Origin of the sequence: Pseudomonas sp. 14P_8.1_Bac3 (assembly GCF_025466085.1) — a bacterium.
Lineage (GTDB): Bacteria > Pseudomonadota > Gammaproteobacteria > Pseudomonadales > Pseudomonadaceae > Aquipseudomonas.
Genome location: NZ_JANLOD010000065.1, coordinates 1 through 179,469, shown reverse-complemented (window position 1 = coordinate 179,469; position 179,469 = coordinate 1). Strand labels below are relative to the sequence as shown.

162 protein-coding genes, 1 tRNA gene, 3 pseudogenes and 1 riboswitch are annotated in these 179,469 nt (G+C 57.5%); of the genes and pseudogenes, 41 read left to right on the top strand and 125 right to left on the bottom strand.

Annotated elements, in window-relative coordinates:
• Positions 1-81 precede the first annotated feature (81 nt).
• From prpF to NTD84_RS21100, 5 genes are all read right to left on the bottom strand, one after another.
• Positions 82-1,272: a 2-methylaconitate cis-trans isomerase PrpF gene (gene prpF / locus NTD84_RS21120; RefSeq protein WP_262169539.1), complete on the bottom strand. Its 1,191-nt coding sequence runs from the start codon at positions 1,270-1,272 to the stop codon at positions 82-84.
• Between the two features lie 55 nt (positions 1,273-1,327).
• Complete coding sequence (acnD, locus tag NTD84_RS21115) at positions 1,328-3,925, bottom strand: Fe/S-dependent 2-methylisocitrate dehydratase AcnD (protein ID WP_262169537.1); 2,598 nt, start codon at positions 3,923-3,925, stop codon at positions 1,328-1,330.
• A 206-nt stretch (positions 3,926-4,131) separates the two neighbouring features.
• Complete coding sequence (prpC, locus tag NTD84_RS21110) at positions 4,132-5,259, bottom strand: 2-methylcitrate synthase (protein WP_262169535.1); 1,128 nt, start codon at positions 5,257-5,259, stop codon at positions 4,132-4,134.
• Positions 5,260-5,470: 211 nt separating this feature from the next.
• Complete coding sequence (prpB, locus tag NTD84_RS21105; RefSeq protein WP_262169532.1) at positions 5,471-6,361, bottom strand: methylisocitrate lyase; 891 nt, start codon at positions 6,359-6,361, stop codon at positions 5,471-5,473.
• Positions 6,358-7,080 carry a GntR family transcriptional regulator gene (locus tag NTD84_RS21100; protein WP_410017370.1) on the bottom strand — a complete coding sequence of 241 codons (723 nt, stop codon included), beginning with the start codon at positions 7,078-7,080 and terminating at the stop codon, positions 6,358-6,360. Before NTD84_RS21100 ends, prpB begins: the two co-directional genes overlap by 4 nt.
• Before the next feature lie 299 nt (positions 7,081-7,379).
• Here NTD84_RS21100 and NTD84_RS21095 point away from each other — a divergent pair, with 299 nt between their 5' ends.
• The 4 genes from NTD84_RS21095 (at position 7,380) to pabB (ending at position 12,019) form a co-directional block, all read left to right on the top strand.
• Entirely contained in the window at positions 7,380-7,916 is a 537-nt protein-coding gene (locus NTD84_RS21095) for an ATP-dependent zinc protease (RefSeq protein WP_262169530.1), read from the top strand.
• A gap of 5 nt (positions 7,917-7,921) precedes the next feature.
• Positions 7,922-9,457 (top strand): inactive transglutaminase family protein, encoded by a 1,536-nt coding sequence (locus tag NTD84_RS21090; protein WP_262169527.1) that lies wholly within the window; start codon positions 7,922-7,924, stop codon positions 9,455-9,457.
• Positions 9,457-10,443 (top strand): alpha-L-glutamate ligase-like protein, encoded by a 987-nt coding sequence (locus NTD84_RS21085; RefSeq protein WP_262169526.1) that lies wholly within the window; start codon positions 9,457-9,459, stop codon positions 10,441-10,443. The genes NTD84_RS21090 and NTD84_RS21085 overlap by 1 nt, the downstream gene beginning before the upstream one ends.
• A 238-nt stretch (positions 10,444-10,681) precedes the next feature.
• On the top strand, positions 10,682-12,019 hold the full coding sequence (pabB, locus tag NTD84_RS21080; RefSeq protein WP_262169524.1) for an aminodeoxychorismate synthase component I: 1,338 nt from the start codon (positions 10,682-10,684) through the stop codon (positions 12,017-12,019).
• A gap of 127 nt (positions 12,020-12,146) precedes the next feature.
• Here pabB and thrH read toward each other — a convergent pair whose 3' ends face one another.
• Positions 12,147-12,764: a bifunctional phosphoserine phosphatase/homoserine phosphotransferase ThrH gene (gene thrH, locus NTD84_RS21075; protein ID WP_262169522.1), complete on the bottom strand. Its 618-nt coding sequence runs from the start codon at positions 12,762-12,764 to the stop codon at positions 12,147-12,149.
• 173 nt (positions 12,765-12,937) lie between these two features.
• Between thrH and NTD84_RS21070 the strand changes: the two genes are divergently transcribed.
• From NTD84_RS21070 to NTD84_RS21060, 3 genes are all read left to right on the top strand, one after another.
• The gene (locus NTD84_RS21070) at positions 12,938-13,678 is read left to right on the top strand and encodes a phosphoadenylyl-sulfate reductase (protein WP_262169519.1); all 741 of its coding nucleotides are present in this window, start codon (positions 12,938-12,940) and stop codon (positions 13,676-13,678) included.
• A gap of 567 nt (positions 13,679-14,245) precedes the next feature.
• Complete coding sequence (locus tag NTD84_RS21065; protein WP_262169517.1) at positions 14,246-15,781, top strand: NCS1 family nucleobase:cation symporter-1; 1,536 nt, start codon at positions 14,246-14,248, stop codon at positions 15,779-15,781.
• 54 nt (positions 15,782-15,835) lie between these two features.
• On the top strand, positions 15,836-16,564 hold the full coding sequence (locus tag NTD84_RS21060) for an aspartate/glutamate racemase family protein (protein ID WP_262169515.1): 729 nt from the start codon (positions 15,836-15,838) through the stop codon (positions 16,562-16,564).
• 29 nt (positions 16,565-16,593) lie between these two features.
• Here NTD84_RS21060 and NTD84_RS21055 read toward each other — a convergent pair whose 3' ends face one another.
• Positions 16,594-17,517: a LysR family transcriptional regulator gene (locus NTD84_RS21055; RefSeq protein ID WP_262169512.1), complete on the bottom strand. Its 924-nt coding sequence runs from the start codon at positions 17,515-17,517 to the stop codon at positions 16,594-16,596.
• A gap of 124 nt (positions 17,518-17,641) precedes the next feature.
• Between NTD84_RS21055 and NTD84_RS21050 the strand changes: the two genes are divergently transcribed.
• Positions 17,642-18,388, top strand: coding sequence for a 3-oxoacyl-ACP reductase family protein (locus NTD84_RS21050; RefSeq protein WP_262169509.1), 747 nt, complete (start codon positions 17,642-17,644; stop codon positions 18,386-18,388).
• 69 nt (positions 18,389-18,457) lie between these two features.
• Here NTD84_RS21050 and NTD84_RS21045 read toward each other — a convergent pair whose 3' ends face one another.
• On the bottom strand, positions 18,458-19,153 hold the full coding sequence (locus NTD84_RS21045) for an HAD-IA family hydrolase (protein ID WP_262169507.1): 696 nt from the start codon (positions 19,151-19,153) through the stop codon (positions 18,458-18,460).
• Positions 19,154-19,414: 261 nt separating this feature from the next.
• Here NTD84_RS21045 and NTD84_RS21040 point away from each other — a divergent pair, with 261 nt between their 5' ends.
• Both NTD84_RS21040 and NTD84_RS21035 read left to right on the top strand, forming a co-directional pair.
• Positions 19,415-24,280, top strand: a complete 4,866-nt coding sequence (locus NTD84_RS21040) for an RHS repeat-associated core domain-containing protein (protein WP_262169504.1) — start codon at positions 19,415-19,417, stop codon at positions 24,278-24,280.
• Complete coding sequence (locus NTD84_RS21035; protein ID WP_262169501.1) at positions 24,280-24,672, top strand: hypothetical protein; 393 nt, start codon at positions 24,280-24,282, stop codon at positions 24,670-24,672. Before NTD84_RS21040 ends, NTD84_RS21035 begins: the two co-directional genes overlap by 1 nt.
• Positions 24,673-24,784: 112 nt before the next feature.
• Here NTD84_RS21035 and NTD84_RS21030 read toward each other — a convergent pair whose 3' ends face one another.
• From NTD84_RS21030 to NTD84_RS21010, 5 genes are all read right to left on the bottom strand, one after another.
• Positions 24,785-24,982, bottom strand: a complete 198-nt coding sequence (locus NTD84_RS21030; RefSeq protein ID WP_262169499.1) for a hypothetical protein — start codon at positions 24,980-24,982, stop codon at positions 24,785-24,787.
• A gap of 99 nt (positions 24,983-25,081) precedes the next feature.
• Positions 25,082-25,270, bottom strand: coding sequence for a hypothetical protein (locus tag NTD84_RS21025; protein WP_262169496.1), 189 nt, complete (start codon positions 25,268-25,270; stop codon positions 25,082-25,084).
• Positions 25,271-25,397: 127 nt separating this feature from the next.
• Complete coding sequence (locus NTD84_RS21020) at positions 25,398-25,826, bottom strand: glycine zipper domain-containing protein (protein WP_262169494.1); 429 nt, start codon at positions 25,824-25,826, stop codon at positions 25,398-25,400.
• 187 nt (positions 25,827-26,013) lie between these two features.
• Complete coding sequence (locus NTD84_RS21015) at positions 26,014-26,385, bottom strand: bacteriocin (RefSeq protein WP_262169493.1); 372 nt, start codon at positions 26,383-26,385, stop codon at positions 26,014-26,016.
• 312 nt (positions 26,386-26,697) lie between these two features.
• A complete protein-coding gene (locus NTD84_RS21010) occupies positions 26,698-26,886 on the bottom strand; it encodes a hypothetical protein (RefSeq protein WP_262169491.1) in 189 nt (62 codons plus the stop codon).
• A 130-nt stretch (positions 26,887-27,016) separates the two neighbouring features.
• Here NTD84_RS21010 and NTD84_RS21005 point away from each other — a divergent pair, with 130 nt between their 5' ends.
• Positions 27,017-27,235, top strand: coding sequence for a hypothetical protein (locus tag NTD84_RS21005; protein WP_262169489.1), 219 nt, complete (start codon positions 27,017-27,019; stop codon positions 27,233-27,235).
• On the opposite strand, the gene NTD84_RS21000 is transcribed toward NTD84_RS21005, so the two are convergent.
• A complete protein-coding gene (locus NTD84_RS21000) occupies positions 27,222-28,496 on the bottom strand; it encodes a Wzz/FepE/Etk N-terminal domain-containing protein (protein ID WP_262169486.1) in 1,275 nt (424 codons plus the stop codon). The two genes, NTD84_RS21005 and NTD84_RS21000, sit on opposite strands and share 14 nt — an antisense overlap.
• A 259-nt stretch (positions 28,497-28,755) precedes the next feature.
• A tRNA-Ser gene (locus tag NTD84_RS20995) sits at positions 28,756-28,845 on the bottom strand.
• 307 nt (positions 28,846-29,152) lie between these two features.
• Here NTD84_RS20995 and NTD84_RS20990 point away from each other — a divergent pair.
• From NTD84_RS20990 to NTD84_RS20980, 3 genes are all read left to right on the top strand, one after another.
• Positions 29,153-29,842 carry a crotonase/enoyl-CoA hydratase family protein gene (locus tag NTD84_RS20990; RefSeq protein WP_262169483.1) on the top strand — a complete coding sequence of 230 codons (690 nt, stop codon included), beginning with the start codon at positions 29,153-29,155 and terminating at the stop codon, positions 29,840-29,842.
• Between the two features lie 214 nt (positions 29,843-30,056).
• A complete protein-coding gene (locus NTD84_RS20985) occupies positions 30,057-30,779 on the top strand; it encodes a 1-acylglycerol-3-phosphate O-acyltransferase (protein ID WP_262169480.1) in 723 nt (240 codons plus the stop codon).
• Between the two features lie 130 nt (positions 30,780-30,909).
• Entirely contained in the window at positions 30,910-31,881 is a 972-nt protein-coding gene (locus NTD84_RS20980; protein WP_262169478.1) for a magnesium and cobalt transport protein CorA, read from the top strand.
• Positions 31,882-31,991: 110 nt separating this feature from the next.
• Here the strand turns inward: NTD84_RS20980 and NTD84_RS20975 are convergent, their stop codons facing one another.
• The 3 genes from NTD84_RS20975 to NTD84_RS20965 all read right to left on the bottom strand — a co-directional run bounded on the left by NTD84_RS20975 (position 31,992) and on the right by NTD84_RS20965 (position 36,185).
• Positions 31,992-32,714, bottom strand: a complete 723-nt coding sequence (locus tag NTD84_RS20975; protein ID WP_262169475.1) for an amidotransferase — start codon at positions 32,712-32,714, stop codon at positions 31,992-31,994.
• Positions 32,715-32,809: 95 nt separating this feature from the next.
• Positions 32,810-34,954, bottom strand: a complete 2,145-nt coding sequence (locus NTD84_RS20970; protein ID WP_262169472.1) for a 3-hydroxyacyl-CoA dehydrogenase NAD-binding domain-containing protein — start codon at positions 34,952-34,954, stop codon at positions 32,810-32,812.
• Positions 34,955-34,979: 25 nt separating this feature from the next.
• Complete coding sequence (locus NTD84_RS20965; protein ID WP_262169469.1) at positions 34,980-36,185, bottom strand: acetyl-CoA C-acetyltransferase; 1,206 nt, start codon at positions 36,183-36,185, stop codon at positions 34,980-34,982.
• Between the two features lie 593 nt (positions 36,186-36,778).
• On the opposite strand from NTD84_RS20965, the gene NTD84_RS20960 reads away from it, so the two are divergent.
• Positions 36,779-37,600, top strand: coding sequence for a c-type cytochrome (locus NTD84_RS20960; protein WP_262169467.1), 822 nt, complete (start codon positions 36,779-36,781; stop codon positions 37,598-37,600).
• 112 nt (positions 37,601-37,712) lie between these two features.
• Here NTD84_RS20960 and NTD84_RS20955 read toward each other — a convergent pair whose 3' ends face one another.
• The 8 genes from NTD84_RS20955 to NTD84_RS20920 all read right to left on the bottom strand — a co-directional run bounded on the left by NTD84_RS20955 (position 37,713) and on the right by NTD84_RS20920 (position 44,221).
• The gene (locus tag NTD84_RS20955) at positions 37,713-38,528 is read right to left on the bottom strand and encodes a transglutaminase family protein (RefSeq protein WP_262169465.1); all 816 of its coding nucleotides are present in this window, start codon (positions 38,526-38,528) and stop codon (positions 37,713-37,715) included.
• Positions 38,525-39,475 (bottom strand): alpha-E domain-containing protein, encoded by a 951-nt coding sequence (locus tag NTD84_RS20950; RefSeq protein ID WP_150711766.1) that lies wholly within the window; start codon positions 39,473-39,475, stop codon positions 38,525-38,527. Before NTD84_RS20950 ends, NTD84_RS20955 begins: the two co-directional genes overlap by 4 nt.
• A gap of 12 nt (positions 39,476-39,487) precedes the next feature.
• Positions 39,488-40,897: a circularly permuted type 2 ATP-grasp protein gene (locus tag NTD84_RS20945; protein WP_262169461.1), complete on the bottom strand. Its 1,410-nt coding sequence runs from the start codon at positions 40,895-40,897 to the stop codon at positions 39,488-39,490.
• A 436-nt stretch (positions 40,898-41,333) separates the two neighbouring features.
• Positions 41,334-41,675: a ribonuclease E inhibitor RraB gene (locus NTD84_RS20940; RefSeq protein WP_017337348.1), complete on the bottom strand. Its 342-nt coding sequence runs from the start codon at positions 41,673-41,675 to the stop codon at positions 41,334-41,336.
• A gap of 216 nt (positions 41,676-41,891) precedes the next feature.
• On the bottom strand, positions 41,892-42,125 hold the full coding sequence (locus tag NTD84_RS20935) for a hypothetical protein (RefSeq protein WP_262169457.1): 234 nt from the start codon (positions 42,123-42,125) through the stop codon (positions 41,892-41,894).
• A gap of 149 nt (positions 42,126-42,274) precedes the next feature.
• On the bottom strand, positions 42,275-43,150 hold the full coding sequence (gene speE / locus NTD84_RS20930) for a polyamine aminopropyltransferase (protein WP_262169454.1): 876 nt from the start codon (positions 43,148-43,150) through the stop codon (positions 42,275-42,277).
• 278 nt (positions 43,151-43,428) lie between these two features.
• Positions 43,429-43,620, bottom strand: coding sequence for a PLDc N-terminal domain-containing protein (locus NTD84_RS20925; RefSeq protein WP_262169451.1), 192 nt, complete (start codon positions 43,618-43,620; stop codon positions 43,429-43,431).
• A 70-nt stretch (positions 43,621-43,690) separates the two neighbouring features.
• Positions 43,691-44,221 (bottom strand): hypothetical protein, encoded by a 531-nt coding sequence (locus NTD84_RS20920; RefSeq protein WP_262169447.1) that lies wholly within the window; start codon positions 44,219-44,221, stop codon positions 43,691-43,693.
• Between the two features lie 531 nt (positions 44,222-44,752).
• Between NTD84_RS20920 and NTD84_RS20915 the strand changes: the two genes are divergently transcribed.
• Positions 44,753-45,118: an Mpo1-like protein gene (locus NTD84_RS20915; RefSeq protein WP_262169444.1), complete on the top strand. Its 366-nt coding sequence runs from the start codon at positions 44,753-44,755 to the stop codon at positions 45,116-45,118.
• Here NTD84_RS20915 and NTD84_RS20910 read toward each other — a convergent pair whose 3' ends face one another.
• The 3 genes from NTD84_RS20910 to NTD84_RS20900 form a co-directional block, all read right to left on the bottom strand.
• Positions 45,119-45,916 (bottom strand): acyl-CoA thioesterase, encoded by a 798-nt coding sequence (locus NTD84_RS20910; protein WP_262169440.1) that lies wholly within the window; start codon positions 45,914-45,916, stop codon positions 45,119-45,121. It abuts the gene before it with no gap.
• Positions 45,917-46,093: 177 nt separating this feature from the next.
• Positions 46,094-46,852 carry a CHAD domain-containing protein gene (locus tag NTD84_RS20905; protein WP_262169438.1) on the bottom strand — a complete coding sequence of 253 codons (759 nt, stop codon included), beginning with the start codon at positions 46,850-46,852 and terminating at the stop codon, positions 46,094-46,096.
• A 130-nt stretch (positions 46,853-46,982) separates the two neighbouring features.
• Positions 46,983-47,261, bottom strand: coding sequence for a hypothetical protein (locus tag NTD84_RS20900; protein WP_027925691.1), 279 nt, complete (start codon positions 47,259-47,261; stop codon positions 46,983-46,985).
• A gap of 220 nt (positions 47,262-47,481) precedes the next feature.
• Here NTD84_RS20900 and NTD84_RS20895 point away from each other — a divergent pair, with 220 nt between their 5' ends.
• The gene (locus NTD84_RS20895) at positions 47,482-48,522 is read left to right on the top strand and encodes a patatin-like phospholipase family protein (RefSeq protein ID WP_262169430.1); all 1,041 of its coding nucleotides are present in this window, start codon (positions 47,482-47,484) and stop codon (positions 48,520-48,522) included.
• 142 nt (positions 48,523-48,664) lie between these two features.
• On the opposite strand, the gene NTD84_RS20890 is transcribed toward NTD84_RS20895, so the two are convergent.
• From NTD84_RS20890 to kdpF, 6 genes are all read right to left on the bottom strand, one after another.
• Complete coding sequence (locus NTD84_RS20890) at positions 48,665-49,363, bottom strand: response regulator (protein WP_262169556.1); 699 nt, start codon at positions 49,361-49,363, stop codon at positions 48,665-48,667.
• Positions 49,364-49,419: 56 nt separating this feature from the next.
• Positions 49,420-52,065: a sensor histidine kinase gene (locus NTD84_RS20885; protein WP_262169427.1), complete on the bottom strand. Its 2,646-nt coding sequence runs from the start codon at positions 52,063-52,065 to the stop codon at positions 49,420-49,422.
• 135 nt (positions 52,066-52,200) lie between these two features.
• A complete protein-coding gene (kdpC, locus tag NTD84_RS20880; protein WP_262169424.1) occupies positions 52,201-52,746 on the bottom strand; it encodes a potassium-transporting ATPase subunit KdpC in 546 nt (181 codons plus the stop codon).
• Positions 52,747-52,900: 154 nt separating this feature from the next.
• A complete protein-coding gene (kdpB, locus tag NTD84_RS20875) occupies positions 52,901-54,958 on the bottom strand; it encodes a potassium-transporting ATPase subunit KdpB (RefSeq protein ID WP_262169420.1) in 2,058 nt (685 codons plus the stop codon).
• Between the two features lie 10 nt (positions 54,959-54,968).
• The gene (kdpA, locus tag NTD84_RS20870; protein WP_262169418.1) at positions 54,969-56,663 is read right to left on the bottom strand and encodes a potassium-transporting ATPase subunit KdpA; all 1,695 of its coding nucleotides are present in this window, start codon (positions 56,661-56,663) and stop codon (positions 54,969-54,971) included.
• 8 nt (positions 56,664-56,671) lie between these two features.
• Positions 56,672-56,761, bottom strand: coding sequence for a K(+)-transporting ATPase subunit F (gene kdpF / locus NTD84_RS20865; RefSeq protein WP_007899818.1), 90 nt, complete (start codon positions 56,759-56,761; stop codon positions 56,672-56,674).
• A gap of 387 nt (positions 56,762-57,148) precedes the next feature.
• Here kdpF and NTD84_RS20860 point away from each other — a divergent pair.
• Both NTD84_RS20860 and NTD84_RS20855 read left to right on the top strand, forming a co-directional pair.
• Positions 57,149-57,960, top strand: a pseudogene (locus NTD84_RS20860) (amino acid permease).
• Between the two features lie 123 nt (positions 57,961-58,083).
• Positions 58,084-58,251, top strand: coding sequence for a DUF2897 family protein (locus NTD84_RS20855; RefSeq protein WP_090186501.1), 168 nt, complete (start codon positions 58,084-58,086; stop codon positions 58,249-58,251).
• 144 nt (positions 58,252-58,395) lie between these two features.
• Here the strand turns inward: NTD84_RS20855 and NTD84_RS20850 are convergent, their stop codons facing one another.
• The 10 genes from NTD84_RS20850 to NTD84_RS20805 form a co-directional block, all read right to left on the bottom strand.
• Entirely contained in the window at positions 58,396-58,587 is a 192-nt protein-coding gene (locus tag NTD84_RS20850; RefSeq protein WP_262169415.1) for a hypothetical protein, read from the bottom strand.
• 289 nt (positions 58,588-58,876) lie between these two features.
• Positions 58,877-60,151, bottom strand: coding sequence for a beta-ketoacyl-ACP synthase II (gene fabF, locus NTD84_RS20845; protein WP_262169413.1), 1,275 nt, complete (start codon positions 60,149-60,151; stop codon positions 58,877-58,879).
• A gap of 33 nt (positions 60,152-60,184) precedes the next feature.
• Entirely contained in the window at positions 60,185-60,979 is a 795-nt protein-coding gene (locus NTD84_RS20840; protein WP_262169411.1) for an SDR family NAD(P)-dependent oxidoreductase, read from the bottom strand.
• A gap of 202 nt (positions 60,980-61,181) precedes the next feature.
• Positions 61,182-61,517: a ComEA family DNA-binding protein gene (locus NTD84_RS20835; protein ID WP_262169409.1), complete on the bottom strand. Its 336-nt coding sequence runs from the start codon at positions 61,515-61,517 to the stop codon at positions 61,182-61,184.
• 322 nt (positions 61,518-61,839) lie between these two features.
• Positions 61,840-62,979, bottom strand: a complete 1,140-nt coding sequence (gene rffA / locus NTD84_RS20830; RefSeq protein ID WP_262169406.1) for a dTDP-4-amino-4,6-dideoxygalactose transaminase — start codon at positions 62,977-62,979, stop codon at positions 61,840-61,842.
• Positions 62,979-63,752 (bottom strand): class I SAM-dependent methyltransferase, encoded by a 774-nt coding sequence (locus tag NTD84_RS20825; protein WP_262169404.1) that lies wholly within the window; start codon positions 63,750-63,752, stop codon positions 62,979-62,981. The genes rffA and NTD84_RS20825 overlap by 1 nt, the downstream gene beginning before the upstream one ends.
• Entirely contained in the window at positions 63,749-64,159 is a 411-nt protein-coding gene (locus NTD84_RS20820; RefSeq protein ID WP_262169401.1) for a GtrA family protein, read from the bottom strand. Before NTD84_RS20820 ends, NTD84_RS20825 begins: the two co-directional genes overlap by 4 nt.
• Positions 64,160-64,873: a formyltransferase family protein gene (locus NTD84_RS20815; RefSeq protein ID WP_262169398.1), complete on the bottom strand. Its 714-nt coding sequence runs from the start codon at positions 64,871-64,873 to the stop codon at positions 64,160-64,162.
• On the bottom strand, positions 64,863-65,783 hold the full coding sequence (locus NTD84_RS20810; RefSeq protein WP_262169396.1) for a glycosyltransferase family 2 protein: 921 nt from the start codon (positions 65,781-65,783) through the stop codon (positions 64,863-64,865). Before NTD84_RS20810 ends, NTD84_RS20815 begins: the two co-directional genes overlap by 11 nt.
• Positions 65,783-66,466 (bottom strand): WbqC family protein, encoded by a 684-nt coding sequence (locus NTD84_RS20805; protein WP_262169394.1) that lies wholly within the window; start codon positions 66,464-66,466, stop codon positions 65,783-65,785. The genes NTD84_RS20810 and NTD84_RS20805 overlap by 1 nt, the downstream gene beginning before the upstream one ends.
• A 1,227-nt stretch (positions 66,467-67,693) precedes the next feature.
• Between NTD84_RS20805 and NTD84_RS20800 the strand changes: the two genes are divergently transcribed.
• Together NTD84_RS20800 and NTD84_RS20790 are read left to right on the top strand one after the other, a co-directional pair.
• Positions 67,694-69,199 carry a hypothetical protein gene (locus NTD84_RS20800; RefSeq protein ID WP_262169392.1) on the top strand — a complete coding sequence of 502 codons (1,506 nt, stop codon included), beginning with the start codon at positions 67,694-67,696 and terminating at the stop codon, positions 69,197-69,199.
• A gap of 724 nt (positions 69,200-69,923) precedes the next feature.
• Positions 69,924-70,128: pseudogene (locus NTD84_RS20790) on the top strand (transposase); the annotation flags it as partial.
• A gap of 67 nt (positions 70,129-70,195) precedes the next feature.
• On the opposite strand, the gene NTD84_RS20785 reads toward NTD84_RS20790, so the two are convergent.
• From NTD84_RS20785 to mtnA, 35 genes are all read right to left on the bottom strand, one after another.
• The gene (locus NTD84_RS20785; RefSeq protein WP_262169389.1) at positions 70,196-70,888 is read right to left on the bottom strand and encodes a metallophosphoesterase; all 693 of its coding nucleotides are present in this window, start codon (positions 70,886-70,888) and stop codon (positions 70,196-70,198) included.
• Positions 70,889-71,023: 135 nt separating this feature from the next.
• Positions 71,024-73,018 carry a polysaccharide biosynthesis protein gene (locus NTD84_RS20780; protein ID WP_262169387.1) on the bottom strand — a complete coding sequence of 665 codons (1,995 nt, stop codon included), beginning with the start codon at positions 73,016-73,018 and terminating at the stop codon, positions 71,024-71,026.
• Between the two features lie 93 nt (positions 73,019-73,111).
• Entirely contained in the window at positions 73,112-74,131 is a 1,020-nt protein-coding gene (locus NTD84_RS20775; protein WP_262169384.1) for an MraY family glycosyltransferase, read from the bottom strand.
• The gene (locus NTD84_RS20770) at positions 74,131-75,096 is read right to left on the bottom strand and encodes a UDP-glucose 4-epimerase family protein (RefSeq protein ID WP_262169383.1); all 966 of its coding nucleotides are present in this window, start codon (positions 75,094-75,096) and stop codon (positions 74,131-74,133) included. Before NTD84_RS20770 ends, NTD84_RS20775 begins: the two co-directional genes overlap by 1 nt.
• Positions 75,096-76,349 carry a glycosyltransferase family 4 protein gene (locus NTD84_RS20765; protein ID WP_262169553.1) on the bottom strand — a complete coding sequence of 418 codons (1,254 nt, stop codon included), beginning with the start codon at positions 76,347-76,349 and terminating at the stop codon, positions 75,096-75,098. Before NTD84_RS20765 ends, NTD84_RS20770 begins: the two co-directional genes overlap by 1 nt.
• Positions 76,350-76,363: 14 nt before the next feature.
• Entirely contained in the window at positions 76,364-77,494 is a 1,131-nt protein-coding gene (gene wecB / locus NTD84_RS20760; RefSeq protein WP_262169381.1) for a non-hydrolyzing UDP-N-acetylglucosamine 2-epimerase, read from the bottom strand.
• 23 nt (positions 77,495-77,517) lie between these two features.
• Positions 77,518-78,633: a UDP-2-acetamido-2,6-beta-L-arabino-hexul-4-ose reductase gene (wbjC, locus tag NTD84_RS20755; RefSeq protein WP_262169378.1), complete on the bottom strand. Its 1,116-nt coding sequence runs from the start codon at positions 78,631-78,633 to the stop codon at positions 77,518-77,520.
• A 3-nt stretch (positions 78,634-78,636) separates the two neighbouring features.
• Positions 78,637-79,671, bottom strand: coding sequence for a polysaccharide biosynthesis protein (locus tag NTD84_RS20750; RefSeq protein WP_262169376.1), 1,035 nt, complete (start codon positions 79,669-79,671; stop codon positions 78,637-78,639).
• A 39-nt stretch (positions 79,672-79,710) separates the two neighbouring features.
• Positions 79,711-80,493: an AglZ/HisF2 family acetamidino modification protein gene (locus NTD84_RS20745; protein ID WP_262169373.1), complete on the bottom strand. Its 783-nt coding sequence runs from the start codon at positions 80,491-80,493 to the stop codon at positions 79,711-79,713.
• Position 80,494: 1 nt separating this feature from the next.
• Positions 80,495-81,109 (bottom strand): imidazole glycerol phosphate synthase subunit HisH, encoded by a 615-nt coding sequence (gene hisH, locus NTD84_RS20740; RefSeq protein ID WP_262169370.1) that lies wholly within the window; start codon positions 81,107-81,109, stop codon positions 80,495-80,497.
• Positions 81,106-82,248 (bottom strand): N-acetyl sugar amidotransferase, encoded by a 1,143-nt coding sequence (locus NTD84_RS20735; RefSeq protein ID WP_262169368.1) that lies wholly within the window; start codon positions 82,246-82,248, stop codon positions 81,106-81,108. The genes hisH and NTD84_RS20735 overlap by 4 nt, the downstream gene beginning before the upstream one ends.
• Positions 82,249-82,276: 28 nt before the next feature.
• Positions 82,277-83,548 carry a hypothetical protein gene (locus NTD84_RS20730; protein ID WP_262169365.1) on the bottom strand — a complete coding sequence of 424 codons (1,272 nt, stop codon included), beginning with the start codon at positions 83,546-83,548 and terminating at the stop codon, positions 82,277-82,279.
• Between the two features lie 48 nt (positions 83,549-83,596).
• Positions 83,597-84,865 carry a lipopolysaccharide biosynthesis protein gene (locus NTD84_RS20725; RefSeq protein WP_262169363.1) on the bottom strand — a complete coding sequence of 423 codons (1,269 nt, stop codon included), beginning with the start codon at positions 84,863-84,865 and terminating at the stop codon, positions 83,597-83,599.
• 20 nt (positions 84,866-84,885) lie between these two features.
• Positions 84,886-86,061: a hypothetical protein gene (locus NTD84_RS20720; protein ID WP_262169360.1), complete on the bottom strand. Its 1,176-nt coding sequence runs from the start codon at positions 86,059-86,061 to the stop codon at positions 84,886-84,888.
• A gap of 141 nt (positions 86,062-86,202) precedes the next feature.
• Positions 86,203-86,964, bottom strand: a complete 762-nt coding sequence (locus NTD84_RS20715; protein WP_262169358.1) for an oxidoreductase — start codon at positions 86,962-86,964, stop codon at positions 86,203-86,205.
• The gene (locus tag NTD84_RS20710; protein ID WP_262169355.1) at positions 86,951-87,652 is read right to left on the bottom strand and encodes a cytidylyltransferase domain-containing protein; all 702 of its coding nucleotides are present in this window, start codon (positions 87,650-87,652) and stop codon (positions 86,951-86,953) included. Before NTD84_RS20710 ends, NTD84_RS20715 begins: the two co-directional genes overlap by 14 nt.
• The gene (locus NTD84_RS20705) at positions 87,649-88,668 is read right to left on the bottom strand and encodes a Gfo/Idh/MocA family protein (protein WP_262169352.1); all 1,020 of its coding nucleotides are present in this window, start codon (positions 88,666-88,668) and stop codon (positions 87,649-87,651) included. The genes NTD84_RS20710 and NTD84_RS20705 overlap by 4 nt, the downstream gene beginning before the upstream one ends.
• A complete protein-coding gene (locus NTD84_RS20700; protein ID WP_262169350.1) occupies positions 88,665-89,711 on the bottom strand; it encodes a nucleotidyltransferase family protein in 1,047 nt (348 codons plus the stop codon). Before NTD84_RS20700 ends, NTD84_RS20705 begins: the two co-directional genes overlap by 4 nt.
• A gap of 17 nt (positions 89,712-89,728) precedes the next feature.
• A complete protein-coding gene (locus tag NTD84_RS20695) occupies positions 89,729-90,373 on the bottom strand; it encodes an acetyltransferase (protein WP_262169348.1) in 645 nt (214 codons plus the stop codon).
• 23 nt (positions 90,374-90,396) lie between these two features.
• Positions 90,397-91,488, bottom strand: coding sequence for an N-acetylneuraminate synthase (neuB, locus tag NTD84_RS20690; protein WP_262169345.1), 1,092 nt, complete (start codon positions 91,486-91,488; stop codon positions 90,397-90,399).
• Positions 91,489-91,491: 3 nt separating this feature from the next.
• Positions 91,492-92,646, bottom strand: coding sequence for a UDP-N-acetylglucosamine 2-epimerase (gene neuC / locus NTD84_RS20685; protein ID WP_262169342.1), 1,155 nt, complete (start codon positions 92,644-92,646; stop codon positions 91,492-91,494).
• Entirely contained in the window at positions 92,643-93,794 is a 1,152-nt protein-coding gene (locus NTD84_RS20680) for a LegC family aminotransferase (RefSeq protein ID WP_262169338.1), read from the bottom strand. Before NTD84_RS20680 ends, neuC begins: the two co-directional genes overlap by 4 nt.
• Positions 93,795-93,803: 9 nt before the next feature.
• Positions 93,804-94,784, bottom strand: a complete 981-nt coding sequence (locus NTD84_RS20675; RefSeq protein WP_262169334.1) for an NAD-dependent 4,6-dehydratase LegB — start codon at positions 94,782-94,784, stop codon at positions 93,804-93,806.
• A 162-nt stretch (positions 94,785-94,946) separates the two neighbouring features.
• Positions 94,947-95,471, bottom strand: a complete 525-nt coding sequence (gene rfaH, locus NTD84_RS20670; protein ID WP_410017372.1) for a transcription/translation regulatory transformer protein RfaH — start codon at positions 95,469-95,471, stop codon at positions 94,947-94,949.
• Between the two features lie 621 nt (positions 95,472-96,092).
• Entirely contained in the window at positions 96,093-97,208 is a 1,116-nt protein-coding gene (locus NTD84_RS20665) for an LPS O-antigen chain length determinant protein WzzB (protein ID WP_262169332.1), read from the bottom strand.
• 309 nt (positions 97,209-97,517) lie between these two features.
• Positions 97,518-97,814: an integration host factor subunit beta gene (gene ihfB, locus NTD84_RS20660; RefSeq protein WP_262169328.1), complete on the bottom strand. Its 297-nt coding sequence runs from the start codon at positions 97,812-97,814 to the stop codon at positions 97,518-97,520.
• 151 nt (positions 97,815-97,965) lie between these two features.
• Positions 97,966-98,244 carry a hypothetical protein gene (locus NTD84_RS20655; protein ID WP_262169325.1) on the bottom strand — a complete coding sequence of 93 codons (279 nt, stop codon included), beginning with the start codon at positions 98,242-98,244 and terminating at the stop codon, positions 97,966-97,968.
• Positions 98,245-98,459: 215 nt separating this feature from the next.
• On the bottom strand, positions 98,460-100,151 hold the full coding sequence (rpsA, locus tag NTD84_RS20650; protein WP_262169547.1) for a 30S ribosomal protein S1: 1,692 nt from the start codon (positions 100,149-100,151) through the stop codon (positions 98,460-98,462).
• A 119-nt stretch (positions 100,152-100,270) separates the two neighbouring features.
• On the bottom strand, positions 100,271-100,960 hold the full coding sequence (cmk, locus tag NTD84_RS20645; RefSeq protein WP_262169323.1) for a (d)CMP kinase: 690 nt from the start codon (positions 100,958-100,960) through the stop codon (positions 100,271-100,273).
• Complete coding sequence (locus NTD84_RS20640; RefSeq protein WP_262169544.1) at positions 100,957-103,164, bottom strand: bifunctional prephenate dehydrogenase/3-phosphoshikimate 1-carboxyvinyltransferase; 2,208 nt, start codon at positions 103,162-103,164, stop codon at positions 100,957-100,959. Before NTD84_RS20640 ends, cmk begins: the two co-directional genes overlap by 4 nt.
• Before the next feature lie 28 nt (positions 103,165-103,192).
• Positions 103,193-104,305 (bottom strand): histidinol-phosphate transaminase, encoded by a 1,113-nt coding sequence (gene hisC / locus NTD84_RS20635; RefSeq protein WP_262169320.1) that lies wholly within the window; start codon positions 104,303-104,305, stop codon positions 103,193-103,195.
• 10 nt (positions 104,306-104,315) lie between these two features.
• Positions 104,316-105,410: a prephenate dehydratase gene (gene pheA / locus NTD84_RS20630; protein ID WP_029298704.1), complete on the bottom strand. Its 1,095-nt coding sequence runs from the start codon at positions 105,408-105,410 to the stop codon at positions 104,316-104,318.
• Positions 105,410-106,495 carry a 3-phosphoserine/phosphohydroxythreonine transaminase gene (gene serC, locus NTD84_RS20625; protein WP_262169297.1) on the bottom strand — a complete coding sequence of 362 codons (1,086 nt, stop codon included), beginning with the start codon at positions 106,493-106,495 and terminating at the stop codon, positions 105,410-105,412. The genes pheA and serC overlap by 1 nt, the downstream gene beginning before the upstream one ends.
• A 232-nt stretch (positions 106,496-106,727) precedes the next feature.
• Positions 106,728-109,382, bottom strand: coding sequence for a DNA gyrase subunit A (gene gyrA / locus NTD84_RS20620; RefSeq protein WP_262169292.1), 2,655 nt, complete (start codon positions 109,380-109,382; stop codon positions 106,728-106,730).
• A 425-nt stretch (positions 109,383-109,807) separates the two neighbouring features.
• Positions 109,808-110,884 (bottom strand): S-methyl-5-thioribose-1-phosphate isomerase, encoded by a 1,077-nt coding sequence (mtnA, locus tag NTD84_RS20615; protein ID WP_262169288.1) that lies wholly within the window; start codon positions 110,882-110,884, stop codon positions 109,808-109,810.
• Positions 110,885-110,992: 108 nt separating this feature from the next.
• Between mtnA and NTD84_RS20610 the strand changes: the two genes are divergently transcribed.
• The 5 genes from NTD84_RS20610 to NTD84_RS20590 all read left to right on the top strand — a co-directional run bounded on the left by NTD84_RS20610 (position 110,993) and on the right by NTD84_RS20590 (position 115,959).
• The gene (locus NTD84_RS20610) at positions 110,993-112,327 is read left to right on the top strand and encodes a TRZ/ATZ family hydrolase (protein ID WP_262169284.1); all 1,335 of its coding nucleotides are present in this window, start codon (positions 110,993-110,995) and stop codon (positions 112,325-112,327) included.
• Between the two features lie 56 nt (positions 112,328-112,383).
• On the top strand, positions 112,384-113,082 hold the full coding sequence (gene ubiG / locus NTD84_RS20605) for a bifunctional 2-polyprenyl-6-hydroxyphenol methylase/3-demethylubiquinol 3-O-methyltransferase UbiG (protein WP_038982154.1): 699 nt from the start codon (positions 112,384-112,386) through the stop codon (positions 113,080-113,082).
• A 4-nt stretch (positions 113,083-113,086) separates the two neighbouring features.
• Entirely contained in the window at positions 113,087-113,758 is a 672-nt protein-coding gene (mupP, locus tag NTD84_RS20600; protein WP_262169278.1) for an N-acetylmuramic acid 6-phosphate phosphatase MupP, read from the top strand.
• Positions 113,759-113,920: 162 nt separating this feature from the next.
• Positions 113,921-114,661: a YciK family oxidoreductase gene (locus NTD84_RS20595; protein WP_262169275.1), complete on the top strand. Its 741-nt coding sequence runs from the start codon at positions 113,921-113,923 to the stop codon at positions 114,659-114,661.
• A gap of 371 nt (positions 114,662-115,032) precedes the next feature.
• Complete coding sequence (locus tag NTD84_RS20590) at positions 115,033-115,959, top strand: GGDEF domain-containing protein (protein WP_262169272.1); 927 nt, start codon at positions 115,033-115,035, stop codon at positions 115,957-115,959.
• Positions 115,960-115,970: 11 nt separating this feature from the next.
• Here NTD84_RS20590 and NTD84_RS20585 read toward each other — a convergent pair whose 3' ends face one another.
• The 3 genes from NTD84_RS20585 to NTD84_RS20575 all read right to left on the bottom strand — a co-directional run bounded on the left by NTD84_RS20585 (position 115,971) and on the right by NTD84_RS20575 (position 120,103).
• Positions 115,971-117,845 carry an MFS transporter gene (locus tag NTD84_RS20585; protein WP_262169269.1) on the bottom strand — a complete coding sequence of 625 codons (1,875 nt, stop codon included), beginning with the start codon at positions 117,843-117,845 and terminating at the stop codon, positions 115,971-115,973.
• A 99-nt stretch (positions 117,846-117,944) separates the two neighbouring features.
• The gene (locus NTD84_RS20580; protein ID WP_262169265.1) at positions 117,945-119,096 is read right to left on the bottom strand and encodes a TDT family transporter; all 1,152 of its coding nucleotides are present in this window, start codon (positions 119,094-119,096) and stop codon (positions 117,945-117,947) included.
• A 107-nt stretch (positions 119,097-119,203) separates the two neighbouring features.
• Positions 119,204-120,103, bottom strand: coding sequence for a LysR family transcriptional regulator (locus NTD84_RS20575; protein WP_262169262.1), 900 nt, complete (start codon positions 120,101-120,103; stop codon positions 119,204-119,206).
• Between the two features lie 159 nt (positions 120,104-120,262).
• Here NTD84_RS20575 and NTD84_RS20570 point away from each other — a divergent pair, with 159 nt between their 5' ends.
• Positions 120,263-121,012, top strand: a complete 750-nt coding sequence (locus tag NTD84_RS20570; RefSeq protein WP_262169258.1) for an SDR family NAD(P)-dependent oxidoreductase — start codon at positions 120,263-120,265, stop codon at positions 121,010-121,012.
• Between the two features lie 194 nt (positions 121,013-121,206).
• Here the strand turns inward: NTD84_RS20570 and NTD84_RS20565 are convergent, their stop codons facing one another.
• Positions 121,207-122,403 (bottom strand): MFS transporter, encoded by a 1,197-nt coding sequence (locus NTD84_RS20565; RefSeq protein WP_262169255.1) that lies wholly within the window; start codon positions 122,401-122,403, stop codon positions 121,207-121,209.
• A 91-nt stretch (positions 122,404-122,494) separates the two neighbouring features.
• Here NTD84_RS20565 and NTD84_RS20560 point away from each other — a divergent pair, with 91 nt between their 5' ends.
• A complete protein-coding gene (locus NTD84_RS20560; RefSeq protein WP_262169250.1) occupies positions 122,495-123,034 on the top strand; it encodes a TetR/AcrR family transcriptional regulator in 540 nt (179 codons plus the stop codon).
• A 154-nt stretch (positions 123,035-123,188) separates the two neighbouring features.
• Positions 123,189-126,659 carry a hybrid sensor histidine kinase/response regulator gene (locus NTD84_RS20555; protein ID WP_262169245.1) on the top strand — a complete coding sequence of 1,157 codons (3,471 nt, stop codon included), beginning with the start codon at positions 123,189-123,191 and terminating at the stop codon, positions 126,657-126,659.
• An 11-nt stretch (positions 126,660-126,670) separates the two neighbouring features.
• On the opposite strand, the gene rmuC is transcribed toward NTD84_RS20555, so the two are convergent.
• Together rmuC and NTD84_RS20545 are read right to left on the bottom strand one after the other, a co-directional pair.
• Positions 126,671-128,035, bottom strand: a complete 1,365-nt coding sequence (rmuC, locus tag NTD84_RS20550; protein WP_262169542.1) for a DNA recombination protein RmuC — start codon at positions 128,033-128,035, stop codon at positions 126,671-126,673.
• Positions 128,036-128,210: 175 nt separating this feature from the next.
• Positions 128,211-128,534, bottom strand: a complete 324-nt coding sequence (locus NTD84_RS20545) for a sel1 repeat family protein (protein WP_262169242.1) — start codon at positions 128,532-128,534, stop codon at positions 128,211-128,213.
• Positions 128,535-129,520: 986 nt separating this feature from the next.
• Here NTD84_RS20545 and NTD84_RS20540 point away from each other — a divergent pair.
• The 3 genes from NTD84_RS20540 (at position 129,521) to NTD84_RS20530 (ending at position 131,930) form a co-directional block, all read left to right on the top strand.
• The gene (locus NTD84_RS20540; RefSeq protein WP_162436092.1) at positions 129,521-129,745 is read left to right on the top strand and encodes a hypothetical protein; all 225 of its coding nucleotides are present in this window, start codon (positions 129,521-129,523) and stop codon (positions 129,743-129,745) included.
• 276 nt (positions 129,746-130,021) lie between these two features.
• Positions 130,022-130,504 carry a hypothetical protein gene (locus tag NTD84_RS20535; protein ID WP_262169235.1) on the top strand — a complete coding sequence of 161 codons (483 nt, stop codon included), beginning with the start codon at positions 130,022-130,024 and terminating at the stop codon, positions 130,502-130,504.
• A gap of 145 nt (positions 130,505-130,649) precedes the next feature.
• Positions 130,650-131,930, top strand: coding sequence for an OmpP1/FadL family transporter (locus NTD84_RS20530; RefSeq protein WP_262169231.1), 1,281 nt, complete (start codon positions 130,650-130,652; stop codon positions 131,928-131,930).
• Between the two features lie 89 nt (positions 131,931-132,019).
• On the opposite strand, the gene NTD84_RS20525 is transcribed toward NTD84_RS20530, so the two are convergent.
• From NTD84_RS20525 to cobO, 14 genes are all read right to left on the bottom strand, one after another.
• On the bottom strand, positions 132,020-132,571 hold the full coding sequence (locus NTD84_RS20525; RefSeq protein WP_262169230.1) for a glutathione peroxidase: 552 nt from the start codon (positions 132,569-132,571) through the stop codon (positions 132,020-132,022).
• 56 nt (positions 132,572-132,627) lie between these two features.
• A complete protein-coding gene (locus tag NTD84_RS20520; RefSeq protein ID WP_008033574.1) occupies positions 132,628-132,750 on the bottom strand; it encodes a hypothetical protein in 123 nt (40 codons plus the stop codon).
• Positions 132,747-133,955 carry an MFS transporter gene (locus NTD84_RS20515; RefSeq protein ID WP_262169225.1) on the bottom strand — a complete coding sequence of 403 codons (1,209 nt, stop codon included), beginning with the start codon at positions 133,953-133,955 and terminating at the stop codon, positions 132,747-132,749. The genes NTD84_RS20520 and NTD84_RS20515 overlap by 4 nt, the downstream gene beginning before the upstream one ends.
• A gap of 52 nt (positions 133,956-134,007) precedes the next feature.
• Positions 134,008-134,412 carry a MarR family winged helix-turn-helix transcriptional regulator gene (locus tag NTD84_RS20510; RefSeq protein ID WP_262169222.1) on the bottom strand — a complete coding sequence of 135 codons (405 nt, stop codon included), beginning with the start codon at positions 134,410-134,412 and terminating at the stop codon, positions 134,008-134,010.
• Positions 134,413-134,497: 85 nt separating this feature from the next.
• On the bottom strand, positions 134,498-135,229 hold the full coding sequence (locus tag NTD84_RS20505) for an adenosylcobinamide-GDP ribazoletransferase (RefSeq protein ID WP_262169218.1): 732 nt from the start codon (positions 135,227-135,229) through the stop codon (positions 134,498-134,500).
• Positions 135,230-135,231: 2 nt separating this feature from the next.
• Positions 135,232-135,804: an alpha-ribazole phosphatase family protein gene (cobC, locus tag NTD84_RS20500; RefSeq protein ID WP_262169214.1), complete on the bottom strand. Its 573-nt coding sequence runs from the start codon at positions 135,802-135,804 to the stop codon at positions 135,232-135,234.
• On the bottom strand, positions 135,801-136,856 hold the full coding sequence (cobT, locus tag NTD84_RS20495; RefSeq protein WP_262169211.1) for a nicotinate-nucleotide--dimethylbenzimidazole phosphoribosyltransferase: 1,056 nt from the start codon (positions 136,854-136,856) through the stop codon (positions 135,801-135,803). Before cobT ends, cobC begins: the two co-directional genes overlap by 4 nt.
• Complete coding sequence (gene cobU, locus NTD84_RS20490; RefSeq protein ID WP_262169207.1) at positions 136,853-137,374, bottom strand: bifunctional adenosylcobinamide kinase/adenosylcobinamide-phosphate guanylyltransferase; 522 nt, start codon at positions 137,372-137,374, stop codon at positions 136,853-136,855. The genes cobT and cobU overlap by 4 nt, the downstream gene beginning before the upstream one ends.
• Before the next feature lie 117 nt (positions 137,375-137,491).
• Complete coding sequence (locus NTD84_RS20485; RefSeq protein ID WP_262169204.1) at positions 137,492-138,943, bottom strand: cobyric acid synthase; 1,452 nt, start codon at positions 138,941-138,943, stop codon at positions 137,492-137,494.
• Positions 138,940-139,932 carry a threonine-phosphate decarboxylase CobD gene (gene cobD / locus NTD84_RS20480; RefSeq protein ID WP_262169201.1) on the bottom strand — a complete coding sequence of 331 codons (993 nt, stop codon included), beginning with the start codon at positions 139,930-139,932 and terminating at the stop codon, positions 138,940-138,942. Before cobD ends, NTD84_RS20485 begins: the two co-directional genes overlap by 4 nt.
• Positions 139,925-140,833: an adenosylcobinamide-phosphate synthase CbiB gene (cbiB, locus tag NTD84_RS20475; protein ID WP_262169198.1), complete on the bottom strand. Its 909-nt coding sequence runs from the start codon at positions 140,831-140,833 to the stop codon at positions 139,925-139,927. Before cbiB ends, cobD begins: the two co-directional genes overlap by 8 nt.
• On the bottom strand, positions 140,830-141,480 hold the full coding sequence (bluB, locus tag NTD84_RS20470; protein WP_262169195.1) for a 5,6-dimethylbenzimidazole synthase: 651 nt from the start codon (positions 141,478-141,480) through the stop codon (positions 140,830-140,832). The genes cbiB and bluB overlap by 4 nt, the downstream gene beginning before the upstream one ends.
• Complete coding sequence (locus tag NTD84_RS20465; RefSeq protein ID WP_262169192.1) at positions 141,477-142,877, bottom strand: cobyrinate a,c-diamide synthase; 1,401 nt, start codon at positions 142,875-142,877, stop codon at positions 141,477-141,479. Before NTD84_RS20465 ends, bluB begins: the two co-directional genes overlap by 4 nt.
• A complete protein-coding gene (cobO, locus tag NTD84_RS20460) occupies positions 142,874-143,485 on the bottom strand; it encodes a cob(I)yrinic acid a,c-diamide adenosyltransferase (protein WP_075948452.1) in 612 nt (203 codons plus the stop codon). The genes NTD84_RS20465 and cobO overlap by 4 nt, the downstream gene beginning before the upstream one ends.
• 79 nt (positions 143,486-143,564) lie before the next feature.
• Positions 143,565-143,797: riboswitch (cobalamin riboswitch) on the bottom strand.
• Positions 143,798-143,951: 154 nt separating this feature from the next.
• On the opposite strand from cobO, the gene NTD84_RS20455 reads away from it, so the two are divergent.
• Both NTD84_RS20455 and NTD84_RS20450 read left to right on the top strand, forming a co-directional pair.
• On the top strand, positions 143,952-144,536 hold the full coding sequence (locus tag NTD84_RS20455; protein ID WP_262169187.1) for a hypothetical protein: 585 nt from the start codon (positions 143,952-143,954) through the stop codon (positions 144,534-144,536).
• A gap of 68 nt (positions 144,537-144,604) precedes the next feature.
• Complete coding sequence (locus NTD84_RS20450) at positions 144,605-145,918, top strand: PQQ-dependent sugar dehydrogenase (RefSeq protein WP_262169185.1); 1,314 nt, start codon at positions 144,605-144,607, stop codon at positions 145,916-145,918.
• Between the two features lie 121 nt (positions 145,919-146,039).
• On the opposite strand, the gene NTD84_RS20445 is transcribed toward NTD84_RS20450, so the two are convergent.
• The 6 genes from NTD84_RS20445 to NTD84_RS20420 form a co-directional block, all read right to left on the bottom strand.
• On the bottom strand, positions 146,040-146,693 hold the full coding sequence (locus NTD84_RS20445) for an O-methyltransferase (protein ID WP_262169183.1): 654 nt from the start codon (positions 146,691-146,693) through the stop codon (positions 146,040-146,042).
• 15 nt (positions 146,694-146,708) lie between these two features.
• A complete protein-coding gene (locus NTD84_RS20440) occupies positions 146,709-147,248 on the bottom strand; it encodes a C40 family peptidase (protein ID WP_262169179.1) in 540 nt (179 codons plus the stop codon).
• Positions 147,249-147,470: 222 nt separating this feature from the next.
• Entirely contained in the window at positions 147,471-148,103 is a 633-nt protein-coding gene (locus NTD84_RS20435) for a C40 family peptidase (protein ID WP_262169176.1), read from the bottom strand.
• 214 nt (positions 148,104-148,317) lie between these two features.
• Complete coding sequence (gene hda, locus NTD84_RS20430) at positions 148,318-149,022, bottom strand: DnaA regulatory inactivator Hda (protein ID WP_262169173.1); 705 nt, start codon at positions 149,020-149,022, stop codon at positions 148,318-148,320.
• Between the two features lie 230 nt (positions 149,023-149,252).
• Positions 149,253-150,326 (bottom strand): AI-2E family transporter, encoded by a 1,074-nt coding sequence (locus tag NTD84_RS20425; RefSeq protein WP_262169171.1) that lies wholly within the window; start codon positions 150,324-150,326, stop codon positions 149,253-149,255.
• Between the two features lie 37 nt (positions 150,327-150,363).
• Positions 150,364-151,419, bottom strand: a complete 1,056-nt coding sequence (locus tag NTD84_RS20420; protein ID WP_262169167.1) for a DUF2066 domain-containing protein — start codon at positions 151,417-151,419, stop codon at positions 150,364-150,366.
• Positions 151,420-151,801: 382 nt separating this feature from the next.
• Here NTD84_RS20420 and purM point away from each other — a divergent pair, with 382 nt between their 5' ends.
• The 3 genes from purM to NTD84_RS20405 are packed head-to-tail and all read left to right on the top strand — an operon-like array spanning position 151,802 to position 154,232.
• On the top strand, positions 151,802-152,860 hold the full coding sequence (gene purM, locus NTD84_RS20415; RefSeq protein WP_262169164.1) for a phosphoribosylformylglycinamidine cyclo-ligase: 1,059 nt from the start codon (positions 151,802-151,804) through the stop codon (positions 152,858-152,860).
• Complete coding sequence (gene purN / locus NTD84_RS20410) at positions 152,860-153,510, top strand: phosphoribosylglycinamide formyltransferase (RefSeq protein ID WP_262169161.1); 651 nt, start codon at positions 152,860-152,862, stop codon at positions 153,508-153,510. Before purM ends, purN begins: the two co-directional genes overlap by 1 nt.
• An 8-nt stretch (positions 153,511-153,518) precedes the next feature.
• Positions 153,519-154,232 carry a DUF3108 domain-containing protein gene (locus NTD84_RS20405; protein ID WP_262169159.1) on the top strand — a complete coding sequence of 238 codons (714 nt, stop codon included), beginning with the start codon at positions 153,519-153,521 and terminating at the stop codon, positions 154,230-154,232.
• A gap of 99 nt (positions 154,233-154,331) precedes the next feature.
• On the opposite strand, the gene NTD84_RS30115 is transcribed toward NTD84_RS20405, so the two are convergent.
• Positions 154,332-155,195, bottom strand: coding sequence for a methyl-accepting chemotaxis protein (locus tag NTD84_RS30115; RefSeq protein WP_410017371.1), 864 nt, complete (start codon positions 155,193-155,195; stop codon positions 154,332-154,334).
• Positions 155,187-155,957 (bottom strand): annotated as a pseudogene (locus tag NTD84_RS30110) (MCP four helix bundle domain-containing protein); the annotation flags it as partial. The pseudogene NTD84_RS30110 and the gene NTD84_RS30115, both read right to left, overlap by 9 nt.
• 291 nt (positions 155,958-156,248) lie before the next feature.
• Between NTD84_RS30110 and NTD84_RS20395 the strand changes: the two are divergent.
• Both NTD84_RS20395 and NTD84_RS20390 read left to right on the top strand, forming a co-directional pair.
• Positions 156,249-156,665: an OsmC family protein gene (locus NTD84_RS20395; RefSeq protein ID WP_262169157.1), complete on the top strand. Its 417-nt coding sequence runs from the start codon at positions 156,249-156,251 to the stop codon at positions 156,663-156,665.
• 61 nt (positions 156,666-156,726) lie between these two features.
• Positions 156,727-157,587 (top strand): pirin family protein, encoded by an 861-nt coding sequence (locus NTD84_RS20390; RefSeq protein ID WP_262169155.1) that lies wholly within the window; start codon positions 156,727-156,729, stop codon positions 157,585-157,587.
• Between the two features lie 88 nt (positions 157,588-157,675).
• Here NTD84_RS20390 and htpG read toward each other — a convergent pair whose 3' ends face one another.
• The 3 genes from htpG to NTD84_RS20375 all read right to left on the bottom strand — a co-directional run bounded on the left by htpG (position 157,676) and on the right by NTD84_RS20375 (position 160,587).
• Positions 157,676-159,580: a molecular chaperone HtpG gene (gene htpG, locus NTD84_RS20385; RefSeq protein WP_262169152.1), complete on the bottom strand. Its 1,905-nt coding sequence runs from the start codon at positions 159,578-159,580 to the stop codon at positions 157,676-157,678.
• 81 nt (positions 159,581-159,661) lie between these two features.
• Complete coding sequence (locus NTD84_RS20380) at positions 159,662-160,114, bottom strand: PaaI family thioesterase (protein WP_262169150.1); 453 nt, start codon at positions 160,112-160,114, stop codon at positions 159,662-159,664.
• On the bottom strand, positions 160,111-160,587 hold the full coding sequence (locus NTD84_RS20375; protein WP_262169148.1) for a PaaI family thioesterase: 477 nt from the start codon (positions 160,585-160,587) through the stop codon (positions 160,111-160,113). Before NTD84_RS20375 ends, NTD84_RS20380 begins: the two co-directional genes overlap by 4 nt.
• Before the next feature lie 158 nt (positions 160,588-160,745).
• Here NTD84_RS20375 and NTD84_RS20370 point away from each other — a divergent pair, with 158 nt between their 5' ends.
• Complete coding sequence (locus tag NTD84_RS20370; protein ID WP_064679026.1) at positions 160,746-160,979, top strand: hypothetical protein; 234 nt, start codon at positions 160,746-160,748, stop codon at positions 160,977-160,979.
• Positions 160,980-161,045: 66 nt separating this feature from the next.
• Here the strand turns inward: NTD84_RS20370 and NTD84_RS20365 are convergent, their stop codons facing one another.
• The 12 genes from NTD84_RS20365 to sdhC all read right to left on the bottom strand — a co-directional run bounded on the left by NTD84_RS20365 (position 161,046) and on the right by sdhC (position 175,406).
• On the bottom strand, positions 161,046-161,447 hold the full coding sequence (locus NTD84_RS20365; protein WP_262169145.1) for an MAPEG family protein: 402 nt from the start codon (positions 161,445-161,447) through the stop codon (positions 161,046-161,048).
• A complete protein-coding gene (locus tag NTD84_RS20360) occupies positions 161,447-162,184 on the bottom strand; it encodes a DUF599 domain-containing protein (protein ID WP_262169143.1) in 738 nt (245 codons plus the stop codon). The genes NTD84_RS20365 and NTD84_RS20360 overlap by 1 nt, the downstream gene beginning before the upstream one ends.
• Before the next feature lie 134 nt (positions 162,185-162,318).
• Positions 162,319-163,632 (bottom strand): branched-chain amino acid transport system II carrier protein, encoded by a 1,314-nt coding sequence (gene brnQ / locus NTD84_RS20355; RefSeq protein WP_262169142.1) that lies wholly within the window; start codon positions 163,630-163,632, stop codon positions 162,319-162,321.
• Positions 163,633-164,041: 409 nt separating this feature from the next.
• Positions 164,042-164,923, bottom strand: coding sequence for a succinate--CoA ligase subunit alpha (gene sucD / locus NTD84_RS20350; RefSeq protein WP_007919877.1), 882 nt, complete (start codon positions 164,921-164,923; stop codon positions 164,042-164,044).
• A complete protein-coding gene (sucC, locus tag NTD84_RS20345; protein WP_007919879.1) occupies positions 164,923-166,089 on the bottom strand; it encodes an ADP-forming succinate--CoA ligase subunit beta in 1,167 nt (388 codons plus the stop codon). Before sucC ends, sucD begins: the two co-directional genes overlap by 1 nt.
• 180 nt (positions 166,090-166,269) lie before the next feature.
• Positions 166,270-167,706 carry a dihydrolipoyl dehydrogenase gene (lpdA, locus tag NTD84_RS20340; RefSeq protein WP_262169118.1) on the bottom strand — a complete coding sequence of 479 codons (1,437 nt, stop codon included), beginning with the start codon at positions 167,704-167,706 and terminating at the stop codon, positions 166,270-166,272.
• Positions 167,707-167,816: 110 nt separating this feature from the next.
• Positions 167,817-169,040, bottom strand: a complete 1,224-nt coding sequence (gene odhB / locus NTD84_RS20335) for a 2-oxoglutarate dehydrogenase complex dihydrolipoyllysine-residue succinyltransferase (protein WP_262169116.1) — start codon at positions 169,038-169,040, stop codon at positions 167,817-167,819.
• A gap of 42 nt (positions 169,041-169,082) precedes the next feature.
• Entirely contained in the window at positions 169,083-171,914 is a 2,832-nt protein-coding gene (locus tag NTD84_RS20330; RefSeq protein ID WP_262169114.1) for a 2-oxoglutarate dehydrogenase E1 component, read from the bottom strand.
• A gap of 260 nt (positions 171,915-172,174) precedes the next feature.
• Positions 172,175-172,879, bottom strand: a complete 705-nt coding sequence (locus NTD84_RS20325; protein ID WP_010456852.1) for a succinate dehydrogenase iron-sulfur subunit — start codon at positions 172,877-172,879, stop codon at positions 172,175-172,177.
• A gap of 11 nt (positions 172,880-172,890) precedes the next feature.
• Positions 172,891-174,666 carry a succinate dehydrogenase flavoprotein subunit gene (gene sdhA / locus NTD84_RS20320; RefSeq protein ID WP_262169110.1) on the bottom strand — a complete coding sequence of 592 codons (1,776 nt, stop codon included), beginning with the start codon at positions 174,664-174,666 and terminating at the stop codon, positions 172,891-172,893.
• 3 nt (positions 174,667-174,669) lie between these two features.
• Complete coding sequence (sdhD, locus tag NTD84_RS20315) at positions 174,670-175,038, bottom strand: succinate dehydrogenase, hydrophobic membrane anchor protein (RefSeq protein WP_027922414.1); 369 nt, start codon at positions 175,036-175,038, stop codon at positions 174,670-174,672.
• Complete coding sequence (gene sdhC / locus NTD84_RS20310) at positions 175,032-175,406, bottom strand: succinate dehydrogenase, cytochrome b556 subunit (RefSeq protein WP_017337242.1); 375 nt, start codon at positions 175,404-175,406, stop codon at positions 175,032-175,034. Before sdhC ends, sdhD begins: the two co-directional genes overlap by 7 nt.
• Positions 175,407-175,769: 363 nt before the next feature.
• Here sdhC and gltA point away from each other — a divergent pair, with 363 nt between their 5' ends.
• Positions 175,770-177,059, top strand: a complete 1,290-nt coding sequence (gene gltA / locus NTD84_RS20305; RefSeq protein ID WP_027607056.1) for a citrate synthase — start codon at positions 175,770-175,772, stop codon at positions 177,057-177,059.
• A gap of 318 nt (positions 177,060-177,377) precedes the next feature.
• Here the strand turns inward: gltA and NTD84_RS20300 are convergent, their stop codons facing one another.
• Together NTD84_RS20300 and NTD84_RS20295 are read right to left on the bottom strand one after the other, a co-directional pair.
• Positions 177,378-179,036 (bottom strand): cation acetate symporter, encoded by a 1,659-nt coding sequence (locus tag NTD84_RS20300; RefSeq protein ID WP_262169105.1) that lies wholly within the window; start codon positions 179,034-179,036, stop codon positions 177,378-177,380.
• On the bottom strand, positions 179,033-179,344 hold the full coding sequence (locus tag NTD84_RS20295; protein WP_262169103.1) for a DUF485 domain-containing protein: 312 nt from the start codon (positions 179,342-179,344) through the stop codon (positions 179,033-179,035). Before NTD84_RS20295 ends, NTD84_RS20300 begins: the two co-directional genes overlap by 4 nt.
• Positions 179,345-179,469 lie beyond the last annotated feature (125 nt).

Sequence of the window (179,469 nt, the reverse complement as noted above, 5' to 3'; positions counted from 1 at the left end):
CGTAATTACATCAAAAATTACTGTCGAATGACAGACCGCTTTCGCGAGCAAGCCCGCTCCCACACGGGTTCGGTGTGGAGGTCAGAACGAATCGCCGGGAATACGCACGAACCCTTCCATCAACACCCGAGCACTGCGGCTCATGATGGCTTTGTTCACGGTCCACTCGCCGTTCACCTGGCTCGCTTCAGCGCCCACGCGCAAGGTGCCGGACGGATGGCCGAAGCGCACGGCGTTGCGCTCGACACCGCCGGCGGCGAGGTTCACCAGGGTGCCGGTGATCGCTGCCGCCGTGCCGATGGCCACCGCCGCGGTGCCCATCATCGCGTGGTGCAACTTGCCCATGGACAGCGCCCGCACTAACAGATCGACATCACCCGCGGCAATCGCTTTGCCACTGGACGCCACGTAATCCGCAGGCTTGGCAACGAATGCCACCTTCGGCGTGTGCTGGCGTTTGGCGGCTTCATCCAGATTCGAAATCAACCCCATGCGCAGCGCGCCGTAAGCCCGAATGGTCTCGAACATCGCCAGCGCTTTCGGATCGCCGTTGATCGCGCCCTGCAGCTCGGTGCCGGTGTAACCGATGTCTTCGGCATTGACGAAAATGGTCGGAATGCCGGCATTGATCAAGGTCGCCTTGAACGTCCCGACGCCGGGCACTTCGAGGTCGTCCACCAGGTTGCCGGTAGGAAACATCGAGCCGCCACTGCCCTCTTCTTCCGCCGCCGGGTCCATGAATTCGACCTGCACTTCGGCGGCCGGAAAGGTCACGCCGTCGAGTTCGAAATCACCGGTTTCCTGCACCTCACCGTTGGTGATCGGCACGTGGGCGATGATGGTCTTGCCGATGTTGGCCTGCCACACGCGCACCACCGCCACACCGTTATGCGGAATGCGGCTGGCGTCGACCAGGCCGTTGCTGATGGCGAACGAACCGACCGCCGCCGACAGGTTGCCGCAGTTGCCGCTCCAGTCAACGAAAGGCTTATCGATGGAGACCTGACCGAACAGGTAATCGACGTCGTGGTCGGCCTTGATGCTTTTCGACAGGATCACGGTTTTGCTGGTGCTGGAAGTCGCGCCGCCCATGCCGTCGATTTGCTTGTCGTACGGGTCGGGGCTGCCGATCACCCGCAGCAACAACGCATCGCGCGCCGGGCCGGGAATCTGTGCCGCTTCGGGCAGGTCTTTCAGGCTGAAGAACACGCCTTTGCTGGTGCCGCCCCGCATGTAGGTGGCGGGGATTTTGATCTGTGCTACGTGAGCCATGGGTACTCCTTCAAAGCGATCAAAGGACTCATCATCCTTTGATCGCTGAACAGATTTAGACGGCGACCGCCGACTCTTCGAGGAAGTCCTGGGCGAAGCGTTGCAACACGCCGCCGGCCTCGTAGATCGACACTTCTTCGGCGGTGTCGAGTCGGCAGGTCACCGGCACTTCGACGCGCTCGCCATTGAGACGATTGATCACCAGCGTCAGCTGCGCACGCGGAGTGCGGTCGCCGATCACGTCATAGGTTTCGCTACCGTCGATGCCCAATGTGTGGCGATCGGTGCCCGGCAGGAACTCCAGCGGCAACACGCCCATACCCACCAGGTTGGTACGGTGAATGCGCTCGAAACCTTCCGCGGCAATCGCCTCCACACCGGCCAGACGCACGCCCTTCGCGGCCCAGTCGCGGGACGAGCCCTGACCGTAGTCGGCGCCGGCAATGATGATCAGCGGCTGCTTGCGTTCCATGTAGGTTTCAATGGCCTCCCACATGCGCATGACCTGGCCTTCCGGCTCGACGCGGGCCAGCGAACCCTGCTTGACCTTGCCGTTTTCCCGGACCATTTCGTTGAACAGTTTCGGGTTGGCGAAGGTCGCGCGCTGCGCGGTCAAGTGGTCACCGCGGTGGGTCGCGTAGGAGTTGAAATCCTCTTCCGGCAGGCCCATTTTCGCCAGGTATTCGCCCGCGGCGCTGTCGAGCATGATCGCGTTCGACGGCGACAGGTGATCGGTGGTGATGTTGTCCGGCAGCACCGCCAGCGGGCGCATGCCCTTGAGCGGGCGCGCACCGGCCAGTGCGCCTTCCCAATACGGCGGACGGCGGATGTAGGTGCTCATCTCACGCCAGTCGTACAGCGGCGTGACTTTCGGCCCGGTGTCTTCGTGGATGGCGAACATCGGGATGTACACCTGACGGAACTGCTCAGGCTTGACCGAAGCTTTGACCACCACATCGATTTCTTCGTCGCTCGGCCAGATGTCTTTCAGGCGAATTTCCTTGCCGTCGGCGTCCAGGCCCAACACATCTTTTTCGATGTCGAAACGGATGGTGCCGGCGATGGCATACGCGACCACCAACGGTGGCGAAGCGAGGAACGCGTTCTTGGCGTACGGGTGAATCCGGCCGTCGAAGTTACGGTTGCCGGAGAGCACCGCAGTGGCGTACAGGTCGCGGTCGATGATCTCTTGCTGGATCACCGGATCCAGCGCGCCGGACATGCCGTTGCACGTGGTGCAGGCGAACGCCACGACGCCGAAACCCAGCTGCTCCAGTTCATCGGTCAGACCGGCTTCATCGAGGTACAGCGCCACGGTTTTCGAACCGGGGGCCAGGGACGATTTGACCCATGGCTTGCGGGTCAACCCGAGTTTGTTGGCGTTGCGCGCCAGCAGGCCGGCGGCGATCACGTTGCGCGGGTTGCTGGTGTTGGTGCAACTGGTGATGGCGGCGATGATCACCGCGCCGTCCGGCATCTGGCCCGGCACGTCTTCCCACTGGCCGGAAATACCTTTGGCCGCCAGATCCGATACCGCGACACGGGCGTGCGGGTTGCTCGGGCCGGCCATGTTACGGACCACCGAGGACAGATCAAACGTCAGGCCGCGCTCGTATTGCGCACCCTTCAGGCTGTCGGCCCACAGTCCGGTGGTCTTGGCGTAGTTTTCGACCAACTGCACCTGCTCATCTTCGCGGCCGGTGAGCTTGAGGTAGTCGATGGTCTGCTGGTCGATGTAGAACATCGCCGCGGTGGCGCCGTATTCCGGGGCCATGTTGGAGATGGTCGCGCGGTCGCCGAGGGTCAGCTTGGAGGCGCCCTCGCCGAAGAACTCCAGCCACGCACCAACCACTTTCTGCTGGCGCAGGAACTCGGTCAACGCCAGCACCATGTCGGTGGCGGTGATGCCCGGTTGCAGTTTGCCGGTCAGTTCGACACCGACGCTTTCCGGCAGGCGCATCCACGAGGCGCGGCCGAGCATCACACTCTCCGCTTCGAGGCCACCGACACCGATGGCGATCACGCCCAGCGCATCGACGTGCGGGGTGTGGCTGTCGGTGCCGACGCAGGTATCAGGGAACGCAACGCCGTCGCGCACCTGGATCACCGGCGACATTTTCTCCAGGTTGATCTGGTGCATGATGCCGTTGCCCGGTGGAATCACGTCCACGTTCTTGAAGGCTTTCTTGGTCCAGTTGATGAAGTGGAAACGGTCTTCGTTACGACGGTCTTCGATGGCGCGGTTCTTCTCGAACGCTTCGGGATCGAAGCCGCCACGCTCGACGGCCAGGGAGTGGTCGACGATCAGTTGCGTCGGCACTACCGGGTTCACTTGGGCCGGGTCGCCGCCTTGCAGGGCGATGGCATCGCGCAGGCCGGCGAGGTCGACCAGGGCGGTCTGGCCGAGGATGTCATGGCAGACCACGCGGGCCGGGAACCACGGGAAGTCGAGGTCGCGTTTGCGCTCGATGAACTGCTTCAGGGATTCGGTGAGCGTGGCCGGGTCGCAGCGACGCACCAGGTTTTCCGCGAGCACGCGGGAGGTGTACGGCAGGGTGTCGTAGGCGCCAGGCTGAATCGCCTCGACCGCCGCACGGACGTCGAAGTAATCCAGATGGCTGCCGGGCAGCGGTTTACGGAATTCAGTGTTCATCGTCAGGACTCGGTCACGGTAGTTTCAAAAGGTGGGGCTTGGCACCCGGTCACCGAGATGACTCGGTCAAAGGTGGGAGCGGGCTTGCTCGCGAAAGCGCTGTTTCAGTCAACTTGAATGTCGAATGTCAGTCCGTATTCGCGAGCAAGCCCGCTCCCACATTGATTCCCGACTCAATCAGCAACCAGTGGGGTAGCCCCCACCATTCAGCGTTGTTCGATTGGCACGAACTTGCGCTGTTCGACGCCGGTGTACTCGGCGCTCGGGCGGATGATACGGTTGTTGGCCCGTTGTTCGAACACATGCGCCGCCCAGCCGGTCAGGCGCGAGCAGACGAAAATCGGTGTGAACAACTTGGTCGGAATACCCATGAAGTGGTAGGTCGACGCATGGTAGAAGTCGGCGTTCGGGAACAGTTTCTTCTGTTCCCACATGGTCTTGTCGATGGCTTCGGAGACCGGGAACAGCACCTTGTCGCCCACTTCGTCAGCGAGTTTTTTCGACCAGCCCTTGATCACCTCGTTGCGCGGGTCGTTGTCCTTATAGATCGCGTGGCCGAAGCCCATGATCTTGTCCTTGCGCTCGAGCATGCCGAGGGTGCCTTTGATCGCCTCTTCCGGCGACGAAAAGCGCTCGATCATTTCCATCGCCGCTTCGTTGGCGCCGCCGTGCAGCGGGCCGCGCAGGGAACCGATGGCGGCGGTGATGCACGAGAACAGGTCGGACAGGGTCGATGCACAGACGCGAGCGGTGAAGGTCGAGGCGTTGAACTCGTGTTCCGCGTAGAGAATCAGCGAAACGTTCATCACTTTGACGTGCAGGTCGCTCGGCTTCTTGCCGTGCAGCAGGTGCAGGAAGTGGCCACCGATGGTTTGTTCGTCGCTCACGCAGCTGATGCGCTTGCCGTCGTGGCTGAAGCGATACCAGTAGCACATGATCGCCGGAAACGCGGCCAGCAGGCGGTCGGTTTTATCGTGCTGCTCGGAGAAGTCCTTCTCCGGTTCGAGGTTGCCCAGGAACGAGCAACCGGTGCGCATTACGTCCATCGGATGGGCATCGGCGGGAATGCGCTCCAGCACTTCTTTCAGCGCTTGCGGCAGGTCGCGCAGCTTGCCCAGCTTGCTGATGTAGGCGTCCAGCTGCGCTTGGGTCGGCAGCTCGCCGTACAGCAGCAGGTAGGCCACTTCTTCGAATTGGGCGTCATTCGCCAGTTCGCGGACGTCATAGCCGCGGTAGGTCAGGCCTGCACCAGACTGGCCCACGGTGGACAGTGCGGTTTGCCCGGCAACCTGGCCACGGAGCCCGGCGCCACTGAGTACTTTTGCTTCGGCCATTGCTGTCTCCAGTTTTCTTGAATTTGTCAGAGATATTTCGGTTGTCCAACTACCCCTGTAGGAGCGGCTTGCTCGCGATGGTGGACGTTGCACCGCTGGGCATCAGAGCCCCCGCGTAATCGTTGACGTCCTTCGCGAGCAAGCTCGCTACTACAAGGGTGTGCCGTCGCATCTAAGATTGCAGGCACCATTCATAAATACAGGCGGTGCATTACTTCTTCGCGGCGAACAACGCATCGAGCTTCTGCTCGAAGGTGTGGTAATCGATGCGATCGTAAAGCTCCATGCGGGTCTGCATGGTGTCGATCACGTTCTGTTGCGTGCCGTCGCGGCGGATCGCGGTGTAGACATTTTCCGCAGCTTTGTTCATGGCGCGGAACGCCGACAGCGGGTACAGCACCAGCGACACATCAGCAGCGGCAAGTTGCTCGGTGGTGTACAGCGGCGTCGAGCCGAATTCGGTGATGTTAGCCAGGATCGGCGCTTTCACGCGGTTGGCAAACAGCTTGTACATCTCCAGCTCGGTGATGGCTTCCGGAAACACCATGTCGGCGCCGGCCTCGATGCACGCCGCGGCGCGATCCAGTGCGGACTCCAGACCTTCCACCGCCAGGGCATCGGTACGGGCCATGATCACGAAGCTGTCATCGGTGCGGGCATCGACGGCGGCCTTGATGCGGTCGACCATTTCCTGCTGGGACACGATCTCTTTATTGGGACGGTGACCGCAGCGCTTGGCGCCGACCTGGTCTTCGATGTGAATCGCCGCCGCGCCGAACTTGATCATCGACTTGACGGTGCGCGCGACGTTGAACGCCGAGGAACCGAAACCGGTGTCGACGTCCACCAGCAACGGCAGGTCGCAGACGTCGGTGATGCGACGCACGTCGGTCAGCACGTCATCCAGGCCGGTGATGCCCAGGTCCGGCACGCCGAGGGAGCCCGCAGCGACACCGCCACCGGACAGATAGATAGCCTTGAAACCGGCGCGCTTGGCCAGCAACGCGTGGTTGGCGTTGATCGCGCCGACCACTTGCAGCGGATGTTCGCTGGCGACCGCATCGCGGAAACGCTGGCCTGGAGTGCTCTTGTTGGAACTCATGACTCACCTCGTTCAGTGGCTGTCGGGTTAGCGCCGTCCTGGTAATGACGGGCGATATTGCGTTTGGAGGCGCCGATATGACGACGCATCAACAACTCGGCCAATTCACCGTCACGGTCGGCGATGGCATCGAGAATCCGGTGGTGCTCGGCAAAAGCCTGGCGTGGGCGATTCGGCGTGGTGGAAAATTGGATGCGGTACATGCGCACCAGTTGATAAAGCTCGCCGCAGAGCATCTGGGTCAGGGTGCGGTTGCCGCTGCCCTGGATGATCCGGTAATGGAAGTCGAAATCGCCTTCCTGCTGGTAGTAGCCGACGCCGGCCTGAAACGCCGCATCGCGCTCGTGGGTCTCCAGGACGTGGCGCAGCTCGTCGATTTCTTCAACGGTCATGCGTTCGGCCGCGAGGCGGCAAGCCATGCCTTCGAGGGATTCGCGGATTTCGTAGAGTTCGATCAGCTCGGCATGGTTCAGCGACACCACCCGCGCGCCGACATGAGGAACGCGCACCAACAGGCGCTGGCCTTCCAGACGGTGGATCGCTTCGCGCAGCGGTCCCCGGCTGATGCCGTAGGTGCGCGCCAGTTCCGGCTCGGAGATCTTGCTGCCCGGGGCGATCTCGCCCTTGACGATGGCCGCCTGAATGCGCCGGAAGACGTTCTCGGAAAGTGTTTCCGAATCATCTTGAGCAAAGACCGGGGGATCGAGTTGATCCAGCATATTGTCGACACCTTGAAAGCTGATGCAGGGAAAACTAACGAATACAGGGCATTTAGTCAAAGATAAAATGCGTATTGTCGACAATCGTCTAATAACCACCCGCACCATAACGAAGCAGCACCTCTGTTTACAGGCGCCTGCCAGCGCTGGCGCCATAAAACCACCGTGCTAGAATGCCGCCCGCATTTGTCGGTGACATCTGCACTGCCTGTCATAAATAGTTGCTAGGCATACGAGGGAGCTTGCGCAGCGATGCCAGGGCCTTGAATCGACACACGGACCGCCGCGCACCAGGATTTATGAGACTCAAGCCCTTCCCCACCTTCCTTTATCTGATCTGCCTGCCCGGTGTCGCCGCGGCGGGGGAAAAGACTGTGTACGGCCTCAACGAGTACGCCTCGCTGGACGGCATCAACCTGGAAGTCGCGGCTAAACTCGACACCGGGGCGAAAACCGCCTCGCTCAGCGCCCGCGACATCAAACGGTTCAAACGCAACGGCGAATCCTGGGTGCGCTTTTACCTGGCAATCGACGCCGCGCACTCGCACCCGATCGAACGCCCACTGGCCCGGGTCAGCAAGATCAAGCGCCGTGCCGGCGATTACGATCCGGAAGAAGGCAAGAAGTACACCGCCCGTCCGGTGATCGAACTGGACATCTGCATGGGATCGGCTTTGCGCAGCATAGAAGTGAACTTGACCGACCGAAGTGCCTTCCAATACCCGCTCCTGATCGGCTCCGAAGCGCTGAAACGCTTTGATGCGCTGGTCGACCCCAGTCTTAAATACGCTGCTGGCAAACCCGCCTGCGCCACCGACGCACATACCGCAGAGTAATTCCAATGCGCTCTCTTACCCTCCATCTGAAACTGCTGATCGCCATCCTGGTGGTGCTGGGCATTTCAGTTACGGCCTATCAGATCTTCGTGCTCGGCATTCCCGTCACCGAAGATGCCACCGACGACTTGTGGAACATCGACGCCAAGGTCGAGTTCGTCGCCAGTGCCAAGGACCCGGTGAAGATCCAGATGTTCGTGCCGCCACTGAGCCGCGATTACGTCAGCCTCAACGAAAGTTTTATCTCCAACAATTACGGCGTGGCCGTGAACCGTGTCGACGGCAACCGCAAGGTCACCTGGTCAGCACGCCGCGCCAAGGGCAACCAGACTCTTTATTACCGCCTGGTGCTGACCAAGCGCTACACCGGTGAAAAATCCAAGATCAAGGGCCCGACCTTCCGCGACAGCATCGCCGTTGAAGGCGCGGAAAAAGTCGCCGCCGAAGCCCTGCTCGCGCCGATTCGCCAGCATTCCGCCGACGTCGAAACCTTCATTGGCGAGGCGATCAAGCGAGTCAACAACGTCAACGACGACAACGTGAAACTGTTGCTGGGCGGCGATCCATCCAGCGGGCACAAGGCCAAGATCGTCGAACTGGTGCTGTCCATCGCCCACGTGCCGGTGGAAAAGGTCCACACCATCCGCCTGGTGGCCGACCAGCCGCAAACCCCGGAGCTCTGGTTGCGCAGTTTCAACGGCACCGACTGGCTGTACTTCAACCCGGAAACCGGCGAACAGGGCCTGCCGACCGACCGCCTGCTGTGGTGGACCGGTGACGAAAACCTGATCACTGTCGATGGCGGCAAGAAAGCGACCGTGACGTTCAGCCTGAACAACAGTGAAATGAACGCGATTCGCCTGGCCAAGCTGACCGACGAAAACACCGACGCCAACTTCCTCGAATACTCGCTGTACGGCCTGCCACTGCAAACCCAGCAGACCTTCATGATCATGGTGATGATCCCGATCGGCGTGCTGGTGATCCTGATCCTGCGCAACCTGATCGGCCTGCAGACCCTCGGCACCTTCACCCCGGTGCTGATCGCCCTGGCCTTCCGCGAAACCCAGCTCGGTTTCGGCATCGCGCTGTTTACCATCATCACCGCGCTGGGGCTGTCGCTGCGCTCGTACCTTGAACATCTGAAGCTGCAAATGCTGCCGAGGCTGTCGGTGGTGCTGACCTTCGTGGTGGTGTTGATTGCCGCGATCAGCCTGTTCAGCCACAAACTCGGCCTGGAACGCGGGTTGTCCGTGGCGCTGTTCCCGATGGTGATTCTGACCATGACCATCGAACGCCTGTCGATCACCTGGGAAGAACGCGGTTCCGGGCATGCGATGAAAGTGGCGATCGGCACGCTGTTCGCCGCGTCCCTGGCGCACCTGATCATGAGCGTGCCGGAGCTGGTGTACTTCGTGTTCACCTTCCCGGCGGTCCTGCTGATCCTGGTGGGCTTCATGCTGGCCATGGGTCGCTACCGTGGCTACCGCCTGACCGAACTGATCCGTTTCAAGGCTTTCCTGAAGAAGGCTGACGCCTGATGTTCGGCTTCTGGAAGACCTGGAAGGCCCTGGAAGCCCGGGGCATCATGGGGATCAATCGGCGTAACGCGGACTACGTGCTCAAGTACAACAAGCGCAGCCTGTACCCGATCGTCGATGACAAGATCATCACCAAGGAGCGCGCGATCGCCGCCGGCATTCATGTGCCGGAACTGTACGGCATCATTTCCACCGAGAAAGAAATCGACAACCTCGACGAGATCATCGGCGGACGCAGCGACTTCGTGATCAAGCCGGCCCAGGGCGCGGGCGGCGACGGCATCATTGTGGTAGCCGACCGCTTCGAGGGCCGCTATCGCACGGTGTCGGGGAAGATCATCAGCCACGAGGAAATCGAGCACCATGTCTCGAGCATCCTCACCGGCCTCTATTCCCTGGGCGGACACCGGGATCGGGCGCTGATCGAATACCGGGTGACACCCGACCAGATTTTCAAAAGCATCAGTTACGAAGGCGTGCCGGACATCCGCATCATTGTGCTGATGGGTTACCCGGTCATGGCGATGTTGCGCCTGCCGACGCGCCAATCCGGCGGCAAGGCCAACCTGCACCAGGGCGCCATCGGTGTCGGGGTCGACCTCGCCACCGGCCTGACGTTGCGCGGCACCTGGCTGAACAACATCATCACCAAGCACCCGGACACCACCAACGCGGTGGACGGTGTGCAACTGCCCTACTGGGACGGTTTCATGAAACTTGCGGCCGGCTGCTACGAGCTGTGCGGGCTGGGTTACATCGGTGTCGATATGGTGCTCGACCAGGAGAAAGGGCCGCTGATTCTCGAGCTGAACGCCCGGCCAGGGTTGAACATCCAGATTGCCAATGATTGCGGCCTGACGCTGCGTACCCATGCGGTCGAGGCTCGGCTGGAAGAGCTGAAGGCACGCGGCGTGAGCGAAACCGTCGAAGAGCGCGTGGCGTTTGTGCAGGAAATGTTCGGGCATATTCCACCGGTTGAGGGTTGATCCGAACCGAGGTGCGGCCATCGCTGGCAGGCCAGCTCCCACAGGTTTTGCCGGCGTTGCCCAGATTGCATTCACACCATGAATTCCTGTGGGAGCGAGCCTGCTCGCGATGACAATCGAACAGGCATCGCCGCGCCAACCCTGCCCCCAATATGCCAGTCCCCGACATCCCTCTAGGAGCAATCCCCCGAGGGGACTACAATCGCCACCCCGCTTCAATGGCTGACCTGCCCCGCCCATGCTGACCTGCTCCGTACATCCCCTCCCCTATCGCGCCAACCCTGCCGAGTACTTCGCGGCGATTCGCCATGCGCCTGGCGCCGTGCTGCTCGACAGCGGCCGCCCGACGGCCGACCGCGGTCGCTTTGACCTGCTCAGCGCCTGGCCAATCGAGCAGCTCGCGGTATTGCCTGATGAAAGTGGCAGCGATTTCCTGCAACGCCTGCGGGAAAATCTGACGCGACTCGGTGAAGCCGCCGTTGCGTTTGACCTGCCCTTCGCGGGCGGCCTGATCGGATACCTTAGCTACGACTTCGGTCGGCACCTGGAACGCTTGCCCAGCCAGGCCCTAGACGACCTGCATCTACCGGATGCGCGTTTCGGCTTGTATGACTGGGCACTGATCACGGACCACCAACGGGCGACCAGTCAGCTGGTTTTTCACCCGACGCTGATTGACAGCGAACGTCAGCGTTTGACCGCACTTTTTAGTCAGCCTGCGGTTGATGCGATCGAGCCCTTCAAACTGACAACGCCGATGAGTGCCGACCTGAACGCTGAGGAGTATCGCCACGCCTTGGCGCGCATTCAGCAGTACATCCAGGCCGGCGACTGCTACCAGGTCAACTTTGCCCAACGTTTCCGCGCCGAGTGCGAGGGTGATCCCTGGGCTGCCTATTGCGCGCTGCGCGCTGCGTGCCCGACCCCTTTCTCCGGTTTCCAGAGCCTGCCTGACGGTGGCGCGGTGCTGAGCCTGTCGCCAGAGCGTTTCGTCAAAGTCAGCGAGCGCCATGTCGAAACCCGACCGATCAAAGGCACCCGCCCCCGCGGACTGACGGCCGCCGAAGATGCGGCGAACGCCGCCGAACTGTTGGCCAGCCCAAAGGATCGCGCGGAGAACCTGATGATTGTCGACCTGCTGCGCAACGACCTCGGCCGCACCTGCCGCATCGGCTCGGTACGGGTGCCGGAGTTGTTCAGTCTGGAGAGCTATCCGAACGTGCATCACCTGGTGAGCAGCGTGACCGGGGAGCTGGCGGATGATCGCGACGCGCTGGACCTGATCGCCGGTAGCTTCCCTGGCGGCTCGATCACTGGCGCACCAAAGATTCGGGCGATGCAGATCATCGATGAGCTGGAGCCGACCCGGCGCGGCCTGTATTGCGGCTCGCTGTTGTACCTGGACGTGCGTGGCGAGATGGACAGTTCCATCGCCATTCGCAGCTTGCTGGTCAAGGATGGGCAGGTGTGTTGCTGGGGTGGCGGCGGGATTGTCGCGGATTCGCAGTGGCAGGCGGAGTATCAGGAATCGATCACAAAGGTGAAGGTGCTCCTGGAAACACTACAAAACCTTTGACCTGAAACACCATCCCCTGTGGGAGCGCGCCTGCTCGCGATGAACCTGAGAATACCGCTGGGTGTCAGGTACCCATCGTCATCGTTGGCGACCATCGCGAGCATGCTCGCTCCTACAGGGATCGTGTTTACAGAGACAGGGTGCGGTTCGAAGCCTTGATGAACTCCTGCTTCAAATCCTCAAACGTGTGCACCGCCGGAAACTGCGGGAATTCGCGAATCACATTGTCCGGCGCATGGAACAGGATCCCCGCATCCGCCTCGCCCAGCATCGTGGTGTCGTTGTAGGAATCCCCTGCGGCAATCACCCGGTAGTAAAGGCTTTTGAACGCCAAGACTGACTGGCGCTTCGGATCTTTCTGACGCAGCTGATAGCTGGTCACCCGCCCGCTGTCGTCGGTAATCAGACGGTGGCAGAGCAAGGTCGGGAAGCCCAACTGGCGCATCAGCGGTTGGGAGAACTCATAGAACGTGTCCGACAGAATCACCACTTGAAAACGTTCGCGCAGCCAGTTGACGAACTCGATAGCGCCATCCAGCGGCTTGAGTGTGGCGATCACTTCCTGAATGTCGGCGAGTTTCAGCCCATGTTCGTCGAGGATCCGCAGGCGCTGCTTCATCAGCACGTCGTAGTCGGGAATGTCCCGGGTAGTAGCCCTGAGGGATTCGATCCCGGTTTTTTCGGCGAACGCGATCCAGATTTCCGGGACCAGCACACCTTCAAGATCCAGACAGGCAATTTCCACAAGACACTCCCATTTGTATTGATTATTGAGTCGAGCGAGCAAAAAGACTGCCGAACTCTAGCGACTCGGGCGGGCCGGCGCAACGCAGAGGGCGCGCCAGCCGATGCCGGATTTTGTTACCATCAGGCCCATATAGAGCGCCCAGCGCCACCGACCTGTAGGAAGCCGCCCTGATGAGCCCATCGTTCGATGTCGTGGAACTCGCCACGACCTATGCCAACAAATCCGCCCAGGACATCCTGAAACTCGCGTTTGCCGAGTTTGGCGATGACCTGTGGATATCTTTCAGCGGTGCCGAGGACGTGGTGCTGGTGGACATGGCCTGGAAGCTGAACAAGAACGTCAAGGTGTTCAGCCTCGACACCGGTCGCCTGCATCCCGAGACCTACCGTTTCATTGATCAGGTGCGCGAGCACTACAAGATCGACATTGAACTGGTGTCACCGGACTATACGAAACTGGAACCGTTCGTGAAGGAAAAGGGCCTGTTCAGCTTCTACAAGGACGGCCATGGCGAGTGCTGCGGCATCCGCAAGATCGAGCCATTGCGTCGCAAGCTGTCCGACGTGACCGCCTGGGCGACCGGGCAGCGCCGGGATCAGAGCCCAGGCACCCGCAGCGCCGTCGCCGTGCTGGAAATCGACACCGCCTTCTCCACCCCGGAACGTACCCTGTACAAATTCAACCCGCTGGCCCAAATGACCAGCGAGGAGATCTGGGGTTACATCCGCATGCTCGAACTGCCGTACAACAGCCTGCACGAGCGCGGTTTCATCAGCATCGGCTGCGAACCCTGCACCCGTCCGGTGCTGCCGAACCAGCACGAGCGTGAAGGTCGTTGGTGGTGGGAAGAGGCGACGCAGAAAGAATGCGGGTTACATGCGGGGAATATCATCAGCAAGACCAAGGCTTAACCTCAGCCTGGTGAAATTCAATGTGGGAGCGGGCTTGCTCGCGAAGGCGTGGTGGCAGTCGACAGGGCGTTGCCTGACACACCGCGTTCGCGAGCAAGGCCGCTCCCACACCGGTCTGTGCCCCTCAAAAATGTGTACACACGAATGTCACCATAGGTGCCATTTATGTGTGCATTTTTAGTTTCTGCGCCCTGAATAGTTACACCCTGCCCTTCTGATTTCCTCGATCGACCTTCCCCTCCGCCTCGCCGAAAAAAATATACCTGCCCAACCGGTCAATTTTTATCGTCTTTATTTCAATCACTTACCTCAAATCAATAACAAAAAGAAATGACGAGGGAGATTCATAGATCTTCGACTGGCATGGATCTGGCTTAAGTGCATACATGTTTTGTATACAATAAATTCAAAACATACACACACTTTAGATCCGCAAGCCTGAAGCGCCCTATCCCGTACAGGCTGCAGATGCCCCGAAATCAATGATGTTGTTGCCCGCGACGAAGATTTGTCGAGCCCACGCTCACGCACAGTCATCGCGACGCCAAGCTTCAGGAGCCTGCCGGAATGCGTACTAGCCTCTCCAATAACAACATCGCGCTGGATCTGCCCTCCCTCACCCCCGCTGCTCACGATCAAACCTTCCAGGAACCCGTGGTCCTCAGCCCGCGGCTGCACAACAAAGACCTGGCGCCAACCAAGGCCGAAGGCCGGCGCTGGGGGCGCTACAGCATTTTCGCCCTGTGGACCAACGACGTTCACAACATCGCCAACTACTCCTTCGCCATCGGCTTGTACGCATTGGGCCTGGGTGGCTGGCAGATTCTGCTGTCCCTGGGCATCGGCGCGGCGCTGGTGTACTGCTTCATGAACCTGTCCGGCTACATGGGCCAGAAAACCGGCGTGCCGTTTCCGGTTATCAGCCGGATCAGTTTCGGTATCCATGGCGCGCAAATTCCCGCCTTGATCCGCGCCATTATCGCCATCGCCTGGTTCGGTATTCAGACGTACCTGGCCTCGGTGGTATTTCGCGTGCTGCTGACAGCGGTGCATCCCGGGTTCGCCGATTACGACCACAACTCGATCCTCGGTTTATCAAGCCTGGGCTGGGTGTGTTTCGTGGCGATCTGGCTGGTGCAGCTGGGCATTCTGGCCTATGGCATGGAGATGGTACGGCGTTATGAAGCGTTCGCCGGGCCGGTGATCCTGCTGACCGTCGCCGCCCTGGCCGGGTGGATGTACACCCAGGCCAACGCGACCATCGCCTGGTCGATTCGCGAGCCGCTGAGCGGTGGCGAAATGTGGCGCAACATCTTCGCCGGTGGCGCGCTGTGGCTGGCGATCTACGGCACGCTGATCCTGAATTTCTGCGACTTCGCCCGCTCCTCGCCGTGCCGCAAGACAATCAAGGTCGGAAATTTCTGGGGCCTGCCGGTGAATATTCTGGTGTTCGCCGGTATTACCGTCCTGCTGTGCGGGGCGCAATTTCAGATCAATGGCCGGATCATCGAAAGCCCGACGGAAATCATCGCGTCGATTCCCAACACGTTCTTCCTGGTACTCGGTTGCCTGGCGTTCCTGATCGTCACCGTAGCGGTGAACATCATGGCCAACTTCGTCGCCCCGGCCTTCGTCCTCAGCAACCTGGCGCCGAAATACCTGACCTTCCGCCGCGCCGGGCTGATCAGCGCGACCCTCGCGGTGCTGATCCTGCCGTGGAATCTCTACAACAGCCCGCTGGTGATCGTGTATTTCCTGTCCGGCCTCGGTGCCCTGCTCGGCCCGCTGTACGGGGTGATCATGGTCGACTACTGGCTTGTACGAAAAGCTCAGGTCAACGTGCCGCAGTTGTACAGCGAAGACCCGAACGGCGCTTATTACTACAGTCGCGGCGTCAATTTGCGCGCGGTGGCAGCGTTCATTCCTGCCGCCCTGATCGCCATCATCCTGGCGCTGGTGCCGGGTTTCCACCTCGTATCGCCGTTCTCCTGGCTGATCGGCGCCGGGATCGCCGGAATGCTTTACCTGATCGTCGCCAAACGGCAGCCCCACTACGCCGACGTCAGCGGCGAAGCCATCGCGGTCGACAACGTCAGCCATTAACCCATGACGGCCCGGCACCGTCGGGTCGCAGAACCAACGCTATAAGGATTTTCCATGCGCATTCTCGTGGTCAACGTCAACACCACCGAATCCATCACCCAGGCCATCGCCCGCTCGGCGCAAGCCGTGGCCGCGCCGGGCACCGAAATCATCGGCCTGACCCCGCACTTCGGCGCCGACTCCATTGAAGGCAATTTCGAAAGCTATCTGGCCGCCATCGCCGTGATGGACCGGGTGATGTCCTACGACCAGCCGTTCGATGCGGTGATCCAGGCGGGTTACGGCGAGCACGGCCGCGAAGGCTTGCAGGAGCTGCTCAACGTGCCGGTGGTGGACATCACCGATGCGGCGGCGAGCACGGCCATGTTTCTCGGCCATGCCTACTCGGTGGTCACCACGCTGGACCGTACCGTGCCGTTGATCGAGGACCGATTGAAACTGTCGGGGCTGTGGGATCGCTGCGCATCGGTGCGAGCCAGTGGCCTGGCGGTGCTGGAACTGGAATCCGATCCGCAGCGGGCGCTGGAGGCGATCGTGCGGCAGGCTGAATTGGCGGTGCTCGAAGACAAGGCCGAGGTGATTTGCCTGGGCTGCGGCGGGATGGCCGGGCTGGATGAACAGATTCGCCAGCGCACGGGTGTGCCGGTGGTGGACGGTGTCACGGCGGCGGTGACGGTTGCCGAGTCGCTGGTGCGGTTGGGGTTGTCGACGTCGAAGGTGCGGACTTACGCGACGCCGCGGCCGAAGCACATCGTTGGCTGGCCTGGGCGGTTTGGCAGGTAGACCGCGTTATCGTTCTTCGCGAGCAAGGCTCAAACCGCACTAAACCGCGCCCCCAACCCCTGCTCCGCAAACTGCTCGATAATGAAATCCACGAACGCCCGGGTCTTGCCCGGCAACAATTTGTGCTCCGCGTAATAGATGGAAATGTTGCCGTCATCGACATACCAGTCCGGCAACACCCTCTGCAATGTCCCGGCCTCCAGATAACCCACGGCAAACGGCATGCTCACCAGCGCGATCCCCAACCCCTGCGCCGCCGTGGCGCACGCGGCTTCTGAATCACTCATGGTCATGCGCGCCCTCAGCGCCAACGGACTGTGTTGCCGGGTGCGGCTGGTCAATTGCCAGGAGCGCACGCGCCCGGTCTGCGGCGAGCGGATCAGAATGCCATCGTGCTGCCTGAGATCGTCTGGCTCGGCAATCGCTTCCCGCTGGGCCAAATACCCCGCCGAGGCCACCAACACCCGATGCGCTGGCGTCAGCTTGCGTGCCACCACGCCTTGGGGCAGTTCGAAGCCGCCACCAATCGCCGCGTCGAAGCCCTGCGCGATCAGCTCGACCTGACGGTTTTCAAAGTGCCAATCCGGGTTGATCGCCGGGAACCGCCGCAGAAACTCGCCGAGCAAGGGCACGACGTACAAACGTCCGAACGCCGTGCCCATGCTGACTTTCAGCGTGCCGGCCGGTCGTCCTTCGGCGCTGGAGAGGTTGGCCACCGCATTCTGGATCGTGAGCAGGCTGGAGCTGACTTCCCCCAGGAACAGATGACCGGCTTCGGTCAGCGTCAGGCTGCGGGTACTGCGCTGAAACAGCCGTACGCCAAGGCGTGCTTCCAGTTTTGCGACGCTCTTGCCAACGGCAGCGGGCGTCAGACTCAGGCGTCGCGCCGCTTCGGCAAAGCTGCCCACTTCTGCGCTGCGCACGAAGCATTCGATACTGCTGAAGGTTTCCATAACCGCCACTATAAACTTTTGGTTTACACAGACTATCGCAATTACCGGCTACTCAGGGGGCAATCACAAATTGATACTAGGCTCCATCAACCGAGACATCTCGCCTCGGACTTTGGAGATCGACATGACTACTCAGAACCTCAGCGGCAAGGTGGCTTTGATCCAAGGCGGGTCTCGCGGCATCGGCGCCGCCATCGTCAAACGTCTGGCCGCTGAAGGCGCAACCGTTGCCTTCACTTACGTCAGCTCCGCGGCCAAGGCCGAAGACCTGCAAAACAGCATCACCGGCAATGGCGGCAAAGCGCTGGCGATCAAGGCTGACAGTGCCGACGCCGAGGCCATTCGCCATGCCGTGAGCGCCACCGTCAAAGCCTTCGGTCGCCTGGACATCCTGGTCAACAACGCTGGCGTGCTGGCCGTGGCCCCGCTGGAAGATTTCAAACTCGAAGACTTCGACCAGACGCTGGCGATCAACGTCCGCAGCGTGTTCATCGCCACCCAGGAAGCCGCGAAACACATGACCGAAGGCGCACGCATCATCAACATCGGCAGCACCAACGCCGATCGCATGCCCTTCGCCGGTGGTGGCCCGTACGCCATGAGCAAAGCGGCGCTGGTCGGCCTGACCAAAGGCCTGGCCCGTGACCTCGGCCCGCGCGGAATCACCATCAACAACGTGCAACCCGGCCCGGTCGATACCGACATGAACCCGGCCAGCGGCGACTTCGCCGAGAGCCTGATCCCGCTGATGGCGGTGGGCCGTTACGGCAAAGCCGAAGAGATCGCCAGTTTCGTCGCCTACCTGGCGGGCCCGGAAGCCGGCTACATCACCGGGGCAAGCCTGACCATCGACGGCGGTTTCGGCGCCTGATGAATCAAACGCAGTGCAAAAAATGTGGGAGCGGCGGGGCGAACAAGTCGCACCGCCGCTCCCATATTTTTACGCCCAGTCGAGCGCAGGCAAGCCGCAAGCGCTAGGCGTAAACGCTTTCAACGTACGAAGAATCCCGTCGGCGTGTGCGTATTTTTCGTCAGCCATCGCCGCATCGGGGATCGCAATCGCCGTCATCCCCGCCGCTTTCGCCGCCGTAACACCGAACGGCGAATCCTCGAACACCAGGCAATCCTCCGGCGCAACACCGAGGCGTCGCGCCGCCGTGAGAAAGATGTCCGGCGCCGGTTTCGCCGCGCCGACCTCCGGGTCGTCGGCCGTCACGATGAAGTCGAATAGCTCGAACCAGTCGCGGTGCAAGGTGGTTTTCTGGCCGAACGACTGACGCGATGAACTGGTGCCCACCGCAATCGGAATATTGTTGGCCTTTAGATGCCGGACCAGCTCCTCCGCACCCGGCATGGCCAGCGCGGTCGGGAAACGCTCGCGCATCAGTGGCTCGCGAATCTCCAGGAACTCCTCGGCGGTGATCGGCAGTTCCAGCGCCTCGACCACATAACGCGCCAGGTCACCGGCGCCACGGCCAATGATGTTCTGTTTGACGCTCCAGTCGAAGGTCCGGCCGTAGCGCCCGGCAATGATGGAGGTGACCTCGGTGTAAATGCCCTCGGTGTCCAGCAGCAAGCCGTCCATATCGAAAATCACGGCTTTGATCGGGCCGAACGCTTTCAGCGGTGCATTCATCGCATCTGATCCATTTTTTAATGACATCCGCACCGATTCGGCCATGCCTGAATCGCGGATTTGATTAAAGGGTTCAGCAGCATAGCGAGCGCGGCCGGCACAGGGCAACGGGCAATCTCCCGACGGCGGTAAAACCGCAAGCGCTTCAACAGTCGCGATTTAGCGATTCGCCCTACACCAAACACCTCCTTTGCCGACTTCTTTCCCCGGCGATCCCCCGCAAAGTCTCGCGCTCCAAATCGATCCGCGCGAGGACTGCGAATGTTCAACCCTGACAAGGTCCTGGCCTTGAACAACGTCATCGGTCTGCTCGTGGTCGCCGCCAGGAACCACGAGACGCCGGATGTCGAAGCGGTGCTCAAGAATTTCCGCCTCTGCCTCAACAGGTACGACGCGTGGGCGGAAAACTTCTGGAGCGGTTGGGCGCTGGGCGTCGAGCAGGTATTCAAGGTCGGCAACGACGTTCGTCTAAGCGCGCCGAAGGATTCCACCACCCCCGTCAGTTCCACACTCGCCACCTGCCCGGCCAGCGGCCCCCTGACCCTGGTGCACATGTTCGAAGCCGCGCGCTTTGTGCCGATTGGCGATACGCCGGTGCTGCTCGAACCCGTGCTGGCCGACGACAATGGCGTACCCCTGTTTGGCGAACCGATCCACAGGTTCATCGGCCCCAGCGGCATCCTCGAAATTCCCGATTGCTGGCGCGGTCAGCGTTATCGCATCACGTTCTTTCCCAATGTTTCTACCGACCACGTCAAGGCGCTGTACGCCTCTTATCAAAGCGTGGTCGAGGAGCTCGAGGGCTGGCTGCGCAACGAATGGACGGCTGAGTTTGAACCGCTGTGGGCCGGTTTTTCCGAAGCCACGTTCACCGAACGTTACGGCCTGCTGCGGCGGGCAGATTGGCGCGGCTTCGAGAACTCGCTGCACGGCCTGTGGGATGACGTAAAGCAGGTCTTCGCCTTGATGGCAGACCTGCAAGCCAACAGCGAAAAACTCCTCGAATACCTGACCGAACTTGAGCTTGAGACGCTGCTGAACGCCTCGACGGAAGCCATCGCCAACCTCTTGCTGGTGCTGAGCGATGAGCCGCTGATGTTCATTCACCTCGCGGCCTTCACCAGTTGGCTGCAGCTGTTGCCGCCACAGTATGTGGTCGAAGTCATGGCGGAAATTCGTACAGAGATCCTGATCAGTTTCCTCTTGGTGCGGCTCACGGGTCCTGCGGGCCTGAACCTCGGCATGAGCGCCAGGACGCTGGGCAAGATCAAGTCCGAACGCGCCCGAAAATGCCTGGCGGCGGCGAGTTTGCGACTGGCCAGGCTTGCTACCCGGCCCGACCTGACCCACCACGCGCTCACACTTAAACCGTTGATGGTCAGCGCCCGGCCTGCACCGCTTAAACCTGCGCCGGCAGTGCCGTTGCACATCACCACTCGCGAATCAGTGGTGCAGGTCGAACATCCGCTCGCCATTGCCCGCGACAAATCCGAAGCCATGACCCGCCTGGGCCGGCACGAGCACCGCGACGATGCCCCTGCCCCGGCGAAAAACCTGAATGGCGACACTGTCGATTCAGCGGACAACACGCTGACGAATGGCTGCCCCGTGTCGATGGTCACCGGCGAGGAATTGCTGACCCTGAACGACGGCGCGCTGGATGGACTGCTGCCCTTCGAGTTCACTCGGGTGTATCGCACCAGCGCTGTTGAAATCGATGGGGGGCTCGGGTTTGGCTGGAGTCACTCCCTGGCCCATCGATTGGCATTCGATGGCGACCATGTCGACTGGATCGACCATGAAAACCGTCGCACCCGTTTCCCGCTACCAAACAGCGAGCGACCCGCCATTCACAACAGCCTGTCGCGGGCGGCGATTTATCTGGGCGACGAGCCGGAAGAACTGGTCCTCGCGCTGGCTGGGGAGACGACGCGCTTCTACCACTTTCGGACAGGCCGCCTGGCGGCCATCAGCGACGCCTACGGCAATCGGCTGACAGTGCAGCGGGACAGGTCCGACAGAATCATCCGCCTCGACAACGGTGCCGGTCGTTCACTGCGATTGCGCTATGAGCGCCGCCACCTCGCCGCCGTCGAGTACCAGCGCTTTCAACCCGCCGACACACTGGAAGATGCCTGGCGCACCGAGCAGACACTGGTCACCTACCGCTATGACGCCTGCCATCGCTTGATTCAGGCGACCAACGCGGTTGGTGAAAGCGAGCGCTACGACTACGACGAACAGCACGTCATTTTGCAACGGCAACTGGCCGGCGGCGCCAGTTTCTTCTGGGAGTGGGAAAGGTCCGGCAAGGCTGCGCGATGTGTCCGTCACTGGGCATCGTTTGCGCAAATGGACACACGCTATGTCTGGGATGACAACGGCAGTGTGCACGTAAAAAGCATCGATGGCGGTGAAGCGGTCTATCAGCACGATCATCAGGCGCGGCTGGTGCGCCGTGTCGAGCCTGACGGCGCGGAGCACCGTAACGCTTATGACGACAAGGGCCGGTTGATTGCCGAGCAGAATCCGCTGGGGGCGATCACCCACTACCGCTATGACGAAATCGGGCGTCTGATTGCCCGGATTCCGCCTGAAGGTGAGCCAACCTCCTACGAATACCGCCATGGTTTCCTGCATGCGCGCTCCTGCGGTAAATCGGTGTGGAAGTACCAGCGCAATCCCCAGGGTGACGTCACCCAAGCAACCGATCCTGACGGTCATGTCACCCACCATCACTACGATGAAAAAGGTCGGTTGTTGTCGACCCGATACCCGGATAACAGTCGACATCTATTCGTGTGGAATACCCTCGGGCAGTTGGTTGAAGAAACGCTTCCGAACGGTAGCCGGCGGCGTTTTTCCTACGACGCGTTGGGGCGGCGGACTACCCGTCAGGATGAACACGGCGGCGTCACCCGTTACAAGTGGGACGCTGTTGGACGACTTGTCCAGACGACGTTTCCTACTGGCGCCAGTCGCGCCTTCAGCTACAACGCCTACGGCAAAGTCACCGCCGAACGGGATGAACTCGGTCGCGTCACGCGCTATGAATATCTCGACGATCTGCACCTGATCAGTCGTCGGATCAATCCCGATGGCACCCAGCTGCGGTATCGCTACGACAACGCGCAACTGTTGCTGACAGAAATCGTCAATGAATCCGGCGAAAAATATCGGCTGGACTACACGCGCCGCGGATTGATCCGACAGGAAATCGGCTTCGATGGCCGCCGCACCGCCTACGCCTACGACCTTAATGGGCACCTGCTGGAGAAAACCGAGTTCGGTGATGACGACACCCGGTGGGTCACCGCCTATCAACGGGATTCAACCGGACGGCTGCTGGTCAAGACGCTGCCGGATGGCGACAAGGTCGAGTATCGCTATGACAGCCTGGGCCGGCTGGTCAGCGTCGATGACGGTCACGATCACCCGCTGGAGTTCGAGTACGACGCACAGGACCGGCTGATCACCGAACATCAGGGCTGGGGCACGTTGCGCTATGGCTACGACGCCTGTGGCCGACTCAATCACCTGCGGCTGCCAGACAACAGCAGGCTCGACTACCACCATGCCAAGGGCGGCGCGCTGACCGCCATCGACCTCAATGGGGCCCCCCTCACGTCGCACAGCTTCGTCGGCGACCGCGAGCAGACCCGCCGGCAGGGCCTGCTGCTCAGCGAATATCAGTTCGACGAGCAGGGACGCCTGAAAGCCCACACGATAAGCCAACAGCAACAGCCGATGTATCGCCGCGACTATGCCTACAGCGCGAACGGCAATCTCGACAGCATCGCCGATACCCGCCACGGCCAACGCAACTACCACTACGACGCGCTCGACCGCTTGACTGGCGTCCGTCACACCCGTGATCAGCAACCGGAAAGCTTCGCCCACGACCCGGCCGGCAACCTGTTGATGCAGGACCGACCCGGTGTCGCGAAGGTGCTGGGTAATCGCCTGTTGATGCAGGGCGACCGCCATTACGACTACGACGCCTTCGGCAACCTGATCCGCGAACGTCGTGGCATTGCGCAAAAACTGGTCACCGAATACCGTTACGACTGCCAACACCGACTGATCGGCGTCACGAGCCCTGATGGACGCTGCGCGAACTACCGCTACGATGCGTTTGGCCGCCGCATCGCCAAAACCGTCGACGGCAAAACCACCGAATTTTTCTGGCAAGGCGACCACCTCGTCGCCGAAAGCAACCGCGAGCACTACCGTAGCTACGTTTACGAACCCGGCACCTTCCGGCCGCTGGCCCTGCTCGACGGCAAAGGTCCGCGCAAGGCCTGCCCCTTCTACTACCAACTCGACCACCTCGGCACACCACAGGAGCTGACCGACTACAGCGGCGACATCGTCTGGGCCGCACGCTATGCCGCCTACGGCCGCCTCACCCGCCTCAATCGAGACACCCACCAGATCCTCGATCAGCCTCTGCGCTTCCAGGGCCAATACTTCGACCCGGAAACCGGCCTGCACTACAACCGACATCGGTATTACCAGCCGGACGTCGGGCGGTATCTGACGCCGGATCCGAGCCAGTTGGCTGGGGGGGTGAATCAGTATCGGTATACGCGGAGTCCGACGGGGTGGGTGGATCCGCTGGGGTTGAGTGAGTGTCCGGGGGCGGGGAAATGCGGGACGGGGGCGGGGGTTGAGGATCCTGCTGGCAAGGTTAAGGCTGATGAGGGAGCTCCTCCTACTCCATCCCCAAAACCAAACAAGCGCTACTTGTACCGAGGAGACTCGCGGGAATCCTGGGAAATTTTTGAAACTGGTTTTGAGCCTTTGGGAGATAGCATGGACATTTATCTACATGCACATGACAACCGAAACCCTCCCAGTTTTTTTGTCAGCACGTCGACCTCAGAAAATGCGGCTATACAGTTTGCGACCGGATACGGGTTTGAAGATGGGTTCGTGTACGTCATAAAAAATATTCGCGGGATCGATGTGAATAAAAAACTAGGTCTGCTCTCACCCCACAGAGGTGAAACGGAAATTGCTATGCCCGGAGGAATAGACAGCAAAGATATTCTCGGTGTGACTCCTGTGCGCGCCGACGGCAGCTACGAAGGCTACTCAATCCCCAATCCGAAAAGGAAGCCATGATGAAGATAATTGAAATACCTACGGAGACCCGCGGAGTCAGGGATAAGGCCGTGATCGAATGCGACAGGAGAATGTTGTCGTTGAGTCTGGTTATGGAAAGCGGCGCGAGGAAAACATACACCGCTCACGACCTTTACTTTTGCCTCGGTCTCTTGCGAGCTGACTTCCCGGAAACGAAGTTCCTATGCAAAGGCGCCAAACTCAATGTGTACCCCTCGCGAATGTCATCGCAAATGTCCTCCGGATTGATGGCGTATGAACTGCAGCTGGGTAAGCCAGCCGAACCTAGCGACCTGGTTAGAATCTTTGATTATGAGGAGACCGGAATTACTACTGATATCCAGCAGCAACGTGATTTTTACAAACGCTGGATCGAATCTTTCCCACGTTAAAATTCTGAGCGCGTGTCTACAGTGATTACCTGTTTCACTAGCGCACTAGCATGGGGTGCTAGTGCTCGGTGCGAAACACCTACGCGCTCATCAACTATTCAAGCGACAAATATCAACTTGGCTCGCCCGAGTTATCATTTCCTGCAATATCCGGATCATCAGGATCCGCCTCAACTTCGCCATCAGGCACCTCCTCCACACCCGCCTCATCATCCGGCGGACGCTGATCGCGACTCAGCGAATCGGTCGGCGAAGGCAGCGGGTACTCCGGCGTGTCATCGAAATCAGCATCTTTCGAATCAGCTTTCATAAAGCACCTCTCAAGGGAACTGAAAAACAGGTCCTGACGTTTCGATGACTCTGCGATGAACGCCGTTCAATCCGGGGGACCATCGGTCGCAGCGGCCGATCACTGCTCGTCTTCGTCATCATCCTCGTCTTCAAACTCGGTCAGGCCCACATCGCCCGCGTCATCGGCATCGTTGAGCGGCACCGTTGCATCATCCATCAGCGACCCCGGGTCTTCATTCCCCGGATCATTGATAAACGGCAGCCCGCTTGGACCTTTTTCTTCCTTGCCTTCGGTTTCCGGCGTCATGACAGGCCTCTCACTTTATTCAGGTGTGTATGAAGTTCGAGGCGGGCTGGAGGCAAACGTTCCAGAACCCTTCTCGCACATACAAAAAACCCGGCGCAAAGGCCGGGTTCTATCATCGCGATCGAGTTCAGCGATGTTTATTCCTGTGTTTATTCTTGTGCTTGTTCTTGTGACCGTTACCCGAATGGGAACCGCCGCTGTCGGTGCCGACGTTGTTGCCCACCGCGCCACCCGCCGCACCGCCCAGGCCTGCGCCAATGGTCGAGCCGGTCGAGCCACCGAGGCTGTTACCAATCACCGAACCACCCGCCGAGCCCAAGCCACCGCCGACAGCAGCCGCGGTACGGCTGCCTTTCGGTGCACCTACCGCACTGCCCGCCGCGCCACCCACACCTGCGCCAATTGCGGCGCCTGTGCTGCCGCCCATTTGCTGGCCGACCACGTTACCCAACGCACCGCCAATACCACCGCCAACCGCAGCCGTGCCGTCACCGGCCGCCATTGCACCTTGAGCGACCAAAAGTCCCAGAACCAACGTGGACACTGTCAAACGCATGATATGAACCTCTAATTCCGCATCGGGAGAAAGAACGCGCTGCGGATGAGCGGAGTCTAGCATCTGCCCCACTGAATCCGGCCAGCGTTGAGGCTTGGACCGCTAAAGAGGCGACATCTGCGAAGGAGAAACAGACAGACACAAAAAGCCCGGCATCAAGCCGGGCTGTTGAGCGAATCCATCAGAATCAGTGACGCTTGTGACCCTTGGCCAGGTTGCTGCCCACGCCACCGCCCAATGCACCACCCAAACCAGCGCCGATGGTGGAACCGGTCTTGCCGCCCAGGCTGTTGCCGATCACCGAGCCGCCCGCAGCGCCCACACCGCCGCCGATTGCCGCTTTGGTGCGGCTGCCTTTGCGTGCGGCTACAGCGCTGCCGGCTGCGCCTGCGACGCCAGCGCCAATCGCCGCGCCCGTGCTGCCGCCCATGCTTTGGCCGACCACATTACCCAGTGCACCGCCCAGACCGCCGCCAATCGCGGCAGTGCCGTCGCCGGCAGCCATTGCACCTTGAGCAACCAAAAGTCCCAGAACCAGAGCGGGCACAGTTAAACGCATGACAAGAACCTCAAAAAATGGGGGAAATCAAAAAGGGTCGAGATTGAATGCTTAAGCGGCGAGGAAGTCCAGACGCAAAGACTCTACCCTCACCATTGGCGACGGTTGGACAGCGTTTTTGGAAAAGGTTTTATGGCAGGCAAAAAAAAGCCCGCTGGGGAGACGGGCCAGGTGTTGCTTTCTAACGGATGAGTTGAGCCTACGTAAGGCCTTGTGAAAACTTTGTGAAAATATTCAGCGAGGGTAAACGCCACAGCAAAATCCTTCAGCCATAAAAAACCCCGTTCGAAGACGGGGTCTAAAGGTGGCTTGCTACTTCCTGACCGGCGCCGCGACCTTGGGTAAGAATTTTGCTTTCGGCCCTTGGCGGACCATGGTCTTCATCTTGCCAAGCTTGGCCTTGTCGTCACCGAAACCGGTTAAATACTCGGTCTGGCCACACTGCACGCAGTTGTTGATCGGAAACTCAGCCCCGTCATCTTCGATATACGGATCAGCCATCTTTACGCCCCTCTCAAAAGCGGGATCGACACCGGCAAGCCCTATTTGCCTGAAACATGTCGATCACCAAGCTTTCGAGACTAGCCGGTCATTACCAGACTTGTTATTCAGATTTGCCGGCGCCCGACGAATGGCCTACGCCGCATCCTACGAAATACAAACAGGATTGTTCACCTGGATTACCCAACGTTTAACGGCCGTTCCCTGTGATGAAAAAACCACCACCCTCCCGCCCGGCATGCTGATCTCCTTCGATGGAGTGGGTTGTCGTGGTGGTCATGCTGCTTCCTTATTCAGCGTCAAATTATCAAAAACGCTGCCTGCAACCAGGGTTATCAGGATGACTTGATTCGGCCCGCTGCAGCGGCGAAATGGCGAATACAAACCAGAAACAATCCCAAAATGAAACCAAACGTCAAACCCATTAGCACGACCAACAGCGTTTTAGGTTTGATTGGACCTGAAGGCGGTTGTGCAAACTGATCAATTGTCACCAGCTTAAGCGCTGTCGGGCTGATACTCAGACTGTTCAGCCGGGAAATTTCGGAACGCAGCGACTCCACATCGAGCAGGAAAAGATCTTCATTTTCCCTCTGACTCAACACCTCCGCTTCACGATTGACCTGGAGCAGCTTCAGCGCTTTGGCGATTTCAGCAATGCGCGCTTCGGTGAAGTCGTCCGAGTGGCGCTGTTGCAAAACTGCCCGCTCCGCCTCGAGCGCTTCAGCCCCCATGAAATAGAGTGGTGACTGCTGAGCACTCACTAACACATTAGCTGCACCCTGGTGGTCAGTTACCATCGAGGATGGCGGCGTGGCGGGCTTTTTTATACCCAACGTTTTGGCGATGAAAATGGCCTCGTCCAGCTGTGTTATTCGATCATGACGCCGCGTTTTCAGCTGAAGGCGCAAGGCCTTGAGTTCATCTTGCAATCGAGCTCGCTGGACGGCATCAGTCTCACGCAGCAAAGCGATCTTAGCTGCTTTGGCATTGTCATAATTGGCGCGAGAGGCGCTGATTTGCTGACCAAGCTCCATTAAACGATTGTCTCTTATTACTTTTAACTCATTAGCAATTTTTTCATTCTCGATATCGATCACATACCTGACGAAGCCATTCAAGATAGCGCTTCCATCCATTCCTTCGGGGTAAGTAAAAGTCAGCCGTACAAAAGCATTGAACTTGTCAAGCTTCCCCTGATCCTGAGGCGTTATCGAAATAAATTTATTGTTGAAAGAATCAAATGTCTGCTCCAGCGTCCGCCCCGGCAGCTGTAAATGACCGAAGAAGGCTTCATTGCTTCGGAAAAAACCCAGGCGGGTTTCGTAGGAGTCCAGCGCCACCCTGATTTTTAACAGGGCTTCGTTTGGAGGCAAGGTATACAGCTGGGATCTGTTCAAGGCGTCAAGTTCATCGACAGCCACTGGACGTAATACGCTACTGACCTGGAATTCCCGCGGCGCAAACGATGCATAGACCAGAGCAGTAAGACCACTTAAGACCACTACTCCAAACAAAAAATATTTCTGTTTCCAGACTGCACGACAAAGCTCCAATAAATCCAGCTCATCAGGCGACGTCGCGGCCGGGTTCTTAACATGATCATTCATAAACTTGCATCACTCTGGAAACCAAGTGAGCATTTCATCTAAAAAAATCGACATCCGCTGTAGGACTTATCTGAAATCAGCTAGTGAAATCGATAAATAATCTCATTTCATTGCTGGCGTTTTTTTCCACAGACGGTCGGCACCCTCGGCACCGGCAATACAAGCCGAGCATCGTTGCACCTTGCTGTGCTTTTCAGACGCCAGAAACCACAAAACCCCTGACTTCTCTCGAAATCAGGGGTTCTGGTTACATCGAATTTGGCGGTGAAGGAGAGATTCGAACTCTCGATACAATTTCTTGTATACACACTTTCCAGGCGTGCTCCTTAAGCCACTCGGACACTTCACCGTATCTCTTCAAACATGTTCTGTCTGTCGAGGCGCGCTAATGTAGTCGAAAGCATTTCCGATGGCAAATTTTTTTTGCAGAATTTTCATGCGGTTAGCGATTTAGACGTTCCGCGGCTCCGGGGGCATGGCAAACCTGCCAATCTCCGGCTTCGCACCCTCTCCCTTTATAGAGAGCAATGCGTGGCGGAGGTGGCGGGTAGGCTTACCCGATGAGGAAAAAGGTGACTGGCGGGTCAGTCACGGCGCTTTACCTGGCCTGCGGCGGTGGGTAACGTCTGCCTCAACTTTCATACAAGGAATACGTCATGAGTGAGTTGATTGCCTACCACCTCGAAGACGGTATCGCGACCCTGACCCTGAGCAACGGCAAGGTCAATGCCATTTCCCCGGACGTGATTGCTGCGTTTAACGCTGCGCTGGATCAGGCAGTCACTGATCGTGCCGTGGTGATCATTACCGGTACGCCGGGGATTCTCTCGGGCGGCTATGACTTGAAAGTGATGACGGCCGGGCCTAAAGAAGCAGTGTCGCTGGTAACCGCTGGCTCGACCCTGGCTCGCCGCCTGCTGTCGCACCCGTTCCCGGTGATCGTCGCCTGCCCGGGTCACGCGGTGGCTAAAGGTGCGTTCCTGTTGTTGTCGGCGGATTACCGCATTGGTGTCGACGGCCCGTTCAGCATCGGTCTGAATGAAGTGCAGATCGGCATGACCATGCACCACGCCGGTATCGAGATTGCCCGCGATCGTCTGGCTAAAGCGGCGTTCCACCGCTCGGTGATCAATGGCGAGATGTTCAATCCGCAGAGCGCCGTGGAGGCAGGTTTCCTCGACGTCGTCGTCGCGGCTGAAGAACTGCAAGGCGCGGCGCTGGCGACGGCCCGTCAACTGAAGAAGATCAACATGACCGCGCACAAGAACACCAAGCTGAAGGTGCGCAAGGCGCTGCTGGAAACGCTGGATAACGCGATCACTCTGGATCAGGAACACATGGGTTAACCCAAGCCAGCGCTGTCATTACAAGCCCGACCGTCGTGTCGGGCTTTTTCGTACGGGCCTTGATGAAAAGACGACAACCGCTCTAGCACACGTCTGACAGATAGGTCGGAAACATGCGCTCAAACATCGCCTATCTACTACCTCTATAGCGGCAATTGCCGAAAACAGTGCACATCCGTACACTGCGCCACCTTTTGTCCGGTGGGGCCTGTAAATGCTGTTCGTGCTTCGTATGTTATTGATGGGCCTGCACTTTATTCTCGCCGGCGTACTGGGGGTGATTCTGGGTCTGTGTCGCCCCTTCAATCCGGACAATAGCCGCCTGTGCGCGCGCCTTTATGCATGGCCGGCCATGTGTATTCTGCGTTTACGGGTGAAGGCTGAAGTCGCTCCGCTGATGGATAAGCCCAAGAGCTGCGTGATCATCGCCAACCATCAGTCCAACTACGACCTGTTCGTGTTCGGCAACGTGGTGCCCCGCCGCACCGTGTGCATCGGCAAGAAGAGCCTGAAGTGGGTGCCGCTGTTCGGCCAGTTGTTCTGGCTGGCCGGCAATGTGTTGATCGACCGCGGCAATGCGCACAAGGCGCGCCAGTCGATGTTGACCACCACCCACACCTTGCAGCATGAAGACACGTCGATCTGGGTCTTCCCGGAAGGGACGCGCAACCTCGGTGAAGAGTTGCTGCCCTTCAAGAAAGGCGCGTTCCAGATGGCTATTGCGGCCGGCGTACCGATCGTCCAGGTGTGTGTCAGCAGTTACGTCAAACATATGCGATTGAACCGCTGGCGCAGTGGGAAAATTCTGATTCGTTCGCTGCCGGCGATTCCAACCGCAGGTTTGAGCCTGGATGACATGCCCCTGCTGATCGCCCAGTGCCGCGAGCAGATGCGCGAGTGCATCGCCTCGATGGATCGGCAACTGCAAGCCGCGTAAACGAAACCCGCCCTGTGCGGGTTTTCTTTTGCCGTCGAACTCTGCAAATTTCACTGACTCTCAAGCAGTAGACAAGGCTAAGCTGAACACTGCCTGCCACTGCCACCTGCTAATAAGAAGTGAACCTGAAATGGGTAGAGTTGTTGCTGCTGCGGTTTACAGCGCCGGTAAGAAAGTCACCAATATCACCCTCGACGAAGGCGCGGCCTGGGCTGCCAAGCCGGACCACTTCGTCTGGATCGGCCTCGAAGAGCCGAACGCTCAGGAACTGGCCAACCTGCAACGCCAGTTCAACCTGCACGAACTGGCCATCGAAGACGCCCTGGAAAAACACAGTCGACCGAAGCTGGAAACCTTTGGCGACGCATTGTTTATCGTCACGTACTCGCCCATTCGTGAGAACGGCAAGCTGGAGTTCATCGAAACCCACATCTTCGCCGGCAACGGTTACATCATCACCGCGCGTAACGGCCATTCGGCGTCCTACGCTTATGTGCGCCAACGCTGTGAGGCGCGTCCGCTGTTGTTGGAACATGGGGAAGATTTCGTTCTTTACGCCATCCTCGATTTTGTCATCGAAAACTATCAACCGGTGGGCGAAGCCATCCATGCCGAAATCGATGACTTGGAACGCAACGTCATCTGCAGCGCGTTGAATGAACACGACATCCAGAAACTGCACGGCCTGCGTCGCGATGTCTTGCGCCTGCGCCGGTACGCGGCGCCAATGGTGGAGATTAGCGAAGAGTTACAGAAACTGAGCTTTCCGTTCATAGACAAGAACATGCGCCCGTACTTCCGCGATGTGCAGATCCATGTGACGCGGCAAATGGAAGACCTGACGACCCTGGCGGATATCGCCAGTCAGACCATTGAAGTCGGGGTGTTGCTGGAGGCGTCACGGCAAAGCGTGGTGCAGCGAAAGTTTGCGGCGTGGGCGGCGATTCTGGCATTCCCGACGGCGGTCGCCGGCATCTATGGGATGAACTTCCAGAACATGCCCGAGCTGAGCTGGCATTACGGGTATTTCGCGGTGTTGGGGTTTATAGCGGTGGGCTGTGTGGGTTTGTGGGCGAGCTTCAAGAAATCGGGATGGTTGTAGTCAATACCGAAATATCTGGAGAATTCGCGGGCAAGCCTTGCTCCCACAATGATCTGCGCAGCACCGAAGATCCGTGTAGGAGCAAGCCGGCTTCCAACGAAGCTTTTATCTCAAGCAGCCGCTGGCTTGTGCGCCACAAACCGCATCATCCACTCCGCAACGGTAGTGCCATGATGCTCCTGCTCCAGGCTGGCCATGCCTTTCGAATAGATCTGCTCACCCAGTGCTTCCTGGCGAATATCCAGCAACGCTCGCGAGTAGTCGTGAATGAATTCCGGATGCCCCTGGAAGCACAGCACCTGATCGTTGATGTGGTACGCGGCGAACGGGCAGAAATCGCTGGAAGCGATGACCGTGGCGTTTTCCGGTAGCGAGGTCACCTGGTCCTGATGACTGATCAGCAACGTCAGTTCTTCGCGTACCGGGCTCATCCACGGCGCCTTGGCCGCCAGTTTGTAGTTGTGCGTGCCGACGCCCCAACCCTGGGTCGCACGCTCGCTCTTGCCACCCAGCAGCAACGCCAGCAACTGATGGCCGAAGCATACGCCCAGCAGTTTGTCACCGCGTTCGTAGCGGGTCAGCAGGTACGCCTTGAGGGTTTCGATCCAGGGATCGGTGCCGAAGGAATCGGCCTTGCTGCCAGTGACGAGGTAGGCATCAAACGTCTCGTCATCGCTCGGGTACTCGCCCTGCATCACGTTGTAGACAATGAACTCGGCCGCAATGGGCTGCTGCGAAAACAGACGCTGGAACATCTGCCCGTAACCCTGATATTGATCGACCAGTTCCGGACGCAGGATGTCGGTTTCCAGAATGCAGATGCGTAACGACATAAAAAATACCTGACACGTGATGGGAATAATGCACACCTCAGAGCCTGCCTCGAAACACGGTGACAAGGCAAGCCCCGAAGTGCGTCATCGGTCCCTTAAAACACCTCCCCTTTGGCCGCCTTCTCCAGCAACAGCGCCGGCGGTGCGAAGCGTTCGCCGTACTGTTCGGCCAGGTATTGCGCGCGGGCGACGAAGTCATTCACGCCGTACTGGTTGATGAACTGCAGCGCACCGCCGGTCCAGGTCGCAAAACCGATGCCGAAGATCGAACCGACGTTGGCGTCCGCCGTCGAGGTCAGCACGCCCTCCTCCACGCAGCGCACGGTTTCCAAGGCTTGTACAAACAGCAGGCGATCACGCACATCTTTCGGTGAAATCTGCCCGTCGGCTTTTTCGAAGCGGGTTTTCAATTCCGGCCACAAATGCTTCTGGCCACCGACCGGGTATTCGTAGAAACCGCCTCCAGCGGCTTTGCCCGGACGTTTGTATTCGTTCAGCAACAAGTCAATCACCGCGAATGCGGGGTGTTCAATCAGCGGTTTCCCTTCCGCTTTCAGGTCCTTCGCCGTTTGCTGGCGGATGTGGCTCATGAGGCTGAGCGAAACTTCGTCAGAGATCGCCAGGGGCCCGACAGGCATCCCGGCCTTGCGCGCTTCGGTCTCGATCATCGCCGCGCTTACGCCTTCGCCGAGCATGGCAATGCCTTCATTGGTAAAGGTGCCGAACACCCGCGACGTAAAGAACCCGCGACTGTCGTTGACCACTATCGGCGTTTTCTTGATTTGCAGTACGAAATCGAAACCACGGGCCAGGGTTTCGTCGCTGGTCTGGGCGCCCTTGATGATTTCCACCAGCGGCATTTTTTCCACAGGGCTAAAAAAATGCAGGCCGATGAATTTGCCTTGATCCGGTACGGCGGTGGCCAGGCCGCTGATGGGCAAGGTCGAGGTGTTGGACGCGATCACCGCCTCCGCGCCGACGATCTGCTGCGCGGCTGAGGAGACCTTGGCTTTCAGCTCGCGGTCTTCGAACACGGCTTCGATGATCAGGTCGCAACCGGCCAGGTCGGCATCCTGTTCAGTCGTCGTGATGCGCGCCAGCACGGCGTCTCGCTGTTCGGTGTTCAACTGGCCACGAGCAACTTTTTTGTCCAGTAACGCCACCGAATGCGCCTTGCCCTTTTCCGCTGCCGCGAGCGTGATGTCTTTGAGCACCACCTCGATACCGGCCGAGGCGCTGACAAAAGCAATACCGGCGCCCATCATACCCGCGCCCAGGACGCCCACTCGCCGCGTCACGTAAGGGGCAAACCCATGCGGCCGTGAGCCGCCCGCATTGATTTCATTGAGCTGGAACCAGAAAGTGCCGATCAGGTTTTTCGAGACCTGGCCGGTGGTCAGTTCAGTGAAGTAGCGTGTTTCGATCAGGTGCGCCGTGGCGAAGTCCACCTGCGCGCCTTCTACCGCGGCGCACAGGATCTTCTCCGGCGCAGGCAGGCAGCCCTGGGTTTTGCTGCGCAGGATCGACGGCGCGATCGCCAGCATCTGCGCGACTTTTGGATGCGATGGCGTGCCGCCCGGAATCTGATAGCCCTTCACGTCCCAGCGTTGTACCGCCACCGGGTTTGCAAGAATCCAGGCCCGGGCCTTGGCCAGCAGCTCGTCGCTATCGACAGCCAGTTCTTCGATCAGACCCGCCTGCAAGGCCTGCTGCGGCCGGACTTTCGTGCCTTCAAGCAGATACGGCAGGGCTTTTTCCAGACCCAGCATCCGCACCATGCGCACCACCCCGCCGCCACCCGGCAACAGGCCGAGGGTGACTTCCGGCAAGCCGAGCTGCACCGAAGGATGATCCAGCGCCACGCGGTGATGACAGGCCAGGCAGATTTCCCAGCCACCGCCGAGCGCCGCGCCATTGATCGCGGCGACCACCGGTTTGCCCAGGGTTTCGAGGGTTCGCAGCTGGTCCTTCAGGGTCAGCACCCTGTCATAGAAGGCTTTGGCCTCGGGTTTGCCGACCTTGATCAGTTCATTCAGGTCGCCGCCGGCGAAGAAGGTTTTCTTGGCCGATGTGATGATGACCCCGGCAATGCTGTCTTTCTCGGCAACCAGGCGCGCGACGCAGGCGCCCATGGCCTCGCGGTAGACCGCATTCATGGTGTTGGCGCTCTGGCCCGGCAGGTCGATGGTCAGGACAACGATCTGGTCCTGACCCTTTTCGTAACGAATGGCTTCAGTCATGAAGATGTTTCCTTGAAGTCAGGGCTCAGAGGCGTTCGATGATGGTGGCAATGCCCATGCCGCCGCCGACACACAGGGTCGCGAGGCCGTAGCGCAGACGCCGGTTTTCCAGTTCATCGAGCAGCGTGCCGAGGATGGCGCAACCGGTAGCCCCCAGCGGGTGGCCCATGGCAATGGAGCCGCCGTTGACGTTGACCTTGTCCGGATCGATGGCCATGTCCTTGATGAATTTCAGCACGACCGAGGCAAACGCTTCGTTGACTTCGAACAGCTCGATGTCTTCGACCCGCAACCCGGCCTTGGCCAGTGCCTTGCGGGTGGCCGGTGCCGGACCGGTGAGCATGATGGTCGGGTCGGTACTGGTGACCGCGGTGGCGACAATTCGCGCCCGTGGCTGCAAGCCCAGCGCCCGGCCCTTGGCTTCGGAACCGATCAGCATCAGCGCCGCGCCATCGACGATCCCGGAACTGTTGCCCGGTGTGTGCACGTGGTTGATGCGCTCGACGTGGCTGTAGACCCGCAAAGCGGTGGCGTCGAAGCCCATCTGCCCCATCATCTCGAAACTCGGCTTGAGTTTGCCCAGGCCTTCGAGGGTAGAGTCGGCGCGAATGAATTCATCGTGATCGAGAAGGAGGATGCCGTTCTGGTCGCGCACGGGCACCAGCGATTTGCTGAACGCACCCTCAGCCCAGGCCCGCGCGGCTTTCTGTTGGGAATGCAGCGCGTAAGCATCGACGTCCTGGCGGCTGAAGCCTTCAAGGGTGGCGATCAGGTCGGCGCCCACGCCTTGCGGGGTGAAGTGACTGTGCAGATTGGTTTCCGGGTCCAGCGCCCAGGCGCCGCCGTCGCTGCCCATCGGCACCCGCGACATCGACTCGACGCCGCCGACGACCACCAGCTCTTCGAAGCCGGAACGCACTTTCATTGCGCCGAGGTTGACCGCCTCCAGCCCCGACGCGCAGAAACGGTTGATCTGCACGCCCGCCACGCTGACATCCCAATCAGCCACCTGGGTCGCCGTCTTGGCAATGTCCGCGCCTTGATCGCCAACCGGTGTGACGCAGCCGAGCACCACATCATCGACCTGGCTGGTGTCCAGCGACGTACGCTGCTGCAGTGCAGTGAGCAGCCCGGCCACCAGGTTCACCGGTTTGACGCTGTGCAATGCGCCATCGGCCTTGCCTTTGCCACGGGGCGTGCGTAACGCGTCGAAAATCAAAGCTTGGGTCATGACGTCCTCGAACCTGACGATGGAATACCGAGCCTTCACCTTAAGCCGAGCCACCGCCGATTCAATGACCGCAATGCTCACTGGCGTTGACGGACACGCTCAGACGGACGGTAGCGGACTTGCCGATTAACCGTTTCAGGACACCGAGCTGTCTAGCAAAAGGGCGGCAAAGAAGCTGGCAATAGGCCTCATGCCTTTTTTAGAGCTGTAAGTGAGCATTCCATATGAAAGGGATCTAAGCCACGGGTGACGCGGGCCCTAAGGTGAACATGTACGAAGTTGTCGTCGGGTTTTGCCGAGGCGCTCGTCCTACAGGAAGTGCAACGCGCTGCCGTCATGGAGATATGCAGGCAGGCATCAGGAAATAACAAAAAAGGCGGTCAAGCCATGTTCAAACAGTCGAAAGTACGTCAAGCCGGACTCATTCTTTTCGCCACCACGCTGTTGTTGATTTTGCCGAACCTGACCAAGGTGATTGGCTGAGTCTTATATAAAAAATACGGCGTCACGTTTTTTATCGCCTCATCAAATAGGTGACTGGCTCGCTACCCGAGCCAGCGTGGGTGTGCCAACCTTTGCGGCACTTCCACGACATGGACGGCGATCTTTTGAAAACGCTCATTCTGCTCGGGGCCTTGCTGTTCGGCTCGCCCCTCTATGCCGCACAGCTGAACCTGGAGCTTGGCGCGAATAGTCGCACCTGGCAGACCGAGGAATTGCTCAAGCATCCTCAGGTTCAGACCATCACGATCAACGACGACGTTTCCTACAAACGGAGCATGAGCTATCGCGCCGTGCCCTTGGCAGCATTGCTAAACGGCATCAAGCCTGGCGATCACCTGCAAGCCGTGGCACTGGATGGTTTTGCCGCCGAACTGGACGCAGCGCCATTGCTCACTGCCAAAGGCGCGCGGGCCTGGCTGGCGATTGAAGACCCGGCCAAACCCTGGCCGGCGTTGTCGGCAGGCAAGCCGAGTGCCGGGCCGTTTTATCTGGTCTGGACGGATCCGCAGGCGGGCAACATCAGCCCTGAGCAATGGCCGTTTCAAGTGGCGGGCATCAAGCGCCTGGCGCCGGTGGCCGAGCGCTTCCCTGCCCTGTTGCCTGATCCGGCGTTGAAGGCGGACGACCCGGTGAACCTGGGGTTTGCGTCATTCCAGAAGAACTGCCTGGCGTGCCATCGGCTCAATGGTGCCGGGGATGCGCAGGTCGGACCGGACCTGAACATTCCGTTTAACCCGACCGAGTATTTTGCCGCGGACTTTTTGAAGCGGTATATCAGGGACCCGCAGAGTTTGCGGCAGTGGCCACAGGCGAAGATGCCGGGTTTTTCGGCGGCGGTATTGCCAGATGCGGATCTGCAGAGGTTGGTGGGGTATTTGAAGCATATGGCGGGGCGCAAGGTTAAGCCCTGACACTATTACCCCTGTGGGAGCGGGCTTGCTCGCGAATGCAGTGTTTCAGTCACAAATATGCAGACAGAAAAACCGCATTCGCGAGCAAGCCCGCTCCCACAGGAGTCAATTGTTACTGTTGTTGGACGGAGATGACCGGGGCTGGCATTGGCAACGGCGATACGAACACCTTCGCGTGCATCTGCTCGCAGCCACCGCCCCGGCGCATGCCGCGCACCGGGCACGCATCCAGGTAATCCAGGCCCACCGCCAGTTTCAAATGGCGTTCCGGACGCGCCAGCTCGTTGGTCACGTCAAAGCTGTACCACGCGTCATCCAGCCAGGCTTCCGCCCAGGCGTGACTGGCCAGGTGCTCGCAGTCCTCGCTGTACAGATAGCCCGACACATAACGCGAGGGGATGCCCAGGCTGCGGGCGCAGGCAAGGAACGCGTGGGTGTGGTCCTGGCACACCCCGGAACGCCCCGCGAACGCCTGGGCCGCGCTGGTATCCACTTCGGTGGAGCCCGGCGTGTAGGTCATGTGCGAGTTCAAGCCGTGCATCAAGTCGATCAACGCCGTGCGGTCCCGGCGCTTTTTGCATTCCTTCCCGGCGAACGCGCGCAAGGCTTCGTCGGCTTCGGTCAGGCGGGTGAAACGCAGGAATGGCAGCGCCGACTGACTCTCGTGCTCGGCTTCGCGCAGTTCGTCGATGTCGACCTGGCCTCGGGCGCCGATGATGATCGCTTCGTGTGGCTCGTCCATGGTCAGCACGTGCAGGATATTGCCGAACGGATCGAGTTGCGCGCGAACCGGGCGCGGCAGATCGAGTTGCCAGCTGATCACGTGCTGACGTTCGCTGTCGTGAGGTGTCAGTCGCAGGTACTGGATGCTCGCCCGCACCTGATCTTCGTAGTGATAGGTGGTCTCGTGGCTAATGGAAAGTCTCATGCAGCCTCCAGGTAGGAACTGTGTATGGCGTTACCCAACTGGCGCACCAGCGGGATGAACTCGGTCAGCCAGGCGTGCAGGCCTTCGTCGAGAATTTCGGTGATGCCGGTGTAGCGCAGGCGCGCGTCCATTTCCGCGGCCAGACGTTGTGCGGGACGGCCGTTGGCGCCGGGCAATTGCGCGAGGATCTGATCGATTTCTTCGGTGCAGGCGCGCAGGGAACGCGGGACATCGGCGCGCAGCAACAGAAGTTCGGCGACATGCCGGGCGCCGGGCGCGTCGCGGTAGATTTCGGTGTAGGCCTCAAAAGATGACAACGCCCGCAGCAAGGCGCTCCATTGATAGTAGGCGTGTGCCGTGCCGTCACTGACCGCCTCGGCCTGATCGCCGGCCATTTCGTAGCGGGCGTCGAGCAGGCGCAGCGTGTTGTCGGCCCTTTCGATAAACGTGCCCAGGCGAATGAAACGAAACGCGTCATTGCGCATGATCGTGCCGTAGGACGCGCCGCGAAACAGGTGAGACCGTTCCTTGATCCACTCACAGAAGCGGCTCATGCCGTAGCGACTCAAGCCCTGTTCAGCGATACCGCGAATTTCCAGCCAAGTGGCGTTGATGTTTTCCCACATGTCGGCGGTAATCCGCCCACGCACCGCATGGGCGCTGGCCCGCGCGGAGCCAAGGCAACTGTAGATGCTGGCCGGGTTGGCCGCATCCAGGGCGAAGAAGTGCAGCAGCCGCTCGGCATGCAGCTCGCCATGGCGCTCCAGGTAATCGTCCAGCGTGCCGGTAATCAGCAGCGGCATGGCGAGTTCATGCAGACCGTCACCGCGGCCATCCTGCGGCATCAGCGACAGCGAATAACTGATGTCGAGCATCCGTGCGAGGTTTTCCGCCCTCTCCAGGTAACGCGACATCCAATACAAATCCGAGGCAGTTCTACTTAACATGGCAAGCTTCCTTCAATCCTCGACCACCCAGGTGTCCTTGGTTCCGCCGCCTTGGGAGGAGTTCACCACCAGGGAGCCTTCACGCAGGGCAACACGGGTCAAACCGCCGGGTACGACCCGGGTTTCGCGGCCAGACAATACAAACGGACGCAGGTCGATATGGCGTGGCGCGATGCCGTTTTCGACAAAGGTCGGGCAGGTCGACAGGGACAACGTCGGTTGCGCGATGTACGCGTGGGGCTTGGCCTTGATGCGCGCGCGGAACGACTCGATTTCCGCCGCGGTCGACGCCGGCCCCACCAGCATTCCGTAACCGCCGGAGCCTTGGGTTTCCTTGACCACCAGTTCTGGAAGATGAGCCAGCACGTGGGAAAGTTCAGAAGGATTACGGCACTGGAACGTCGGAACGTTCTTCAGGATCGGTTCTTCATCCAGGTAGAAGCGGATCATGTCGGTGACGAACGGATACACCGATTTGTCGTCCGCCACACCGGTGCCGATGGCATTCGCCAGCACCACGTTGCCCGAGCGGTAGGACGACAGCAGGCCCGGAACGCCGAGCATTGAATCCGGGTTGAACGCCAGCGGATCGAGAAACGCATCGTCGAGGCGACGGTAGATCACGTCGACGGCTTTCGGCCCGTCCGTGGTGCGCATGAACACCTTGTCGTCACGCACGAACAGGTCCGCGCCTTCCACCAGTTCAACGCCCATTTCCCGAGCGAGGAACGCATGCTCGAAAAACGCGCTATTGAAACGCCCCGGCGTCAGCACGACCACGCTTGGATTATCGATCGGGCTGGAGCTTTTCAGGGTGTCGAGCAGCAGGTTCGGATAGTGGTCGATGGGCGCGATGCGTTGGGCCGAGAACAGCTCGGGGAACAGCCGCATCATCATCTTGCGGTCTTCAAGCATGTAGCTCACGCCGCTCGGTGTACGAAGGTTGTCTTCGAGCACGTAGTACGTGCCGTCGCCATCGCGCACCAGGTCAACGCCGGAGATGTGGGAATAGATGTCGCGGTGCAGATCCAGTCCTTGCATCGCCAACTGATACTGCTCGTTGGCCAGCACTTGTTCAGCCGGGATGATGCCGGCCTTGATGATGCGCTGCTCGTGATAGAGATCGGCGAGGAACATGTTCAACGCCTTGACCCGCTGGATGCAGCCGCGCTCGACGATTCGCCATTCGCTGGCGGGGATGCTGCGCGGGATGGTGTCGAAGGGAATCAGGCGCTCTGTGCCCTGCTCGTCCCCATAAAGCGTGAAGGTAATCCCGGCCCGATGAAACAGCAGATCGGCCTCGCGTCGCCGTTGGGCCAGAAGCTCATCAGGCGTCTCGGCCAGCCAACGGGCAAACTCCCGATAATGCGGGCGGACCTGGCCGCCGGCATCGTACATCTCATCATAATAGGTGCGGATCATGCCGTACTCCTTGTCACCCGGACTGACAGGCCTTCGCAAGGCCCGTGCCATCGGCATAAACGCTTTGATATCAATCGGTTGGATATTCATCGCGCACACACCGCACCATTCCTGTGCGGCAAATGCCCCAACCTGATCTCCCCCGCCTCATCGCGAAGCAATGTTTCGCCTATCACCAGCATAGTCACAGTTGATTTCACTGCCCGGGGGTGGATGGGGATAATCGGCGCATTCGCTGGAAATGCTCACTGAACTTCCCTTTTGGCCGCCTGTTTAGGCGGCTTTTTTTTGTGTCCGGATTTGTGGGAGACGGAGTGTCATCAAGTTTGCAGGGGTAGGGAGGACGCTATCGCCAGCAGGCTGGCTCCTACAGGGGAAAACGAAAACGGCCAACCCGAAGGTCAGCCGTTAGTGAATGTTGTCGCTGTTCATAGTGTTATGCGAGTAGCCCTCGTACCTCCTGCTTGACGCCCCACCCTTCGATGATGCCCCCCAGAGGTTCGACCACGGCCTCGAAGTCCTGCTCAAAGTCACCGATGCCGTCGTAGGTGGCGGACATCACTTTGCTTAATTCAAGGGCCCATGCGCCGTCGTCGCGCACGCTGATCTGTGCATTCATGGATTCACCGGAATAATGCCCTGCCGCCCTGCGTGCCCGCTCCTCGTCCGGGAAAATCGCGTAGAACTCGATGGGATGGAATCGTGAAAAATCGAAACCGCCTTCTTTCATGCGGCGCAGCACCGAGCTGCTGATGTCTTCTTGATAGGCTGTGCTCATGAAACGTCCTCCTGAACTGATGGATAGACTTTCCGTACTCCCGACGTGCGCAACCGAATGGTGCGGACGATGCGACAACAGGTTGCCGATGGGAAACAAGCATGTAGCTGACAAGACCAGACCTTAGCGATCCATTCGCTGATCTCGCTTGCAGAGTAGCCTCAAGTGAGCGCCGCTGCCAAGGCCTGGTGTTTCACGAGTGTGACGCGGGGTGTATCAGACGGGAGTAATGCCGAGGATTTGTATGCTGTTCTGGGTTTTGAGTTCTTTGACGCCCGCGTCCGCGGTCCGCCCTTCCAGATCATTCAGATCCAGTTCGGCAGCGACAGGAAGGAGCCGGGCCTTGATGAGTTTGGCGGCGTGCTCGTTATCCGGGCATTCGTCGCACTCAAAGACTTCATCGACTGTTTCGCCGTGATCATCCACGAAAGTGATCCGCCACTGTTGCATCGGTGCCTCCTCGAACAAACCCGCAAATGGGCTTACAACTATCTGGACTTTTGGTCGGGGTGATCGTTCAAAGGATTTGCGCCGCAAACGTATGAAAAATCACTGGCCGTCTGCAGGAGCGAGCATGCTCGCTCCTGCAGGGGCAATGCTCAGTCGTTGCTTGGCTTGTTCACGGCCTGCAGGACGTATTGCGGCAAGGCGAACGCGCCGATGTGGATTTCCGGGTTGTAGTAGCGGGTGATGATGCCGCTGCCGGCGAAGCGCTGTTGCAGGCAGTCGCGGGTCAGTTTGCGATAGGCGGTATTGGTCGCGCCCCAGGCGAACGTCATGGAACCGCCGATGTAGGTCGGCACGGCCGCCTGATAGAAGTGCCAGTCCGGGAACAGGCTGCGCAGGCGTCCGGCAGTGGTTTTGACTTCTTCGATCTGCATGAACGGCGTGCCGTTCTGCGTCACCAGGATGCCGCCTTCGTTCAGGCAGCGACGGCATGCCTGGTAGAAGTTCTCCGAGAACAGCACTTCGCCCGGACCGATCGGGTCGGTGGAGTCGGAAATGATCACGTCAAACTTTTCGGTGGTGGTGGCCACGAAGCGCATACCGTCGTCGATCACCAGGTTCAGGCGTGGGTCATCGAACGCACCCTTGGAGTGGTTCGGCAGGAATTCCTTGCACATGTCGACCACGGTGCCGTCGATCTCGACCATGGTGATGTGTTCGACGCCGCCATGCTTGGCCACTTCACGCAGCATGCCGCCGTCGCCGCCGCCGATGATCAGAACGCGCTTGGCACTGCCGTGCGCCAGGATCGGCACGTGGGTGAGCATTTCGTGATAGATGAATTCGTCGGCTTCGGTGGTCTGGATCACGCCGTCCAGCGCCATGACGCGGCCCATGCGCGGGTTTTCGAAAATCACCAGGTGCTGGTGTTCGGTGCGCACTTCGTGCAGCAGTTTTTCCATGCGAAAACGCTGGCCGTAGCCTTCGTAGAGGGTTTCCAGGTACTCGCTGGTAGGGGTGGTGCTCATGGGAAGTGCTCCGATGAATGCGGGTGGCAACGGACGGTTACCCGCCCATGATGGCCAATCGATCGGCTCGATTGCCCGGGAAAGGCGCGCATTCTACGTCGCGGAAGATGACAGGTCGAACCTTCGTCAGGCGGAGAACAGTTTTGACTACAAACCGGACCAATGTGGGAGCGGGCTTGCTCGCGAAAGCAGTGTGCCAGCCGAATACGTGTTGGCTGATACACCGCTTTCGCGAGCAAGCCCGCTCCCACAGGGTCGGCGGTGTTCCGGCAAAGAGGTCAGATCCGGACGTTGCCCCGTGGCCCGGCGATGGCCCAGATGATCAGGCCCAGGACCGGCAGCAGCAGGATCAACAGCACCCAGACGATTTTCATCCCGGTGGTGGCGCCACTTTTCAGCACGTTGATGATTGCCCAGATGTCCAGGGCAAGAATGATCAGGCCGATCAGGCCGTTGAACGTGGAACCCATGGTGTCGCTCCCTAAGAGTGATGTGCACTCTTAGGATAGCCGGCCATTCTCAGGGTTCCGTTTTATTCCATCAAACGTGGATGGCGACTTTCAGGGCTTCCAGGGAAGGTGCAGCGGCGATGCCAACTTCGGCACACAGTTCGAGCACGCGCGGGACGTCGTTGCCGTAGACCAGCACCACCTGCAAATCGTCGTCGAGCAACTGGCTGAAGTTCATCAGCGTGTAACCGCCGTTCTCCTTGTTCATGCTGCCCATCTGCACCTGGATGCGGTTGAGTGCGGTCAGCGCTTCGGTCTTGGCCAGTTGCTTGGGTTTGATATTGAAGTCCACGCCCGGGCCGAACGAGGCGACGATCTGCGCGAACAGGTCCATGTAGGTGTCGGCCTGGAACAGTACGGTTTCCGGGAGGCTACCGACCACCACCCACTCGCCCAACGGAATCGGGAAGGTGTCGTCGTAGTTGATGTCCGGATTGGCTGTCAGAAAAGCCTCCGGGTCGGCGTAGGCCTGGGCCGCTTCGTCAGCCACCTTGAGGATTTCGTCTTCGCTCATGCACCCGGAGCTGATTTTGCTGATGAGTTCGACGAGTGCGGCTTTCATGGACGTAATCCTGTAGCGAGGGAATTTTGAAGGCGCGAAGGATAGCGCATTACGCTCGGTAATTTGCGATCGCAGGTCAAGGAACTCAATCCAGACATCCATCAAGGCTTATTCGAACTGGCAGGAAAAGTTAAGCAGCTGATGTCTGCCAAAGGCATTGGCAAAGTGGCTACTGCCCGTTTGCTGGTTTATCTGTCGGAGTTGGCCCAGCTTGGTTGCATTGGGGTGGGCTCAGGATTCAGGCACCCCGCCAATCCTTGTGGGAGCCGGCCTGCCGGCGATGGTGGTGGGTCAGGCAACATTGTTGTTGGAGGTGATGGCCTCATCGCTGGCAGGCCAGCTCCCACAGGGAATTGAGGTAGGCTCAGGATCGAGGCTTGACGCCAATCCACCGCATTCCAACGAAGACGCAGGCAACATCAATTTCAACCATGAACGCCTATCACTTCGATAGCCAACCTTGATTCGCTGCCCGCCTGCACCGGGCCTATTCTTCAAGCATGTGTTCAACATGGATAGAGGATCGGCATCATGGGCAAACGTCACCCCAACCTTCCCGCCTGGCAATGGCGCGCGTACCCGGACAACCATCAGCACCCGGCCAATCTGGTGTTGCACCTGATTGCCGTGCCGCTGTTCATCGTGGCGTTTCTGCTACTGGTGTGCGGGGTGTTCAACCTGAGCTTTGCCAACTTCGCCATTGGCATCATCGGTTTGCTCGCGGCGTTGGGCTTGCAACGCCACGGTCACAGCCTGGAGGCGCAAGCCTCCGAACCGTTCAGCGATCGCAAAGATGCGGTGTCGCGCTTGCTGGTCGAACAGTTCCTGACCTTTCCGCGCTTTTTTCTCAGCGGCGGCTGGTGGCGCGCCTGGCGTGAACGCCACCGTCGGCACTGATCAGGCGAAAATCGTCACGGTCTGCCGGCTCATGGCAATCAACTGACCTTCTGCGCTCCACAGTTTCGCAGCGGCGTGCCCGTAGCCGTCAGCGGCATGTTCGGTTTCAACCAGGTATTTGCACCAGTCCAGCGTACTCAGGTCGAGTAGCGGCTGGACGAATTCGATGGTCCAGGTCAGCGTGCTGCCCATCGCCACCTTGGTCAGCTGCGGCAACAACGACGGCGGCCAGGCGTCCACCAGCGCCAGGATATGCGACTCGGTGACCGGCTCTTCCTTCACATCCCCGCGCAAACGTACCCAGCCGCCCATCTCGCGGGATTTAGTGCCGGTGAACGGCAGCCCGCCGACGCTCCAGCGCATCGCCAGATGACGCATGAATTCCGGGGTCACGCCTTTGATGTAGGGCAGTTCCTGACAGTCGTCCCAGTGTTTCATCTCCGGCGCAGGCATGGCTGAAACGGCGACTTCGGACGGTCGCGAGGCACCGAAGCTGCCCTGAATCAGCGTCACTACTTGGCCTTTCTGCACCGCCCGGCCCAACACCTGGCTGACGGCTTTGCCTTCGCGCAGCACATCGGCTTCAAAACTGACCGGCACGTCGGGTTCGACCGGGCCGACGAAGGTGATCGCCAGCGAACGCACGGCGCGGTCCGCCGGCACCTTGGCGCGCATGGCTTCGTAGAGCAGCGCCGCGACCAGACCGCCGAAGCTGGCGCGTCCCTGCGCCCATTCGGCCGGGATAGTCAGCTCCTGGGGCTGGCTGCGGACGGCGTCGAGCAGATCGGAAAAGCGCATGAAAACCTCAATGGGCAACGGAAAGGATGGGGGGATATTAACCAGCCCGAGGGACCGACACAGCGATTATTCCGGCCAATTTGACTGACAGATAGGCCGCCAGCCAAACATCCATTTCAAATCTCAAGAAAAATCCTGTGGGAGCAAGCTCGCTCCCACAATTGGACCTGTGTGGTTTCAGGATTTGAAACAGGTGGCGCTGAGCTTGTCGAGGACCTGGTCGGCGCGGGCTTCAGCCTTGGCCATCGTGGTTTTCCACACCGCTACACACGGCTGCAGATCAGCTTCCTCCTCGGCCCGGGCCAAACATTGCCACGCGTCGTGCCAATCGCCCAATGCCGCTTGGGCCGATTTGAGCCTCGGCAGCGCCGGTTTCGGCAGGCGATCCAGTTCGGGGTAGGCTTCGATGCCGTAGCGCACGCGTTTGATCAACAGGCGCAGACGGTGGCGATCATGGGCAGGATCGTGCAAGGCCTCGTCGAGTTTTTTCCACTGCTTGCCCAGGCGCTTCTCAATGCGTTTGCGCAAGCCGTTGAGCAAACCCTGACGCTGGGCGGCGCGCAAGAAACGCGGAAAGGCGTCGAAAATCATCAGCAATTGCGCCAGCTCCGGGCTTGCAGCAACCGCCGGGTAGGCCTTGGCCATCAGGGCCATGCGCCGTTGCGCCGCTTCGGGTTGATCGTGCTGGAGCAGATACGCCGCCAGCACTTCGCGATCGCGCAACGGCGTGGTCAGGTCACCGACCCGGGACGCCGCCCCTTCCAGTTGTTCGACTCCGGGCAAACCGCGCAATGGCCGCAACAGACTGCGCAAACGGCGAACCGTGGTGCGCAGGTCGTGCAACGCTTCCGGGTCGGTGCGGGCATCCAGGCGTGCCTGGCAAGCCAACAAGCGGACTTCAAGGCCCAACACGTGAGCCACCAACCGATCGATCATGGGATTACTCCATAACAGCTGCGCGCACGACCTGTAGGAGCCCGCTTGCTGGCGATTGGGCTTCGAATAATACCGGGGGGTTCGAGGCCGTCATCGCTGGCAAGCCAGCTCCCACAGGATACGCGGTGTTTTAACGACCGGCGCGGGACTCACGGATGTAGAAGCGCGCTTTTTCGGCCTTGCTGGTGCAGCCCTCGTAGGCTTCGAACTGCTGCTGGGTCTTGGCGCCGGTCAGCAATGACAGGGCCTTGGAATAGCTGACCGTCCCGGCAAAGCCCTCGGCCTTGGCCAGGTCCAGTTCATGCCACGCGGCGTCAATCTGGCTACCGCAGCTTTCGCGGTAAGCGGTTTTGCCGGCACAACCAGCGAGCGCCAACGCGATCAAAGGCACACAGATCCAGGCTTTCATCAATCACACCTCAAGGTTAGGTCAACAGTCGTGCAGGTAAGACGGTCCGGCGCGTGAAAAGTGCCTTGGCCCCGCAGTGGAAACTATAGCGCTCGGAGAATAACCATGTGCCGCCCTGGAGTGTCGAAAAAACGACGCGTTCCCCCGCCGAGCGACCTTAACGATTGAAGCGCGCCCCTCGATGGGTGCATTGTTGAACCTTGTCAGACGAGGGCGGTTCATGAAAAAGCGTGTCGCACTGGTACTGGGCTCAGGTGGAGCCCGGGGCTATGCCCACATCGGAGTCATTGAAGAGATTGAACGGCGTGGCTACGACATCGCCTGTATCGCCGGTTGTTCAATGGGGGCCGTGGTCGGCGGGATCTACGCCGCCGGCAAGCTGGATGATTACCGCAACTGGATCGAGAGCCTGGATTACCTCGATGTGTTGCGTCTGGTGGACGTCAGCTTTCGCCTTGGCGCGATTCGCGGGGAGAAAGTCTTCGGACAGATTCGCAAGATCGTCGGCGAAATCAATATCGAAGACCTGCGCATCCCCTACACGGCCGTAGCCACCGACCTGACCAACCAGCAGGAAATCTGGTTCCAGGAAGGTTGCCTGCACCAGGCGATGCGCGCCTCGGCGGCGATCCCCAGCCTGTTCACCCCGGTGATGCAAGGCAATCGCATGCTGGTGGATGGGGGGATTCTCAACCCGTTGCCGATCGTGCCGGTGGTGTCGAGCCACTGCGATTTGATCATCGCGGTCAACCTCAACTCCACCAACCAGCGCCACTACCAACTGCCGGTGATCCAGCGCCCGGCCAAATTCAAGACCCGGTTCGACAGCCTGATCAGTTCGGTAGGCTCGAAGCTGCCCTTCCGCCGCACGCAGGCGGAAAAATTGCTCCAGCTGGAAAAAGAGGCGTTGAGCGCGGAAGCGGCCGAGCTCAACCCGTGGATCGAATCCGCCAAACCCGATGCCCAGCAACCGGCCGCCGCCCCTGAACGCGCCGGCGCGCCGAAATCCGCCACCGGCTCATTCATCATCGACAACGTCGGGCCGGCGTCTTTGCTGGATTTGATCAACCAGAGTTTCGAGGTGATGCAGACGTCATTGGCGCAGTACAAGATCGCCGGTTATCCACCGGATATCCTGATCAACGTGCCGAAGCGGGTGTGCCGGTTTTTCGAGTTTTACAAAGCGCCGGAGTTGATCGCGCTGGGGCGGGAGATTGCGCGGGATACCTTGGATCGGTATGAGAGTGAGCGGGAGTCCTGAAGTTTCTCGAGTGACTGATCAGGCCCCTTCGCTGGCAAGCCAGCTCCCACGGGAGCTGTATTGAACACCAGATGTGTGACCCCTGCTGATCCCTGTGGGAGCTGGCCTGCCAGCGATGACGCCCTATCAGACGCAAATAAAATTACAGGCCACCTTCACTCAACAGTCGATACCCAACCCCCGCCTCGGTCACGATAAACCGCGGCTGGGTCGGATCATCCGCCAGTTTCTGGCGCAAATGCCCGACCACGATCCGCAGGTAATGGCTATCGTCCGTATGGGTCGGCCCCCAGATGTCTTTCAATAATTGCTGCTGGGTAATCACGCGCCCTGGATGCCGCGCCAGTTGCGCCAGCACCGCGTACTCCTTGCGGGTCAGAGCGACTTCGACGCCGTCGAGCAGCACCCGGCGGTACGCCAGGTCCACGGTCAGCGGGCCGAAAATCAGCGCCGCTTGTTGCGCTTCGCCCACCGGGGCCTGACGCAGTAAGGCGCGCACCCGGGCAAGAAATTCCTGGATGCCGAACGGCTTGGTCACGTAGTCATTCGCACCACCATCCAGCGCTTCGACTTTCTGTCCTTCGCTGGCGCGCACCGACAGCACCAGCACTGGCACGGTCGACCACTCGCGAAACTCGCGGAGCACTTGCTGGCCGTCCATGTCCGGCAGGCCAAGGTCGAGCACCAGCAGATCGGGTTTGTTCAGCGCGGCTTGCGCCAGACCTTCGGTGCCGGTGCCGGCTTCCAGCACTTTATAGCCTTGGGAAACGAGGCTGATGCGCAGGAATTTGCGGATCTGCGGTTCGTCGTCGATGACCAAAATGGTCGCGGTCTGGCTCATGGTTTCTGGTCGATGCATGGAGAGTTCCAAAGGGTATCAGGCTTCACTTTCAACTCTCAATTTTCAAAGGCCGGTTGTTCCTGCAAGGGCAAATGCAGGGTGATGCACGTGCCGCGCCCATCGATGCCGTCACCCACGCTGATCCGCCCGCCATGGGCACCGACCATGCCCTGACAGATCGCCAATCCGAGCCCGGTGCCCTGCCCGCCACGATCGCCGCGCGCGGCGGTGTAGAACATGTCGAAAATCTTCGCCCGCTCCTCTTCGGGAATTCCTGGCCCTTCATCGCTGACGGAAAAAAACAGTTCGTGTTCATCCGCGCCGGCGCGCAATTGCAGACGCCCATGCACCGGTGAAAATCGCGCGGCGTTTTCCAGCACGTTGACCAGCGCCTGCTCAATCAGTGCGGCGTGGACGAACAGCAGCGGCAACTGCGCCGGCACGTCGGTGCTGACCTGCAGCGGCGCCAGCACCGCACGCAGGCGATTGAGCGAACTGCCGACGATATCGGCCGGCGACACCCAGTCCCGCGCCAGCTTCAGCGCGCCATGACCGAGGCGGGTCATGTCGAGCAGATTCTGGATGTAGCGATCGAGGCGCTCGGCTTCATCCCGCGTGCCTTCGAGCAGTTCGCGGCGGTCTTCCAGCGGGATCGCCTCGCCGAGTGCCAACAGGCTGTCGATGCTGCCGCGCATGGACGTCAGCGGCGTGCGCAGATCGTGGGACACCGAGGCCAGCAAGGCGCTGCGCAATTGCTCGGTTTCACCGTGCAGCCGTGCCGCCTCCAGGTCTTCCGCCAGTTGTGCACGGGCCAACGCCTGGGCCAGCGGCTGACTCAGGGCAGTCAGCAAGCGCCGACGCTGGCCGCTCAGGGTCTGGCCCTCTTTGGCACAGACGCCGAGCAGCGCCAACGGACCGTCTTCGACCGACAGCGGCCACCACCACCAACGCCCGAACGGCAGCGTGCCGGTGCCGGCGCCTGCCGGTTGATCGTGCTGCCAGGCCCAGTCGGCGGCGGCGCGTTCAGCTTCGGTGAATGCCAGCGGTCCGCCGGTTTCGACTTTCCACCCCGCCGGGCCGTCGCGGTTAAGCAGGCACAGCTGCAACTCGCTCCAGCCGTTGAGGTGCTGCGCGGCGGCGCTGACCACGGCCTGTCGGTCGGTGGCCGCGGTGAGTTTGCGCGACAGGTCGAGCAATTCGGTGGTCTCTTCCTGAGTGTCGCGCAGCGCTTGCAATTGCCGACGCTGACGCGCCGCAAGGTTGCCGGTGAGCGCCGCCATCAGCAGGAAGAACAGCAAGGTCAGCACGTCTTCTTCGCGCTGGATGCTGAAGGAAAAATTCGGCGGGATGAACAGAAAGTCATAGGTCAGAAACGACAGCGCCGCACAGGCTAGCGCCGGGCCGAGGCTGCTGCGCACCGCCACCAGCAGCACGGCGGCGAGGAACACCAGCGAGATGTTCGGCAGCGGCAAGACACTCGCCACGGCCCAGGCCAGGGCACTGGCCAGCAGCGTCGCGACCACGGCCAGCGCGTAGTCGAACCAGACCAGTGCCTGGGTCGAGCGCTGGCGCGGTTGATGCTGTTCGTGATCGCTGTCGAGGACGTTGATTTCCAGCCCACGCGCATCACGCAGCAAGCGCGACGCCAGTCCGCCACCGAACAAGCGCCGGCGCAAACGCTGCCGCGATTGACCGACCAGTACCAGGCTGGCGCGGCGCTCTGCGGCGTGCTGGATCAGGGTTTTCGCCACTTCGCCAGCGCGCAGCAACACCACTTCGCCGCCCAGGCGTTCGGCCAGTTGCTGGGCACTTTGCAGGCGCAGGCGCGATTGCTCGTCGCGTACGCTGCCGTTGTCCACGTGCACCAGGCTCCAGGGCAGATGCCGACGCTGGGCAACGCGGCTGGCGTGCCGCACCAGGCGCTCGGCCTGCGCATCGCCATCGACGCCCACCAGCAGCCGCCCGCGCACGGCGGGTGCGGCCTGGCCAAGCTGGCGATAACCCTGGGCCAGATCGTTATCGACCTGCGCCGCGGCGGTCTGCATCGCCAGTTCACGCAGGGCGGTGAGGTTGGTCTGGGTGAAGAAGGCGTCGATGGCCGCCCGCGCCTGCTCCGGCACATAGACCTTGCCATCGCGCAGACGCTCGAGCAGCTCACGCGGCGGCAGGTCGATCAGCAGCAGTTCGTAGGCTTCCTGCAGGACCCAGTCCGGCAGGGTTTCGCGGACCTGCACGCCCGTGATGCCACGCACCTGATCGTTGAGGCTTTCCAGATGCTGCACGTTGACGGTGGTGAACACGTCGATGCCGGCGGCGAGCAGTTCCTGGATGTCTTGCCAGCGTTTAGCGTGGCGACTGCCGGGGGCGTTGCTGTGGGCCAGTTCGTCCACCAGCACCAGCTTCGGTTTGGCGGCGAGCAGGCCGTCGAGGTCCATTTCTTCGAGCATCACGCCGCGGTATTCCGAGCGCACCAGCGGCTGCTGCGGAAGGCCGCCCAGGAGTGCTTCGGTTTCGGCGCGACCATGGGTTTCAACGACGCCGGCAATGACTTTAACGCCCTGGCGCAGCTGGGTGTGAGCGGCTTGCAGCATGGCGTAAGTCTTGCCGACACCGGGCGCGGCGCCGAGGAACACCTTGAGCCGGCCACGGCCGTCGCGGGGCAGGTCTGCTAACAGCGCGTCGGCGCGGCCGGAATCGCTCATGCTTGGAGTTCTCTTTGTTCAGGTATTGATGGGGTGACTGCCAGGCCGCCATTCGCGAGCAAGCCCGCTCCTACAGTTTGGAATGCGTACCCCTGTGGGAGCGGGCTTGCTCGCGAATGGCGGCGCCACCTCGGTCTACAGTTTTTCCAGCGCCCTGTTCAGCGCCAACACATTGACCACCGGCGGCCCCACCAAAGGCTGCTCGATGTTCGCATTCATCAACTGCTGAAGCGTAGACACCGGCACATTCCGCGCCGCCGCGACACGCGCCAGTTGATAGGCAATCGCCGCCGGTGGCAAGTGTGGATCGAGGCCGCTGCCCGAGGTGGTCAACAGCGCCAAGGGCACTGGACCTTGCGCAGGCACCAACAGCTTATTGGCATCGTCGATCACCCGCGTGGCCAGCGCCGGGTTACTGGGCGACAGGTTGCTCGCGCTGCTCGACACCGTGGCGAAGGCACCGGCGGAAGGCCGTGGATGGAACCAGGCATCACCGACAAAATCCTGGGCGATCAGCGACGAGCCACGGACCTTGCCGTCGGCATCGCGCACCAGGCTGCCGTTGGCCTGATCCGGGAACGCGACCTGGGCGACACCGGTGACCACCAAGGGGTAAGCGACGCCGGTGATCAGGGTCATCAGCACCAGCAGGCTCAGGGCCGGACGTATCATTGTGGACATTTCAAAATCCTCGAATTCGAATAAAAACAGGCGTTCATTCAGGTGGACCGTGTGGTCTTCTTCGCGAGCAAGCCCGCTCCCACAGGGGATTGCATTTCAAATGTGGGAGCGAGCCTGCTCGCGAAGGCGGCGTGCTTGGCACACCGCGTAAGGGTCAAACCAGATGCAACGCCGTCAACAACATGTCGATCGCCTTGATGCCCACGAACGGCACCAGAATCCCGCCCAGTCCGTAGATCAGCAGATTGCGTCGCAGCAACGCAGCCGCACTCGCCGCTTGCACCCGCACACCGCGCAGGGCCAGCGGGATCAACACCACGATGATCAGGGCGTTGAACACGATCGCCGAAAGAATCGCACTCTGCGGACTGCTCAAGTGCATGACGTTGAGCACACCCAGTTGCGGGTAGATCGAGGCGAACAATGCCGGCAGGATCGCGAAGTATTTGGCCACGTCGTTGGCGATGGAGAACGTCGTCAACGCGCCGCGGGTCACCAGCAACTCCTTGCCGATCTGCACCACGTCCAGCAACTTGGTCGGATCGCTGTCGAGGTCGACCATGTTCGCCGCCTCGCGCGCGGCCTGGGTGCCGTCGTTCATCGCCATACCGACGTCTGCTTGCGCCAGGGCGGGGGCGTCGTTGGCGCCGTCGCCGCACATGGCGACGAGCCGGCCGTCGTTCTGCTCATGACGAATGCGCGCCAGTTTCTTCTCCGGCGTGGCTTCCGCCAGCACGTCGTCGACGCCCGCTTCGGCCGCAATCGCCGCCGCGGTCAAAGGGTTGTCGCCGGTGACCATGACGGTGCGGATGCCCAGTTTGCGCAGCTCGGCGAAACGCTCGCGAATCCCCGGTTTGACCACGTCCTTGAGGTGGATCGCACCGAGCAGTTTGCCGTCGGCACAGACCAGCAACGGCGTGCCACCGCTCTGGGCAATCTTGTCGATTTCACGGGACAGCGCCGGGGCGAGATCGGCGCGTTTCAGGCCAACGAACGCCAGCAAGGAATCCACCGCGCCCTTGCGATACACGCGGCCCTGATAGTCCACACCGGACAAACGGGTTTCAGCACTGAACGGCACGGCGGTCAACAGCTCGGCGCTCGGCTCAGGCTGCGGATGCAGGCCTCGCAGGTAGTCGACGATCGACTTGCCCTCCGCCGTGTCATCGGCCAGCGAGGCGAACAGCGCACCCTCGGCCAGTTCCTTGGCGGTCACGCCTGGCGCCGCATAAACCGCAGTGCAGCGACGGTTACCGAAAGTGATGGTGCCGGTCTTGTCCAGCAGCAGCACATGCACATCCCCCGCCGCCTCCACGGCGCGACCGGACTTGGCGATCACGTTCAGGCGCACCAGACGGTCCATCCCGGCGATACCGATGGCGGACAGCAAACCGCCGATGGTAGTCGGAATCAGCGTGACCAATAACGCCACCAGGAACACCAGCGGCAGGCTGCCATTGGCGAAGTGGGCGAACGGTTGCAGGGTCACGACCACCAGCAGGAAGATCAGGGTCAGGCCGATCAGCAGGATGTCGAGCGCGACTTCGTTAGGGGTTTTCTGGCGCTTGGCGCCTTCGACCAGCGCGATCATGCGGTCCAGCGTCGACTCACCGGGGTTGGCGGTGATGCGCACCAGCAGCCAGTCGGATACCAGGCGGGTGTTGCCGGTGACGGCCGAGCGGTCGCCGCCGGATTCGCGAATCACCGGCGCGGATTCACCGGTGATTGCGGCTTCGTTGACGGCCGCGATGCCTTCGATCACTTCGCCGTCACCGGGGATCATCTCCCCCGCTTCGACACGCACCACATCGCCCTTGCGCAGGCTGGTGGCCGGCACCACTTGAAACGCGCCATTGCTGGTTTTGCGCCGGGCACTCAGGCCTTCGCTGCCGGCCTTGAGGCTGTCGGCGCGGGCCTTGCCGCGACCTTCGGCCAAGGCTTCGGCGAAGTTGGCGAAGAGCACGGTGAACCACAGCCACAACGCGATTTGCGCCGCGACAAAGGTCGGCACGGCGCTGTCGGGAATGAAGCACAGCACGGTGGTCAGGACCGCGGTCAGTTCGACCACCAGCATCACCGGCGCGCGCTGCAATTGCCGAGGGTCGAGCTTGACGAAGGCTTGCACCAGCGCCGGACGCCACAGGGCCGAGATCGCGGTTTTTGGTTGCTCCGGCGCCTTCACGGCGACGGGTTTAGTTGCGGGCATATTCATCATTGATTCCTCAGAAGCCCATGCTCAAGTGTTCAGCGATTGGACCCAGTGCCAACGTCGGCAAGAAGGTCAAACCACCCACCAGCAAAATGGTCACAGTCAGCAGGGTCACGAACAGCGGGCCATGGGTCGGAAAGCTGTTCTGGCCGATCGGCGCGGTTTTCTTCATTGCCAGGCTGCCGGCCAGGGCCAGTACCGGGAGGATGTAACCGAAGCGACCGATCAACATGCCCAGGCCGAGCATCAGGTTGTGGAACGCGGTGTTGGCACCGAAGCCGCCGAACGCCGAGCCGTTGTTGGCGCTGGCCGAGGTGTAGGCGTACAGCAACTGACTGAAACCGTGGGCGCCGGGGTTGCTCACCGCCGCGACCGGTCCGGGCAGGCTCGCGGCAATCGCGCCGAGCACCAGCACGCCCACCGGCATCACCAGCAACGTCACCACCAGCAATTGCACTTCTTTCGCTTGCAGCTTCTTGCCGAGGTATTCCGGGGTGCGACCGATCATCAGGCCGGCGAGGAATACCGCGATCAACACGTTGAGCAACATGCCGTAGAGCCCGGCGCCGACGCCGCCGAAGATCACTTCGCCGACCATCATGTTGACCAGCGCGACCATGCCGGTCAGTGGATTGAGGCTGTCGTGCATGGCGTTGACCGAACCGTTGGACGCGGCCGTCGTGGTCACCGACCAGAGCACGGTGGCCGTGGTGCCGAACCGCGCTTCCTTGCCTTCCAGCGGCGCGGTCTGTTCGACGGCGGCGTTGTTCAGGGTCGGGTTGGGTTGGTATTCAGCCCACAGCGAGGTCGCGCCGCCGATCAGGAACAGGGCGAACATACAGGCAACGATCGCGCGGCTCTGGCGCAAGTCCTTCACGTAGTGGCCGAAGGTGAAAACAAGGGCGACCGGGATCAGGATGATCGACGCCATCTCGAACAGGTTGCTCCACGCCGTCGGGTTCTCGAACGGGTGCGCCGAATTGACGCCGAAGAAGCCACCGCCATTGGTGCCCAGTTGCTTGATCGCAATCTGGCTGGCGGCCGGGCCGAGCGGGATCACCTGATCGACGCCTTGCATCGTCACGGCATTCACGTAATGCGCGAAGGTTTGCGGAACGCCCTGCCAAACCAGGTACAACGCCAGCAACAGGCACAGCGGCAGCAGGGCGTAGAGGGTGGCGCGGGTCATGTCGACCCAGAAGTTGCCCAGGGTCTTGGTCGATTTGCGACCGATGCCGCGGCACAACGCCACCAACACGGCCAGGCCGGTGGCGGCGCTGACGAAGTTCTGCACGGTGAGGCCGACCATCTGGCTAAGGTAGCTCAGCGACGCTTCGCCGCTGTAGGCCTGCCAGTTGGTGTTGGTCATGAAACTGATGGCGGTATTGAACGCCAGCGTCCACTCCTGACCCGGCAGGTTTTGCGGGTTGAGCGGCAAGTGGTCCTGGAACACCAGGATCACGAACAACAGCAAAAAGCCCGCAAGGTTGAAGGCGAGCAAGGCCAGGGTGTATTTCTGCCAGCTCTGTTCGGCCTGCGGATCAACCCCGGCCACCCGATAACAGCCACGTTCGACTGGTCCGAGGATCGGCGTCAGCCAGGTGCGCTGACCTTCCATGACCTTGTAGTAGAACCGCCCGAGAAACGGTGCCGGGATCAGCACCACGGCGAAGAAGGCCAGGATCAGCCAATAGTCATAACTGTGCATAGCCGCTCCTAGTTCCGGTCCGCGCGCAACAGCGCAACCAACAGATAAATGAACAGCCCCACTGCCAATAGCAGTGACACCCCGTCCAGAACGCTCATGGAAGTTCTCCGTGTTACGGCGTATTGCCGCGTGTGGAGTCATTGTCGGCAGGGAGGGCGTAAAGGCGCGAGATCGAGGGGTGTGGCGGGGCATAAAGAAAGCGTAAAGAGTGGGTTTATGCGGGCGTTACGGGGTGTCTGGACTGGCCTCATCGCCAGCAGGCTGGCTCCCACAGGGGTACGCATTCCAACTGTGGGAGCGAGCCTGCTCGCGATAGCGGCATCACAGGCAACGACGCCCCCAACTGATGCACTCATCGGTGACATCCGGCAGCGAACATCCTCGATACGACACGTTTTTACGCTTTACGACTGCCTTCACGACACTGGCACGCCCACTGCACGCGCCCTCCCCCGAGCTTTCCAAACCGTTCAGGGAGCAAACGCATGAACACACAACTCAAACCCACGCTGGGCACGCTGCACCTGTGGGGCATTGCGGTCGGGCTGGTGATTTCCGGTGAATACTTCGGCTGGAGTTACGGCTGGGGCGTGGCGGGTACGCTCGGTTTTCTCGTGACGTCCTTCATGGTCGCCACGATGTACACCTGCTTCATCTTCAGTTTCACCGAGCTGACCACCGCCATTCCCCACGCCGGCGGTCCCTTTGCCTACAGCCGCCGCGCCTTTGGCGAGAAAGGCGGGTTGATCGCCGGGCTGGCGACGCTGATCGAATTCGTCTTCGCCCCACCGGCCATCGCCCTGGCCATCGGCGCCTACCTGAACGTGCAGTTTCCGGCGCTCGACCCGAAACACGCAGCGGTCGGCGCCTACATCGTATTCATGGGCCTGAACATCCTCGGGGTAAAACTCGCGGCGACGTTCGAGCTGGTGGTCTGCGTGCTGGCAGTCGCCGAATTGCTGGTGTTCATGGGCGTGGTCGCACCTGCATTCAGCTTCAGCAACTTCGCACTGAACGGCTGGGCGCGATCGTGATGTACATCATGAGCATGCTCAGCCTGTTCAAACTGCGAAAAACCGAACCGAACCTGGAGCGCACTTTCCGCGCACCGTGCTATCCGCTGGTGCCGTTCATTGCGCTGGTGCTGGCGGTGGTGTGTTTGGTGGCGATGGCGTGGTTCAACACGTTGATCGGGTTGATCTTCCTCGGGTTCATGGCGGTGGGGTTTGTGTACTTCATGTTGACCGCGCAACTGCGGGCGGATGCGCCGGCGGATGCGATGTTGACTGGGTTGTAAATGGCACCGCACTGGGGTCATATCAGGCTTAGAATGGAACCACTGCGAAGTTGAATCGCTCAAAGTGGTACGCACGATCGATTGGCAAAACCCGCCAGTCGGCCTGCCCTCAAGGAGAGCCCTATGCCCTGGTATGCCTGGTTGATTCTGGTCGTTGCAATCGGTTCGATCGTTGGTGGTTTGATGATGTTGCGAGACACGGCCACCAAGGTGGATCTGACTGAAGAGCAGCGTAAGCGCGTCGCGGAGCGTAATGCGCAGGCGGATGCCAAGGATGCGCAGGATCGTTGAAACAAAAGCCTTGTTCTTCAGATCACAATAGGACGGGTGTTGCGAAGGACTTAAAAAAACAAACCCCAGCATTTGCTGGGGTTTGTCTATATCCACCGCTCAAGCCTACCGTGCGACAAGACCACCCTTGCCCCTAAAAGGGTTCTAAGGCAGTACGGCGTTCTTATCCAAGATTCGCCACATTTCGCCTGACGGGGTGTCGCTTTCAACCACCAGTACCGTTTCGCCTCCGTCGTTTTGTTCGATATCGATAACGATACCCACACAACGCTCCGTTGCATATTGATCTACCACCGGATCGCCAATTTCAAAAACGTAGGGATCCCCGATAATCATTTTCTAACTCCATTTTTACGTCTGTTCAAAAAACACCAATACCCCACATCAAGAAATCACGCTAGTCGGCGATGGTCCACAGTGACTGCAGTAATTGATTTGATAGGCGGTCTCGTCACCAAATGCCGAGGCTGTGCATTTCTACTGCTTCCAATCGAGCGTGGCAATGTGCGAGCCATTTATCATGTCGACGCTGATCAGAGCTCTGCCGTTGGCACGCAGCGTCGAGAATCCGGAACGCCCAGCGGATTCTCGGCGTCACCCGTGATCACCTCAAACAATACAAGGATCAACCTTGCCAGCGCTTGAACAGCACACTGGCATTCACCCCGCCAAAGCCAAAGCCGTTGGACAGCGCATACTCGATCACCATCGGTCGCGCCTGACCATGAACGATGTCTACACCCTGCGTCGCCGGATCCGGGTTCTCGAAATTGAGGGTGGCCGGCACAATCTGATCACGGATCGCCAACAGCGTGAAAATCGCCTCGATCCCGCCCGCTGCACCAAGTAAATGCCCAGTGGCGGACTTGGTCGATGTCACCGCGATCTTGTTGTCTGAACCGAACAACGATTTGATCGCCGCCAACTCTCCAAGATCGCCAACCGGTGTCGAGGTCGCGTGAGCATTGAGATGCTGCACCTGCGACGGCGCAATACCCGCCTGAGCCAACGCCAGTGCCATCGCCCGTCGCGCACCGCTGCCATCTTCAGGGCCTGCGGTCAGGTGATAGGCGTCGGCGCTGGTGCCGTAACCGACCAGTTCCGCCAGCGGTTGCGCACCGCGAGCCAGAGCATGTTCCAGGGACTCGATCACCAGAAGACCTGAGCCCTCGCCCATGACGAAACCATCACGATCACTGTCGAACGGCCGCGAAGCACGCTCCGGGGTTTCGTTAAAACCACTGGACAAGGCGCGCGCGGCGGCAAACCCGGCCAGGCTGACACGATCGATCGACGCTTCCGCGCCGCCACACACCGCAATGTCCGCCTCGCCGCTGCGGATCAACCGCGCCGCATCGCCAATCGCCTGAACCCCAGCGGCGCACGCCGTTACCGGAGCACCCAGCGGCCCCTTGAAACCGTGCTGGATCGACACATGACCCGCAGCGAGGTTAACCAGGAAAGAAGGAATGGTGAACGGCGACAAACGCCGCGGGCCACGACTGTCAGTCGTGCGCACCGCATCGGCAATCGCGCCGAAGCCACCGACGCCCGAGCCGATAATGGTCGCCGTACGTTCCTGGGTTTCCGCGCTTTGCGCTTGCCAACCGCACTGCTCCACCGCCTGACGCGCCGCTTCCATGGCGAACATGATAAAGCGGTCCATCTTCTTCTGCTCTTTGGGCGGCGTCGCCCGGTCCGGGTCGAAACCCGCCTCGGCATCATCAGCCAGCGTCGGCACCGCGCCACCGATCTTGGCCGGCAGATCAGCCACCACGTCGTCCGGCAAATTCTTGATGCCGGACTTGCCAGCCAACAAACGCGCCCAAACCGCTTCGACACCACTGCCGAGCGGCGATACCAAACCCATGCCGGTTACAACTATTCGACGATCACTCATACGCGCAACTACCTCAAGCCAATGGATGACGCCTCACGTGTAACGCGAGGCGGCCTTGCTTTTGGAGAGATTCGGCGCCATCACCAGTCGCGCCGCCACAAAGGCGTCCCAGTCAGCAGCATTTGGCAACGACGGAATAGTGATCAGCTCACCCTGGTCCAGACCCGACAACGCCGCGTCGACCATCCCCCCCGCCTCCATCACCATGTCCGCCGGAATCTGACTCGCGTCGATACCAGAACGCTCCCAGATTTCAGTGCGCGTCACGCCGGGCAACACAGCTTGTGCTTTGACACCGGTGCCATCGAGCTCGGCGTTCAACGACTGCGTCAGGCTTAGCACATAAGCCTTGCTCGCGCTGTAAGTGGCATTGAAACGCTCGGGGAACAGAGCGACCACCGAGGCGATGTTGATGATTGTGCCGCGGCCAGCCTTGGCGAAACTGGCGGCGGCTGCAGAGGCCAGCCGCGTGACTGTTGTTACGTTGAGTTGGATCAGCTTATCCAGTTGATCCATGTCGGAGTTGGCTAACAACCCATCCGCTGCAACACCGGCGTTGTTCAGCAGCAGGCTGATGCTAGAATCGCTGCGAAGGCGCTGCTCGAGTTTTAACACGTCGTCTTTTTGGGTTAGGTCGGCCTTAAGCACTTCGACCTGAACACCGTGTTCGGCGCGGAGCTTACTGGCTGCGGACTCGAGTCGCTCCTGGTCGCGAGCGACGAGCAACAAATCAAAACCGCGCGCGGCGAGGCGCTCTGCGTAGATGGCACCGATGCCGGAAGAAGCACCGGTGACTAGGGCTGTGCCTTGGGTCCTGGGAGAATTCATGAAAGGGCTCCTGGAAATGCGTGAAGGGAGGCTAGCGCTTAGTGATCAGAACGACTTTTGAAGGCGGGATTATTATAGGCATAATCTAAACACAGTATGATAGTCGTAATTTTTTATGCGCCGACGGAAGGCACGCATCTTCCGCGAGCGCCAGAACGCAAAAAGGCCGGTCAGTGACCGGCCCTGGCGTAGATTTACAAGCTTAGTTCACGTCGAGCTTCTCGCGATTCTTATCCAGAATGGCTTTGCCGATGCCTTTGACTTCGAGCAATTCGTCCACCGAGGAAAAAGGGCCATTGATATCACGATACGCAACAATCGCTTGGGCCTTGGCTTCGCCTACTCCCGCCAGTTCCCGCTGCAGGGTCGAAGCGTCGGCTTGGTTCAGGTCGACTTTTTCGGACCGGGCCTTGGGCGAAATCTCCATGACCAGCGGTGCATTGCTCGCCTCTGGTTTTGCTGTGGGAGCAGCGTTCGCTGCTACAGAGGTGCTGCTGAGCAGGGCGAAAATCAGCGAGTGGAAGTAGCTTGTACGCATATTAAAGCTCCATGACATCGATTTGAGAAAGCAGCTTTTCCGAAGCTGCTCCTCAAATTTAGGTCATGTTTGGAATGTGTCAAAAATCGCGTCGTTACAGCGTGTGTACGTTGCCAAACGATAAGTCAAATTTGATAATACTTACCAATTTGGTGATCACCACCATAAGTAAAAAATTGAGCAATGCATGATAACTTGCGTGTCACACCTCAAGTTTCCCGGCACTGAACGGAAAAACTCATGGTCATCGCCATGCCAACTATCACATAACGCGATGAAAGCCCCGTAAAAACAAGCCTTTTTTATCGGGGCTTATTTTAAATCATCCAAGAGTTTTGATGAGAGTACTTATGACATGATCTTGCTGCTCATCTGATAGTCCGACCCACAACGGAAGACGAATCAATCTCTCTGCTTGCCGATCGGTTACACTCATAGAGCCGTGAACTCTCCCATATCGCAAACCAGCGGGAGAAGAATGTAAGGGAACATAATGGAAGACAGAGTTAACTCCTTCAGCCTTGAACGCATCTAACACTAATTGTCGATCAATATCCGAAGAAAGCAATATATAATACATATGAGCATTATGGGTGCAGTCGTCGGGTATGATGGGACGCCTCAACATGCCTTGCTTTTCAAGCTTTTCTAAGGCCCTATGATAATAATTCCAACAAGCCAATCTTTGATCCGTAATACAGCGGGCCTCCTCCAATTGAGCCCATAAAAATGCTGCGATCAACTCTCCTGGAAGAAACGAAGAACCAACTTCTTGCCACGTATATTTATCGACTTCGCCGCGAAAAAAACTACTTCTATCCGTACCTTTTTCACGGATTATTTCAGCCCGTTTCACAAGGGCCGGGTCGTTTACTAGAATAGCACCACCTTCCCCGGAAATAAGGTTTTTGGTTTCATGAAAGCTTAAAGCACCAAGACAACCCAGGCTACCTAACGGCCGCCCCTTGTAAGAGGCCATTATCCCTTGTGCCGCGTCTTCCACAACGTGCAAGTTATGCCGCTGCGCGATCGCAAGGATAGTATCCATCTCACAAGCAACACCAGCGTAGTGCACCGGAACGATAGCCTTGGTGCGTGGTGTTATTGCCGCCTCAATTAATCGCTCGTCCAAGTTTAGCGTATCCTCACGAATGTCCACAAAAACTGGAACGCCACCACGTAAGACGAAGGCGTTTGCCGTAGAAACAAACGTATAGGACGGCATGATGACTTCATCACCTGGCTGTATATCGAGTAACAGTGCTGACATCTCCAAAGCAGCAGTGCAAGAGTGAGTAAGCAATGCCTTCTCGCATCCACTGGTAATTTCGAGCCATTGGTGGCAGCGTTTAGTGAATGCGCCATCTCCGGCCAACTTATTACTAAATTTAGCCTCCGCAATGTAATAGAGTTCCTTGCCTGTCATGTGCGGACGATTAAATTGTATGTTTTCGTTAGCCATCACAGACCCCCAAGAGAAATTTCGGGTTTTTTAGCTATAAGCAAAAGTGAGCCGCCGATAGGGAAGCGCACTCCTAATCTAAGCAACAAAAATTCAACGTTCATTACCACTTCCAAGGTTTTGTTAAGCCAACGAGGAATTTGGAATTCACTCATAGGTTCATGCTGCTTGCTTGAATGTTTGCGCGAAAGCCACATCAGAGGAACAAGCAAACTAACGAATGAGCTGGAATAAGTAACACTCAATCCTGCTCTCTGAACTTTCGTGACTAATTCGGCCCGCGTATATCGTCTTACATGACATGCATACTCATCAACTTTTGACCATAACCAACGATGTTGTGGCACAGTCAAAATCAGCGACCCTCCGCTACGAATAGCTCGAGCTAGATTAGCTATTACAACTTCATCATCCTCAATATGCTCAATTACGTCAAATGCACCAATCACATCATAGCGCTCGACTTCATTCAAAGTAATTGCATCAAGTTGCATCAGATGGGATTCAGGAACCCGTTTACGGGCATGTTCCAGGCCTTCTTCGAAATATTCTGACCCATAGAGTTCTATGTTAGGAAAAGACTGGCTGATACCCTCAAGTACATATCCGGTTCCACATCCGATTTCGAGGAAGTTGTTAAAAGGCGCTATTTTGTTGTTCAACGCCCAGAGAACGATTTTGTTACGGACTCGAAACCACCAATGGCCCGACTCCGCATCTGCTAGTTGACGATAAGCGGAAGACGGGAACGGGGAACGATTAGGTGAGGTCATGGGATTGCCTTGAACACAAAAAATTTAAGGGTAACGAATAAATATATGGCAACTATCACAATCGCCGAAGCCTGTACCCACTGATGCGGATAGCCGAGCCTATCGACAAGAACGTCAAGGAGGAGAAAATTAATCGCATATCCACCTAGCTGAGCGATAACGAAACGACTTCCGGATCCCAGGAGACCACCCTCATGAGAAAAGGTAAGCTTGCGATTCCCGAAAAAACCAATCAGTGCACCACACGCGTATATAGTAGACATTGTGACCTTTGGTGTGGTGCCAAATTCAGTCAATAACAAATACAATGCGTAACCACAGGAGTTGCTAATCAGCCCTACAACAGCATACCTAAGAAGTTGCGTGGCAGGCAGCCCTGATTTCGAACCCGTATTCAAAGTACTCATTTAGTGCCTAGTATCCAAAGAACGACGCAACTCATGCCAGAACTCTTCGCTTTCCATAACTTTCTTAGGAGCAGAGTTCCCGCCGTTAAATAAACAAAGGCGGCCCAGAATATTCAGGCTCGATGGCGCAGAGGGTTCTTCTGCTTTCATCAGAGTGTGAGTTATGGCGCTCAAAAGCGCTGCACAACCGCACCTGAAAACCACCTGCATCAAGTCGTCGATCGATTCCTTCTCTCTCAAAGCAATAACGCCTTGGGAGAGGGGTCTACCGCCATCGACACTTTCGTCCACCAAATGCACTGTTACCCCACTAAAAAGAACGCCGTAGTCAAGCGATGATTGTACTGGTTGTGAGCCAATCAATCCTCCGAACGCCGGCAATAACGAATAGTGAAGATTGATAAGCCGGCCTCTATAACGTTCCACGATAGCTGGCAAAAGAATTTTGTGCACTGTGGTAATTATTAGATCAGGCGCGAGCTCGTCCAAAATGGCTAGTAGATTCCCTTGCCCTTCGAACTTAAAGTCGACGTAAGCGTTACGCAGTCCGTTTCGTGTAGAAAAATCATTCGCTTGGCAATGTCGATCCGTTACTACTCCAACGATACTAATACCTGGCAACCGTCCACGCTCGATCATCTGATGTATGAAGGCCAAATTTCCTCCTCCTCCGGAACAGAGAAATACCAGACGCCTAGTTTTCTCAACGGCCATAAATTTTCCTTATAATTGTATAAGGGCGCTGCTTACTTTCAGAAAAAACCTTTGATAGATAAATGCCGATGATGCCCATACAAGAGAGAATCAATCCGCCCAATAGCCAAATCGACACCATTACCGATGTCCAACCAGCCATAGTGTAGGAGAAAAATAGAGCATTAATCACAAGATAAATCGTGTAGCAACAGGCAAAGGAGAAAATTATCAGTCCCATATAGAAAATGGCAACCAGCGGAAGCACGCTAAATGAAGTAACAGAATTGACAAGTAGTGCCAATTTTCGCCTCAATGTGTAGGTGGTATGCCCGCTGCTAAGTTTATCAACAATCAATGATTTTTGTGAAAACCCAGTTATGTGCCACAGTCCAGCTAAAAATACCTCTCTTTCTTTATGTAGCAAAAGAGCGTCTACATAAGGACGAGTCATCAAACGAGCGGTGACGACGTTTGCAGGAAGGGAAAGACCTGAAAGCCGGTTAATCAACGACCAAAACAAACTACCACTTAGCCGCTCGAATATACCTCCCTTCCGCTGCTGCTGCACCCCAAAAATGACCTCGCAGTCAGAGCGCTTCAGCTCCTCAGCAAAAGTCAACAGACACTCTGGCGGTTCCTCCAAGTCACTATCAATTAAGAAAACTAAGTCTCCTTGCGCTTGGGCGAGGCCCGTCATAATCGCTTTATGATGACCAAAGTTACGGGACAGATCGACCAGCACTAAATGTGGGTCCGTTTCCGTCAGGCGGATAGCTTGTACGAGGCTGTCATCAGGGGACCCGTCGTTTACGAGCAAAATCTCGTAGTCATCTCCAGCGAATCGTTGTGCGGCGAGGGTGCAACGGGCATGAAATTCAGAGAGATAACGGGCTGATTGATATAGAGTGGCAACAATAGAGATTTTCATTAAGCAACGTGCTTCATATAAGAGTGAGATTCGGATCCACAATTGAAAAGAAGGTCAAGAATACTTACTCCATGGACAAACGTGCCCCATAGCTGTGGGTACTCAGGATAGCCTCCATATTCGAACCACTGGACATCAATGCCTCGAGCCTGAAATAAATCAGTTTGTAAATAATCTCTTGCTGATGGCCCAGAGATATAATCACTCGCGCCCGCCTGCATACACAAATCGACCAATCGTTCTGTCTTCCCCTCGCCCAACTGATAATCCCAAGAGCAAGAAATACGAGTATTGATACCTAAATATAGACACACAGCCTTTATCAAATTGGAGTTTAATTGAGACAGATGAGTGTATGAAGTATCTAAGTAAATAGGTCGGAGCCAGGTAGCGATACTACTGAAGTGAGTGGCTCGTCGATAGTTATTCTCCAAGGTCTTCCAATGTTTTACCTGCCATCCATCTAGCAAGACCACATCGCGAATACGCCTGCGAATATCTTGACCTACAGGTAATGTGAGCCACTGAACTCCTTGCGACGTTTTGATCTGGTTACGGTTACGCCAGTCATTTTTGGTGAATTGCATATCGTCGTAGATGATGAACTCATCCACCGCAGCGATGAGGTCGAAATACCCCTTCCAGGGGATGTAGTTCGATTGCAAAATGGCAACTTTTTTCACGTTGAGATCCGTTCGCGAGCTAGTAAACACCCACAGAAGCTTGCTCAGAGTGGATGTTCAAATCCGCCCTAGCATAACAGTTATAGCTGGCTGGTTACCAAGCCATCAAAACCGCCCGCGTCCCGCGCATACCAAAGCTCAACCAAGCGTGGAGCTTTGCGCCCTCATCCACGCTTCGGCGCACGCCGCCAATGAATTAATAAGACGGCAAAAGTCCGAAATCCCCCCCTAAAAAATCGCTCATAATGCACCAAAAGGCACAATAGATCCCCTTCTCAGACCTGGAGCTAAGAGAAGTGGATGCTCATACCCTCCATTCTCCCCTCCCTCTCCTCCCCGCAAAGCAAGGTGCTGCGGGATGCTACCGCACCCTGAAGACACAGGTTGATTTGAACGACGGACCAAGGACCAACTGAGGAGCTGATGCTTTGCTTTAACATTCTCTAAAGGGGGCAAGCCGCAGGGATGCCGAATAAGGTAACGATGGTCCTTAACGGAGCTTAGGGAAACGCAGATATGAACGCCAATTCTACTGATGATGTTCATACGAGCAAATACATCCAAAAACAGGTGTTCTTATGCATGAGGACATTGATAGGCCCTTGTCGTACGGGATGCCGATTCCAGTCGGATGTTGTGGAACGGTGTAGGACCCAGTCGAGTCGAGATCGACCGTCCTTCGAAAAACTTGAGCCTGAGGGTTCCGCGTAGATTGAGGCAGTCGCGATGGTTGATCGGAGACGGGTCGATGAACCCGACCGCCTGCGAATGAAAAACCTAGACGCACGGTAATCAAGCGGATGGCTCACGGCTATTGGAATAGCGAATTTTTTCATTAAGTCCAAGAGGGATTCTCCCGGCAATCCGCGAAGCACCTAAAAAAGGCGATTGCGTTATTACTAAGAGCGTCAATTAGAACCATCACTAACCCCACAAAATATTAAATACAGACGCGACAATTTAAGAATCAAAGCTTAACCTGCACACTCAAAAAAACATGCTCTCACCCCACATAGAATCTAGCTATGGGCAGAGATAAACTCAAAGCAGGATCAACTTAGATAGAAACCACCCCCCCAAAACTTATATTAACGAAAGAACCAATCTTCACTAAAGCCGTAGCTATTAAATACATTTAGTAGACTTTTGGTGCCACCCCAAGCTTTGACTAGCTCATTAACATCTAGTATGCTGTCAAAAAAACACATACAGTCGCTGGGGTAAGTCGTGAACTATGATTTAAAACCTGAGTCCAGGCAATTAACCATACTATTTATAATATATGCCATTGCACACCTATGGATTTTATTTTTACATGATTCGATTTTTTGGGATGACTGGACTTTAGCAGGAGCAAATAGCGATGTGATAATTGAAAAATTCAGAATGGCGGGCCTACCATTTTCATGGACTGGCCACCTACACGTAATTCTCTCATACTTTCCTCGGGCAATATATCGAATACTAACATTCACCTCATACTTCATTGCCGGATACTTTCTGTTTAAGACTCTCAGCAATGCCGACGAAAAAATTCGAGGTTACATCTTCCCAATAACTTTACTGTTTCTCATAGCGCCGTTTAACTCCGCAAGAATAGCGGCCATCAATCTACCCTACGCTTTGTGTTACCTTGCCTTTTTTGCGGCCTGGTCCCAAATGGGACGCCGACCTATTATATCGATAGCATTATTCATATTCAGCTTCAATACCGCATCACTATTAGTTTTCTATGCTGTACCATTTCTAGAGTACTCCATAAGAAACAACGGCTTTCGGTTTTTTACCAAGAAAGAATTTTATATTAAAAACTGGATACTGATTATATTGCCGCCGGCATTCTGGGTCATAAAAAATTCGTTTTTTCAGCCGTATGGCTTATACGCGGGGTACAATCAAGGGTTTTCTGCCTCTAACATTCCTTATGCTCTGGGATTACAGATTAGCGATATCATTAGTACAGTTTATACGTGGCGCTGGCGGGAACTATTATTAACGGGACTGCTTACATTCATTTCATTCAAACTGATTGATCGCAATACTTTATTTTTAGAATCAACATCTAAATCACAAAATTTAATTCTCATGATTTCAGGTGTAGCTGTATTAGCTCTCGCCGAATTCCCCTATTTGATATTAGCCTATCCGCCGAGGTTTTTCAGTTGGGACTCTAGACATCAGTTATTAATGCCTTTAGGCTTCTCCATATTTACAGTAGGCCTAGCTTTTTTGATCGGTTCATCCTTACGTAAAGCCTTCCTAAGTATCATTATCGGGCTATCACTGACATTTTGGCTCCTTCAATATAATTCCTATTATATTGACTGGACCAAGCAAAAAGAAATAATGCGGGTTATTTCAGATAACGACGAGATAAGAGCGGGCCGACTAATAGTATTCGAGGACCACACGGGAATCCCGAATGCAAATGGAAGATCCATTGTGTATTATGAGTGGAATGGCATTTTGGCAAACTTGTATGGAGATGAAAGACGGTTTGGCATTGATCAAGTGCAGTGGTCAAATAGTATATGCAAAAGGAATGACCCGAAGTTCAACCCACACTATCGGTCAAGCGAGGTTGAAGGCAACACAAAGGGAGATATTGTTTTGGTAAAATTGTTACGTCAAGCATCGACCTCAGTGATAGATAAGGTTCTATCGTCATATAGCCCAAATTTCTACATCTCTGTAGAACCACATCAGAAGTATTGTGATAATTTACCTCAGTAGATTTACGACCACTTAAATACCAAAAAATGGAGTTTCAGCGCGACCGCCGAGTCTGAGCATCCCCAATAACATGCGGTTCTCGGGTTATCATTTCTCCGATCTTAGTGGCACTTGTAGTGACGTCCAAGATTCGGAGAAGCGCCGGTGACGCCGCCCACGACACCAAGCGGGTAGAGATTACTCGAGTGACCGGGTCCGCTCCACGAACCCCACATTTCAAGCGGATAACTGACGGCAGATTCTGTATTCACGATTCCATCATGCGTCTATCACCATGATGCGTTCCGGAAATCAGAACACGCCGTCGATCGCACACGCAGCAGCTGGCACCCTTGATGAAAACGAAAGTCTCGGTTCGCGTCTCTGAAAAGTCTGACGAAGAAGCAGTTCCCCCGCGCAAGCGCAAACCTCTCCGCCGATCTACCACGCGTGGAAGTCACCGGCCGACCACGAACTGACCCGTACCTGCGGTTGCGATAAACACGCCGTCGGCGAGGAGTCTATCGGGGACTAGGATCATGCCGATGCAAACCCTAGTAATCAAACACGTCCGCAAGATTTACAGATGTCGGAATTTGAAGCGGCGCCGGTTGATGACCTAACACGCCAGCGTTGCTTTCGGGCGTGGAACGTGTGGTGTGTATAGCTCATGTGCGATACAGGTACTCGATGCGCAGAAGCGCAGCCCTGAGGTAAAACCGGTTGGATATAAATGCAGTCCTAAGTCACGCCGCTAAGCGTGCTAGGCAAGGCCGTTAATTATCTGGCCAGCAACTGGAGCTGGAACGTTGTGTGGTGGCTAGGTTTTACCGATAGACAACAATCGAGCCGAACGTACAATAGACAAACCGTTTGTCATCGAGCGCAAGGTGTGGCAGTTCAGTGACACCTCCAAAGGCGCGACGGTAAGCGCTCGAGTTAAAAGTTTGGCCGCATTTACTTGTGCGAAACGGACCATTATACACCCAGCGTATAGGGTTCAACTGCTTTCAAAGGTCAGGTACAGGTCGCTACTACACCGGAACACAGTTCAACCATACTCAGCATTCCATCCGAAAATGAACATCCGGTATCCATATATATAGTATTCCCCATTTCCGTAACGTGCTTCACAGTGGTATGACCAACAAAAACTTTGTGCATACCTTTAACAATGGTTTGTTTCTGAGTTTCGAATTTTACCCGTGAATACAATGCTGTTTTTTTTGCATCCATAAAGGCGACTTTGCCGCGGAGACGTGTCAGTGCGGCGACACCCTCTCGCCAATCATCGTCCACTTCCGCATGGACGATGCCAACCTGTTCTCCATTGGGCAATTCCAATTCAATCGCTACAGGTAACCCTTGTAGTACTGTAAGGATTTTTACCTGTGTCGAAGCGGGAAGCTTGTAAAACCATTCGCCGCCGTTTCGCATATGCCTTTGGACATCACCACCATCAACCATGCAGTCAATGACCATTTGTTCGTGATTACCACGCACACTGTGAAACCAGGACATTGCTAACCAATCCACAACCTGCTCGGATTGTGCTCCACGATCTATGAGATCGCCTACAGCAAACAATCGGTCATTATCTGTGTCGAACTCCACCTGCGACATAAGCATCCGCAGCGTGTCGAATTGACCATGAATGTCACCCACTACAAAGTCACGGCCAGTTCTGTTAGCTCTAAATGAATGAACCATACTTGAAAAATCGTAATCGCACATAATTGTTACTAACAGAGACTGGATGAAATACCACAATTTAAATAAAAAAAGCGGCTATCTCAAGCTGCTTTGAAAAAACGCAAATACCGGTCAATCAGCCAACTACTAAGATCAGGGCTCCAAACGGTGCTGCTGATATATCCAGTCGACTATTTCTCCCTCAGGAGAGTAACCACTGACGGTATCACGCAACAACTGTCGAACTTTTGTGTAGTCATCCTGTTCAACCGCCGCCACTAACTCGGTTAATTTTGCTTTAAGCACATCCCATGACAGATGGTCTTCATGGGCGCTCATAATCATTGGATGCTGGGTCGCAACGACATTGTCGCCAATTAGCAATTCCTCGTAGAGCTTCTCGCCCGGACGCAACCCCGTAAACTCGATGGATATATCACCGTGTAAATTTCTTTCAGAACGAACACTCAGCCCGGAAAGATGAATCATCTTCTCAGCGAGCTCGATGATTTTTACCGGCTCGCCCATGTCCAGAACAAAAACGTCACCTCCCAGCCCGATAGAACCAGCCTGAATTACTAACTGGGCCGCTTCGGGGATGGTCATAAAGTAGCGGGTGATCTTGGGATGCGTAACTGTCAGTGGGCCGCCAGACTTGATCTGCTTATGAAACAGCGGAATAACCGATCCTGAAGATCCGAGAACGTTCCCGAAACGCACCATGGTGAAACGGGTTTTGTTCACTCGAGATATGTTGGAAGGGTCCCCAAACAAAACCGGAGCAAGCTCTCGGCTCAGCGCTTGCAAGATCAACTCGGACAAACGTTTGGTACTTCCCATCACATTGGTCGGTCGAACCGCCTTGTCTGTGGAGATCAACACGAAATTCGCTACCCCGGCTTGCAGCGCTGCCTGGGCGGTATTGAGTGTACCGATGACGTTGTTCAGCACACCCTCAGCAATGTTGTGCTCGACCATTGGAACGTGTTTGTAGGCCGCAGCATGGTAAACCGTGTCAACGCTCCAGGTTTTCATGACGTCCAGCAGCTTTTGCGGGTTTCGAACGGAACCCAGAATGGGCAAAAGCTTTACCGGTAACGATTCGCGGTTAATCCGTTGCTCAAGTTCGGACAGGATGTTGTAGAGATTGAATTCACTGTGATCGAACAGTAAAAGTGTTGTAGGTCTCAAGGCGAGGATCTGACGGCACAGCTCTGAACCTATTGAACCTCCCGCTCCGGTGACCAGTACCGATTGTTCTTTGATGCAGTGTTCAAGTAATTCGGCTTGCGCAGGGACAGAATCACGTCCGAGCAAATCGGCGATGTCGACTTCCTGGATGTCATCGACTTTTACGCGCCCACTTGCCAGGTCCATGAAGCCCGGAATACTGCGTACATGGAGAGGAAAGCCTTCGAGATAGCCCAGAATTTCACGACGACGCCCACGATTCGATGAAGGGATGGCAAGGAGTATTTCTTGAGCTCCCGTGGCATCGATCATCTGCTGGATATGCTTCGGCTTATAGACCTGCAACCCAGAAATAACCCGGTCGGCGATACTGCTGTCATCGTCTATAAAGGCAACCGGGCGCATCGCGCGTCCCATGCGCAACGCTGCTACAAGCTGATTTCCCGCCGCGCCGGCGCCATAAATAGCTACCTTTGGTAAACCATCATCCCGGTTAGTGAAAGGAACATGTTGCGCAGCTGTAAACCAATCGCCCAAGAAGTACTGGCGCATTGCCAGGCGCAAACCGCCGATCATTATCAGGCTCAACCACCAGTAGTTAAAAATAATTGAGCGCGGAACTACACGTTGATGGTTACTGTAAACATAGACCACTAATGCCAGTATCAATGCAGACAAACTGACGGCTTTGATGATTGCTATGAGAGCATCATTACCAAAATAACGCATGACGGCACGATACATGCCAAAACGAATGAAGAGAGGGATAGCGACTACTGGCGCGCTGAGGAAAAGCCAGAGGTGCTGCGAGAAAGGGTCGACTAAATCATCAATGCCCAGACGTACGATAAATGCCATCCACAGCGCCGCCCAGACCAAAAACACGTCGGTGGCGACCTGAATCAAGCGCTTGTACCGACGGGACAACCCCAACAAAAAAGCTCGCAACTTATCCATAAAATCCTCCGAACACCCGTATTTCTCCCTTCGCCTTCGATCGCCGATAAATTACTTACACAAGCTCAAAAATATCCAACTCAACAACGCCTATCAGCTTTCCAACTCTCGAACCCCGGCTTTGAATTTTATCGCCAATAAAATCAACGGTACGTACGAAATAATAACCCCCAACAACCCATCCAGCCTCAATAGAACAACCGCGAGGGCTACCGGCAGGAGCCAAAACAGATTGATCGCAGCGACCGCAAGAGTCACCGGCAAATGCTTTCCAAATCTGCGCGAGGCAAACTGATAAGCATGGCTGCGATGGGCTTCGTAGACTTTATCACCCTTAATCATACGATGAACTAACGTGTAGGTCGCATCGACAATAAATATGCCGAGCAGAATTAACCAGGCCCAAAACAGCTGCGCAGAAGCCCAGGCGGCCAGCAGAGAAATGATACCCAGGACAACCCCGAGAAAACCGCTTCCCGCATCCCCCATGAATATCCGCGCGGGTGGAAAATTCCAGAAAAGAAATCCTGCGACCGAGACGGCAAGCGTCAATGGGATCCAGATCATGCTTTCGACACCGCTGAGCCCATACAGCAAGCAGGCGCTTAGACAGGCACAGATAGCCTCGACACTGGCGATGCCATCTATCCCGTCCATGAAGTTATACAGATTGAGCATCCATACGAGATACACGGCTGCCAGGATATGCCCGGCCAGCCCAAGATCAATGCTAGTGCCGAAAAAAACGAGGGGCGGTAACCCACCGATCCAAAACAGGGCCCATGCCGCGGCGCAGAAATGTCCTAGAAGGCGCCATCGTGCTGCGATGTGGTTATGATCATCAATAAATCCCACCACTGCCACCAACGCACCAGACCCTCCCACTGCGAGAAGCATTTGCCACGGCAATTGCCCACCTCCCCCCAAGAACGGCAAGGCAGCGAGGAACGCGAGGACAATTGCTACACCCCCACCTCGAGGTGTCGGCGTCGAATGTGAGCTGCGATTATTCGGCACGTCAATAATGCTTTTAGCCAGCGCGTAACGCCGAAGAATCGCAGTCAACAAAAATGAAAACAGAGCAACAACCGGAATCATCCAACCGTAGTTCATTATTTTTGATGTTCCTGAAAGTGCAATGCGGTCGCTTTGAGAGCTTCGTCAACACCAACCGGAGGTGTCCAGCCCAACAGGGATCGAGTCTTGGAAATGTCAACTTGCAAGGATTCACAGAGACGTTGGGAAAGCGCCTTTTTACCCAACAAACCAGCACCCGTTTGTAGTATCCAACTGGGAACTGGAATGAGACGCACCGACGTATTTAGAGCCTGCGACATCTTAGTGAGGAGCATCGTCGTTGACAGGTCTTCACCATCACTCACAAGAAACGTCTGATGTGCGGCAGCGGGATGATCAACGCAGGTCAATACCAGGTCTACCAAATTATCAATTGAGACCAGGCTCCGACGGTTATGAATTGCGCCAAATGGGAGAGGAACACCTTTATCCAACCAGCGCATCATACTCAGGAAATTCGCTTTTACCCCGGGACCATAAACCAGAACCGGGCGAATAATCACAACTTCACGCCCCATCTCCGCCGCCAGTTCGCGCAGGGCGATCTCGGCCTCCATCTTGGAAATTCCGTAGGGATCGCTGGGCGAAAGCTGACCATCAGCCTCATAAGCGTTAGGCGGAATGGTCGCCTCACCATTCACCTTGATAGAGCTGATGAAGATAAATCGACTGACTCCGGCCAAAAATGCTTGTCTGGCAAGATTCAGGGTGCCCTCCACATTGACCCGGCGAAAGGCCAGCAGTGGATCTTTCTCTGCATCGCTCATCACATGGACGCGAGCAGCAGAATGGATGACTACACGTGTATCGGCGAAGCAGCCTTTCCAAGAGGTCGTCGCGTCCAAAGTCGAATAGCGCACGGTTTTGACCTCTTCAACGAGGGAAGGGGAAATCTCGCGCAGTGCCGCGACTACAGGGTACTTTTTCTCTTTGATAATTCGACGAAGGATAGCGCCGCCGACGAAACCCGTAGCGCCGGTCACCAAAACTGATTGCGCCATTACCTGGTCACCTTACGTAAAGTAGCAGCGCGGATCATATTTTCCAGACGGTCCATCAGAACAGCCTTTGAGTAGTTCGTTTCATAATACTGTCTGCCAGACATTCCCATGACCTGCAATTGCTGAGGCTCGGCCTTCGCAAGCGTCAACGCAATCCTCGCCAGACCTGCAGCATCACCCGACGCGCATGACAGACCGGCGCCAGATTCATTGATCACTCTTGCCGCTTCGCCGTTGATCATGCCGAGGAGCGGTCGCCCGGAGGCCAGATAGGCCTGGACCTTTCCAGGAATGGTTTTTTCGAATACGTCGTTGGTTTTGAGCGAAACGAGCAATGCATCGGCGCATGCAAACAACGCTGGCATTGCTTCCAACCGATGCCGTCCGAGCAGCATCACGTTGCGGAGGCCTCTCGCCTCAACCTGCTCAGCGAGCCAACTACTCATACGACCATCTCCTACAAACACCCAACGCATCGGTGCCACGTCAGCTAACATTTCAGCTGCGTTCAGGACGGCTGGAAGATCCTGTGCGTCTCCAAGGTTGCCTGCGAAAACGATGGTAAAAACAGACTCATCGCGCGTCAAAAGTTCCGACTTAACAGGAGTTGAAGTAGAGAAGTCATCCTCGGCCCAGCTAGGAAAGTATTGCAAACGGCCCGGATCGATTTCCTTCGTACAATACTTTTTGACGTTTTCGAAGAATCCATGCGACTGCAATAGCAAATAGTCGGTTCTATTGTAAATCCAGGACACCATGCAACCGACCAATGCCAATAACTTAGGGTGCTTTAACACCCCAACAGCTCTGAGTGTTTCTGGCCAAAGATCAAGAACCCAGATAAAGACAGGTACCCTCTTAAATTTTCCGATTACAAGCGCGGGAATAGCCGCCATGATAGGTGAAACGGCATAGACAAAAATAGCATCGTAGTTTTTGCCCCTCAGTTTGAATGGACCAAGAAGCGATGCGCTGACAAAAAAAGACAAATAATTGAATATCAGACTAAGACTCCGCTTGCCACGTGGTACAAGCGGAACTCTGACTATATCCGCTCCAAAATACTTGTTGAAGCTTTCCGGGGCGGATTGATACTCATCGTAAATCTTGCCTTCGGGGTAATTAGGCAACCCCGTCAACACTGTTACAGCGTGCCCTTTGTTAATAAAGTCGCGAACCAAATCATTGATTCGCATGTTTTCTGGCCAGAAGTATTGAGAGACGACCAAAATCCTTAATTTTTTATCAGACATTCCTGCATCTCGACTCAATACTTCTTCCAAACCACTCGATTTACATAATTAGTGTAGCTATGAACAATTCTGGTCACTTTTTCAGACACATTGGGCATGCTGTAATCACCCACTAATCGAAGAGTTCGCTCATCGCCACGACTTTGACTTTCCAGAATTTGCAAACCTTGCAGGACGCGTTCTACTTCAAGGCCCACCATCATCACAGCGGCCTCCTCCATCCCCTCAGGCCGCTCATGAGCCTCACGAATATTTAGAGCTGGAAAATTCAAAATCGAAGACTCTTCATTAATTGTCCCACTGTCTGACAGCACAGCCTTCGACTCAAGCTGCAACTTGTTGTAATCTTTGAACCCTAGAGGCTTCAGCAAACGAACATTTCCATGGAAGGTTATGCCCATTGCATCTACGCGCTTTTGCGTACGAGGATGCGTAGAAACAATAACAGGCAATCCATAATGGGCGGCTACGTTATTAAGCACGTCGACTAATTTGAGAAAGTTCTTATCAGAGTCAATATTCTCCTCACGATGTCCGCTGACAACAAAGAACTTCCCCGCCTGAAGTGACAAACGCCGCAGCACGTCTGATGCTTCAATGCCGTCCCGATAATAGTTAAGTACCTCGAACATCGGACTACCGGTTTTGATCACCATGTCCGGGCTGAGGCCTTCACGTAGCAAATAATCTCGAGCGATGGTGCTGTAGGTGAGATTGATATCCGCCGTGTGATCGACGATGCGACGGTTGATCTCCTCCGGAACTCGCATGTCAAAGCAGCGATTGCCCGCCTCCATGTGAAAAGTGGGTATTTTTCGCCGTTTTGCCGGGATTACCGCCATGCAACTATTAGTATCCCCAAGCACCAGCAGCGCTTCTGGCTGGACTTCAGCGAGCACTCGGTCTACTGCGATAATCACATTGCCAATAGTTTCCGCGCCGCTGGCCCCGGCAGCATTGAGAAAGTGATCGGGCTTGCGAATACCCAGATCCTGAAAAAAAATCTCGTTCAGTTCATAGTCATAATTTTGCCCGGTGTGAACCAGTATGTGATCACAATGCTTGTCCAGCGACGCCATAACTCGCGACAAACGAATGATTTCCGGACGAGTACCAACGACGGTGACAATCTTGAGTTTTTTCATTACCGCTCTCTTCGTAAATGCGTTTAAGGCTGAGTACCAACGGGAAGCGCGAAAGTATCCGGATGCTCGCGATCAAATATCTCGTTTGCCCATAGCATGACGATCATTTCCCCAGACCCCACGTTGGTTACATCATGGGTCCATCCGGGGACTGTTTCCACAATTTCTGGCTTCTCACCTGTAGTGAATAACTCGTAAAACTCACCCGATACGATGTGACGGAAACGAAAACAGGCGTTCCCCTTGATTACAAGAAACTTTTCGGTTTTCGAGTGATGATAATGACCACCGCGCGTAATGCCGGGATGAGCAGTGAAGTACGAGAACTGACCAGAATCCTGGGTTTTGAGCATTTCTACAAAAACGCCACGAGAGTCGCCGTATTTAGGGATTTCATAGGTAAAGCTTTCCGGCGGTAAATAACTCAGGTAGGTAGAGTACAGGGCGCGCACCAACCCGGTTCCTACAGGCTCAGTGACCATCGTGTTACGGCTATCACGAAACGCATGAAGTTGTGCAGAAAGCTCACCGACTGTAATCGAGTATAACGGTTCAATGGCGAGCGAAGGCTCGCCAGGCAGCCCCTCCATCACGGAGACGAATTTATTTATAACGTCATCGATATAAACAAGGGTTACCGGAGCAGTCGGATCCGTAATTTGAATGGGCAACCCTCGTGCGATGTTATGGCAGAACGTCGCCACCGCCGAATTATAGTTTGGTTTGGCCCACTTACCAAATACATTGGGAAGACGAAACAGATATACAGCTGAGCCATGCTTGGTTGACAACTCCCGCAGTGCGTCTTCGGCTTCGCGCTTGCTATTCCCATAAGCATTATCTAATTCGGCTTGAATTGACGATGTATATAGCAACGGAATCTGGTAGCCACTCGCAACAATAGCGTTGGCTAACGCACGTGTCAGATCAGTGTTGCCGGTTCTAAACTCTTCCGGCTGTTGCGGTCGGTTGACGCCGGCTAAATGGAAAATGAAATCCACTCCCGAAACCAGAGCGCCAAGTTGCGCAATATCATCATCCCGACCAAACGACAGAATCTCGATATCGCTCCGCTCCCGGAGATGGGCAATCAGGTTTTTCCCCACGAACCCGTTTGCGCCGGTCACCAAAACTTTCATGCATTATTCCTCTGGAATGGCGTGTTCACCACGCTGAATGGCGAGCATGAAATCCAGTTTGAGCAGCAGCTTTTGCATTCCCTCGACGTCCAGGCGCTCCGTGTTGTGAGAGTTATAGTCCTCCATAGTGGAGATTTTTTCTTCACCCAGTTCCACAAATTTACTGTAATTGAGATCGCGCAGGTCTGGCGGAACCCGGAAATACTGACCCATGTCTTCAGCACAAGCCATCTCCTCCCGACTTAGCAGCGCTTCATAAAGCTTTTCGCCGTGTCGCGTGCCAATGATCTGAATGGGATGCTTCGGCTTTCCGAGCATCACGGTCAAGGCACGGGCAAGCGTCTCTACCGTCGCGGCGGGAGCTTTTTGCACGAACAGATCGCCATTATTACCATGTTCAAACGCGTACAGAACCAGATCTACGGCGTCTGCCAGCGTCATCATGAACCGTGTCATGTTTGGATCTGTGATGGACAAAGGTAGACCAGCCCGGATTTGCTCGATAAACAACGGAATGACCGAGCCGCGCGATGCCATGACATTGCCGTAGCGAGTACCACAAATGACCGTTTTTGCTTCATCGACGTTTCGCGACTTGGCAACCATTACCTTTTCCATCATGGCTTTGGAAATACCCATCGCATTGATAGGATAAACAGCTTTGTCGGTACTTAGACAAACCACTCGCTTGATTTCATTCTGGATAGCAGCCTCAAGCACGTTATCGGTACCGATCACGTTAGTCTTGACGGCCTCCATTGGGTGAAACTCGCAAGAGGGAACCTGCTTGAGTGCGGCCGCATGGAATATATAGTCAACGCCGCGCGTCGCGTTCAGCACACTTTGATAATCACGGACGTCGCCAATGTAAAACTTCAACTTGCCATTGGCGTACCGCTTACGCATATCGTCTTGCTTCTTTTCGTCCCGACTGAATATGCGAATTTCAGCTATATCGGTTTCAAGGAAGCGTTTTAGAACAGCATTCCCGAAAGAGCCAGTACCACCCGAGATGAGCAGTTTTTTTCCGCTAAACATAAATTATGTCCTGAATCAATGCGTGCGACGCTGAACGAATCACTGAGGTCGCAATGCTGAATAAATAAGATCGTCTTTCTGTTGGGTTGTCGGATAACTGATCAATACCGCGCGATAAGGTCCTTTGAATACAAAGAAACTGCCTGCTGCGACACCTACAACCCCACAAGCAGCGACGACACTACGCATGTCATCAAGGGAACCGGCACCACCCAGGATGGTGATGGGTATCTGCACTGTTTCCCGGAGCTTTCGCGCAAGACTGATGTCATATCCTTTCATCCGACCGTCATGTTCAATCGAATTCAATACGATTTCACCTGCACCAAGTTTTTCGACTTCAAGTGCAACATCAAGGACATTACGTTTAGTGTTGCGTTTTCCGTTATGAGTCCAGACGTCGTAGTTTTTGCTTAGCAAGCGCGGCTTGTAGTCAAGTACTACAACGACACTTTGACTACCGATCTCTTCTGCAATCTGAGAAATAAGGCCAGGATTCTCAAGGGCCGCAGAGCTTATAGCCACTTTCTCGACGCCTAGCGCAATAATCTTCTTTGCTTGCTCGGCTGTACGGATACCTCCGCCATAGCACAAAGGCATGCGGCATTCGGCAGCAAGATTGGCAATCTGCTTATAGTTAGGTTCTGCACCGTTAACTGTAGCGTCGATATCAATAACGATCAGCTCATCCGCTTCCTTCTCGTTAAATATCTTAACGGCGTTAATAGGATCTCCCACGTATTTGGCATCTTTGAATCTGACAGTTTTGACCAAGCCACTATCTTGGATCAAAAGGCACGGAATTATTCTTGGTCTTAACATTTTATAACTCCGCGAAATTCTTCAACAAGCCGACACCGAAATGATGGCTTTTCTCGGGATGGAATTGGACGCCATAAACATTGCCGGCCCTGACCGCACAACTGAAATCCAGCCCGTAAGAAGAGGTAGCGGCAATATTATTTGCTTGAGCACAATCAAAAAAATACGAATGAAGGAAATAAAAGCGGGCGTCCGCCTCGAATCCCTTGAAGAGAGATGACCCAGGTGCAGGACTCACATCGTTCCAACCCATATGAGGAAGAGCCAGGTCTTTTAGCTGAGGAATCGCCTTGAACGAACGAACGCTGCCCGGCACCCATCCCAATCCAGGCAACGTTCCCTCCTCACTGGAATCAGCGAGAATCTGCATCCCCACGCAAATACCAAGAACGGGAATTTTCTTCTCTTGGACGAGCTCGTTCAGAACCGGCCGCATGCGCGATGCGTTCAACCGTTCGATGGCATGATCAAACGCACCGACCCCGGGAAGTATGAGTTTGCTCGCTCCCTCAAGTTCATCAGCGCACTTCGCGACTGCTACAGGTATGTGCAGCCGCTTGTAAACATTCACGAATGCCTGAATATTCCCGAGTCCATAATCAATGATCGTGATCATCTGAACAGTCTTCTCTCCAGGCCAATGGCACTCATCACGCGTGAACCGATGCCAATCAAAAATCGCTTATTTTTATAATTAGAACAGGTTTTGTTATCACCATCAAATATCGCCTGAAGCTCACTAACCGTAAGATCCAGTTTATTCGCAACATATTCAAACTCGGACTTCAAAAACTGCTCATCCAGCTCAGGCTTGGCAATCCGCTCGATCGCTGCTTCGCGGGTCATCTGACCGGTCATTATTAAGCTTGAGAAGTGTGCCCTACGCTTTTCAAAACCGAACTTACGGGGCATCCAATAGTCTTCATAAAACCGAGTAAAGCGCGATTCATGGTGTTTATGCTGAAACTTTTTCCAGCCGAACAAGCTGTTAAGCAGGTATTCAGCATCTTGCTTTACATACGGAATTAGATTCAAAGGCTTGACAACTGTCATTCCCAACATAAATCGATAATAAAGTTTGTAGGCCAGGATATCCACAATAGGAAACGTCTTTAACACACGACGTCCGAACTTAGAATGAATATCTTTAATCAGCCGTTTGTCGATTCCAGGGTATCCGCCCCACTCTTCGGGCTCACGGCAGCACTCCGTAGAAAAATTACCACCCGTCAATATATATTTGATCTTGTGAGCCTTCGCGAATTTATAAAGGCCAGAGAAGAATGCGGTATCCTGCGGAAGATCCTGATCGGAAATCTGCGCCTTGAGAAAGGCCACCTGCAGATCTTTCATCTCTTCCCAGTTGATCACCTCAGTGTAAAGGTCAAGTCCGAGCCCATCGACCAGTTTCTCTATATTTCCGACCGCCTGATCTGTGTTCCAACCGGCGTCGACGTGGAAGAGCAATGGGCGCAAACCCATTTTCTCCTTGGCGATATAGCTCACATAGGAGCTATCCAGCCCCCCACTCAAACCGATGATGCAATCAAAATCACGGCCCTTGCCGTCCTTCTTGATTTTTTCGCTCAATTTCATGAGCTCCGCGTAACCGCGTTCGTCAGGATGCCAGTTTGGCTTGATGACTGAATCGAAATTCACGCAGTAATCGCACAATCCCTGGTCATTAAAATGGATATGTGGATCACTGCTATCCATGATGCAGCGAGAACACATCTGGTAAATTTTATTGCTCATATCCACCCCAAAAAAATGAAAACCATTCTCACACCAATTTCTTACAAGCCAGCGCGTCCAATTTTGACTTGACTGACTCTAGAAGGCCAGAGGAAAAATCCTTATCGTGGTCCAGCGAGTGGAGAACTGCAGAAATACCTGACGCAGCGTACTCATTTACAAGTGTAGAGGGATAAGAGATAAGAAATTCCACCACTGGAAAACAACTTCTACCCTCAACAATACACCAGCTTTGTTGTTTTACTGAATCACTTAATCCAGCCGTAGGATGTGGCTTATAATAACAAGTTACATTGTATTCCCGACTCAATTGCTTATATAGATAGACATGTAACGCCTCACAAATCGGATGTCCTACAAATAATATTTTTACTGCATGTTCAGATGGCAGTTGAGTCAGTTCAATCATTGGCTGAAAAAAACGAACCGCCACACTTCTTGCAACGCACCCAGGCGAAAGAACATCTGATTCAAAGACTGCACGTGAAGATTCATCATAGACAAATAGCTGCGTGACGTTTGAAAGTCGATGCGCAAGCTTAAATGGTAGTCTAGCTCGACGCGTTTGATCCGATAGCGTCAGTCCGGAAAGCGCCCCGTGTTGCATCAGTACCAATGATGCGTCTGTTTTTGAGACAACTTTGTCTGCCAGAACGGCCCATCTGTCGTAGTGCTCGGCGATAAGCAATTGATTTATATCGAGTTTCTCAAGTGCGATTCTGACGGCAAACCAGCGAAAAGCAGTGTAGCTCTGTAGCGTCCAATGTTTTGTTCGCTCACGACGTGCAAGCTTTCTGGAGGCTATGACCGCTAACTTATAAGCATCGAAGAAATCCCGCTTCTCAAGGAGTGAAAAAATATCGATATGGCGCGCATTGCATGTTTGGTGATTTAAAGGCGCCCACGGAAAGGTAATCCAGCACTTCGGTTCAAAGCCCAAGATTGGCGGCTGCAAAATATCTCCAGCACGTGACGAAAATGCCAAAGCATACTCACCTGTATCAACCGTCTCATCCAGCTTGTCTGTACAACGCACGGAGTGATGGTAAAGAATGATCATTTCGTACAAGAAATATATTGCTGCCCCACCAATGTTCCATAAATTTTTAAATATACCCACGCACACTCTGAACAGTTTTCTATTTTGGGAAAATCTGCCAAGTATCTTCGAAGGGCGAGGAACATAATTGATTTCTGCTGGCAAAACGCCCGAAAGCGCATAGACGCTATTATCAATGGTGATTTCGTTTTCGGTAGCCCAGATATAATCAATAATAAATTTCAGTCTCTGGTCGGTCATAAAAAATCACCAAAATCAAATCTAAAAAAATATATAAATCTCGTCTCACTAACTGCCAAGTCGCTCTTTCAACATTGACTGATAAGCGAACAACTTCCAGCCTAACATCAAGGAAAACGCTACGCACATCCCCACCGGTATTGCCATAACACCCATCGCGCTACCAAGAATGTATGTGACAACCAAAAATACAAAGAAGCCCGACACCTGACTATATGATATCGTCTTGTCGTTACCAAAAGCATAAAGCCCCAAGTGCGGAATCATACTTACCGAATAAATAGTGATCGCAAGCAAAAGCCAGTACAAGATAACGACATTGTCTCTATAGACGGTATTATTCAACCACTGCAGGACGAAACCACTCACACCGTAGCAAGCCAACACAAGAAACACTGTGACCCCGACAATATTGATCGTTAACTCCCGCATATCCTTTTTGAATCCGGAAATATCACCACTTTTTGCGGAGGACACTAGCTTGGGATAAAAAAATACAATGACACCCGCATCTATAAAAGACAGTACAGCCGTCGCCATGCCGACAAACAAAACATATGAGCCTAATACGCTCAAACCGGAAATGCTTTCGACCCAATATCGATCGAACGTAAATATTCCCCTCATCGCCAGACTTGCAATTAGTAGCGGAATAGCAAGTTTTATACCCTTAGCGATCCAACCCCAATTAATAGGATTCTTTAAAGAAATCCTGTCAAAGCTGAGAATTTTCTTGACCGCAATGCAGCAAGCAAACAAGCAACCGAGGACCCAACCTCCTAATGCGAACTCCAGGTTGCGCGAAGTCGCGTCTGCCCACATTATTGCTACGACGACTAAACACCAGGCGCCACTTCGCAAGAACAACACAACACTGGCGAGCAGCTGTTCTGAAACCGCAACTAATATTCGATTCAGCTCTTGGGCAATATGCTCAAGTAAAGTCAAAGCCAAAAACCAAACAACATGACTCCAAGGCAGCCATCCCTTAAAAAAGACAAATAGCGCGCAAGGCAAAAATACAACGTACAAAACTAAGTAAAGTACCAGTTGATCCCTGATCATCCCAAGCCAATGTTTTGGGTCTTCACCGATCATTTCACGCGTCGAGAAATTATAGAACTCGAAACCCACCACATACAAAGTGTATCCGATCGTCGCGGACAACAGCCCAAATAACCCTACCTCGTTAGACTGGAGAAATTTCGCGAGAAAGAAAATCAATACAAATTTACTAACTAGCGTCATACCGCGAAGAATGATATTTATACTACGAGCTATATATCCTCTAAACATTTCACCAACCAGCATAATCACAACAAGGTTTATTTAATTCGTCATTGTTGCGCAGATGGAGCACGAACAAACAACATATGTCTTGAAAACCAAAGAGCACAATAGAACACAATATTAAACAGAGCAATCCACTGCAACATACTGCCCCGAAACATGCTCAAAAATAACAGCAACTCTGATACATAAACAAAAAGAAAAACTGGCCCACCTCTAAATCGCATCAAATAGAGCAAGCACATATACACAGAATACAAAAATACTGGCACAACCCAATAGATATAGTATCCGTAGTTTAAATACAGTTCAGTCTCAATTGGCCACTGCTGAGTAGCAGACTCATTAAACCATTGCGAAGGGTAATAAATCGATGTAAGCCAGCGACTGATGTCATGCATATATCCTTCTGAAGGCACGCCCAGGAACGTCATCCATTTATTAAATGGATATTGGACCGTAAGAAAAAAGTCCGGGGGCATATCCCTCAAAATCATATCATGTAAAAAGATAGTGTTAAAGTAGCTTAAGAAATACTCTAGGAGCATTTCTGGCGTACTATAAAACCCGTTAGATCTAAAATACATTGCAAAACTAAACAGAAGAACAAACCCTACAAATATAAAAGCACCTTTAAAAATGGTTAACTTGAACGTACATAGCCACGGAAGACTAAAAAAGATCATAAAATAGAACATTCGACTTTTTATGCCTTGAATATAAGCACAGAAAGTCAAAACGATAATCACAAAACAGATTAGTACAATATTAATTTTCCTTTCAGTACGCCAGTACACGCCAATTGTGAACGCGAGAAAGTTTGCACTCATTAATAAAATGAAATTCAGGAGACCATACCCTTTCTTTTTTTCAAGATAAGTTTGGCTGTAATTATTGAACCATGCGTCAATGCCTCCTGTCACTTGGAAGAAATACACCCCCCCAATCAAAATCACTGCTGCACACACAGCAACTCCAAGTGGTCTCACACGATAATCTTGAAAAAAATCGCCAATTGGTTGCCGGTCAATAAGCGACTCTAGCGACCTGGTGAATATAAAAAAAAGTGTGAATACGTAAGCATAAGACAGCACTGCTTCTTCAGAAAGGGCGGACCAATCATTTGTTTTCCCCCAAGGAAGAACATACTGCCAATTAATAGCTTCAAGAAAATAAAAGAGAAGCCCCGGGAAAACAAAGTACAGAAAATAGCTGGCAAACACGATATTTGAAGGACTCAGAACTTGTCGATTCCTAAAAACTAGAAATATGCTAAGCATATATGTAATAATTATTAATATCATAAGATCCGCATACGGCTCCAATACAACATTTAACTTCCACCCGCATATTGGGCGGTTTAATTACAGAGAATAGCCATCATCAACAATTAAATTCTGCCCGTTCAGGTATCTCGAATTGTCAGAAAGCAAAAACACGATAGAACCGGTCACGTCATCTATATCCAACATCCCTTTACCGAGGCAATGCTTCTTATATTCTTCTAAAAATGGCGCCGGTTGGTTATCGAATATTCCACCTGGGCTAACAGAGTTAGATCTGAACAGGCTATCCGATACGTAGCTTGTCAGATACTTGCTCAATTGCAGCAAAGCGGACTTGATAGCCGCATATTCTACCGGCATCGTCATAGGAGTATTTTTATAAACATCAAATTTCGGAGCTATTACACCATAGATGGAAGAAATGTTAACTAACGAGAATGGCTTTCGCTCTCGCTGAAAATACCCTGCGCATTGCTGCATAAACAAGAACGATGCACCTAAGTGAAGAGAGACGTTTTCGTTAAAATCTTCCAGTTCTACGTCAAAAAACTTGGCACCGTATTTTTTGTTCCTCGGATACGCACAGTTAACTGCACCGTCCAAACTCGTCACCGTGGAAAAAAACGACTTCACCTGAACGGAGTCATTCAAGTTAAGTTCAATGCCTGTTACCTTGCTTAGCCCATCACCCGCGAGCGATTTTTCTAATCGCTCCATCATGGTATGTCGATCAACATCGGCAGCGATAACGCGTGCGCCTTGGTCAACAAGGGTTGATACCAGTCTGGTTCCGAGCAGGCCGCCAGCACCAGCAACCAGAATGGTTTTATTCTTCAACATGCGAGTCACCTTTAACTGCTAAAAAAAACTCGGCCATTTTGAAATCGTAGATATCGTCGATGTCGACGGCGCGTTCTTTCGGAACGATAATCGACTTCACGCGCCCCGCGAAGACGCCATATTGTTCGAGAACAAACTCAGGCCGCGTCACATAAGCTACCGTTGTCATATCATAGACAAGAGGGGCATCCTGACGTCGAGCAACGTTATCGCCCGAACATACCAGCGCACTGACACCTTCATCGTTTCGCACCAACATATTGAAGTACGGGCTTCGGGATGCAGGCGTTACGGTCACGACCATGTCTGTTTTTTCGTCGATTGCATCTAGGCATCTCTGTACGTCGAGAGCACTTCTTAATGGGCTAGTGGCCGGAAGGCTCAGAAAAAGGTCGAATTTTTCTCCACGCGCGTTAAGGTATTCAATAGCGTGCCGCCAAGCCAACCATTCTGGTGCCGTGTCGCTGGCCAAGTCCTCGGGCCTTTTTATCACTTCAACAGCATAATCTGCGGCAACAGCGGCTATGTCGTCCGAGTCAGTCGATACATAAATTTTATCTATCGCAGCCACCTCTTTAGCCACTCTAATAGAATGTGCCAAAAGGGGGATACCGCCAAGTAACTTGATGTTCTTCCCAGGTAACCCTTTCGAATTACCTCGGGCAAAAATAAAGGCGTAGACAGTCAAGATAAATACTCTTCAATTTTTATAATTTCTTGCGAGGCTGAGGAGCGCTTCAGGGCGTCGATGAGCGCCAACGTTTCGAGCGCATCCTTCAGGCCTACAAGTGGCTGAGACAAACCGGAGGCGACGTTTGAAAAATGCGCCAACTCATCTTTGTACATCTGATTCCTATCGTAGTGCGGGTCATCAAAAAGCACTATTTCTGCATCTTTTTCCTTGAAAAGCACGATGCGATTGCGCAGTAAATCCCATATCAGCGTTCCATGCTCCCCGAGAATTTTGCAAGTACGAGTAGGAGTACGTTGCAAAAAGTCCATATGCAAATTTGTGACAAGGCCGTGGCTATTGACCAGGATTGCGTCAACCTGATCCTCCACGTCAACCTCTAACGCGCCAGAGTTTCGGGAAACACAATACACAGAGCTAAACTTTCCAAACAACCACTTCAGGTAATCCAGTTCGTGACTGAGTTCGAGCAGCACTCCCCCGCCTAAAGCCTGACGCGCAGAAACATTCACTCTGTAATCGCTTGCTGGACGCCAATGTGGCAGATATTGGCCAACGTCCACTATTACATTGTAGATATTGCCAAGAAAGCGCTCATTCAGTAATGACTTGAGCTTGGTTGCAGAAGGCATGAAACGCAGGTTATAGCCGACTTCAATCTTGTCTTCATGCTCAAGTAACTCGCCCCCCTCGGCGGCGAATTCGATCAATGAAGTCGATAATGGTTTCTCGACGAGAACTGGAACCCCAGCTTTTATCAACCGTAGAGCTTGATTAACATGAAACGGTGCGGGTGAAGCAACTATTGCCAACGTCGGACTATCAAGCAGCGCGAGTTCAATACTTTCATATACAATCGTATCAGCACCAACTTCTTCAACGCCCAAAGCTCTTCCAGACGCAGAAACACAACCGACGCGAACAGAAGGAAACAGCTCCTTGATGTTCATCATGTGACGTCGCGCAATGCTGCCGCTGCCTATGACAAGGTATGTTTCAGTCACTGCATTCATAAAGAACCAAACTCTTGCTGCGCGCGCTGAAAATCTTCCATCCTTCCAATATCCAGCCAATACTCGTGAACAGGGAACATGTTGACATCCCGCCCCCCGGCAATTTCTGCCTCTAACAACGTAGGCATATCAATACGGGTTCCTGGCGCGACACTTTTTACCAATTCAGGTGACACAATATAAATACCGGCATTGATAAAAAAACGTTGTATCGGCTTCTCTACCATTGACCGAATTCGATGGCCTTCGCTTTGAATGACGCCATAAGGTACGCAGTATTCAAACTCGCGCACACACATGGTGGCCGCACCAGAATGATTTTGATGAAATTCAAGCAAATTCAGAAAGTTGAGTGTCGTCAGCAAATCGCCATTCATCATGAACAGCGGAAGATCAATCTCATCATGAGGGAGCAAGCCTAGCGCTCCGCCGGTGCCCAACGGTTCATCTTCGTGTACATAACGGATATCGACTCCCCATTTGCTCCCGTCTCCGAAATGCTCCCTAATCATCTCCGGCATATAATGAGTGGATATAAAAAATCGATGAAATCCTGCATTAATAAAACTGGTCAGAATGAGTTCGAGAATAGGCTTTTCACCTACCTTCAGCAGAGGCTTCGGACAGTTTTGAGTTAACGGGCGCAAACGGGTACCGAAGCCGCCTGCCATCAGGAAGACCGGGTTATCCCTACGCTGGTGATCCAGAAGCGCCTGAAGTGTTTCCAGACCAATGACCAACCCCTGGGGGTCTAACACCGGTAGCTGTAAGAGCTTGTATTTTTCCATCACAGCAAGGATTCGAGCCTTGTCCCAACCTCTTTCAGCTGTCTTGGGAGTGGCACACATCACGTCGCGCACCGGTGTTTCAAGTGACAGGCGCTTTAATAAAGCCCTGCGGATATCGCCATCCGTTACCGTACCCAAGAGACGACGCTCGTGATCGACGACCATAACAATTTTCATCGCCACGCTGTCAAGCGTAGCAATAGCGTCCACCAGAGGAACCTCTGGGCCGACGAGCGTTAACTCCCACTGCTTCATTGAATACCTTCTTTTAATTACTCACCCGGCACAAAGCGAATCGGTGCCCTGGAGCCAAACATAATATTGTGGGCGGCTAGGTCTCTAACCAAAACAGCTCCTGCCCCAACGACTGCATCGTTACCTACATCGATGCCTTGTATCACTGTCGCGTTGCAGGCAATGAATGCCCGATCTCCCACCTGCACATTTCCACACAGTGTAGCCGCGGGAGCAATATGGACATGCGATCCAATAAGGCAATCGTGATCGACACTCGCTCTGGTATTGATGATTGAGTTGATACCTATGACAGCGTCAGCCTGAATTATGGCTCCTGCCATGACTTGTGAGCCCTCGTCAAGGAAGACGCTAGGATCGACCCAGGCTGCGGGATGTTTCAGTGCCGGAAAGTGAAAGCCTTTGGCGGCAAATCGCTCGTAAACGGTTCGCCTGGCGGTACTGCCAACCAACTGTCCAATGCCGTTAACAAGCCCTACACCGGCAGGATCAAGCATTTCAAGGGCCTCGTCCCCCCCTAGAACCTTGCAACCTCGCCACTGGCCGATGCCCTGCTCTCTCAATTCTGGCGCACAAATACCGTGGATATTCAAACCTAGGATCTGAGCCAGCGACAGGAGTACCTTCGCATGCCCCCCCGCGCCGAGAATGACCAATGGCATGCCATTGCTATCAGACGTTTTTCTCATCGATCACTTATCACATCGCCCGCGCCATAGGCACGGACCGAAACGGTTCCGATCAGCTCCCACAGCGCGGTAGCCGGCAAACCATGGCCACTACGTGCCGTCGTCAAGTCTTCGCGCACCAATTCAGAACCCGCGGCAATCTCCCTGGCCGCGACGACCTGTTGCCGAGCAGCCTTGCGCGTATCCCACTCGCTCGCTTGAGGTGCTTTGCACGCGCTACCTAACGCCAGTTCTAACGCTCGAATTTCCGAAACCATCCGTTTGAGTTCGTCAGGTTCTAGTGAGGCCTTGTGATCAGGACCAGGCAGGGAACGATCCAGTGTGAAATGTTTTTCAATGACCCTGGCACCGCGCGCCACCGCCGCAACCGGAATCAGGCAACCTTCCGTGTGGTCCGAGTAGCCGACATCCAGATTGAAAGCATTAGCCAAAGTGTCCATTGCCTTCAAATTAACCTCACTCCACGGAGTCGGGTATTGAGAAGTGCAATGCAGGAGCGTGACATGTCCCACTAGACGTTCGCGGCACTCAATCATCCCCCAGCAACGCCAGACTTCGTCCATGTTGGCAGGTTCCTGACTGTGTTGCAGTGCATGAGCAACGATTGCCAACGCTTGCTCCACCTCACTCAACGTCGCCATGCCAGTCGACAGAATCAATTTCTTTCCGGTGTGCGCGAACTGCCATAAAAGAGGGCCGTTCGTAAGCTCGCCCGAAGGCACCTTGAAAAAGGGCATACCAAGATCGGACAGGAACTCAAGACTGTCGGCATCAAAGGCGGTGGATAAAAACTCAATCCCCTTGCCCCTTGCATAGCGTTGCAATTCCCCATGCCACTCTCTCGGCAGCTCCAGCTTTTTAAGCATGGACAGCTGACTTTCAGATTCGTCCGTACTCTTCTTCTGATAAGAAGCCTTTGGAGCGTGCCGCGAAGCCAGGCGCACAGCGTTAAACGTCTGGAATTTTACCGCATCAGCACCCGCATCAGCGGCAGCATCCACCAACGCAAAAGCCAGTGCCCGGTCGCCGTTATGGTTCACACCCGCTTCCGCAATGATATATACAGTGTCTTTATTGGACTGTTTCATCGATCAGCTCAAATCGTGGAATGTTTTATGAGATATCCCGTCGAATCGTTCAAGGACATTCACGATGCTCTGAGAGGCGTTACCCTTCCCATAAGGATTTATCGCGTGTTGGGAAAACGCCGCAAACTCTTTAGACAGCGCCTTGCGTAATGCCGACTCGATCGATCCAACATCAGCCACACAATGCAGCACCGAATCTGCCGCCAGTCGCCCTTGTTGACGGGCTCCGATGTTAACGGTCGGAATACCAAAGGCAGGAACTTCAATAATGCCGCTTGACGAGTTTCCAACAACAACAGCAGCTAACGAAACAGCACTCAGGTAACGTCTGAACCCGAGTGTGGGGATAGCCAATACACGCTCCGGTTGCGCTTGTGCATAAGCATCCAATAGCGGGATTATGGCTCTTCCTCCATTATCGGCATTTGGATACGTCAGAATTATCTGGTGCTCCGGAAACTGATCGAGCGCCTCCAGTAACGCGGAAAAACTCCGGGTTGGATCTTCTTCAAGCATTGTGACGGGATGGTAGGTCACCAGCATGAATGGCGAGTGGAGATCAAATCCGAGGCTTTGAGAAAGCTCTCCAAGATCCATTCGGGGACTGCGAAGCAAATGATCCAAGCCAATAGCCCCCACGTTGAAGACACGCCCAGGCGCTTCTCCCATTTGTATGACGCGATTTCGATAAGGCTCCGCGGCCACAAAATGCAGGTACGCCATTTTGCTGATAGCGTGTCGAATGGCGTCGTCATAAGCGCCCTCGGTAATTTCGCCACCATGCAGGTGCGCGACTGGAATTCGCATAATCAAAGCAGCTTGAACAATTGCCAGTGCTTCAAAACGATCACCGAGCACCACCAGTACTTCTGGCCTCAATCTGTCCAGTGCGTCCGCAAAACCAATAGTTCCCAAGCCCATGGACTTGACCACTCCGACAGAGGTGTCCGAAGACAAAAGCATTTCAACTTTTGCGTCGATGGAGAAACCGTCCTCGTCCACTTGTCTCCAGGTGTCCCCAAACTCGGGTGAAAGATGTGTTCCGCTGACGATGAGTTGAAGCTCGAGGTGATGACTCGCCTCAATATCCTTCATCAACCAATAGAGCAACCCATACTCAGCCCTGGTACCCGTGAACACGGCGATTTTTCGTTTCACGCACTAAGCTCCGGAGTGACGCTACTCGGCAGGTTGACGATGCGAGCTTCCAACCATGTCGCATTGCTAAGATCGCCACGCAAACAGGTCGCATACTTAGGCAAATGATTCATCAACTGCCAAATGGGTCGAGTCATGACGCCTTGATCGTTAGTCGCCTTCAGCAACGCATCGCGCCTGTCGCGGTTTTCACACACGACAGCGTTCAACCAGTAATTGGATCGGCAATCTTTAGGTTCTTGGAAGAACTGCAGTTCGCTGCCTTGCAACTCACTTTCATACCGCGCCGCCAAGGAACGCTTCAACGTAATGAATCCTTCCAGCTGCTCTAATTGAGCGCATCCCAGTGCGGCATTGAGATTTGGAAGTCGATAGTTATAACCAACCTCATCATGCACATATTCATAGGGATGAGGCAGCTTCGCTGTGGTAGTAAGGTGCTTGGCTTTCACACCTAGCTCTTCACCGGTCAAAATCATACCACCGCCGCCAGTAGTTATAATTTTGTTGCCGTTGAAACTCAGGGTACCCAACTGCCCGAACGTACCAGTATGTTGACCTTTATATAAACTACCCAACGACTCGGCAGCATCCTCAACAATGATCAACCCCCAACGCTTACCAACCGCGAGTAATTGATCTATTTCAACAGGATGACCGAACGTGTGCATAGGCAAGCAGGCACGTACGACCTTTCCACTGTCTTTGAGACGGCATAATCCGTCAGCATCCAGGTTCGCGTACTCATGAAGCCACTCGTCCAGTGCGACAGGGGAAAGACCTAATGTATGACGATCAACATCGATGAAAACCGGCTCAGCCCCGCAATAAGCGATAGCGTTACAGGTGGCAACAAATGTTAAAGGCTGAGTGATGACCAGCTCACCCGCTTTAACACCGGCCAACAATAATGATGCATGCAAGGCCGCCGTGCCATTTACCGTCGCGATAGCTTTCGGGCTCCCCGTGTAAGCAGACATGTCACGTTCAAAACGATCGACGAAAGCACCTACGCTCGAAACGAAAGTCGACTCTATGGTTTCGACCACATAGTCCCGTTCATTCCCTTTAAAAATAGGAGCATGCAGTGGAATAAATTCGTTTGTACGGTACTGTTCACGTACAAAACTTATTAGCGAGTCGAACATGCTGGAGCCTCAGACGTTATAGATGTCAGCTTTGTATTTGGCCAGGTTTTCGGGAAGCGAAAACCAGTTGATGGTTTCCTGCAATCCCTGGCGAATGGAATACTCTGGCTTGAATCCGGTGAGATTGTTGATCTTTGTGTTGTCACACCAAAGGCGGAAGACTTCCGACTTCTCCGGACGAATACGCTGATCATCACTCAAGAACTCTACATCACTGCCCATCAGTTCACGAATCAGATGGAGTGTATCTCCAACTGAAATTTCAAAGTTGGATCCGATATTGACTGTCTCTCCGACGGCTTTATCGCATCGCGCGAGCTCAAGAAACCCCCGGCACGTATCGGCAACGTAGTTAAAGTCCCGTGTTGGACTTACGTCGCCCAATTTTATCTGCTTCTTGCCGCTCGCAATTTGAGTGATGATTGTCGGAATGACAGCCCTCGCTGACTGCCGTGGACCATAGGTGTTGAACGGGCGGGCGATCGTTAGTGGCAAATCGAATGAATTGAAGAAACTCATCGCCATTGCATCGGCGCCGATTTTCGACGCACTGTAAGGTGATTGAGCCTGTAACGGATGTTTTTCATCTATCGGTACATACTGAGCCGTACCATACACCTCACTGGTAGAGGTGTGGATAACACGCTGAACGCCATTCTCCAGCGCAGCTTGGCAAATATTTAGTGTTCCTTTGACATTGGTATCTACATAACTGTCTGGCGCGACGTACGAATATGGAATAGCAATAAGAGCTGCAAGATGGAAAACCAGATCAACATCTTTTGTAATATGCTTGCAGTAATGAGGATCTCGTACATCCCCGCTAAGCACTTCGATATCCTTCAAACATCTAACATCTTCCAACCAGCCCCAGTAGTTAAAAGAATTGTATTGGGATAGCGCCTTGACTTCATACCCTTCTCGAACCAACAGTTCAGTCAGGTGAGAACCAATAAATCCATCGGCGCCTGTCACTAATACTTTTTTCACTTGCTTTTACCTTCAATTTTAAATAAAGACTTATCGCCGCCAACGCTAGGAGCGCTCATCAGGGTCAAAAAAACCACTCATCGCAAGACACGCTACCGCCACAGGATTTTACGTTGATTTCCTGAAAACGTAGAGCTTGCAATGTCCGCATCCCCCTCTACATCAAAACGCGGAAACGCTCATGAGTGGCATGCTCACCGTTTGCTGACGATGGAGCAGATTAATCAACAATATTACGCGCTCCTCGCCATCCGCTGACAAAAAAATAGCGTCCAGCGCACCCAGTCCCCCCTCCAGAATTCGAACACGTGTGCCCGCGACGAATGCGGGTTTTATATTTTCTATCCGATTCTGTAACCGGGTGACGATTTCTTGATTAACAGCCAACGGTTTTCCTCCAAAACTAACCACGCAGTTAACACCTCGCGTTGAGCGCAAAGGAGCCCAATTAGTGCTGTTGGGAAGATAGATGAAGAGGTAACCAGGGAACAGCGATTCTAGCGAAGTGGTTCGCTTTCCGCGCACGATGCGCTCACGACGACATACAGGACGGGCACATTCGTACCCTTGGCGAATGAGATTTTCCTCAGCACGCTCATCCTGTCGAGCTTTACACTGCACGAGGTACCACGCACTTTTTTCGTGAGCGGGTAGATGCAGGTCGTTATCGGATCTTTTCACATGCATGTACTTGCCACTAATGGTCGCACCCATGACTCATGCCAACACCCACTGCCTAACGAAAGCAACCGAAAAATCTTCGACAAAAGGTCATCAGTCTCGATGGTGCCGATGTAAGACCTACACATTAGCACACTACGTCACACCGTCTGAGACCCTGGCGTTCAAAATGGCATTGGCTTCATCCGAATCGTATGCCACGCCGATCCTGTAAGACAGGACGGGAGCACCGGCCAATCCTCTCGAGCTTGCGATATAAAGAATTGGCTTCCAAATTGTTAATTATCAGCCTAACAGAAAATTCATCATCACTCGGACCAATACATGTGACCAACATGGATCATCGATGTGTCGGGCTCTCTAAAATCACTATTAACCACGCCTTGCTGCTCGTTAAATTTTATTTGGCTGACGTATTTTCAAAGAGCCTCGAATCTTAGCCTGATTTGGAATCTCGATGATTCATTGCAAATCACTGCAAATACGCGCAGAGAAAATACCAATGATCTATGGACCGATCACTAAGCGCTCAATTTATCTGAAAGAACAGTACATAAAGCGCCTCATGATCTTCCTTTCTTAGAATATCTGTTTCACAGAAACGTAATTAGACTCGCTCAGCTTTCCTTATTTCTGCCCTTCTGTAGCACTCGTGAGATCCCCGGTGATTCTTCCAGTCCAAAAATGACGAATTACGCCGAGAATGATGCCGAACATTAGCCCCATCGCCAAACCCATCAAAATAATTAACGTCTTTCTCGGCTTGATTGGCGAGTCCGGAAGTACGATGTCCCCGTCAAGTCGATATACCGCGATGTCTTGAGGTTTTAACAAGATTGATTTGTAAAACTCACTCAGCCCTTGAAGTTTTGGCAGATCTCTGATATAGGAATCATCTGACTCTCGCGCCTCCAAATTCTCAACTTCTGCTTCCAGAGCTTTGGCACCACGCAAATAAATTAAGCTCGGATCAATAGTACCGGAAAGATCTTTCGAGACACTACCTGAAATAATCACCTGATTATCCAAACCTATAGCGCGAGCGACCTTCAAAGCATCACGCAATCGCACCACTGAATTTTGCCGTTCAACAGCAGCATTTTTACGTAACATGGCTATTTCTGAATCAATGTTTTGAATGCGCATATTGATTTCAGCGGAAAAACTCTTTAGCAGATTCTCTTTGGTCGCCGTACCAACCTGTTCGACAAATCGATACAACCAATCAGCCGTCTCCGCAGGATGCCCGGTCTGAGTAACGATCGTCAATTTATCGACAATCTCCTTAGGCGGAACGATACTCAGACTCTCTGAAAACTGACGATACAAAAGCCCTTCCGGTTTTTTGCGTTCAGCCTCACTCAGTGAAGGTAGATACACTTCAATAAAAAACTTGTGCCTCAACGATTCCGATTGCAGGTTACGAATAAACGCACCGAATACGCCTTTTACGGAATAAGTGTCTAGGGACAGTGCACCATCGACAGTTTTGGCCAAATCAAACTTTGAACCCACCCCAATCAATCGGTTAAAATTAAAACTGTCAACATCATTCTTTTCTGGGGGAAGAACGTTAGCTCGTACTTCATAAATAGGTGCACTCAGGAAGGCATATGCTCCAGACATCAATGTAATCGTTGCCGATACTATAAGTACCAGCCATCTTTGCACCCAGATACCTCTCAGAAAATCAAAGAGATCTACTTCACCCGACACTCTCTTATCTGACTTAATTTCTCGCATATGCTTCAATAAATCCTTTTGTTTGTTTAACAGGCTATAGTAAAAAAATCAATTGAGTACTTTCTTTGACTCTATTTTCCACCTACGCCCAAAAACTAAAACGAATAATGGTCCAACAATCATTCCAAGCAACAAGGCTGCGATTAGCCAAGCGGATATGGGAAGCGCGAAACTAGCTACTCCGAAAAGGCTAACGATGGCAACTTGCTGATTCTCGAGCATAAACGCAACTACAAGAAGTAAAACCAATAATATTAGAAGCAACAGCATCACATATTTCAGCCTTTTCACCAGCACACCTCCATCTCATCAATCTTCGCTGTCTTCTTCCTCATTCACCCGATCCCGCAACTCCTTCCCCGGCTTAAAATGAGGAACAAACTTCCCATCAAGACTTACCGACTGACCAGTTTTCGGGTTACGCCCTACCCGCGGCGCACGATAGTGTAGAGAGAAGCTGCCAAACCCACGGATCTCGATTCGATCTCCAGTGGCCAAGCATTGGGACATTTGTTCGAGCATCGTCTTGATAGCCAGCTCCACATCCTTGGATGAGAGCAGCCCTTGATGGGTGACAATTCGTTCGATCAACTCCGACTTCGTCATATTTTTCCCTTCTTTTTCAAGCAGCTAGGAAAATCGCTTCAAAGGTTTTAGCATGCCCGGAGTATTTTGAACAGCCCGAGGTCTGACATATCTTTGCCCGTAAGACACTGACCCCAGCATGGTCGCATTACTGCGTTCACACCTCGCGCAGTTAGCTGCACATAACCAGCATCGTGCGCGTCAGATAACCCGCCGGATTGAAGCCAAATGGATATTCATCTTCATCTTTAGCATCGTCTGACCGTGTGATCACCCTAAAGCCAGAGCCTTTACACTCCTTGGCTGCGCGCTTGTAACATTTCTCCCAGCCTGCTCCCAATCCTGAACAATCCACCTCGATCCCGCTGACGCCACGCACGGCATGAGTCTTGGCGCTGGTGGTGCAACCCGTCAAGGTCAGTAATGCTGCTACGACGATGAATCTGTTCATTCATTTCCTTATGCCGGGGCGCCCTGCCCGGCTTTCTTTCGCTTGGCTAAAGACTAGCTGCAAGTAAGCGATTGATCCCATTAAAGAAAGAGACAGTTTTTCGAGGTGGTTGGTTTCACATTCTTGCTTAACCCAGGGTTGAGCGCCCTGAGCACCAAATCGCAGGCACAAAAAAGGGCGACCGAAGTCGCCCTTTTTCTATGGTCTGACAGAACTTAGTTCTGTTTTTCCATTTGTGCACGCAACAGGTCGCCCAGAGTGGTAGGACCAGCAGGAGCATCCGAAGCTGGCTTGTCGCGCAGGCTCTGGATGGCTTCTTTCTCTTCTTCAACATCTTTCGACTTGATGGAGAGCTGGATTACACGGCTCTTGCGGTCAACGCTGATGATCTTAGCTTCTACTTCTTCGCCTTCTTTCAGGACGTTGCGCGCGTCTTCAACGCGGTCACGGCTGATTTCGGAGGCTTTCAGAGTTGCTTCGATATCGTCGGCCAGAACGATGATGGCGCCTTTGGCGTCAACTTCTTTCACAGTGCCTTTAACGATGGCGCCTTTGTCGTTAACCGAGACGTACTCGGAGAACGGGTCGCTTTCCAGTTGCTTGATACCCAGGGAGATGCGCTCGCGCTCTGGGTCAACCGACAGGATAACGGTGTCCAGCTCGTCGCCCTTCTTGAAGCGACGAACGGCTTCTTCGCCCACTTCGTTCCAGGAGATGTCGGACAGGTGAACCAGGCCGTCGATGCCGCCGTCCAGACCAATGAAGATACCGAAATCGGTGATCGACTTGATGGTGCCGGAGATTTTATCGCCCTTGTTGAACTGGCCAGAGAAATCTTCCCATGGGTTAGATTTGCACTGCTTGATGCCCAGGGAGATACGACGACGCTCTTCGTCGATGTCCAGAACCATAACTTCCACTTCGTCGCCGACTTGTACGACTTTCGAAGGGTGGATGTTCTTGTTGGTCCAGTCCATTTCGGAAACGTGTACCAGGCCTTCAACGCCTTCTTCCAGCTCAGCGAAGCAGCCGTAGTCGGTCAGGTTGGTTACACGAGCGGTAACGCGAGTGCCTTCTGGGTAACGGGCTTTGATAGCAACCCATGGATCTTCGCCCAGTTGCTTCAGGCCCAGGGAAACACGATTGCGTTCGCGATCGTACTTCAGAACCTTGACATCGATCTCGTCGCCAACGTTGACGATTTCGGAAGGATGCTTGATACGTTTCCAAGCCATGTCGGTAATGTGCAGCAGGCCATCGACGCCACCCAGATCGACGAATGCGCCGTAATCGGTGAGGTTCTTGACGATACCTTTGACTTGTTGGCCTTCCTGCAAGGATTCCAGCAGAGCTTCACGCTCAGCGGAGTTCTCGGCTTCGAGGACGCTACGACGGGAAACGACAACGTTGTTGCGTTTCTGGTCGAGTTTGATGACCTTGAATTCCAGCTCTTTGCCTTCCAGGTGCGTGGTATCGCGCACAGGACGGACGTCAACCAGGGAACCTGGCAGGAACGCACGGATGCCGTTAACGTCGACAGTGAAGCCGCCTTTAACCTTACCGTTGATAACGCCCTTGACCACTTCCTCGGCTGCGAAGGCAGCTTCCAGAACAATCCAGCATTCAGCGCGCTTGGCTTTTTCACGGGACAGCTTGGTTTCACCAAAGCCGTCTTCAACCGAATCCAGAGCAACGTGAACTTCGTCACCGACGTTGATGTTCAGTTCGCCAGCATCGTTGTAGAACTGCTCAAGCGGGATGAGTGCTTCAGACTTCAGACCAGCGTGAACGGTTACCCAGCGAGCCTGGTAATCGATATCGACGATAACACCGGTGATGATGGAGCCAGCCTGAAGGTTCAGGGTTTTTAGGCTTTCTTCAAAGAGTTCCGCAAAGCTTTCGCTCATTTTAATTCCTGATGATAAGGGCGAAGAATACGCCCATCTCCACATCCCAGACGACGTGGGTTACGTTCATTTAAAGAAACAACGCAGGACTATGACTGGTCCCCTGGGTCACTTCTTGGTCATCCGGCGATATCGCGGAGTGCGATCTCGCTCATGATGCGTTCCAGCACCTGATCGATGGATAATTCCGTGGAATCCAGCTGAATGGCGTCAGCCGCCGGCTTGAGCGGGGCTACCGCTCGCTGGGTGTCACGCTCGTCGCGGACACGTATCTCATCTAGCAGACTCGACAGACTAACACCATCGACTTTGCCCTTCAACTGCAAGTATCGACGGCGCGCACGCTCCTCGGCACTGGCAGTGAGGAATATCTTCAGCGGTGCATCCGGGAAAACCACGGTGCCCATGTCGCGACCATCGGCCACCAGGCCCGGTGCCTCCTGAAAGGCGCGCTGGCGCTGCAGCAGAGCGTCGCGCACGGCAGGCAACGCCGCCACTTGCGAAGCCCATGCACCCACTTGTTCATTGCGCAGATCATCAGTGACATCGTCACCTTCAAGGATGATGCGCTGCGGATGACCTTCGGTCGCCCCGACGAACTGCACGTCCAGATGAGCCGCCAGCAGCTTCAGCGACTCCTCATTGGTCAAGTCCACCCCGTGATTGCGCGCAGCAAATGCGAGCAGACGGTAAAGCGCACCGGAATCCAGCAGGCACCAGCCCAGGCGCTTGGCCAGAATACCGGCGATGGTGCCCTTGCCCGAACCGCTCGGGCCGTCGATGGTGATGACCGGTGGCTTGATATTCACGACTGAGCCTCTTGTGCAACACGGATACCGACCTGAGCGCACAGCGCCAGGAAGTTCGGGAACGAGGTCGCGACGTTGGCGCAATCATGGATGCGGATCGGTGCAGTGGCGCGCAGCGACGCAACGCTGAATGCCATGGCAATCCGGTGATCGCCGTGGCCGTGCACTTCGCCGCCGCCGATCAGGCCGCCGTCGATAATGATGCCGTCCGGGGTCGGTTCGCATTTGACGCCCAGCGCCAGCAAGCCGTCGGCCATGACTTGAATCCGGTCCGACTCCTTGACTCGCAGCTCTTCAGCGCCGCGCAGGATGGTGCGCCCTTCGGCACATGCCGCCGCCACGAACAGCACCGGGAATTCGTCGATGGCCAGCGGCACCAGCGCTTCGGGAATCTCGATACCCTTGAGTTTAGCTGCCCGTACGCGCAGGTCGGCAACCGGTTCGCCACCCACTTCACGCTGGTTTTCCAGGGTGATGTCAGCGCCCATCAAACGCAGGATGTCGATCACGCCGGTACGGGTCGGGTTGATGCCGACGTGTTCCAGCACCAGCTCGGACCCTTCGGCGATCGACGCGGCCACCAGGAAGAACGCGGACGACGAAATATCGCCCGGCACTTCAATGTGGGTCGCGGTCAGCTTGTGGCCGGACTCGACCGACGCCGTGGCGCCATTGACGCTGACCGGGTAGCCGAAGCCGCGCAGCATGCGCTCGGTGTGGTCGCGAGTCGGTGCCGGTTCGGTGACGGTGGTCTTGCCTTCGGCATACAGACCGGCCAGCAGCAGGCACGATTTAACCTGGGCGCTGGCCATCGGCATGGTGTACGTCAGGCCTTTGAGCGTGTTGCCGCCACGAATGGTCATCGGCGGACGACCTTCTGCAGCGGTCTCGATCACGGCGCCCATTTCCCGCAGCGGGTTGGCCACGCGGTTCATCGGGCGTTTGGACAGCGAGGCATCACCGGTCAGGGTGCTGTCGAAGTCCTGCGCGGCCAACAGGCCGGACAGCAGGCGCATCGACGTGCCGGAGTTGCCCAGATAGATCGGGCCCGGCGCAGGCTTCAGGCCATGCAGGCCGACGCCATGGATGGTCACACGCCCGTGGTGCGGACCTTCGATCACGACACCCATGTCACGGAAGGCCTGCAAGGTCGCCAGGGCGTCTTCGCCTTCGAGGAAGCCTTCGACCTCGGTGACGCCTTCAGCCAGGGAGCCAAGCATGATCGAACGGTGGGAAATCGATTTGTCGCCCGGTACACGAATCCGCCCAGTCAGGCGGCCACCCGGTTGTCCCAGGAAAATCAGGTCGTTGGAGTTCATAGCGTCCACATAAGCCCGGCGGGCCAGGATTTTACTGAAATGTTCGCGGGCAACCCGGGCGCGAGTGAATACGCCCAACAATTGGTGCCCATCCCCTGCATCGACCGCGTCGCGCAAGGCGTCGAGGTCGCTGCGAAATGTGTCGAGTGTGCGCAGGACAGCTTCGCGGTTGGCGAGGAAGATGTCGTGCCACATGACCGGGTCGCTTCCCGCAATTCTTGTGAAATCGCGAAAACCGCCGGCAGCGTAACGGAAGATCTCAAGGTTTTCATTGCGCTTGGCCAGTGAATCGACCAAACCGAACGCCAGCAAGTGCGGCAAATGGCTGGTCGCCGCCAGCACTTCGTCGTGACGCTCGACCTGCATGTGCTCGACATCGGCGCCCAGTTCGCGCCACAGACGGTCGACCACGGCCAGCGCGGCCGGATCGGTCTGATCCAGCGGCGTCAGAATCACTTTATGGCGACGGAACAGCTCGGCATTCGAGGCTTCCACCCCGCTCTGCTCGGAACCGGCAATCGGATGGCCCGGGACGAAACGCGGCGGCATGCCGCCAAACGCGTCGGTCGCCGCACGCACCACATTGCCCTTGGCGCTGCCGACGTCGGTCAAAATCGCCGAGCCCAAATTCATCGCAGCCAACCGCGCCAGCATCTTTTCCATGGCCAGGATCGGCACGGCCAGCTGAATCACGTCGGCGCCCTCGCAAGCAGCCACCAGGTCTTCTTCGCAACGATCGACCACGCCCAGCTCCACCGCAAGCTTGCGCGATTGCGGGTCGAGATCGACACCGACTACTTCGCGGCACAGGCCACGCTCACGCAAACCCTTGGCGAACGAACCGCCGATCAACCCCAGACCGACCACCACCAGGCGACCGATCATAGGTTCAGCAGATTGCAACGGAGTGACATCAACCACGAGCCAGAACCTTGGTCAGCGCCTCGAGGAAGCGGCTGTTTTCCGTCGGCAGACCGATGGTGATGCGCAAGTGGTCCGGCATGCCGTAGTTGGCCACCGGACGCACGATCACGCCTTCGCGCAGCAATCCCTGGAAGACCGGCGCCGCGACACGGCCCAGATCGACGCAGATGAAGTTGCCCTTGGACGGAATCCAGCTCAGTCCCAGCTCGCGGAAACCCGCTTCGAGCTGCTGCATGCCGGCTTCGTTGAGGCGACGGCTTTCAGCCAGGTACTCGGCGTCCTGCAAGGCAGCGCACGCAGCCGCCAGGGCCAGGCTGTTGACGTTGAACGGCTGACGCACGCGGTTCAGCACATCGGCCACCACCGCAGTGGACAGGCCGTAACCGACTCGCAACGCCGCCAGGCCATAGGCCTTGGAGAATGTGCGCGACACCAGCAGGTTGGGATACGCCGCCAGGTAATCGAGACCGTCCGGCAAATCGCTGCCTTCGGCGTATTCGATGTAGGCCTCGTCCAGCACCACCAGCACGTGCTCCGGCACGTCCTGCAGGAATTCGTCCAGCGCTTCGGCACCGAACCAGGTCCCGGTCGGGTTGTTCGGATTGGCGATGAAGACCACGCGGGTGTCGGCGTCGATCGCCGCCAGCATGGCTGACAGGTCATGCCCCCAGTCTTTGGCCGGAATCACCTTGGCGGTAGCACCAACGGCCTGGGTGACGATCGGGTAGACCGCAAACGCGTGCTCGCTGAACACCGCGTTCAGGCCCGGCGCCAGATAGGCGCGCGCGACCAGCTCCAGGATGTCGTTGGAGCCGTTGCCCAGGGTCACCTGATTCAGCTCGACGCGGCATTGGTCGGCCAGCAAGGTCTTGAGCGCAAAACCGTTGCCGTCCGGATATCGGGTCAGCTCGGCCAATTCTTCACGAATCGCGGCCAACGCCTTTGGACTGGCGCCCAAAGGGTTTTCGTTGCTCGCCAGTTTGACGATGCTCGCCGGATCGATGTCCAGCTCCCGCGCCAGTTCGTCCACAGGCTTGCCTGGAACGTAAGGCGAAAGTTGTTGCACGCCCGGCTGTGCCAGAGCGAGGAAGTTGCCACTCATTTGCTACCCCTTAGAGGACTGCTTTCGGGTAGGAACCCAACACTTTAAGTGCCACTGCTTCCTGACTGATTTTTTCCAGCACACCTTTGACCAGCGGGTCGCGGTGGTGGCCGACGAAGTCGATAAAGAACACGTAAGTCCATTTACCACTGCGCGAAGGACGCGTCTCGATGCGCGTCAGGTCGATGCCATTGTCATGGAACGGCACCAGCAACTCATGCAGCGCACCCGGTTTGTTGCTCATGGACACGATGATCGAGGTCTTGTCGTCGCCAGTCGGCGGGACTTCCTGGCTGCCGATCATCAGGAATCGCGTGGAGTTGTCCGGGCGATCCTCGATTTTCTCGGCCAGACGGGTCAGCCCGTACAAGCCTGCGGCCATGTCGCCGGCAATCGCTGCCGAATTCCACTCGCCCTTGACCCGCTTGGCCGCTTCGGCGTTGCTCGACACCGCCACGCGCTCGACATTCGGGTAGTGTGCGTCCAGCCACTTGCGGCACTGGGCCAGCGACTGCGCATGGGAGTAGATGCGGCTGATGCTGTCAGTCTTGGTATTTTCACCGACCAACAGGTGGTGGTGAATCCGCAACTCGACTTCGCCACAGATGACCATGTCGTGTTCAAGAAAGCTGTCGAGGGTGTGATTGACCGCGCCCTCGGTGGAGTTTTCCACCGGGACCACGCCAAAATTCACCGCACCGGCCGCCACTTCGCGGAACACTTCGTCGATCGCCGCCATCGGCTTGCTGATCACGGCGTGGCCAAAGTGCTTCATCGCCGCCGCTTGGGTAAAAGTACCTTCAGGACCGAGGTAAGCCACTTTCAGCGGTTGCTCGAGGGCCAGGCACGAGGACATGATTTCGCGGAACAGCCGCGCCATTTCTTCGTTGCCCAGCGGTCCCTGGTTGCGCTCCATCACGCGCTTGAGCACCTGAGCTTCGCGCTCAGGACGATAGAACACCGGCACTTCGCCTTCGGCCAGCGAGGCCATCTTTACTCGCGCAACTTCCTGGGCGCAGCGTGCGCGCTCGCTGATCAGCTCCAGGACCTTGGTGTCGAGGGCGTCAATGCGAACCCGCAGTGCCTTGAGTTCTTGCTCAGACATTAGCCGTGTTCCTTCTCGAACTCTGCCATGTACGAAACCAGTGCGTTGACCGCAACGATGTCGACGGCGTTATAGATGGAGGCGCGCATGCCACCCACGGACCGGTGCCCCTTGAGGTTCAGCAGGCCGCGTTCGTCGGCACCGGCCAGGAACGGCTTGTCCAGACGATCATCCGCCAGGCGGAATGGGACGTTCATCCACGAGCGGTCGGACTTGTTGATCGGGTTGCTGTACAAGCCGCTGGCATCAATGAAGTCGTACAGCGTGCGCTGTTTCACTTCGTTGAGCTTGCCGATGGCTTCGACGCCGCCCTGCTCTTTCAGCCATTCGAACACCAGGCCGGACAAGTACCAGGCCAGGGTGGGCGGGGTGTTGTACATCGAGCCGTTATCGGCCGCGACCTTGTAGTTGAGCATGGTCGGGCACAGTGAGCGGGCCTTGCCGAGCAAGTCTTCACGCACGATGTTGACGACGATGCCGCTCGGGCCGATGTTTTTCTGGGCGCCGGCGTAGATCATGCCAAAGCGCGAAATATCGACGGGACGCGAGAGGATGTCCGAGGACATGTCGGCGACCAGCGGAACGTCACCGGTCTCCGGAATCCACTGGAATTCCAGGCCGCCGATGGTTTCGTTCGGTGCATAGTGAACGTAGGCCGCGTCTTTCGACAGCTTCCATTCGTTCTGACCGGGAATCGCGAAATAGTCGTAAGGCTTGGCGGTGGCGGCAACATTGACGTGGCCGTAGCGCGACGCTTCTTCGATGGCTTTCTGCGACCAGATACCGGTGTCGATATAGTCCGCGGTGCCGCTTTCCGGCAACAGGTTCAGAGGGATCTGAGCAAATTGCTGGCTGGCGCCACCTTGCAGGAACAGCACCTTGTAGTTCGAGGGGATATTCAGCAGATCACGCAGATCCTGCTCGGCCTTGGTCGCAATGGACACGAACTCATCGCTGCGATGGCTCATTTCCATGACCGAGAGGCCCTTGCCGTGCCAATCCAGGAGTTCACCCTGGGCACGTTGCAGGACAGCTTCGGGAAGTGCCGCAGGACCGGCACAGAAGTTATAGGCTCTCTTGCTCACATCCAATCTCGCTCTGATTTGGTGGTATCACGCAATAAATAATCAGTCGACTCAGACCTCATGTGGGAGCGGGCTTGCTCGCGAAAGCGGGGTGACAGGCGACATCTATAGTGAATGTCAGTCAGCCTTCGCGAGCAAGCCCGCTCCCACAAGGGATCGTCGTGGGTTTCGAAATTTTCTTAAGGGGCAAACAACAAGGGGGCGAATTTTCATCCGCCCCCTGTTTGCCCGCTTATTCCTGCGGCTCTTCGTCAGCGGCGGCGTCGAGTTGCTGGTCTTCAACCACGTCGTCGATCACGACTTCGCCGTCGAATACCGCACTCTCTTCACCTTCAAGCTCTTCGCCTTCGACTTCCGACGGTTCCTGAACCCGTTCCAGGCCTACCAGCGTTTCATCGCTAGCCAGCTTGATCAAGGTTACGCCCTGGGTGTTACGGCCCAGGCTGGAAACTTCGTCGACACGGGTACGGACCAACGTCCCCTGGTCGGAAATCAGCATGATTTCCTCGCCGTCGAGCACCTGCACCGCGCCGACCAGACGGCCGTTACGGTCGTTGCTGACCATGGCGATCACGCCCTGACCGCCACGTTTGTACTCTGGGAACTCGGTGATCGCCGTACGCTTGCCGAAACCGCGGGCCGAAGCAGTGAGGATTTCGCTGCCTTCTTCCGGGATCAGCATGGAAATCAGCTTCTGGCCTTCCGGCAGGCGCATGCCGCGGACACCGCGAGCGGTACGGCCCATGGCGCGGACGTCGGTTTCCTTGAAGCGCGTGACCTTGCCGCCGTCGGAGAACAGCATGACTTCGCGATCGCCATCGGTGATGGCCGCGCTGATCAATACGTCGCCTTCGTCGAGCTCCAGCGCGATCAGGCCGACGCTGCGTTGACGGCTGAAGGATTCCAGCGGGGTCTTCTTCACGGTGCCTTTGGCAGTCGCCATGAAGATGAAGTGACCTTCGGTGTACTCCTCGACCGGCAGCATGGTGGTGATGTATTCATCACTGTCCAGCGGCAACAGGTTGACCAGCGGACGACCACGGGCCGCGCGGGACGCTTCCGGAATTTCGTAGGTTTTCAGCCAGTACACCTTGCCCTTGCTGGAGAACAGCAGCAGCGTGGTGTGGCTGTTGGCGACCAGCAGGTGAGCGATGTAGTCCTCATCCTTGACGCCGGTAGCCGATTTGCCTTTGCCGCCACGACGCTGAGCCTGGTACGCAGCCAGAGGCTGGGTCTTGGCATAGCCACTGTGGGAGATGGTCACGACGCGCTCTTCTTCCGGGATCATGTCACCCAGGGTCAGGTCGAGACGGGCATCGAGAATTTCGGTGCGGCGCACGTCGCCGTATTCGGCGCGGATCACTTCCAGCTCTTCGCGGATCACTTCCATCAGGCGCGTGGCGCTGTTGAGGATGCGGATCAGCTCGCCGATCTGGTTGAGGATCTCTTGATACTCGGCCAGCAGCTTTTCATGTTCCAGACCGGTCAGGCGGTGCAGGCGCAGTTCCAGAATGGCTTGCGCCTGCTCCGGCGACAGGAAGTACTTGCCTTCGCGCAGGCCGTATTGCGGGTCGAGGTTTTCTGGACGGCACGAGTCGGCACCGGCACGTTCGACCATCGCGACCACCGCCGAGGACTCCCAAGGCGTGCTGATCAGCGCTTCCTTGGCTTCTGACGGGGTTGGCGAGGCCTTGATCAGGGCGATGACCGGGTCGATGTTCGACAGGGCGACCGCTTGACCTTCAAGGATGTGACCACGCTCGCGGGCTTTACGCAGTTCGAACACGGTACGACGGGTCACTACTTCGCGACGGTGACGAACGAAGGCTTCCAGCAGGTCCTTGAGGTTGAGGATCCGCGGACGACCGTCGATCAGCGCAACGATGTTGATGCCGAACACCGCTTGCAGCTGGGTCTGGGCGTAGAGGTTGTTGAGGATCACCTCAGGCACTTCGCCACGGCGCAGCTCGATCACGACGCGCATACCGTCCTTGTCGGACTCGTCACGCAGCTCGGTGATGCCTTCCAGCTTCTTCTCTTTGACCAGCTCGGCGATCTTCTCGATCAGGCGGGCCTTGTTCAGCTGGTAAGGAAGTTCGGTGATGACGATCTGCTGGCGACCACCGACCTTGTCGATGTCTTCGATCATTGAGCGGGCGCGCATGTAAATGCGCCCGCGACCGGTGCGATAGGCTTCGATGATGCCGGCACGACCGTTGATGATCGCGGCGGTCGGGAAGTCCGGACCGGGGATGTATTGCATCAGCTCATCGATGGTCAACTCGGGGTTGTCGATGAGCGCCAGGCAACCGTCGATGACTTCACCGAGGTTGTGCGGCGGAATGTTGGTCGCCATGCCCACGGCGATACCGCTGGAGCCGTTGACCAGCAGGTTAGGGATACGGGTCGGCATGACCGCGGGGATCATTTCGGTGCCGTCGTAGTTCGGCACCCAGTCCACGGTTTCCTTGTGCAGGTCGGCCAGCAGCTCGTGCGCCAGCTTGGTCATGCGCACTTCGGTGTATCGCATGGCCGCGGCGTTGTCGCCGTCCACCGAACCGAAGTTGCCCTGACCGTCTACCAGCAGGTAGCGCAGCGAGAATGGCTGAGCCATCCGAACGATGGTGTCGTACACCGCGGTATCACCGTGCGGGTGATACTTACCGATCACGTCACCGACAACACGGGCAGATTTCTTGTACGGCTTGTTGAAGTCGTTGCCCAGCTCGCTCATCGCGAACAGCACACGCCGGTGCACGGGCTTCAAGCCATCGCGCGCATCCGGCAGTGCCCGCCCGACAATTACGCTCATCGCGTAGTCGAGGTAGGACTGCTTCAGCTCGTCTTCGATATTGACCGGGAGGATTTCTTTGGCCAGTTCGCCCATGAGAAGCCTGATTCCTTTTTCTGGTGAAACCTCGTCACATCCATATGGGACGAACGAAGCTCGCCGATGCAGGCTAAGTGCCGATGCACCGACTTACGACAAATCAACGAGTTATGCCATGGATCTGCGCAGTAAAGGCAGCCACATCGGGCTACCTTGGAAACCGCCGGATGTTATCACAAGAGCCGCCACGCACCTATCCCCCAGATGCGCATGGAGCATAGTTAGTTGACCGGTGACAGGCTTGAGGGGGACCTGAGGGGCTTAGAGGCTGATTGGATGGAGAAAGCAGGTCTGATTCAGGGTATTTCATTGACTTTCAGGGCCTCATCGCCAGCAGGCTGGCTCCCACTGGTTCCTTTTGCGCCCAGAACCTGTGGGAGCTGGCCTGCCAGCGATAGCCATTTCTCAGACACCAAAGCTCATCAATGCAGACGCTTGCGACACATCAACAACGCCATCTTCGCCGTATCAGGGCGCTCGACGATGCCTTTTTCAGTGACGATCGCGTCAATCAGATCCGCCGGGGTCACATCGAACACTGGATTGAACGCGTCCACGTCCGCTCCGACCCGCTTGCCGCCGACCTCCAGCAATTCGCGCCCGTCGCGCTCTTCAATCGGAATGTCATCGCCACTGGCCAGGTTCATGTCGATGGTCGAACTTGGCGCCACCACCATGAAACGCACGCCATGGTGCATGGCGTTGACCGCCAGTTGATAGGTGCCGATCTTGTTGGCCACATCGCCATTGGCGGTGATCCTATCGGCGCCGACGATGACCCAGGTGATGCCTTTGGTTTTCATGATGTGTGCGGCGGCGGAGTCAGCATTCACGGTCACGGGAATGCCTTCGTTGGCCAGTTCCCACGCGGTCAGTCGCGAACCCTGCAGCCAGGGACGGGTTTCATCGGCGTAGACCCGCTCGACCATGCCTTCCAGAAAAGCGCCGCGAATCACCCCGAGGGCCGTGCCGAAGCCGCCAGTGGCCAGCGCGCCGGTATTGCAGTGGGTCAGGATCGCCTGGGCATTGCCCTGGTGCTTGCGAATCAGGTCCACACCGAGTTGCGCCATGGTCAGGTTGGCTTCGCGATCGCTTTCGTGAATGGCGAGGGCTTCGGCCTCAAGCGCCGCCAGCGGATCGGCGTTCTCCTTCAGGCGGTCAAGCCGATCGTGCATACGGCCCAGCGCCCAGAACAGATTGACCGCGGTGGGACGGGAATCGGCCAGCAGTGCAAAATCTTCTTCCAGCGCTGCGTACCAGTCGTCACCTTCTGCAATCCGGGCGCGAGCGGCCAGCACAATGCCATAAGCCGCACTGATGCCGATCGCCGGCGCGCCGCGCACCACCATCGAACGAATCGCCTCGGCCACGCCCGCGGCGCTGGTGTAGGCAATCCAGGTTTCCTCGAACGGCAAAACACGCTGATCCAGCAGGTACAGGGCGCCATCACGCCAATCGATGGCCTTCACCTTCTCCGCAGCCAACAGTCGATCGCGCATCCCACACCCCGCACTCATGAACAAAAGCCGCCGATTATAGCGATCCCCCCGCCAAGACGCTCGGGTATACTTCGCCATCCTTTATAAAAGCACTGGAACCGACCCTCGATGCCGAACACTGCCGCTGCGCTCGACCTGTTATTGCTGCCGACCTGGCTGGTACCCGTCGAACCTGCCGGCGTTGTCCTCAAAGAGCATGGTGTGGGCATCCGCGACGGGCGCATCGTGTTTATCGGCCCGCGCACCGCGGCATTGAAGCTTAACGCAACTGAAGTCCGCGAATTGCCGGACATGCTGCTCAGCCCCGGCCTGATCAACGCCCACGGGCATGCGGCAATGACCCTGTTCCGCGGCCTGGCCGACGATCTGCCGCTGATGACCTGGCTGGAAAACCACATCTGGCCCGCCGAAGCCAAGTGGGTCGATGAAGACTTTGTACGCGACGGCACCGACCTGGCCATCGCTGAACAGATAAAAGGTGGCATCACCTGTTTCTCTGACATGTATTTCTTCCCGAAGGTTGCCAGCGAACGCGTGCATAACAGCGGCATTCGCGCGCAGATCGCGATTCCGATCCTCGACTTCCCGATTCCAGGCGCCAGCACGGCGGACGAGGCCATTCGTCAGGGCGTCGAACTGTTCAACGACCTCAAGCACCACGAGCGCCTCAAAATCACCTTCGGCCCCCACGCGCCCTATACCGTGGGCGACGAAAACCTGGAGAAGATCCGGGTGATCGCCGAAGAGCTGGACGCATCGATTCACATGCACGTCCACGAAACCGCCTTCGAAGTGCAACAGGCGGTCGAGCAGCGCGGTGAACGTCCGTTGGCCCGGCTCGCGCGCTTGGGCTTGCTGGGACCGCGCTTCCAGGCGGTTCACATGACGCAGATCAGCGAGGAAGACCTGGTGATGCTGGTAGAAAGCAACACCAGTGTGATTCATTGCCCGGAATCGAACCTGAAACTGGCCAGCGGTTTTTGCCCGGTGGAGCGTTTGTGGCAGGCGGGCGTCAACGTCGCCGTCGGCACCGATGGCGCGGCCAGCAACAATGACCTCGACCTGCTCGGCGAGACCCGCACCGCTGCCCTGCTCGCCAAGGCGGTCGCCGGTTCGGCCACCGCGCTGGACGCCCATCGCGCGCTGCGCATGGCCACGCTCAACGGCGCACGGGCGCTGGGTATCGAGGCCGAGGTCGGCTCGCTGGAAATCGGCAAGGCCGCGGACATGGTCGCGTTCGACCTGTCCGGCCTGGCGCAGCAACCGGTCTACGATCCGGTCTCGCAGCTTATCTATGCCACCGGCCGGGACTGCGTAAAACACCTGTGGGTCGCCGGCAAGCAACTGCTCGAGGACCATCGCCTGACCCGTCTCGACGAAGAACAGCTGTGCACCACGGCCAAGGCCTGGGGCCAGCGCATCAGCGGCCACACCGAATCGTAAGCACCCCGGACACCGCGTCGGGGCACCCGGATTTTTCAAGTTTTAGAGGATGAACCATGAGTAACGTCGACTACGCCGAAATCGCCAAATTCGAAGCCCTGGCCCATCGCTGGTGGGACCGCGAAAGCGAGTTCAAACCACTGCACGACATCAACCCGCTGCGGGTCAACTGGATTGACGAACGGGTCAACCTGGCGGGCAAAAAAGTCCTGGACGTCGGTTGCGGCGGCGGCATCCTCAGCGAAGCCATGGCGCAACGCGGCGCGACCGTGATGGGCATCGACATGGGCGAGGCGCCGCTGGCCGTTGCGCAATTGCATCAGCTGGAATCAGGCGTGAGCGTCGAATACCGGCAAATCACCGCCGAGGCGCTGGCGGAAGAAATGCCGGAGCAGTTCGACGTCGTAACGTGCCTGGAAATGCTCGAACACGTGCCGGACCCGTCGTCGGTCATCCGCGCCTGCTTCAAGATGGTCAAACCGGGCGGCCAGGTGTTTTTCTCCACGATCAACCGCAACCCGAAGGCGTACCTGTTCGCCATCGTCGGCGCCGAATACATCATGAAGCTGCTGCCGCGCGGCACTCATGACTTCAAGAAATTCATCCGTCCTTCCGAGCTGGGCGCCTGGAGCCGCATGGCCGGCCTGACCGTCAAGGACATCATCGGGCTGACCTACAACCCGCTGACCAAGCACTACAAACTGGCTTCCGACGTGGACGTCAACTACATGATCCAGACCCTGCGCGAGGAGTAAGCCGATGCGTATCAGAGCAGTCCTTTTCGACATGGACGGCACGCTGCTCGACACCGCGCCGGACTTCATTGCGATCTGTCAGGCGATGCGTGCCGACCGCGGCCTGCCGCCGGTGAACGACAAACACATTCGCGACGAGGTCTCCGGCGGTGCGAGGGCGATGGTCGCCGTGACCTTCTCCATGGACCCGGAATCACCCGGTTTCGAGGAATTGCGCCTGGAGTTCCTGGAGCGCTACCTCGCCGGTTGCGCCGTTCACAGCAAGCTGTTCGACGGCATGGCCGAGGTGCTGGCCGACATCGAGAAAGCCAACCTGATCTGGGGCGTAGTCACCAACAAGCCGCTGCGATTTGCCGAGCCGATCATGCAACAACTGGGGCTGGCCGAGCGCTCGGCGCTGTTGATCTGCCCGGATCACGTGAAGAACAGCAAGCCGGACCCCGAGCCGCTGATCCTGGCGTGCAAGATGCTCGACCTGGATCCGGCCAGTGTGTTGTTTGTCGGGGATGACCTGCGCGATATCGAGTCGGGCCGCGATGCCGGCACCAAGACGGCCGCCGTGACCTATGGCTACATTCATCCGGACGACAACCCGCGGCATTGGGGCGCGGATGTGGTGGTGGATCATCCGCTGGAGTTGCGCAAGGTGTTGGACAGCGCGCTTTGCAGCTGCTGAGCCTCGTTCGTTGAGGCGACCTCTGTAGGAGCGAGCTTGCTCGCGAAGAACCCGAGAACGCCGCGGGTTGTCAGGCTTTACGCGTCACCGTTGACGACCATCGCGAGCAAGCTCGCTCCTACAGAAGTCAGCGTCCGTATTCTGATTTGTTGAGGTTTTTTTATGTTTGATTATTCAGCCCGCCCCGAATTGCTCAAGGACCGGGTCATTCTGGTCACCGGTGCCGGTCGCGGCATCGGCGCTGCGGCGGCGAAAACCTATGCCGCGCACGGTGCTACTGTTTTGTTGCTGGGGAAAACCGAAGCCAACCTGACCCAGGTCTACGACGAAATCGAGGCTGCCGGTCATCCACAACCTGCGGTGATTCCGTTCAATCTGGAAACCGCCCTGCCCCATCAATACGATGAGCTGGCGGCGATGATCGAAACCGAATTCGGCCACCTTGACGGTCTGTTGCACAACGCGTCGATCATTGGTCCGCGCACGCCGATCGAGCAGCTGTCCGGCGAAAATTTCATGCGCGTCATGCACGTCAACGTCAACGCGATGTTCATGCTGACCAGCACGCTGTTGCCGCTGCTAAAACTGTCGAAGGACGCATCGGTGGTGTTCACTTCCAGCAGCGTCGGGCGCAAGGGTCGGGCGTATTGGGGCGCTTACGGCGTGTCCAAATTCGCCACCGAAGGGCTGATGCAGACTCTGGCTGACGAGGTCGACACCGTGGCCCCGGTAAGGTCCAACAGCATCAACCCCGGCGCCACCCGCACCAGCATGCGAGCCCAGGCTTACCCCGGTGAAAACCCGCTGAACAATCCAACACCGGAGGAGATCATGCCGGTCTACCTCTACCTGATGGGCCCGGACAGCACCGGCGTCAACGGTCAGGCGTTCAACGCCCAGTAACCGTGCGTCGCATTTGTGCCGTGGCGAATTTCCGTCGCGGCACTCGACAAGCGTCGTAACTGCGCTAGATTTTAGTCAAACAAACGTCGCGATTTGAAACCAGAACCGACGGAATCTAATCAATTCATTGATTTTCAACGCTTTTAATCCAACTGAACCGAATGGCACGAGTTTCGCTCTAAATTTGCTCAGACACGCCGTGTGAAAGCGGGTGGGCGGACGCTCCGGTCGATGGGTTACTAAACTTCGGCAAAGCAGATTAGACTGGCTCCATATGTCCTACGGGACTGACGGACCAGTACGACGCGCAGCCCAAAGCCGCTCTCACCCAGCCTGTAAGACTGCCTTACTGCTTAGGGGCGCACGCCAGTATGAAATCACCTTCCCAGACCAACGCAATTGACTTCGACAGCGCCAAATTGCAACGCCTGGGCTTTGGTCAGCAGCCACCGCTTCTGAAGAGGCCGGTGAGTCTTGCGCAAGTGCGCCAGCAACTGAGCCTGCAACTGCAAACCAGTCTTGAGCCACAACGCATTCTCGGGATCTTCTTTCGCGAGATTCACCGACTCGTGCCCCTCGACGCCTTGAGCTATTCGCACAAAGCCAGCGACCTGCGCCTGGAATTCGGTTTGCGCGGTCACCACTCGATCAACTACTCCCTCAGTCATGAAGGTGAGCATCTGGGCGAACTGGTGTTCCGCCGCAACCAGCGTTTCAGCGAGCAGGAACTGGGCAACCTCGAATCGCTGCTGTCCTCGTTGCTCTACCCGATGCGCAACGCCCTGCTCTACCGCGCCGCGACCCAAAGTGCCCTGCGCGATCCGCTCACGGACACTGGCAATCGCATCGCCATGGACCAGACGCTGCAGCGGGAAATCGAGATGTCCCGTCGGCATCTCCAACCCCTGTCGCTGCTGATGCTGGACATCGATCACTTCAAGCGCATCAATGACAGCCACGGCCACAGCGCCGGCGATGACGTGCTCAAGGCCGTTGCCGCCTCGATCAAAAGCCAGCTGCGCAACGTCGACATGGTGTTCCGCTTTGGCGGCGAAGAATTTCTGATTCTGCTGTCCAACACCGGCCGCGAGGCGGCGGGCATGGTTGGCGAGCGGCTGCGCTTTGCCGCACAGGCCAAGGAGTACCTGGCCGATGGCAATCCGATCGAGCTGACCGTCAGCCTCGGCTGCTCGACCCTGCTGCCCGGCGAGTCTGCCGAGAGCCTGTTACGCCGGGCCGACAGCGCGCTGTATGTGGCCAAGCGTGAAGGACGTAACCGCCTGGCGATGGCGGGTTGAAACGGTAGGAGCTAGCGCATAGCGCCACGCAACTCGCCAACCAACCGTTGCAGCTTCGCCGGCTCTGCCGCTTCAACCGCCACCGCCGGACCCGCCACCAACGTCACCCGCGACCACAGCCGACGGAACACGCCTTTGTCGGGATCGCGACTGAAGAAACTTCCCCACAGCCCCTGCAACGCCAACGGGATCACCGGCACCGGCGTCTCTTCGAGAATCCGCTTCAGTCCGCCCTTGAATTCATTGATCTCGCCATCGGCGGTCAACTTGCCCTCGGGAAAGATGCACACCAGCTCGCCGTCCTTCAGATACTGGGCAATCCGTGTGAAGGCCTTTTCGTAAATCTGGATGTCTTCCTGGCGTCCCGCGATCGGAATCGTCCCGGCCGTGCGGAAGATGAAGTTCAGCACCGGCAGGTTGTAGATCTTGTAATACATCACAAAGCGAATCGGCCGACGCACTGCGCCGCCAATCAGCAAGGCGTCGACGAAGGACACGTGGTTGCACACCAGCAGCGCCGCGCCTTCATCCGGAATCACGTCCAGGTTGCGATGCTCCACGCGGTACATGGAATGGCTGAGCAGCCAGATCATGAAACGCATGCTGAACTCGGGGACGATTTTGAAGATGTAGGCGTTGACGCCAATGTTCAGCAGCGACACCACCAGAAACAGGTGCGGGATCGACAGCTTGGCCACGCTCAGCAGTACGATCGAGACGATCGCCGAGACCACCATGAACAGCGCGTTGAGAATGTTGTTGGCGGCAATCACCCGCGCCCGCTCGTTCTCCGGGGTGCGCGACTGGATCAGCGCGTACAGCGGCACGATGTAGAAACCGCCGAAAACCCCCAGCCCAAGGATGTCGATCAACACCAGCCAGGTGTGGCCAAAGCCGAGGATTTCGATCCAGCCATGGCCATTGACGCTGTCGGGAATTTCACCGGAATGCCACCACATCAGCAAACCGAACACGGTCAGGCCGAACGAGCCGAACGGCACCAGGCCGATCTCGACTTTACGCCCGGAGAGCTTTTCGCAGAGCAGCGACCCCAGGGCGATGCCAACCGAGAACACGGTCAGGATCAGCGTCACCACGGTTTCGTCGCCGTGCATCCATTCCTTGGCATAGGCCGGGATTTGCGTCAGGTAAATCGCCCCGACAAACCAGAACCACGAGTTGCCGACAATCGAACGCGACACCGCCGGCGTTTGCCCAAGGCCCAGTTTCAAGGTGGCCCAGGACTGGCTGAAGATGTTCCAGTTCAAGCGCATCTCCGGCGACGAGGCCGCCGCGCGCGGGATGCTGCGACTGGCCAGGTAACCGAGCACCGCGATACCGACGATCGCCGTGGACACGATGGGCGCGTAATGCGCGGACGACATCATGACCCCGGCGCCAATGGTCCCGGCGAGAATCGCCAGGAAGGTGCCCATTTCCACCAGGCCGTTGCCGCCGACCAGCTCTTCTTCATGCAGGGCCTGGGGCAGGATCGAATACTTCACCGGCCCGAACAGCGCCGAGTGGGTGCCCATGGCGAACAGCGCCAGCAGCATCAGCGCCAGATGATCGAAGACAAACCCGACCGCGCCGACCGCCATGATGGCGATTTCCCCGAGCTTGATCAGACGAATCAGCGCGTCCTTGGCGAACTTCTCGCCAAACTGCCCGGCCAGCGCCGAAAACAGAAAGAACGGCAGGATAAACAGCAGCGCGCACAAATTGACCCAGATCGAACGATCACCCTCGATGGCCAACTTGTACAAAATCGCGAGGATCAACGACTGCTTGAACACGTTGTCGTTGAACGCCCCGAGGGACTGGGTGACAAAAAACGGCAGGAAACGCCGGGTGCGGAGCAGGTTGAACTGTGAGGGGTGACTCATCTTCCGTGTGTCCCTGATAGTAGGTAGAGAGTGGCTTGGATATGGGTATTGGAATGCCCAAGCGTCGATCCAGGCCACACCTTACCTAAACATGGCAGCTTATTTCTTCATTCCTGCAATACACGGCGAGACAAACAGCTCACCTCGCCATGCGCCCTGGACCGTGCGCCTGGCAACGATCAGCCACATCACCGTCAGCAACGCCACCAAGACACAGCCAAAGGCACTGAAAAACGTCAGGTGCAAGGTGCTGGCCAGTTTCAACGTGGCCAGCGCATAGACCCCCAATGGAAAAGTGAAACCCCACCAGCCCAGGTTGAACGGAATGCCGGCGCGCAGGTGGCGAGCGGTGACCAACATCGCGATCAGCATCCACCACAGACCAAAGCCCCACAGCGTCACTCCGGCGACCAGGCCCAACCCGGCCGCGATGTCACCGACCCCAGGCATACCGTTGGCGGCAAAGATCGCCGGCGCGTCGGCCCCGAGCACCAGCATGCCCAGCGCCCCGGTGCCGATCGGGCCAAGGGCGAGCCAGCTGGACGCGGCCATGTTTTCGTCAGGCAGTTTGTGCAGCGCCAAGCGCAGCAACAGGATGGTCAGAATGCTGAAAGCCACCGGTACGGAAAAGGCCCAGAGCACGTAACTGGTGACCAGCATCACCAGTTGTCCGTGGGCATCGGTCAGGTATGGCGCGAGCAGGCCACCACTGGACGCCGCCACTTCGGCAGCCACCACGGGCAGTAGCCAGACGGCTGTCATCTGATCGATGCGGTGCTCCTGGCGGGTGAACATCATGAAAGGGATCAACACGCCGCAGGCCAGCGACATCGCCACGTCGACCCACCACAATACCTCGGCCAGCTGAATCACACCGTTGCCCCAGCGCGGCAAGCCGAACACCAGGAAGCCGTTGATGATGGTCGCCAGGCCCATTGGAAGGGTGCCAAAAAACATCGAGACCGTGGAATGGCCGAAAATCCGCCGCGCCTCATCGAAAAACAGCACCCAGCGGGCCGCGTACAGCGTCGCGAATAAAGCGAACAGAAAGATGTTGAACAGCCACAGCGCTTCGGCGACCGCGTGCACACCGGGAATCGCACCGGGCAACTGCGCCAGCGCCAGGGCCAGAACCCCGGTGCCCATGGTCGCGGAGAACCAGTTCGGGGTGAACTGGCGGATCACCTCGCGGGGATGCTGCAGATGACTGAAAGGCTTGATGCTATTGGTGACAGTGTTGGCGCAAGACATGACGAACTCCTGTCCTCTTGTTGAGGTGGATCCATGGTAGATCCGAATCGAATATCTATATAACGGGTAATATCTCTAACTGTTATCTGTTTTATGGATATGCAGCACTAGCCCATCTCCGCGAATAGCTGCACCAGCCAATCGATGAATACCCGAACACGATGACTCAGGTGCCGGTTCGGTGGGTACAGCACGTGAAACGGATACCGGGGCGGGCGCCAGTCCTGGAGGATCGGCACCAGCTCGCCGCGCTCAATGTGGGCTTGCACCGTGTAGGTGAAGGTATGAATGAGACCGAGCCCGGCCAACCCTGCCGCCAGATGCGCGTTGCTCTCGTTGACGCTGAATACCCCCTGCCCGCGTATCTCGAATTTCTCTCCATGACGTTCAAATCGCGCGGGCATTACCCGTCCGTTGCCGGCGGAGTGGTAACTGACAAGACGATGGTTTTTCTCCAGGTCGCGCGGATCGGTGGGCGTACCGAATCGCTGTAGATAGGAAGGCGTAGCGCAGGTGGTCCATGACGACAGCCCCAGCGGTCGCGCCGCCATGGACAGTTCGATCAACGGCCCGCCACGGATCACACAGTCGACGTTTTCGCTGATCAAGTCTACCTGTCGATCGCTGACGCCCAGTTCTATCTGGATGTCCGGAAAACGCGCGTAGAAATCCGGCAACGCGGGGATGATCAGCATCGTCGCCACCGAACCGCCGACATCGACACGGATTTTGCCGCGCGGGTGCCCTTGGGCGCTGGCGAAACTGTTGTCCAGGTCGTCTAGTTCTTCCATCAGCTGCAGGGCGCGTTCGTAATAGGCCATGCCGTCCGCTGTCACCGTGAGCCGTCGAGTGGTGCGTTGTAACAGCCTGGCCGCGAGATGGTCCTCCAGCTCGGCCACCAGCTTGCTCACTGAGGTTTTCGGCATGTTCAGCGAGTCGGCGGCGCGGGTGAAGGAACCGGCCTGGACGACGCGAGCGAAAACGCGCATGGCCAACAATTGATTCATGGCGGAACTCTCAAGTGACGAGCCTTGAGTATTGTCCACAACCATGCACAAACAAACCCGATTCAGGCGATTTTTCCAGTGAATCTTCGAGCTTAGAGTTTGTTCAACGGCGCACGACAGCGCCGAAAACTTCCTACACGACTCAGCGGAGATTCACTCATGAGCAGCACTCTTAAAGGCAAAGTTGCACTGATCACCGGCGGCACCACCGGAATCGGCCTGGCCTCGGCGCAAGCGTTCGTCGACCAGGGGGCCACCGTATTCATCACCGGCCGCCGTCAGGCCGAACTGGACGCCGCGATCAACACCCTCGGGCACACGGTCACCGGGATTCAAGGGGACGTGGCGAACCTGGCGGATCTGGACCGGATTTTCGAGGTGATCAAAGCAAAGGTCGGTTACCTGGATATCGTCTTCGCTAACGCGGGGGGCGGTGACATGCTGGCGCTCGGAGCGATTACCGAAGAGCACTTCGACCGGATTTTCAGCGTCAACGTCAAAGGCCTGTTGTTCACCGTGCAGAAGTCCCTGGCGCTGCTCAAGGACGGCGGTTCGGTGATCCTCACGGCGTCCACGACGGCCACCAAAGGCACGGAAAATTTCAGCGTATACAGCGCCAGCAAGGCCGCCGTGCGCAACTTCGCCCGCTCCTGGCTGCTGGATTTGAAACCGCGCCAGATCCGCGTCAATGTCATCAGCCCCGGCCCGATTCACACCCCGGGCCTGACCGGACTGGCCCCTGAAGATCAGCAGCAGGGCCTGCTGGATTACCTCGCCGGCCAAGTACCGATCGGCCGCCTCGGTACGCCCTCGGAAGTGGGTAAGGCAGCGGTGTTCCTGGCGTCGGATGACAGCAGCTTCATCAACGGGATTGAATTGTTCGTCGATGGTGGGTTTGCCCAGATCTGATTTCTGCCCTTAAAAAAAAAAGCGGCGCCTTGAAAGGCGCCGTTTTTTTATGGGCCAACGCAATACCTATAGGAACCAGCTTGCTGGCGATGTTGCAAGCGCGCCGCGTTGATTCAGGCACTATGCGTTTTCGTTGACGACTATCGCCAGCAAGCTGGCTCCTACAGGTGTTGCGTGATTTCTTGAAAACCTTTTTAGGGGCGACCGGTCGCGCTGCACACTTGCGCGGGCCGCTGGCGCAGCAATGCCAGCAAAGCACCGACCGCCAGGATGATCAGCACCGCGCCGTAACCATCGGTAGCCGCCACCAGGCCAAAGGTGTGGGTCAGACTTCCCGCCAGCAATGACGGCAAACAGAACGCCAGGTAGCTGAGCGCATAAAATGCCGACATCAGCCCCGCCCGCTCGTGAGGCAAGGCCAATGGGACGACACTGCGGAGCGAACCCAGGAAGCTCGCGCCAAAACCGCAACCGGCCACCAGTGTGCCAATGAAAAACAGCAACAGACTGCCGCTGTGCACCGCCAACAGAACGGTCGCCACCCCGAGGGGCAGAACGCTCGCCCCCACTCGCAAGACTTTCTCGGCGGGACGACTGCGCAAGGTGTAGATCATTAATGCACCGGTAACCGTCAGCACGGCCACGGTGGCGCCGCCAATCAGATTCGAGGTCGACCCGGTGGCCGTACGGACAAGGGATGGCGCGAGGGACGCATAAAAACCTCCGAGCGCCCATGCGGCGGTGTTGATCGGCAGCACCAGCCCCAATGCGCGCCGCGCCTGGACTGGCACATGCAGGGATGGGCGCAGCGAAGCCAGCGCGCCAGGTTGAGGACTGACACTTTCTGGCAGGCGCCAGATGTACAACGCCTGACCTGCGAACAGCGCAAGCAGCACCCAGAAGGTCAATTGCAGCGGCAGTGGCGCGTACTCGGCCAGCAAGCCGCAGCCCATGGCGCCGATAGCCATGCCGATCAATGGCGCGACGCTGTTGACCAGCGGGCCCTGCTGACGATCCGTGTCCAGCAGCGCCGCGCCCAACGCAGCCGTAGCCATCCCGGTGGCAAAGCCTTGCAGCACGCGCGCGCTGATCAACCAGGGAACGCTGTCGGCACCGATAAACAGCAGCATCGCCAGCATGTTGAGCAGCACCGCGGTAAAAATCACCGGTTTGCGTCCCAGGTGATCCGACAGCGAACCCACCGTCAGCAGCGCCACCAGCAAGCTGAGGGCGTACACCGCGAAAATCAGGGTCAGTGTCGCCGCCGAGAATTGCAGGTGTTCCTGATACAAGTGATACAACGGCGTCGGCGCCGTGGAAGCCGCGAGAAAACTGAGTAAAGTGATCGCCAGAAACCACAGGTGTGACCGCTTGAAAACTGAATTCGACATGTGCACACTCCGCAAAAGCTAATTTTTTGCTTTTGCGGATTGTGCGACTCGTCAGCGCTTAAAGCAAATTCTTTGTGTTAAGGTCCGATCCATGGCTATTAGAGAAGGTTTACGCCCCGGCGGCCGCAGTGCACGGGTGCAAGAGTCGATTCATTCGGCCGTTCGTGCGCTCCTTGAAGAGCAAGATCGTGCCACCGTGACCGTCCCGCAAATCGCCGCGCGGGCGGGGGTGACGCCGTCAACCATTTACCGCCGCTGGGGCGATCTGTCGGCGTTGCTGGCTGACGTCGCGTTGGCGCGCATGCAACCCGACAGCGAGCCGGCCAACACCGGCAGCCTGCGCGGGGATGTGCGCGCGTGGGCGGAGCAGTATCTGGACGAGATGAGCTCCGAACCCGGGCGCAATATTCTGCGTGATGTGCAATCGAGCCCGACGCCCGGCTTTTGTGCAGCGCTTATTGGCGCACAGTTGCAGACAATTCTGGATCGCTACCCTGATCAGCCGAAGCCAAGCGTGGATCGGTTGATCAATCTGGCGGTGGCGCCTTCGGTGTTTCGGATTCTGTTTTCGAAGGCACCGTTGGAGGTAGAGGAATTGCACCGGTTGATCGAGATTGCGTTGAGTCAGTGAGGATGCCTTCGCGGGCAAGCCCGCCCAGACAGCCAATTTCCACTCCTGCGACACCCCGCCACGCCACGACCTTGGTCGACACTGACTAACGCAGACAGCCGTGCGAGACTGTCTGTCCGGGCGGGAGTCCCGGGTGTCTTTGTCTGGAGTCCCCATGTCGCTGTCCAGCGGGCTGATCGCCGCCGTCGCCCTGGCCTATATGGCCGTCATGTTCGCCATCGCCTTCTACGGCGACCGTCGCAGTGCGCCATTGCCACCGCGGGTGCGTGCCTGGGTTTACAGCCTGTCGCTGGCGGTCTATTGCACCAGCTGGACGTTCTTCGGTGCCGTCGGCCAGGCCGCCGAGCAACTCTGGTCGTTCTTGCCGATCTACCTCGGGCCGATCCTGTTGCTGGTGTGTGCGCCGTGGGTGCTGCAGAAAATGGTGATGATCAGCAAGCAGGAGAACATCACCTCCATCGCTGACTTCATCGCCGCCCGCTATGGCAAATCCCAGTCGCTGGCGATCGTGGTGGCGCTGATCTGCCTGGTCGGCGTGCTGCCCTACATCGCTTTGCAGCTCAAAGGCATCGTCCTCGGCGTGAACCTGCTGATCGGCGCCGGTGCCGACGCCATGGGCACCCGCGCCCAGGACACGGCCCTGATCGTGTCGCTGGTGCTGGCGCTGTTTACCATTGTGTTCGGCACTCGCAACCTCGACGCCACGGAACACCACCGCGGCATGGTGCTGGCGATTGCGTTCGAATCCCTGGTCAAGCTGTTCGCTTTTCTCGCGGTGGGCGCGTTCGTGACCTTCGGCCTGTACGACGGTTTCGACGACCTGTTCAATCAGGCCATGCTCGCGCCGCGTCTTGAAGAATATTGGAAAGAAACCATCAACTGGCCGTCGATGGTGGTGCAAACCGGCGTGGCGATGATGGCGATCATCTGCCTGCCGAGGCAGTTCCACGTGACCGTGGTAGAAAACATCGACCCGCAGGATTTGCGCCTGGCCAAGTGGGTGTTCCCGGCCTACCTGGCGTTGGCAGCCCTGTTCGTGGTGCCGATCGCGCTGGCCGGGCAGATGCTGCTGCCCAGTTCGGTGCTGCCGGACTCGTTCGTCATCAGCCTGCCGCTGGCCCAGGCCCATCCCGCGTTGGCGATGCTGGCTTTTATCGGCGGAGCCTCAGCCGCGACTGGCATGGTGATTGTCGCCAGCGTCGCACTGTCGACGATGGTGTCCAACGACATGCTGTTGCCGTGGCTGCTGCGCCGCAACAACGCCGAGCGGCCATTCGAAGTGTTCCGCCAGTGGATGCTCTCGGTGCGCCGCGTCAGCATCGTGGTGATTCTGCTGCTGGCCTACGTCAGCTATCGCCTGCTCGGCTCAACCGCGAGCCTGGCAACCATCGGCCAGATCGCCTTCGCCGCCGTCACCCAGTTGGCCCCGGCCATGCTCGGTGCACTGTATTGGAAACAAGCCAACCGCCGCGGCGTGTTCGCGGGTCTCGCCGCCGGGACCTTCCTGTGGTTTTACACCCTGATTCTGCCGATTGCCGCCCACAGCCTCGGTTTGTCGCTGAACAGTTTTCCGGGCTTGGCCTGGCTGCACAGCAACCCGCTGAACCTGCCGCTCACCCCGCTGACCCAAGGCGTGGTGTTGTCGATGGCGGCCAACTTCACGCTGTTCGCCTGGGTGTCGGTGCTGTCGCGCACGCGGGTGTCGGAGCACTGGCAGGCCGGGCGTTTCATCGGTCAGGAAATCAGCGCACGGCCCAGCGCCCGCTCGATGCTGGCGGTACAAATCGACGACCTGCTGCAACTGGCGGCCCGCTTTGTCGGTGAAGAACGCGCCCGGCAGAGCTTTATACGTTTCGCCTATCGCCAGGGCAAAGGCTTCAATCCGAACCAGAACGCCGACGGTGAATGGATCGCCCACACCGAACGCTTGCTGGCCGGCGTGCTGGGCGCTTCTTCGACGCGTGCCGTAGTAAAAGCCGCCATCGAAGGTCGGGAAATGCAGCTTGAAGACGTCGTCCGAATCGCCGACGAAGCCTCGGAAGTGCTGCAGTTCAACCGCGCCTTGTTGCAGGGCGCGATCGAGAACATCACCCAAGGCATCAGCGTGGTCGACCAGTCGCTGCGCCTGGTGGCGTGGAACCGGCGTTATCTGGAGTTGTTCAACTACCCGGACGGTTTGATCAGTGTCGGCCGACCGATTGCCGACATCATTCGCTACAACGCCGAGCGCGGTCTGTGTGGTCCCGGTGAAGCGGAGGTGCACGTCGCACGCCGTTTGCACTGGATGCGTCAGGGCCGCGCCCACACCTCTGAACGACTTTTCCCCAACGGCCGTGTGATCGAGCTGATCGGCAACCCGATGCCCGGCGGCGGTTTTGTCATGAGTTTCACTGACATCACCGCGTTCCGCGAGGCCGAGCAGGCCCTGACCGAAGCCAACGAAGGCCTGGAGCGGCGGGTGGCCGAACGTACTCATGAGCTGTCGCAGCTCAACGTGGCCCTGACCGAAGCCAAGGGCACCGCCGAATCGGCCAACCAGTCGAAGACCCGCTTTCTCGCCGCGGTCAGTCATGACCTGATGCAACCGCTGAATGCCGCGCGCCTGTTTTCCGCGGCCCTGTCCCATCAGGACGACGGCTTGTCCGGTGAAGCGCAGAAACTGGTGCATCACCTCGATTCGTCACTGCGCTCGGCGGAGGACCTGATCAGCGACCTGCTCGATATTTCTCGCCTGGAGAACGGCAAGATCAACCCGGATCCGAAGCCGTTCGTGCTCAATGAGTTGTTCGACATTCTCGGCGCCGAATTCAAGGCGCTGGCCCGGGACCAAGGCCTGAAGTTCCGGCTGCGGGGCAGCACCTTGCGGGTCAACAGCGACATCAAACTGTTGCGCCGGATCCTGCAGAACTTCCTGACCAATGCTTTCCGCTACGCCAAGGGGCCGGTGCTGCTGGGGGTTCGTCGGCACAAGGGCGAGCTGTGCCTGGAGGTCTGGGACCGCGGGCCGGGGATACCGGAAGACAAACAGAAAGTGATTTTCGAAGAATTCAAACGCCTCGACAGCCACCAGACCCGCGCCGAGAAAGGCCTGGGGCTGGGCCTGGCGATTGCTGACGGCCTGTGCCGGGTGCTCGGCCACACCTTGCAAGTGCGCTCCTGGCCCGGACGCGGCAGTGTGTTCAGCGTCACCGTGCCGTTGGCCAAAGCGCAAGTCGCGACGCCGACCAATGCCACCGAGCTGAACGGCAAACTCCCGAGCGGCGCGCAGGTGCTGTGCATCGACAATGAAGACAGCATTTTGATCGGCATGAACAGTCTGCTGAGCCGCTGGGGTTGTCAGGTCTGGACCGCGCGCAACCGCGAGGAGTGCGCGGCACTGCTGAACGATGGCATGCGTCCGCAACTGGCACTGGTGGATTACCACCTCGACGATGGCGAGACCGGGACCGAGCTGATGGCCTGGCTGCGCACCCGATTGGGTGAGCCGGTTCCCGGGGTGGTGATCAGCGCGGACGGGCACCCGGAGACGGTGGCGCAGGTGCATGCGGCGGGGCTGGATTACCTGGCGAAGCCGGTGAAACCGGCGGCGTTGCGGGCGTTGTTGAGTCGGTATTTGCCGTTGTGAAGGGTTAGGACCTATTCGGGCAACTCGGCCAACCCATCGACGTCCGTCATCGCCCGCTCCAGCAGATCCGCCGGCAGGCTTTTGCTGGCCCGCGCGCCCAGCAATTTGAGCTGCTCGCTGCGGCTGACCAGATTACCGCGGCCTTCTGTCAGCTTGTTACGCGCCGAGCTGTAGGCCTTGTCCAGTTGCTGCAGACGGTTGCCGACTTCATCCAGATCCTGAATGAACAGCACGAACTTGTCGTACAGCCACCCTGCCCGCTCGGCGATTTCCCGGGCGTTCTGACTCTGGCGCTCCTGCTTCCACAAGCTGTCGATAACCCGCAGGGTCGCGAGCAATGTGGTTGGGCTGACGATCACAATGTTGCGGTCGAAAGCTTCCTGAAACAGAGTCGGTTCGGCTTGCAACGCGGCGGAAAACGCCGCTTCGATGGGGACGAACAGCAAGACGAAATCCAGGCTGTGCAAGCCGTCGAGGCGTTTGTAATCCTTGCCGGCCAGGCCTTTGACGTGGGTGCGCAGCGACAGCACGTGCTGCTTGATGGCGATCTGACCAATGGCCTCGTCCTCGGCCGCCACGTATTGCTGATAGGCCGTCAGGCTGACCTTGGAGTCGACCACCACCTGCTTGTCGCCCGGCAGGTAAATGATCACGTCCGGCTGGAAGCGCTCACCGTCCGGACCTTTCAGGTTGACCTGGGTCTGGTATTCGCGGCCCTTCTCCAGACCAGCGTGCTCAAGCACCCGCTCAAGAATCAGTTCGCCCCAGTTGCCCTGGGTTTTCTGGCCTTTCAAGGCGCGGGTCAGGTTGGTGGCTTCATCGCTCAGGCGCAGGTTTAGCTGTTGCAGACGCTCCAGCTCTTTGGCCAGGGAAAAACGTTCCCGGGCTTCGGCCTGATAACTTTCCTCGACGCGCTTTTCAAACGACTGGATACGTTCCTTCAGTGGATCGAGCAACTGACCCAGGCGTTGCTGACTGGTTTCGGCGAAACGCTGTTCGCGCTCATCGAAGATCTTGCCGGCCAGTTCGGCGAACTGGGCACGCAACTCGTCCCGCGAGCCTTGCAGGTCGTTAAGGCGTTGTTGATGGCTTTCCTGTTGCTCGCGCAACTCGGCATTCAGGGAGGCGGCCTGAGCATCCAGGCGACGCAGCTCGGCCTCTTTGCCGGCGCGTTCTATATTCCATGCGTGGGAGGCATCGCGGGCATCGTCGCGCTCGATCTGCAGCAGCTCGACTTCACGGCGCAGCGCGGCCAATTCTGCCTGTTTGGCAGCGTTGGCCTGCCCCAGGTCAGCTATTTCGTCACGAGAGGCTTCGAGCTGGGCGTTCAGGCCGTCCTGAGCCAGTTGGGCCATGGTGAGCCGCTCTTCCAGCAGCGCGACGTCCGACTGCGAGGTGCTCGCCCGACGCTGAAGTTGCCAGGCCAATACCAACAGCGGCAGTGCTGCCCCTGCCAGACCGAGCAATATGCTGGTCAAGTCCATCGCCATCGCCATTCCTGCCCATTCGATAAAGCTTGAAGGTTAACCAAGGCGTCAGGTCTTGGACAGCTCAGTCTTCGATCAGACCCAGTTCCCGTTGTGCCCGACGGTCTCCGGCCCGGGCGGCCTGACGCAACAGGTCCTGGCCAATTCGGCGGTCCCGGGCATTGCCACATTCGCGGCACATCAACTGACCGAGACGACTTTGCGCGGCCACCACACCTTCGCGCGCCGGTTGCTTGAGCAGACGCCCGGCAAAGTGTTTGACGTTGGTATTTTCACCGAGGCGCGGGCTGTCCAGCAGCCACTCCGCCACGCGCATCGAAAAGCGTTTGGGTGGGGTAACACTTGGGGGTGTAGCAGTGACAGAAATTGATACTGAGCGAAACTTCATAGAGCACTGTGGGGCAGATCGGAAGGCGCGCAACTCTACTCTTTTTTTCTTACAGGTAAAGCCTAAAAATCCCGGCACGCCCGTGCTAGAGCAAGCGCTCGGGACAATCCACAGAAGCTGTGGATAACTCAGTGGACAACCGCCCCTGAACTCTCGCGAAGCCCTGTGGAATGGGGCTCGCGGTCAAACTGACGATTTTTTCACCAGTAAAAAAAAGCGATGTTTTTCATTGACTTAAATTTTGCTTACAGGCACCCACCGCGCTGGTTGGGCAGATGACGCTGGTGTTACAGGTTGCGCAACTTATGTGCACAAGTACCTATGACGCGGTTATATCGATGCGCCTTTTCGGCGCATTTTGTTACCCACAGGGGGACAAACCGTGGCAAACGGGTGAGCGGGGGCTGACGTTAAACCGATGAACGTAATCGACCGACCGTCGGATTCTGAACTGTTGCAGGGCGAAGCAGAGGCTCAAGCGCGTCTTTGAACACCTGAGCGAACGGTTCCCCAAGATGTTTTTGGCTAACACACTTCCATTCTGCAATTCAATCCGTTAGTATCCGCGGCGTTAGTACCAAGCTGAAAGTCAATTCTGGTCGAACAACTCCCCCCGGTCTGCATTCCCACAGGAAGCCTCAACCGAACAAGCGGGATCGACCACCTCGATGGTTTCCAGGTAAACCTTGCGTCAACACTGCCTTTGAATCGAATGCAAAGGGTGTTGCGAAGCTCACTTACTCTGACCGAACCAGCCTGCAAATTGATCAGGATCTTCACCCCGGGCCCAGAACCTTTGCCCTTGATGTGTTGCCTGCCCTCCTAAGTACCTACCTGCCAGCCCAAGCGCGCCAATTTAATCAGCGCTTCAAACTGGCTGCTTTGTTCCAGTCGGGTTCTTCGTTCGACCAATGGTGGTCGTCGTCACTGGAACGTTTTAATTTTGCACGGTTCTTAATCCGTGTCGCTTGTAGGAACACCATTTAATGACTACTCAAATCCACACCCAGGATGCCATCCGCACCCTAACCAACGCTTTTGCACCAATGAACTGCCTGATCATGGCCGCTCGCAAAGGCTGCTTCAGCTTCACTCTGGTCAATGAACATGGCATCGCTCGTCACAGCGAACGTCTGTACCCCGATCAATACTCCAGCGCCGAACCGCTGCAGGCCGTCATTGATCGTACCCGTCAGGCACTGGTTGCCTGACACGCCAGAAACGCTGAAAACCTCAAAGGCCTCGCTTAACAGCGGGGCTTTTTATTGTCCGGCATTCTTCTTTCACCCAGCTCCGCCTAAGCACTAACCGATATAACGGTTATAACTGCGTGCCAGAAATATTTTAAAAACAGACCTTTACAGCGCGAATATGACACTACACTTCAACTCAAGCGGGTTGAGCCGCTTTCGGCGAGCCTGAATCGATCCATTGCTGCCAACGCTTACCCTTCAGGACTCGCCACCACTTCATGTTCCGAGGGTGTTATGGGTATCGCTGCCAGCGAACTGTGCCGTTATGTGATCCGTCCAACCTTGATCTACCTGGGACGGCATAGCGCAACTGCCGAATCCCTGTTGCTGGGCATCGCCGCCAGCCAATCCGCCCTTGGCTCCGCCCTGCATGACCGCCGCGGTCATGGCTTGTACCGCATCGCCGAACCCCGCCACCAAGCACTCTGGGATCACTATCTGGCGCTTGATCCGGAACGCGCCAGCCTGGTCCGCGGCCTGGCCAGCCAACATGCCTTTCTGAGTGGCCCGCACCTCGAATTGACCGTGAACCTGCGTTACGCCACCGCCATTGCCTGGCTGCTGGTTGAAGAACAGAACACCCCGCTCCCCGAAGCCGACGACTTGCTGGGAATGGCCCGCATCTGGCGCCAGACCTTCCAGCCCCAAGGACGTCTCAGAGACTTCACTTACGCCTGGCAAGCCTGTGTTTCACCGCTGAATCAGGTCGCCTGCTGATCCCCCGCATCAGAAGATCGCGCAACACGCCGCGAATCTGGTCGGATTGTCCTACAAAACCGCTCTAAATCAACCGATACAGCCTATAGCGCTGGGACGAAAATGTTGGTAATTTTCGCCCCGGTGATCATCAGGAGTTCTAATAATGAAAAAAGTAATGCTCAAAACCACCCTTAGCCTCGCCGTTACCTTGGCATCCACCCACCTCTTCGCAAGTGGCTTTGCCATCAACGAACAAAGTATCAGCGGGATGGGTACAGGTTTTGCCGGGCGATCTTCATCTGCCGATGACGCAAGCACCATTTTTGGCAACCCTGCCGGCATGTCGCGCCTCAAGCGCGAACAAGTCACCGGCGGTGCTGCATTCCTTGACGCACATACCGACATCAGCAACGCGCGCGGCTCCCGCGGCGGCAGCAATGACGGCGACATGGTTCCCTTCATTGCCGTTCCAATGGGCTACTACGTCAAACCAATCGACGACCATTGGGCATTTGGTGTCGGTGTGTACGCTCCGTTTGGCCTGGTGACCGATTACGAAAACAACTTCGCCGGCCGTTATTTCGGCAGCAAGAGCGAAGTCAAAATCGTCACCCTTCAGCCTACCGTCAGTTATGCCTTCAACGACAAGGTGTCGATCGGCTTCGGTCCGACCATCAACCGCATTGACGGCACGCTGGAATCGAATCTCAATATTTCCCCAAGCCCGCTCGCTCCGGACGGCAATGTAAAGATCAAAGGTGACGACACCGCACTGGGCTACAACGTCGGCATCCTGGTGCAGGCCACCGACAGCACTCGCGTCGGTCTGACCTACCACTCGAAAGTGAAGTACAAGCTCGAGGGTAATACCAAGATCGACTACATTGCACTTGCCAGCCCTGCCCTGGGCCGTCAGAACCCGAACCAGAAATATGATGCGTCGCTGGACATCACCACGCCTGAATCCGTTGACTTCTCGGTCACGCATGAGCTGGATGACCAATGGACTCTCTACGCAGGCAGCACCTGGACTCGCTGGAGCCGCCTGAAAGAAATCAGCGTTGAAAACAGTGGTGTCCCTGCTGGCCTGAATCCTCTGTTTGGCACCATTGGCGAAGAGCAGAACTGGCACGATACCTGGGCTCACGCCATCGGTGCTTCGTACAAGGTGAACAAGGAGTGGGTCCTGCGTACCGGTTTCTCGGTTGACCAGTCGCCGACCAACAACGAAAACCGTTCCCCACGCATCCCGACTGGCGATCGCAAGATTTTCAGCCTGGGCGCCGGCTGGAACCCGACCGACGACCTGACCATCGACGTCGCGTATTCATACCTGGTTGAAGAATCGGTCAAGGTCAACGATAACAACGGCCGCCAGTCCTACAGTGCCAAGTATGAAAACTCGGCGAACGGTCTGGGCATTGGTGCGACCTACCGCTTCTGATGACGTCCGGCGGGTCTGAACCGCTCGCCGCCTGAATCAAAAAAAGCCCCGCTCTCTTGCACAGAGGCGGGGCTTTTTAGTGGGCGTTGTCAGGGTTGTGAAGCCAGGGCCTTTTCCACGGCGGCGATGAATTCGGGATCGTCGGGCTTGGTCAGGCTGGAGAAATTGGCGATCACCTTGCCTTTGCGATCGACCACGTATTTGTAGAAATTCCACTTCGGCGCAGAGCTCTGCGCTGCGAGCACCTGGAACAGATGCGTCGCGTCATCACCGCGGACTTTCTGCGGCTCGGTCATGGTGAACGTCACGCCGTAATTCACGTAGCAAACCTTGGCGGTCTCTTCGCCGTCCTTGGACTCCTGCTTGAAATCATTGGAGGGCACACCGATCACCTCCAGCCCTTGCCCCTTGTAACGCTGATTCAGTGCCTCGAGGCTTTTGAACTGCGGGGCGAAACCGCAAAAGCTCGCAGTATTGACGACCACGAGCGGCTTGCCCTCGAAGCGCTGGCACAGGTCGATGTTTTCCTTGGCGCGCAGTTTGGGCAACGAGCCCTGCAACAACTCGGGGCACTCGGCGGCCTGGGCCAAACCGGTAAACGCCATGAGTAACGCGGGAACGGCAAGCCAGCGCATCAGCATGTCCAGGCATCCTTGAGAAGTCAGTCTGAAATCAACTTACTCGCCCTCATAGCGAGCTAGCAAGCGCCCATGCCCAATTGCATCAGCGCCAGGCCCCCCTGATGCCAACCCCACCACGCCAGGGCCAGCAACAAGAGGCCGCCTGCGGCCACGGCGATTCGCGGCCAAAGGCTGTTCATACCGCACTCATTGGCGTTTGCAGACGTGCAACCGGCCGCTCACGCACCGGCCAGTTCAAGGCTGCGGCCAACAGGCTCAAGAGAATCGCTACCTGCCAGATCAAGTCATAGCTCCCGGTTCGGTCATACACCACCCCGCCCAACCAGCCGCCAAGGAACGATCCAAGCTGATGGAACAGGAAGACGATCCCACCGAGCATGGACAGATTTCGTACACCGAACAAGGTCGCTACGGTGCCGTTGGTCAAGGGCACCGTCGACAACCACAAAAAGCCCATGGCCATGCCGAACAGATAGGCGGTCGTCGTGGTGACCGGCAGCCACAGAAACAACACAATCACCACGGCTCGCAGCAGGTACAAACCGGTCAGCAAACGCGGCTTGGACATCCGCCCGCCGAGCCAGCCGGCGGTGTACGTACCGAAGATATTGAACAGCCCGATCAGCGCCAGCACCGTGGTGCCAACCGTGGCTGGCAGGTGCTGATCCACCAGGTACGCCGGCAAATGCACGCCGATGAACACCACCTGGAAACCACAGACGAAAAAGCCGAACGCCAGCAACCAGAACCCGGAGTGGGAACAGGCCTCGCGCAGCGCCTCGGACAGCGTTTGCTCATGGCCGAGGGCCGGCAGCGGCTTGTCCTTGAGCATGCTCACCAGCGGCACGATCAGCGCCACCAACAACCCCAGCGCCAGCAAGGCAGCGGACCAGCCGAGCCAACCGATCAGCCCCAACGTCCCGGGCACCATGGCGAACTGGCCAAAAGAGCCGGCCGCGCTGGCGATCCCCATGCCCATGCTGCGTTTCTCCGGCGGCACCACGCGGCCAACTACGCCGAGGATCACCGAAAACGAGGTGCCCGACAGGCCGATCCCGATCAACAGGCCAGCGCTCAGGGACAGGGTCATTGCCGAATCGGACAGACCCATGAACAGCAGGCCCAGGGCGTAGAGCACGCCACCGATCAGCACCACTTTCGCCGCGCCGAAGCGGTCGGCCAGGGCGCCGGTGAAAGGCTGCGCCAGGCCCCAGATCAGGTTCTGCAAGGCGATGGCGAAGGCAAACGTCTCGCGCCCCCAACCGAATTCGGCGCTCATCGGCGCCAGGAACAGTCCGAAACCGTGCCGCACCCCCAGAGACAACGCAAGAATCAGCGCACTCCCCACCAGAACCCAACCGCACGTACGCCACATCGATGTCATTCTTATTCTCCGGTAGCGGGTATATACCCGCTTAAGATCGGAAGAGCTGGCGTCAGGCCAGTTCGTCCAGCAGCTTCAGCAAGATTTCGCGTTTTTCGGCGCCCAGGCGATCAACCAGTCGTTGTTGCGCGGCTTCCCAGGCCGGCAAGGCCGCTGTCAGGCGTTCAGCCCCGGCCTCGGTGAGCTTGACGATGCGGTTACGCATGTCCTCGCCCTCGACCAGCATGACCAGGCCTTCACCCTCCAGCACCCGCAAATTGCGCCCGAGGGTGCTGCGGTCCAGACCCATCGCGTCCGCCAGGGTGGAAATGCTCGGTTCGTTCAATCGTTGCAAATTGCACAGCAAAGAATACTGGGCAACGTTGATGCCGAAGCCGTCGAGAGCGCCGTCGTAATGCCTGCTGACGCCACGGGCGGCGCGACGCAGGTTGATGCATAAACATTGGGAGTCGAGCATGGTGCGTGTATATACCCGCGGTTGTGTTAAATCAAGTTACAAGTGTCTGGTAGTGCGCCGTCGCGAGCAAGTCCACCGCATCACATCAGATCAGCGCCAATCCCACCAACAGCCCCATCTCCATCAGCTCCAGCAGCGCCCCTGCCGTGTCCCCGGTGGTCCCACCCAATCGCCGCACCATCACCTGCCGCAGCCAGACAAATATCAGCGCCGCAATCGCCACAGCGAAAACACCACTCAGCCCTGCCAGCAACACACACGCCAGCGCACTGACCGCCAACACCTGCCGGCCGGCCGGCCGTGGCAAATGATCGGCCAGCGCCTGCCCCAGACCACCGGCCCGAACATAAGGCGTAGTCAGGAATAACCCCAACAATGCGCTGCGTCCCAGCACCGGCACGATGATCAGAAAAATGCTCTGCTGCTGCTCGATCAGCGCCAGCACCGCCGCAAACTTGAGCAGCAACACCAGCACCAGCGTCACCACCGCCATCGGACCACTGCGCGGGTCCTTCATGATCGTCAGCGTGCGCTCGCGATCGCCGAAGCCACCCAGCCACGCGTCGGCGCTGTCAGCCAGGCCATCCAGGTGCAGCGCGCCGCTGAGCAACACCCAAACCGTCAGCAACACAGCGGCGTGCAACAACAACGGCGTACCCAACAGCACCCCGTTCAACGCCCATAAAATTGCGCCGAACAACAACCCCACCAGGGGATAGAACAGCAGCGAACGTCCCAGTTCCTGGGGCGCCGGCATGCCCGGCAGACGAATCGGCAGGCTGCTCAAAAATTGCAGCGCGATCCAGAACGGCAACATGCTCAGTTCGCTTCCCGGATGACGTCGGCGTCGACGTTCAGTGAAAACAGCGAAGCATGACCGACTTCAACATTGAGCAGTTGCTCCCGTGGCAAGCCTCGCGCCTGCGCCAGCAACAAGCGCATAACGCCGCCATGACTGATCAGCAACAGCCGCTCTCCCGCATAAGCCGCGTGCAAACGGGCGATGGCCGCCAATACCCGCGTCGAAAAATCCTCGACCCGCTCTCCTTGCGGCGGCGTAAACGCATACGGATCGGCCCAGAACAGCCCCAACGCGTCGGCATCGGTGTCCATCAACGCCGCCGCACTCTGCCCTTCCCAAGCGCCGAAATGCAGCTCCCGCAGGTCTTTATCCAGCTGCACCGGCACGCCCAGTTGCGCACCGAGTGCTTCAGCGAACCGCGCACAACGTTGCAACGGCGAACTGACCAGGCGATCCCAAGGCCCCTGCCCGACCACTGCCGCGCGCATCTGCGCCCAGCCGGTATCGGTCAACGCATCATCGAGGCTGCCGCGCAGGCCGCCACCGAGTTCGGTTTCACCGTGGCGCAGCAAGTCCAGACGCAAGGTCATGCCGGACGATCCGCCACGGCCGCTTCGGCGAACGTCGCCATTTGCCCATGAAGGTCGCAGGCCAGGCGCAGCAACGGCACGGCCAGCGCCGCACCGCTACCCTCACCGAGGCGCAAGCCCAGATCCAGCAGCGGTTCGGCGTTCAGGGTTTCCAGCACGTGAAGATGACCCGGCTCAGCACCACGATGCCCGAACAACAGCCACTGGCGAACCGGCGGATTCAAACGCACCGCGACCAACGCGGCGACGCTGCAGATGAACCCGTCCACCAGCACCGCGATACCTTGCTGGGCACACGCGAGATACGCGCCGACCAGGGCCACGATTTCAAAACCACCGAGGTTGAACAGGGTTTGCAGCGCGTCGCCGCGCTGGCCGTCGTGCAGCGCCAACGCGCGCTCGATGACCTGCGCTTTATGACTGACACCGGCCGTGTCCAGGCCAGTGCCTGGGCCGGTCAGGTGCATCACCGGACAATCCAGCAGCGCACTGGCCAGTGCACTGGCCGCAGTGGTGTTGCCGATGCCCATCTCGCCGCCGATGAACAACTGCGCACCCGCCGCGAGGGCGCGCTGCACGCTGTCACGACCGGCCTGCAGCGCGAGTTCGCCCTGGGTCTGGGTCATGGCCGGGCCCTCAACAAAATTCGCGGTGCCGGCGCCGATGTTCAAATGACGTACACCCGGCAGGCTCAACGACGGCGTCACCGTGCCGAGGTCGACCACTTCAAGGGACGCGACGAGCTGGCGCGCCAACACGCTGATCGCCGCGCCACCACTGACGAAGTTATGCAGCATCTGCCCGGTGACTTCCTGCGGAAACGCCGACACCCCCTCGGCTACCACGCCATGGTCGCCGGCAAAAATTGCAATCCACAGCTGATCCAGGCTCGGCTTCACCTGCCCTTGCATCCCGGCCAATTGCACCGCCACGGATTCGAGCCGACCGAGGGAGCCGGCAGGTTTGGTCAGCTGTTGCTGACGCGCTGCAGCCTGTTCGACAGCTTGGGCGTCGATTGGCTTGCACGGGTTCAGCCACCAGGAGTGAGTCATAACGCAGTTCCTTTCAAAGTCAGGGGCAGGCCAGCCACGGTCAGCACGACTCGCTGGCAACGCTCGGCCAAGGCTTGATGCAGCCAACCGGCTTCATCGACGTAGCGGCGAGTCAATTCGCCCAGCGGCACGACACCCATTCCGGTCTCGTTGCTGACAAAAACGATTTCGCCCGGCAGTTCAGCCAGGCAGTCGAGCAGTGCTTCGCGTTCTCGCGTGAGGCGCTCGACGTCGTCGAGCATCAATAGATTGGTCAACCACAGCGTCAGGCAATCCACCAGCAGGCAGCGATCGGCACGGGCGGTTTCACGCAAGACGCGGGCGAGTTCCAGCGGCTCTTCGATCAGCGCCCACTCGGCCGGACGACGGGCGCGGTGATGGGCGACCCGTTCGTTCATTTCTCCGTCCTGGGGTTGGCTGGTGGCGATATAGGTCACCGCCAGGCCGCTGTCGGAGGCGAGTTTTTCGGCCAGGCGACTTTTGCCGGAGCGGGCACCGCCGAGGATGAGTTGGAGCATGGTCATTCCTTAAAATCGTTGGTGAGGCAGCTGGTGTCTTCACGAGCAAGCCCGCTCCAGTCCAGCGCGTTCCAATTGGGGAGTGGGCTTGCCCGCGAAGAGGCCGGCGCCATCACCTCAAATCCCACAGAGCGCCCGCAACAGCGAGGTATCCAGATGCTTCTCCACTAAATCCGCCAACCGCTCGATATCGCGCTCGCGCAGCCCGTGATAATCCACGTCCTGCACATTCTGTAGACCCGCCCACCGAAGCAGCGCGCCGCACGCCGCCGGCGACTCAAACAGGCCATGCAGATAGGTGCCGAAAATCTGTCCATCGGCGCTCTGCGCGCCATCACAGCGCCCGTCGTCGAGTTGCACCGCGGCATTTTCCAAGGCTAACCCGGTGGTCACGCCGGCATGAATTTCATAGCCGCTGACCTCGGCATTCTCCAGCGCCAGACGCCCGCGCACATTGCGCAGCTGCTTCTCTGCTTCGAGCTGCGTTTCGAACGCCAGCAGACCGAGGCCGGCGCTGGAGCCGGGCGCGCCTTCGAGGCCCAGCGGATCGTGTACGTACTCGCCGAGCATTTGCAGGCCGCCGCAGATCCCCAGCACTTTTCCGCCATAGCGCAGATGACGATCGATCGCGCCCTCCCAGCCATTGGCCCGCAGATACGCGAGGTCGCTGCGCACGCTTTTCGAGCCGGGCAGAATGATCAGGTCGGCGGGGGGAATCGCCTGGCCAGGGCCGATGAATTGCAGGTCGACCTGCGGGTGCAGGCGCAGGGGATCGAAATCGGTGTGGTTGCTGATGCGCGGCAACACCGGCACCACGACGTTCAGCACCTGATCGGCTTTGTCGGTCTGACGCTGATCGATGCCGTCCTCGGCCTCCAGATGCAGGTCCAGCACGTACGGCAAGACGCCGATCACCGGTTTGCCGGTGCGTGCCTCCAGCCAGTCGAGGCCCGGTTGCAGCAAGGCAATGTCGCCACGAAAACGGTTGATGATGAAGCCTTTGACCCGCGCCTGCTCGCTCGGCGACAGCAGTTCCAGGGTGCCCACCAGGTGCGCGAACACCCCGCCGCGATTGATGTCGGCGATCAGCACCACCGGGCAATCCACCGCTTCGGCGAACCCCATGTTGGCGATGTCGCCGGCGCGCAGATTGATCTCGGCCGGTGACCCCGCGCCTTCGACCATGACCACCGGATAGGCCGCGCTCAGTCGCTGATGGGAGGCCAGCACCGCTTGCATGGCGATGGCTTTGTAGTCGTGATAGGCGACCGCGTTCATCGTGGTGACCGCGCGGCCATGGATGATCACCTGGGCGCCGGTGTCGCTGTTGGGCTTGAGCAGCACCGGGTTCATGTCGGTGTGCGGCTCGAGATGGGCCGCCTGGGCCTGCACCGCTTGCGCGCGACCAATCTCGCCACCGTCGGCGGTCACAGCACTGTTAAGCGCCATGTTCTGCGGTTTGAACGGCACGACCCCTACGCCCTGCCGCGTGACCCAGCGGCACAACGCCGTTACCAGCGTGCTTTTGCCAGCGTCGGAGGTCGTGCCTTGCACCATCAGCGTTGTCATCGGGTTTCCTTGGCGAACGCTTGGAGCGCTTGATCGAGTCGAATCCAGTCGGCTTCTTCGCCTGGCAGACCGAAACGCAGGCTGCTGTTGTGGGTAAACAAGCGCAGCAGAATGCCGCGCAAGGCCATGAACTCATGCAGTGCTTCGGCGCGTTCTGTGGTCAGCCACTGAAACAGCGCGCAACCGCCCTGAGGTTTGAAACCCTGTTTTTCCAGCAGCAGCGCCAACCGTTCGCTGGCCGCTTCGGCGCGCAGACGTTGTCTGGCATGGCCTTCGGTATCCTGCAAACAGACTTGCCCCACCACACGCGTCGGCCCGCTGACAGCCCAGGGCCCGATTTGCTCGGCGAGCAATTTGAGCAACTTGCGCTCGGCGAGGACGAAGCCCAGGCGCACACCGGCCAGCCCAAAAAATTTACCGAAGGAACGCAGCACGATCAGGCCGACCAGATGGCAAAACGGCGCCAGGCTCAGCTGCGGCGTGTTGTCCATGAAAGCTTCGTCCACCACCAGCCAGCCGCCGCGCTGGGCCAGCCTGGCATGCCAGTCGAGCAGACGGTTCGGCGTCAGGCTCAAGCCCGTTGGATTGTTCGGGTTGACCACCACCAGCACGTCGAGGCTGTCGAGGAAGAAGTCGACTTCCTGCTCCAGCACTTCGCGCACGATGTAGCCATTACGACGCCAGGCTTCAGCGTGTTCGGCGTAACACGGCGACAGCACGCCGACCTTGCCGGCCCGACGCAAACGCGGCAATAACTGGATGGCCATTTGCGAACCCGCCACCGGCAGCGCTTGTGCCGCGCCGTAGTATTCGCAGGCCGCCTGCTCCAGGCCGTCATCGGTTTCCGGCAATCGCGCCCAGGCGCGCAGCGCAATGTCCGGGACCGGAAACGGCCAGGGCGCGAGGCCGCTGGACAGGTCGAGCCATTCGGCTTCGGCGATGCCGTATTCGAGCGCCGCCTTGCGCAACCGTCCACCGTGTTCAAGCATAGAATTCAGCTCCAACGCAAAGAATCAGCAGCCATAACCATACCCCGCGCTGGACCAATTGCCAGCCTCGATCGATGGAGTCCGCATCCGCCGGAACGCCCTCGCCCAGCGGCGGGCGTTGATGCAGTTCGCCGTGATAGATCGCCGCTCCGCCCAACTCGACACCCAGCGCACCGGCACCCGCGGCCATCACCGGGCCGGCGTTCGGGCTGTCCCACGTAGGTCCCTGGGTACGCCAGCACTTCAGCGCCAGTCGGGTTTTCCCCAGCAGCGCGTAAGTCAGGGCCACCAGCCGAGCAGGCAGGTAGTTGAGCACGTCGTCGATCTTCGCCGCGGCCCAGCCGAAACGTTCGAAGCGCTCGTTGCGATAGCCCCACATGGCGTCCAGCGTATTGCTCAAACGGTACAGGACAACGCCGGGCGCACCGGCCACGGCAAACCAGAACAACGCGGCGAACACTGCGTCGCTACCGTTCTCCAGAACCGACTCGGTCGCGGCGCGGGCCACTTCGGTTTGATCCAGCTCACTGGTCTGGCGACTGACCAGATACCCGACACGGGTTCGCGCTGCCTCCAGATCATCGCTGCGCAGCGCCTTGGCGACCGGCTCGACGTGTTCACCGAGGCTGCGCAGGCCGAGGGCGCAATAAAGCGCGAGAATCTCGACGATCCAGCCGACATAAGGCGCCCAGGAAAACGCCGTGGCGAGCAGGGTCAGCGGCACGACCGCGATCACCCAGGCCGTAACCCCATGGCTGCGCCAGCCGCGCCCGCCACCATTGAAACGTTGCTCGATGCGATCGGCAAAACGGCCGAACGCCACCAGCGGATGCCAGCGTTTGGGTTCACCCAGCAGCGCATCCAGCGCGACCGCGGCGACACTCAACAACGCCACACTCATTGACTCACTCCCCAATAGTTTTCATACAGCAATTCGTTGAGCGGACGCGCCTGCGCCCAACCTTCGAGTACCAGCATCGGCGCCGGGTAGAATTCCTTGACCGGCCCGAGGCACAGAATCGCCAACGGCTTGGACCCGGCAGGCAAACCTAGCAGGTCGGCCAGCGCTTGCGGTTTGAACAGCGAGACCCAGCCCATGCCGAGCCCTTCTGCGCGGGATGCCAGCCACAGGTTCTGGATCGCGCAGGACAACGAGGCCATGTCCATTTCCGGCAACGTCCGACGCCCGAAAATATGGCGCTCGCGATCGTCCATCAACGCGGCAACCAGCACCTCGGCGCAGTCGTTGATGCCTTCGACTTTCAGCTTCATGAATTCGTCGGTGCGCTCGCCCAAGGCTTCGGCTGTGCGGATGCGTTCTTCTTCCACCAACGACTGGATCTGGCCGCGCAGGGCGCGATCGCTGATGCGGATGAACCGCCAGGGTTGCATCAGGCCGACGCTGGGGGCCTGGTGCGCGGCTTCGAGCAGGCGGCGCAGGAGTGCAGGTTCGACGGTGCCGCCGCTGAAGTGGCGCATGTCGCGGCGTTCGGCGATGGCGCGGTAGACCGCTGCGCGTTCGGCTTCGGAGAAAGCGTTGTCGGTCATGGCCGCTTCGCGAGCAAGCCCGCTCCCACAGAGATGTGCATTTCTTCAAGTGATACACGGTCGACTGTAGGAGCCGGCTTGCTCGCGAAGGCGGCCTCAAAGTCAGGCGCGAAAAGCGCGGCCACCGCCGACGGATTCGACGGAAAATAAAAATGCACGTAAGACGCCGTCAGCCGCCCCTCACGGTAAACCGCCTCCGCCCCGCGCCCACCGTTGGGGCTGAGGCCACGGGCAATCGGCTCCAGCTCGGTACTGGTCAACGAATGGTGATAGGTGTGCCCGCGCAGCGAACCTTCCGGCAATTCGACCGCCTGCAACGCCAGTGCTGCCAGGCGTTTCTGCATCACCGCATCACCGGCGAGCAAGCCCACCAGTCCAGCGCGAGTGCCTTCGACATCGGTCAGCGAATCGAGCAGGTACAACATACCGCCACACTCGGCCAGCAACGGTTTGCCCGCCGCGTGGTGAGCGCGGATGGCGTTGAGCATCGAAACGTTCTGCGACAGCGCCACATGGTGCAATTCCGGGTAACCGCCCGGCAGGTAGAGGCTGTCAGCCTCCGGTAACTGCGTGTCACGGATGGGCGAGAAGAACGACAATTCGGCGCCCATGGCCCGCAGCAAATCCAGGCTTGCACCATAGGTGAACGCAAACGCTTCATCGCGGGCCACGGCGATTCGGACGCCGGCCAGCAACGGTTCGGCAGCGATCACGTCCGGCGCGGCAAATTCCACGGCTGGCGGCAGCGCGACTTCACAACTGCTGGCCAACGCATCGGCCGCCGCATCGAGGCGCAGGTCCAAATCGTTCAACTCGCTGGCCTGCACCAGACCGAGGTGACGGCTCGGCAACTCGATCCCGGTTTCCCGGGACAAGGCGCCGTACCAGCGCAAGCCTTCGGTCAGGCTGCCTTCCAGCAATTGCGCATGACGCAAGGTGCCGACACGGTTGGCCAGCACGCCGGCAAACGGCAAGTCCGGCTGGTATTTCGCCAGCCCCAACGCCAGCGCGCCAAAGGTCTGCGCCATCGCCGTACCGTCAATCACGCCGAGCACCGGTACACCGAAATGCCGCGCCAGGTCGGCGCTGGACGGCGTGCCGTCGAACAGGCCCATGACGCCCTCAATGAGGATCAGGTCCGCTCTACCGGCGGCTTCCCACAACAGGCGACGACTTTCCTGCTCGCCGACCATCCACATGTCCAGTTGATACACCGGCGCACCGCTGGCGCGCTCGAGAATCATCGGGTCGAGAAAGTCCGGGCCACATTTGAACACGCGCACCTTGCGTCCCTGATTGCGATGCAAACGGGCCAGCGCGGCGGTGACGGTGGTCTTGCCCTGACCGGAAGCCGGCGCGGCGATCAGTACCGCCGGGCAATGACGGGGTTGGCTCACAGCTCGACGCCTTTTTGCGCTTTGATCCCGGCCTGGAAGGCGTGTTTGATCATGCCCATTTCAGTGACGGTGTCGGCCAGCTCGATCATCTCCGGTTTGGCGCCACGACCGGTGACCACCACATGCTGCATCGGCGGACGCGCCTGCAAGTCGCTGAGCACCTGATCGAGGTCGAGGTAGCCATGCTTGAGGGCAATGTTCAGTTCATCCAGCACCACCAGACCGATCGACGGATCGCGCAGCAGTTCACGGGATACGGCCCACGCGGCTTCAGCGGCGGCGATGTCGCGCTGGCGGTCCTGGGTTTCCCAGGTGAAGCCCTCGCCCATCACGTGGAAACGCACCTGTTCCGGGAAGCGCCGGAAAAACAGTTCTTCGCCTGTGCTGTTGCGACCCTTGATGAACTGCACCACGCCGCACTGCATGCCGTGGCCCATGGAACGGGCAAGCATGCCGAACGCCGAGCTGCTCTTGCCTTTGCCGTTGCCGGTCAGCACCAGCAGCAGGCCGCATTCATTCGGCGAGTTGGCAATGCGTTCATCGATCACGGCTTTCTTGCGCAACATGCGCGCCAGGTGGCGTTCGTCACGATCGGGGGTATCAGTCATGGGGAGCTCTCCGTTGGGGCTGGATAACGGCGGGCAGGCACAAGAATAGACGGCAAGAAGCCTGGCATCGCCCACCGTGATGCCGCGGGATGGATCAGGCCGGTCTCCGGGCTCATGAGCGGCGATACGCCTGACTGCGCGCCTTCCCATGTCGACTCGACACAGTGGCACAAGCACAGCTTTCACTCATTTACCGTTGCGGGGGCAGCGCCGGGATCGTGGTGGTTCGTCGGCTGAACGATCGCACTCACCGGCTTCCCTGTTTCACTCAGTCGACCAAGGCCACAGAGCACCTGAAACAAGCCGCGAAGGTTAGAGGGTTGGGGGTGGAGCGTCAATTAAAGCCGGGACGCCGCTGGGCGAATAACATCCGTTGATCAACAAAAATATGACAATCTTGTGTCACACTCTCGGCAGTGATATCAAATAGCCACATTCTCACATCACAACAAGAAGGGTGGGCCACATGCAAGGCATGATCATCAGCAATCCGAAGCTGGAATTCCTGCGCCCGGTGCTGGAACGCTGGTTTGACTGTATCGACCGCTACAACGCCGTTCGTGGCGATAACGACACCCCCTACTGGTACGACGAAAAAGCCAACTTGGGCATGCTCTCAGCCGCTGCATGGATGGCGGAGATGGTCACGCTACAGGACACACCGACTCGCAAACAGCATGAGGATGGCGAGCGCAACGCCCGCGCCGATCTGTTCATCGCCACCCGCGAAGAACGCGCCTACCTTCAAGCGACCCAGCGCTGGCCACGGGTCAACAGCCTGAACCTGACACAGACGCTGGCCGACATCACCAGCGATGCCAAACGGATCAGCTATGCCAGTGACCTGAAACTGGGCTGCCTGTTCGTTGCCCCACACAAGGCCCAGCAAGGCGCGACGCCGGAAGAACTCCAGGACATGGTCGACGATCTGCAAAAAGAGCATTCCTGCGCCGTGGCCTGGTATTTCCCCTACGCCTACCGCAAGCTGCGCAACGAAGCCGGCCAGTATCATCCCGGCATCGCGGTGCTGTTCAAGGAAGCCCGCGGCTGACCGGTTGAACCATCGCGGGTTTGCGCTTCTCTATTGATCAGGTCACTGCATTTATAGGGAAGATCAGCATGCGCAAGCCTCAGCTCGTACTCGTCATCGCCCTCGCTGGAGGGCTCGCCGCCTGCGGTGAGACCTCCAGCCTGCAAGTCTCCGACGGCACCGGCCCGTCGCCCAAGCTTCCCGAACCGAACAAAACCCTGATCCCGACGGTGAATATCGCCCCGGCGATCGGCTGGCCGGACGGTATTAAACCGACCGCCGCGGAGGGCACTCAGGTGGCGGCGTTTGCCGAGGGGCTTGATCATCCGCGCTGGCTGTATGTGCTGCCTAATGGCGACGTGCTGGTCGCCGAAACCAACGCGCCACCGAAGCCGGATGATGGCAAAGGCGTCAAAGGCTGGGTGATGAAGAAAGTCATGGGCCGCGCCGGCGCCGGCGTACCGAGCCCGAACCGGATCACGTTGTTGCGGGACAAGGATCACGATGGCATCGCCGAAACCCGCACGGTGTTCCTGGAAAACCTTAACTCGCCGTTCGGCATGACTTTGGTCGGCAATGATTTGTATGTCGCCGACACGGACCGCTTGCTGCGTTTCCACTATGAAGACGGCGACACGGCGATCAAGTCGCAGCCGACAAAAGTCGTGGATCTGCCGGGTGGCACGCTGAATCACCACTGGACCAAAAACGTTATCGCCAGCAAGGACGGGAGCAAGCTGTATGTCACGGTGGGTTCCAACAGCAACGTCGGCGAAAACGGTCTGGACAAGGAAGAAGGTCGCGCAGCGATCTGGGAAGTGGACCGCGCCACCGGCAATCACCGCATTTTCGCTTCAGGCCTGCGCAACCCCAACGGCATGGCCTGGGAACCGCAGAGCGGCGCTTTGTGGACAGCGGTCAACGAGCGGGATGAAATCGGCAGCGACCTGGTACCGGACTACATCACCTCGGTGAAGGACGGGGCGTTCTATGGCTGGCCGTTCAGTTATTACGGTCAGCACGTCGATGTTCGCGTGGATCCGCAAAACCCGGACCTGGTCGCCAAGGCCATCGCTCCGGACTACGCCGTTGGCCCGCATACCGCGTCGCTGGGCCTGACGTTCGCTGAAGGTAACACGCTGCCGGCGCAATTCAAGGAAGGCGCGTTCATTGGCCAGCACGGCTCGTGGAACCGCAAGCCGCACAGTGGTTATAAGGTGATTTTCGTACCGTTCAGCGCCGGCAAGCCAACCGGGCAGCCGGTTGATGTGCTCACGGGTTTCCTCAACAAGGACGAAGACGCCATGGGCCGGCCGGTGGGTGTGGTGATTGATCGGCAGGGTGATCTGCTGGTGGCCGATGACGTGGGGAACAAGGTGTGGCGAGTGTCTGCCGTGAAGTAACTCTTCGACTGCGAACGCTTTCCCTGGTGGGAGCGGGCCTTTGGCGATGAGGCCGTCACCTGCAACATCGATGTTGACTGACGCACCGCCATCGCCGGCAGCCTGCTCCCACAAGGTCGCGTTAACGTTTACGACACAGGGTGAGTCCATCCCCCAACGGCAACAACGACAGATCCACCCGCGAGTCATCCTTCAAGGCGCGATTGAGCGCCTGGATGGCTCGGGTGTCTGCGCTCTCCGGGCTCTGCTCAAGCACCCGTCCGCTCCACAGCGTGTTGTCGAACACCGCCAGACCGCCGACCCGCAACAGCCGCAGCGCATGCTCCAGGTAAGCGGGATAGTTAGCCTTGTCGGCGTCAATGAACATCAAGTCGAACTGCCCCGGCCGATCCAGCTGGCCGAGCGTTTCCAGCGCAGGTGCCAAGCGCAAATCGATACGATCAGCGAGCCCCGCTTCCTGCCAGTAACGCCGCGCGGTGGCGTTGTAGTCGCCAGGCACGTCGCAGCAGATCAGTGAACCGTCATCCGGCAACGCCGCCGCCATGCACAAGGCGCTGTAACCGGTGAAAGTGCCGACTTCCAGCACACGCCGGGCGCCAATGAGCTTCACCAGCAGGGCGAGGAACTGGCCCTGCTCCGGCGCCACCTGCCAGCGCGCCATGGGCAGCGCCTGGGTTTCATCGCGCAGGCGCCTGAGCAGCGGCGTTTCCCTCAGGGAAACGTCAAGCAGGTATTGATACAGGGAGTCATCGAGATTGAGTGTGCGAGCGGTCATGACAACCTCTGCGAATCAGGGATTGCGCGCCAGATGCTCGGGCTGCAGAACGCGCTTGGCACTCAGGTAGGCTTTCTGCCAATAGGCTTTGGACAAGCTGTCGAGCTTCACTGTGCCGCCCGTGGCCGGCGCATGGACGAAGCGGCCTTCGCCGACATAGATCCCGGCGTGACTGACCTGGGAGCCGCCATTGGTGGCGAAGAAAATCAGGTCGCCGGTTTGCAGGCCTTCTTTACCCACGTTGGCCGCCTGCATGCTGATCATCTCGCGGGTGGTACGCGGCAGGGAAATGCCAGCCACGTCGCGATAGACATACCCGATCAGGCCGCTGCAATCGAAACCTGAATCCGGCGTGTTGCCGCCCCAGCGATAAGGCGTGCCAACCAGACCCAACGCGCGGAACAGCACGTCTTCGGCTTCAGGCGAAAAGGGTTGGGAGGAACCGAAGACGATCGGCGCGCGAACCACCGGCGCAGGCGGCGGTGGGGTGCGGCTGGCGCAGGCGCTGAGCAGCGCGGCGAAGAACATGAGTGCGAGGCGGGCCGACATCGTCATAAGCAGAACATCCTGATCTGGCTGCGGCTTTTTTTCTGCCGACAGGGCAGAAAAGAAAACCGCCTGCGCAGGGCGCAGGCGGTTTGCCATCGATAATAGTCAGGATTCTAGCGCCTATACGGCAAACTTCAAGTAAGACTTTAAGTTCGCCCTACAAACTATCCGCCTACTCCGTTGCAGAGCGGCAGATTGCCGCCACTGGAGTGGCGACAATGCAAAGATTTACTTGCGAGCCGTGACCACGGTCGGGGCCATCGCAAGTGCGCGCTTGGCTTCGATAAAGGTCTTACTCCAGTAGCTGTCGCCCAGGCTATCGACCCGGACACCACCGCTTTTGCGGCTGCTGGAGTGAATGAACTGGTTATCACCCAGGTAGATCCCGGCGTGACTGACACGCCCGCGACGCCCGTTGGTGGCGAAGAACAGCAGATCACCCGGCTTGAGTGCGCTGCGAGCGACAAGCGGTGCGTCCACGTTGATCATTTCGCGAGTGGAACGCGGCAGGTTCATGCCAGCCTCTTCACGGAACAGGTAACCGATGAAGCCGCTGCAATCGAAGCCAGCCTCTGAGGTACCACCGAAACGGTAACGGGTACCGATCAGCGACATGCCACGTTCAAGGATGCTGTCGGCCAGAACCGGAAGCTGGTAGGACTTGCCTTCGGCGAAGTCAGCCAGTTCTTTATTGGTAGCGATCTCTTCCTGGAAAAGGACGGAAGACGATTGCGATTGCGCCGTAACTGAATTTTGAACCTGTAGTTGTGGAGCCTGCTCGGACACTGGGGAGTGGGCAGCGCAACCGAACAACAGGGTAACGAGTGCGAGAGGCACGAGGGGTGCGAAGCGATTTAGCATGGGCACGACCGTGGCTGATAGTTGTAAAGAAGCCGAGACTATGCCCGCTATCAACCTCATTTGCAAATTCAATCGAACTTTATGTGACTTCCCGGCTTCTCGTTAACATCTAAGCGCTTAAGCCCCATATAGACGTTTGCGCAGCCTGCACACCGTAGGAAAGCGGATTTTCTGGCGCCTGAAATATGCCGCAGGCCGCGAAAAACCTGGGATTTTACCAGCCCAGCGTCTCTTTCAGGAACGGGATGGTCAGCTTGCGCTGAGCTTGAAGAGAGGCCTGATCGAGGCGTTCAAGCAGCTCGAACAACGCACTCATGCTGCGGGTGCCGCGAGTCAGAATGAAATGCCCGACCTCGTCGGTCAGGTGCAGACCGCGACGGGATGCGCGCAACTGCAACGCACGTAATTTATCCTCATCGGACAGCGGTCGCATCTGGAAAATCAGCGCCAGGGTCAGTCGCGATTTCAGGTCCGCCAGTTTAACCGGCAGTTCGCGCGGCGAAGTCGATGCGGCAATCAGCAGGCGCCGACCGCTGTCACGCAGTCGGTTGAACAGATGGAACAGCGCTTCTTCCCAATCCGCCCGCCCGGCGACTGCCTGTAAATCATCCAGGCAGACCAGTTCGTATTGTTCGAGGTTATCGAGAATTTCGACGCCGCGATCCAGCAGCTCGGCCAACGGCAGGTACACCGCCGGCTCTCCCAACTGCTCGAAGCGCAGACAGGCCGCCTGCAGCAGATGCGTACGCCCTACCCCGTCCTTGCCCCAGAGATAAATCAGGCTCTCGGTCCAGCCGGCGTCGGCTTCGCAAAGCCGCTCGACGTAGCCGAGTGCAGCGGCATTGGCGCCTGGGTAGTAATTGATAAAGGTAGCGTCATCACGCAGACGCACACCTAGGGGCAGCTGAATCGGTTTCATGCTGACTGAACAGTTCCAAAGGAACCGTTAGTGGCCTCTGTGTAAAGTTTGCGAAGTTTATACCCGTGACGCTGACCGCACAATGCGACAGACCATAAGCAAAATCAAAGGTTTGCGTTATCGCACTGGTTTCATGAGCGTTTCTTTGGCGGTGCCTGTGACAGCCGCGCAACGCTTAGGGGCCAGCCTGGCAGTGAACCAGGCCGCCCACGGCGGGTCATCGGCGAACCCTAAAGATCAGGATCCTCGACACCACTGTAAATATCGGAGTCTTTATACAAATCATGCACATGGCGCACCAGCACCATGATCACCGCTGCCACCGGCAACGCCAGCAGCACGCCGGTAAAACCGAACAGCTCACCCCCCGCCAGAATCGCGAAGATCACCGCCACCGGGTGCAGACCGATCCGGTCCCCCACCAGCAACGGCGTTAGCACCATGCCCTCCAGCGCCTGGCCGACCATGAACACCGCGACGATGCCAATCATTGGGTACAAGTCGCCGCCAAACTGGAACAGCCCGGCAATCAACGCCGCGCCAATCCCGATGACGAACCCCATGTACGGCACAATCGCCGCCAGACCGGCGATCAGACCGATCAACAGCCCGAGTTCCAGCCCGACCAGCATCAGCCCGGCCGCGTAGATCACGCCCAGCGCCACCATCACCAGCAACTGCCCGCGCACGAACGCACCGAGCACTTCGTGACATTCACCCGCCAGGGTGACCACACGTTCTTCACGATCACGGGGCAGAAGGCTGCGGATCTTGGCCATCATCACGTCCCAGTCCCGCAGCAAGTAGAAGCTCACCACCGGGATCAGTACCAGGTTGGCCAGCCAACCGATCAGGGCCAGGCCGGAAGCGGTCGCCTGGCTCAGCACCACGCCGACGATGTCAGTGGTCTGCCCCATGTGTTCGCTGATGGCGGCCTTGAGTTTGTCGAACTTCCAGAACCCATCCGACAGCCCGAACTTCGATTGCGCCCACGGCAGCGCGGTGTGCTGCAACCAATCGAGCATCTGTGGCGCCAGCTCATACAAGCGAAACAGCTGCTTGGCGAGCATCGGCACCAACACCAGCAGCAACGTGGTGAAGATCAACGTGAACAGCGCAAACACCGCCACCACGCCCCAGGTCCGGGACAGGCCAGCCTTTTCCAGCCGATCCACCAGTGGATCGAACAGATAGGCCAACAGCAGTGCCACCAGGAACGGCGTCAAAATCGGATGCAGCAGCCAGATAAACGCGCAGAGCAGCACCACTCCACCCAACCAGAACCAACGCCGTGTATCGGCCATGTACCACTCCATTTGCTGCTATATAAAGAAAGAAACCTTACCAACGGAACCGCAACTGCGGCACCGGAGAGGGCGTTGGTGCCGCGACAGGTGCGGAACCTTCGGCCGGCTGAACAGGCGCCGTCGGCGTCGGAGCCTCGCCCGCCGGAACTTCCTGCAACTTCGCCAGCGACAGCTGCGAGCGCAACTGATCGGCGCTCCCATTGACCCGATAGAGAATCCGGTCAGCATCGACGCTTTGCAGGCGTGCGCCAAACGGCTCCAGCAAGCGCCCGAGTGTCGCGTAACGCTCCAGGTTCATGCCCTGCACTTCCAGCAATTGCTCGCCTGAAGCCCCTGGCTTGACGACAAACCTTGGCGCCAGGCGCTGACTGACCGCCAGCATCACCGCGTCAGCCACGGCCGCCTGATCCGCGCCCTGGACGCTGCCCGCTTCCTTCTGATCGCCCAGCCACAAATGCCATTTTGCCTGCCACTGACCACCCTCTTCATGAGCATGCACCGCGAGCAGGGCGTCAGCGTTGTAGCGTTCCGATGCACCGTGCAACGGCGCCGCATCGGTTCCTTCAAGGTTCGGCGCCGTAGCGACCAATTGCTCGCTCAGGTCCGCCAATGGCAAGCGCAGCGGCAGGCCACGATGTTGCGCCGCGCGGCGCAGTGGCGCGGCGCTGGCCTGACCGTCACCGACCAGACTTGAACCTTCCGTTGCATCGTTCAACCACCACGCCAGGATCGATGGCCGATTCGCCCCCCACAGCGATAGACCGGCGCGGCGCAATGCTTGCTCGGTGCTGGCCGGGTCGAAATCGACCTTGAGCACTTCCGGCGGGCCGGCGTCGAAACCGTACTGGCTGATGATCTGTTGCGGGTCCTTGCGAATAGCCGCCAACCCCGGGCTTTGCGCAGCCTTGGGATCGCCGGTCAGGCGCAGCACCAGCGTGTCGAGCGCACGCTGGGTGGCTTGATCGCGCTCCTCAGGCGCCTGGCTGGTGACCGGCTCGCGCACCTGATAAAGGCTTTTGACGGTTTCGGCGTGACTCGCCAGGCTGATCAGGGACAAGCAGCCCACAAACAATGATCTGAAAAAACGCATGGAAGATTCCTGACGACAAGAGCAGCTGGAACTGACCGCATGAAGACAATCGAGCAAGGCTGTGACCATCGCCCGACGCAAAACATTCACACGTCGCGGTTAAGTTTTTCTCACTGCCATAACGATAGACGGTTAATCGCGATACCTTATACAGCCATGCGGGAGGCAACCAACACGGGCAATGGCGGTTTTTTTGTATCGATATGCCCCTGCGGTCGGCCTGAGGATGGCCGCTGCCCCTCAAGCCTGATAAAATCGCGCGCCTTCGCAGACCGGCGACAGCCGGGCACCCTGAATTCGCGCATGGCACATGCCCTTCGTTTTTTCGGCGGTCCCACTGGACTCGGTCGTTACCCCTGAATCCCCCCTAAAGGCCTGGATCATGAGCAAGCAACCCTCCCTGAGCTACAAGGACGCCGGTGTAGACATCGACGCCGGTGAAGCATTGGTCGAACGCATCAAGAGCGTCGCCAAGCGCACTGCGCGCCCGGAAGTCATGGGCGGCCTGGGCGGTTTCGGCGCCCTCTGCGAAATCCCGGCCGGCTACAAGCAACCCGTGCTGGTTTCCGGCACCGACGGCGTCGGCACCAAGCTGCGCCTGGCGCTGAACCTGAACAAGCACGACAGCATCGGCATCGACCTGGTGGCCATGTGCGTGAACGACCTGGTGGTTTGCGGCGCCGAGCCGCTGTTCTTCCTCGACTACTATGCCACCGGCAAACTGAACGTCGAGACCGCGACTCAGGTCGTCACCGGCATCGGCGCAGGCTGCGAACTGTCCGGCTGCTCCCTGGTCGGCGGCGAAACCGCTGAAATGCCTGGCATGTACGAAGGCGAAGACTACGACCTGGCCGGCTTCTGCGTTGGCGTCGTGGAAAAATCCGAAATCATCGACGGCTCGAAAGTCGCGTCCGGCGATGCCCTGCTCGCCCTGCCGTCTTCCGGCCCGCACTCCAACGGTTACTCGCTGATCCGCAAGATCATCGAAGTGTCCGGCGCCGACATCGAAAACATCCAGCTCGACGGCAAGCCGCTGACCGACCTGCTGATGGCCCCGACCCGCATCTATGTGAAGCCGCTGTTGAAGCTGATCAAGGACACCGGCGCCGTCAAGGCCATGGCCCACATCACCGGTGGCGGTCTGCTGGACAACATCCCGCGCGTGCTGCCAAAAGGTGCACAAGCGGTGGTCGACGTCGCCAGCTGGACCCGTCCTGCCGTGTTCGACTGGCTGCAAGAGCAAGGCAACGTCGACGAAAACGAAATGCACCGCGTGCTGAACTGCGGCGTCGGCATGGTGATCTGCGTGGCGCAAGAGCACGTTGAAACCGCCCTGAATGTCCTGCGTGAAGCCGGCGAACAGCCTTGGGTCATCGGTCAGATCGCCACCGCTGCCGAAGGCGCGGCACAGGTTGAACTGAAGAACCTCAAGGCTCATTAATGTCCGACACCTGTGATGTGGTGGTGCTGTTGTCCGGCACCGGCAGTAACTTGCAGGCCCTGATCGACAGCACGCGGACCGGCGACAGCCCGGTCCGCATCGCTGCGGTGATTTCCAACCGCGCCGACGCCTACGGGCTGCAACGTGCCAGGGACGCGGGTATCGACACCCGCTCCCTGGATCACAAGGCCTACGACGGCCGCGAGGCCTTCGATGCCGCGTTGATCGAACTGATCGACGCCTTCAATCCCAAACTCGTGGTCCTGGCCGGTTTCATGCGCATCCTCAGCGCTGACTTCGTCCGTCACTATGCGGGCCGCCTGCTCAATATCCATCCCTCGCTGCTGCCCAAATACAAAGGGTTACACACCCATCAGCGCGCGCTGGAGGCCGGTGACACCGAGCACGGTTGCTCCGTGCACTTTGTCACCGAGGAACTCGATGGCGGACCACTGGTCGTACAGGCAGTAATACCGGTAGAGTTGCACGATTCGCCGCAAAGTCTGGCGCAGCGAGTTCACACCCAGGAACACCTGATCTACCCGATGGCCGTCCGCTGGTTTGCCGAAGGTCGTTTATCTCTCGATGAACAAGGTGCTTTACTGGATGGGCAGTTACTCGCGGCCAGCGGCCACTTGATTCGAACCTAGGAGATTTTATGCGTCGCGCCCTGCTCTTCGCTTGCGCTCTGCTTGCCCTGCCATTCGCGCAGGCAGCGGAACTTCAACCCTTCTCCGCCAGCTACACCGCCGACTGGAAGCAGTTGCCCATGAGCGGCACCGCCGAGCGTAGCCTGACCAAGGAAGCCAACGGCGTCTGGAAGCTCAGCTTCAAGGCCTCGATGATGATCGCCAGCCTGACCGAAGAAAGCACCCTGACCCTGGACAAGGACACCCTGTTGCCCCAGTCCTACCACTTCGAACGTGGTGGCCTGGGCAAAGCCAAGAAGGCTGACCTGGATTTCGACTGGACCACCAAGATGGTCACCGGCACCGATCGCGGTGATGCGGTCAAGATCCCGCTCAACCGGGGCATGGTCGATAAATCCACTTACCAGCTGGCCCTGCAACACGACGTCGCCGCCGGCAAGAAAAGCATGAGCTATCAGGTGGTCGATGATGGCGAAGTCGATACCTATGACTTCCGCGTGCTGGGTTCGGAAAAAGTCGACACCAAGGCCGGCCAGATCGACGCGATCAAGGTCGAGCGCGTGCGCGACCCGACACAAAGCAAGCGCACCACCGTGCTGTGGTTCGCCAAGGACTGGGATTACCTGCTGGTCCGCCTGCAACAGGTCGAAACCGACGGCAAGGAGTACAACATCATGCTCCTCGACGGCAAGGTCAACGGCAAGGCTGTCAAAGGCAGCTGATCAGGATCGACACAGGAAGCCCCGCGATTGCGGGGCTTTTTTTCACCTTGAAAAAATCCGGATAAAACGCAGAACCTGTGGTGCAAGGTTACTGGCGAATCAGACCGAAAACCGCGCCACCATCGTGTTCAGGTCCACCGCCAGCCGCGACAGCTCCTGGCTCGCTGCACTGGTCTGGTTCGCGCCCGCCGAGGTCTGCAGCGCCAGGTCGCGGATGTTCATCAGGTTACGATCCACTTCCCGCGCCACCGCGGCCTGCTCCTCCGAAGCACTGGCAATGACCAGGTTACGCTCGTTGATCAAGGTGAACGCCGACGCAATTTCCTCCAGCGCGACACCGGCGGTTTTCGCCACATCAAGCGTTGAGCGCGCGCGCACATTACTCTGTTGCATCGAGCTAACCGCAGCGTCGGTGCCTTGCTGAATGCCTGAAATCATCTGTTCGATTTCCCGGGTCGACTGCTGCGTCCGGTGTGCCAGGGCCCGCACTTCGTCGGCCACCACCGCAAAACCGCGCCCGGCCTCCCCGGCCCGCGCTGCTTCAATCGCCGCATTCAACGCCAGCAGATTGGTCTGTTCGGCGATCGAACGAATTACGTCCAGCACCTTGCTGATGCCATAGACCTTCTGCGCAAGTTCCTCGACCTGCAAGGCATTGGCGGTGACGTCGTCGGCCAGGGCCTCAATCGACACGACCGTCTGATGCACCTGCTCGCGGCCATGTTGGGCGATCCGGTCGGACTCACAGGACGCTTCGGAGGTGGCGACCGCATTGCTCGCGACCTCTTCCACCGCCGCCGTCATCTGATTGACCGCCGTTGCCGCCTGATCGATTTCCAGGCTCTGTTGATGCAGGCCACGGGTCGCGTCTTCGGTCACGCAACTGAGTTCTTCCGAGGCCGAGGCCAGTTGGCTGGATGAGTCGGAAATACGCCGAATGGTGTCGCGCAGATTCTGCTGCATACTTTTGAGCGCCTGCAGCAGGCGCGCCGGCTCGTCCTTGCCAATGATGCTGATCTCACCGGTCAGATCACCACCCGCCACGCCCTCGGCCACTTTCAACGATTGCGAGAGCGGCAAGACGATGCTACGGGTCAGCAGTAGCGCCAGGCCGATGGTCAGCAGCGCCGCCGCCGCGACCATCACCCCCACCCAAATGCGGGAATGGCTGAACACCAGGCGCCCCGCCTCGGTGGCGAGATTGGCGTTGTGCTTGTTCAGTTCCACCAACGCCTTAAGGGTTACGGTGATGTCATCGGCCAGCGGATTCATCTCACCATTGAGAATCACCGCCGCGGCGTCCACTCGTCCCTGAGCGGAAAGGCTCATCACCTGACTTTGAAATTGCAGGTACTTCTGCTCGGAGGCCTTGAAGCGGTCAAACAGCACACGCTCCTCCGGCAGCACGATCAGGCGGTCGTAGCGCTGCTGCGCTTCGTTGAGCACACTCTTGAGTTCGTTGAGTTTGCCGACATTTTGCTCCAGCGCCTGCGGATCGCGGTTGAGCAAAAGGCGCATGGTCAAGGCCCGCAGCCGCAGCATGTCCTGACTCATTTCACCGACCGCCATCACGCTGGGCAGCCAGTTGTCGTCGACCTGATCGGACTGAGCCCGCATGTTGGACATTTGCAGCAGGGCGAACGCCCCCAACCCGGACACCATCAATGCCAGCAAGCCAAAACCCAGGCCCGCACGCGGCGCAATATTGAGACTTCTGATACTCATTGCTTTGGTTCCTTCCAAAAAAAGCGCTGCATCATACCTGCAGCTGGTTTTCCTGGAAGGTATCGGCTCGTAGAAATTTTGCGTAAGACCAAAACGTGATATCAAAACGCCAAATTACTTCGATCAATGGGTGTATCGAAAATCAGCAAGTTCGAATCAGCACCGACAGGAATTGAATCCTGGACAGCAGGAGCCTCTCCGACAAGAAAGTGGAACGCGTATCCGGAGGAATGCTCTATAACTTCAAGGTCTTTTTTGACCCACCGACTTTTCCTACTGCCGAGGTTCCTCATGACCGTTACCGTCAATACCGTTTCCGCCGAAGGTTTTCGCCATAGCGTACAAATCGATGAGCACGAACTGTTTGCCGATGTGCCGACCTCCGCGGGCGGTGAAGGCTCTGCACCCGGACCACACGATTACTTCGACGCCGCACTCGGCGCGTGCAAGGCCCTGACCCTGAAGATGTATGCGAAGAAGAAAGACATCCCGCTGACCGGTGTCACGGTCGAGGTCAAACGCGACAACAGTGAAGAGCAGAAAGGCAAATACGCCCTGCACGTCAAGTTGACCCTCAAGGGAGTGCTCACCGACGCCCAGCGCGACGAACTGCACCGTGTGGCCGACCGCTGCCCGGTGCACAAGCTGATGACCACCACCGACGTCAGCATCGAAACCCATCTGTCCGAAGGCGCCTTCAGCCAATAGCGGCAAGGGTCAGGCAAGCGGGTTATGCTCCATGCGTCACCCGCTCAGCCTGGAAAGCACCATGAACTCTCCGCTTGTGATCCGCCCTCGTGCCGAAGATGTCGAGGGCCAACCGATTCTTCGTCCATTGCCGTCAGCCAAATGCCGCAGCGTCGGGCCTTTCGTGTTTTTCGACCACATGCTTGAAACCCGCTATCCCGCGGGCAAAGGCATGAATATTCGTCAGCATCCGCACATCGGTCTGTCGACCCTCACCTACTTGTTCGAAGGAAAAATCCAGCACAAAGACAGCCTCGGTTCCGATCAGGTCGTGGAAGCCGGTGACGTCAGCTGGATGACCGCAGGCAGCGCCATTGCCCACGTCGAGCGCACACCCGAGCCTTTGAAAGACAGCGGATTCACCCTGCACGGCCTGCAGATCTGGCTGGCATCGCCGAAGGATCATGAGCAGGGTCCGGGGCATTACAGTCATCACCCGGCGGCGACATTGCCGGTCAGCGATAACCTTGGAGTGCAGATCCGGATGATTGCCGGGTCAGGCTTTTGCCTGGAATCCCCAGTGCCGGTGCTTTCTCCTACGCTGTACGCGGAACTGAACCTGAAAACCGCGACAACGCTGCTGATTCCTACCGAACATGAAGAGCGGGCGCTGTATGTCTTGAGCGGCGATGTGCAGCTCGATGGCGAGCCGATTGAACCGCATGCATTGGTGGTGCTGCCTGCGGGGGAAGAAATGACCCTGTTTGCCGAGAGTGATGCTCATGCGGTGCTGTTTGGCGGTGCACCTTTGGATGGACCGCGACGGATCAATTGGAACTTTGTGGCCAGTGATCCGGCGGCGATCGATGAAGCGCGCCGCAAGTGGGCGGCCGGGGATTGGCCGAAAGTGCCAGGGGAAAACGAGCGGATCGAATTGCCTTGAATGTTTCGCTGTCAGTGACTCCGCGAATGCCAAGCAAAAACCCAAAATGAAAAAAACCCGCCGAAGCGGGTTTTTTTATGCGGCGCAGTTAAACCGACAGTTCAACCAACAGCTTGTTGAGACGGCGCACATACGCGGCCGGGTCTTTCAGGCTGTCGCCGGCTGCCAGGGCAGCCTGATCGAAGAGAATGTGTGACAAGTCGCCGAAGCGTTCGTCGCTTTGCTCGTTGTCGAGCTTCTCGATCAGCGGGTGAGCCGGGTTGAACTCGAAGATCGGCTTCGAATCCGGGACCTTCTGGCCGCTGGCTTCGAGGATCTGCCGCATTTGCAGACCGAGGTCCTGTTCGCCGATGGCCAGGATCGCCGGGGAATCGGTCAGACGGTGCGATACCCGCACTTCGGCGACGGAATCGCCCAATGCAGTTTTCAGACGCTCGACCAAGCCCTCTTTGGACTTGGCGACTTCTTCCGCGGCTTTCTTGTCCTCTTCCGAGTCCAGATTGCCCAGGTCCAGGTCACCGCGCGCCACGTCGACGAAGCTCTTGCCGTCGAAGTCGCTGAGGTAGCTCATCAGCCACTCGTCAATGCGGTCGGTCAGCAGCAGCACTTCGATGCCTTTCTTGCGGAAGACTTCCAGGTGCGGGCTGTTTTTGACCGCTTCGAATTTCTCGCCGGTCAGGTAGTAAATCTTGTCCTGACCTTCCTTGGCGCGTGCCAGGTAATCGGCCAGACCCACGTCTTGTTCGCCTTCGCTGCCCTGGGTGGAAGCAAAGCGCAGCAGGCCGGCGATTTTCTCCTTGTTGGCGAAGTCTTCTGCCGGGCCTTCCTTCATGACCTGGCCGAAGTTCTTCCAGAAGCCCTTGTATTGCTCAGGCTCGTTCTTCGCCAGTTTTTCCAGCATATCCAGCACGCGCTTGGTCAACGCCGACTTCATGGAGTCGATGATCGGGTCTTTCTGCAGGATTTCCCGCGACACGTTCAACGACAGGTCATTGGAATCGACCACGCCTTTGATGAAGCGCAGGTACAGCGGCAGGAACGACTCGGCCTGGTCCATGACGAACACACGCTGCACGTACAGTTTCAGGCCTTTCGGCGCTTCGCGCTGGTACAGGTCGAACGGAGCACGCGCTGGCACATAAAGCAGCGAGCTGTACTCGAGCTTGCCTTCGACCTTGTTGTGGCTCCAGCTCAGCGGGTTTTCGAAATCATGAGCAATATGTTTGTAGAACTCCTGATATTCCTCGTCCTTGATCTCGGTGCGAGGACGGGTCCACAGGGCGCTGGCACGGTTGACGGTTTCCCATTCAACGGCCGGTTTCTCTTCGCCTTCGGCGGCTGCCACTTCTTTCGGCAACTCGATCGGCAAAGCGATGTGATCGGAGTACTTCTTGATGATGTTGCGCAGACGCCAACCATCGGCAAACTCGTCTTCACCGGACTTCAGGTGCAGGACGATGCGAGTGCCGCGCTCGGCTTTCTCAATGGTCGCGACTTCGAAATCGCCTTCGCCCTTGGACGACCAATGCACGCCTTCACTGGCGGCAGCGCCGGCACGACGGCTGAACACGTCGACTTTATCGGCAACGATGAAGGCCGAGTAGAAACCGACGCCGAACTGACCGATCAGGTGCGAATCCTTTTTCTGATCGCCGGTCAGGTGTTTCATGAAATCAGCAGTACCGGATTTGGCGATAGTCCCCAGGTGGGTAATCGCGTCTTCACGGCTCATGCCGATACCGTTGTCTTCGAGGGTGACGGTTTTCGCGTCCTTGTCGAAGCTCACACGGATTTTCAGCTCGGCGCCACCTTCCAGCAACTCAGGCTTGGACAGGGCTTCGAAGCGTAATTTGTCGACAGCGTCAGAGGCGTTCGAGATCAATTCGCGAAGGAAAATTTCCTTGTTGGAATACAGCGAATGGATCATGAGGTGCAGCAGCTGCTTCACCTCGGTCTGGAAGCCCAGGGTTTCCTTTTGAGTTTCCACACTCATGGTCATCAAACTCCAATCAGATGGCAGTGGCCCCGACCTTGAGGGTCGGCGGCGGGTTGTCATCAAAGTTGGGGGCTGAGATCAGGATTTCAAGGGCTCATCGATTTTGAAATGGGCGCGCGCCGTGGCAATCGGCTCGGCTTCGGTGCTTTGCCACGCCGTCACGGCCACGTTCGCCACTCGGCGCCCCTGACGGCACACCTGACAGCGGGCCCAGGTGTCGCGGAAATGTCCGGCGCGCAGGTAGTCCAGCGAGAAGTCGATGATCTTCGGCACGCCTGGCGAGCCGGTGAGGATCAGCAAGTGCAATGCGGCGGACAGCTCCATGAAACCAGCAATCACGCCGCCATGAATCGCCGGGAGTAAAGGGTTACCAATGTTGTCCTTGTTCGCCGGCAGGCGGAATAACAGGTCATCGCCGACGCGCGAACATTCAATCCCGATCAGCTTGGCGTAGGGAATCAGGTGCAACAGCGACGCGTAGTTGCCCTGCTCGTGGGCCTGTTGCAGTTGTTCCTTGAAGGTCTCGGTCATTTCACCGCTCCAGCAATCACGCCACCAAAACCCTGGGTGCCTTTGACAGCCTTGCCCATGCGCATGAAAGTGCCCACGACGTGGGCGATGGGCTGTTCCGGATCGTCCTGATAGGCAAAACCACGGGCGAAGATCACGTCCGTGGTCACCCGGTAGCATTGGGCGAAGCCATACACATCTTTATGCGGCTCGGCGGCGTGCATGTAGTCGATGCGCAGGTCGAGGGTCGGGCAGACTTCGAATTCGGGCAACACGCAGAGAGTGGCCATGCCACAGGCCGTGTCCATCAGCGAGGTCAGCGCGCCGCCGTGGATCACGCCGGTTTGCGGGTTGCCAACAATTTGCGGGCTGTACGGCAGAAGAACGGTCAGTCCTTCGTGACTGGCGCTATGAACCCGCAGCCCGAGTACCTGACAGTGCCTCAGCGCCGAGAGAAATCGCGTCGCACGCTCAAAAACGGGGTTTTCGGCCATTTGATAAAAACTCTTCTTAGTATTCGGACATCGCACTAGGCGTATTCGGTAAAAGTTCCCGTGGGATTAATCTTATATATCTGAACGAATTGAGGAACTTAACCCTGATGGGTGTGCTCGAAAGGCCAGTAGATATTTTCCATAAGGAGAAACACCCCATGCGTAAGACTTTAGCTATTGCCTTGATGTTGACCGCTTCCCTCGGTCTCGCTGCCTGCGATAAAAAATCCGAGGACAAAGCTCAAGATGCCAACCAACATGCTGAGCAAGCTCAGCAAGACATGAACAAAGCTCAGGATAAAGTGAACGACGCAGCGAAAGAAAACGCCGAAGCTGCCAAAGCTCAGGCTGAATCGAACGAAGCCGCTGCAAAAGAAGCACCTAAAAACTAAATCGGTTTTTGCGTGATTAAAGAAAACCCGCCAAGTGCGGGTTTTCTTTTGCCTGTCATTTCCCCGTTAGAGCAAAATAGTTCTAAAAGTCGGACTAATCATGAGCAGCAATGAACACACTAGCCCGACTAACCAGACCAGACTTCGCTGCCAGGCGAGATCGCCCCAATAGCACAGTAAGTAAATGACGCGCGTGATCACGAAGATGATCGCCAGTGAGTCAATCAGCCATCCCGCGGTCTGCGTGGTGTGGGCCATCAACACCCCTACCGCAAACAGAATGAATGCCTCGATACAGTTCTGATGCGCCGCCAACGCACGGGCGCCAAAACCGGTGAGTTGCGCCTGTTGCTGTCGCGGCGAGTGATTGTCGTAGCCACCCTGCTCTTTCATGGCTTTGGCCACCGGCATGCGGGCCACGTAAACCAGCAAGGCACTGATAAACACACACCAGAACGGAATACTCATCAAGCGGCCTCTTTGTTGGCTTCGGGCAAGGGTGCCTCTGTAGGGGTATAGACCATCACATCGAGAACGTCGGAATGAAATTCCCGGCGATAGAGCACCAATACCACGCCGGCGCTCATCAACATGAACAACCACGGGCTGACAAACCAGGCCAGCATGGTCATGCCGAAATAATAGGAACGCAGGCCAAAGTTGAACTGGTTGGCGGCCATCGAGATGACCCGTGCCGCCCGGGCCGCGAAAGCTTTACGTTCCTGCTCCGAGACGTGGCGCTCGCCCACCATCGGTGCCGAACCGATCAGAATGGCGGCAAAGTTGTACTGGCGCATGCACCAGCTGAACGTGAAGAACGCGTAGACAAATACCAGCGCCAGGCACAGCAACTTGATCTCCGACATGCCCTGTGAAGCCTGTTGCACCATCGGGATATCCGCCAGCAACGACACCGCCCTTTCCGATGCGCCCAGTACGGTAAGAATGCCGGCCAGGATGATCAGGGTGCTGGAGGCGAAGAACGACGCGTTGCGTTCCAGGTTGCCGACTACGCTGGCGTCGGCGATGCGGTTGTCCCGCAGCAGCATCCGGCGCATCCAGTCTTCGCGATACAGGTGCAACACGCTGGCCAGGCACGCGGTGTCGCGACCTTTCCACGTGGCGTAACGAGTGTAGCCACCCCAGCAAACGACGAACCAGACGGCGGCGAGAATATGGATCAGGTTGGTGTGGATGAACGACATGCAGGTCCTTGTGATGTGTTTTAGGGCTTCGACGTTAGCGGAAACGAAAAGGCACCGCACCCCTTCATAAAAAAATGCCCGGCATCGATTGATACCGGGCATTTCTTTGATGCTTGCAGCGCGTCGTGAGTGCCTTACGCCAGCGCTTCCTCACGTTTGCCCAGCAGGCGGTCGCACACCACCGCGACCACCAACGTCATGAACGACGGCACCAGCCATGCCAGGCCTTGCTCGCTCAGCGGCAGGTGTGCCAGTTGACTCGGCATCCAGTCCGCCAGACCTGCGCCCTTGAGCGCGTCGATCAGGCCGAAGATGAACGACACCAGCATTACCGGACCGACGATGCGACCCTGCTCATGCCAGAAGTCCTTGCAGAAGCTCAGGGCGACCAACGCGATGCAGGGCGGGTAGATCGCGGTGAGGACCGGGATCGAGAACGCAATCAGCTTGGTGAGGCCCAGGTTGGACACCAGCAGGGAAAATGCAGCCAGGATAATGACCAGGGCCTTGTAGGACAGTGGCAGCACGCGGCTGAAGTATTCGGCACAGGCGCAGGTCAGACCGACAGCGGTCACCAGGCACGCCAAGGAGATCAGTACCGCGAGGAAACCGCTGCCCAGCGAGCCGAAGGTGTGCTGGACATAAGCGTGCAAGACCGCCGCGCCGTTGGTCGCACCGGCCGCCACTTCGTGGCTGCCCGAACCGAGACGGAACAGGCTGACGTACACCAGCGCCAGGCCGACCCCGGCAATCAGTCCGGCAATGATCGCGTAACGGGTGATCAGCGCGGGCGACTCGACGCCACGGGAACGGATGGCGTTGACGATGACAATCCCGAACACCAGCGCACCCAGGGTATCCATGGTCAGGTAACCATTGATGAACCCCTGAGAGAAAGGCGCAGCGACATATTCCGGTGTCGCCACGCCGATATCGCCGGCCGGCAACGCGAACGCGGCAATGCCGAGCACGGCCAGGGCGATAATCTTCAGCGGCGCGAGGAAACGTCCTACGGTATCGAGCAAACGGCCCGGGTAGAGCGAGATGAAAAACACCAGCAGGAAGTACACCGAGCTGTAGAGGAACAGCGCCAATGGGCTTTCGCCGGTCAACGGCGCCAGGCCCACTTCGAACGATACGGTCGCGGTGCGCGGCGTCGCGAACAGAGGGCCAACGGCGAGGTAGCACGCGGCGGCCAGCAAACCGCCGGCGACTTTACCGATCGGACTGCTCAGGGCATCCATGGCCCCACCGACCTTGGCCAGGGCAACCACGGTGATGACCGGCAGACCGACCGCGGTGATCAGAAAGCCCAGCGCCGCTATCCAGACATGAGGCCCGGACTGCAAACCGACGATGGGCGGGAAGATGATGTTGCCAGCCCCGACAAACAGGGCAAACGTCATAAAGCCAAGTGCCAGGATGTCCTGGCCTTTCAACACTTTCATTACGGAAATACCACACTACTGAATCGGAATTTAGAGAGGGATTTCCCATGGGGGTGAGGGAAATGCTGTCGGTCCGCATAGGACTGACCCGTTTAGCGCGTAGCGGCCTTGTGGGCTGCGGTCGCAAAAATGGCGGCTAGCCTAACGAATTTGCGCTTGAAACGCACTGTTAGGGGGCGAACATTCCGATCTACGACATCTTCGTGTCGCGTTTTAGTATGAAAACGTTCAGCGACTGACAGTCCGTCATCGCGAGCAGGCTCGCTCCACAGTGGTTGTGTGAATACAAGTCCATTGTGGGAGCGAGCTTGCTCGCGATGGCATCCCCAGAAAATTCGCAGATTCCGGAAACAACAAAGGCCACCCGAAGGTGGCCTTTGCCTGGTGAAGCGTCAGCTAAGCGCGAGGCTTACTTGACAGCCCAACCGGTCAGCTCGGCCAGGGCCTTGCCGATGTCTGCCAGCGAACGCACGGTTTTAACGCCTGCGTCTTGCAGAGCAGCGAATTTCTCGTCTGCAGTGCCTTTGCCGCCAGAGATGATTGCACCAGCATGGCCCATGCGCTTGCCCGGAGGAGCAGTCACACCCGCGATGTAGGAAACAACCGGCTTGGTCACGTGTGCCTTGATGTAGGCAGCCGCTTCTTCTTCAGCCGAACCGCCGATCTCGCCGATCATGACGATCGCTTCGGTCTTCGGGTCTTCCTGGAACAGCTTCAGGATGTCGATGAAGTTGGAGCCCGGGATCGGGTCACCGCCGATGCCGACGCAAGTCGACTGACCGAAACCGGCGTCAGTGGTCTGCTTCACAGCTTCGTAGGTCAGGGTGCCGGAACGCGAAACGATACCGACCTTGCCTGGCAAGTGAATGTGACCTGGCATGATGCCGATCTTGCATTCGCCTGGAGTGATAACGCCTGGGCAGTTAGGGCCGATCAGGACTACGCCCAGCTCGTCGCACTTAACTTTAGCGTCCAGCATGTCCAGGGTAGGAATGCCTTCGGTGATGCAAACGATCAGCTTGATGCCGCCGAATGCCGCTTCCAGGATGGAGTCCTTGCAGAAAGGAGCTGGAACGTAGATCACGCTGGCGGTCGCGCCAGTGGCAGCTACAGCGTCTTTCACGGTGTTGAACACTGGCAGGCCCAGGTGCTCGGTGCCGCCTTTGCCCGGTGTTACGCCACCGACCATCTTGGTGCCGTATTCGATGGCTTGCTGGGTGTGGAAACTACCTTGCGAACCGGTAATACCCTGGCAGATAACTTTGGTGTCTTTATTGATCAGGACGCTCATTATTTGCCCTCCGCAGCTTTAACGACTTGTTGAGCAGCGTCGGTCAGGCTGGTAGCAGCGATGATGTTCAAACCGCTTTCTGCCAGTACTTTAGCGCCCAGCTCAGCGTTGTTGCCTTCAAGGCGAACAACAACCGGGATTTTCACGCCGACTTCTTTCACGGCGCCGATGATGCCTTCGGCAATCATGTCGCAACGAACGATGCCGCCGAAGATGTTGACCAATACTGCAGCGACGTTAGTGTCGGACAGAATGATCTTGAACGCTTCGGTTACGCGTTCCTTGGTAGCACCACCGCCCACGTCGAGGAAGTTGGCTGGTTTGCCGCCATGCAGGTTGACGATGTCCATGGTACCCATGGCCAGGCCAGCACCGTTGACCATGCAACCGATGTTGCCTTCCAGCGCTACGTAGTTCAGTTCGAACTTGGCAGCGTGCGCTTCGCGCGGATCGTCTTGCGACGGATCGTGGAAAGTCTTCAGCTTAGGCTGACGGTACATGGCGTTGGCGTCGATGTTGATCTTGGCGTCGAGGCAATGCAGATCGCCGTCAGCCTTGATCACCAGCGGGTTCACTTCCAGCAGAGCCAGGTCGTGATCCTTGAACAGCTTGGCCAGACCCACGAAGATCTTGGCGAACTGAGCAACCTGCTTGCCTTCCAGACCCAGCTGGAATGCCAGCTCGCGACCCTGGAATGGCTGAGCGCCAACCAGTGGATCGATAGTGGCTTTCAGAATTTTTTCTGGAGTGTCGTGAGCGATTTTCTCGATGTCCACGCCACCTTCGGTGGAAGCCATGAACACGATGCGACGGCTCGAACGGTCAACGACAGCGCCCAGGTACAGCTCTTTAGCGATATCAGTGCACGATTCAACCAGGATCTTGGTGACTGGCTGACCATTGGCGTCAGTCTGGTAAGTCACCAGACGCTTGCCCAGCCACTGCTGTGCGAATGCCTTAGCGTCTTCTTTGCTGCGAACCAGCTTGACGCCGCCCGCTTTACCGCGACCACCGGCGTGAACCTGGGCTTTGACAACCCACTCGCTGCCGCCGATTTTGTCGCAAGCTTCTGCTGCTGCTTCCGGGGTGTCTACCGCGTAACCGGTGGATACTGGCAGGCCGTACTCAGCGAACAGCTGCTTACCCTGATACTCGTGAAGATTCATGCTTATTACCGTCTTCGTTAGGTACTGCGCATTCGGTGCTGCACTCGTTGGAGTGCCGCACCACCTGTGACTGCTGCTTGCGTAGCGGGGGCTACGCAAGGCTGCGTCCAGCGGATATTCCGCGGTGAGTCTTGCATGCAAGGCTCACGACGGGCCATACCGCCGTGGTTTCTTATTGTCTTAACGCTTCTTGCGGTTGGCGATGTGGATGGCGCCGCCATTCACTGCCAGAGCAGCTTCGTGCAAGGCTTCAGACAGGGTCGGATGGGAGAAAACCATCATGCCCAGGTCTTCAGCGCTGGTGCCGAATTCCATACCGATCGCGCCCTGCTGAACCAGTTCTGCAGCGCTCGGGCCAATCACGTGGACGCCCAATACGCGGTCAGTCTTGGCATCGGCAATGACTTTCACGAAACCGCCGGTGTCGTTGGCTGCCATGGCACGGCCACTGGCTGCGAACGGGAAGGTGCCAACGTTAACTTCAACGCCTTCAGCCTTCAAGGTCTGCTCGGTTTTACCGACCCACGCGATTTCCGGGTGAGTATAAATAACAGACGGGATCAGGTCATAGTTGATTTGGGCTTTGTGGCCCTTGATGCGCTCAACCACCATGATGCCTTCTTCGGACGCCTTGTGCGCCAGCATCATGCCGCGAACCACGTCGCCGATCGCGTAAACGCCCGGTACGCTGGTGGCGCACTGGTCGTCAACGAACACGAAACCGCGCTCGTCGATGTTCACACCGCTGTCGGCCGCCAACAGTTCGGTGGTCACTGGACGGCGACCAACGGCAACGATCAGTTTGTCGAACGTGATGTTCTGTTCGCCGTTGGCATCGGTGTAGTTCACCACGACTTCGTCGCCGTTCACTTTGGAACCGGTGACGCGAGCGCCCAGCTTGATGTCCAGACCTTGTTTGGTCAGGGTTTTGAAGGCTTCCTTGGAAACCGCGTCGTCCGCTGCTGGCAGGAACTTCTCCAGCGCTTCCAGGACAACCACTTCAGAACCCAGACGCGACCAGACCGAACCCAGTTCCAGACCGATGACGCCGGCGCCGATCACGCCCAGACGCTTCGGTACGGATTGGAATTCCAGCGCGCCGGTCGAATCGACGATCACGTTCTGGTCAACCGGAGCCGGTGGGATGTCGATCGGACGGGAGCCGGAAGCCAGGATCACGTTCTCGGCTTCGATGATTTCAACGCTGCCGTCTGGCTTGGTCAGCTCGACTTTCTTGCCGGCCAGCAGTTTGCCGTGGCCTTGCAGGGAAGTGACGCCGTTCGCCTTGAACAGGGTGGCAACGCCAGAGGTCAGGCCTTTGACGATGTTGGCTTTACGGCCAACCATTGCCGACACGTCCATGGTCACGCCAGCGTGGTTGATACCGTGGATCGCGAAGCCTTCTTTGGCTTCCTTGTATTTCCAGGAGCTGTCCAGCAGCGCCTTGGATGGAATGCAACCGACGTTCAGGCAAGTACCGCCGAGGGCCAGTTTGCCTTCCTTGTCGGTGTATTTCTCGATGCAGGCAGTGGAGAGGCCCAGTTGCGCTGCTTTAATGGCAGCCACGTAGCCGCCAGGGCCCGCACCAATCACTACCACGTCGAATTTCTGAGTCATGTGTCATTCCTTCTCGAATCAAACCGGACGGCCCCTTTTGGGGACCGTCGTGGGACGAAGCTGGTCGTTACAGGTGGGCCGCCCGTCATGCAGCGGCCCGTGCAACGAAATCAGATATCCAGCAGCAAACGAGCCGGGTCTTCCAGCAGGTTCTTGATGGTAACCAGGAAGGTCACAGCTTCTTTGCCATCGATCAGACGGTGATCGTAGGACAGTGCCAGGTACATCATCGGACGGATAACGACTTGACCGTTGATCGCCATAGGACGCTGCAGAATGTTGTGCATGCCCAGGATGGCCGCTTGTGGCGGGTTGACGATCGGGGTCGACATCATCGAACCGAAGGTACCACCGTTGGTGATGGTGAACGTACCGCCGGTCATTTCGTCCATCGACAGTTTGCCGTCGCGGGCCTTCTTGCCGAAGGTGGCGATGCCGCCTTCGATTTCAGCCAGGCTCATCAGTTCGGCGTTACGCAGAACCGGTACAACCAGGCCGCGGTCGCTGGAAACAGCAACACCCACGTCGGCGTAGCCGTGGTAAACGATGTCGGCACCGTCGATCGAGGCGTTGACAGCCGGGAAGCGTTTCAGCGCTTCGGTGGCCGCTTTCACGAAGAACGACATGAAGCCCAGGCGCACGCCGTTGTGGGACTTCTCGAACTGGTCCTTGTACTTCGAACGCAGGGCCATGACTTCGGTCATGTCGACTTCGTTGAAGGTGGTCAGCATCGCCATGTTCGACTGGGCTTCAACCAGACGCTCGGCAACCTTGGCACGCAGACGGGTCATCGGAACGCGTTTTTCAACACGGTCACCGGCAGTGAACACTGGAGCGGAAGCGGCAGGCGCAGCAGCCTTGGCAGGAGCGGCGGCCGGCGCGGCTTTCTTGGCGGCAATAGCTGCAACCACGTCTTCCTTGGTCACGCGACCACCTTTGCCGGTACCGGCAACGGAAGCGACGGCGATGCCGTTTTCTTCAGCCAGCTTGCGAGCAGCCGGTGCAGCAACCGGATCGTCTTCGCCTTCGGCGGCTGGCGCAGCAGCCTGTGCAGCGGCCGGAGCAGCAGCGGCAGCCGGAGCAGCGGCAGCAGCGCCACCCGCTTCGATCGAGCCCAGCACTTCGTCGGACAGAACGGTGTCGCCTTCGTTCTTGACGATAGCGCCCAGCACGCCGTCAGCAGTCGCCAACACTTCCAGCACAACCTTGTCGGTTTCGATGTCGACGATCAGATCGTCACGCTTTACAGCGTCGCCCGGTTTTTTGTGCCAGGTGGCAACGGTGCCATCGGCAACCGATTCCGGAAAAGTGGGGGCTTTGATTTCGATAGCCATTATCTGTGGGTCCTTAAATTCGGTTTCAGGTGCGCGAAGGCGTTAAACAGTAAAGGCGTCTTGCAGCAGTTTTTCCTGCTGCTCAGCGTGCATCGATGCATAACCACAAGCAGGTGCAGCAGAAGCATCACGGCCGGCGTATTCGAGTACGAGCGACTTGTTGTGATTGCCAACGATGCGGCGCATGTGATGCTGGCTGCAGTACCAGGCACCCTGGTTCATCGGCTCTTCCTGACACCAAACGATATGTTTGAGGTTGGTATAAGGAGCCAGGACTTCATTCAAGTCGTCCTCAGGGAATGGGTACAGCTGCTCGATACGCACGATGGCGATGTCATCACGACCTTCGGCACGGCGTTTTTCCAGCAGGTCGTAGTAGACCTTGCCGCTACACAGGACAATGCGCTCGACCTTTTTCGGGTCCAGTGCATCGATTTCCGGGATAACGGTCTGGAACGAACCTTCGGCCAGATCTTCCAGGGTCGATACGGCGAGTTTGTGACGCAGCAGCGACTTCGGTGTCAGCACGATCAACGGCTTGCGCAGCGGGCGAATCACCTGACGACGCAGCAAGTGGTAGATCTGAGCCGGGGTAGTCGGTACGGCAACCTGGATGTTGTGCTCGGCGCACAGCTGCAGGTAACGCTCCAGACGAGCCGACGAGTGCTCCGGACCCTGACCTTCATAACCGTGTGGCAGCAGCATGGTCAGACCGCAGAGACGGCCCCACTTGTGCTCGCCACTGGTGATGAACTGGTCGATAACCACCTGGGCACCGTTGGCGAAGTCGCCGAACTGGGCTTCCCAGATCACCAACGCATCAGGCGTGGTGGTCGAGTAACCGTATTCGAACGCCAGTACGGCTTCTTCGGACAGGAACGAATCGTACAAGTCGAAACGTGGCTGGCCGTTGAACAGGTTCTGCAACGGGATGTAGGTACCCGCGTCTTTCTGGTTGTGCAGGACAGCGTGACGGTGCGAGAACGTGCCGCGACCGATGTCCTGACCCGTCATGCGAATCGGGTGACCTTCGAACGCCAGGGTCGCGTACGCCATGGTTTCGGCGTAACCCCAGTTGATCGGCAGGCCGCCGGCTTGCATCTTCTGACGGTCTTCGTAGATTTTCGAGACCTGGCGCTGGACCACGAAGCCTTCCGGAATTTCCAGCAGCTTGGCGGACAGTTCCTGCAAGGTTTTCAGATCGAAACGCGTGTCGTGACGTGCTGTCCAGGCGTGGCCCAGGTACGGACGCCAGTCCACGAACAACTCTTTGTTCGGCTCTTTGACCAGGCTTTTTACAACGTGCAGACCGTTGTCCAGCGCGTTGCGGTATTCGTCGACTTTCGACTGGACACGCTCTGCGTCCAGCACGCCGGCCTGGGTCAGACGATCGGCATACAGCTCACGGGTGGTGCGCTGTTTGGTGATCTGCTGATACATCAGAGGCTGAGTGCCGCTTGGCTCGTCGGCCTCGTTGTGGCCGCGACGACGGTAGCAGACCAGGTCGATCACCACGTCACGCTTGAACTGCATGCGGTAGTCGATGGCCAGCTGGGTTACGAACAACACGGCTTCCGGATCATCGCCATTCACATGGAGGATCGGCGCCTGGATCATTTTCGCAACGTCGGTTGCGTACTCGGTGGAACGCGAGTCCAGCGGGTTGCTGATGGTGAAACCGACCTGGTTGTTGATCACGATGTGCACGGTGCCGCCGGTCTTGAAACCGCGGGTCTGCGACATCTGGAAGGTTTCCATCACCACGCCTTGACCGGCAAATGCCGCGTCGCCGTGGATGGAGATCGGCAGAACCTTCTCGCCAGTAGGATCGTTACGGCGATCCTGGCGGGCGCGAACCGAGCCCTCGACCACTGGCGATACGATCTCCAGGTGGGACGGGTTGAACGCCATGGCCAGGTGAACTTCACCGCCGGTGGTCATCACGTTGGACGAGAAGCCCTGGTGGTATTTAACGTCACCGGAACCCAGCTCGACCTTCTTCTTGCCTTCGAACTCGTCGAACAGCTCGCGCGGGTTCTTGCCGAAGGTGTTGACCAGCACGTTCAGACGGCCACGGTGGGCCATGCCGATCACGATTTCCTTGGTGCCGTAGGAACCGGAACGCTGGATCAGCTCGTCGAGCATCGGAATCAGGCTTTCGCCGCCTTCCAGGCCGAAACGCTTGGTGCCCGGGTATTTGGTGCCCAGGTATTTTTCCAGGCCTTCGCCGGCGGTGACGCGCTCGAGCAGGTGGCTCTTGATGTCGGCGGAGTACGTTGGACGACCACGCACGCTTTCCAGACGCTGCTGGAACCACTGGCGCTGCTCGGAATCGGTGATATGCGTAAATTCAGCGCCGATGGTGCGGCAATATGTCTGCTGCAACGCTTCGTGAATTTCGCGTAGGCTCGCTTCCTCTTTGCCGATGAACAGGTCGCCGGCACGGAAGGTCGTATCAAGATCGGCATTGGTCAAGCCGTAATGATTGATCGACAGGTCTGCAGGTGCAGGACGCTGCCACAGCCCCAGCGGGTCAAGCTGGGCTGCCTGGTGGCCACGCATACGGTAGGCCTGGATCAATCGCAACACTTCAACTTGCTTCTTCTCGTGCTCACTGCTCACGCTGCCGGCGGAAACCGGTTGGGCGCGGCGCTGGTTCTTTGCCAGCAAGACGAAATGATCGCGAATTGTGGAGTGCGAAACATCGGTGGCAGAGTTGCCGTCAGCCGGCAACTTCTGAAAGTAGGTGCGCCACTCTTCTGGCACAGCGTTAGGGTCGTGCAGGTAGAGCTCATAAAGCTCTTCCACATAGGCAGCGTTTCCACCTGAAAGGTAGGCGCTGTTCCACATGCGCTGCATCACGCTTTCTTGCATGCTTGGTCACCCTCGGTTAGGGGAACACCATCGGCGTCAACACCGAGCAAACTTGCAGAAGTCCGAATGCAGCGACCAAAACAAGCCACTTAGGATCACGCTGATAGTCCGGGTACCAGCCCGGATGCCCCTGCTTGTCTCATTTCTTCAAAATAAGAGCCGCAGCTTTGTGAGCTGCTGCTCAGGTTAAAACTACGGCGCCGGTTGAAGCCTGCGCCGTAGCATCTACGGGTACAGCGGTCCTACATACAGCAGCTGAATCACACGCCGCTTTGCAGCAGCATGTTACGTACGTGACCGATGGCCTTAGTCGGGTTCAGGCCTTTCGGACAGACGTTGACGCAGTTCATGATCCCGCGGCAGCGGAATACGCTGAACGGGTCATCCAGCGAAGCCAGACGCTCGGCAGTCTTGGTGTCGCGGCTGTCTGCCAGGAAGCGGTACGCTTGCAGCAGGGCAGCTGGACCCAGGAACTTGTCCGGGTTCCACCAGAAGGACGGGCAAGAGGTCGAGCAGCAAGCGCACAGGATGCACTCGTACAGACCGTCGAGCTTTTCACGCTCTTCAGGGGTCTGCAGACGCTCGATGGCCGGAGCCGGCGTGTCGTTCTGCAGGTAGGGCTTCACCTTCTCGTATTGCTTGTAGAAGATGCTCATATCGACGACCAGGTCACGGATAACCGGCAAACCTGGCAGAGGACGAACGATCAGCTTGTTGCCTTTTACGACAGAGGACAGCGGCGTGACGCAGGCCAGACCGTTCTTGCCGTTGATGTTCATGCCGTCGGAACCGCAAACGCCCTCACGGCAAGAGCGACGATAGGAGAAACCTTCGTCCTGCTCTTTGATCAGGGCCAGCACGTCCAGCACCATCAGGTCTTTACCACCGGTATCGACCTGGAATTCCTGCATGAACGGCGCAGCGTCCTGATCAGGGTTGTAGCGATAAACACTGACTTGCAACATGGCGGCCACCCTTAATAAGTCCGAATCTTAGGTTCAAAAGTCGGAACAGTCTTCGGCGAGAAGTTCACCGCACGCTTGGCCACGCGCTTGTCACCCGGGAAGTACAGGGTGTGGCACAGCCAGTTTTCGTCGTCGCGATCTTCGTAGTCTTCACGGGCGTGAGCGCCGCGGGACTCTTTGCGGATCTCTGCAGCGATGGCGGTGGCTTCGGCCACTTCCAGCAGGTTCTGCAGTTCCAGCGCTTCGATACGGGCGGTGTTGAACGCCTGGCTCTTGTCGTTGATCTTGACGTTGGCGATACGGCCACGCAGATCAGCGAGCTGGGCAATACCTTTCTGCATGTATTCGCCGGTACGGAACACACCGAAGTAGTTCTGCATGCAGCTTTGCAGCTCTTTACGCAAGGTAGCGACGTCTTCGCCTTCGGTACGCGAGTTCAGGCCATCGAGACGTGCCAGGGCAGCGTCGATGTCGGACTGGCGAGGACGGGCGTAATCAACGCCTTCTTTCAGGGTCTGCTCAAGGAACAGACCGGCGGCACGACCGAATACCACCAGGTCGAGCAGCGAGTTGCCGCCCAGACGGTTGGCACCGTGAACCGATACGCACGCCACTTCACCAACGGCGAACAGACCAGGAATGATCTGATCCTTGCCTTCGGCGTCTTGAGTGATTGCCTGGCCATGAATGTTGGTGGCAACGCCGCCCATCATATAGTGGCAGGTTGGAACGACCGGAATTGGCGCCACGGCTGGATCGACGTGGGCGAAGGTCTTGGACAGTTCCATGATGCCTGGCAGACGGCTGTGCAGAACTTCTTCACCGAGGTGATCGAGTTTCAGCATCACGTGGTCGCCATCCGGACCGCAACCGTTGCCGGCGATGATCTCTTTAACCATCGAACGGGCAACCACGTCACGACCAGCCAGGTCTTTCGCGTTCGGAGCATAACGCTCCATGAAACGCTCGCCGTGCTTGTTGATCAGGTAACCGCCTTCACCGCGGCAGCCTTCTGTCACCAGTACACCGGCGCCGGCGATGCCGGTCGGGTGGAACTGCCACATTTCGATATCTTGTACCGGCACGCCAGCACGCAGGGCCATGCCGACGCCGTCACCGGTGTTGATCAGGGCATTGGTGGTGGACGAGTAGATACGGCCTGCACCGCCGGTCGCCAATACGGTCGCGTTCGCGCGAACGTAGGATGTTTCGCCGGTTTCGATGCAGATGACGATCATGCCGACAAAGGCGCCGTCTTCGTTCTTGACCAGGTCGACGCCGTAGTATTCGTTGAGGAATACGGTGCCGGCCTTGAGGTTGGCCTGGTACAGGGTATGCAGCAGTGCGTGACCGGTACGGTCGGCAGCAGCGCAGGTACGGGCAGCCTGGCCGCCTTTACCGAAGTCTTTCGACTGACCGCCGAACGGACGCTGGTAGATCCGGCCCTGTTCGGTACGGGAGAACGGCAGACCCATGTGCTCGAGTTCGAAGACCGCTTCCGGACCTACGGAACACATGTATTCGATAGCGTCCTGGTCACCGATGTAGTCGGAACCCTTGACGGTATCGTACATGTGCCAGCGCCAGTCATCGTTCGGATCGGCCGAAGCGATGGCGCAGGTGATGCCACCCTGGGCGGATACGGTGTGCGAACGAGTCGGGAAAACCTTGGTGACTACGGCAGTCTTGTGACCACCTTGTGCCAGCTGCAGCGCCGCGCGCATGCCAGCACCGCCGCCGCCAATGATGATGGCGTCGAACGAAAGCGTATTAACAGTAGTAGACATGAATCAGATACCCCAAAGAATCTGCACACCCCAGACGAAGTAGGCGAACATCGCAACGCCGCATACTGCCTGGAAGAGGAAACGTATTGCAGTCGCGGACTTGCCGAACGCCATTGGCGTCAGGTAGTCGGTCGCGATGGTCCACATGCCGACCCAGGCGTGAGCGCCGAGGGCAACGAGGGCCAGGAGACTGAAAATACGCATCCAGTTGCTTGCGAACAGTTCATGCCATTGGGCGTAGCCGATGCCAGGGTGGGCAACGACGTATCCGATCAGGAAGATGAAGTAAGCCGCGAGAACGACCGCAGACACACGTTGTGCCATCCAGTCATAGAGGCCCGAACGCGACAGGTTCGTGACGTTAGTTACCATATCCAAACTCCTGCCAGAACGATTACCACCACGGAAACGGCGATAACGATTTTCGAGCCCAGTTTGCCGCCTTCCAGCGTTTCACCGATGCCCATGTCCATGATCAAGTGGCGCACACCGGCAACCAGGTGATACAGCAAGGCGGACAGGATGCCCCAAATCACTAGCTTGGCTAGCGGACTGGTCAGACACGCTTTCACCTGACCGAAGCCTTCTTCCGAGTCGAGCGACTTGTCCAATGCATAAAGCATGATGGCCAGGCTGACGAAGAGGATGACACCGGAGATTCGGTGAAGAATGGACGTGTAAGCAGTGACTGGGAGTTTGATGGTCCTTAGGTCTAGGTTTACAGGTCGTTGGCTATTCACGGCTTTTTTTCACACTGAAGAGCCCCTAACAATCAGGGCAAAGTTGTTGGGGAGTGCACTGGTCAGGTACCCACCACCCAGGGAGTGCGACCCCCAGTAAAGCAGGCCCAAAAGCCCCTGGCGGTCGGAGGCCGAGTATAGACAGTTAGGCTACTAATGACAACGCGTTCACCTTCCCCTAATAGCGCATTGCACAAGTTGGATAAAAGGCGTAAATGGCAGTCAATTTCGAGGAAAAAGTCCGGTTAAAGCCTTCTGGGGCAAGACTTTAGGCAAATTGACATTCGAATTTATCTCACTATAGTGGTGCGGGCCCTGCGTGGGGGGTCTGTCTGATGATTTCAAGCATAAATAGGAGGCCACATGGCTGACAAAAAAGCGCAGTTGATCATCGAGGGCGCAGCCCCCGTCGAGCTGCCCATTTTAACCGGCACCGTTGGTCCCGATGTTATCGATGTTCGGGGTCTGACGGCCACGGGCCGTTTCACCTTTGACCCTGGTTTCATGTCGACAGCTTCCTGCGAGTCGAAGATCACCTATATCGACGGCGACAACGGCATTCTGCTGCACCGCGGCTACCCGATCGAACAGCTGGCTGAAAAGTCGGACTATCTGGAAACCTGCTACCTGCTGCTGAACGGCGAACTGCCGACCGCAGAACAGAAGGCCCAGTTCGTCAGCACCGTGAAGAACCACACTATGGTTCACGAGCAGCTGAAGACCTTCTTCAACGGTTTCCGTCGCGACGCCCACCCGATGGCCGTCATGTGCGGCGTAGTCGGCGCCCTCTCGGCCTTCTACCACGACTCCCTGGACATCAATAACCCGCAGCATCGCGAAATCTCCGCGATCCGTCTGGTTGCCAAGATGCCGACCCTGGCAGCGATGGTTTACAAGTACTCCATGGGCCAACCCATGATGTACCCGCGCAACGACCTGACGTACGCGGAAAACTTCCTGCACATGATGTTCAACACCCCGTGCGAGATCAAACCGATCAGCCCGGTGCTCGCCAAAGCCATGGACCGGATCTTCATCCTCCATGCCGACCACGAGCAGAACGCATCGACCTCTACCGTTCGTCTGGCCGGTTCTTCGGGCGCCAACCCGTTCGCCTGTATCGCCGCCGGCATCGCGGCACTGTGGGGCCCTGCCCACGGTGGTGCGAACGAAGCCGTTCTGACCATGCTTGACGAGATTGGCGATGTGTCGAACATCGACACGTTCATCGCCAAGGCCAAGGACAAGAACGATCCGTTCAAGCTGATGGGCTTCGGTCACCGGGTTTACAAAAACCGCGACCCGCGCGCCACTGTGATGAAGCAGACCTGCGACGAAGTATTGAAGGAACTGGGCATCAACAACGATCCGCAACTCGAACTGGCCATGCGCCTGGAAGAGATCGCACTGACCGACCCGTACTTCATCGAACGCTCGCTGTACCCGAACGTGGACTTCTACTCGGGGATCATCCTCAAGGCGATCGGCATTCCAACCAGCATGTTCACCGTGATCTTCGCCCTGGCGCGGACTGTCGGCTGGATTTCGCACTGGAAGGAAATGCTCTCCAGCCCGTACAAGATTGGCCGTCCGCGCCAGTTGTACACCGGCTACGAGTCGCGTGATATCACCAAGCTGGAAGACCGTAAGTAAGACCTGTCTTGCGATAATGTCTTGAAGTGGTACCGGGAACGGCCTCTATTTATATAGAGGCCGTTTTTGTTTGTGCGCTTCCAAGGGCTCGGTTGCGATGGACATCTATCCCCGCCCCCCTCTGTAGGAGCGAGCACGCTCCGGGCGGCGTTCCGACGATGGACTTCAACGATAACGCGGGCAACCAGGCACCCTGCGGTGTCCTCGGGTTTCTCGCGAGCATGCTCGCTCCTACAGGGATATTTGAACTCCCCGCTCTTCCGCTCGCAAAAAAAATGCCCCGATCTCTCGACCGGGGCATTTCTATTCAACCAAGCCTTAGTGCGAAACCGCTCCACTCGCCCCCAGACCAGTCTGCGAACGGACAAACTGCGGGAAGAACAGCGCCCGCTCATTGTCAGCCGCGGTCGACTTGTCGGTGATCGAGAAGAACCAGATCCCCACAAACGCAATGATCATCGAGAACAGCGCCGGGTACTCATACGGGAAGATCGCCTTCTCGTGATGCAGGATCTGCACCCAGATGGTTGGCCCGAGGATCATCAGGCCTACGGCACTGACCAGGCCCAACCAGCCGCCGATCATCGCACCGCGGGTGGTCAGCTTCTTCCAGTACATGGAAAGCAGCAGCACCGGGAAGTTGCAGCTCGCCGCGATGGAGAACGCCAGGCCCACCATGAAGGCGATGTTCTGGCTTTCGAACAGAATGCCCAGACCGATCGCCAGCACCGCCAGGGCGATGGTAGTGATTTTCGAGACGCGGATCTCATCCTTCTCGTTAGCCTTGCCCTTCTTGATCACGCTGGCGTACAGGTCGTGAGACACCGCCGATGCACCGGCCAGGGTCAGACCGGCAACGACGGCCAGGATGGTCGCGAACGCAACGGCCGAGATGAAGCCGAGGAAAATACTGCCACCCACCGCGTTGGCCAGGTGCACCGCCGCCATGTTGTTGCCGCCCAACAGCGCGCCCGCCGCATCTTTGAAGGCCGGGTTGGTGCTGACCAGCAGGATCGCGCCAAAACCGATGATGAAGGTCAGGATGTAGAAGTAACCAATGAAACCGGTGGCGTACAACACGCTCTTACGCGCTTCTTTAGCGTCACTCACGGTGAAGAAGCGCATCAGGATGTGCGGCAGGCCAGCGGTACCGAACATCAGTGCCAGGCCCAGGGAGAACGCGGAGATCGGGTCTTTCACCAGGCCGCCCGGGCTCATGATCGCCTCACCTTTAGGGTGAACCTTGATCGCTTCGGAGAACAGTGCGTTGAAATCGAAGTTGACGTGCTTCATCACCATCAGCGCCATGAACGACGCACCGGACAGCAACAGCACCGCCTTGATGATCTGCACCCAGGTGGTCGCCAGCATGCCGCCGAACAGCACGTACAGGCACATCAGGATACCGACCAGGATCACCGCAACGTGATAGTCGAGACCGAACAGCAGCTGAATCAGCTTGCCGGCACCGACCATTTGCGCGATCAGGTAGAACGCCACCACCACCAGCGAGCCGCAAGCGGACAGCGAGCGGATCTGGGTTTGCCCGAGGCGGTAGGACGCCACGTCGGCGAAGGTGTATTTACCCAGGTTACGCAAGCGCTCGGCGATCAGGAACAAAATGATCGGCCAGCCCACCAGGAAGCCGATCGAGTAGATCAGGCCGTCGTAGCCGGAGGTAAACACCAAGGCGGAAATACCCAGGAAAGAGGCCGCAGACATATAGTCGCCGGCAATGGCCAGACCGTTCTGGAAGCCAGTGATCTTGCCACCCGCCGCGTAGTAGTCCGCCGCCGACTTGTTGCGCTTGGAAGCCCAGTAGGTAATGCACAGGGTCGCGCCGACGAACGCCACGAACATCAGGATCGCGGAGACGTTGAGCGGTTGTTTGTGGACTTCACCCGTCAGGGCTTCAGCGGCCCAGGCACCCGGGGCAAACGCTGCGATGCTCAATAGAGCCATTAGACGCCGGATCATTGCTGAGCCTCCTTGAGAATCGCATTGTTCAGGTCGTCGAATTCGCCATTGGCGCGTCGTACGTAGATCCCGGTCAGGATGAAGGCCGAGACGATCAGCCCGACACCGATCGGTATGCCCCAGGTAATCGATGATCCAGGGCTGAGTTTCGCGCCCAGAATATGCGGCCCGTAAGCGATCAAAAGGATGAATCCGGAGTAAAGCCCTAGCATGATCGCCGAAAGAATCCAGGCGAACCTTTCTCGCTTGCTAACCAGCTCCTTGAAGCGCGGGCTGTTTTGAATCGAGAGGTAAATGCTGTCGTTCATTGTTTTTATCCTCGCAGCACAGATTATTGTTGGAACGGTATCCACTCTATGCGGCTGCGGGGCAGGTTCCAGACGACCTTAGTATTAGAACGACATGATAGAATCGCCATTTTCCAGCACCCACG

What these genes read in the sequence shown, in the direction of transcription:
- prpF (WP_262169539.1), bottom strand. Translation starts at nt 1,272, where the DNA reads ATGGCTCACGTAGCACAGATCAAAATCCCCGCCACCTACATGCGGGGC.
- acnD (WP_262169537.1), bottom strand. Translation starts at nt 3,925, where the DNA reads ATGAACACTGAATTCCGTAAACCGCTGCCCGGCAGCCATCTGGATTAC.
- prpC (WP_262169535.1), bottom strand. Translation starts at nt 5,259, where the DNA reads ATGGCCGAAGCAAAAGTACTCAGTGGCGCCGGGCTCCGTGGCCAGGTT.
- prpB (WP_262169532.1), bottom strand. Translation starts at nt 6,361, where the DNA reads ATGAGTTCCAACAAGAGCACTCCAGGCCAGCGTTTCCGCGATGCGGTC.
- NTD84_RS21100 (WP_410017370.1), bottom strand. Translation starts at nt 7,080, where the DNA reads ATGCTGGATCAACTCGATCCCCCGGTCTTTGCTCAAGATGATTCGGAA.
- NTD84_RS21095 (WP_262169530.1), top strand. Translation starts at nt 7,380, where the DNA reads ATGAGACTCAAGCCCTTCCCCACCTTCCTTTATCTGATCTGCCTGCCC.
- NTD84_RS21090 (WP_262169527.1), top strand. Translation starts at nt 7,922, where the DNA reads ATGCGCTCTCTTACCCTCCATCTGAAACTGCTGATCGCCATCCTGGTG.
- NTD84_RS21085 (WP_262169526.1), top strand. Translation starts at nt 9,457, where the DNA reads ATGTTCGGCTTCTGGAAGACCTGGAAGGCCCTGGAAGCCCGGGGCATC.
- pabB (WP_262169524.1), top strand. Translation starts at nt 10,682, where the DNA reads ATGCTGACCTGCTCCGTACATCCCCTCCCCTATCGCGCCAACCCTGCC.
- NTD84_RS21070 (WP_262169519.1), top strand. Translation starts at nt 12,938, where the DNA reads ATGAGCCCATCGTTCGATGTCGTGGAACTCGCCACGACCTATGCCAAC.
- NTD84_RS21065 (WP_262169517.1), top strand. Translation starts at nt 14,246, where the DNA reads ATGCGTACTAGCCTCTCCAATAACAACATCGCGCTGGATCTGCCCTCC.
- NTD84_RS21060 (WP_262169515.1), top strand. Translation starts at nt 15,836, where the DNA reads ATGCGCATTCTCGTGGTCAACGTCAACACCACCGAATCCATCACCCAG.
- NTD84_RS21055 (WP_262169512.1), bottom strand. Translation starts at nt 17,517, where the DNA reads ATGGAAACCTTCAGCAGTATCGAATGCTTCGTGCGCAGCGCAGAAGTG.
- NTD84_RS21050 (WP_262169509.1), top strand. Translation starts at nt 17,642, where the DNA reads ATGACTACTCAGAACCTCAGCGGCAAGGTGGCTTTGATCCAAGGCGGG.
- NTD84_RS21045 (WP_262169507.1), bottom strand. Translation starts at nt 19,153, where the DNA reads ATGAATGCACCGCTGAAAGCGTTCGGCCCGATCAAAGCCGTGATTTTC.
- NTD84_RS21040 (WP_262169504.1), top strand. Translation starts at nt 19,415, where the DNA reads ATGTTCAACCCTGACAAGGTCCTGGCCTTGAACAACGTCATCGGTCTG.
- NTD84_RS21035 (WP_262169501.1), top strand. Translation starts at nt 24,280, where the DNA reads ATGAAGATAATTGAAATACCTACGGAGACCCGCGGAGTCAGGGATAAG.
- NTD84_RS21030 (WP_262169499.1), bottom strand. Translation starts at nt 24,982, where the DNA reads ATGAAAGCTGATTCGAAAGATGCTGATTTCGATGACACGCCGGAGTAC.
- NTD84_RS21025 (WP_262169496.1), bottom strand. Translation starts at nt 25,270, where the DNA reads ATGACGCCGGAAACCGAAGGCAAGGAAGAAAAAGGTCCAAGCGGGCTG.
- NTD84_RS21020 (WP_262169494.1), bottom strand. Translation starts at nt 25,826, where the DNA reads ATGCGTTTGACAGTGTCCACGTTGGTTCTGGGACTTTTGGTCGCTCAA.
- NTD84_RS21015 (WP_262169493.1), bottom strand. Translation starts at nt 26,385, where the DNA reads ATGCGTTTAACTGTGCCCGCTCTGGTTCTGGGACTTTTGGTTGCTCAA.
- NTD84_RS21010 (WP_262169491.1), bottom strand. Translation starts at nt 26,886, where the DNA reads ATGGCTGATCCGTATATCGAAGATGACGGGGCTGAGTTTCCGATCAAC.
- NTD84_RS21005 (WP_262169489.1), top strand. Translation starts at nt 27,017, where the DNA reads ATGGCCTACGCCGCATCCTACGAAATACAAACAGGATTGTTCACCTGG.
- NTD84_RS21000 (WP_262169486.1), bottom strand. Translation starts at nt 28,496, where the DNA reads ATGAATGATCATGTTAAGAACCCGGCCGCGACGTCGCCTGATGAGCTG.
- NTD84_RS20990 (WP_262169483.1), top strand. Translation starts at nt 29,153, where the DNA reads ATGAGTGAGTTGATTGCCTACCACCTCGAAGACGGTATCGCGACCCTG.
- NTD84_RS20985 (WP_262169480.1), top strand. Translation starts at nt 30,057, where the DNA reads ATGCTGTTCGTGCTTCGTATGTTATTGATGGGCCTGCACTTTATTCTC.
- NTD84_RS20980 (WP_262169478.1), top strand. Translation starts at nt 30,910, where the DNA reads ATGGGTAGAGTTGTTGCTGCTGCGGTTTACAGCGCCGGTAAGAAAGTC.
- NTD84_RS20975 (WP_262169475.1), bottom strand. Translation starts at nt 32,714, where the DNA reads ATGTCGTTACGCATCTGCATTCTGGAAACCGACATCCTGCGTCCGGAA.
- NTD84_RS20970 (WP_262169472.1), bottom strand. Translation starts at nt 34,954, where the DNA reads ATGACTGAAGCCATTCGTTACGAAAAGGGTCAGGACCAGATCGTTGTC.
- NTD84_RS20965 (WP_262169469.1), bottom strand. Translation starts at nt 36,185, where the DNA reads ATGACCCAAGCTTTGATTTTCGACGCGTTACGCACGCCCCGTGGCAAA.
- NTD84_RS20960 (WP_262169467.1), top strand. Translation starts at nt 36,779, where the DNA reads ATGGACGGCGATCTTTTGAAAACGCTCATTCTGCTCGGGGCCTTGCTG.
- NTD84_RS20955 (WP_262169465.1), bottom strand. Translation starts at nt 38,528, where the DNA reads ATGAGACTTTCCATTAGCCACGAGACCACCTATCACTACGAAGATCAG.
- NTD84_RS20950 (WP_150711766.1), bottom strand. Translation starts at nt 39,475, where the DNA reads ATGTTAAGTAGAACTGCCTCGGATTTGTATTGGATGTCGCGTTACCTG.
- NTD84_RS20945 (WP_262169461.1), bottom strand. Translation starts at nt 40,897, where the DNA reads ATGATCCGCACCTATTATGATGAGATGTACGATGCCGGCGGCCAGGTC.
- NTD84_RS20940 (WP_017337348.1), bottom strand. Translation starts at nt 41,675, where the DNA reads ATGAGCACAGCCTATCAAGAAGACATCAGCAGCTCGGTGCTGCGCCGC.
- NTD84_RS20935 (WP_262169457.1), bottom strand. Translation starts at nt 42,125, where the DNA reads ATGCAACAGTGGCGGATCACTTTCGTGGATGATCACGGCGAAACAGTC.
- speE (WP_262169454.1), bottom strand. Translation starts at nt 43,150, where the DNA reads ATGAGCACCACCCCTACCAGCGAGTACCTGGAAACCCTCTACGAAGGC.
- NTD84_RS20925 (WP_262169451.1), bottom strand. Translation starts at nt 43,620, where the DNA reads ATGGGTTCCACGTTCAACGGCCTGATCGGCCTGATCATTCTTGCCCTG.
- NTD84_RS20920 (WP_262169447.1), bottom strand. Translation starts at nt 44,221, where the DNA reads ATGAAAGCCGCACTCGTCGAACTCATCAGCAAAATCAGCTCCGGGTGC.
- NTD84_RS20915 (WP_262169444.1), top strand. Translation starts at nt 44,753, where the DNA reads ATGGGCAAACGTCACCCCAACCTTCCCGCCTGGCAATGGCGCGCGTAC.
- NTD84_RS20910 (WP_262169440.1), bottom strand. Translation starts at nt 45,916, where the DNA reads ATGCGCTTTTCCGATCTGCTCGACGCCGTCCGCAGCCAGCCCCAGGAG.
- NTD84_RS20905 (WP_262169438.1), bottom strand. Translation starts at nt 46,852, where the DNA reads ATGATCGATCGGTTGGTGGCTCACGTGTTGGGCCTTGAAGTCCGCTTG.
- NTD84_RS20900 (WP_027925691.1), bottom strand. Translation starts at nt 47,261, where the DNA reads ATGAAAGCCTGGATCTGTGTGCCTTTGATCGCGTTGGCGCTCGCTGGT.
- NTD84_RS20895 (WP_262169430.1), top strand. Translation starts at nt 47,482, where the DNA reads ATGAAAAAGCGTGTCGCACTGGTACTGGGCTCAGGTGGAGCCCGGGGC.
- NTD84_RS20890 (WP_262169556.1), bottom strand. Translation starts at nt 49,363, where the DNA reads ATGAGCCAGACCGCGACCATTTTGGTCATCGACGACGAACCGCAGATC.
- NTD84_RS20885 (WP_262169427.1), bottom strand. Translation starts at nt 52,065, where the DNA reads ATGAGCGATTCCGGCCGCGCCGACGCGCTGTTAGCAGACCTGCCCCGC.
- kdpC (WP_262169424.1), bottom strand. Translation starts at nt 52,746, where the DNA reads ATGTCCACAATGATACGTCCGGCCCTGAGCCTGCTGGTGCTGATGACC.
- kdpB (WP_262169420.1), bottom strand. Translation starts at nt 54,958, where the DNA reads ATGAATATGCCCGCAACTAAACCCGTCGCCGTGAAGGCGCCGGAGCAA.
- kdpA (WP_262169418.1), bottom strand. Translation starts at nt 56,663, where the DNA reads ATGCACAGTTATGACTATTGGCTGATCCTGGCCTTCTTCGCCGTGGTG.
- kdpF (WP_007899818.1), bottom strand. Translation starts at nt 56,761, where the DNA reads ATGAGCGTTCTGGACGGGGTGTCACTGCTATTGGCAGTGGGGCTGTTC.
- NTD84_RS20855 (WP_090186501.1), top strand. Translation starts at nt 58,084, where the DNA reads ATGCCCTGGTATGCCTGGTTGATTCTGGTCGTTGCAATCGGTTCGATC.
- NTD84_RS20850 (WP_262169415.1), bottom strand. Translation starts at nt 58,587, where the DNA reads ATGATTATCGGGGATCCCTACGTTTTTGAAATTGGCGATCCGGTGGTA.
- fabF (WP_262169413.1), bottom strand. Translation starts at nt 60,151, where the DNA reads ATGAGTGATCGTCGAATAGTTGTAACCGGCATGGGTTTGGTATCGCCG.
- NTD84_RS20840 (WP_262169411.1), bottom strand. Translation starts at nt 60,979, where the DNA reads ATGAATTCTCCCAGGACCCAAGGCACAGCCCTAGTCACCGGTGCTTCT.
- NTD84_RS20835 (WP_262169409.1), bottom strand. Translation starts at nt 61,517, where the DNA reads ATGCGTACAAGCTACTTCCACTCGCTGATTTTCGCCCTGCTCAGCAGC.
- rffA (WP_262169406.1), bottom strand. Translation starts at nt 62,979, where the DNA reads ATGGCTAACGAAAACATACAATTTAATCGTCCGCACATGACAGGCAAG.
- NTD84_RS20825 (WP_262169404.1), bottom strand. Translation starts at nt 63,752, where the DNA reads ATGACCTCACCTAATCGTTCCCCGTTCCCGTCTTCCGCTTATCGTCAA.
- NTD84_RS20820 (WP_262169401.1), bottom strand. Translation starts at nt 64,159, where the DNA reads ATGAGTACTTTGAATACGGGTTCGAAATCAGGGCTGCCTGCCACGCAA.
- NTD84_RS20815 (WP_262169398.1), bottom strand. Translation starts at nt 64,873, where the DNA reads ATGGCCGTTGAGAAAACTAGGCGTCTGGTATTTCTCTGTTCCGGAGGA.
- NTD84_RS20810 (WP_262169396.1), bottom strand. Translation starts at nt 65,783, where the DNA reads ATGAAAATCTCTATTGTTGCCACTCTATATCAATCAGCCCGTTATCTC.
- NTD84_RS20785 (WP_262169389.1), bottom strand. Translation starts at nt 70,888, where the DNA reads ATGGTTCATTCATTTAGAGCTAACAGAACTGGCCGTGACTTTGTAGTG.
- NTD84_RS20780 (WP_262169387.1), bottom strand. Translation starts at nt 73,018, where the DNA reads ATGGATAAGTTGCGAGCTTTTTTGTTGGGGTTGTCCCGTCGGTACAAG.
- NTD84_RS20775 (WP_262169384.1), bottom strand. Translation starts at nt 74,131, where the DNA reads ATGAACTACGGTTGGATGATTCCGGTTGTTGCTCTGTTTTCATTTTTG.
- NTD84_RS20770 (WP_262169383.1), bottom strand. Translation starts at nt 75,096, where the DNA reads ATGGCGCAATCAGTTTTGGTGACCGGCGCTACGGGTTTCGTCGGCGGC.
- NTD84_RS20765 (WP_262169553.1), bottom strand. Translation starts at nt 76,349, where the DNA reads ATGTCTGATAAAAAATTAAGGATTTTGGTCGTCTCTCAATACTTCTGG.
- wecB (WP_262169381.1), bottom strand. Translation starts at nt 77,494, where the DNA reads ATGAAAAAACTCAAGATTGTCACCGTCGTTGGTACTCGTCCGGAAATC.
- wbjC (WP_262169378.1), bottom strand. Translation starts at nt 78,633, where the DNA reads ATGAAAGTTTTGGTGACCGGCGCAAACGGGTTCGTGGGGAAAAACCTG.
- NTD84_RS20750 (WP_262169376.1), bottom strand. Translation starts at nt 79,671, where the DNA reads ATGTTTAGCGGAAAAAAACTGCTCATCTCGGGTGGTACTGGCTCTTTC.
- NTD84_RS20745 (WP_262169373.1), bottom strand. Translation starts at nt 80,493, where the DNA reads ATGTTAAGACCAAGAATAATTCCGTGCCTTTTGATCCAAGATAGTGGC.
- hisH (WP_262169370.1), bottom strand. Translation starts at nt 81,109, where the DNA reads ATGATCACGATCATTGATTATGGACTCGGGAATATTCAGGCATTCGTG.
- NTD84_RS20735 (WP_262169368.1), bottom strand. Translation starts at nt 82,248, where the DNA reads ATGAGCAATAAAATTTACCAGATGTGTTCTCGCTGCATCATGGATAGC.
- NTD84_RS20730 (WP_262169365.1), bottom strand. Translation starts at nt 83,548, where the DNA reads ATGACCGACCAGAGACTGAAATTTATTATTGATTATATCTGGGCTACC.
- NTD84_RS20715 (WP_262169358.1), bottom strand. Translation starts at nt 86,964, where the DNA reads ATGTTGAAGAATAAAACCATTCTGGTTGCTGGTGCTGGCGGCCTGCTC.
- NTD84_RS20705 (WP_262169352.1), bottom strand. Translation starts at nt 88,668, where the DNA reads ATGAATGCAGTGACTGAAACATACCTTGTCATAGGCAGCGGCAGCATT.
- NTD84_RS20700 (WP_262169350.1), bottom strand. Translation starts at nt 89,711, where the DNA reads ATGAAGCAGTGGGAGTTAACGCTCGTCGGCCCAGAGGTTCCTCTGGTG.
- NTD84_RS20695 (WP_262169348.1), bottom strand. Translation starts at nt 90,373, where the DNA reads ATGCCATTGGTCATTCTCGGCGCGGGGGGGCATGCGAAGGTACTCCTG.
- neuB (WP_262169345.1), bottom strand. Translation starts at nt 91,488, where the DNA reads ATGAAACAGTCCAATAAAGACACTGTATATATCATTGCGGAAGCGGGT.
- NTD84_RS20680 (WP_262169338.1), bottom strand. Translation starts at nt 93,794, where the DNA reads ATGTTCGACTCGCTAATAAGTTTTGTACGTGAACAGTACCGTACAAAC.
- rfaH (WP_410017372.1), bottom strand. Translation starts at nt 95,471, where the DNA reads ATGCATGTGAAAAGATCCGATAACGACCTGCATCTACCCGCTCACGAA.
- NTD84_RS20665 (WP_262169332.1), bottom strand. Translation starts at nt 97,208, where the DNA reads ATGCGAGAAATTAAGTCAGATAAGAGAGTGTCGGGTGAAGTAGATCTC.
- ihfB (WP_262169328.1), bottom strand. Translation starts at nt 97,814, where the DNA reads ATGACGAAGTCGGAGTTGATCGAACGAATTGTCACCCATCAAGGGCTG.
- NTD84_RS20655 (WP_262169325.1), bottom strand. Translation starts at nt 98,244, where the DNA reads ATGAACAGATTCATCGTCGTAGCAGCATTACTGACCTTGACGGGTTGC.
- rpsA (WP_262169547.1), bottom strand. Translation starts at nt 100,151, where the DNA reads ATGAGCGAAAGCTTTGCGGAACTCTTTGAAGAAAGCCTAAAAACCCTG.
- NTD84_RS20640 (WP_262169544.1), bottom strand. Translation starts at nt 103,164, where the DNA reads ATGATCGGTCGCCTGGTGGTGGTCGGTCTGGGGTTGATCGGCGGTTCG.
- hisC (WP_262169320.1), bottom strand. Translation starts at nt 104,305, where the DNA reads ATGAGTGGCAACTTCCTCGCTCTGGCACAGCCGGGCGTGCAACAACTT.
- pheA (WP_029298704.1), bottom strand. Translation starts at nt 105,410, where the DNA reads ATGTCTGAGCAAGAACTCAAGGCACTGCGGGTTCGCATTGACGCCCTC.
- gyrA (WP_262169292.1), bottom strand. Translation starts at nt 109,382, where the DNA reads ATGGGCGAACTGGCCAAAGAAATCCTCCCGGTCAATATCGAAGACGAG.
- mtnA (WP_262169288.1), bottom strand. Translation starts at nt 110,884, where the DNA reads ATGCGCGATCGACTGTTGGCTGCGGAGAAGGTGAAGGCCATCGATTGG.
- NTD84_RS20610 (WP_262169284.1), top strand. Translation starts at nt 110,993, where the DNA reads ATGCCGAACACTGCCGCTGCGCTCGACCTGTTATTGCTGCCGACCTGG.
- ubiG (WP_038982154.1), top strand. Translation starts at nt 112,384, where the DNA reads ATGAGTAACGTCGACTACGCCGAAATCGCCAAATTCGAAGCCCTGGCC.
- mupP (WP_262169278.1), top strand. Translation starts at nt 113,087, where the DNA reads ATGCGTATCAGAGCAGTCCTTTTCGACATGGACGGCACGCTGCTCGAC.
- NTD84_RS20595 (WP_262169275.1), top strand. Translation starts at nt 113,921, where the DNA reads ATGTTTGATTATTCAGCCCGCCCCGAATTGCTCAAGGACCGGGTCATT.
- NTD84_RS20590 (WP_262169272.1), top strand. Translation starts at nt 115,033, where the DNA reads ATGAAATCACCTTCCCAGACCAACGCAATTGACTTCGACAGCGCCAAA.
- NTD84_RS20585 (WP_262169269.1), bottom strand. Translation starts at nt 117,845, where the DNA reads ATGAGTCACCCCTCACAGTTCAACCTGCTCCGCACCCGGCGTTTCCTG.
- NTD84_RS20580 (WP_262169265.1), bottom strand. Translation starts at nt 119,096, where the DNA reads ATGTCTTGCGCCAACACTGTCACCAATAGCATCAAGCCTTTCAGTCAT.
- NTD84_RS20575 (WP_262169262.1), bottom strand. Translation starts at nt 120,103, where the DNA reads ATGAATCAATTGTTGGCCATGCGCGTTTTCGCTCGCGTCGTCCAGGCC.
- NTD84_RS20570 (WP_262169258.1), top strand. Translation starts at nt 120,263, where the DNA reads ATGAGCAGCACTCTTAAAGGCAAAGTTGCACTGATCACCGGCGGCACC.
- NTD84_RS20565 (WP_262169255.1), bottom strand. Translation starts at nt 122,403, where the DNA reads ATGTCGAATTCAGTTTTCAAGCGGTCACACCTGTGGTTTCTGGCGATC.
- NTD84_RS20560 (WP_262169250.1), top strand. Translation starts at nt 122,495, where the DNA reads ATGGCTATTAGAGAAGGTTTACGCCCCGGCGGCCGCAGTGCACGGGTG.
- NTD84_RS20555 (WP_262169245.1), top strand. Translation starts at nt 123,189, where the DNA reads ATGTCGCTGTCCAGCGGGCTGATCGCCGCCGTCGCCCTGGCCTATATG.
- NTD84_RS20545 (WP_262169242.1), bottom strand. Translation starts at nt 128,534, where the DNA reads ATGAAGTTTCGCTCAGTATCAATTTCTGTCACTGCTACACCCCCAAGT.
- NTD84_RS20540 (WP_162436092.1), top strand. Translation starts at nt 129,521, where the DNA reads ATGACTACTCAAATCCACACCCAGGATGCCATCCGCACCCTAACCAAC.
- NTD84_RS20535 (WP_262169235.1), top strand. Translation starts at nt 130,022, where the DNA reads ATGGGTATCGCTGCCAGCGAACTGTGCCGTTATGTGATCCGTCCAACC.
- NTD84_RS20530 (WP_262169231.1), top strand. Translation starts at nt 130,650, where the DNA reads ATGAAAAAAGTAATGCTCAAAACCACCCTTAGCCTCGCCGTTACCTTG.
- NTD84_RS20525 (WP_262169230.1), bottom strand. Translation starts at nt 132,571, where the DNA reads ATGCTGATGCGCTGGCTTGCCGTTCCCGCGTTACTCATGGCGTTTACC.
- NTD84_RS20520 (WP_008033574.1), bottom strand. Translation starts at nt 132,750, where the DNA reads ATGAACAGCCTTTGGCCGCGAATCGCCGTGGCCGCAGGCGGCCTCTTG.
- NTD84_RS20515 (WP_262169225.1), bottom strand. Translation starts at nt 133,955, where the DNA reads ATGACATCGATGTGGCGTACGTGCGGTTGGGTTCTGGTGGGGAGTGCG.
- NTD84_RS20510 (WP_262169222.1), bottom strand. Translation starts at nt 134,412, where the DNA reads ATGCTCGACTCCCAATGTTTATGCATCAACCTGCGTCGCGCCGCCCGT.
- NTD84_RS20505 (WP_262169218.1), bottom strand. Translation starts at nt 135,229, where the DNA reads ATGTTGCCGTTCTGGATCGCGCTGCAATTTTTGAGCAGCCTGCCGATT.
- cobC (WP_262169214.1), bottom strand. Translation starts at nt 135,804, where the DNA reads ATGACCTTGCGTCTGGACTTGCTGCGCCACGGTGAAACCGAACTCGGT.
- cobT (WP_262169211.1), bottom strand. Translation starts at nt 136,856, where the DNA reads ATGACTCACTCCTGGTGGCTGAACCCGTGCAAGCCAATCGACGCCCAA.
- cobU (WP_262169207.1), bottom strand. Translation starts at nt 137,374, where the DNA reads ATGCTCCAACTCATCCTCGGCGGTGCCCGCTCCGGCAAAAGTCGCCTG.
- NTD84_RS20485 (WP_262169204.1), bottom strand. Translation starts at nt 138,943, where the DNA reads ATGACAACGCTGATGGTGCAAGGCACGACCTCCGACGCTGGCAAAAGC.
- cobD (WP_262169201.1), bottom strand. Translation starts at nt 139,932, where the DNA reads ATGCTTGAACACGGTGGACGGTTGCGCAAGGCGGCGCTCGAATACGGC.
- cbiB (WP_262169198.1), bottom strand. Translation starts at nt 140,833, where the DNA reads ATGAGTGTGGCGTTGTTGAGTGTCGCCGCGGTCGCGCTGGATGCGCTG.
- bluB (WP_262169195.1), bottom strand. Translation starts at nt 141,480, where the DNA reads ATGACCGACAACGCTTTCTCCGAAGCCGAACGCGCAGCGGTCTACCGC.
- cobO (WP_075948452.1), bottom strand. Translation starts at nt 143,485, where the DNA reads ATGACTGATACCCCCGATCGTGACGAACGCCACCTGGCGCGCATGTTG.
- NTD84_RS20455 (WP_262169187.1), top strand. Translation starts at nt 143,952, where the DNA reads ATGCAAGGCATGATCATCAGCAATCCGAAGCTGGAATTCCTGCGCCCG.
- NTD84_RS20450 (WP_262169185.1), top strand. Translation starts at nt 144,605, where the DNA reads ATGCGCAAGCCTCAGCTCGTACTCGTCATCGCCCTCGCTGGAGGGCTC.
- NTD84_RS20445 (WP_262169183.1), bottom strand. Translation starts at nt 146,693, where the DNA reads ATGACCGCTCGCACACTCAATCTCGATGACTCCCTGTATCAATACCTG.
- NTD84_RS20440 (WP_262169179.1), bottom strand. Translation starts at nt 147,248, where the DNA reads ATGACGATGTCGGCCCGCCTCGCACTCATGTTCTTCGCCGCGCTGCTC.
- NTD84_RS20435 (WP_262169176.1), bottom strand. Translation starts at nt 148,103, where the DNA reads ATGCTAAATCGCTTCGCACCCCTCGTGCCTCTCGCACTCGTTACCCTG.
- hda (WP_262169173.1), bottom strand. Translation starts at nt 149,022, where the DNA reads ATGAAACCGATTCAGCTGCCCCTAGGTGTGCGTCTGCGTGATGACGCT.
- NTD84_RS20425 (WP_262169171.1), bottom strand. Translation starts at nt 150,326, where the DNA reads ATGGCCGATACACGGCGTTGGTTCTGGTTGGGTGGAGTGGTGCTGCTC.
- NTD84_RS20420 (WP_262169167.1), bottom strand. Translation starts at nt 151,419, where the DNA reads ATGCGTTTTTTCAGATCATTGTTTGTGGGCTGCTTGTCCCTGATCAGC.
- purM (WP_262169164.1), top strand. Translation starts at nt 151,802, where the DNA reads ATGAGCAAGCAACCCTCCCTGAGCTACAAGGACGCCGGTGTAGACATC.
- purN (WP_262169161.1), top strand. Translation starts at nt 152,860, where the DNA reads ATGTCCGACACCTGTGATGTGGTGGTGCTGTTGTCCGGCACCGGCAGT.
- NTD84_RS20405 (WP_262169159.1), top strand. Translation starts at nt 153,519, where the DNA reads ATGCGTCGCGCCCTGCTCTTCGCTTGCGCTCTGCTTGCCCTGCCATTC.
- NTD84_RS30115 (WP_410017371.1), bottom strand. Translation starts at nt 155,195, where the DNA reads ATGCAGCAGAATCTGCGCGACACCATTCGGCGTATTTCCGACTCATCC.
- NTD84_RS20395 (WP_262169157.1), top strand. Translation starts at nt 156,249, where the DNA reads ATGACCGTTACCGTCAATACCGTTTCCGCCGAAGGTTTTCGCCATAGC.
- NTD84_RS20390 (WP_262169155.1), top strand. Translation starts at nt 156,727, where the DNA reads ATGAACTCTCCGCTTGTGATCCGCCCTCGTGCCGAAGATGTCGAGGGC.
- htpG (WP_262169152.1), bottom strand. Translation starts at nt 159,580, where the DNA reads ATGAGTGTGGAAACTCAAAAGGAAACCCTGGGCTTCCAGACCGAGGTG.
- NTD84_RS20380 (WP_262169150.1), bottom strand. Translation starts at nt 160,114, where the DNA reads ATGACCGAGACCTTCAAGGAACAACTGCAACAGGCCCACGAGCAGGGC.
- NTD84_RS20375 (WP_262169148.1), bottom strand. Translation starts at nt 160,587, where the DNA reads ATGGCCGAAAACCCCGTTTTTGAGCGTGCGACGCGATTTCTCTCGGCG.
- NTD84_RS20370 (WP_064679026.1), top strand. Translation starts at nt 160,746, where the DNA reads ATGCGTAAGACTTTAGCTATTGCCTTGATGTTGACCGCTTCCCTCGGT.
- NTD84_RS20365 (WP_262169145.1), bottom strand. Translation starts at nt 161,447, where the DNA reads ATGAGTATTCCGTTCTGGTGTGTGTTTATCAGTGCCTTGCTGGTTTAC.
- NTD84_RS20360 (WP_262169143.1), bottom strand. Translation starts at nt 162,184, where the DNA reads ATGTCGTTCATCCACACCAACCTGATCCATATTCTCGCCGCCGTCTGG.
- brnQ (WP_262169142.1), bottom strand. Translation starts at nt 163,632, where the DNA reads ATGAAAGTGTTGAAAGGCCAGGACATCCTGGCACTTGGCTTTATGACG.
- sucD (WP_007919877.1), bottom strand. Translation starts at nt 164,923, where the DNA reads ATGAGCGTCCTGATCAATAAAGACACCAAAGTTATCTGCCAGGGTATT.
- sucC (WP_007919879.1), bottom strand. Translation starts at nt 166,089, where the DNA reads ATGAATCTTCACGAGTATCAGGGTAAGCAGCTGTTCGCTGAGTACGGC.
- lpdA (WP_262169118.1), bottom strand. Translation starts at nt 167,706, where the DNA reads ATGACTCAGAAATTCGACGTGGTAGTGATTGGTGCGGGCCCTGGCGGC.
- odhB (WP_262169116.1), bottom strand. Translation starts at nt 169,040, where the DNA reads ATGGCTATCGAAATCAAAGCCCCCACTTTTCCGGAATCGGTTGCCGAT.
- NTD84_RS20330 (WP_262169114.1), bottom strand. Translation starts at nt 171,914, where the DNA reads ATGCAAGAAAGCGTGATGCAGCGCATGTGGAACAGCGCCTACCTTTCA.
- NTD84_RS20325 (WP_010456852.1), bottom strand. Translation starts at nt 172,879, where the DNA reads ATGTTGCAAGTCAGTGTTTATCGCTACAACCCTGATCAGGACGCTGCG.
- sdhA (WP_262169110.1), bottom strand. Translation starts at nt 174,666, where the DNA reads ATGTCTACTACTGTTAATACGCTTTCGTTCGACGCCATCATCATTGGC.
- sdhD (WP_027922414.1), bottom strand. Translation starts at nt 175,038, where the DNA reads ATGGTAACTAACGTCACGAACCTGTCGCGTTCGGGCCTCTATGACTGG.
- gltA (WP_027607056.1), top strand. Translation starts at nt 175,770, where the DNA reads ATGGCTGACAAAAAAGCGCAGTTGATCATCGAGGGCGCAGCCCCCGTC.
- NTD84_RS20300 (WP_262169105.1), bottom strand. Translation starts at nt 179,036, where the DNA reads ATGATCCGGCGTCTAATGGCTCTATTGAGCATCGCAGCGTTTGCCCCG.
- NTD84_RS20295 (WP_262169103.1), bottom strand. Translation starts at nt 179,344, where the DNA reads ATGAACGACAGCATTTACCTCTCGATTCAAAACAGCCCGCGCTTCAAG.